Raw genomic sequence first — 230,686 nt, 5'->3', positions numbered from 1 at the left:
CCCCGCCGCCCCCGCCGCCATTCCGGCGGGCGACTACCAGCAGGTACAACTCGCGCTCGGCTCGGCCGAGTTGGGCGAGGCGATGTCACTCGCCGTACTGCCCGACCGCGCCGTCGTGCACACGGCGCGGGACGGCACGGTCCGCTACACGGACGCCGCCGGCAACACCAAGTCGGCGGGCAAGCTCGACGTCTACACGCATGACGAGGAAGGTCTCCAGGGGATAGCCGCCGACCCCAACTTCCAGAGCAACCGGTATCTGTATCTGTACTACTCGCCCAAGCTCAGCACGCCGGGCGGTGACGCGCCCGTCATGGGCAACGCCGCGACCTTCGAGCCCTGGAAGGGCCATCTCAACCTCTCGCGCTTCACGCTCAAGGCCGACAACACACTCGACCTGGCCAGCGAGAAGGTCGTGCTCGAGGTCCCCAACGACCGTGGCCAGTGCTGCCATGTCGGCGGTGACATCGACTTCGACGCGGCGGGGAATCTCTATCTGACGACGGGCGACGACACGAACCCGTTCGAGTCCTCGGGCTACTCGCCGATCGACGAACGCGCCGACCGCAACCCGCAGTTCGACGCCCAGCGTTCCTCGGGCAACACCAACGACCTGCGCGGCAAGGTCCTGCGTATCAAGCCCACCGCGGCCGGTGGCTACACCGTCCCGTCCGGCAACCTCTTCGCACCGGGCACGGCGCAGACGCGCCCCGAGATCTACGCGATGGGCTTCCGCAACCCGTTCCGCATGTCCGTCGACAAGGCCACCGGCATCGTCTACCTCGGCGACTACGGCCCCGACGCGGGAGTGACCAACGCCAGTCGAGGCCCCAGCGGCCAGGTCGAGTTCAACCGCATCACCGCTCCCGGCAACTACGGCTGGCCGTACTGCACCGGCACGAACACGGCCAACGAGACCTACAGCGAGTTCACCTTCCCCGGCGGCCCCTCCGCGGCGAAGTACAACTGCGGTGCGCCCGCGAACAATTCGTTCCGCAACACCGGTCTGTCGACCCTGCCCGCCGCCAAGTCGAGCTGGATCAAGTACGGCGGTGACGCGGGCACCCCGCCCGAGTTCGGCGGCGGCTCCGAATCGCCCATGGGCGGCCCCGTCTACCGCTACGACGCCAACCTGAACTCGAACGTGAAGTTCCCGCAGTCCCTCGACGGGCGCTTCTTCGCCGGTGAGTACGGCCGTAAGTGGATCAAAGCCATCGAGGTCAAGGCCGACGGCACACCGGGCGTCATCGAGGCGTTCCCGTGGACCGGTACGCAGGTCATGGACCAGGCGTTCGGCCCCGACGGCGCGCTGTACGTCCTCGACTACGGCACCGGCGGCAACAACCAGGCCCTGTACCGCGTCGAGTACGTCGGCGCCGCGAACCGTAACCCGGTCGCCAAGGCAGCCGCCGACAAGGTGTCCGGACCCACCCCGCTGACCGTCGCGTTCTCCTCGGCCGGCAGCTCCGACCCCGAGGGCAAGGCCCTGACGTACTCGTGGAACTTCGGCGACGGCACCACCTCCACGGCCGCCAACCCGAGCCACACCTACACCACCAACGGCACCTTCCGGCCGACGCTCACCGTCCGGGACCCGGAAGGACTGACCGGCACCGCGAGTCTGGTCGTCACGGCGGGCAACACCGCGCCGACCGTGACACTCCAGACCCCCAAGGACGGTCAACTGTTCTCCTTCGGTGACACCGTGCCCTTCCAGGTCACCGTCAGCGACCCGGAGGACGGGACCATCGACTGCTCCAAGGTCAAGGTCACCTATCTGCTCGGCCACGACGAGCACCGCCACCAGATCACCCAGGCCACCGGCTGCTCGGGCAATCTCAGCGTGCCCGCCGACGGCGAGCACGACAGCGCGGCCAACATCTACGGAGTCTTCGACGCCGAGTACACCGACGGCGCCGGGCTGACCACGCACAGCGCCAACATCCTCCAGCCCCGGCACCGCCAGGGTGAGCACTTCGGCGCCCAGTCCGGCATCCAGGTCGCCGCGCACACCAACGCCGAGGGCGGCAGCACGGTCGGCTTCACCGACAACAACGACTGGGTCTCCTTCAAGCCGTACAACCTGGCCAACGCCAACAGGATCACCGCCCGGGTCGCGTCCGGCGGCGTCGGCGGCACCCTGGAGGTACGGGCCGGATCCGCGACGGGCACGCTGCTCGGCTCGGTGGCCGTGGCCCCGACCGGCGGCTGGGAGAACTTCGTCGACGTCTCGGCGAACATCACCAACGCCCCTGCCGCGACAACGGAGTTGTTCCTCGTCTTCAAGGGCGTGACCGGCCAGGGTAATCTCTTCGACGTCGACGCCTTCACCTTCGACACCGGCAGCGGTGGCTCCAGCCAGACTGTCGAGGGCGAGTCGTTCAGCTCGGGACAGGGCGTCCAGGCGGCCGCTCACGCCCCGGCGAGCGGTGGCAACACACTCGGCTACATCGAGAACGGCGACTGGGCGGGTTACGCCTCCGTCCCGACTGCCGGGACCAAGACCTTCTCAGCGAAGGTCTCCTCGGCCGGTGCCGGCGGCACCATCACGATCCGCTCGGGCTCCGCCACCGGCGCCGCCCTCGGCACCGTGGCTGTCCCCAACACCGGTGGGTGGGAGACCTTCAGCAACGTCTCCACCACGCTGACCGGCACCGGATCGTCGGGGGCGCTGTTCCTCACCTTCACCGGTGGGGCCGGCTCCCTGTTCGACATCGACACCCTCACGCTCACCAAGTGACGCGAGTCAAGGAGACGATGATGATCCGTCAGCTCCGTACCCTGCCGAAGACCGCCGCGGCGGCCTTCGCCCTCACCCTCGGCCTCGCCGCGTCCCTCCTGGCACCGGCCACCGCGGCCCAGGCCGCCGACCCCGCGTACAAGGTCCTCGTCTTCTCCAAGACGGCGGGCTTCCGGCACGACTCCATCCCGGTCGGCACGCAGACCATCCGTGACCTCGGCGCGGCCAACAACTTCACCGTCACCGCCACCGAGGACAGCAACGCCTTCACCCCGGCGAACCTGGCCGGCTTCCAGGCCGTCGTCTTCCTCTCCACCACCGGCGACGTGCTGAACGCCACTCAGCAGTCCGCGCTCCAGGGGTACGTGGACGGTGGCGGCGGCTACTTCGGCATCCACGCGGCGGCCGACACCGAGTACGACTGGCCGCAGTACGAGCAGCTCGTCGGCGCCTGGTTCAAGAGCCACCCGGCGATCCAGCAGGCCACGGTCAAGAACGAGGACCGGTCGCACGCGGCCACCGCGCACCTCGGCCAGACCTGGTCACGTTCCGACGAGTGGTACAACTACCGCACCAATCCCCGCCCGCAGGTCCGGGTGCTCCAGAGCCTGGACGAATCCAGCTACAGCGGCGGCGAGATGAGCGGCGACCACCCGATCACCTGGTGCCACCCGCAGGGCAACGGCCGGTCCTTCTACACCGGACTCGGCCACACCCAGGCGTCCTACGCCGACCCCGCGTTCCGCTCGCTGCTGCTCGGCGGCATCCGGTACGCGGCGGGCTTCGCCAAGGCCGACTGCCGCGCGGAGACCGGCTACACAGCGCTCTACAACGGCTCCACCACCGGCTGGTCCCAGGCCGGACCGGGCAGCTTCACCAACACCGACGCCACACTGAACGCGCAGGGCGGCATGGGCCTGTACTGGTACCGGGCGAAGGAGTACGCCTCGTACTCCCTCAAGCTGGACTGGCGCATGGCCGGGGACGACAACTCCGGTGTCTTCGTGGGCTTCCCGGCCTCCGACGACGTCAACACGTCGGTGAACCAGGGCTACGAGATCCAGATCGACGCCACCGACGCGGCCGACCGGACCACCGGGTCCATCTACGGCTTCAAGGCGGCGGACCTCACGGCGCGGGACAACGCCCTGAATCCGCCGGGGAGTTGGAACACCTACGAGATCCGCGTCGAGGGGGAGCGGCTTCAGGTCTTCCTCAACGGTGTACGGATCAACGACTTCACCAACACCGACCCGGTACGGTCCCTGGCGCAGGGGCATATCGGGATCCAGAACCACGGTACCGGTGACGACGTGTCCTTCCGCAACATCCGGATCAAGGAACTGGGCGGCACCACACCGCCCCCGTCGACCACCTACGAAGGGGAGTCCTACACCTCCGGACAGGGTGTCCAGGCGGCCGACCACGCTCCGGCGAGCGGCGGCAAGACCCTCGGCTACATCGAGAACGGCGACTGGGCGGGTTACTCCCAGGCGTCGCTCACCGGTGCGAAGACCTTCACCGCGAAGGTCTCGTCGGCCGGCGCGGGAGGCACCGTACAGGTCCGCTCGGGCTCGGCGACCGGGCCGGTCGTCGGCTCGGTCGCGGTGCCGAACACCGGTGGCTGGGAGACCTTCCGCACGGTGTCCACCACGCTGACGGGCACACCGACCGGACCGCTGTTCCTCACCTTCAGCGGCGGGGCCGGCTCACTGTTCGACATCGACACCTTCACCGTCGGCAGGTAGCCCGGCGCACGTAGCACCTGGCTCGTAGCTCGTAGCTCGTAGCACGTAGCTCGTAGTACGGACGAGTCGGCCCCGGGGATCCCTCTCCGGGGCCGACCCCATGTCCGTGAGAGCGTGTTCCGTGGGGTGTTCCGTACGTGGCTTCGGCCGATCGCGTTGACGCGTCGTACTTCATACGTCATATCTGACACATGGCCTTTACGCCCACCCCGATACCGTCCCGCACCCAGTACGTGCTCGAGGCGATCAAGAACGCCATCCTCACGGCGCGGCTCCCACCGGGACAGGCCCTGGTCGAGGCCGAACTCGCCGACCGGTTCGGCGTCTCCAAGACACCCGTGCGCGAAGCGCTCAAAACCCTCGCCGGTACCGGACTCGTCGTCATGAGCCAGTACAAGGGCGCCGTCGTACGGCACGTCGACGCCACCATGGCGCGCGAGGTGTACGACGTACGCCTGCTGCTCGAACCGGAGGCGCTGCGCCGCTCGGTGAGCCGGCGGGGCCGGCTCGACGCGGCCCAAGTCGCCCTGGACCGAGCCGAGTCGGCGGCCGACCGGGCGGACAGGTCGCTCGCCGACCGAGACTTCCACCGGGCGCTGTATCTCCCCTGCGGCAACCCGCTCCTCGCCCGGACGCTGGACGAGATCAGCGACCAGGCGGCCCTCGTGGCCACCGTGGCGTGGGCCACCGTCCCCACCCGGGAGCGCGAGGCGGCCGAGCACCGCGAGATCCTGCGGCTCGCGCTCGCGGGCGAAGCGACGGCCGCCGCGGACGCCCTGCGCCACCACATCGCGTCGTTCGTACGCCGCGCCTTCCCCGAGAACGGGGACGAGAACGGGGACGAGGACGGGGACGACGCGGGTGGCTCCGTCTCTCAGGCCGACTGAGCCGGATACGGCAACAGGTCCCCATCCGTGCGCTCCCACGCCGCGCGCAGCTCGGCCAGCAACTCCGGCCGGGTACCCGCCTTGTCGGCCTGCTCACGCTGATCGGACGCGAGATGGAATAGCTGGTCCTTACCGGACTTGCCCCGGTAGTACTTCCACTCGTCGCGCCGCAGGGCCCGCTCCCCGCGCACCCGCCAGAACAGATCACGGCCGCTCGGCGGCCCGTCGCCGCGCAGGAGGTAGCCGGCCAGACTGCGGCCGTCCAGCGGATAGGCCGGATGCGGTCGGGCACCGCCCAGCTCCAGCAGCGTCGCCGTCCAGTCCGGTGTGAACACCGGAGCCGAGCTGACCTGCCCGCCGTCGACGGCGGCGGGCCAGCGCAGCACGGCGGGCACCCGGATACCGCCCTCCAGCAGCGAGGCTTTGTTCCCGCTCAGCGGCCAGTTGAACGAGAAGCGCTCCCCGCCGTTGTCACTGGCGAAGAAGACGAGCGTGTCGCGCTCCTGGCCCGAGCGGCGCAGCGCGTCGAGCACCTGGCCGATCGAGCGGTCCAGATCCTCGACCATCTCCCGGTACTTCTCGATCGAGCCGCCGTCGCTGTGCCACAGGGCCGCCGGATCGCCCGCCTTGATCCGGCGCACGATCTCGGCGCTCTCCCGTGTGTCGCCGTCCGCGATCCAAGGCCAGTGCGGGGTGGTGAAGTTGAGATTGAGCAGCCACGGCTCGCGGTGGTCCCGCCGTATGTACTCGCTCGCGCGCTCGGTCAGGATCCGGGTGTAGTAGCGCAGATCCTTGTACTGGGCGTCGCCCTCGTAGAGGTCGTACTCGCCGCCCTGACCGAGCTTGGAGTAATACTCCAGCGCCCCGCCGAAGTTCCCGAAGAACTCGTCCCAGCCGGACCGGGTGGGGGAGTAGTCGGGCAGGAAGCCGCAGTGCCACTTGCCGATCAGCGCCGTCGCGTACCCGGCGCCCCGGAGCAGGGACGCGAGCGTCGGATGCGTCGGCTCGAGGCCGACGGACCTGTCGGCGATGGGCTCGGCCAGCCCGCCCTTCGTACGGCCCGGATAGCGGCCGGTGTAGAGCGAGAACCGGGTCGGCGAGCAGGTCGCCGATCCGGAGTAGGCGTCGGTGAACCGCACACCCTGGCCGGCCAGCCGGTCGAGGTGGGGGGTGCGGATGTGGGTGGATCCGTAACTGGACAGATCGGCCCAGCCGAGGTCGTCGCCCAGGATGAAGAGGATGTTCGGCCGGCCCGGCCGGCGTCCGGTGGCCGCGCGGAACTCCCGTTCCGGTGACGGCGGTTCGGGCTCCGCGGCGACCGCACGGCCGCCTCCCGCAACTCCTGCGGCGGCGGCTGCCGCACCGGCTCCGACGACCCCGCCGAAGGTGCGGCGGGACAGGTTTGACTTCGACGCGTGCGAAACCACGACTTCTCCAGACGGTGATGGCCCGTGGGGCGTGCCGGGGCTGGGCACGGCGCGGCCACGCGGCCGGTGAAGAGGGAAGACGAAGAAGCGCTCAGCCCATGGGGGCCGGGCGGTTCACACGCAACAGATGGCGCTCGCTACACGGACCAGGTCGACGTGGCGGCGCTCCACGAGAGTGACCCGGAGGCCACTGGGACACACCGTAGGGAGCTGCATGACCATGGAGAGTGGTCCATGGCCGGCTCGGCTGTCAACGTTCGTCCACGGGCCGGACGGGCGGACGGGTGGTCGGCCGGACGGGCGGCCGGGTAGCCGGGTGGACTCGTTGCGGCCGGCTCAGGCCGTCGTCGGCCGGCGCCGGCGGTGCACCCTCGCCTCCCACGGGCCGAGCGAGACCGTGGTGGTCACGGGCCCGGGGTCCGGGACGTTGCCGATCAGCAGCTCGGTGCCCTGCCAACTGTCGTCCGGCAGGGCGACCTCCGCCAAGTCTCCGGTGAAGTTGCCGAGGACCAGCAGCTCGGTTGCCGTATTGTCCGCAGCCACCAGCCGTCGTACGAAGGCGTACACGCGCGGGTCACGCGGCAGCAGCATGGTGAAGTCGCCGTGCACCACGGCCGGTTCGCGGTGCCGCAGGGCGATCAGCCGGCGGTAGTGGTGGAAGACGGACGACGGATCGGCGTACGCCGCCCGCGCGTTGACCTCCGTGTGGTTCGGGTGGACCGGGATCCACGGAGTACCGGTGGTGAACCCGGCGTGCGGGGAGGCGTCCCACTGCATGGGAGTACGGGCGTTGTCGCGCCCCATCGCCCGCAGCCCCGCGAGAACCCGCGCCGGGTCGGCGCCGCCGTCGACCGCCTCCGCGTAGTGGTTGAGCGATTCGATGTCGCGGAAGTCCTCGATCGAGGTGAACGGGGCGTTGGTCATGCCCAGTTCCTCACCCTGGTAGACGTACGGCGTGCCGCGGTGCAGATGCAGCACGGTGGCGAGCATCGTCGCGGATCTGACGCGGTGGCCGGGCCCGTCGTCGCCGAAGCGGGAGACGATACGCGGCTGGTCGTGGTTGTTCCAGTAGAGGCTGTTCCAGCCGGTCTCGGCGAGGCCGTCCTGCCAGCGGCCGAGGGACGCCTTCAGATCGAGCAGGTTCAGCGGCCGTACGTCGAATTTGCCGTCGCCGTGGTCGAGTCCGACATGCTCGAACTGGAAGACCATGTCCACCTCCGCGCGCGCCGGATCGGTGAACAGTCCGGCCTCCTCGACCGTGACACCCGGCATCTCACCGACGGTGAGCAGTTGTTCGGGGCGCCCGGCGAAGACCTCGCGGTGTGTCTCCTGGAGGAATTCGTGGATGCGCGGCCCCGCGCCGTGGTGGTCGCGGTCGGGCAGCGCGGGGTCCTTCGATATGAGGTTGATGACATCCATCCGGAAGCCGTCCACACCCCGGTCGAGCCACCAGTTCATCATCCGGTGGACGGCCGCGCGGACCTCGGGATTCTCCCAGTTGAGGTCGGGCTGTTTCCGGGAGAAGAGGTGCAGATAGTACGCGCCGGCCCGCTCGTCGTACTCCCAGGCGGGGCCGGAGAAGAAGGAGCGCCAGTTGTTGGGCTCGGCGCCCGGGGTGCCGGGCTCCGCGCCGTTACGGGCGGGGCGCCACCAGTACCAGTCGCGCTTGGGGCTGTCCGGACCCTGCCGGGACTCGGTGAACCACGGGTGTTCGTCGGAGGTGTGGTTGACGACGAGGTCCATGACCAGCTTCATGGAGCGCGCGTGGACGGCGGCGAGCAGATCGTCGAAGTCCGCGAGCGTGCCGAAGGCCGGATCGATGTCCTGGTAGTCGCTGATGTCGTAGCCGTTGTCGTCCTGCGGGGACGGGTACACCGGCGACAGCCACAGGACGTCGACGCCGAGAGCGGCGAGATGGTCCAGCCGGCCGATGATGCCGCGCAGGTCCCCGACGCCGTCGCCGTTCGAGTCGGCGAAGCTGCGCGGATAGATCTGGTAGACGACCGCCGACTTCCACCAGGCGTCGGGGGAGGGGGAGTTGCCGCTCATGTGTGCCTGCACCTCACGTGATCGCGTACGGGTGGCCCGGTGGTCCTGGAGGTCGTACCGGTGGTTGGTCAGAGCCTGCGGGCCTCCACGAGCACGAGACGTTCCGGGAAGAGCGTGGGCGCCCGTACCCCGGCGGCTGCCAGCATCCGGCCGGTCAGTTCCACACCCGCCGGGCGCTCCCACCAGAGCGGGTCGGACCGGTGAGGGCCTTCGGTCCGGTCGCCTGGCCCGCGGGGCCGTACCCGGTAGCGGGCGTCCGGGTCGAGTCCCGGCAGCCGTACGAGGCCCGCCGGGGACGTCACGCTCGTCGCCGTCTGGACGAGGGCGTACAGCGCGTGAGAGCGGTCGGCCGCCACCACGCCGTGCACCCACAGCGCCGGATCGGGGTGGTCGCCGTGGACGACCGTGCCGGTGTGCAGCAGCGGCCGTAGTTCCTTGTACGCGGCGACCCACTCGGCGAGCCGGGCGCGTTCACCGGGGTCGGCGGCGGTGAGATCCCACTCGATGCCGAAGTGGCCGAACAGGGCGCTCCCGGCCTGGAAGTCGAGGGTGTGGGAGCGTCCGGTGGTGTGCGCGACGGGGGAGCCGACATGCGCCCCGAGGAGTTCGGGCGGCAGCAACAGCCCTGTCCAGCGCTGTATTCGCTGCCGTTCGAGGGCATCGATGCAGTCGCTCGTCCAGACGCGGTCGGTCCGCTCCAGGATGCCGAGGTCGACCCTGCCCCCGCCGGACGAGCAGGACTCGATCTCCAGACCGGGGTGCCGGGCGCGCAGCTCGTCCAGCAGCCGGTACGTCGCGGCCGTCTGCGCGTGGACACCGGCGGCGCCGGTGGGACTGTGCCCGGCCTCCACGAGATCGCGGTTGTGATCCCACTTGAGGTAGTCGATGCCGTACTCGCCGACCAGCGCGTCGAGCCGTTCGAGCAGATAGTCGTAGGCTCCGGCGTGGCCGAGGTCGAGCACCTGCTGCTGCCGGGACTCCGGCGGGAGCCGGCCGCCCGTCGCGAGGATCCACTCGGGGTGTGCGCGGGCGAGATCGGAGTCCGGGTTGACCATCTCGGGCTCCACCCACAGCCCGAACTCCAGTTCCAGGGAACGGACATGGTCGACCAGCGGGCTCAGTCCCGAGGGCCAGACGCTCTCGTCCACGTACCAGTCGCCGAGCCCCGCGCGGTCGTGCCGACGGCCCTTGAACCATCCGTCGTCCAGCACGAAACGCTCGGCGCCGACCTCGGCGGCGGCATCCGCGAGCGCCTTGAGTGTGTCGATGTCCTGCTGGAAGTAGACCGCCTCCCAGGTGTTGAGCGTGACCGGCCGGGGCCGCCGTGGATGGCGGGTTCTGTCGCGCAGATGCCGGTGGAAGCGCCCGGCCAGCTCGTCGAGTCCGTGGCCGTACGATCCGACGATCCACGGGCTCGTGTACGACTGGCCGCCCGCCAGCAGGACTTCGCCCGCGAGCAGGGTCTCGCCGCCGCCGAGCAGCGACACACCGGCAGGTGTGCGTTCGGCGAGGGTGCGGTGGTTGCCGCTCCAGGCCACGTGCACGCCCCAGACCTCGCCCGTACGGAAACCGAAACCGCGCTCGCCCGCCAGGTGCAGCAGCGTCGCGTCGGTGCCCGTGCGGCCCCGGCGGTTCTCCCGCAGATGCGTACCGAGCGTGAACTCGTGGCGCTGCGGGCTGCGTTCGCGCAGATGCCGGCCGGTGAGGTCGAGGAGTTCGGTGGCGTGGGCGGGTACGGGGAGGGTGAGCAGCAGACCGTCGAGGACGTACGGCCGCATGTGGGTTTCGCGCGTGTCGTCAGCGTTGTCGGTGTCGGTGTCGGTGTCGGTGTCGGTGTCGAGGTTGGTGACGGTGGCGCGCTGCCGTACGAGACCGGAGGCGGTCAGCTCGATCTCCAACACGAGTCCGAGACGGGCGTGTTCGTCCACGGCGTCGACGGTGAGCTGGTGCGCCTCGAAGTGGTCGGGCGTGCGGACGGTACGGATCGAGCGGACGGTGAAGGCAGTTGAGAAGTCGGCGCCGTCGCGGTGGCCGGTGAGGCCCGGCGTACCGAGCCAGCCCGCCGAGTGCTCGGGCAGCAGGGAGAGCGGGACGGGCAGGTCGAGGGTGTTGGACATCTGCCGGGCGGCGCTCGCGGTGGCCAGATCGGCGAGACCGCTCGCGCCGAGGTCTCCGGGATCGCCGAGGTCGGCACCCCAGTGGACCACCCGGGGCAGTCGGTCACCGGTGAGGTCGAGGACCAGGCTGGTACCGGCGGCGCGCAGGTGGAGGTAGTCACGGGAGTGACCGGTGGGCATGGGGGCTCCTCGGGTGGTCCATCGGCCGTGTCGTTCGCCGTTCGGCTCGCGGTTTCTTTAGTTTCGGCGCGGAAGTTTCCGGTCGTCAATAGGTGGGTGTCATGCCGCCGGTATGGCGAAATCGCGTCTATGGAGCGATGTTTGATTTCGTCATGGAAGTAAACTGGATGAGCTGGCAGGATGGGCGGGCCAGTTGTCGGGCGCACTCCCCGCGGAGGGCTTTCCCTTGTCGATGACCCCAGCGCCGTGGACCCCACTCTCGGGAGCCGCGCACGCCGTCGCCCTGGAGGTGCTGCTGCGCGGTCCACTGCCCCGCAGTGAACTCGCCCGCCGGCTCGACCTGTCCGCGGGCAGCCTCACCCGGCTGGCGAAGCCGCTCCTGGACAGCGGGCTCCTCGTCGAGTCGGGTATCGGCCACGAATCGCGCGCGGGTCATGAAACGCGTGCCGGCCGGCCCACCCGTCCGCTCGACATCGTCGCCGACGCGCACCATTTCATCGGCGCCAAGATCACCCACGAGGAGGTCTACGCCGTCCTGACCACGCTCCGCGCCGAGGTCGTCGCGTCCGCGCGGGCGGACCTGCCGGGCCGCGACCCGGCCTCGGTCGTCGCCGTCCTGCGCTCGCTCGCGGCCGAACTCGTCGCCGGACTCGGCGCCCAACTCGCCCCGGAAGCACCGCACATCACCGCCGCCGGCGTCAGCCTGGGCGGTCGCGTGGCCGACCGCGCCACGGTGATCGAAGCGCCGTTCCTGGAGTGGGACGACGCCGTTCCTCTCGGCGCCATGCTCTCCGACGCGCTCGGGATGCCGGCGGCCGTCGACAACGACCTGCTCGCGCTCACCCGCGCCGAGCACTGGTTCGGTGCCGCGCGCGGTCACGACCGGTTCGCGGTCCTCACCGTCGGGGCGGGCATCGGCTACGGCCTCGTCGTGCACGACCGCGTCGTGGACAGCCCGGACGCGGGGGTCGGCCTCCTCGGACACTTCCCGCTCGATCCACTGGGCCCACTGTGCCCCCGGGGCCATCGCGGCTGCGCCACCGCCATGCTGTCGATGGCCTCCCTGCGCGCCGCCGCGTCGGTGGGACTGCGCCGCGATGTCTCGTACGACGACTGCCTCGACCTGGCGGCGGCCGGCGATCCGGTGGCCCGGCCGCTGGTCATGGCCTCGGGACGGGCACTGGGCCGGCTGATCGCCGCCGTCGCCAACCTCACTCTCACCACAGAGGTCGTACTCACCGGCGAGGGGATACGGCTCGCGGAGGTGGCCCACGAGGCGCTGCGCGAGGGCCTGGCGTACGACCGGGATCCGCGCGCGTCGGCGGTCTCGCTCGACGTACGACCGGTGGACTTCGCCCTCTGGGCACGCGGCGCGGCGGTGACGGCCATCCAGGCGTACGTACTGGGGACTTGAGCCTTTGCCACCCGCCCGGCTCACCGGACTGCCGGTCAAGACCGTCAGGTTCTCATCCGACCGGGCATTCGTGCCGCCGGCCGGCCGGACCCTGGCCGCCTACCGACTCTACGGCGCCGACGCCGCAGGGGGTGTCCGCCAAGTGGCCCGTCCGCCCGTGGGGGCGGGGCCGGCGCCCGCCGCGAAGCGGGTGATGTCTCGTCGGTGCGCTGCATCGCAAGGCGGAGGATCGGCGTTGTGGATGGCCCAGCCGTACGTGGCCGAGTCCGACAACGGGGGTGCGGGGGAGGTGCCGTGCCAGGCGTCGCGGGCCAGGCGGGACTTCGCGGACACGCCCTAGCTGTATTGATCACGAGCGTTGTTGACACTTGGCAGGTCTTGAACATGGCGAAGACCTCCGGTGTGGTGGGAGCTGTCTAGGAACTCACCGCACGGAGGTCTTCGTGTCCCACCGTAATGCCCGGCTGACCGTTCACGGTAGGCGACTGCTGGTCGAGCGGGTCTGCTCGGGCCGCCCGGTCGCGCATGTGGCCGCTGAGATGGGTGTTTCACGGCCCACCGCGCACAAGTGGGTGCGACGGTGGCGAGACGGGGGCGAGGCCGGGCTGCGTGACCGGTCCAGCCGGCCGCGCACGACGCCGCACCGGACCCCGGCCGATATCGAGGCCCGGGTGTGTGACCTGCGCCGGGAGCGCAAACTCGGCCCCGCCCGCATCGGCCCCGTCCTCGGCCTTCCGGCCTCGACCGTGCACCGCATCCTGACCCGCCACGGCCTGAACCGCCTTGCCTGGATGGACCGTCCGACCGGCACCGTGATCCGCCGCTACGAACGCGAACGCCCCGGCGAGCTGATCCACGTGGACGTGAAGAAACTCGGCCGCATCCCCGACGGAGGCGGCCACAAGGTGCGGGGCCGCGACGCCGGCCGCCCGATCCGCGGCATGGGCTACGACTACGTCCACTCCGCCGTCGACGACCACACCCGCCTCGCCTACAGCGAGATCCACCCGGACGAAAAGGTCACCACCTGCGCCGCCTTCCTCACCCGCGCCGCCGCGTTCTTCCACACCCACGGCATCACCCGCATCGAACGCGTCCTGACCGACAACGCCTGGGCCTACCGCAAGGGCCTGGCCTGGAAGGCCGCCCTGGCCGACCTCGGCGCCACCGGCAAACTCACCCGCCCCTACCGGCCCCAGACCAACGGCAAGGTCGAACGCTTCAACCGCACCCTCGCCGACGAATGGGCCTACCAGCGCCCCTACACCTCCAACACCGAACGCACCACGGCCCTGGCAGACTTCCTCCACACCTACAACCACCACCGCGGCCACACCGCACTCGGCGGCCACCCACCCATCACCCGCGTCAACAACCCTCCGGGTCAATACACCTAGCCCGCCCGCTCCTTGTGCGGACGCTGCGCGAACCGGGACCGGACCTCCCCACGATCCGTCAAGTCGTGCGCCAGAAAATCCCGTTGCCTGATGTCGCCGCCGCGCACGCCGTGCCGCCGGCCGGCCGGACGAGGACGGCACCGCCCGCCGTCACCGGCTGCTCGCGCGGCTGATGACGGCGGGCGATGCGCGTCGGGAGCGCTGCCTTCAACTCCTCGCCGTCATCAACGGGTGGCGGGCTCCGGAGAGTCCGGCGCCGGCGTTCGGCTGGTTCGGCCGGGCCCCGCGCGTCCGGACACCGGACATCACCACTGGTACGGGAGGTACTTTCCGTCGAGCGTGATCACCACGCGGTCACCCGCCGGGTCGGGCACGCGCTGGACGTCGAGGCGGAAGTTGATGGCGCTCATGATGCCGTCGCCGCACTGCTCGTGAATCAGTTCCTTGATGGTCGGACCGTAGACCTGGACGACCTCGTACAGCCGGTAGATCGTCGGATCCACCGGTACGGCCGCGTCCAACGCCCCGCGCGAGGGCTGGAGTTGGAAGGCGAGCGCGGCATCGTCGCCGAGTTCGAGGAGCGCGGCCGCCGTGGCTGCCTCGTCCTTGCCCATCGGGTGCTGGCCGAGGAGCGCGGCCGTGGTCCAGGCGAGCGGTTTGCCTACGGCCTCGGCCAGTTGGGCCCACGTGATCCCGGTCTTCACCTTCGCCTGGCGGACGGCTTCGGCGGCTTCGTGCTTGCTGAGCATGTGCCTCTCCATTCCCGGACTGCGGCCCTGGTAGCACGCGGCCAAAGCATAGGAGACGGCAGGAGGGGCGGGAGAGGGCAGCGGGACAGCCGTCTCCGCGACGGAGGCGCGCGAGGCGCGCCTCGCGCGTCGCGGAGACTCACGGCGGGTGGGCTCACGCCAGTGACGTGCGTGCCTTGCGGAGCCCGATGAGCTGGACATCGGCGAATCCCAGCACCGCCACCGCCTGGGCCACGATCAGCGCCGTGCCCAGCCCGGTCGGGTCGAGCCACCCCGCGGCGGCCGTCACGGCGCTGAGCGCGAACCACGCCAGATTGCTGCCGATCACCAGCCGCACCGCCGTACGGTGCGGCGCCGACGCGGTGCTCACCCGCCCGACGAACAGCGCGTAGAGCACCAGGAACGCGCCGATCCCGGCGAGGAACGCGACAGGCAGGCCGAGTGCCGAGTCCAGCGCGGCGCAGCCGATCAGCGCGGCGGCCCCCACCCCTCCGGTGGCCACGGCGTCGAGCCGCAGCGCCAGCCGCAGCAGTCGGACGTCGCCGAGTACGGCGGTGGAATCGGCGGACGCGGAGGTAGGGGACGGGGCGGGGACACCGAACGAATCCGATGAACTCATGGGTTCCTCCTCGGGAAGCGGCTCAGGGACGGCCCGGACGGGGCCTAACTCCCCTGATGGTTCTCGAAGTCGCCGACCTGGTCGATTACCCGAGAGGTAATGGGCGGCAGGGAGCCGAGGAACGCGCCGAGCGCGGCGTCGAACTCCGCCCGCCGTTCCAGATTGGGCAGATGCCCGGCGCCCTCGATGACCGCGAGCGTCGCGTCCGGTATCCCGTCACTCATCACACGCGCGTCGGCGACCGGCGTGTACTCGTCCTCGCTGCCGACCACCACGAGCGTCGGCACCGCCACGCGCGGCAACATGCCCACGTAGTCCGGCCGTTCGGCCCGGCCGCGCAGCGCCGCCGCCGCGCCCTCGGGCGGTGCGCCGCGCATCATGTCCCGTACGTGCCCGGCCACCGCCGGCAGCGCCTCGACGTTGTGCGGCGCGACCATCTTGGTCAGCACCTCGTCCGCGTACGGCCCCATGCCCTCCCGCAGCAGCCGGTCGGCCATCGCGTTGCGTGCCACCTTGCCCGGCTGCGTCTCGGCGGCGGCGAAGGTGTCGGCGAGCACCAGGGCCCGGACCCGCTCCGGGAACAGCCGGTAGAACTCGAGGACGATCTGGCCGCCCATGGACAGTCCGCCCAGCACGACCCGGTCGACGCCGAGCCGGTCGAGCAGGGCGGCGATGTCCCACGCGAAGGTGGTGAGTGTCGTCTTGCCGGGCAGCACGGTGGCTTCGCCGTAGCCGCGCAGATCCGGGGCGATCACCCGGCGCCCGGGGCCGGCGAATGTCTCGATCTGGGGCCGCCACATCGAGCGGTCGAACGGATGGCCGTGTACGAGGACCAAGACCTCACCACCGTCACCGTCATCGCCGCCGCCCCTGCCCCCGCCCCCGCCCCCGCCGTCCCCGCCCTCGTCGTCGTACGTCACGGTGATGTCGTACAGCGTCATGCTGCTCATGTGCGCGTCCTTCGCCCTCGTCCGGTGCACGGCGCCCCTACCGCTCGGCTCCGTGCGTTCCCCCTTGCCTTCTCGATGCTAAATGGTGCAATATCTCAATGCAATGTCGAAATTGATCTCGGTGCAATATTGTGCGACCGTGATCGGCACGCACACGAGGGAGCGCCATGGAGGACTACCGACTGATCGCCGACCAGCTCGCGGCCGACATCCGGGCCGGCCGGCTGCGCCCCGGCGAACGCCTGCCACCGCAGCGCACGTTCGCCCGGAGCCGTCGCATCGCCAACTCCACGGCGGCCAGGGTCTACGGAGAGCTGATCCGGCGCGGACTCGCCGTCGGCGAGGCGGGCCGGGGGACCTTCGTACGCGCCGCGCCGCCCGGACCGCAGCCGACGCTCACCGAGCCCAGCGAGGCCAGGGTCGACCTGGAGGTCAACTTCCCCGTACTGCCCGAGCAGGCCGACATGCTCGCCGCCGGCATGGCGCGCCTCCAGCGCCCCGACGTGCTCGCCGCGAGCCTGCGGCCCCTCGGCGGATCCGGGTCCGCCGCCGCCCGCGAGGCGTCCTCGCTCCTGCTCGCGCGCGCCGACTGGACTCCGCACCCGGAGCGGATCCTGTTCGCCGGCAACGGCCGCCAGGCGATCGCGGCGGCCCTCGCGGCCTGCGTCCCGGCCGGGGAACGGCTCGGGGTGGAGGAGTTCACCTACCCCGTCGTCAAGGGCATCGCCGCCCACCTCGGGATCACCCTCGTCCCGCTCGCCATGGACGAGGACGGACTCCTGCCCGAAGCCCTGGCCGACGCCCCGCCGCTGCGGGCCGTCTATCTGCAACCCACGCTCCACAACCCGCTGGGCATGACGATCCCGCCGCACCGCAGGGCCCAACTCGTGGAGACGATGCGGGCGTTGGACCTGTACGTCATCGAGGACGCCATCTACGGATTCCTCCACGAGGACATGCCGCCGCTCGCCGCGCTCGCCCCCGAACGCACCATCGTCCTGGACAGCATGTCCAAGCGGCTCGCGCCCGGACTGACCCTCGGCTTCGCCGTGGCACCCGCCGCGTTCGAGCAGCGCCTGGCCTCCGCCCTGCGCTCGGGAGCGTGGTCGGCGGCCCGGTTCGCCCTGGACGCCGCCACGCAGTGGATGGCAGACGGCACCGCCGCCGCGATCGGCCGGGCCAAGCGCGCCGACGCGGTGGAGCGCCAGCGCATCAGGGCCGAGAGCCTGGCCGGCTTCACCGTGCGTGCCGATCCCCGGAGTTACCACTGCTGGTGGGAGCTGCCCGACCACTGGCGCGCCGAGACCTTCGTCGCCGCCGCGGCCCGCCTCGGCATCGCCATCGCGCCCGGCGCCGCGTTCACCGTGGGCACCGGGCGCGCTCCGAACGCCGTCCGGCTGGCCCTGGGCACGCCCGCCCATCGCACGCTGGCCGACACCCTCGACCTCCTCGCCACCCTGGCACGCGGCACCCCCGAGGACGCCGCGCCGGAGTGATGCGAGGCGGACCGACCCGGGACTGTCAGCCCGTCAGACGTGGCGGCAGCCAGCCCAGTTGGACCACTTCCTGGTAGGCGTCGCCGCCCTCATGGCCGTTGAACTCGTACACCTCGATCGTCCGGTCCTCGTGCGGGTAGGCGTTGAAGGCCGCGAACACCGTCGACGGCGGGCACGTCTTGTCCTCCAGCGCCGCCGAGAACAGCGCGGGCGCCCGGCCGCGCGCCGCGAAATGGACTCCGTCGAAGTAGCTGAGCGTCCGCCGGACCTGATCGCCCCGGCGGCGGTAGGTGTTGAGGTACTTGCCCACCTCCTTGTACGGATGCCGGTCGGTGAGCGTCGTCGCCCGGGGGAAGTCGCACAGGAACGGCACGTCCGGCGCGATCGCCACCAGGTCCGGTATCAGTCCGCCCACCGCCAGCGTGATCCCGCCACCCTGGCTCTGGCCGATCGCGGCCGTGCGGGAGGCGTCGGTGAGCGGATGGGAGCGGGCGGCCTCCACCGCGCGGACGGCGTCGGTGAAGACGCGGCGGTAGTAGAAGTCGTACGGATCCTCGATGCCCCGCGTCAGGAAACCGGGGAACGCGGACGCGCTGCCCACCGGGTCGGGAGTGTCGCCGCCGCCCCACCCCGCGCCCTGCCCCCGTGTGTCCATCACGAAGTACGCGAAACCGGCGGACGCCCAGAGCAGATGCGAGTGGGGCAGCCCGCGCCCGCCGCCGTAACCGGCGAACTCGACCACCACCGGCAGCGGTTCACGAGTCCCGGCCGGCAGGACGAACCAGCCCTTGACGGGGTGGCCGCCGAAGCCGGCGAAGGTCACGTCGTACACCTCCACGGTCGACAGTCCCGTCGCGACGGGCTCGAAGCGGGCGTCGAGATCGTGGGTGCGCGCCTCGGCGAGAGTCTTCGTCCAGAAGGCGTCGAAGTCGGCAGGTTCCACGGACCGGCTGCGGTAGCTCCGTAGCTCGTCAAGGGGCAGGTCGAACAGGGCCATGTGCCGGATCACCTCGGGTTTCGCGGGGGGACAGGCCCACCGTACGGGCCGGAGGGGTGGCAAAAGAAGTCCGGTACGAACTCTTGACCGACGCCGTCCGCAGGGGCCAAAGTACTCGTTAATGCGCATTACTAATACGCATTAACGATCCGGAGGAACACGGTGGAGGAACCCAGGAAGCGGGCCCGGCCGGGCCGGACCCCCGCACCCACGGGCCGCACGTCCCGGCCCCGCCAGGCCGAGGTCGCCCGGCTCGCCGGGGTCTCGCAGGCCACGGTCTCGCTGGTGCTCGGGGCGCGGAAGCAGGGCGCCACGATCTCCGAGGAGACCCGGCGCAAGGTGCTCGACGCGGTACGCATCCTCGGGTACGTCCCCGATCCGGCCGCCAGCCGGCTGGCCGCCGCCCGCAACAATCTGCTCGGCGTCTTCAGCTTCACGTCCACCTTCCCGACCGACGTGCAGCACTCGTACTACCCGTTCCTCGTCGGCGTGGAGCGGGAAGCGGCGGCACGCGGTTACGACCTGGTGCTGTTCACCGGCTCCAGCACGGGCGGCGCGGGGGCCGCCGGACCGCACGCCCTCAATCGGGTACGGCTCGCCGACGGCTGCCTGTTCCTCGGCCGCCACGCGCCCGCCGACGAACTTCTGCGCCTGGTCGCCGACGGCTTCCCCGTGGTCCATCTCGGCCGCAGGGACGAACTGGAGGGCCTGGCGTGGGTCGGCGCCGACTACGTCAGCGCCAGCCGGGAGGTCGTCGCCCACCTCGCCGCGCTCGGCCACCGGCGCATCGTGCTCGTACGCGAGGACGACGAGGCGCCCGCGTCCACCGACCGTGAACACGGCTTCCTCAAGGGACTTGAGGAGACGGGGCTGCCCGGCGGCCCGGACGCCGTCTTCCGCTCCGCCGACCCGGAGCACGACCTGACCGCCGAGCGGCTGCGCGGCTGGCTCGACGACGGCGTCACCGCGTTCGTCGCCGAGGAGACCGACACCGGTGACGCCTGGCGCGCGCTGCACGGCGCCGCGCACTTCGTCGGCATCGACTGCCCGCGCGACGCCTCGCTCGCACTGCTCGGCAGCCCGCCGCCGGATCTGTCGGACGGGCCGACACCCACCGGATTCGACATCCCCCGCCCGCAGTTGGGCGCCGCCGCCGTGCGGATGCTCGCCGCGCTGGTGGCGGGGGAGCAGGCCACGGAACCGCTCGTGGCCTGCGCCTTCCGACCCGGCACCACGGCCGGCCCACCACCGGCCCTCCACCCCTGACCCCTACCGCCCATCGCCCATCGCCCATCGCCCATCGCACCAAGCACCGACGCACACACAGCACTTCAAGGAGACCCGTGACATCCGCACCCGACATCCTCATCGTGGGCTCCGGGCTCGGCGGCGTGGCCGCCGCCCTCGCCGCCTGCCGGGCCGGACGCACCGTCGTCCTCACCGAGGAGACGGACTGGATCGGCGGCCAGCTCACCTCCCAGGCCGTCCCGCCGGACGAACACCCGTGGGTCGAGCAGTTCGGCACCACCGCCTCGTACCGCACCTTGCGCGAGTCCATCAGGGACCACTACCGCCAGTGGTACCCGCTGCGCTCCGAGGCGCTGGCCCTCACCGATCTCAACCCGGGCGCGGGCCGCGTCAGCAAGCTCTGCCACGAGCCGCGCGTCGCCCTCGCCGTCCTGGAGGCGATGCTCGCGCCGCACCGCTCGTCGGGCCGGCTCACGCTCCTGACCGAACACCGCCCGGTCGCCGCCGAGACGGGCGACGACGACACCGTACGCTCCGTCACCCTCACCGACCTGCGCAACGGCGACCCCGACAACCGCCGTACGATCAGCGCCCGTTACGTCATCGACGCCACCGAGACCGGTGAACTGCTCGAACTCGCCGGGGTCGAGCACGCGATCGGCGCGGAGGCGCGGAGCGAGTACGACGAACCGCACGCCCCCGACGAGGCGCAGCCCCTCAACCAGCAGGGCATCACCGTGTGTTTCGCGCTCTCCCACCACGAGGGCGAGGACCACACCATCGACCGGCCGGCCGACTACGACTTCTGGCGCGCCTACCAGCCCGACTTCTGGCCGGGCCCGCTGCTCGGTTTCCTCGCGCCGGACCCCCGCACCCTTGAGGCCGTACCGCGCACCTTCGTCCCCAACCCGGAACTCGACCCGCTGGACGTCACCGCCGACCAGTCCGCCGACGCGGGCGACAAGGAGCTGTTCGGCTTCCGCCGTATCCTGGCGCGCAAGCTGCACCGGCCCGGCGCTTTCGACTCCGACATCACCCTCGTCAACTGGCCCCTGAACGACTACTGGTTGAAGCCCCTGATCGGCGCCGGCGAGGAGACGTCGGCCGCCGCGCTCGCCGAGGCCCGCCAGTTGTCGCTCTCCGTCCTGTACTGGCTCCAGACCGAGGCGCCGCGCGCCGACGGTGGCCAGGGATTCCCCGGACTGCGCCCGCGCCCCGATGTCACCGGCACACCGGACGGGCTCGCCAAGGCGCCGTACGTACGCGAGTCGCGCCGCATCAAGGCGGTCACCACCGTCACCGAGCACGACGTCGCGATCGACATCGTCGGCCCCTACGGCGGCACCCGCTACCGGGACTCCGTGGGCGTCGGCAACTACCGCATCGACCTGCACCCCTCCACCGGCGGCGACAACTACATCGACATCGGCTCGGTGCCCTTCGAGATCCCGCTCGGCGCGCTGATCCCGCGCCGCGTCCGCAATCTGCTGCCCGCCGGGAAGAACATCGGCACCACCCACATCACCAACGGCTGCTACCGGCTCCACCCGGTGGAATGGAACATCGGCGAGGTCGCGGGCGCACTGGCCGCGCACTGTGTCGCCGAGGGCGTCGAACCGCACCAGGTCCAGGCCGAGGACAAGCGGTTCGACCGATTCGCCCGGCTGCTCGACCGCGAAGGAGTGCAGCGCCACTGGCCCGACGTACGCGGCTACTGACGACACCCGGCAACACCGGGGCGAAGCGGCCGGGCGGAAAGCAGCTCCACCTGCCCCGCCCGGCTCAGGGCCTGTCGTGCGGATCTTGCCGGGCTCGCGGTCCCTGGCACGCACGCTCTCCCCCGTAGCCCCCGAGGGGGCACGGGAGGTACCCCCTCCGTTGTCGTCGGTCGCCAACGCTCCGCGTTGTCTCCCTCCTCCGCCTTGCGATCGCACGCACCAGACCCCGCTCCCTGATCCGGCCTGATCCACACGACAGGCCCTACCGCCCACGCCGTACCAACTGTGCACAAGGAGGTGCCCAAGCCATGAACACCCACCGCATCCGCGTCGGCATCGACGTGGGCGGAACCTTCACCGACGCCGTGGCCGTAGACGCCACGACCCTGCGACTGCTGGGACAGGTCAAGGTCCCCACCAGCCACCACCACGAGGACGGCGTCGCCCACGGCATCGTCGAAGCTCTCGACCGCCTGCTGGAGCAGACCGGACACGCCCCGAAGGACGTGGCCTTCCTGGCCCACGGCACCACTCAGGCTACCAACGCCCTGCTGGAGGGCGACGTCGCCACCGTCGGACTGATCGGCGTCGGCGCCGGTCCGAGCGCCGGATTCACCCGCAGACTCGCCGCCTTCCGCAGGCTCGAACTCACCCCCGGCAAGCGGCTTCCGCTCGCCTACGCCCATGTCGCCGACCCGAACGACGCGCCCGCCGTACGCGCCGCCGTCGCCGCCGTCGTCCAGGAGGGCGCCCAAGTCGTCGTCGCCAGCCAGCCGTTCAGCGTCGACCGCCCCGAGGGCGAGGACACGGTCGTCGCCGTGGCCAAGGAGCGCGGACTGCCGACGACCGCCGCGCACGACATCACCTCGCTGTACGGGCTCCACAAACGCACCCGCACCGCCGTCGTGAACGCCGCGATCCTGCCCCGCATGCTCGCCACCGCCGACCTCGTCGACGCCTCCATCACCAAGGCGGGCGTGAGCGCGCCGCTGATGGTGATGCGCTGCGACGGGGGAGTGATGTCGCTGGACGAGATGCGGCGCAGGCCGCTGCTCACCGTGCTGTCCGGACCGGCGGCCGGGGTCGCCGGCGCGCTCATGCAGGAGCGCGTCAGCGAGGGCCTGTTCCTGGAGACCGGCGGTACGTCCACCGACATCAGCGTCGTACGGCGCGGCAAGGTCGCCGTCCGGCACGCCACCATCCTCGGCAAGACGTCGTATCTGTCGGCGCTCGACGTCAGGACCGTCGGTGTCGGCGGCGGCTCCATGGTCCGTATCGGCGGCGGCAAGGTCACCGGCGCCGGACCGCGCAGCGCGCACATCGCCGGGCTGCCGTACGCCTGTTACGCGACCCTGGACGATCTGCGGGACGCGAAGGTCACCACGATCCGGCCGATGGACGACGACCCCGCCGACTACGCGGTGCTCGACGCCGCCGGCGGACGCTTCGCGATCACCATGACGTGCGCGGCCAACGCGCTGGGCCGGGTCCCCGAAGGGGACTTCGCGCACTGCGACCCGGCGGTGGCGAAGGCCGCGATCGCGCCCCTGGCCGCCACGCTCGGCACGGACGTCGCCACGGCGGCGGCCCGCGTCCTGGACGCCGGCACCGACCAGGTGAAGACCGTGGTCGACGGGATGATCCGCGACTACCGCCTCGACAAGGACACCGCCGTGCTCGTCGGCGGCGGCGGAGGCGCGGCCTCCGTCACCCCGCACCTGGCGGCCGTCACCGGCCAGGAGGGCAGGATCGCCCGCCACAACGAGGTCATCAGCCCCATCGGCGTCGCGCTCGCCCTCATCCGCGAGCAGGTCGAACGCATCATCCCCGGCGCCGGACAGGAACAGATCCTCGCCGTACGCGCCGAGGCAGAGGCCGCCGTCGTCGCCCAGGGCGCCGCCGCCGACGGCGTCGAGGTGGAGATAACCGTCGACCCGCAGACCAGCACCGTGCGGGCCGTCGCGACCGGCGCCACCGAGCTGCGCACGCAGGACCGCGCCCACCGGGCCGACGACGCCGACCGGCTGCGCGCCGCCGCCGACAGCCTCAAGACCGACCCGGCGTCGGTGCGCGTGCTCGCCGGCACGCCCGCGCACACCGTGTACGGCACCGACGTGCACCGCCGGTTCCGCGCGGACCGCCACCCGGTGCGGGTCGTGGACGCCGACGGGGTCGTACGGCTCCACGCGCCGGACGCCCGCGTCGAGACCACCACTGTCGGCCGCGCGCCCGAAGTCCTCGCCGCTCTGGTGAAGGAGGCCACGTCGTACGGCGACGGCGGCGTCCGCGCCCCGGCCCTGCGGCTCCTGCTCGGCTCCCGGATCGCCGACCTCTCCGGCGTACTCGACCCGCAGCCGCTGCTGGCACTGGCCCGCAGCGAACTGCGCGCCCGCGCCGCCGACGAACCGGTCGTCGCCGTGCTGGAGGTGCGCTCATGAGCGCCGCCGCCCTCCTCGACCGCACCGCGCTCGCGGCGATGCGAACGCTCGAAGCGACCGACGACATCGAGTTCGGCGTCCGGCTGCTCGCGAACACCCCCACGCACGAGGGCCGCGACCCGGCCCTGCTGCGCCGATGGGCGCGTACCGCCGACGAGTTCGGCGCCACGCTCGCCCCCGTGACGTGCACGGCCCGCGTCGTGGAGAGCGGTGACGGCCTGGAGAAGGGCCTCCTCGCCCGCTACACCTCCCGGCCCGTACCGACCGTCGAACTGTTCACCGACACCCTCGCCCTCGCCGAGGAACTGACGGCCCGGCTCGACTGGCGCCACTGGTATCCCGCCGGGTCGCTGCGGGCGGCGGCGATCGCCCACGAGGCCGTACACGAACAGCTTCATCACGGACCGGCGAAGACCGCTCTCAAGCGGTCCCTGAACCACGTCGTACTGCGCGCGGGACGCCACCGGCTGTACGGGCATGTCGCGGGCGCCGACGAGATCGCCGCCCACGCCTACGCCCGCACCGTCTGCGGACTCGGCCGCAGCCCGCTCCTGCTGACGGCCGCCCTGGCCACCGCCGCCGAGGCGCGGCACGGCTCCTCGCACACGTCGTCGCACGGAAGAAAGAAGTAACGCCATGGGCGTCGTCATCCTTCTCGTCATGGCGGCCGGTGTCGCCGCGATGCTCACCCGCAGACTCCCCACCGCCTTCGCCCTGGTCATCCTGGCCGTCGTCATCGCCTTCCTCGCGGATGCCCCGCTGACCGGCGAGAACAGCGTCCTGGACACGGTCATCCAGGAGGGCGCGCCGGCCCTCGCCGCCACGATGATCGCGATCCTGCTGGGCTCCTGGCTCGGCAAGCTCCTGGACGAGACCGGTATCGCCGGCACCCTCGTCCGCAAGATCGTGGAGTTCGGCGGCGACCGCCCCGTCGTGGTCGCCCTCGGCGTCCTCGGCGTCTCCACCGTCGTCGGTACGGTCACGGGCTCGGCGCCCGCCGCGATGCTCGCCGGCATCGTCGGCATCCCCGCCATGATCGCCGTCGGTATCCCCAAGGTCACCGCCGCCGGCACGATCCTGATGGGCATCGCGGCCGGTATGCCGTTCGAGCTGCCCATCTGGCAGTTCTTCTCCACCGCGCTCGAACTGCCCGTCGACACCGTGCGCGGCTTCATGATCAAGCTGTTCCCGTTCGCGCTGGCCGCCGCGATCCTGTTCGTCCTCATCGAGACCCGGCGGCGCGGCGTCGAACACGCGTGGTCGCTCAAGTCCGCCTCCGCGAAGCCCACTTCACGCCGCAAGCAGCTCGGCGACGCCCCGTGGTACGCGCTGCTCACCCCGCTCGTACCGCTGATCCTCGCCCTCGGCTTCGAGATCCCGATCCTGCCGTCGATGCTGGCCGGTGTCCTGTACGCGCTGGCCACCACCACCCGGCCGGGCGAGATGAACAAGCGGCTGCTGCGCACCCTGTACGGCGCCTTCGAGATCGCGGCGGCGCCGATCGTGCTGTTCATCGCCATCGGCATCCTGCTCGCCGCGGTGAAACTGCCCGGCGCGGTGGAGGCGCTGGAGCCGTTGATCAAGGCGGTCAGCCCACAGAACCCGGTGCTGTTCGTCGCCGTCTTCACCCTGCTCGTACCGCTGTGCCTCTATCGCGGGCCGCTGAACGTCTTCGGCCTCGGCGCGGGCATCGCCGGTGTCCTGATCGCCGCCGGCATCTACCCGGCCGTCGCGGTGCTGGGTCTGGCCACCTCGTACAACCAGGTCTTCGGTGTGTCGGACCCGACCAGCACCCAGACCGTATGGAGCGCGCAGTACGCGGGGGTCACACCGCAGCAGGTGATGCTGCGGACCCTGCCGTACGTGTGGGCCGTCGCGCTCGGCGGATTCTGCGTCACCGCCGCCACCTATCTGTGATCTCTCAACTCCTCGGACGGAGAACGACATGACACAGCACCACGACACCCATGAGCAGCCGCGCAACCCCGGCCGGCGCATCTTCCTGCGCGGCGCCGCCGCGACCGCCGCGGTGGCGTCCGGCGTCCTGGCCACCGGCGCGACGGCGGGCAGCGCCACCGCCGCGTCGGCCGCCGCTCCGGAGGCGGCAGCGGCGCCCGGCGGATTCCCGAACTACAAGTACCTGAAGACCCTCCTGACGCCCTCTCAGCTCAAGTACAACCCCACCGGCGAGATCATCTTCCCGTGCGTCCGGGGCGTCTACGACAAGCTGGCCAACCCGCTGGGCCGTTACTACCTCTACTACGGGCCGCACGACGCGCCCGGCGGTATCTGCCTGGCCTACGGCGACTCGCTGGAAGGGCCGTTCACCGAGTACACCGCGAACCCGATCGTCTCCAACAACTGGCAGCCGCACTACAGCGTCAGCCACGTCGCCTCGCCCCACGTCCTGTGGCGGGCGGACCTCAAGGAGCTGTGGCTCTACTTCCACGGCGAGAACGGCACGACGCGCCTCGCCCGGTCCAAGGACGGCATCACCTTCACGTACGACAAGGTGGTGCTCACCACCGCGATGCTGCCCGCAGGCAGCACCGAGACGTCGTACGCACGGGTCTTCGCGCACGAACTGCCCTCGCGCGGCGCGCACTACGTGATGCTTTTCATGCTCAACAACCAGTCCAACCACCGTGACATCGCCTGGGGTTGGTCGAGCGACGGCCGCAACTGGACCTTCGACCAGACGCCGCTCGTGCGCCATTCCGATGTCGGCGCGAACAACATCGGCGGCCCGCACCTGCTGAGCCGGAACGGCAGCACGTACGTCGTCTACAACACCAGCAAGGAGAACGGCGGCAATCTGCTGATCACCGAGGTCGGCAACGACTTCAGCCGCCGCGATCACCTCGGTCTGTTCTACGACTCGGCCAACAGCGCGCCCGACAACGGGCGCAGCGCCTCGCCGAGCTTCGGGACCGACAACGGGGTGCCGTACATGGTCTACGAGGCGGGCGAACGCCTCCAGGGCTCGATCGCGGTGGCTCGCGGCTGATCCGATCCGTCGCCGGACGGGGGCGCGTAAGACGCGGCCCCGTCCGGCGACCGGGAACAGGCCATCGCGGGGGTGGCCGCGTACGACAGGGTGTCGGGGGCTGTCGTACCGTCCGGGTAGACCGTGCCCACCGCTCGCAACAGGAGCCCCTTTGACCAGCTACCGTCAGCCCGGAGTCACCCTCACCGACCACCACTTCTCGGTCCCGCTCGACCACGCCGACCCCTCGGGGGAGCGCATCGAGCTGTACGGGCGCGAGGCCGTGGCCACCGCCAAGGCGGACGCCGACCTGCCGTGGCTCGTCTATCTGGAGGGCGGCCCCGGCTTCGGGGCACGCCGATTCATCGGCCGGCAGGCATGGCTCGGGCGCGCCCTGGAGGACTACCGGGTCCTGCATCTCGACCAGCGCGGCACCGGCCTGTCCACGCCCGCCAACCGCCAGACGCTCCCGGCGCGCGGTGACGCCCGCCAACAGGCCGACCATCTCGCCCACTTCAGGTCCGACAACATCGTGCGCGACTGCGAGGCCATCAGGCACCGGCTCACCGGCGGCGACCCGTGGACCGTCCTCGGGCAGAGCTTCGGCGGCTTCTGCGCCGTCCGCTATCTCTCCGCCGCGCCCGAGGGCCTGCGCGCCGTACTGATCACCGGCGGTCTGCCCACGCTCGACGGCGGGCCCGACGACGTCTACCGCGCCGCCTACCCGCGTATCGAACGCAAGGTCGCCGCGCACTACGCCCGCTATCCGCAGGACGTCGAACAGGCCCGCCGGATCGTCGGCCACATCGCCGAGCACCACCCGGTCCTGCCGAACGGCTACCTCCTGACGCCGGAGGCGTTCCAGTCCCTGGGCATCCTGCTCGGCGTCGGCGACGGCACCCACCATCTGCACCACCTGCTGGAGAACGCCTTCGTGCGCACCCCTGGCGGCCACGAACTGTCCGACACCTTCCAGGAGAGCGTCGCCGCCCAGCTCTCGTTCGCCGGGCACCCGCTGTACGCGCTCGTCCACGAGGCGATCTACGCCCAGGACGACCGGCCCACCGCCTGGTCGGCCGAGCGGGTACGCGCGGAGTTCCCCCAGTTCGACGCGGCGCGGACCCTGGCCGGCGACACCCCGCTCCTGTTCACCGGCGAGACCATCCACCCCTGGCACTTCACCGCCGACCCGGCGCTGCGCCCGCTGCGCGAGACCGCGGAACTGCTCGCCGCCCGCAAGGACTGGCCCGCGCTGTACGACCGCGACCGCCTGGCGGCCAACGAGGTCCCGGTCGCCGCCGCCGTCTACCACGACGACATGTACGTCGACACCGCCCACGCGCTCGAGACGGCACGCGCCGTCCGGGGACTGCGCACCTGGGTCACCGACGAGTACGAGCACGACGGCGTCCGGGCGTCGGGCCCACGCGTGGTCGACCGGCTGCTGGCACTGGTACGCGGCGAGATCTGACAACAAGCCGTGCGAAGGCGGGCGTCAGGTGTCTAACCTGCGGACATGACTGACTCGACGCAGCAGCTCGAACCCATGCCCGCCGACTGGCGGCGCGCCCTCGCCGTGGTCGCGCACCCCGACGACCTGGAGTACGGCTGCTCGGCCGCCGTCGCGGCCTGGACCGACGAGGGCCGTGAGGTCACCTATCTGCTCGCGACCCGGGGCGAGGCGGGGATCGACACGATCGACCCCGCCACCGCCGCCCCGCTGCGCGAGCGGGAGCAGCGGGCGAGCGCGGCCGTCGTCGGCGTGTCCGAGGTGGTCTTCCTGGATCACCAGGACGGTGTGATCGAGGAGGGGATCGCGCTGCGCCGTGACATCGCGGCGGCGATCCGCCGCTACCGCCCCGAGCTTGTCATCACCCTCAACCACCGCGACACCTGGGGCGGCAGGGCCTGGAACACTCCGGACCACCGAGCCGTCGGGCGCGCCACGCTCGACGCCGCCGGTGACGCGGGAAACCGGTGGATCTTCCCGGAGCTGGCGGAGCAGGGGCTCCAGCCGTGGGACGGGGTGCGCTGGGTGGCCGTCGCGGGGACCACCACTCCGACACACGCCGTCGACGCGACGGCCGGGCTGGAGCGCTCCGTACAGTCCCTGCTCGAACACCGCAGCTATATCGAGGTGCTGACGGACGAGGACCCCGAGGCGTACTGCCGCTCGTTCCTCACGGACCACGCGCAGCAGACGGCGGCACGCTTCGGCGGCCGGCCCGCTGTGCCCTTCGAGGTCTTCGGCCGCTGACCCGGTTTCCCGCGCGCTATCTTTTTTGTCTTGTTTTGACGGTTTCGTAGCATGGTGACCGCATTGCTCGCGTGGTGTGGTTACCGGATGGAGAGACGGGCTCGGCGGAGAAGGACCGGTGGCATGGACGAGGGGCATTCGCGCCTTCAGCAGTACCCCTGGCTGCCCCCGGTGCTGCTCGTCGGTTCCATCGGCCTCGAACTGGTGACTCCCAAGATCGTCAGCGGCGCCGCGCTCATCGCCGTCGCCGCCATGGCGGCGGCCATCAGCGGCACGTTCCGCTACACCCTGCTGATCGTGGCCGTCGGCCTCGGGCTCACCGGCATCTCCGCGGCCGAGGCTCACCACGGCTTCGCGTCGGCGGGTGTGCAGGTTCTGGAAATCGTGATCGCCTCGGCTCTCGCGCTGGCCGTCCGGCGCATGCTCGACAGCCAGAGTGCGAAGTTCTCCGTGGTCAGATCCACCGCCGAGGAGTTGCAGCGGGCCGTGCTGCCACCGCTGCCCAAGATCATCGGCCCGATGACCGTCGCCTGCCGCTACCAAGCGGCGGAGGCCGCCGCCCGGATCGGCGGTGACCTCTACGCCGTGGAGGAGACGCCCTTCGGCCTGCGGCTGCTCATCGCCGACGTGCGCGGCAAGGGTCTCGGCGCGGTCTCCGCCGTCTCCGTCATCGTGGGCGCGTTTCGCGAGCGCGCCGAGTCCGAGGCCGACCTGGTGGGGCTCGCGGAACGGCTCGACCGTGCCGTGGCGCGCTCCGCCGAGCAGTACGCCGACCCGTTCGGCATCGACGCCGCCGAGGCCTTCGCCACCGCACTCCTGGTCGAGATCGACCGGCGCGGTACCCCCGTACGGCTGCTGAGCTGCGGTCATCCCGCTCCGTATCTCGTACGGGACGGCGAAGTGCGGCTGCTGGACACCGGCGAGGCGACTCCGCCGCTGGGGATGCGGAACCTCGCGCCCGGCACCGGCGGGTCCCACTCGTACGACTTCCCCGCCGGCGCCACCCTGCTCTGCGTCACGGACGGGGTCACGGAGGCACGGAACGCGGCAGGGGCCTTCTACGACCCCACCAGCGAGCTGAAGCCGGTCCCGGACGGGGATCCGGAGCGGCTGATCGGGGCCCTGTTCTCGTCGGTCCGCCGGTGGACGAAGGGCCGGCGCAACGACGACATGGCGGTGGTCGCCGTGGCACGCGACGGCGCGGACGGGGCTGTTCCCAGAGGGCAAGCGACCGCTTAGTATGCGAACACGTGTGTACCCACCCTCATCTGTGGAGGCCCCCGAATGCAGGCATGGCGAGTGCACCGGAACGGCGAGCCGAGCGAGGTGATGCGACTGGACGAGGTGGACCGGCCGGTACCGGGTGACGGTCAACTCCTGCTGAAGGTCCTCGCGGCGGACATCAACTTCCCCGACGCCCTGCTCTGCCGGGGCCAGTACCAGGTCCGCCCACCGCTGCCCTTCACACCCGGCGTCGAGGTCTGCGGCGAGACGGGCGACGGGCGGCGCGTCATCGCCACCCCGGCGCTGCCGAACGGCGGACTCGCCGAGTACGTCGTCGCCGACGAGTCCGCGGTGCTCCCCGCGCCCGACGCGCTCGACGACGCCGAGGCGGCGGCCCTGCACATCGGCTACCAGACCGGCTGGTTCGCACTGCACCGCAGGGCGCGCCTCCAGTCGGGCGAGACGCTGCTCGTCCACGCCGCCGCCGGAGGCGTCGGCAGCGCGGCCGTCCAGCTCGGCAAGGCCGCCGGCGCCACCGTCATCGGCGTGGCCGGCGGGCCCGAGAAGGCGCGTGTGGCACGGGAGTTGGGCTGCGACCACGTCATCGACCGGCGCACCGAAGACATCGTGACCGCCGTGAAGGACCTCACCGGCGGGCACGGCGCGGATGTCGTCTACGACCCGGTCGGCGGCGACGCGTACACCAAGTCCACCAAGTGCGTGGCCTTCGAGGGCCGCATCCTCGTCATCGGCTTCGCGAGCGGCACCATCCCGGCGCCCGCACTCAACCACGCGCTGGTGAAGAACTACTCGATCGTCGGTCTGCACTGGGGTCTGTACAACCAGAAGGACCCCGCGGCGATCCTGCGCTGCCACCAGGAGCTGACGGAACTCGCCGCCAAGGGCGTCGTCAAGCCGCTCATCAGCGAACGACTGCCGATGGCGGACGCCGCGTCGGCCGTCCAGCGGGTCGCCGACGGAAGCACCACCGGCCGACTGGTCGTGATCCCCGCCCTGTCCCCGGCAGCGGGGGCGAGCGCCTGATGACCGGGACGGACGCGGCCGAACTGCGCCGCCTTACCGAGGACTTGCTCGCCGCGCACCCGCCGGCCGGCACGGAACCGACCGACTTCCTGAAGGCGCGCTTCGACGCCGGACTCGCCTGGGTGCACTTCCCGGCCGGTCTCGGCGGACTCGACGCCCCGCGCTCCCTCCAGTCGGTCGTCGACGCCGAACTCGCGGCGGCGGGCGCCCCCGACAACGACCCGCGCCGTATCGGCATCGGCCTGGGCATGGCCGCGCCCACGATCCTGGCGTACGGCACCGAGGAGCAGAAGCGCCGCTTCCTGCGGCCCCTGTGGGTCGGCGACGAAGTCTGGTGCCAGCTTTTCAGCGAGCCGGGCGCCGGGTCCGACCTCGCCGCGCTCGCGACCCGCGCCGTACTGGATGGGGACGTCGGCGGCGACTGGATCGTCAACGGGCAGAAGGTATGGACCTCCAGCGCGCATCTCGCGCGCTGGGCCATCCTCATAGCGCGCACCGACCCCACGCTCCCCAAGCACCAGGGCATCAGCTACTTCATCTGCGACATGACCGACCCCGGAGTCGATGTCCGGCCGCTGCGCCAGATAACCGGCGAGGCCGAGTTCAACGAGGTCTTCCTCACCGACGTCCGCATCCCCGACTCCCACCGGCTCGGCCCGGTCGGCGACGGCTGGAAGGTCGCGCGGACCACCCTCATGAACGAGCGCGTCTCGATCGGCGGCGCCCGTCTCCCGCGCGAGGGCGGCATGATCGGCCCGGTCTCCCGGACCTGGCGCGAACGCCCCGAACTGCGCACGCACGATCTGTACCAGCGTCTCCTCACGCTCTGGGTGGAGGCGGAAGTCGCGCGGTTGACCGGTGAACGCCTGCGCCAGCAGCTCGCCTTGGGCCGGCCGGGACCCGAAGGCTCGGGCCTGAAGCTGTCCTTCGCCCGGCTCAACCAGGAGATCAGCGGACTCGAGGTCGAACTACTCGGCGACGAGGGCCTGTTGTACGACGACTGGACGATGCGACGCCCCGAACTCGTCGACTTCACCGGCCGCGAGGCCGGATACCGCTATCTGCGCTCGAAGGGCAACTCCATCGAGGGCGGTACGAGCGAGGTACTGCTCAACATCGTCGCCGAACGCGTCCTCGGTCTGCCCGCCGAGCCGCGCGACGACAAGGACGTCGCATGGAAGGACCTCGCCCGATGAGCACCGGGGACGTGGACACCGGGGACGCTGCCACCAGAGACGTGGACACCGGGACCGACCTGCTGTACTCCGAGGTGGAGGTCGACCTGCGCGCCGCCGTACGGTCCCTGCTCACCGACCGCGGTGACCTCCCCGCCGCACTCGCCCGCGCCGAATCCGGCGCGCCCTACGACACCGCGCTCTGGACCTCGCTCGCCGCCGGGATCGGCGCGGCCGGGCTCCTCGTACCGGAAGCGCTCGGCGGCCAGGGCGCGAGTCACCGCGAAGCGGCCGTGGTGCTGGAGGAGTTGGGGCGGGCGGTCACGCCGGCGCCGTATCTGACCAGTTCCGTGATCGCGACGCAGACGCTGCTCGCCTTGAGCGCGGGCGGCGCGGGCGGCGAGACCGTCCCCGCCGTCGCGGAAGTGCTCCGCGCGCTGGCCGGAGGCCGTACGGTCGCCGTGCTCGCCCTCCCGCTCTCCACCGGCCCGGACGGCCCGCTCCCCACGGTCACCGCAGGCGCGGGCGGCGCGATCAGGGCCGTGGCCGACGCCACGATCGCCGACGTCCTGCTCGTCCTGGCCGACGACGGGCTGTACGCGGTCGAGACGGCGGCGCCCGGCGTCACCGTCCGGGCGCAGACCCCGCTCGACCTCACGCGTCCGCTCGCCACCGTCACCGTGGACGCCGCCGCCCTCGCCGCCGGAACGCGGCTCGCCGACGCGAGCCCCGGCCCCGGCCCCGGCGGAGCCGAGGCCGCCGTACGCCATGGACTGCTGGCCGGCGCGGGACTGCTCGCCTCCGAACAACTCGGGCTCGCCGAAAGGTGCTTGGAGGAGACCGTGCGGCACACCCGCGAACGGCACCAGTTCAACCGGTCCATCGGCTCGTTCCAGGCGCTCAAGCACCGGATGGCACACCTGTGGCTGGAAGTCGTGTCGGCCCGCGCCGCCGCCCGCAACGCCGCCGACGCGCTGGCCACCGGCAGCCGGGACGCACCACTCGCCGTGGCGGTCGCCCAGGCCTACTGCGGCAAGGTCGCCGTCCACGCCGCCGAGGAGTGTGTCCAGCTCCACGGCGGCGTCGGTATGACCTGGGAGCACCCCGCGCATCTGTATCTCAAGCGGGCCAAGTCCGATGAGATCGCGCTGGGTTCGACCGGATCGCATCGCGAAAGGGTCGCGTCCCTGACCGCCCTGCCCGCGCCCGGCCGTCGATCGCCGGCATAACACCTGGACAAGCCCCCCTTTACATACTGTTTAATTGCGAGTCGTTCGCAATAACGTTTGATCTTCAGTAGGGGTGTGGAATCCATGACCGCCCGTTCGATACGCGGCACGGCCGCGGCGGCGCTGGCCGGTTCGCTCGCCTTCACCGCCGTGGCCTGCTCGAACCCGGACAGCGGCTCCGGACCCGACGGCGGGGACCAGGAGTCCGCCGTCGTCGGGATCGCCTACGAGCCGGACAGCCTCAGCCCGCTGCTCGGCTACGGCAAGGACGGCAACTCCAAGCTGTTCGACGGACTGCTCGCGGTCGACGGCGACATGAACCTCAAGCCCGCCCTGGCCTCCGCCCTGCCCGAGGTCGGCGCGGACGGCACGACCTACACCTACCGACTGCGCGACGACGTGAAGTTCAGCGACGGCAAGTCCTTCACCGCGGCGGACGTCGTCTTCACCTACCGCACCATCCTCGACGCGAAGACCAACAACCCGTCCAAGACCGAGCTGGCGGCCATCAAGGACGTCACGGCCAAGGGCGAGGACACCGTCGTCTTCACCCTGAAATACCCCTACGCGCCCTTCGCCCAGCGCACCGTGCTCCCCATCGCGCCGGAGCATCTGGCGGGCAAGCAGGACGTCAACTCCGGCCCGTTCACCACCAAGCCGGTCGGCACGGGGCCGTATCTCCTCACCAACTGGTCCAAGGGCGAGAAGATCAGCTTCAAGGCCAATCCGGAGTACTGGGGCGGCGAGCCCAAGGTGAAGCAGTTCACCATGGCGATCATCAAGGACGACGACGTCCGCGCCACCCGGCTGCGCGCCGGAGAACTCGACGGCGCGATACTGCCGCCCAACCTCGCCGAGGGCTTCAAAAACGACAAGGGCAAGCGGACCTACGCCGCCACGTCGTACGACTACCGCACCGTCACCCTCCCGACCCACAACAAGGTCGCGGGCGACAACGCCGTACGCCGCGCGCTCGACGTCGCCGTCGACCGCGACACCATGGTCGACAAGATCCTCGACGGCGCGGGCAAGCCCGCCTACGGACCGGTCCCCACCGACAGCGAATGGTTCACCAAGGGCACCGAGCGCCCGCACGATCTCGCCGAGGCGAAGCGGATCCTGGACGAGGCGGGCTGGCAGGCCGGCGACGACGGCGTCCGTACGAAGGACGGCGTACGCGCGAGCTTCCCGCTCTGGTATCTGACCGGCGACAAGCTCCGCCAGGACCACGCACTCGCCTACGCCTCCGACGCCAAGAAGGCCGGCATCGACATCAAGACCCAGGCCGGCACCTGGGAGGTCATCGAGCCGCGCATGAAGACGGACGCGGTCCTGGCCGGCGGCGGCGCCCCCGGCGACCCGGACTTCGACCAGTTCAGCCTCCTGAACTCCGGCCTCGCGGGCGACGGCTTCAACAACATGGCCTGGTACGACAATCCGGCCGTGGACAAGGCCCTCGACACCGGTCGCGAGAGCGGTGACAAGCCTGCCCGCAAGGCCGCGTACGACACCGTCCAGCGCGAGCTGGCGAAGGACCCCGGCTACACCTTCCTCACCCACATCGACCACATCTACGTCGTGAACGACACCTGGGGCACGCTCACCACCCAGGTCGAACCGCACGACCACGGCCTCGCGTCCGGCCCGTGGTGGAACGTCGAGAAGTGGGCCCGTACGCCGTGAACCGACGCCTCCCGTGGGGGGCGATGGCCCGGATGACGGGGCGGCGGCTGCTGTTCGCCGCCCCCGTCCTGCTGGCCGTCACCTTCGGTGTCTTCGCCGTCGCCGCCGCCTCACCGTTCGACCCCGTCAAGGCGTACGCCGGCACCGCCGGTCTCACCGCCTCGCAGGAAACCCTCGACCAACTGCGCGCCAACCTCGGCGTCGACCAGCCCCTCGCCGCACGCTGGTGGCAGTGGCTGACCTCCGCCGTCACCGGAGATCTCGGCGACTCCAGCGTCATGCGCAGACCGGTCGCCGACGTGATCACCGAACGCCTCGGCTGGTCCGTGCTCCTGGCCACCACCGCCTTCCTCGTCGCGATCCTGCTCGGCACCGCGCTCGGTGTGGCCGCCGCCCGGCGCCCCGGCGGTTGGCTGGACCGCTGCGTCAGCTCGGCCGCGTACACCCTGGAGGCGGCGCCCGCGTTCTGGCTCGGGCTGCTCGCCATCTGGTTCTTCGCCCTGCGGCTCGGCGTCCTGCCGGCCGGCGGGCTCACCGACGCGGGGAGCGACACCGTCACCTTCGGCCAGGTCGCCTCGCATCTGGTGCTGCCCGCGGCCGTGCTCGGTGTCTCACAGATGCCGTGGTTCTACCTCTACGTACGGCAAGGGGTCGCCGACGCACTGGAGGAGGACCCCGTACGCGGGGCGCGCGCGCGCGGACTGAGCGAGCGCACCGTGCTGCTCGGCCACGCCTGGCGCTCCGGCATGCTGCCGATGCTCACGCTCATCGGCTCCCGCGTCCCCGAACTCATCACGGGCGCGCTCCTCATCGAGACCGTCTTCAGTTGGCCGGGTATCGCGGCGGCCACCGTCGAGGCCGCGACCTCCGTGGACTTCCCGCTGCTCGCGGCGCTCACCGTGCTGGCCACGGCCGCCGTGCTCATCGGCAATCTGCTCTCCGACCTGCTGTACGGACTCGCCGACCCGAGGGTGGGCTTCGATGGCTGACACCACGAAATCCCTGCCCGCACCGCTGTGGCGCTCACGCGGACGCAGCCGCCGCTCGACCCGTACCGTACGGGCGGTCACCTCGGCCGTCATCGTCGCCGCGGTGGCCCTCGCCGTCCTGGTCGTGCCGCCCGTCGTCCAGCTCGACGAACAGGCCGTCGACCTCGCGCTCAAACTCCAACCGCCGTCCCTAGCCCACCCGTTCGGCACCGACGACGTCGGCCGCGATCTGCTCCTGCGCTGTGTGTACGGGCTCCGCGTCTCCCTCCTCGTCGGACTGGTCGCCGCCCTCGTGGCCACCGTCATCGGCACGGCCGTGGGCGCCGCCGCCGCGGCCTTCGGCGGCTGGACCGACCGCGTCGTGATGCGCCTCGTCGACACCTTCTCGTCGGTGCCGCACCTGCTGCTCGGCATCTTCATCGTCGCGATGTTCCGCCCCGGCGTGTGGCCGGTGATCGTGTCCGTGGCCCTGACGCACTGGCTCTCCACCGCCCGGATCGTCCGCTCCGAGGTCCTGTCGCTGCGCTCGCGACCGTACGTGGACGCCGCCGTCTCCGGCGGCTCCTCGCGGTGGCGCGTCACGGTGCGCCATCTGCTGCCGGGGGTCCTGCCGCAGGCGGGGCTCGCCGCCGTACTGATGGTGCCCCACGCCATGTGGCACGAGTCGGCGCTCTCCTTCCTCGGCCTCGGTCTGCCCAGCCACCAGGCGAGCCTCGGCAATCTGGTGCAGACGGCGCGCGGTTCGCTGCTCGCGGGCGACTGGTGGCCGACGCTGTTCCCCGGGCTGTTCCTGATCGTCCCGACCCTCGCCATCGCCGGGCTCGCCGGGGTGTGGCGGGAACGGATCAATCCACGCCGCCGATCGGAGCTGATGTTGTGACCACACCTGAGCCCCGTACCCCGGCCGAGTCCCCCCTGCTGTCGGTACGCGGCCTCGGCGTCCGGTTCCGGATGCGCGGCGGCCGGCACATCGCGGCCGTCACCGACGCCACCTTCGACCTCGCCGCCGGGGAGTGTCTGGCGCTCGTCGGCGAGAGCGGCTGCGGCAAGTCCGTCCTCGCCTCCGCGCTGCTCGGACTGCTGCCGGGCAACGCGCAGACCACCGGATCCGCCCTGCTGGGCGGCAGCGCCGACCCCGTGGACCTGCTCGCCGCCGACGAACGGACCATGGCCCGTACGGTACGCGGCCGGCGCATCGGCCTCGTACCGCAGAGCCCGGCCGCACACCTCACCCCCGTACGCACGGTACGCTCCCAACTCAGGGAGGTCCTGCGTGAGTTGACGGGCCTGCGTGGGTCGGCGCTCACCAAGGCCGCCGGGGCCGCGGCCGAGCGGGCGGCCTTCCCCGCCGACCATCTCGACCGCTATCCGCACGAACTCTCCGGCGGCCTCGCACAGCGCGCCGCGACCGCCCTCGCGCTCGTCGGGGACGCCCCGCTGCTGCTGGCCGACGAGCCGACCACCGGACTGGACCGCGAGCTGGTGGACCGTACGGCCGACGAACTGCGACGCCACACCGACGACGGCCGCGCCCTGCTGATGATCACCCACGATCTGGCGGCGGCCGAGCGGATCGCCGACCGCGTCGCCGTCATGTACGCCGGCCGGATCGTCGAACTCAGCCCCGCGGCACGCTTTTTCGGCGGTGACGGCCCCCGCCACCCCTACGCGCGCGGTCTGCTCGACGCGCTGCCCGAGCGGGCGTTCACCGCCATCCCCGGCATGCCGCCCGAACTGGGCGACCTCCCCGACGGCTGCGCCTTCGCCGCCCGCTGCACCCGGGCCACCGACATCTGCGCGACCCTGCCCGCCCTGGCACCCGGTCACGGTTCGTCCGTCGCCTGCCACCACGCCGAGGAGCGCGTCGATGCTTGAACTCCTCGGTATCACCGCCGGATACGAGCGCGGCACCCCCGTGTTCACGGGCGCGTCCGTCACCGTCGCCCCCGGAGAGTCGGTCGGGCTCCTGGGACCCAGCGGCTGCGGCAAGTCCACCCTCGCCCGGGTCGCCGCCCTGCTCCACCGGCCCGACGCGGGCACGGTCACCCTCGACGGCGAACGCGTCACCAACTGGCGCCACCGCGCGCCGAAGGCACAGCGCACCGCGATCGGGGTGGTCTTCCAGCAGCCCCGGCTGTCGGCCGACCCCCGGCTCCGGCTGCGCGATCTGATCGCCGAACCCCTGCGCGCCAACGGCCGCCGGGACGAAGTGGCCGACCGGGTGGCGGAGTTGGCGACAACGGTCGGGCTCAGCGACGATCTGCTCGGCCGCAGACCGCACGAGGTCAGCGACGGCCAGCTCCAACGCGCCTGTCTGGCACGCGCGCTGGTGCTGCGCCCGCGCTGGCTGGTCTGCGACGAGATGACCGCGATGCTCGACGCGTCGACCACGGCCGCGCTGGTCACGGTGGTCGAGGAGTACCGGCGCGCCCAGGGCGCCGGGCTGCTGGCGGTCGGCCACGACCGGGTGCTGCTGGAGCGCTGGTGCGACCGTACGGTCCGCTGGCCGGAGATCGCCGACGCCGCCTGAATCTGTCTGAATCGCAGTTGTCGGGTGGTCGAACTCTCGGTAGGACCCTGCCCCTTGGGGCCGGTGGCGGCGGATACTCGGCGAGTCGTCCGTCCCACCCACCTCGGAGGCATCATGGCCCTCACCACCCGACGCAGAGCGGTGACCACCATCGCCGCCGCGTTCGCCGGAGCAGTCGCCGTCCCGGCGTACGCGCAGGCGACGGAGCGCGGCGGCGGCCCCGAGCCGCTGCGCCGTGCCCACGCGCACAACGACTATCTGCACGAGCGGCCCCTCCACGACGCGCTTTCGCACCGCTTCACCAGCGTGGAGGCCGATATCTTCCTGGTCGACGGCGAGTTGCTGGTCGCCCACGAGCCCGCGACGCTCGACCCCACGCGTACGCTCCGCTCGCTCTATCTCGACCCGCTGCGCGCCCGCGTCAGGGCCAACGGCGGCGCGGTGTACCGGGGCCACCACCGGCCGGTGCAACTGCTCATCGACATCAAGACGGACGGCGCCGCCGCCTATCTGGAGCTGCACCGCCAACTGCGCTCCTACCGCTCGATGTTGAGTACCTACACCAACGGCGACGTACTGTACGGGGCCGTCACCCCGGTCATCTCCGGCGACCGCGCCGCCCGCGTCCCGATGGAGGCGCAGCGGGTGCGCCACGCCTTCTACGACGGCCGGCTCGAAGACCTGGGCAGCGCGGCGCGCGCCTCGTTCGTCCCGCTCATCAGCAGCAACTGGACAACGAGCTTCACCTGGCTGGGAGTCGGCGCGTTTCCCGCCGCCGAGCGCACCGAGCTGAAGCGCATCGTCAGCACCGCCCACCGGCGGGGCCAGCGGGTCCGGTTCTGGGCGACCCCCGATCTGGCCGGTCCCGCGCGCGACGCCGTCTGGACCGAGCTGCTGGACGCGGGTGTCGACCACATCAACACCGACGACCTCGCCGGGCTGGAGCGCTTCCTCGTCGAGAACGGCCGGTAGTCAACCCGTACGGCCTACACGCCAGTTGCCCGAACAGCTCCTCCGCTCCGCCAGACTGACGGCTGAATGCCGCAATTCCGGCGCGGCGGAGGAGGTTGGCGATGGCCATTTCGATCTCACTGGTCCTGCTACTGGTGCTTCTGACCGTGATCTTCGTGCGCAACGGCGGACTCAAGCTGGGGCACGCGATCGTCTGCATGCTGCTCGGGTTCTTCCTCGCGGGCACGAGCATGGCGCCGACGATCCAGGACGGGATCAACTCCACGGCGAATGTGGTGAGCAGCCTCCAGCCGTAGGCCGTAGGCCGTACGTCATCCGCCATCCGCCATCCGTCGGCCGCCCTCCGCCCGAGGGCGAGGCCGGCCGGTGACTCAGGTGATCAGCCGGGAGCGGATCAGGAACCGCACCCCCTCCGGCGCCTCCAGCGAGAAGCCGCTGCCGCGCCCCTCCACGACATCCACGATCAGCCGGGTGTGCCGCCACGCCTCGTACTGGCTCACCGACATCCAGAACGGCACCGGCTCCACGACGCCCTCGACCTCCAGGGACTGGAGCAAAACGTCCGAGTTCCCCGTACGGAACTCGCCGTCCGGGTAGCACATCGGCGCGCTGCCGTCGCAGCAGCCGCCCGACTGGTGGAACATCAGCGGCCCGTGGTCCGCCCGCAGCCGCCGGATCAGATCGGCCGCGGCGGGCGTCACCTCCACGCGCGCGGTCTCCGCTTCGCTCATCGTCCGCCCCGTTCTCGGGTACCCCGTTCTCGTTCTCGCCAGTCAACCGCACCCGACGTTGCATGCAGGTTGCGCGCGGCGTGACCTCACGTTCCACGGCTCCCGCGCGTCTACGTACTGAAGGCTAAGGCGGTACGAGGAGGAGGCCGGGACCATGGACATCTACACGGACAGGGATACGAGTGCGGGTGCGGGTGCGGGCACTCGTCACGCCGTGGTCGAGACATCGCTCGGCGGGCTGACCGTGGTGGCGTCGGGCGACGCGATCACCGGTCTGTACTTCCCGCACCACTGGTACATGCCGCCCGGGGCGAGCCTGGGCAGACGCGTCGACGTCCACGAGGACACCCTGATCACCCGGGCCGCGACCCAGCTCGGCGAATACCTCGCCGGCGACCGGACCGCGTTCGACCTGCCGACACGGACGAACGGGGACGCGTTCCAGGAGCGGGTCTGGGCGATGCTCCGGGAGATCCCGTTCGGCGAGACCACCACGTACGGCGAACTCGCCGAACGGCTCGGGAACAAGGCACTCGCGCAGTCGGTGGGCCAGGCGGTCGGCCACAACCCGATCTCCGTCATCGTGGCCTGCCACCGGGTGGTCGGCAGCAACGGGAAGCTCACCGGCTTCGCCGGCGGACTGGGGCGCAAGCAGCGGCTGCTGGAGATCGAGGAGCCGCAGGCCGTGAAGGAAACCAGGCTGTTCTGAACGCGGCTACAGAATGATGGACATGAAGAAGCCTTTCGAGCGGGTGGTCGAGGAACACGCGGACACCGTGCTCCGCGTGTGCCGGGCGGTGGTCGGCGTCCACGACGCCGACGACGCCTGGTCGGAGACGTTCCTCGCGGCGATGCGCGCCTACCCGGATCTGCCGGACGACGCCAATGTGGAGGCGTGGCTGGTGACCATCGCGCACCGCAAGGCCATCGACGTCACGCGCGCCGGCCAGCGGCGCGCGGTCCCCGTCGCGGAGCTGCCCGAGCGGCCTTCGGCCGTCGGACTGCCCGGCGAAACCGACCACGACCTGTGGCGGGCGGTCGGGGCGCTGCCCGAGAAGCAGCGGCAGGCGGTGGCGTACCACCACTTCGCCGGACTGCCCAACCGGGAGGTCGCGGAGATCGTCGGCGGCACCCCGGAGGCGGCGCGGCGCGCCGCGTCGGACGGTATCAAGTCACTCAGAACCACCCTCTCGGAGCTGAAAGGAGCGACACCGTGAAGGACATCACCGCCGGCCCGGACCTCGACACCCTCCTCGCCCGTGCGTCCACGGACCCCGAAACCCTCGCCCAACTGCACACCGGACTGGAGGACGCGGCGAGCCGCGAGGGCCTGCTGGATATCGCGTACACAGTCGTGGACAGCCCCGTCGGCCGGCTCTTGCTCGCCTCCACCGAGAAGGGCCTCGTCCGCGTGGCCTTCGCCAACCAGGACCACGACAAGGTTCTCGACTCCCTCGCCGCCGCACTGAGCCCCCGGGTGTTGCGCGCCCCCAAGCGTCTGGACGGTGTGGCCCGCGAACTCGACCAGTACTTCGCCGGCGCGCGCAGGACGTTCGACCTGCCCCTCGACATGTCGCTCTCGCACGGATTTAGGCAGTTGGTGCAGCGTCACCTCCCGGAGATCGGCTACGGGAGCACGCTGAGCTACGCCGAGGTCGCCCGCCTCGTCGGCAACCCGAAGGCGGTCCGCGCGGTCGGCACGGCCTGCGCGACCAACCCGCTCCCCGTCGTCGTCCCCTGCCACCGTGTGCTGCGCAGCGACGGAACGCTCGGTGGATACGCGGGCGGCGCCGCCGCCAAGTCCGTACTGCTGGATTTGGAGGCCGCGGCCTGAGCCGTGAATGGCGTCTTTCGGACTGACGCGTCACTCCGCCGCGGCACAGAATGGCAGGCACATGACATGCCATGACATGACTGGGAAAACGGGGAGGGACCATGAGTCCGTACCGCACTGGGAGACCGTTCCGAAGGGCACTCCGTACGGCGGCGTCGGCCGTCGCCGCACTGACCCTGCTGCTCGGTTGGTTCACCGCCACCGGATCGACGGCCTACGCGCAGCAGGCCGCCGCCACCGCCACCACCGCCTCAACGGCCTTGACCGGCAAGGCCGTTGAGATACGCGGCGGCGACATCCTCTACAGCAGCAGCGGCACCCGCTGCACCGTCGCCTTCAACGCGCGCGGCGGCACCACCACTTACGGACTGATGACGGGCCGCTGCGCGCGGGGCGCCACCAGTTGGTACGCGGACCCGGCCCTGACCGTGTTCGTCGGCACCACCGAGGGCGGGGGCTTCCCGGGCGGCGACCACGCGCTCGTCCGCTACACCACCGGCACGGCCGTGACCTTCCCCGGCGAGGTCACGCTCGGCCCCGGTGGCGGGACGGTGGACATCACCGGCGCCGCCAACCCGGCGGTCGGCCAGTCCGTGTGCCATGTGAGCGGGGGGACGGGGCTCCGATGCGGCACGGTCACCGCCCTGAACATCGTGATCCGCTACCCCGACGGCACGATAAGTCAGGTCTTCAGCGCCAACATCTGCTCCGACTCCGGCGCCGTGGGCGGCCCCGCGTTCTCCGGAGGCACCGCACTGGGCGTCCTCGCCGCCGGTAACGGAAACTGCTCGTCGGGCGGCACCACGTACTACTTGCCGGTCGTGGAGTGGCTGGCGAAGTACGGCCTGTCCCTCTACTAGGGCTAGGGCTACGGGCGGTCGAGGGCCCGTACGAGCGCCGGGCGCTTGTTGTCGAACTGCCAGTCCCGCACCAGATACCGCATCGCCGCCGCGTCGTCGCGGGCCGACAGCCCGAGGCTCAGATACAGCTCGTGCGCCGCCTCCACCCGCTCCATGTCGAGGTCGACACCCAGCCCCGGCCGGTCCGGCACCGCCAGCATGCCGTTCTCGATCTCGAACGGCCGGACGGTGAGCCGCTGGCCGTCCTGCCAGATCCAGTGCGTGTCGATCGCGGTGATGTCGCCCGGAGCGGCGGCGGCGACGTGCGTGAACATCGCGAGCGAGACGTCGAAGTGGTTGTTGGAGTGCGACCCCCAGGTCAGCCCCCACGCCTCGCAGAGCTGCGCCACCCGCACCGACCCGTTCATCGTCCAGAAGTGCGGGTCGGCCAGCGGGATGTCGACGGCGTCCGCGCGTACGGCGTGCCCGAGCTGTCGCCAGTCGGTGGCGATCATGTTCGTCGCGGTACGCAGCCCGGTCGCCCGGCGGAATTCGGCCATGGTCTCGCGCCCCGAATAGCCGCCTTCGGCGCCGCACGGGTCCTCCGCGTACGCGAGGACGTCGCGCAACTCGCGCCCCAGCGCGACGGCTTCGGCCAGCGGCCAGGCGCCGTTCGGGTCCAGGGTGATCCGCGCCTCGGGGAAACGCTCGGCCAGCGCCCGTACGGCGTCCGCCTCCTCGTGCCCCGGCAGCACACCACCCTTGAGCTTGAAGTCCTGGAAGCCGTAACGCCGTTGGGCCGCCTCGGCCAGCGCGACCACCGCCTCCGGGGTCAGAGCCTCCTCGTTGCGCAGCCGCAGCCAGTCGTCCCGCGCGTCACTCTCGTCGCGGTACGCCAGGTCGGTACGCCCTCGGTCACCCACGTAGAAGAGATAGCCGAGAACGGGCACATGGTCGCGCTGCCGCCCCTCGCCCAGCAGCGCGCTCAGCGGCAGCCCGAGGTGCTGGCCCAGCAGGTCGAGCAGCGCGGATTCGAGCGCGGTGACCGCGTGCACCGTCACCCGCAGATCGAAGGTCTGGGTGCCGCGCCCGGCCGTGTCGCGGTCGCCGAAGCGCTCACGTACCGCGCGCAGTACGGTGTGGTGGTCGCCGACGGACCGCCCCACCACCAGGTCCCGCGACTCCTCCAGCGTGGCCCGGATGCCCTCACCGCCCGGCACCTCACCGACCCCGGTCCGTCCCTCGGAGTCCGTCAGGACGAGAAGATTCCGGGTGAAGTGGGCGGCGTGCGCGCCGCTGAGATTCAGCAGCATGCTGTCCTGGCCGGCGACGGGTATGACGCGGACGGAGACGACCGCCGGCGGGTGTGCACCGGGTGCGGGACTGCTCATGCGGCTTCCTTCCGGGATCGGCGCGGGACACGGCTCTCGCCGACTCTCGCTACCGAGGAAGCTAGGACGCCATTCGCATACGGGTCAAACACTTGTTTCGCATGCTGTGATACCGAAATTGAATCGGATGCTGGAGCGGACGTCCGAATCGGCCGCTCACAGGTGCCGCAGCAGGGCGCGCAGGGCCGGGTTGTCGTTGCTGGTGCGCCAGGTGAGCGACAGCTCCACCGGTGCCGGGGCCGCCAGGCGTACCTCCCGGAAGACCACGCCCGCGTACCGCAGTTGGGTGGCGGCCTCGGGGACCAGCGCGATGCCCCAGCCACCGTTCACCAGGGCGAGGATGCTGTGCACCTGGCTCAGATACTGGCTGAAGGTGGGGGCGATGCCCGCGGCGCGGAAGACACTGATCAGCAGCTCGTGGAAGTAGCGGGACTCGCTGGTGGAGTACATCAGCACGTCCTGCCGGTCGAACGCGGCGATGTCGAGCGCCTCTTCGCCCTCGCCCTCGCCCTCGGCGAGTGGATGGCCCACGGGCAGCGCGGCCACGAGCCGTTCCTGGACGGCCGGCCGGGAACTCAGCTCCGGGCTGCTCACCGGAGGCCGTACCAGCCCCAGGTCCAGGCTGGACTCGGTCAGCGCGTCGAGCTGGTCGCCGGTGACCATCTCGCGCAGCACGATCTCCACCCCGGGCATGACCGCGCGGGCGGTGTCGAGGACCTTGCCGAGCATGGAGTACGCGCTGGCCGCGGTGAAACCGATGGCGATGGAGCCCGCCTCGCCGGTGGACACCTGGCGTACGGCGAGCGTGGCCTGTTCCGTCTGGCGCAGGATGCGGCGGGCCTCGTGCAGGAACGCGCGGCCGGCGGGCGTGAGCCGTACGGAACGGTTGGTGCGGTCGAAAAGCTGGACCCGCAGCGTCGCCTCGAGGAGCTGGATCTGGCGGCTGAGCGGCGGCTGGGTCATCTGAAGACGCTCGGCGGCCCGCCCGAAGTGCAGTTCCTCGGCGACGGCGACGAAGTTGGTCAGTTGGACGAGGGTGAACAATGATGCTCTCCCGGTATCGATGGATCCGATTGTGGTGTTGGCCGAGAATGGTTTCGCGATCCTAGCCGTGGCCCTGGACCCGGCCCACGCCCACAGTCACTCGAAGTTCGGACCGACCGTTCCAAGGAGACGCCCCATGACCGTCCGCCCGCCCGTACCGCCGTTCGACCGCGCCGCCGCCCTGACGAAGGTGCAGGCCGCCGAAGACGCCTGGAACACCCGCGACCCCGAGCGCGTCGCCGGTGCGTACACGGTCGATTCCGTGTGGCGCAACCGCGACACGTTCGTCACCGGCCGGGCGGCGATCGTGGAGTTCCTGCGGGCCAAGTGGTCCCGCGAGCTGGACTACGCGCTCCGTAAGAACCTGTGGGCGTTCGACGGCGACCGGATCGCGGTGCGCTTCCAGTACGAGTGCCGCGACAGCGCGGGGCAGTGGTGGCGCAGCTTCGGCAACGAGCTGTGGGAGTTCGACGAGAACGGGCTGATGCGACGCCGCGAGGCCAGCATCAACGACCTGCGGATCGAGGAATCCGAACGGCGGGTCTTCGGTACGCGTCCGGAGAGCGAGCGCGGGCTGGAGTTCCCGCTCGGCTGATCCCTCGATGCCTCGATCTCTCGTTGCGTCGATTCGTCGCGTACGGCGGGCGTTACGCCGCGCGGGTGGCGATGCCGGGGTACGAGAGCACCAGACCGGCCTCGTCGTAGACCAGTCGGCAGCGGAAGCCGAAGGCCGGGGCCGAGTAGTCGTAAGCCTGCCGCGAGCCTTCGTCGGCGGTGCGCCGGTAGTCCTGGTCCAGCCGCTCGACGGAGAGGTCGAGCGCGCGTACGTACGCGGCCGGCGCCGCCGTCAGCACACCGACGGGCAGCCGGAAGCGGTGCACGGGAAGGGCGTTGGTCATCGCCGACGACTCCAGATCGACGTCCAGACATCCGTCGAGATACGGCGCCGGCGCCCCGTCCACCCGCCAGCGGCCCGTGCCGTCGGCCTGGAGCACCGTCGAGCGCGTCCCGGCCTCGGACCGGCCGGTGACGAGGGCCCGGCGCGTCACCCAGTCGGCGTTCAGGCTGATGTCGTAGTCCACCGTCCACGTCCGGCCGTCCTCGACGGCCGTGGTGCACCCGACGACGCGCGGCCCGTCGCCCGAGCGCCGGAAGTAGACGACCTCGAAGCCCTGTCGCGCGTGCTCGTGCGCCCATGCCGCGGTCGCCGGAGGCGGTACGAAGGTGCTCATCCCCGTACGGTTTCACGCCCTGATCGCCCCTGGGAGGCGGACCCGCGAGTCAGCCGCCGCCGCGACCGTCGTCGGTGCTGTCAGAATGCTCGGATGAACGTACGACCTAACGTGCGACTCGCGCGGGAGCGGGATCTGCCCGGCTTTCTCGGCCTGGCGGCCCAGGTGGAGCGGTGGTTCGGGCCGATGGTCGATGATCCCGGCTTCAGCGCCGCCGTGGTCGAACACATCCGTGGCGCCAACGCCCTCGTCGTCACGGACACGGACACGGACGAGGCGGCCCCGCCGCAGCAACCGCCGCTGCTCGGGGGCCTGTTGTTCGGATCCGACGCACCGACCTTCCACATCCACTGGCTTGTCGTCTCGCAGCGGGCGCGCGGACAGGGAATCGGCGCCGCGCTGATGGCCGATGCGATGAAGCGGTACGTCACCGGTCCCGGCACCGTCGAGGTGGTCACGTTCGGAGCCGATCATCCCGGCGCCGTCGTCAGCGGCGCCCGGGTCTTCTACGAGCGGCTGGGCTTCACCCCCGCCGAGGCCACCGACCCCGGCCCGGAGGGCGGCTCACGACAGATCTACCGACTGGCTGTCACCTGACGGACCTCGCTCGAACAGGCTTGTACCGCACGGCAGTTGACGCGATCCTGGGGCTGGCCGGGTGATCGGGCAAGCGCTTGCGATGACATAATCCGGCGCATGACATCTGGCGCCCCCAAGCCGCGGATCGACACCAGCAAGCCACACCCCGCCCGGCTCTACGACTACTTCCTGGGCGGCAAGGACAACTACCCGGTCGACCGGGAGCTGGCGGAGAAGCTGGCCAAGGGGGCGCAGCGGGGCGCGCGGATCAACCGGGAGTTCATGCACCGTGCCGTCGCCTGGGCGGCCAGGAACGGGTTCGACCAGTTCCTCGACATCGGCACCGGCATACCCACCGAGCCCAATCTGCATCAGATCGTGCAGGAGATCGTCCCGTCCGCACGGATCGTCTACGCGGACAACGACCCCGTCGTGCTCCGGCACGCCGAGGCCCTGCTGGTCAGCACGGCCGAGGGGGCGACCGACTACGTCGAGACCGACCTACGCCGGCCGCGCGGGGTCCTCGAACACGCCCGCCGTTTCCTGGACTTCGACCGGCCCGTCGTGCTGTCCCTCGTCGCGGTGCTGCATTTCCTCGGGGACGACGACGATCCGTACGGTGTCGTCCGGACCCTTGTCGACGCCCTGCCGTCCGGCGGCCTCGTGGTGATCTCGCACGGCACCGCGGACTTCCTGGAACCCGAACAGGCGAAGAAGGTCACCGGCACCTATCAGTCCGGGGGTATCACCCTGCGGCCCCGCACCCGGGCCGAGGTCGAGCGGTTCTTCGACGGGCTGGACATGGTGGAGCCCGGTCTTGTCCGCGCTCCCGAGTGGTACAAGGACACGCCGGCGCCGGCGAACGAGGAGAGCGGCTTCTACGTCGGAGCCGCACGCGTCCGCTGAGCACCGGCGGCACGCAACTCTGCCGACGGGCCGCGAAACCTCCCCCCTCAACCGCCGGACGGCGTGGGCGTGTTGCCCCGGATCCGCAGCTCGTACAGGCCGACCGCCGCCGCCAGCACCGCCACGCACCCGGTGAAGATCAGCCCCACGGTCCGCAGTTCCAGCAGCAGCGTCAGCGCGCCGATGCCGATCACCGGGAGCGAGATGCCGATGTACGCGGCGACGAAGAACGCCGAGATCGTGCCGCCGCGCGCCTCCGGCGGGGCCGCCGCGCCGATGGCCGTGATGGCCGCCCGGAACGCCAGCCCCTGGCCGAGGCCGCCGCAGATCACGCCGATCACCAGCAGCGTCAGCGACTCCACGAACAGGGAAGCGCCCACCAGGACGAGTCCCGCCACCAGCACCAGCATGCCCGTCGGCAGCGCCGCTCCCGCCCCCACCCGTCCCATCAGGGACTGTCCGACGGTGGAGGCCAGGAAGACCGAGAACACGACCGCGCCCGACACCGCCAGATTGCTCTCGTCCAGGGTCTTGGCGATGAACGTCGGCGCCACCGCCGTACACAGGCCCAGCAGCGCGAAGCCCGCGAAGGCGGCCAGCGCCGCCGGTGCGAAGACCCCGCGTACTTGTGGTGGCACCTTCAGCCCCTGCGGGTGCAGCTTCGGCCGGCCCGTCCGGTGCTGCACCGTCTCCGGCAGGAACCAGGTCAGGGCGACGCCCACGGCCACCAGTGCCAGCGCCGCCGCGAACGGCAGCCGCAGCGGCGACGGCGCGTACTGCGCGAGCAGTCCGGCCAGCAGCGGGCCGCACCCGAGGCCGCCCATGTTCGCCGCGGTGGCGGCCAGCCCCGCGCGCGCCTCACGGCCCGGCGGCGCCAGCTCCATCACGGTGGCGGTGGCGGCGCCGCTGAACAGCCCGGCGGCGAAACCCGACAGGAGGCGGCCGGCGAAGAGGTGGGGCAGTCCACCCTCGGTGAGGAAGAGGACCGCGCTGGCGGCGGAGAAGCCGAGCGCGATGAACAGCACCGGCCGGCGGCCCGCCTGGTCGGAGAAGTTGCCGGCCAGCAGCAGGACGGCGATGACCCCGAACGCGTAGACGGCGAAGACCACCGTCACCATGAACTCGGAGAAGCCGAGTTCCTCGCGGTAGAGCCCGTACAGCGGGGTGGGCAGCGTCGTCCCCAGCATGCCGATCGCGAAGACGACCGCGGCTCCGAGATAGCCGACCGACGGCCGTCCTGTGGTGCGCTGCGGCATGGGCACACGTCCTCACCGTTAGAAAAGGGGCATTTCACCCATATCCTCGGTGTGGCGGCACGGCGTGTCCAGCCAAGGGTCACGCCCTGGCTCCCGCCCTCGTTCCCGCCGTAGCTCCCGCCCCGGCCGCGGTGAACGCCAGCGACACGTTGTGCCCCCCGAAGCCGAAGGAATTGGCGACCGCCGCCGTCCAGGCCCCCCGGCGCGGACCGCCCGAGACGACGTCCAGATCGATCGCCGGGTCGAGCGTGTCCAGGTTCCTGGTGGCCGGCACCGTCCCGTCCCGCAGCGCGAGTACCGTCGCCATCGCCCCCAGGGCCCCGGACGCGCCCAGTAGATGGCCCGTCATCGACTTGGTCGCGGTGACGGCCGGATGCCTGCCGACGGCCTCGGCGACGGCGTGCGCCTCCGCCACATCACCCTGCGGGGTCGACGTCGCGTGCGCGTGCACCAGTCCGACGTCACCCGGGGCGAGGCCGCCCGACCTCAGAGCCGTACGGATGGCCCGCACCTGCCCCGTGCTGTCCGAGGCGGTGATGTGCCGCCCGCTGGACGTGACCCCGGCTCCGACGAGCACCCCGTGGGCGCGGGCGCCACGCGCACGGGCGAACTCCGCGCGTTCCAGCACCAGTACGGCGGCTCCCTCGCCCAGGACGAAGCCGCCGCGAGCCGCGTCGAAGGGCCGCGAGGCCCCGGCCGGATCGTCGTTGGCCGTGGACAGCGCCATCATCTGCGCGAACCCCGCCAGCGGCAGCCCGTGCAGACACGCCTCCGCCCCGCCCGCCACGACCACGTCCGCGCGGCCGAGCCGGATCAGGTCCAGCCCCATGGCGATGGCCTCCGCCCCGGACGCGCACGCGCTCACCGGCGTGTGCGCCCCGCCGAGCGCCCCCAGATCGATACTCACCCACGCCGCCGGCCCGTTGGCCATCAGCATCGGCACCGTGTGCGGCGAGACCTTGCGCGGCCCGGAGCGCTCCAGGATGTCGTCCTGGCCGAGCAGGGACAGTACGCCGCCGACTCCCGTACCGATCACGACCGCGACCCGCTCAGGATCGGCCTCCGGACGCGCCGCGTCCGCCCACGCCTCGCGGGCGCCGACCAGCGCGGCCTGCTCGCACCGGTCCAGCCGGCGTGCCTCGGTCCGCGCCAGCGCCGTCGCAGGGTCCACCCGCAGCCGGGCCGCGAGACGCACGGGCAGGTCGGCGGCCCAGGGGTCGTCCAGTACGCCGATCCCGTTCTCCCCGGCCCGCATCGCGGCCCATGTGCTCGCCACGTCGCCACCCAGCGGTGTGGTCGCCCCGAGACCGGTCACCCATACACCCGCGTCTGATTCCTGTGTCGTCCTCATGATCCGCACCGTAACCAACCAACCGTCTGGTCGGCAATGTAGGGTTCTGCCATGCCTCGTACCGATCAACTGGTAGGAACCCGCGCCCGGCTGCTGGCCGCGGCCCGCGACGAATTCGCCGCCCACGGCATGGGCGGCGCGCGCGTCGGCCGGATCGCCGAGCAGGCGGGCGTCAGCAAGGAACGGATCTACGGCTACTTCGGCAGCAAGGAGAAGCTGTTCGCCGCGGTCATCTCCGAGGCCCTGACCGAGCACGCCGAGCTGCTGGGGCCGCTGTCCGGCGATCCGGCCGAATACGCGGGCCGGATCTACGACCTGCACCGCCGCAACCCGCAACTGCTGCGCCTGATGATGTGGGAGGCCCTGTACTACGACGGGGGCGGCCTGCCCAACGAGCGGGCGCGCACCGCCCGTTACCGGGACATGGTCACCACTCTCTCCGAGGCGCTGGGCGCCGAGTCCGACAGCGAGGCGGCGAGCACGCTCCTGGCGCTCATCGGCCTCGCGATCCTGCCGACCGCGTTCCCGCAGATCACCCGGCTGATCCTCGGCCCGGCCACCCGCGCCAACCACGGCGAAGGCACCGGCGAAAACAACGGCGAAGGCACCGACGAGGACGCCGATCTACGCGCCCACATCGTCCAGTTGGCGCACCGGATGGTCTCGTCCTGAACGCCGGGCGCCGGCGCCCGGATTCACTTCCATCGAGTGAATCGTATGCTTTAGATGCGATTTCTTAATATTCGCCCCGTGGCGTGTCCCACCGGCCAGGCAGCCTGCGGGCAGGCAGCGTTGGGCCATGACACAGACCAAGGCCGTCGCGACCGGCCTGCGAGAGACGAGCCGCCCGGCCCGCCGGGACTGGACGGCCGACGGCGGTCTCCTGTGGGTGGCGGTCGTCGCCGGCGTGTACACCGTCGTTCAACTCGTCTTCGTCGTACCGGGATCCGGGCTCGGCTGGGACGAGACCGTGTACACCAGCCAAGTCAGCCGCGCCGCCTCCGACACCGCGTTCTTCAGCGCCCCCCGCGCGCGGGGCATCACCTTCCTCATCGCACCCGTCACCTCACTCACCTCCTCCGTCGACGTGCTCCGCGTCTATCTGGCACTGCTCTCGGGCGCCGGACTCTTCCTCGCCCTCCACGTATGGCGGCGCCTGCTCCCGGCATCCGTACTCGCCCTGGCCGGCGCCCTGTTCGCCGGATTGTGGATCACCGTCTACTACGGGCCGCAGGTCATGCCGAACCTCTGGGTCGCCCTCGGCTGCCTCGCCGCGGTCGGCCTCTTCCTCAGGGCCGCGCGCGACCGGACCGACCGTGCCGCCCTCATCGGGCTCGGCGTCGCGGTGGCCTTCGTCGCGCTGATGCGCCCCACCGACGCCTTCTGGCTCACCGCGCCGCTCGCACTCATCGCGCTCTCCGTCCGACGGTGGCGGCGATGGGCGCTCCTGGCCGCGCTCGCCGTGGGCGGGGCGGTCGGCTGCGCGGAGTGGATCATCGAGGCGTACGTCAGTTACGGCGGACTCTTCCCCCGGCTCGCACGGGCCAGCGAGATCCAGGGCCACCTCGGCTGGAACCTCGTCTTCGGCGACCATATGCGTTCGCTCGACGGGCGGTTGCTCTGCCGCCCCTGCGACGTCCGATGGCGGCGCCCGGCCACCGCGATCTGGTGGTTCGCCCTGCCGCTGCTCACCCTCGGCGGAGTGCTGGTCGCCGCGCGCCTGCGCCGACTGCCGCTCGTGCTGGTGCCGACGCTGGTCGGTCTGTCGATGGCCGCGCAGTACCTGCTGCTGATCGGATACGCCGCGCCGCGCTTCCTGCTTCCGGTGTACGCGCTGCTCGCGCTGCCCACCGCGCTGTTCCTGACCTGGATCGTCCGAACCGCCAAGCCCCGCCCGCTGGTTGTGGCTCTGCTCGTGGCGGCGGCGGTCGCGCATCTGTGGGTGCAGGGTTCCGTCGTCGCCGACCGCGCCGAGCGCAGCCGCAGCGACCGGGTCACATTCGACCGCATCGCGGCCGAGTTCGCGCGTCAGGGCGTCACACCGCCGTGCGTGGTCAGCGGCACCGAGGCGATCCGCGTCGCCTTCCGGGTCGGCTGCGCGTCACGGCAGACCGGGGGCCACGACGGGAGCATCACCCCCGCCGAACTGGTGGCCACCGGGCGCGAGCGGCCGGTGGCGTTCGTGGTGGCGGGGCAGGCCGGGCCACCGGCGTACGCGCGCGGCTGGCGGGTCGAGCGGATTCCGGATCTGCCGGGCCTGCGTAACTGCCGCGTGTATCTGTCCCCGTCCGTCCACGCCGAACACGGCGCCTGACGGGCGCGGCCGGCCGTGGCACGTGCCACGGCCGGCCGGGCGCCTGGTCCGTCAGACGCGCGCGACGAACTTGACCTCGACCAGCAGCTCGGGGAACGCCAGCCGAGGAGTGCCGACCATGGTGCTCGCCACCTGCGGATCCGGTCGGCCGTACGCCTCCTTGCGCACCGGTCCCGCCGCCGCGTCACCCGCGTCGGCATCGATCACATAGAGGACTTCCTCCACGACGTCGTCCAACGACGCGTCGAACCGCCGCAGCAACTCAGCCGCGTTGACATAGCACTGGCGCAACTGTTCGGCCATGTTCCCGAAGTCGGTGACCTGTCCGGCATCATTGACCGGAGCGGGCGCGACGAGCCGTGTCCCGTCGTGTGCCACCTGGCCGGAGAGATAGATGGTGTCACCGCGCTTCACCGCCTGGGCATAGCCGAAACTCTCTTCCCAAGGGACTCCGAAGTTCTCGACTTGATTCGACCCGCTGCTCATCATGCTCCGCCCATCAGAAGTGAGGTCATTGGAAGTGAATGCGTGGAGGTGAGTTCCACCAGTTCCACCAGTTCCAGAAAGACGCTATCGGGGCGGATCCGGGTGGGCCAGAGCCGGTTGTGCCACTCAGCGCAAGGATCGTGCCGGAGCGGGGAGACAGGTCCGACGGTCTTGCTCGTAAGCTAGGTTGGACAGGAAGCGTGGAGACATGGGGGCGTCATTGCGATCCGGAGACGACAAGAGAGTTGTCGCGATCCTCGCGGTGCCTCGGGTGTACGCACTGGACGTCAGCATCGCGGCGCATGTGTTTGGTCAGCATCCGGGATATCGGGTCTTTGTGTGCGGTGACCACGGTCTTGACGCGGTGGACGATCCGGGCAATGGATCGCGCGACGGATCGGGGCGCGCGGGTGTGGATGTGGCGGCCGACATCAGGCCGACGCGCTCGCTCGCCGACCTGGGGTGCGCCGATGTCGTCGTGGTGCCGGGATACGAGAATCCGCAATCTCCGATTCCCGAGGAATATCTGAAAGCACTGCGGAATTGTGTCGAGCGGGGCGCCCGTGTCGTCGCCGTCTGTACGGGCGTTTTCGCGCTCGCGGCCGGCGGAATACTGAACGGGAAGACGGCGACGACGCACTGGCGGCATACCGATCAACTCCGCTCGATGTATCCGGAAGTCGACGTCGTGGAGAATCGACTGTTCGTCGAGGACGGCGCAATTCTCACGTCGGCGGGCGCGGGTGCGGGATTGGACGCGTGCCTGCATGTCATTCAGGATGATTTCGGGACGACGGTCGCGGACGACGTGGCGAAGGACGTGGTCTTCTCTTCCGTCCGCGGTGCCGATGAACCTCAGTACGTCGACGTACTCACCCCGACCCGCGCCAGCCTCCACGCGACCCGGGAATGGGTGATCGAGAACATCGGATCGCCGATCACCGTGCAACAGATGGCGGACCACAGCCTGCTCTCGCGCAGAACCTTCATCCGGCGTTTCGTGAGCGAGACGGGAATGCCTCCCATGCACTGGGTCGCCCGGCAGCGGATTCTCGGCGCGCGCCGGCTCCTCGAGCGCTCCGACTGGTCCATCGAGAGGATCGCCGGAGCGACGGGGTTCGGTACGGCCGCGAACTTCCGGGCGATCTTCCGCCGGGAGGTGGGAGTGCCGCCGTCCGCCTACCGTAAGGCGCACGGCGCCGTGGACGCCGCTTGAGCGGGCACCGATGAGTTTCTCCGCGGCCGGCGGTCTGTGGTGACGGTTGGTGAACCGGGGTCGCGAGATCGGCCGAAGCCCGCCGACCGAACCCGCCGAGAGCCGGCGCACGAAACACCTAGGAGACCTGGCATGCGCACCCTGATCAGCACCGCCTTCATCTCGCTCGACGGCGTCGTGGAGGCCCCGGGCGGCGAGCCCGGCTACCGGAACTCCGGCTGGACCTTCAAGGACGTGGAGTTTCTGCCGGAGGCGTACGAGATCAAGGGCCGGGAGCAGGAAGAGGCCGCGGCCCTTCTGCTGGGCCGGACCAGCTACGAGGCGTTCAGCCCGGTCTGGCCGGGCATGGAGGACTTCGCCCGGTACAAGGTGATGCCGAAGTACGTCGTCTCCACCACCCTCACCGAGGACGACGTGGTGTCGGACTGGGGCCCGATCTCGATCCTGAGGTCGCTCGACGAGGTCGCGAGGCTGAAGGAGAGCGAGGGCGGCCCGATCATCGTCCACGGCAGCGCCACGCTCAACCGCAACCTCTCGGACGCCGGCCTCATCGACCGCTACCACCTGCTGGTCTTCCCGCTGCTGCTCGGCGCGGGCAAGCGGCTGTTCAGCGAATCGGACAACGACACCCAGAAGCTGCGGCTCGTGGAGCACGAGGTGTACGCCAACGGCCTCCAGAAGAACGTCTTCGACGTCGTCCGCTGACGGTGCTCCCTGCCGGGCCGACCGCTGCGACCGCCGGGAGCACGCCGGGTGCCCGGTGGGGGAGCGGGACCGGCCGGTCACCCGAAGAGGCGCACCGCTGACGGGTTGTCCGGCGTGTGGCCGAGGACCATGGTGGACTGAGGCGTCACCAACCACCGCCGGGGACAGCGCACCCGAACTCCCCGTCCGATCCGAGATGAACGGTGAACGCAGCCGTCCGACGCGAGGAAGAGGAGACGCGATGCGCGGCAGCGGGGCCGGGACGCGATCCTCCGAAGGACATACGGGCGCCGGGAGCGGTCGGTGAAGGCGCTCGACGGACCGACCGGCCATGTCGTCGTGGTCGGCGCCGGACTCGCCGGGCTCGCCGCCGCCCTGCATCTCCTCGGTGCCGGACGCGCGGTCACCGTTGTCGAGCGCGGTATGCGTCCCGGCGGCCGGGCCGGTCGCCTCGAACGCGGCGGCTATCACATCGACACCGGCCCCACCGTCCTCACCATGCCCGACCTCGTGGCGGAAGCCTTCGCCGCCGTCGGCGACACGCTCGCCGACCGGCTCGACCTCGTCCCCCTGCACCCCGCCTACCGGGCGCGGTTCGCGGACGGCAGCGCACTCGACGTCCACACCGGCGCCGACGCGATGGCGGCCGAGGTCGAACGCTTCGCGGGGCCTCGGGAGGCGCATGGCTACCGGCGGCTGCGGCACTGGCTGGAGAAGCTGTACGCGGTCCAGAGCCGCCGTTTCATCGACGCCAACTTCGACTCGCCGCTCGCACTGCTCCACCCCGACCTGGTCCGACTCGCCGCACTCGGCGGCTTCGGCCGGCTCGACGCCCGTATCGGGTCGTTCATCTCGGACGAACGTCTGCGCCGGGTCTTCTCCTTCCAGGCCCTGTACGCCGGAGTCCCGCCCGCCAAGGCCCTGGCCGCGTACGGCGTCATCGCCTACATGGACACCGTCGCCGGGGTCTACTTCCCGCGCGGCGGCATGTACGCCCTGCCCCGCGCGATGGCCGACGCGGCGGCGGGCGCGGGCGCCGACTTCCGTTACGGCCACGACGTCACGCGCCTGGAGCGGTCGGGCGGCGGTGTCGGCCGGGGGCCCGGCGGTGGGTCGGGTGGCGGGCCCGGCGGTGGGTCCGGTGAGCGGATCACCGCCGTCATCACCGGCCGGGGCGACGACCAGGTACGTATCCCCTGCGACGCGGTCGTCCTCACGCCCGACCTGCCCGTCACCTACCAACTGCTCGGCCGGCCGCCGCGCCGCCCCGTAGCGCTGCGGTTCTCGCCGTCCGCAGTGATCCTGCACGCGGGCACCGACCGCACCTGGCCGGGGCTCGGGCACCACACGCTGTCGTTCGGGCACTCCTGGAAGGGCACGTTCCGGGAGCTGACGCACACCGGGAGCCTCATGAGCGACCCCTCCCTGCTCATCACCCGTCCCACGGCCACCGACCCAAGCCTCGCCCCGCCCGGCCGCCATCTGCACTACATCCTGGCGCCCTGCCCCAACACCCGTATCGGGCCCGGCGTTCAGGAGTGGGCGGACCTCGGCCCGCGCTACCGCGACAGGCTCCTCACCGAACTCGAACGGCGGGGTCTGGACGGACTCGGCGCCGCCATCGAGGAGGAGTGCCTGGTCACGCCCGGCGACTGGGCCACCGAAGGGCACGCGGCCGGCACCCCGTTCTCCGTCGCCCACACCTTCGCGCAGACCGGGCCCTTCCGCCCGCGCAATCTGGTGCGCGGCACCACCAACGCCGTCCTCGCCGGATGCGGCACCACCCCCGGGGTCGGCGTCCCCACCGTCCTGATCTCCGGCAAGCTCGCCGCCGCCCGGGTCACCGGTTCCGACAGCCGGGCGAGCGTCCGCGTGGCGCGACAGGGACGGCGCGCATGACCGACCGTGAACTCGACGCCGCCGGTATCGGCGACCCCTGCCTGCGCGCCGCCTACGCCCGCTGCCGCCGGCTCAACGCCCGGCACGGCAGGACCTATTTCCTCGCCACCCGCCTCCTGCCCGTCGAACGACGCCCGGCCGTCCACGCCCTCTACGGCTTCGCCCGCCGGGCCGACGACATCGTCGACGACCTCGAGCACCCCGCCACCACCGCCGAGCGCGCGGACCGACTGAGCCTCCTTCAGGAGCGGTTGACGGCCGGGCTGCGCTCGGGCCGCAGCCGCGAACCGGTGATCAGGGCGCTCGCCCACACCGCGAGGACATACGGCATCGACCACCGGTTGTTCAGCGACTTCCTGGCCGCCATGCGCAGCGATCTGACGGTCACGGACTACGCCACCTACGACGACCTGTGCCGCTACACGCACGGCTCGGCCGCCGTGATCGGCCTCCAGATGCTGCCGGTGCTCGGCACCGTCGTCCCGCGTGAGGTGGCCGCCCCGCACGCCGCCGCGCTCGGCGTCGCCTTCCAACTGACCAACTTCGTCAGGGACGTCGGCGAAGATCTCGACCGGGGCCGGGTCTATCTGCCCGCCGATCTGCTCGCCGCTCACGGAGTCGATCGCGAGCTGCTGGAGTGGAGCCGTACCACCGGCGCCCGGGACCGGCGGATCACCGCCGCGCTGAAGGCCGCCGTCGCCCTGACCCATGGGGTCTACCGGGAGGCGGCGCCCGGCCTTGCCATGCTCGACCCGGTGTCCCGCCCCTGTATCCGCGCCGCGTTCGTCCTGTACGGCGGGATCCTCGACGCCGTCGCCGACGACGGGTACGCCGTGCTGCACCGCCGCGCCGTCGTACGGCGCCGGCGGCGGGCCGCTGTCGCCGTCGACGGGCTGGTACGGGTGGCGGCGGCCCGCACCAGAGCCGCCGTGCGCGTATCCGGCACGCGGGCCGTGACCACTGGCGTCCATCCGAAACGGGCACGGGCACGGGCACGGACGCGGGCGGACGCCGTGCGCGAGGAGGTGGCGTGAGCGCGCGGGACGGCGGTTCGCGGGGGAGGTACCCGCTGCGGCTGCGCCGAGCGGCCGTCAACTGGGAGCAGCAGAAGCCCAGTTGGCGCGAGGCCCGGCCCGGCCTCATCGCGGCGGCGTTGCGGCGGGCGCTCGCCAGACCGTCGGGCAACTGGTACGTGATCGGCGCCGCCCGCGACGTACGGCCCGGCCGCCCGCTGGGCCGCACCGTGGCCAGCGTCGAACTGGTCGTGTGGCGCGACGAGTCGGGGCGCCTGGTGGCCGGCCCCGGCGCCTGTCCGCACCTCGGCGCGCCTCTCAAGGACGGCAAGGTGCACTGCGGCACGCTCATCTGCCACTGGCACGGACTCGCCCTGGACGGCGGGCCGTTCGCGGGCTGGGAGCCGTTCCCGGCCTACGACGACGGGGTGTTGGCGTGGGTACGGCTCGACCGGGTAGGCGGGGAGCGCCCGTTGGACCGGCCGGTCGTCCCGCCCCGGCCCGAGGCTGCCGACTCCGTCGACGCCGTCTACACCGGCTTCGGGGTGTGCGAGCCCGAGGACGTGGTGGCCAACCGGCTCGACCCCTGGCACGGCGCCTGGCTGCACCCGTACTCCTTCGTGGATCTGACGGTCCTGTCGGCCCCGGAGGAGGACGGCGAGGGCTCCGACGAGGATGACGGCTTCGCCGTGGACGTCTCCTTCAAGGTGGCCGGGCGGGTGGTCGTCCCCGTACGGGCGGTCTTCACGGCGCCCGAGCCGCGCACGGTCGTCATGCGCGTCACGCGGGGCGAGGGGCGGGGCTCCGTCGTGGAGACCCATGCCACCCCGGTCGGCCACGACGAGCGTGGCCGGCCGCGTACCGCCGTCGTCGAGGCGGTCGTCGCCACGTCCGACCGGCCGGGATTCACCGCCGCACGTACTGCGGCTCCCGCCCTGCGCCCGCTGATGCGCGCCGTCGCCGGACGCCTGTGGCGCGACGACCTCGCGTACGCGGAACGCCGCCGGCACCTGCGGAGCCTGGGGCGGTTTCCCGGCTAGGCCGTGTTTCAGAAGTAGCGCCGTCCGCCCGGAGGGCGGGCCCAGCGGCGTCCGGTGCGTGCGGTCGCAAGGCGGAGGATCGCCCTCGTACTGGGCGTACTTGGGCGACTCCGACAACGCGGCGAGCGGGCGTGCCGGGCGTCGCCGGGCAGGCGGGACTTCTAAAACACGGCCTAGGTGTATTGACCCGGAGGGCCTGTCCTCAGCCGTCCTCGGGCAGATGGAAATAGACGGTCCCCGACCGCCAGGGGCCGTCCTCGGTCATCTCCGACCCGATCACCACGTCCAGGATCTCGACGGGCCCCAACGCCTCAATGCTGTCGGCCAGTCGTCGCAGGAGCGCCGGAACGCTGTCGCAGCCCGGACCGGCGGGGTTGGCCTGCGAGAAGTGGCGTACGGTCCAGTGCTGCCGGGGTTCGGTCATGGGCAGATGGTAGGACCCCCTGAGCCGTGTCCGCGAAGTCCCGCCTGGCCCGCGACGCCTGGACGGCACCTCTCCCCCGTAGCCGCCGAGGGGGCACGGGAGGTGCCCCCTGCGTTGTCTTCAGTCGGCCAAGTACGTCCAGTACGAGCCCGATCCTCCGCTTTGCGATGCACCGCACCAACGAGACATCAGCCGCTCCGCGGCGGGCGCGGGCCCCGCCCCCCCCACGGGCGGACGGCGCTACTTCGAAGACACGGCCTAGGTATCCGTACTCATGTCCCCGCACCGCCCCGCCCGGCAGGGTGTTCGATATGAGCAACCTGCCCGTCGCGCCCCCGGCCTTCGACGCCTCGGTGAATTCCCGCGTGGGGCGCGGTCCCGACGTGGGGATCACCTGCGGGCTGGTCTTCCTCGAGCTGATCGCCGTGGCCGTGATCGTCGTCGTGTGGCCCTTCCTCGACCATTTCGACCTGGACCCGGCCACGAGCGTCGAGTCGGTGTCCCTCTGGCGCTATCTGCCCGCCCTCGGCGGCGTCAGTGTGCTCGCGTTCGCGGGCGCCGTGATCGCCTCCCGCGCGCGGGCCACGGTGACCGCCGTGAGCCAGGGCTCGATGGCCGTGCTCGTCGCCCTCGTCTTCTTCGCCGGAGCGGCGCTGCAATCCCACGAGGACGAGAAGAACCGCCCCGTCCCCGCCCCCACCGGGCCCGTGGGCTGTCGCAGCGGCGGCGACAACAGCGAGTGCGAGCGGTACGGCGGGTGAACCGGTCAGGGGCGGCGCCGTGCCAGATGTACCAGCGCGCGCAGCCCCGCCGACCGCCCCTTGTCCGGTACGGTCCACAGCGTCTGACCGCGTACGCCCCATCGCTCCAGCAGCGCGTTGGCGGCAAGGAAGCCCGTGGTCGCGGCACGTTCCATGAGCGCCACCGGGAGATCCGTACGCACGACGTCGCCCGCCACCATCACGTTCGGGTCCGGCGTGCGCACCGTGGGGCGGTCGCCGTAACCGCCCACCGGGAACAGCGGGCAGTCCGCACGCCACTCGTGCCGCGCGTCGACGGCTCTCGCGTCCCGGGTCTCCGGATAGACGCGGTGCAACTGCTCGACCAGCAGGCGCTGTCGGTCGGCCCGGTCGGCGCCGGGGGCGACGGCGTACGCGTGCAGTTCGATCACCGAGCCGCCGGTACGGGCCGCCCACCGCGCCGCCTCGCCCTCCCAGCGGTCGAGCACGCTCACGTTGTCGAGCCCGCCGAACCCACTGGTCCCCAGGAAGCCGGGCCGCTCCGCCGCCACCGGACGGTCCAGCCACAGCCGTGACACCAGGAACGGCGGCGCGTCGCGCAGCCGCGCGATCCGCTCCCGCCACGGCGTGTCGCACAACCGGTGCGATTCGGCGACTACGTGGCGCAGCCCGCCGCTGTCCAGCGCGAGCACCAGGGCGTCGTACGGGTGCGGCCTGCCGGCCGCCGTCACCGTCAGACCGCCGCCGACCGCCGGCGCCACCTCTTCCACCGCCGTACCGGTACGCAACTCGACCCCGTGCCCGGTGAGATACGTGCCCAGCGGCTCCCACAGAGCGGCCGGGAAGGGTTCGTCCGGGACATCGAACAGCAGGCCCTCGCTCGACCCCAGGAAGTAGATGTGGAACATCAACACCAGTTCGGCGGCGGACAGTTCACCCGGATCGCAGAAGAAGCTGCGGGAGAACACCTCGAACGCCAGATGCCGCGCCGCCTCGGGAAAGCGGATCCGGGACAGGAAGTTATCGGCGCTGACCGCGTCCAACTCCTCGTACACCTGGGGCACTCGGACGTCGAGGAGGGGCAGCGCGGCCCTCGGATCCATCCGGGCCAGATCGCGCAGGCCGAAGGTGGGGCTGAGAGCGACGAATCCCAGGGCGCTCCACGGCGGTGTGCGCGGGACGCGCGTGAAACTGTCGTACAGGCCCGTGCCGCCGCCGTGGCGCAGCGGATAGTCCGGCAGTCCGGTGAGCATGCCGAGGCCGGGATCGGCACGCCGGAGCAGACCCCGGAGGTTGTAGTACTGCCGGAAGAAGGCGTGGAAACCCCGGCTCATGGTGGCCGTCGAACCGTCGGCCAGGGTGACGGGCCACCCCGTCAGGCGCCCGCCGAGGCCCTGTTCACGCTCGTACAGCGTGACGCCCACCCCGCGCTCCGCGAGCGCGGTCGCGGCGGCGAGCCCCGCGATGCCGCCCCCGACGACCGCGACGCGCGGCGCCTCACCGCCGCCGAACCGGTCGCGCCCCGGCGCCGGCCGGATCACCCGCGCGCGACGGTCCCGGCCACGGCGGGGAGCGGCCCGGCCCCCACCGACCGACCGGTCCCGGCCGGTCACCGCGCGCCCGCGCTCTGCGCCACGCGGTGGCCCACGAAGGTGTGCGCGATACCCGCCTGCCAGCCCGGCAGCGGCAGCACCCGCACGCCGGCGAACCCGGCGCGCCGCAGCCGGTCGCCGAAGGCCGGCGCGGTGTCGAACTCGAGCACGCCGCGCCACAGATGGCGGTAGAGGTCCGCGTCACCGGCGAGCCGCCCGGCGGGCAGCACGACGCATTTGCAGACGGCCGTCCAGACCGCGCGGTCCACCGCGCGCCCGCCGAGCGCGTACTCATGCACCCCGATCCGCCCGCCCGGCGCGAGCAGGGACCGTACGAGAGCGAGCACCTGGTCCGGGTCGGTGACGTTCCGGAAGAGGTACGCGGCGAAGGCCCCGTCGAACGGGCCGTTGACGCCCGCCTCCGCCAGCCGCTCCACGGGCGCGTGAACGAACGAGACGCCCCCCGGCCACGACTTGGCGGCCGCCCGTTCCAGCATCCCGGCCGACGCGTCCACCGCGACGATCTCGGCGTGCGGGGCGGCGGCCAGCAGCGCGGCCGTCGAGGCACCCGTACCGCAGCCGAGGTCCAGCAGCCGCAGCCCGGCCCCGCCACGCGGCAGCCCCAACCGCCGGGCGGAGCGCCTGAGATGCGCGTGATAGCCGGGGTTGACGGCGACCAACCGGTCGTAGGCGAGTGCGGCATGGTCGAACGCGGTCGAGAGTTCCGCGTCGTGCAGGAGCGTCATCCGACGGCCCTCCCTCTCGGTGCCCGGCGCGGGCGCCACGGCAGTTCGGCGACGGTACGCAGCATCGGCCCCACGGGTGTGCGCAGGCCGATCGCGAAGTCCTCGTACGGCCGGGTGTCGCCGTCGAGGAAACGCAGCAGCCGCTCCATCGGTACGCGCCGGAACAGCCCCTCGAAGAACGCGGCGCCGTCGACCCGGCCGCTGTCCAGCCCCCGTAGCAGCACCGCGTCCATCGCCCTGGCCCGCGCCGGATAGGCGGGCGGCGGTTCGGGAACCCGTCCGTCGTGGTACGCGGCGGCGACGGCACGGGCCTGCCGCTGGACGGCGGCGAAGGTGTAGCCGGTCGACGGGCGGGTGGCGCCGCCGGCGGTGCCGATACGGAACACCGAACGGCCCGCGCGGCGCGCGAACCGGCCGTCGGTCATCGGGATGACCCCTTGCTCGGACGCGGTCACCTCGAAGGGGCCCAGCCCGAGCACCTGTTCGGTGTAGTGCCGCAGCGCCCGGTCGTAGCCCGCGTCGTCCAGCACCGTGCGCGAGAACTCGGTGTACTCGACCAGCGCCTCGTGCGCGGTCGTCGGCAGGACGTATCCGAACGACAGGCCGTGCGCGGGCCGCGAAGTCCGGAAGTCCATCAGATCCGCGATCCGGGGATCGAACACCGGCCGTTCGGTGTGGACGAACCAGCCGCGGAAGTGCTGGAGCAGCGTCGTCCGCGCGGGCGGCAGGACGCGCGGCGGACGCGAGTCGAACACCCAGCGGGCTCGCAGCGTCAACGGAAGCCCGTCGCCGTCGACGCCCGTCACCTCGGCGCCGGGCCCGGCGCCGGACGCGACATCCTCGACCCCGTCGATCCGGGCCGTCACGCGGCGCGGCGCCCCCGGCCCCTCTAGCCGGTCCGCCAACAGCGCCTCGAAGGAGCCGGACCGCAGCATCTTGTACCGGTACGGGGCGGGCCGCCCCACGCTCGCGGCGCCGTCCCGCCCCCGTACGCGCAGCGACTCCCACGACGCGCTCAGCGCGCTGTCGAAGTCGCCGGGAGCGTCCTCCCAGAAACACCAGGTCCGCTCCGGCGGCCTCAGCGGACCGGCCGGCGCCTCGATCAGCGTCACTTCGGGGATCGGGCGGCCGGGGGGAGGGGTGCACAGCCGGTACGCGAGGGACAGCCCGGCCGCGCCCGCGCCGACGACGATCACATCCGACTCGTGCGCCACGTCCGTCTCCCGCACCACCGCTCCTCCCGTCCGCCCGTCAGCATCGCGCATCGGCGGCCGACTTGGCGGCAGGCGACGCGGGGCGGCAGAAGCTGTTACGACAGGGACGACGGCAACGTCAGGTCCGTACAGCCGTGTTGCCTCACCCTGCCTTCGGCGAACGCGACAAAAGCCTTCCCGGCGATCTCGTCCGCCTTGGTGTCGATGTGGACGTCCGACGAGGGGTAGATCTGGAAGACGGCCCGGGGACCGTCGCCGGGGCACCGGGCCGTCGCCCAGTAGGAGCCCTCGGAGCCGCCCGCACCGTTCTTGAAGGTGTCGCTGTCCGGGGCGTCGGAGCGCAGGCGCTGCGCGTACGGCCCGAACGCCGCCTCCAGTCGCAGCAGGGGCTGGCCGCCCTCGTTGATCTCGCCCAGTACGCAGCGCTCGAGAGGGGCTGTCCCGCTCGCCGGAGCGTCCATGACGTACTCCACCCAGTCCTGGTCACGTAGCGGGAGCCCCGCGCATGTGCCCGCCGCGTCGACGGGGGACCCCCATCCCGCGGGTACCGGGAGACGGGGGATCCGGCCTCCGGCCTTCGCCTCGCATCCCCAGTTCTCGGCGGCCCTGACCGCGGTGGCGGCCACGAGTTCGGCGACACCGTGAGCCCGCTCCATGTCGTCCGCGTCATAGGGGTCGTCGACGCTGTTGTCGTCGACGCTGTCGTCGCCGGCGGTCACGACGACCGCCCCGTCCTTGTTGTCGCAGGTCAGAACGGTAGCCGTGGTGACGACATCGGTGTAGCCGCGCCATCCGCCGCCGAGCGGGATCGGTGGGAGGTCCGCCGACATCTCGTCCAGTCGGTCGAAGACCTCCGGGGAGCCGGTGTCGCGCGCGGAGTCGGGAATCCGGCCGATGGTGATGTCGAGGCTCGCGACCGTACACGAGTCGTAGTCGCCCTCCGACCCGCTCGCGCGGTAGTCCCGCGACAGAGCCGACCCGTTCTTACCGGTGAGCCCGGCGGACTCCTCGTACGGGATCAGCCCCTCGCAGAACGACTTCAGGCTGTCCTCGTATCTCCAGCCCTTGCCGGTGTCGCTCATGCGGTACCACCCGTAGCCCGCGGCGACCGCGAGTATCAACGACAGTGCGACGTAGGGGGCCCAGCGGCGTATGACCCTCACTGGCTGACCTTCATCTCGGTGTTGTCTTCCGTGTTCAGTGATCGAAGTGATCGAAGTGTTCGGCGCGGATCGATGCGGATGATACGTGTGCGGCTGTGACCTCCCCCAAGTCGCCCCGGAGAGTGCCCGATTCGTCGCCGCCGTCTGTGCCACCCTCAGGACGGGCAGGCGTCCGCGTCCGCGCCCCGGTACGTGTGGTAGACGGGCGACGGCGCGCGGCCACCCGTTCGCCGTGGGTGCTCCACCACGGGCACGGGCTTGCAGGCGGCCCACTGGTCGTTCACGTCCGGGCCTTCGAAGCCGTACGTCCCGGCCGCCCCCACCAGACAGGAGTTGCACGTGCTGCCGGAGATGCTGGGGAAGACCAGGGTGTGGTAGACGTCGTCCTTCGACGGCAGATACAGGGCCCCCGGTGTCCGGGTGTCCTCCTCGTTGATCTCCGTGAACGTACGGTCCACGGCGTCGGCGAGCAGCGTGAAGCCGTCGTGATACATCACCGCGTAGCCGTCGTCCAGCGGCTTGTCGCCCAGCTCGTGATCGGCTTTCAGTTCGTTGAAGCCGTCGAGGAACCGGCCCAGCGCCTTCTTCGGCTCGGTCCCCTCGGCCCACCACTGCGGATCGACGGCTGAGGCGTCGACGATCGTGGCCCCGGCCTCCTCCAGCCACCGCGTGGGCGCCTTCGCGGTGAGGGTGGGCTCCAGCCCTATGCCGATCTTGAGGATGCGCAGCTCCGAGGTGCGCCCGCAGGTGCCTTCCTGCGCGAGGCGCGCGACGAACGCGGGCAGGTCCTGGTCACGGCCGGCGAAGAAGACCGTGTCGGACTTCTCGTTGCAGATCTTCTGCACGGCGTCGGTGAAGCGCTGCGGAATGCCCTCGGCGGTTCCCGACGAGCCCATGAAGGGGGAGCTGTGGCTCGACAGGTCGTACGTGTCGTTGAAGTGCTGCTCGAACACGGCGCGCAGATTCTTCGAGTAGACGTCCTCGTCGCGGTTGTCCCAGACCAGGAATCCCTTGCGGTCCGCCGGATTCCGCTCCAGATAGAGCTTCAGCGCGCGGGCGAACTGGTCGTTGTTCGGCGAGGTCTTGAAGAAGTACGCGGAGTTCATGTCGGCCGAGGTGATGACCGGGCCGATGGTGGGGATCTTGAGCTTGCTCAGTGCCGCGATGGTGTCCCGTGTCTCCGGTGTGCTGCTCGGGATGCCCGTCACGCCCACCAGCGGGGTGCTGGTGTCCTTGGCCAGTTCGGCGAGCCGGTCGACCACGGGCTCCCACGCGTCGAGGTTCCGGCCGTCGGGGGCGAGCAGCAACTGGTAACGCGGTCCGCCGAAGCTGTTGGCCTGCTTCTGCGCCGTCAGCGCGCCGGCGAGCCCCCGGCGGATCATGTCCGTCGTCATCGCGCTGTGCTCGTCCGCCGTGAAGGGCATCATCAACGCGATGCGTACGTACGGGATCTTGGGCCCGCTCGACGGGGACTCCCAGCCCTCGCGCACCCGGGCGTTCTCGTCCGCGACCGCCTGGATGAGGCTCGCGATCTCCGGGTCCGCCTCGAAGGCGCCCTCGGTGACACCGACGCAGTCACCGCCGATCTCCGCCAGGTCGTCACCGCACCGGCCGGGGCCGCGCACGAGGCTGACCAGGACGGCGATCGCGGCGGCGGTCAGCGCCGCGAGAGCGAGGACGGCAAGCCACTCGACCGGACCCCACTCGCGGGGATGCCGACGGAACAGCCGGACCAGCATGCTTCCTCCTCACTCGCCGGGGATGGGTAACGGGCGCTTCCTGCGTGCCGCGACGGGCCAGTTGCGGGCGGCCTGGCCCAGCACGGCGTGCCAGGACCGATGGCGCGGCGAGAGGTACGCCAGCTCCTCACCGACCGCCTTGCACATGTCGGGATCGGGCTCGGCGTGCGGCTCCGACACATGCCACAGGGCGTGGAGCAGCCGGTTGACACAGCGTTCGATCTCGTCCAGCTCCGCGTACCGGCCGTCGTGCGCGCCGAGCGCGATCTGCGTCCGTACGTCGGTCCAGTCCCCGGCCGGCGGCGTCGGCGGTGTCGGTGCCGTCGCGGCGTAGCGCAGGCACAACACCCAGTGCGCGGCGGCCTGTTCGTCCTGCTCCGACTGGAACTCCTCGGCCAGCGCCGCCACGACGGTCTCGGCGTTCCCGGCCGCGAGCGTGTGCCGCAGCGCGTCCGCCTCCCCGCTCTCGCCGCGCTGGGCGTGGTGTATCCGCAGGAAGCGGTGGATCTCCTGCCAGCCCCGGCCGTCCTCGACGCCGCGCGACGTGCGCCGCGCCTCGTTTACGAGCAGGGTCCGCAACAGCGTGTCGGCGACCAACGGTTCGTCGGGGTCGGTGAGCCGCTGCCACTGCTGGTCCTCGAGGTAGTCGGTGGCCGAGTTGGCGGGAAGCTGGTCGGGCCCCTGTAAACGCAGATGGGCCGCCAGCGCCTCCGCCGCCGTGCTGTCGCGGGCCAGGGAGAGCAGTGTCAGCCGCTCGCGCTGGCGCCGGTCCGGAAGCAGCCGCTCAAGAAGCACCTCGGTGACCGCGCGGCCGTCCTTCGTGGTCAGTTCGAGCAGCCCGCGAGGCCCCACGGCGGCGCCCTTGTCGGTGGCGTCCAGGACCGCCGCGCACAGCACGGTGGTCGCCGCCGGATGCCCGCCGGTCAGCGAGTGCACGGCGGAGGCCAGATACGGATGGAGGGGCCGGGCCGGCCGGTCGGGCACCAGCAGGGGCAGGATGTCGTCCCGGCTGAGCGGGGCCAGCGGCACCGCGAGCAGACCGGCGGACGGGGCGCGGCCCCGGCGCTCCCAGCCGGACGACTTCACCAGGTCGGCCAGCTCACGCCGGATCGCGGCATCGGTGTCGTCCGGGTCCGAGTCCGCGTCCCGGTCCGCCGGCAGCTCACCGAGCCGGGTGGCCACCACGACAAGCTCCTCGTGGTCGGGGCGTTCGGGCCGCGCGCGGTTCTTCAGCAGCAGATCCAGGAAGGTCCGGCCCGCCGCGCCGTGGGCGTCGTCGAGGAGCACGAGCGGCCAGGGCTCCCGGTTCCACCGCTGGAGCCTGCCGTACGAGGCGGCGACATCGTGCAGGAAGGCGGCCATCAGGCTCTGCTCGGCGAAGTCACGGTAGTCACCGCCCTGTTGGAACCACTCGCCGAGCAGTGGCAGCGGATCCTGGCCGTCGGTGCCCGGGGGGAAACGGCGCGCGTACCACTCGCGGGCGGCACTCGCGTCGTAACGTTCGGTGTACTCCGCCACCACGGCGCCGGTGACCGCCTCCCGGTCCCGCTCGGCGTCGCTGACCCGCTCCGTGCCGCTGACCCGCTCCGTGTCGCTGACCCCCGCCGCGGCGTCGCGCGCCGGGCTCCCCAGCCGGTCCTCGACGGCGCCGGCCCAACAGTGCCGCAGCGTGTCCACGTCCCCGCCCGCCAGACGGCAGGCCAGCAGCAACCGGGCATGCAGCAGACATGTCGCGTCCCGCTGCTCGGAGTTGTCCCGCTCCCAACCGGAGACGGCGAACAGACCAGGCGTCAGAACCGGGAAACGATGCCGCAGTTCGGGCGCGAGCGCGCACACCAGCTCCGCCAGAATCCCGACCAGAGTCGACGCGGTCGCGGCCCTGCCGTCGTCCGGGGCATACGGCAGAGCGCCCGACTCGGCCGGTACGACCGTGACATGGGCCAGCGGGAGCCGGCCTCGGTAGTGCGCGGCCAGATCCGCCAGGACGGCGCTGCGCCCCATGCCGTGATGGCCCGTCACCAGCACCACGGGCAGATCGCCGCGGTACTCCCTGGCCGTACGGGACCTCTCGCCGTAGGTGAGACCGGTGAGCCGGGGGACGAGTGAGCGCAACAGCGGATCCCGGCCGTGCAGGGGTGACGTGTCCGGTGAGCGCATGTGGTCGCCTCACGCACCCTTCTTCCGTCGCCGGCCCACGGCCACGGACCCGGAGCGGGCGGCACCGCCTGCCCGAGACACAACCGCGGATATCCCTACCGATGAAGCCTGGAATCAGAGAACTTACCCGTCCGGGGAGCGCTCTCGCCAGGTCGACACCACACTCTGTCACCCGGTTGTGACAGGTGGGACCCGGCTCCGCCGGACAGGGCCCATGTGCCTCAGGGGTGCGGATGGATGTCGAGTTCGACGTTGTCGGGAAGCGCCTCCGCCCCGCGGATCTCACCCGCGTAACTGAGCCGGACCAGCCTCAGCGCGCGCAGCCCGGCCAGTGAGCCGAGATCCAGCTCCGAGACCTGTGACAGATGAATCTCCTCAAGTCCCGGAAGGCGCCGGGCGATTCGCCGAAGCGGCACCGCCGCACCCGCCCTGGCCCGGACCGTCAGATGGGTGACCTGCGGGATCTGCGTACGCGGCGCGAACAGCAGCATGCTGAGCTGCTGCGGCGAGAGGGACAGCCTGCGCAGATTCGGCAACTCGCCCAGGAGGGACCCCCATTCGTCGGGTGTCAGACGATCGCTCGCGTCCGTCAGCCGCAGCTCCTCAAGGCCCCGGCAGTGCACGATCCCGGCGAGTTGCGCGGCGGCCGGCGGCAGGGACAGCAGACGCAGCTCGGCGGCGCGAGGTAGGTCGGTCAGACCGCGCCACGGCACTTCGGGCCCCACCAGAAGCCCTTCGAGCTTCGCGCAGTCCGACAGCTTCAACAGGGGCTCGAACTGGGGGAGATCCCGCAGCTCCAGCCGCCGCAGGCGCGGCAGTCGCGTCAGCGGCGTCGGATCCTTCACATTCCGGCACCCCTGGAGCCCGAGCGTTTCGAGCTCCGGATAGACCGACAGCACGTCCAGGTCGTCCAGTTGGAGCATGTTGTGCAGCCGCAGCTCGCGCAGCCTGCGCGGATTGAGCGCGGTGCGGATCTCCTCGGGGGTGAAGTCACCGTGCAGGCTCACGCGTTGATAACCGGACATGGTGCGCAGGGCGTCCAGCTCGGCGTGCGAGCGGACGGTGACGGCTTCCTCCGGCGCGCTCTCCAGCAGCGGCCGTACGATCTCCTCCGCGTACACCAGCGTGTCGAACCGGTCCCAGTGGTCGAGGAGTTGGGCCCGTACGGCGGACTGGCTCGTCTCGAGGAACTCACGCAGCCGGGGGATCGCCGCGTCCCCGCCGATCTGACATATGGCGTGGACGGTGGCCAGCTCCTCGTCGCCCTGAAGATCCTTCGCCCGCGGGAGCAGCCCCAGGAGCAGCGGGCCGGTCTGCGCCAGAGACCTGGCCTCGCGCAGACTGCGCGGCGGAAGCATCCGCGCCGCCCGGTCCTCGATCGCCTCACGCACCGTCGGCTCCAGCCGGGTGGCCTGTTCGAGGGAGGCGAGGGCCAGGAGGCGCAGCCGCGCCTGCACCGCCGCGTCCTTCTCCCGGTCGCCCCGCTCCCGCAGCCGGGTCAGCAGGTCGGCGCGTTCCTGGTGTCGTGCCTGCGCGACGGCCATCTGAACCACGTCCTCCCACTGGTCCAAGTGTGCGTTGTTCACCAGCATGCCCACGTCACGCTCCTCCAGCACAGCACGGGCACCCAGGAAGTCCTGAAAGGTCCGGTGGATGAAGCTCACCGCACCGGTGGCGGGCTCCCGCAGCAACCCCGAGCGTTCCAGCAGCAGTTGCAGTGCCTCTTCCGGCGTACCGACCTCCGCCAGACGTGGTACTGAGGGCTGGAGCCGGCGCACCACGTCCACCGCGTCCGCGAGTTCCAACTGGGTGCGCTCGTTGCGCAGCAGCCAGTAGGCCAGGCGCTGGAGGGGTTCCGTCGCCGACTTCTGGTCCAACTCCGGGCGGTGGCCGCGCCCGTACACCTCGCGCTCCAGGTCGCGCCGCTCCAGCAGCATGGACAGCGCCGCCTCGTACAGCGAGGCGCGGCCCTGCGGCAGGAAGCCGCGGCGCTCGCGGTGCAGGGCGCACATCAGCGCGCACATCAGCGGGTTGGTCGCCAGCCGGCTCAACTCGGGGCTGCTGCGCAGCGACAGCGTCAGCGACTCGCCCAGCTCCTGAGTGGCCCCGGCCGCCGTGTGCCAGCGCCGGATGAACTGCCGCATGTCGGCGGGGCGCATCGCGGTCAGCGTGAACTCCTGGAAGCCCTCGCGCGCCAGCCACTCCCGGTCGAGGGCCGAGGGGCGGGAGGTGAGCAGCCACAGATTGCCCGGGAAGACGGCGATCAGCTTCTTGAGCCAGGACCTGGCGCGGGCGCGCTCGCCCTTGGGGATCTCGTCCGCACCGTCGATCAGGAGCACACCGCGCCCGTGCCGCAGCACCCGCGCCGCCCAGCCGTCGGGCTCGGTGCCCACCAGCGGACAGCCGATCCAGCGCAGGAAGTCCTCGGGCATGGGCAGCTCGGCGTCCTTGCGTACCAGCGCGCGCAGCGGCAGGACGAACGGCACCCGCCCGTACAACTGCGGCAGGCCGCCCGGCACCCGGTCCTGCTGCGCCGTGGTGAGGGCCAGCCACTGGACGAGGGTCGTCTTGCCGGTGCCCGCGACCCCGCGAAGCAGCACCCGCTCATGACTGGCGAGCAGCGCCTCGGCCGGGCCGCCGCCGCGCTCGGCCTCCGTGTCCCGGTCGGCGCCCGGCTCACCGCCCAGCAGCGGGACCGGGTCGGTGCCGCCTCGGTACGGCGTGGCGTCCAGGCTCAGATACGCGGACTCCAACGGCCAGTCCTGGCCGTCCGGTTCACGCAGGTCGACGCCGTAGATCGTGAGCCGGCCGTGGCACTTCACGACATAGCTCGCGTACTGCTCCTCGAACTCGGCGTCCTGGCGGCTGATGTCGGGTAACCGCTCCAGCAGCCGGTCCAACTTCGCGCTCTGCTCGCGCAGTTCGCGGCTCTGCTCGATCTGGGCGCGGGCCGCGAAGCCGGGCTGCCGGCTGAAGAGGCGCACGAGATGCACACAGGCCGTCTCCAGCAGACGGTCGTGGAAGCGGGCGGCGTCGTCGCTCAGGAGGCGCCGGGTGTCAGGGCCCGCTCGCCGGGACAGCTCGGCGGCCAGCAGCTCGGGGCCGAGCGCGAAGGCGTGCACGTCGTCCATGTCGAGATCGCCGAGCGCGTGCAGGGTCCGGGTCAGGGCCTGGCCGACCGCGTCGTGCTCGTCGGCGCCGACCGGCGGATCGTGCGGTCCGGCCGCTTGCACGGCACGGCGCACCAACTCGCGGGCGAGCTTGTGCAGATCGTCCTCGGTGAGCGTGCGGTGCTCCTTGGTGAAGGCCATCAGCCGGCGGATCGGGATCGGACGGTCGCCGAACTCCGCCCCGGGCACCTGGCCGGCCGGCAGCAGCAGCCGTTTCAGCACCGGCACGACCACCGCGGACGCGATCCGCAGCCCCACCACGCCGCCGTCCACAGCAGCCCCCTCCAAATCCGCGTCGCGCCGCCCCCGTGCGGGACCGGTGCGACCGTGCGGAGTCCGCGGACCCCCGTACCGTGCCTCAGCGTAGCGGCGAAGGACCCGCCCGGGTCAGGGCTCACGGAGGTCGCGCGGCGACCGTGCGCCGTCGCACTCCCCGCGCGAACGGCCCACGCCCGCCCGGGAATCGGCCGCTGAACCCCGTTCCGCCCGCCGCGGGCGGCGGCGCCGGGCATGGACGGTGCCCCGGGGCCCGCATGCCGGCCCCGGGGCACCGGGGGAGTCGTGGGCGCCGGCGGGTGTCCGTGGGGGGACCGGCGTCCGCGACAGGTTTCTGTTCTTGCGGCTCTTTCGCCGCTCGGACCGGACAGTACGGAGCGGTCCGGGCCCAGTCACAGGGCCTCAGGGCCCACTCGCGGGCCCAGCGGACGGCAGCGGACGGCATCGGACGGCAGGGCCCCCGACCGGGCGGTGTATCGCGCGGATACGGGCGCCGGAGGTGTGGGAACGGGCGCCCGGCGCGGGGCGGCGGACGATCCGCGTACCGCGGCGGAGCGCAGTACCGTGGAGTACACGAGGGTCCCCGGACGCCCCCACACGGGAGGTCCAGGCCCGGAACGTCGCAGGTGAAGAGGTGCTCCGTATGGACTCGGATCGCGCTGAGCGCATGACGGCGGAGCTGCGCTCCCGCGGCGTCATGGCGCATCTGGTGCACGCGGGTGTCTACGAGTTCGGCATCCGGATCGTCCTCGACGACCGGATCGAGGCGCTGTGGGACATGGACGGCGCGGCGGGGCTCGACGCGGAGATCGTCAACGAGGGAGCGCTGATCGGGTTCGTACCGCATGTGCCCGGGTCGGAGGACTTCACCGAAGAGCAGATGGTGAACTGCATCGCCACCACGAACTACGCCCTGGACACTCTCCAGCGGCCCGCCGACCGCACGGAACGCCCGCAAACGCCCGCCGGCTCCCCGGACCGGCCGCCGCAGGCGACACCGCCGGCCCTGCGGCGTCAGCGGCGTGGCCACTGGATCAGGCGCGGCAAGCGCTGACAAGCGCCGACAGGGGCTGTGGCAGTGGCGTACATGCGGTGACGCAGGCGCAGGCGCAGGTGCCGACGCAGGCACCGACACCGACGCGGACGCCGACACCGACTCCGCCGGAACCTCCCGGCGTCACTCCCACCCCGGAAGGGGACGTTCCGCCAGACTTGCGGCATGTCGGGCACTCACGGTAAGAACTCGAACACCAAGAGCAGGCGGAGTGCGGCGGTACCGGGCAGCACCCCCCTGCGCGAACTCGACGCCCAGCAACTGCGCGTGCTGCGCAGTGTGGGACGCGAATGGCGGCGGGTGTCGGCGGGCCCCGACGTATGGCGGCACGCCCTGCCGGTGGATCCGGATCTGGGGAGCTTCCCCGCACCGGGACAGATCAGGCCCGCCCGTTTCGGACGGGTCGTCCCGGTGTCCCCGCTCGGCCCGACGCCAACGGAGGCCGCACCGATCGCGCCGGCCCCCGAGGGCGCGCCGGACGAGGGCCTGCCGGCTCCCGTCGACCGGCCCGGTCCCGGCTACCGGCTGCGGCGCCTGCTGCTCGGCCCCGCGCTGGCCAGTACCGCCCTCGCGCGCGAGCGGATGCGCAAGCTGGTCGCCCTGCCCGTCCTGTCCGCCGACGCGCTCTCCTCCGTCGCGTACGGGCCGGAGGCGATGCTCGCCGTCCTCGTCCTCGCGGGCGCCGCCGGGCTCGGGTACTCGATCCCCATCGCGGCCACCATCGTGTTCCTGATGCTGTCCATCGGTGTCTCGTACCGGCAGACGATCCGGGCCTATCCGCGCGGCGGCGGCTCCTACATCGTCGCCAGCGACAACCTGGGGCGCGTGCCGGGGCTCATGGCCGCCGCCGGGCTGATGACGGACTACATCCTCACCGTGGCGGTCTCCATCGCCGCCGGCGTCGCCGCCATCACCTCGGCCCTGCCGTCACTCCGACCCTCCGCCGTACTGATCGGCGTCGTCGCGATCGTCGTCCTGCTCGCCGGCAATCTGCGCGGGATCCGACAGGCCGGCGCGATCTTCGCCGCGCCGACGTACGCCTTCGTCATCGCGATGCTGGCACTGGTCGCCGTGGGTCTGTCCGACGCCGCCGGCCGTGACTTCCACCCTGTGCCCCACCCGCCCATGAACGCCACCGAAGGGCTCGGCATCCTTCTCGTGATGCGGGCCTTCGCCTCCGGGGCGACGGCCATGACCGGCATCGAGGCGATCTCGAACGCGGTACCGGCGTTCAAACCCGTCGAGTGGCGCAACGCCCGCACCACACTGACCTGGATGGTCGGCCTCCTCATCGTCCTGTTCGCGGGCATCATCGCCCTCGTCCACTTCAGCGGGGTCCTGCCGCGCTCCGGTGAGACGGTGCTGTCCCAGCTCGCGCACCTCAGTTACGGCTCGGGCCCGATGTACGTCTACACACAGGCGGCCACCGCCGCCGTACTGCTCCTCGCGGCCAACACCGCCTTCAACGACTTCCCGCGCGTGCTGTCGCTGCTGGCCCGCGACGACCACGCGCCACGTCTCTTCGCGCGGATGGGCGACCGCCTCGCCTTCAGCAACGGCATCATCCTGCTGTCGGCCGCGGCGGGGCTGGTGTACGTGGCGTTCGACGGCCGCACCGCCTCACTCATCCCGCTGTACGCGGTCGGCGTCTTCCTGGCCTTCACGCTGTCGCAGGCCGGAATGGTGGTCCACTGGTGGCGGCTGAGGGACCGTCACTGGCGCAAGAGCCTGCTGTTCAACGCCACCGGCAGCCTGCTCTCCGCGATCGTCCTCATCACCGCGGGCATCACCAAGTTCACCGAAGGCGCCTGGGTCGCGCTCCTGGCGGTCGGGGTGTTCCTCTTCGTCACGACGCGTATCCGGCGCCACTACGACACCGTCGCCGCGGCGCTACGGCTCCAACGGCACGCCATCGAACTCCCGCGCCACACCATCACGCCCCGCGTCCCGGCCCCGCCCCTGGGCGTCGAGGGCTTGCCCGACTCGCCCGGCTCACCGGACTCGCCGGGATCGCCGGGATCGAACGGCCCGCGGGTGCTCGGGGAGACAGGGGAGGCGGGGACGCCCGATGAGATGGAGGAGGCGGAGGAAGTGCCCGAGGAGATCCGGCACCTGTCCCTCGTACCGATCGCGACGCTGGACCGCGCCGGTATGCGCGCGCTCGCGTACGCCGCCTCGCTCCAGCAGCCCGTCCTGGTCATCCATGTCAGTACCGGCGTCGCCGAGGCCGAACGCTTCCGCGACCAATGGCGGCTGTGGGGCGACCACTTGCCCCTCCAGGAGCTTGTCTCGCCGTACCGTGCCGTGATCGCACCCCTGGTCAACTACATCGAGGCGCTGCACCACCAGCGGCCGGACCTCACCCTCACCGTGATCCTCCCGGAGATCGTGATGTGCCAACGGCGCTACAGCGCACTGCACAGCAGGACCGCCCCTCGGCTGCGCCGGGCGCTCCGCCCGCTGCACAAGGTCGTCGTCACCTCGGTGCCGTTCCATGTCTGACAGCGGTCTCACACCGGACTGACATCCATCCGCTTCTCTTGATATGTTCCCGGTATGAACAAAAGGGGAGCGGACGGCAGCGCGGGCGACGCGGACTACGGCGCCATCGGTGGCGGTTACGCCGACCACAGGCGGCCCGACGCGCGGATCGCCGCACGGATCACCGAGGCGCTCGGGCTGTCGAGGACGGTTGTCAACGTCGGTGCGGGGGCCGGTTCGTACGAGACGACGGACCTTGACGTGACCGCGGTCGAGCCCTCGGCGTCCATGCGCGCGCAGCGGCCGGCGGGCCTTGTGGCCGCCGTCGACGCGGTGGCGGAGGACCTGCCGTTCGGGGACGACACCTTCGACGCGGCGATGGCCACCTTCAGCATCCATCAGTGGAGCGACCTCGAAGCCGGTCTCCGCGAGATGCGCCGCGTGGCACGCGGGCCGGTGGTGGTGCTGACTTGTGACCCCGATCTGGTACGGGAGTTCTGGCTGTACGAGTACGCGCCGGGGGTCCTGGACACCGAGGCCCGGCGCTACCCGTCGATCGAGACCGTCGCCCGGACGCTGGGCGGCAAGGTGTCCGTACGGCCGGTGCCGGTCCCCGCGGACTGCACGGACGGTTTCAACGAGGCGTACTACGCGCGCCCCGAGCGGCTGCTCGACCCCCGGGCCCGGCAGGCGTGCTCGGCCTGGAGCTTCGTGGCCGCCGACGAGCGCGAGCGGTACGCGGAAGCGCTCCGGCGCGATCTCGAGTCGGGCGCCTGGGACCGGCGTCACGGACATCTGCGCCAACAGCCTTCCCTGCTCGGATCGTTGGTCCTCATCCGAGCGATCCCGGCGTAGACGTCGGCCGTGGCTCTGGAAGCTGAGTCGGCAGCGAATCCGAATCCGAATCCGAACGCGAATACGAACACGAACAGAGGAGTGGCCGTGAACGAGGAGGGCCGGAGCATCCGGGAACTGCTGCGGGAACTGGAGGTGTTCGCCGGTACGCTGCCCGGTTTCGATCCGGCGGCGACACCGCCCGAGCCGGTGGGTCTGTTCACCGCGTGGTTCTCGGACGCGCTCGCCGCCGGCGTGCGGGAACCGCACGCCATGACGCTGTCGACGGTGGACGAGGCCGGCGACCCGCAGGCCCGGGTGCTGATCCTGAAGAACGTCGACGCGGCGGGCTGGCAGTTCGCCGCCCACGGGGCCAGCCCCAAGGGCCGCCAGGTGGCGGCGCACCCGAGCGCGGCACTCACCTTCTACTGGCCCCTCCAGGGACGCCAGATCCGGGTACGCGGAGCGGTGACACCGGAGTCCGCCGAACGCTCCGCCGCCGACTTCCTGGCCCGTTCCCCCAGCGCCCGCGCCGAAGCCCTGCTGGGCCGGCAGAGCCGGCGCCTGGGTGAACCAAAGGAGCGCGACCTCGCGATCGCCGCGTCCCTCGAACGCGTCGACAAGGAACCGGACTTGGTCGCGGACGAGTGGCGGCTGTACACGCTGGTACCCACCGACGTGGAGTTCTGGCAGGGCGACAAGGGGCGCAGCCACACCCGGCTGCGTTACGAACGTACGGCGTCGGAGTCGGCGTCGGGGGCGAGCTGGCGCAAACATCTCCTGTGGCCGTAAGACCCGGCGCGAACCCTCACGCGGCAGCGGGACCGCCCGCCGAATATTCGGTTGCCCCGCGACCGGCGGCCGGTTTACATGGCTCAGGACAGAGTGAAATACGACAAAGGCGGTGTGTTCCGGATGGGTACGGCCCGGTTGGAGCCCGATCTCGTGATCGAGGCGGGTTCAACTCGGCGCTGATTTCGATCAGTTGCCGAGCGATGCGAACTCCCTCGGCGCGAGACGGACGTGCGACCCAGTCGTCCTTTTCCGCGTCACCCGAGGAGTCGTACACAAGATGTCCCGTGACAACATGTCCCGCGACCGGAGATCCGGATCTCGCAACACCTCACGGCGTGCGCGCACCGAAGCGCGTGCCGAGTCCTTCCGGTGTCTCCAGTGCGGGCTCGATGTCTCCATGAGCGCGCCCGGTACCGATCACCGCAACCACTGCCCGAACTGTCTGTGGAGCCGTCATCTCGACGACACCCCCGGCGACCGGCAGGCGGACTGCGGTGCCCGGATGGAACCGCTCGCCATTTCCGTGCGTGGCGACGGCGAGTGGATTCTCGTCCACCGCTGCACACGCTGCTCAGTGATCCACGCCAACCGCACGGCGGGCGACGACAACGCCCTGCCGCTGACCCGGCTGGCCGTACGCCCGCTCGCCCAACCGCCGTTCCCCTTCGAGCGGTTGAGCAGTCTGTAGCGGTGCGGTAATTGGTGCTGCCGAGCGCCGGACGGGCTGATCGCGGCCCGTCCGGCGCTTGCGGCCGTCGCGCGCCCGGTGGCTTACTCCGTACGCAGCGCGGTCACCGTACGCGTCCTGGCAGCCCAGCCGGCGGGCAGCAGTGCGCCCAGGACCGCGATGAGCACACCGCCCAGTCCGAGCATGAGCACATCGGGCACGTCGTAGACGCCGACCACCGACTCGGGCAGTTCGAGCCCGGCGCTGTGGCCCATGGCCGGCAGGACGGCGGCGTGCAGGGCCATCCCGGCGGGCGCGCCGAGCGCGCCGCCGACCAGCCCGGACAGCACGACCGATGTGATGACCATCCCCACGATCTGTCGCGGGGTCATACCGAGTGCCTTGTGGATGCCGAGATCACGGACGCGTTCGTGGGTGTCGAGTACGACGCCGTTGAGCACACCGAGCCCCGCGACGGTCACCAGCATCAGCGTCAGGATCGCGGTCAGCGCGTCGATGACGACGACCATCTCGCTCTCGTTCGACTCCCTGCCCCGCGCGGTGATGCCCAACGGCTCCAGCCGCTCGTTCAACGCCTCGATATAGCCGCCCACGTCCGTGCCGGAGGTCACCGCGATGTGGTGGCTCTCCGCCTTCAGGTCCGGGACGGCCTTCTTGAGCGTCGCGGTGTCCGTGAACACCTGCATGCCGTCGTAGCGGGTCTCCAGGACCTCTCCGACGATCCGGACGGTGACCGCCGCGGCCTTGATGTTCAGCGTGACCTTGTCCCCGACCTTCGTTCCGGTGGCGCTCAGGAACTGCGTCGGCACCACAGCCTCGTCCGCTCCGTCGATCCAGCGCCCCGACACCATCCGGTACCCGCCCCAGGAGGCGTCGCCGCTGAACGCGGTGATGGTGGTGAATCCCGTGGACCCGGCGACGGTCCCCTTGGCCGTGGCGGCGCCGTAGTACTTCCCGGTGCCCGGCTGAGCGTCGATCGCGGCGGTGACGGAGGCGGGATCCGGCGCCTGCGGCGGCCCGCCCGCCGGATCCGGTGCCTGTGGCGGGGGCCCTTCCGCCGGCCGGCCGGGGCCCTGGATCGGACCGGCCATGCCGACCGTGACATCGGCCACGTTGTGGTTCCTGGCGCTCATCACCTCGTTCAGCGACGCCGCCAGCCCGACCGCGAAGGTGACCGCGGTGGCGCCGAACGCGATCGCCGCGACCACCGCCACCGCCCGCGCCGGACGGGCGAACGGCCGGGCCAGCCCGAGGCTGACCGCCCGTGGCAACGGGAGCCGCGCGGCCTGCCGGGCCGCCCATCGGCCCCGCCCCGCCGACGGCACGCGTCCGACGGCGAGCGCGTCCACGGTACGCAGCCGCCCGGCCCGCCACGCGCTCGCCCACCCGGTCACGGCGACCACGGCCAGCGCCCCGGCGACCACGACGACATCGATCCACGGGGTGACGGACAGCCCGGTCGTGCCGTACGCGGACTCCGTCTCGGCCAGCACCGGAACGGCGAGCAGATGGCCCGCCACGAGCCCCAGCCCGATGCCGACGACCGCAGGGACCAGCGCCTGGGCCAGATACGCCCGTACGACCTGGGACGGCGTGAAGCCGATCGCCTTGAGGATGCCGATCCGCCGCAGCCCCGTACCCACCGTGCCGGCGACCACATTGCCCACGATGAGCACCGACATGACCAGACCCAGGACGCCGAACGCGATGAGGAACGGAACGAACAGCGCGGTGTCGCGGGCCGCGACCTTCTTGGTGGCGAGCCAGGACTGCGAACCGGAGAGCGCGCCGTCCCGCACCGACGCGGTCACCGCGGCGCGCCCCGCACGGACCTGAGCCGTTGTCGCGGCCGCGTCGAACCGGTAGAGCATCTGGTACGCGTCGACAGTGCCGGACCGCGTCAGCGCGGCGACCTGGGACGGCGCCACCCACGCGTCGGCCGTACGGCTGACCGACCGGGCCGTACCGACGACCTTCAGTGACGGACTGCCGGGCAGATCAGGGAAGTCGAACTCCGTACCGGGGGGAGCGTCGTCGGCGGCCAGCACGATCTCGCCCGGCCCGGTGGGCCAACTGCCCGTGAGCAGCGTGACGTTGTCGACCGGACCGCCGGGAGCGTCCCGGCCGACGACCGTCATCGGCGGCAGATCCATGCCGTCCGTCCGCGGCGTGATCGAGGCTGTGGGGAAGGGACCTGACGCCGCGTCGACGCCCGCCGCGCTCCCGGACGCGGACAACTGCGCGGCCGTGGCCTTGTCCGCCGTGAACTGCGCGGTGAGATGCGCTCCGCGCTGCCTGGCGAAAGCGTCTTCGAAGGGGGGCGCTCGACGCCACGAGGAGGGAACCGCCGAGGACGGACGCCGTCACCGCCATCAGCGTCGCCAGCCCGATCACGAGCGTCTGTACCCGCCGGCGTCCCACGCCCGAGCGTACGACCCGGCCCAGGGCGCTCATCGGGCCGTCCCCGCATCCGTCCCCGTCCCCGTCGCCGTCCCCGCCACCGCCGTCGCCGACGAGGTGTCGGAGGTGATCCGGCCGTCCGCCAACTGGATCGTACGGGTCGTGCAGGACCGTGCGAGAGCGAGATCGTGGGTGACCACGACGACGGTCTGACCGTCGGCGTTCAGCTCCCTGAGCAGCCGGCTGACGTCGTCACCGGACGCCGAGTCCAGCGCTCCGGTCGGTTCGTCGGCCAGCAGCAGCGGCGGGCGGTTCATCAACGCCCGTGCCACCGCGACACGTTGCCGCTCGCCGCCGGAGAGCCGGCCCGGGAAGGCGCCGGCGTGCCGGTCGATGCCCAGCGACTGAAGCAGATCGGCCGCGCGGCGCCGTGCCGTGCCGCGCCCCATGCCCGCCAGCCGCGCGGGCAGGACGACATTGTCGGTGACGGTCAGATCGTCCAGCAGGTTGAAGAACTGGAAGACCATGCCGATCTTCGCCCGCCGGTAACGCGCCGAACCCGCTTCGCCCAGCTCGTCGACCCGCACACCGTCCACGGTGACCGTTCCGGTGTCAGGCCGGTCCAGGCCCGCGATCAGATTGAGCAGGGTGGACTTGCCGCTGCCGGACGGACCGAGGACCGCGACGGCGTCTCCGGGCCGTACGGTCATCGACGCGCCGGCCAGTGCCGGTGGCCCCTCGTCGTACCTGCGGCTCACATCGCGTAGCTCGATCACCGGCGTGGTCATGGCTCGTCTCCCTCGGTCGTCCGGTCGTCACATCTGGCGCGACCGACGCTAGGAGCGCCCCCGGCCGGGGCACGACGGCCACAGGAGGTAACTCCCGTACCGCGCGGGAACGATGGCGACCCGGTGTCATCCCTGAGAGGTAGTCCACGGATGTGAGGGAGCCCTCCGAGGCGGTCATTCGGGGTGATGCCGCCGCTACCGGTCACGCGGGAGAATGAGCCGGTGATGAACGCAGCCGTGATCGACCGCTTCAGGGACGGAGCCGGGTGGCTGGTCAGGTCGCCGGCGCGGCCGACCGGCCCGGTGGCGTGCCCGAGTTGGCCGAGCCGGCTTTTCGACGCGGGGCTGGCGCTGGTCGTCGGCATCGCCATGACCCGCTACGTCCTGGACAATCTGACCGGAAGGGCCTCCCAGTTCGCCTACGGCTCCCCGCTCGGGCAGCCGTTCGGATCGGGCGACTGGGTTTTCCTCATGAGCCTGGCGTTCATCGTCGCGGTGCCCCTGGCGCTGCGTCGCCAGTATCCGCTCACGGTGCTGTGGATCGTGATGGGCGCGACGGCGCTGACCCCGCCCTACGCGGCACGGCTCACCTTCTACGCCTGCGTCATCGCCGCCTACACCGCCGCCGCGTACAGCCGTCACCGGCTGCCGACGCTGGCGAGCCTGCCGGTGGCGGTGTTCCTGGTCAGCAGGGTGCCGGACGGGGTGGCGCCCACCGTCCCCGACCAGTACGTGCCGCTGCTGATCTCGGCCCCGATCGTCGTGGCGGCCATCGGGCTGCGTACGTGGAAGGTCCGGGCCGACGAGGGCCGCTCGCGGCTCTCCGTGCTGGAGCGCGAACAGGCGGACGCGCTGCGCAGGGCGGTCGAGCACGAACGGGGCAGGATCGCCCGGGAGTTGCACGACGTGGTGACGCACAACGTCAGCGTGATGGTCATTCAGGCCGGTGCGGCCCGCAAGGTCATGGCGACGTCTCCCGACGACGCGCGCGAGGCGCTGCTCGCGGTCGAGTCGGGTGGCCGGGCGGCGATGAGTGAACTGCGGCATGTCATGGGGCTGCTCACGATGGATGGTGAGGGCGAGGGTGCACCCGGCTCGATGGATCTGGCGCCGCAGCCGGGCCTGGACCAGTTGGAGACCCTGGTCGGACGGGTGCGGGACACCGGGGTGCCGGTCGCGGTCACCGTCGCCGGCCGGGCGCGCCCCATGTCCGCCGGTGTCGAACTGACCGCGTACCGGGTGGTGCAGGAGGCGCTGACCAACATGGTGAAGCACGCGGCCGGTGCGACGGCGGCGGTGACGGTCGAGTACGGAACGGACCACCTACGGGTGGAGGTCACCGACACCGGCGGGACACCCGGCCACTCCGGCCACTCCGGTCACCCCGCGACCACCGGCAACGGCCGCGGCCTGATCGGCCTTCATGAACGACTCGCCGTCTACGGCGGCACCCTCCGCGCGGGACCACGTCCCCTCGGCGGATACCGCGTACAGGCCCTGATACCCGTGGAGACACCGTGAACGAGCCGACGCCTGTGGCGACGCGTGCGCCGACGCGTGTCGTGGTCGCCGACGACCAGGCGCTGGTCCGCACCGGCTTCCGGATGATCCTCAAGGCGGACGGCATCGACGTGGTCGCCGAGGCGGTCGACGGTTTCGAGGCCGTCGACGCGGTACGGCGTACCCGGCCCGACGTGGTCCTCATGGACATCCGGATGCCGGAGATGGACGGACTGGAGGCCACCCGGCGCATCCTCGATGCGGGCGCGGAGGGCGCGTCGCCGTGCCCGCGCGTGGTCATGCTGACCACGTTCGACCTCGACCACTACGTCTACGCGGCACTCTCCGCCGGTGCCAGCGGCTTCCTCCTCAAGGACGTCACCCCCGAACACCTGGTCGCGGCCGTCCACACGGTCCGCACCGGCGACGCGCTGCTGGCACCGGCGATCACGCGCCGTCTTGTCGAGCGCTTCACCCGCCGCGACGCCGACACGGTCACGCTCCACCGCGACCTGGCGGCGCTGACCCCACGCGAACTCGAAGTCCTGCGCCTGCTGGCCGGCGGCCTGAGCAACGCCGAACTCGCCGCCCGCCTCCATCTGTCCGAGGCGACCGTCAAGACCCATGTCTCGCGCATCCTCGCCAAGCTGGCCCTCCGCGACCGCGCCCAGGCCGTGGTCGTCGCCTACGAAACGGGACTGATCAGCCCCAGCGCCAATCGCCCCGGGACGGGGCCCGCCGACAGGTGACCGGGGCGAGGAAATACGGATGAGACGGCCGGCAGATGTCGGCTATTGTCAGTCAAGTCCAGGCGACAGAACGCGGATTGTGTTCCGTGTTCGACGGGGCGCCCGGTGCGCAGGTGACGGATACTTCTTTCTGCAAAAAGGGGGACCCGGGTTCGAATCCCGGTGGTCGGCGAAAGCCGGCTGTGGTGCAGCGGCCAAGCATCCATGTCTCCGTCGCCGACTCTGATCTCGGGCGCCCCCATCCTGCACCTCAGCCACTGCCGTTCACCGAACCCGAGTGCGCCGGCGGCACCAGCGCCTGAAGCGCGGACAGCGCGCCGTTCGCGACCGGCGACGGTGGGGCCGACTCGGGCGGGGCCGCCCGGAAGGCGCTCGGGGCCATCCCGTACACCGCGCGGAACCGCCGCGAGAAGTGATACGCGTCGGCGAAGCCGCACTGGACCGCGATCGCCCGCAGCGAGAGGTTGCTCAGCCACAGCAGTGGTTCGGCCCTCGCCAGCCGGAGCCGTTCGAGCCCTTCGACCGGGCTGACGCCGAGCCGTCGTCGGCAGATCCGGCACAGCGTGCTCTCCGAGACTCCCGCGGCCCGTGCCAGCTCCTCCAGCGCGAGCGGCCGGGCGACGCCGTCGGACCACCGGGCGCGGACCGTGTCCATCATCGCGACCAGCGGTTCGGGAAGCGTGTCCGCGCGGGCCTCGGGACCGGGGCCGTGCACGAAGGTCAGGAGCAGCAGCCGCAGGGTCTCCTCGGCGTGCCGCTCCCAGCCGGGCGGGCGGGCCGCGCCGAGCGTCAAAAGGTAGCGGCAGAGCGCGGCCATCGGGTCGCCCCGCCCCGTCAGGTCCCGGACGACCGGCCAGTCGGTGTCGTCGGGCGCCGGTGCGCCGGGTGCGGCGGGGCGCAGCCGGAAGTGCGTATAGGCGTGCCGGGTGGGCCGTTGGGTGTCCCAGTGGAACGTGTCGCGCATCCCGGGTCGTACGAGCAGCAGCGCGCTGGGCGTCAGAGGAACGGCCAGCTCGCCGCAGAACCAGCGGGCACTGCCGTGCAGCAGCCAGACGAACTCGTACGTTCCCGCGTCCCTGGGACCGAAGACCGACCCGGGCGGGTAGTCGGCGACCGCGGGCCCCAGCCGGGCCACGAGGGTAGGAGTGAGTGCCGGGACGAGCGCGGGGGAGCCGGGGGAGGCGTGGGTGTCCGTCATGGCCTCACCTGTCGCAGCCCCCGGACCGGTCGGGCCGTACCCGGGGCGTACGGATGTCGGTGAGGCCCTTGTAGGCGTACGGATCGCGCCCGGCGACCAGCACGACGTCACGGAAGTCGGCCTGGGCCATGGGCCGTTCGGCCTCCGGAGGTGCCCACGGCAGCAGCGACGCCGCGCTCATGTAGTGGTTGACCAGGGCCCGCCGGAAGCCCCGCCCAGTGTTGGGCAGTGACTTGTGCAGCAGATAGCCGTTGAAAAGCAGCACCGATCCGGCGCCGATCTCGACGGGAACGGCGTCCGCCTCGTCGTACGGGAAGTCGTAGGACTCGACCGTGCAGTCGTAACGGGCGTCGTCGTGCTCGCGGTTGGGGTAGACGACGCCCGGCCGGTGCGAACCCGGCAGGACCCACAGACAGCCGTTGTCGACGGTGGCGTCGTCGAGGGCGAGCCAGGCGGCGGTCAGCGACCGGTCACGGGTGGGGATGAACATCTCGTCCTGATGCCACGCCTGGCCCGGCTTGCCCTCGGACTTGATGAACAGCATCGACTGCATCGACTTGATGTCGGGCCCGATGACCTCGGTCAGCGGTCCCACGATCGCGGGATGGCGCATGGTGTCGAGCATGAGCGCCGACAGCTTGTGCGGATAGTGCACGCACAGGAATCTGCGGACGGTGTCGTCGTCGCTCTCGCCCGCGACCGCCGGCAGCGCTCCCTCGACGGCGCCCCGCTCGCCCCGGCAGATCCGCAGGGTCTCGGCCCGCAGCTCCGCCACCTCGTCCGGCGTCAGCGCGCCCGGCAGCACCGCGTAACCGTCCCGGTCGAAGCGGGTCGCGAGGCTGTCGGGTGCCGAGTGGCCTCGCGGATGTTCCGAAACGGTGCGGACGGTCATCGAATTCCCTTTCCACCGCGACGCCGGAATGCGGTCGCCTTTTCGATGTTCCTGAAATTCGCGCTCGCGTGCCATGGCTCGCCCGTGCGTACGGATGGCGAATCCTGTCACGCCACACGATCGGATCATGTGCCGGAAACGGAAGAAACAAAGGCCGTTCACGACTCTTGACGCGTTTCGCGGCATCCGAGTAGCGTCTTGCGGCACTTGCTAATACGTATTAGTTGGGAGTGTTCATGGCCCCTCCCGCACGGCGTCGACGGTCCACCCAACGGGATATCGCCCGGCGCGCCGGCGTCTCCCAGGCGACGGTGTCGCTGGTGATCAGCGGAGGCGTGGCGAGTACCCAGATCGCGGAATCGACACGCCGGGCCGTCCTGGCGGCGGCCGAGGAACTGGGCTACACCGCCAACGTCGCCGCGCGCAGTCTGAAAGGCGGCCGGAACCGGCTGCTCGGGCTCTACACCTTCGAATCGGTTTTCCCCACCGATCAGCGCGACTTCTACTATCCGTTCCTGCTCGGCGTGGCGGACGAAACCGCGCGCCAGGGATATGACCTGCTGCTGTTCAGCTCGACCGACACGGCCGCCGACCGCGCGATCTACGTGGGCGGGTCCAACCGGCTGAAAATAGCGGACGGTTGTGTCCTGCTCGGCAGGAACGTGCGCCGCGAGGAGTTGTCCGCGCTCGTCCGTGAGGACTTTCCCTTCGTCTTCGTCGGACGCCGTGAGGTCGACGACGGTGAACTGTCCTACGTGGCGGCCGACTACGTCTCGGCGACCAGCGCACTCGTCGCCGAACTGGCGCGACTGGGCCACCGGCGGATCCTGTATCTGCGGGCCCTGGAGGACAGCGAGCCCACCAGGGACCGTGCGGAGGGATACCGGCGCGGACTGGCCGAGGCCGGCCTCGTCCCGGACGAGGCGCTGATCCGGAGCCTGGCCGATCCGGCGGAGCTGTCGATCGAGCACGTGGAGGAGTGGATCGGGGGGCTCGGCATCACCGCGCTGCTGGTCGAACCGGCCGAGGACAACCGGCTCACCGAGGCGCTGGCGGCGGTGGCCGGTACGGAGCGGGTCCGGTTTCCGCAGGACTGCTCGCTCGCCCTGCTGGGCGACCCGCCGTCCTGGACGCCCGAGTCGCGGAACTGGACCCGGTTCTCGCTGCCCCGCGCGGAGATGGCCGGTGAGGCCGTACGCGTACTGATCGAACTGCTCGACCAGGAGGCCCCCGAGCCTCAACAGCTCACGGTGCCCTGCGTGTTCGTGCCGGGCGACTCGATCGGGCCGGCGCCACGGAGCCCGGCGCCACGGAGCCCGGTGCCCGGGAGCCCGGCGCCCCGGAGCGTGGCCCCCCACAGCCCGGTTCCGCCGCAGCCCGCCGACGGGAGGCCCGGGACATGATCCGTATGATCGCGCACCGGCTGCTCGTCGGGGTCTTCGTGATGTGGGGCGCCGCCTCGCTGATCTTCCTGATCGTCCGGGCAGCGCCCGGCGACCCGGCGACCGTGCTGCTCGGCCCGGACGCCGACCAGAGCCAGATCGACCGGCTGCGCGCCTCCCTCGGACTCGACCGGTCCCTCGGCGCCCAGTATCTGAGCTACCTCGGCGATGTCTCCCGCCTCGACTTCGGTGAGTCGCATCGGCTCGGCAGGCCCGCCATGGACGCGGTCCTCGACCGGCTGCCCGCCACGATCGACCTGACCCTGACGGCCACCGCGATCGCGGTCGTCGTCGGACTGACCCTCGGCATGGTGGCCGGCGGCCGGCCGGGTGGCCCGCTCGACCGGGTGGTGTCGGCCTGCACGATCGCCCTCCAGTCGTTCCCCACCTTCTGGATCGGCATCATGCTGGTGCTCGTCTTCTCGCTCGGCCTGCGCCTGCTGCCCAGTTCGGGCGTCGGTACGCCGCAGCATCTGGTGCTGCCGGCCATCACCCTGTCGTTCCCGTTCATCGCGATCATCGCCCGGCTGACCCGGACCAGTGTCGCGGAGACGATGCGTGAGGAGTACGTACAGACCGCGCTCTCCAAGGGATTGACGGAGCGTCAGGTGCTGCTCGGCCACGCACTGCGCAACTCGCTGATCCCGGTGGTGACCGTGGTGGGCGTCCAGGTCGGTGCCCTGGTCGGCGGCGCCGTGATCGTCGAGAACGTCTTCGCCTGGCCCGGCCTCGGCTCGCTCGTGGTGGACGCGGTGGCCAACCGCGACTACGCCGTCGTGCAGGGCGTCACGCTCCTGATCGCGGGCATCGTCGTCGTACTGAACCTGGCGGCCGACCTGCTCATCGCCCAACTGGACCCGCGCATCCGGACGGGAGCCGTCTGATGGCCGACATCGCCACCGCCGCCGAACAGCTCACGACCGCCCCGCCCCGCGCGCGGCGCCGACTGCTCTCCCGTATCCCCTACCTGGTCGTGGGCTGCTATCTGCTGGTCGCCGTCCTGGGACCGCTGCTGATGGATTACGACCCGGTGAACACGTCCCTGGAGGACCGGCTGCTCGCGCCCGGCTCCCGGACGTCCACCGGCGCCACGGCCTGGTTCGGCACGGACGGCCTCGGCCGCGATGTGCTGGCCCAGATCGTCTACGGGGCCAGGACCTCCGTGATCATCGGCGTCTCCACGGTCGCGATCTCCTGTCTGGTCGGAGTCGTCCTCGGCGCCGTCGCCGGCTACTTCCGCGGCGCGGTCGACGCCGTACTGGCCCGGGTCTTCGACATCCTGCTGGCGTTTCCCGCGATCCTGCTGGCGATCGTGATCGCGGGCGCCTTCGACCGCAGCGTTCTGCTGGTGGTCGTCGCGCTCTCGGCGACCGGCTGGATCTCCTTCGCCCGTGTCACACGCGGTGTCGCGCTCTCCATCAGGGAACGGCCCTGGGTCGACGCCGCGCGGGTACTGGGCGTGCCGGGCCGGACCATCCTCGTGCGGCACGTGCTCCCGTTCACGGCAGGGCCGATCGTCGCACTCGCCACACTCGAATTCGCGCTGGTGGTACTGGCCGAGGCGGGACTCAGCTTCCTCGGCATCGGGCTGCCGCCCTCGACGGTGTCATGGGGGCAGACCATCGCGAACGGCAAGGAATACCTCGAACCCCAGTGGTGGATCTCCACCCTCCCCGGCATCGCGCTGTCCCTTCTGATCATCAACGTCGGCATTCTCGGCGACCAGCTCACCGCCCGCTACCGGCGTGGCCGCACCGACTGACCGATTCCGGCCGGCTCACCGCCGTACCCCTGACGAATCCGCCGTCGTCCCACCGACTTCGCCGTACCGCGATCCACCACCCTCGTTCCCAGACAGGAGCACCACCATGACCAACACGCGTGAGTTCGGGCGGAGCCGGCTGATCCGGCTCGCCGCCACCGCCACGGCGGGCGCGGCGCTCCTCGCCGCCTGTTCGACGACATCCGGCGGCGGCGACGACGGCGAGGGCGGTTCCGGCGCCTCGGGCGAGGTGACGGCCTCCGGCACCTACCCGATCGAGAGCCTGGACCCGCACGGCGCCCAAGGCGCCTCCACCGGTACGCAGTTGGCCGGTCAGCAGATCTTCGGCAGACTCGTGAAACCCGATCCGGACGGCACCCTCACCGGCGACCTCGCCACCTCCTGGAAGCCCGACAAGGACGTCACCACCTGGACGTTCACGCTGCGCGAGGGCATCACGTTCTCCGACGGCTCCGCGCTCGACGCCGACGACGTGGTCGCCTCGTTCAAGCGGATGATGAGCCTCGACGGCCCCAACGCGGGCAATTTCCCCGGCGCCACGATGACCAGGACCTCCGCCACCGAAGTCGTGCTCAACAGCCCGGCTCCCGACGCGTCCGTTCCCGGCAAGCTCAGCACCTTCTACGTCATCCCCTCGGGCGTCGGCGAGAGCGACACCGCGTTCTTCAACCACCCTGTCGGCTCGGGCCCGTTCACGGTCGACGGCTTCACACCCGGCGAGTCGCTGGTCCTGGTGCCCAACAAGAAGTACGGGGGCGACAAGCCCGCGCCCGGCCGGGTGACCGTACGCAACATCCCGGAGCTGTCCGCGCGGATGACGGCGCTGCGCACCGGCGAGGTGGACATCCTGTGGGGCATCCCCGACGACCAACTGGCCTCCCTGAAGGGTGAGAAGGACCTCACGGTGCGTACGGTGCCGAGCACCGCCGAGTTCACCATGTGGTTCAACTCCTCGACGCCCGCGCTCAAGGACGCGAAGGTCCGCCGGGCGATCTGGCAGGCGGTCGACTTCAGGACCATCATCGCCGAGCTCTACCCCGAGACCGGCAAGCCCGCCGACGCGCCCGTGACGAGCGTCGTACTGGGACACGTACCGCAGTCGCCCGTGACCTACGACGCGGCAGCCGCCAGGACGGCGCTCACCGCCGCGGGCTTCGACTTCTCGAAGACGCTGCGACTTCAGTTCGCCAACGCCGAGTTCCGGCCCTTCATCCAGGCCGTCGTCTCGGACCTCAAGAAGGCCGGCGTACGGGCCGAGCCGCTGGAGAAGGAGCAGGCCACCTTCACGGAGGACCTGATCGCGCTCAAGTGGGACATCAACTTCCAGCAGTTGACCACCCCCACCTACGACGCGGCCAGCAACCTCGGCCGCCTCTACACCTGCGAGGCCAAGCGGAACGGTTACTGCAACGACGAGTTGGACACGCTGCTCGCGGCTGCGGGAGCCACCGCCGACAAGCAGAAGCGCACCGACCTCTACGGCCGGGCGAGCGAGATCATCTGGCGTGACGCCGTCGGGATGTACCCGATGACGGTGAGCATCGCGTACGCCTGGAACAGCGGCCTGACGGGCTTCACCCCCGACGCCAGCGGCCTGCCGGACTTCGCCACCGTACGGACCGGTGGGTCATGACCCCGGCCGGAACGGCGCGCGAGAGCGGAACCGCGCGCGAGAGCGGAGCCCTGAAACAGGCGCCCGCGACGGACGGGCCCCCGCTGCGGGTCGACGATCTCGTCGTGGAACTGCCGGGCCCGCGCGCCGGCCGGGTGCGCGTGGTGGACGGTGTGTCCTTCGACGTACCGCACGCCACCACCGTAGGACTGATCGGCGAGTCGGGCAGCGGGAAGACGATGACCGCCCGCGCGATCCTGGGACTGCCGCCCGAGGGCGCCACCCTGGCGGGGCGGCTTCTGTGGCACGGCGAGGACCTGATCGCCGCCGGCCCGGCCAGGCGCCGCGCGGTACGCGGCCGGGAGATCGCGATGATCTTCCAGGACCCGCTCGCCGCGCTCAACCCGACCCAGCGGATCGGCCGCCAGGTCGGCGAGATCCCGCGCCGCGACGGGCTGCCGCGTGCCGAGGTACGCCGCCGGGTCGTGGCACTCCTCGACCGGGCCGGTGTACCGGAACCGGAGCGGCGGGCGCGCGCCTACCCCCACGAGCTGTCCGGCGGTCTGCGCCAACGCGCCATGATCGCACTGGCGTTGGCCGGAGAGCCGTCGCTGCTGCTCGCCGACGAACCGACCACCGCGCTCGACGTCACCGTGCAGGCCCGGATCCTGCGGCTGCTCGCCCAGATCCGGTCGGCGGACGGGCTGGCCATGCTGCTCGTCAGCCACGACCTGCGGGTCGTGTCGCACGTCGCCCAGCAGGTGGTGGTGATGTACGCGGGACGGGTCTGCGAGCGCGGGCCCGCCCGTGACGTACTGCGCCGCCCGGCCCACCCGTACACCGCCGCCCTGGTACGCAGCGTGCCCGCCGTCCGCACCCGTACGGTGCCGGCCGATCCGCTGCCGGGCGCCCCGGCGACACCGGCGGGCAGGCCAACCGGCTGCGCGTTCCATCCGCGCTGTCCGCTGGCCCGCGCGCGGTGCCGCGACGAGGTGCCGGAGGTCCGGGAGGTGGCGCACGGGCGCTGGAGCGCCTGTCATTTCGCCGAGGAGGTGCTGGGATCGTGAACGCCACCGACGGGCCCGGCGAACTGCTCGATGTACGCGATCTGCGGGTCAGCTACGGCGGACGGGGGAGAGGCCGCCGGGGCGGCACGGTCGCCGTGGACGGGGTGAGCCTGTCCGTGGCACCCGAGGAAACCCTCGGGCTGGTCGGCGAGTCGGGTTCCGGCAAGACGACCGTCGCCCGCTGCGTGGCGGGGCTGCTGCGGCCGGGGGCCGGGACACTCACCCTCGACGGCCGGCCGCTCGGCCGGGCGGGACGCCGGCCGCCGGAGCTGCGGCGTGCCGTGCAGATGGTGTTCCAGGATCCGCGTTCGTCGCTGAACCCCCGGATGACGGTCGCCTCGATCATCGCCGAGGTCTGGCAGACCCACCCGGTCACCGCCCCCGAGGGCGACCGCACCGAGGCGCTGCACCGGCTCCTGGCCGACATGGGACTCGATCCCGAGGTGGCGTCGCGGCGGGCGGGAGACCTGTCGGGCGGTCAGTGCCAGCGGGTCAGCATCGCCAGAGCGCTGGCGGTACGGCCACGGCTGCTGGTGTGCGACGAGGCGGTGTCCGCGCTCGACGTGTCGGTCCAGGCCCAGATCCTGCGGCTGCTGATCGATCTGCGCGGCAGACACCGGCTCGCGATGCTGTTCATCTCCCACGACCTGGGCGTGGTGCACCAGATCGCCGACCGGGTGGCGGTGATGCGCCGGGGTGTGATCGTGGAGCAGGGCGGCACCGGCGAGGTGCTGACCGCGCCGCGCCACCCGTACACCCGGGAACTGCTGGACGCGGCCCTGGACCTGGCCGACGCGGCGCCGGACGACGGCACCGCCGACGACAAGGCGGTTGTATGAGTGAGAGTCGCATGAGCGAGAAGCGCGCCGCCGGCACCCCGGCGGCGACCGGCTGGAACACCTGGGACGTGCGCACCCACACCGGCATGAGCGCGCTGCCGTCCGGACCAAGCGTGCGGTTCGGCGTGATCGGCCCCGACGGTCCGGTGCTCGACGGGTTCACCTGGCGCGACGGCCTCGAGCGGCTGGGGCCGCACACCGTGGACGGCACATACGCCGAGGTGACGGTACGGGCGGCGGGCCACCCACTGCGGCTGGCCTTCGCGGGCGGCCCCGGCGATGTCCTGCATGCCCGCGCCGAGAGCACCGGCGGTGTCGTGCTGTCCGTGGAGGGGCTGGACGGCGTCGAGGAGCCCACGGGCGATGGCGGGGTCAACGTCCTTGTGGGGGACGTGCGTTGGACGGTCACCACCTCGTCACCGGCCCGCCGCATCGAGAGCCCCGCGCACACGCTGACCCTGGCGTTCGACGCCGGGACCAGCACCGTAGAAGTGCGTATCGCGCCGGAGAACACGCCGGAGAACACGCCGGTGAACACGCCGGAGAACGCGCCGGGGACGGTGGCAGAGACCGGCACCGTGATCGAAGCGCGCCGCGCCGCGTCCGACCGGACCCGACTGCGCTCCGGCGGCTGGCTGGGCGACGCCGCCGACGCCCTGACCAGGGCCGTCACCTGGAACACCATCCACGCCCCCGACATCGACCGCGTCCTCACCCCGACGTCGCGCGATTTCGTCTGCGCCGAGCGCAAGGGCTTCTACGGCACCTGGGCCCTGCACGCGTGGGACACGTTCTTCACCGGCCTGGCCGCCTCCGCCGTCGACCGGGACTACGCGCGCGCTGTGTTCGGGCAGATCCTCCCGTACGCCGACGAGGCCGGCATGATCCCCAACCGGGTCTCGGACGACGCGGGCCGCACCGACGACCGATCGCAGCCGCCGGTCGGCGCCCTGACGGTGTATCAGGCGTATCTGGCGGGCGGCCTGTCGCCGGGTACCCGCGACGCCGCGCTGCTGACCGACACCTACCCGGCCCTCCTGGCCTGGCACGACTGGTGGCCCCGGGCCCGCCGGGGACCGCACGGGCTGCTCGCCTGGGGCTCCGACCCGATCGCGGGCGACCCCGCGTCGGCGACCCTGGACCGGGCCAAACGCGAGTCGGGCCTTGACGATTCGCCGATGTACGACGAGTCGCTGTACGACCCCGAGACCCACACCATGGACCTGGCCGACGTCGGACTGAACGCGCTGCACATCGCCGACGCCGAGGCACTGGCGGCGATCGCCGACATCCTGGGCGAGCACGCGACGGCCGGCCGGCTGCGGGCCGGGGCCGCCTCGGCCAAGACGGTCGCCGACCGTCTGCTGTGGGACGGCGAGCGCGGCGGCTACCGCAATCTCACGGCGGCCGGTGTCCATGATCCGCATGTCTCGCCGACGATGCTGTACGCGCTGCTGGGCGGTCTGCCGGACGCCGGGCGGGCGGCGGCCGTGGCGGCCGATCTGCTGCGGCCCGAAGTGCTGGGCGGGGTAAGGCCGCTGCCCAGCGTCGCCAGGAACGACCCCGGCTTCGCGGCGACGTACTGGCGCGGCCGGATCTGGGCCCCGATGGCGTATCTCGCCGTAGGGGGGCTGCGGCGGTACGGGCTGACCGAGCTGAGCCGCCCGGTGGTGGGGGCGCTGTTGGGGCTGTTTCTCGACGAATGGCGGGAGCACGGCCACGTCAGGGAGAACTATCCGGCCATCGACGGGGAGAATCTGACGGGTTTTCAGAAGCGCTCGGACGGACTGATGGCATGGGGCGGACTCCTCGCGTATCTCGCGTTCGGCGAACTGGCCGACGCGCGGCCGGACGGCTGGCGGTTCGCCCACCCCGGCGAACCTGCCGAACTGATCAATCTGCCGCTCGGCGAGGGCCTGCTCGCCGTACGGGCTGCCGACCGGCTCACCGTCAGCCTGGACGGGCGCGTCCTGCTGGACATGGCGCCGGGGGTGGTCGTACGGGGCTATCGGCTGACCGCCGATGGCGTCAGCGGCACCGCCGAGGGCACCGGCGACCTGCTCGTCACACCGCCGGGCGGGGGATCGCCGGTGGCGGTGGACGTACGGGGCGTACCCCGGAGCTTCGCGCTCGGCCCCAACGGTTTGGACGGTTCGGACAGTTCGGGCAGCTCAGGCAGTACAGGGAGCACGGGCAGTACCGGCAGCACGGGTGTCGTAGGGGAGGGGACCGGCGTATGAGCGGAGAGACAGCGGCAGCCACGGACATCCTCGTGGTCGGCGGGGGCCTCGGCGGCGTGGCCGCCGCGCTCGCCGCCCTCGACCGGGGGCGGACGGTCCTGCTCACCGAGGAGACCGACTGGATCGGTGGCCAGCTCACCAGCCAGGGCGTACCGCCCGACGAGCACGCCTGGATCGAGCAGTTCGGCGCCACCCGCACCTACCGCGCGCTGCGTGAGGCGATCCGCGACCACTACCGGACGTGGTATCCGCTGACCGACGAGGCGCGCAGGCGCCGTTATCTCAATCCGGGCGAGGGGCGGGTGAGCGCGCTGTGCCACGAGCCCAGGGTCGCCGCCGCCGTCCTCGACGCGATGGTCGCGCCGTACGTATCGGCGGGCCGGCTGCGGATCCTGTACGGGCACCGGCCCGTGGCCGCCTCCGTGGACGGCGACCGCGTGCGGTCCGTGGTGGTCGAAGGGCCGGACGGTACGCGGGTCGAGGTCTCGGCGCCGTACGTCCTGGACGCGACGGAACTCGGCGACCTGCTGCCGCTCACCGGCGCCGAGCATGTGACGGGCTTCGAGTCGCGGCACGACACGGGGGAGCCGAGCGCGCCCGACGAGGCACGGCCGGCCAACATGCAGGCGTTCTCCTGGGTGTTCGCCGTCGACCATCTGGCGGGTGAGGACCACACCGTCGACCGCCCGGCCGGCTACGACAGTTGGGCCGTGTACCACCCTCCCCAGTGGCCGAACAGGCTGCTGAGTCTGAGCGCGCCCGACCCGAGGACCCTTCGGACCGTGGAGCGCGGCTTCACGCCCAACGCCGACTCGGGCCCGGTCGTCGCCGACCAGAGCAAGGACGCGGGCGACAAGGAACTGTGGGAGTTCCGCCGGGTTCTCTCGCGCAAGCTCTACCGGCCCGGCTTCGTCACGAGCGACGTGACCATCGTCAACTGGCCCATGATCGACTATCTGCCGGGGCCGCTGATCGGGGTGGACGACAAGGAGCGGGACCGGCATCTGGCCGGGGCCCGAGAGCTGAGCATGAGCATGTTCTACTGGCTCCAGACCGAGGCGCCCCGCCCCGACGGCGGCACCGGCTGGCCCGGACTGCGGCTGCGCGGCGATGTGTTCGGTACGGCCGACGGGCTGGCCAAGGCACCGTACATCCGTGAGTCCCGCAGGATCGTAGCCCGGCGCCGGATCGTGGAACAGGACCTGTCCCTCACCGTCCGGGGCGAACACGGCGCGGTGCGCTACCCGGACTCCGTCGGCATCGGGATGTACCGGATCGATCTGCACCCGTCCACCGGCGGCGACACCTACATCGATGTCGCCAGCAGCCCCTTCCAGATCCCGCTCGGCGCCCTGCTGCCCGTGCGGCTGCGGAACCTGCTGCCCGTGTGCAAGAACATCGGCACCACCCACATCACCAACGGCTGCTACCGGCTGCACCCCGTCGAGTGGAACATCGGCGAGGCGGCCGGCTCGCTGGCGGCGTACTGCCTCGACAACCACCTCGACATCGAGCAGGTCTACGAGGACGGCGAGCGGCTGAGTGACTTCCAGGACGAACTCACGCGTGCCGGTGTCGAACTGGCCTGGCCCGAGGTCAAGGGGTACTGATGAACCCGACGACACGTCAGAAAGGTATCTCCGAGGGGGAGAAGCAGGCAGACGGCCGCGCGCTGCTTGCCGGAGTCATGGTCCCGCTGGTCACCCCGATGGACCGGCCGGGACGGCCGTCCGCCCCCGCCGCCGACGCCCTGCTCGGCGCCCTGGCGGGGGCCGGCGCACACGGCCTCATGCTGTTCGGCAGCAACGGCGAAGGCCCGCTGCTGCCCACGGCGCTGCTGGCCGACTTCGCCACCGGCGTGGCCCGGCGCTGGCGCGAACTGACCGGCGGCGGGCCGGTGTTGGTCAATGTCACGGCACCCGGCACCGCCGAGGCGCTGGCACGGGCGGAGGCGGTCCTGTCCGCCGCGCCGGACGCGCTGGTGCTCAGCCCGCCGGTCTACTACCACCACAGGCCCGACGAGATCGTCGCCCACTACGCGGCGACGGCCGGTCTCGGCGTCCCCGTCGTGGCCTACAACGCTCCCCGCTACAGCAATCCGCTGACACCCGCCCTGATCGACCAACTGGCGGACCTGGCACACCTCGTGGGCATCAAGGACAGCTCCGGCGATCTCGAGTTCTTCGCCCACGCCGTCGCGGCGGCCCGCCGCCGCGACGACTTCGGGGTCAGCCAGGGCGCCGAAGGACAGGCGCTCGACGCACTGCGGCTCGGCGCCGACGGCGTCGTCCCCGGAGTGGCCAACCTGGCGCCGGTGGCGGCCGTCGAGCTGTTCCGGGCGCATCGCGAAGGACGGGACGCCGACGCGCGGCGCGCGCAACGACTGCTGGACGAGGTGCTGGCGCTGCATACGGTGCGCCCCGGCGTCCCGGCGGTGAAGGCCGTTCTGGCGGCACGCGGACTGTGCCCGCCGCATGTGGCGGCGCCGTTCACACCCTGCTCCGAGGCGGAGCGCCACGCCCTGCTCACCCTGCTGGCACCGCTCGACGCGGCTCTCATACGCGCCTGATCCGGTACGCGTGCCTGATCCGGTACGCGCTCCGCCCGAGACCGTTCGCCCCCACCACCTGCGGTCCGACGCCTGCCCCGACGACGACAGCGCGACATCGACACCCGCCTCCGGGACCGCACGCACCTTCGCGCGCCGGTTCCGCCCTCCGTACCGCCCGAAACGCCCGAAAGGGGTGGCTCACCATGTCCGACTCCAGACCCAAGCGCACCGCCATGAACCGCAGATCCTTCGCCCTGGGGGTCGCCGGTGTCTCGGCGACCGCCGCGCTGGGCCCCGGCGCCCTCGGCGCCGCGGCACACGCCGCCGACCGCTCGTCCGCGCCCAACGGGCCATCCGCGCCCGGCAGTTCCGCCGCGCCCGACCCCCACGGCACCTACTTCCACGAACAGACCCTGTGGGACTCCGTCGAGGGCCCGCTCGTCAACTACCACGTCCACGCGCTCGCCGTGCTGCCCGACGACACCGTCCTCGCCGTGACCGAGGGCCGCCACGAGGTGTGTGACGCCGGGCCCCGCGAACTGCTGCTGCGCCGCAGCGCCGACGGCGGCGCGACCTGGGAGGCGAGCCGCCCACTGGTCACCACCACCGGCGGGGAGTCCTGGGGCAACCCGGCCCTGGTCGTGGACCGGCAGACGCGGGAGGTCTTCCTCTTCTACATGCTCTCGCTCCGACTGCCGCAGAACACCTCCTGCTCGGGCGACTCCGGCGACCTCTATGTGATCTCCAGTCGGGACAGCGGCCGGACCTGGGGCGCCGTACGCAATCTGGCGGGCCTGTTCGACGGGTTTCCCTACAACTGGGCGCTGCACGGGCCCGGTCCGGGCCACGGACTCCAGTTGGACTCCGGCCGGCTGCTGCTCAACTGCTCACACCGCAGGGTGATCGTCGGCAACACCGTGGCCGAGCGGTACTACGGCGTCGCGCCGATCTACAGCGACGACCACGGCGCCACCTGGAAGGCGACCGGCGAAGTGCCCGTCCAGGTCGCGTACCCCATGAACGAGGCGCGGATGGTGCAGCGCTCCGACGGCACCGTACTCGTCAACGGCCGCGCGGCGGCGGGCGGCGAGGGCCAGCGCATCGTGTCCGTCAGCTCGGACGGCGGCCTGACCTGGTCACAGCCCGCGTTCGACGGCGGCACCGGAGCGTTCAACGCGGTGGACGCCGGCCTGCTGCACTACACGGGCGGCCCGGACAGCCGCGACACCGACCGGGTGCTGTTCAGCCGCCCCGACTCGCCCGTCAGGACCAATATGACGGTGTCGGTCAGTTACGACGAGGGCATCTCGTACCGCTACTCGCGCGTCATCAACGAACGCCGCTCCTTCTACTCCGACCTCGCCCGGTTGTCCGACGGCACGATCGTGCTGCTCTACGGCTGCGACGGCGACCTGGCCGGCGCGCCACGCCGGGTCAACGTCTGCCGCTTCTCGCTCGACTGGCTCACCCGGGGCCGGGACAGCCTGCGCCGTGGCCCCCACCACCGGGAGACCGTGGTCGCCCTCGCCGACACGGACCGCAGGGTCACGGGCGGCACGGTGGACACCGTCGCCGATCCCCTCGCGCGTCGCGGCGAGCGACTGGTCCTCACCCCCGAACAGGTGGGCGGCACGGCCGAGTTCACCTTCCGGGTGCCGCGCGCCGGCGAGTACGAACTGCTGCTGCGCTACCACCGGTCGGCGGCCGGCGCGTTGACCACCGTCACCGTGCAGGGCACCAGGCTGCCCGCCTACGTGATCGACACGACGGCACAGTCGGCGGACGGCTACGACCTGGCCCGGATGGGCACCACCCGGCTGAGCGCCGGACGGCACACCGTGACGTGCGCGGTGACGGGCACCGGCCGGGGCGGCGGCATCCTGCTGGGCCTCGACTCGCTCAGCCTGGTCGAGGCGCCGGGCTCCGCCGACGTACGCCGGGAAGTGGTCGTGGACAACGACAAGCTGGGCTTCGCGGTCGTCACGGGAAGCTGGCCCACGGCGACCGCCGACCCCGGCTACTGGTCCGGCAACTACCGTGCGGCGCCCGCCGGTTCGGGCGAGCGAGTGGTGCGCTGGCGCCCGGCGGTGCCGCGGGACGGCACGTACGAGATCCAGGTCTCCTACGCCCCGCGCGCCAACCGCGCGGGCAACGCCCCGTACACCGTCGTCCACGCGAACGGCACCGACACCGTCCGGATCGACCAGCGGCTGCCGGGAGCCACCGAGCCGCGCGGCGGTTCGTGGGCCTCGCTCGGCACCTACCGGCTGTCGGCCGGCCTCACCACGTCGGTCGAGCTGAGCAACGACGCAGACGGCACGGTGGTGGCCGACGCGGTCCGACTGCTGGGGCCGCGAACGTAACGCCCGACTGTTCTACGCGTCGCCCAGAGGCTCGGCGTAGTGCCGGAACTCGCCGCGGTCCCGGTGCATGCCCCAGAGCGTGTCGGCGAGCGCGGCCGGGTCCTTGCGGGGATCGCCGGGTGTGATCGCGCCGGGGATGATGAGCTGCGCCGCGTGGATGTGATCGTCGGCGAGCGCGGTGTGCAGCATCTGGGCGTACGCGCTCTCGGCGGCGAACGCGATCGAGGTGCCGGCGCGGTCGGGATGCGGCTGGACGGCGGTGCCGCCGTTGATGAACAGCAGCGTGCCGCGGCCGAGGGAACGCATACCGGGCAGAACCTGTCGGACGGCCGTCATCGGTCCGACGACGGAGAACGCCAGCGGCCCCTCGACATCGGCCGGCGCGGTCTGAAGGACCGGCTTCATGAATTGCTTGTGCGGAAGGGGGCTGTACTGAAGGACCTCGATCGGGCCCAGGGCGGAGGCGGCGGCGTCCAGGGCGGCGGACAGAGCGGCCGGGTCGGCCACGTCGGCGGCGAATCCGCGCGCGTTCACGCCCTCACCGCCGAGGTCGGCGGCGAGGGCGTCGACGTGGTCCTTGGTACGGGAGAGGAGGGCGACGTCGAAGCCTTCGCGGCCGAAGCGACGCGCCACGGCGCCGCCCAGACCGGTGCCTGCTCCGACGATGGCGATGGTGGTCATGAGGGAGTCCTTGTCGTGAGGGCGGGGGAGCGGTCGCGCGAAGGCAGCGAGGCAGTGAGGCAGTGAGGCAGCGAGGCAGTGAGGCAGCGAGGCAGCGAGGTCAGCGGGGGACGAGCTTGAGCGTCGCGGCGCGGGCGGTCTCGGCGACCATGGGCAGGACGTAAGTGTCGCTGTAGCCGCCGTACTTGCTGTGGTACGCGGCGTCGATCCGGTCGTTGAGAGCCGGGTCGGTCTCCTCGACGAAGGTGACGTCCTTGTCCACGCCACCGGAGCGGATATGCCCCGCGTGCCGGTCCATGGCGGCGCGGAACCAGACGCCGTCGCGACCGTTGCCGGCGCGCACATGCAGGTCGTCGCCCTCGCGGACCACCCAGATGGTCGTCGGTCGGCGCGGTGTGTCGGTGCTGTCCAGCGGCGCGATCTCAAGCTCGTCGGCGTGCTCGATCCGGCTCAGTTCGTTCTGCGTCCAGGTGGTCATGGGACGGTCTCCTTCGCGGCGGGCGGTCTCGGTGTGACGGCCTCTGCTCGACGCCACACTGGCCACCATGACGCGCCGGGCGCGCTTCAACGAGCCGGGGGAGTTACGCCGAGACCTGCCGGACCGGGTGGTGAACCGGTGCCCGCCGCTCCGTACCGAGTGCTCCATCCGGGTGACGTCGCGTCCGAAGAGAGTCACCCGGCGCGGAGCCACAGCCACAGCCACAGGCCGGCGCCGGACAGCCCTATTGCCTTGGCCACGGCCTTCCGCCGAGCCGTTCGATGTCGGTGTTGAAGCGCTTCAGATACGCGGCGAACGCGGCGATGTCCTCTTCCGGCCAGTCGGACATGACCCGGTCCAGGGACTGGACGATTCGCTCCCGATCCTCGTCGAGTACCCGCGCGCCCTCTTCCGTGATGCGGAATTTGCGGGCCATGCCTCCGTCGGGGTCCGGGATGCGCTCCACGAAGCCCGCGCGCATCGCCGCGGCGGTCTGCCGGTTCAGGGTGGAGGCGTCGAGCCCGAAGGCGTCGCTGAGTTCGCCGATCGACATCGGCCCCTGGAGGCGAATGCGGCTGAGGAGGATGTAGGCGCTGCGCTCCAGTACGGAGTCCTTGCCGCGACCGCCTCTCTGACTCAAGAACGTATGGCGGCTGAGCAGCATCTGCTCGTACTCGACCTCGTGCGTGGCCCCGACCATGCCTGTGTCGCCTCCTGCCTCTCTTGCCGGGCCATTGTCGCACCACGTACGAGCGGCCCGGACTCCATCGTCCCGCATGTATGCATCATGCATTTAAAGTGCGTGATACATGCGATATGTATGATGCACACGCTCGCTTCACGCTGGACAGCCCTAGGAGTCCCATTCATGGACGCCCCACAGCTCGAATCCCGTTCGGGCGGCGTCGTCGCCACGCTGGCACTCGCCGGCACCACGGCCGCGATCATGCAGACACTCGTCACGCCGCTCATCGCCGAGCTGCCGCGGATCCTCAACACAACAGCGTCGAACGCCACTTGGGTGATCACAACTACCCTCCTGGTGGCGGCCGTCTGCGTTCCCGTCGTCGGCCGCCTCGGCGACCTGATCGGCAAGCGCCGCATGCTCCTCGTGTGCTCCCTACCGCTGATCGCCGGCTCGGTGGTGTGCGCCCTCTCGTCCTCCGTCGTCCCGATGATCATCGGGCGCGGCCTTCAGGGGATGGGGATGGGCATGGTGCCCCTGGGCATCGCCCTGCTGCGCGATGTCGTACCCGCCCGGAAACTCAGCTCGTCCATCGCGCTGGTGAGCGCTTCCATGGGCATCGGCGGCGGCCTCGGCCTGCCCATCGCCGCGGCGGTCGCCCAGTACGCGAACTGGCGGGCGCTGTTCTGGGGCTCCGCCGTACTGGCCGCGATCATCGCCGTACTGATCTGGTTCCTGATCCCGGACGTGCCGGCCGGCGCCAAGGGGCAGCGCTTCGACTTGCCCGGAGCGCTCGGCCTCGGCGCCGGTCTGGTCTGTCTGCTGCTCGCCATCTCCAAGGGCGCCGACTGGGGCTGGGGTTCGGCGACCACGTTCGGCCTGTTCGTCGCCGCCGTCGTGTTTCTGGTCGGCTGGGGCCTTTGGGAACTGCGAACGACCGACCCACTGGTCGACCTGCGCACCACGGCCCGCCCCCGGGTGCTGCTGACCAACCTCGCGTCGATCTTCGTCGGCTTCGCGATGTACGCGAGCATGCTCGTGATGCCGCAACTGCTCCAGTTCCCGGAGGCCACCGGCTACGGCCTCGGGCAGTCGATCCTCGCGTCCGGACTGTGGTTGGCACCCGGCGGCCTGATGATGATGGTCGTCTCCCCGCTCGGCGGCAAACTCACCAACGCCCACGGCCCCAAACTCACGCTTCTCAGCGGAGTCCTGGTCATCGCGGCGGGCTACGGGCTCTCACTCGCGCTGATGGGATCCGCGTGGGGAATCATGCTGGCCATGATGGTGATCAGCGGCGGCGTCGGCCTCGCCTACGGATCGATGCCGGCGCTCATCATGAGCTCCGTCCCGCAGTCGGAGACCGCCGCGGCCAACAGCTTCAACACGCTCATGCGCTCGCTCGGCACCTCGATGGGCGCGGCCGTGATCGGCCTGGTTCTCTCCCAGATGACGATCAACGCGGGCGGCCACGCCCTCACATCGGAGGGTGGCTTCCGTACCGGACTGATCATCGGCTGCGGCGTCGCGCTGCTCTCCGCCGCGATCGCGGCGGTCATCCCGGCGGTACGCAACATCACGGGCACCACGGACAAGCTCCGCTCGGCCGCCGAGCCGGAGAAGTCCACGGTCGAGGCATGACCGGGCGGCGGGCGCCGATCTACTGAATGCTCTGTCGGTGCGGGTGGGCGGGGTCGGTGGGGCAGGCGAAGATGTTGAGCACGCCCCAGCGGCCCACCGTGACCTGGGTGGGCGTGGCGAACCGGTGCGCGGGCAGGTCGCTCTCCTCCAGGGGCTTCCAACTGCCGCTGCCCCCGTCCCACTCCGAACTGGCGACGGTCAGCAGCAGCTCCATCGGCGTCGCGCAGGTCGAGCACTTCAGGACGCAGGCGTCGGTCAGATGCCAGGACGCGAAACCGCCGGCCCGCCAGCCGGGTGGGATGGAGAGGTCGTACTGGTACATCGGCGGCCCCGCCCCCTTCCCGTCCGACGACTCATCGGCCTCGGTATCGGTGTCGGTGTCGGTATCGGTATAGATCTCGGCATAGGTCTTGGCTTCGTCCTCCGCCTCCGCCTCCTCCTCGAGTGCGTCCTCCCAGGCGTCGATACGGTCGCGCAGCTCCTCGGGCAGGAGACCGGCGAACGGGTACGTGACCACCTGTTCCGGGTACAGCACGCAGGGCTCCGCCACGTAACCCTGGTAGCCGACCACCTGCGGGCTCGGTGGCGTGGTCAGCACCTCGCCGACCTCCCACGACCGGCGCCAGCGCAGATCCAGCGACATGCCGTACCCGCTCCTGCCGTGCGCGTCGAAGGGGCACCAGAACACCTGGAGCAGATCGCGGTCGCCCGGCCCGGCCGGCAGGTCGGGTATGTCGCGCCGGTAGAGCTGAGCGACGCCGATCATCGGGAGCGGATCCGTCTCGTGGATGCCCAACACCCTGTGCTCGCCCCGCAGTTCGTCCAGGGACCGCCGGTCCCCGTCCGTGGGCCCCGCGGCCGGCCCGCCGGACCACGCGGCGGCCAGCACCCGGCGCTCCTGGTGAATGTCCGCGGGGCGTCGGCCCCGCCCGCGTTCGTGGGCCTCGGTGCACACCGGCCATGCCTCGTCCACCGGCCACAGGAGTGGCCCGCCCACGGAACTGTCCGACACGGACGGGCTGCCCGGCCGCGGGTGCAGCCGGGTGGTGGTGCCTCGGTGGGCGGCCAGCTCGGGGAAGAGGGCTTCGACATCGAGCGGTCGCGGCGGCGTGGTCCTGGTCATGGGCGCGACCCTAACGGGCGCCTGGCCGCGACGAGTTCGGGGGGCCGAGCCCGGTAACACGAGGGCGGGCTTCCCGGTCAACCGCGTCGACGCGCGGGCGAGGGCCGCCGCCAGGACCACCCCCGGCGCGGGTCAACGGCCACGCACGCCAACGCCGCCACCGCCCACAGCACCGGAACGGCCATCGCCCACGGCGCCGAGGCCGTGTACACGAGCGCCGTCACGGCCGCGCCCGTGGCGAGTGCCACCAGCCGGGCCAGGGAACCCAGGTCCGCGAGGCCGAGGCCCTGGGGTCCGGTGGCGTGCGTGACCAGTCGCGTGAGGGTGCCGGTGAAGTAGGTCCCCGGCCCGCCGGCCGTGCCCGCATGGGCCAGCGCGGCGGACTGCGTCCCCATGGCCACCGCGAGCGCGACGAGCACGCCATCGCGCCACGGCCGCGCGGGCGCCCCGCCGGCCACGGCCCACACGACGGAGACAGCGGCCAGGAGCACGACCTCGGCGGTGAGCCAGCGCACGACCGCGCGGGGCCAACGGTTCTCCGGTTCCCCGGCCCGCCGCCGGGCGAACGGCGCGACGACCGCGACCCCCGCCATGTAACCGGCCAGCGCCAGCAGCCGCCCGGCCGGGCCGCCCTCGTCGCCGGTGCCCGTCAGCGACAGGCCCAGCAGCACGAGGTTGCCCGTCATCACCCCGGCGAAGACCTGCCCCAGCGCGATGAACGCCAGCACGTCCACCGCGCCCGAAGCACCGGCGAACAGAATCAGCGCGGCCCACTGGGCGCGCCCCGGACGCACCGGTTCGGTCGGCGACAACGCCGTCACCCCCTCCGCGTCCGCTGTGGCCGCTGTCTGAGGAGGTCACCAATACGGCGCCGAGAGCCGCCCCGCACCCCGCCGAGCCGATCCGGCCGATCCACTCACCCGTCCGGCGGACGGACAGAGCCTAGCTGTCCTTGGGCTCCTCGGCGTTGCGCCAGATCGTGAGGTCGATCGTGACGTAGTTACTCGCGTTGTCCGCGCCCGACTTACCTCGGTAGGTCACCACCGCGATATGGCCCGCGTCGCTGAGCAGGCACATCTGCGACCCGTCGCTGATCTGGTCGAGGGTGATCTTCTCGGTGTACCGGGTCTCGGCGCGGCAGGTCTCCAGGGAGCCCTTCTGCGCGTTGTTCAGCAGGACGAGCTTCCCGTTGCCGGTGCCGACGCTGCTCGGGACCGAGTCGTAGCTGATGTAGTAGAAATCAGCGTCGCCGTAGACCACGTCCTCGCCCTCGGCCGGGCTCGGCGGACTGTCGGCGAGCATGATCTCGTAACGGTCCGTCAGATCGATGCCCTTGTACGAGACCGGCTTCGGGTCCGCCCTCTTCCCACCCCCGCCCGTGGTACCACTGTCGCCCGAACCGCTGCCGCTGCCGGCGGAGTTGGACCCGCCGGCCTTGTCGTCGCTCGACCCGTCCGGCAGCAGGGAGCCGATGACCCCCAGGACGACGAGCGTGCCCACGATCGCCCCGGTGACGATCAGCCCGGTCCGCTTCGGCTTGGGCCGGGCGGGGGGCACGTACGGAGCGTGGATGACGGGCGGCGGCGTGTGATAGCCCGGCGCGGGCGTGGGGTACGTCGGATAGCCGGGCGGCGGGGTGGCGTGGTGGGCCTGCGTCGGGTGGGCCGGATAGCCGGGCGCCGGCGGCACCGGGCCGGGGGCGCCCGGCGTGCCCTGCGTCGGCGGGGCGGGCGTGGCGAACCCGGTCGGCGCGTACGGGTTCACCGCGCCCGGCGCCGGAGGCTGACCGGGCACCGGATTCTGCGGCGAGAACTGGGTGGGCGTCGGCGCGACAGCGGGCTGCGGCGGCGGGGTCTTCGCCGGTTCCGGCAGTCGCAGCCGCTCGGTGATCGATCCTGCGACCGCCTGCGGCAGCCAGTCCTCACCCTGGCGCAGCGCGACGGGCGAGATCTCGTGGCACAGCTCGATGATCTCGGTCAGGCTCGGCCGCCCGGCCGGGTCGCGTGTCAGACAACGCGTCACCAGCGGCAGCAACTCCGCCGGTACCCGGCTGAGATCGGGATCCTCGTGCACGATCCGGTACAGCACCGCGTGCGAGGACCCCTCGCCGAAGGCGGGTGAGCCGATCGCCGCGAAGGCCGCGATCTGGCCGAGGGCGAAGATGTCGGTGGCGGGGGAGACCGTACCGGCCGCCGCCTGCTCGGGCGCCATGAACGTCGGCGTACCCACACTGACGCCGGTGCCGGTCAGCGCCGTGGAGTCGGCCGCGCGGGCGATGCCGAAGTCGATCACGCGGGGGCCGTCCGAGGCCAGAAGCACGTTGGCGGGCTTCAGATCACGGTGGACGATGCCCGCGCCATGGATCACATGAAGGGCCTCGGCGACCCCGACGGTCAGCAACAGCACGCTGCGCAGCGGCAGTCCGCCGTGCTGGCCGACCGCGTGCGCCAGAGAGGGGCCCGGTACATACGCGGTGGCGAGCCAGGGCTGCGCGCCGTCCGTGTCGGAGTCGATGACCGGCGCGGTGTACAGCCCCTGCACCCGCTGCGCGGCCTGCACCTCCTGCTTGAACCGCCGCCGGAACTCGGGATCCTCGCTGAACTCGGGCCGGATCACCTTGAGCGCGATCGGCCGGCCGCCCGGCGTATAGGTGAGATACACCTTCCCCATACCACCCGTGCCGAGCACGGCCGCCAGGCGATAACCGCCCACAACAGCCGGGTCGCCCTCTTGGAGCGGCTTGAAGTGGTTGGCGGAAGGTGTACTGGTCATGGTGAGTCATCCCCTGTTTACGGCAGTTCAGCCCCTGCCGGTGCCCCGAAGTCAAGGGGGAGCGTACCGACTCCCGTTACGCCTCTTCACCGCCAGAGGCAACAACCCTGCAACAACCCCCCGACCGGGGGAGGGTGAGGTCGCCGGGACTCGCGCGCATTGCCAGGAGCCATCCCGTCGCCTACCGTTGCAGCGTGCATCTGGATATAAGGCTGGTTACGCGCATTCACGTCGACCTTCTGCGGTCGGCCAGCGCCCTGTGTCGGTGAGCGACACCCCCGCCTGAAGCGTCGTCGCGCATTTCTCGCGCGCTCGCGGATGCCCGCACCACGCTGAATCACCGGCCGAGCCGTCGAGCCGTCGAGCAGTCTCGCCATCCTGGCTGTCGGCGACCGCATGACGGCGTCGCGGCTTCCTGTTCCCCCTTCTTTCCTCCCCTTTCCTTGTCTCTTTCCTTCTTCGGGTCCTTGGGCTTCGCCGTGGGTCGACGACAGCTCATCGGTCAAGGCCGCCCTGTTCGGCAGCGAATCGGAGTCCTCGCATGAGTCAAGAATTCCTCTGGTACATCCCCAACACGGTCGAGCCCGGCCACCGCGGCGACGACACGACCGACGGATGGGGCACCCTCGGCTTCTCCACCGAACTCGCCCTGGCCGCCGAGGCGCACGGATGGGGCGGAGCCCTCATCGGTACGGGGTGGGGCCGGCCGGACACGTTCACCGTGGCCACGGCCCTGGCCGCCCGCACCACCACGTTCCAGCCGCTGGTGGCGATACGGCCCGGCTACTGGCAGCCCGCGCACTTCGCCAGTGCCGCGGCCACCCTCGACCAACTCAGCGGCGGACGACTGCTGGTCAACATCGTCAGCGGCCTCGACAGCGCGGAGGCGTACGGCGACGGGGAGAGCGACCCGGCCCGCCGCTATGACCGCACACGCGAATTCCTCCAGCTCGTGCGCCGGCTGTGGACCGAGGAGAACGTCACCTTCCGAGGTGAGTTCTTCGGCGTCGGGGGCTCGACGGTGACCCCGCGACCGTACGATGCGGAGAACGGCCGCACGCCCAGGCTCTATTTCGGCGGCGCCTCCGCGGCGGCCGAGGCGGTCTCGGCGACCGAGGCCGACGTTCAGCTTTTCTGGGGAGAACCGCTCGACGGCGTGGCCGAGCGGATCGACCGTCTGACGAAGCTGACCGAATCCCTCGGCCGTACGCACGCCCCGCTGGAGTTCGGCCTGCGCATCACGACCCTCGTCCGGGACACGACCGAGGAGGCCTGGCACGACGCCGAGGCGAAGGTGGCCAAGCTGGCGGGTGCCCGCCCCGACTCGACGATGAACGGCCAACGCCGTCGGGCCGTCGGCCAGCAGCGGCTCTACGACCTCGCGGAGCGCGGCGAGGTGCTGGACTCCTGCCTCTACACCGCCCCAGGCCGGGTCGGCGGCGGGGGCGCGGGGACGACCTGGCTGGTCGGCTCCCCGGACGACGTGGCCGCGGCGCTGCGGCAGTACGGCGAACTCGGCATCACCCACTTCATCCTCTCCGACACCCCCTACAAACCGGAGGTCGCCCGTATCGGGGACCAACTCCTGGGCCGGCTACGGGAACCGAACACCGCGGTACCGGTCGGGGCCGGCGGCACCGGGCGTACGGCGGGGTAAGGCCGGCGCCGGGGCCGGCTGGGGTCGGCCTGCCGGGACCTTCATGAAGGAATCCTCATCCTGGCTTCATCCCGGCGGTCGCCACGGTCGCCAGGATGAGCTCATGGCATTCTCACCTCGTCTGGCGGCCCTGGCGGCCGTCGTCGTCGTCCCGCTCGGTATCGCGGCGACCAGTTACGCTATGACCGACAGTCCCGAGGCGCCCAAGGTGCCCCCCGGCGTCCAGCTCGACAACACGCCGAGCGGTGCGCCGAGTGGCACACCGGGCGACCGAGGGAGCACCGGACCCGGCACTTCGCCCACCGGCACACCCACCGGTACGCCTACCCGTTCGCCCACCGGCTCGCCGGGCGAGACACCCGGCGACACCGTCGTACCGGGGCCGTCGGCCGCCAACGGTGACGACGACGATGACGACGACTTCGGTGATGACGGTTGACATTCCCAGGGTCTCCGCCCGGGTGCGGATCCTGCTGTGGCTCTTGATGGTGATGACCGTCGCTCTCGGGGCCGTGGCCGTCACCGTGCGCTCGATCCTCCACCGGGACGTGGAACACCGCATAAGCCAGTTGCTCTCACAGGAGACCGGCGAGTTCGCCAACTTCGTGGACCAGGGCGTGGACCCGGAAACCGGCCAGAGCTTCGGCGACCCGCGCAGACTGCTCAAGACCTTCCTGCAACGGCAGTACGCCGACCCGGACGAGGAACTGCTGGGCCTGCCCCGCTCCTCCACGAACCGCTCCGACGTCATCCGCCAGCGCCGTGACTTCCCCGACCACATCGCCCTGTGGCGTGACGAGGCGGCGCTGGCCCGGATCCTCGCCTCCAAGGACTCCTCCGGCACGCTCCAGCGTCCACAGGGGGAGCTGCGCTGGGCCAAGGTCACCATCCGGCCGCTCGGTGACGATCCTCCCGGCGCCTTCGTCGTCGCCTTCCACGCCGACCGTGAACGGGCCGTCGCCGACAAGACCTTCTGGACGCTGCTCGTCCTGTCGGGCATGGCGCTCGTGCTGGTCAGCGGTATCGGCTGGGCCGTAGCCGGCCACATCCTGGCGCCCGTTCGCGTCGTACGCAAGACCGCCGCCGAGCTGACCGAGCGCGATCTCACCCGCCGTATCCCCGTGGAGGGGCGGGACGACATCGCGGCGCTCGCCGAGACGTTCAACGGCATGCTCGACCGGCTTGAGCAGGCGTTCGCCGCCCAGCGGGTGTTCGTGGACGACGCGGGGCACGAACTGCGTACACCCATCACCATCGTGCGCGGGCACCTGGAACTGATGGGCGACGACCCGGCCGACCGGGAAGAGACGATCCGGCTGGTCACGGACGAACTCGACCGCATGAGCCGCATCGTCGAGGACCTGCTTCTGCTCGCGAAGGCCGAGCGGCCCGACTTCGTACGGCCGGAACCGGTCCAGCTCGCGGAGCTGACCGCCGACGTCTTCGTCAAAGTGCGGACGCTGGGGGAGCGGGAGTGGCTGCTCGACGGTGTCGCCGACCGCGAAGCACCGGCGGACCCGCAGCGGATCACCCAGGCGATGGTCCAACTCGCCCAGAACGCCGTCCAGCACACCGTGCCCGGCCAGCGCATACGGATCGGCTCACAGGATCACGGTGAGCGGATCGAGCTGTACGTCGCCGACAACGGCCCCGGCATCCCGCCGCAGGACGCCGAGGTGATCTTCGAGAGATTCCGGCGCGGTACCGCCCGCCGGGGCGCCCGCACCAGCGGCGCCGGACTCGGACTGGCCATCGTCAAGGCGATCGCGGAAGGCCATCACGGCCGGGTCGAGCTGCGCCGTACCGACGGCGGCGGCGCCACCTTCGTACTCATCCTGGAGACGGGCTCATGAACCGAATTCTGATCGCCGAGGACGAGGCGCGGATCGCCTCCTTCGTGGAGAAGGGACTGCGCGCCAACGGCTTCACCACCGTCGTCGCCGACGACGGCGACTCGGCACTGCACCACGCCGTGTCCGGCGGATTCGACCTGGTGCTTCTCGACATCGGACTGCCGGGCCGGGACGGATTCACCGTCCTGCGGGAGATGCGCGAGGCACGGGTCACCCTGCCCGTCATCGTGCTGACGGCCAGGGACTCCGTACGCGACACCGTCGCCGGACTCGAAGGCGGCGCCGACGACTGGATGACCAAGCCCTTCCGCTTCGAGGAGCTGCTGGCCCGGGTGCGGCTGCGGCTGCGCACCGCCGCGCGGGCGCCGGAGGTCACCATGCTGCGCAGCGGCAGCCTCAGCCTCGACCTGAGGACGCGACGGGCACGGGCCGACGAGCGGACGGTGGATCTGACGGCCCGTGAGTTCGTGCTGCTGGAGATGTTCCTGCGCCACCCCGGCCAGGTGCTGTCGCGCGAGCAGATCCTGTCCCATGTCTGGGGTTACGACTTCGACCCCGGCTCCAACATCGTGGACGTCTATGTCCGGGCCCTGCGGCGGAAGTTGGGCGCAGAGCGGCTGGAGACGATCCGGGGCATGGGCTACCGCATGCCCTGAACGGGCCTGTGTGGAGTGGGGTCTTGTGCGGTGGGTCGGCGGCCCGCACGCGGGCGTCGCAGGTCGCGGCGGGTACCGCCACGCCACATGAAGCGTCTTTCACCCAAGGTTCATTCGGAACTCACGGCCCGCACCCAGCCTGTTCATCGTGCCCCTCACTCTCCGACAGACCGTCAGCCTCGGCGCCGTTCTCGGTCTCTGTGTCCTGCTCGTCCTGCCCGGTGGCCTCCCCGGCCTCGGGGGTGACGCGCGGCTCACGCTCGTCGTCTTCATCCTCGCCACCTACACCTGGATCGCCACCTCGGTGGACGACACCTATGTCGCACTCGGCGCCGGGCTCGCGCTGACCGCGACCGGGGTGATCAGCAGCGAGACGCTGTTCGCCACCCTCGGCGACGAGACGGTGTGGCTGCTGATCTGCGCGTTCGTCCTGGCCGCCGCCGTCACCAAGACCGGACTCGCCGGCCGGGCCGCCGCCTGGCTGGTCGGCGGGGCGGGCACCGTACGGCAGTTGGTGCATCTGACCACGGCCGGGCTCGTCGTCACCGCCTTCGCCGTCCCCGCGACCTCCGGCCGCGCCGCCCTCGCCCTCCCGGTCTTCCTCGCGCTCGCCAAGGCCCTCGCGGACCGGACCCGGCTGGTGGTGATGCTGGCCCTGCTGTTCCCGACGGTGATCCTGCTCTCCGCCGTGGCGACCCTGATCGGCGCCGGCGCCCATCTGATCACCGTCAGCGTGCTGTGGGAGCAGACGGGAGAGGAGCTGAACTTCGTCACCTGGCTGATCCTCGGGCTGCCGCTCGCCGTGGTCTCCTCCCATCTGGCCGCCGAACTGGTGCTCCTGACGACGACCCGCCGCGCCGACCGGACAGGGCCCGTACGGATCACCACCAAGCAGATCCAGGAGCACTCGGACTCGCCGGTGGAAGGACCGCTCACCCCGCCGGAGGCGCGCTGCCTCCTCCTGCTCGGAACAGTGGTGCTGCTGTGGTGCAGCGAACCGTTGCACGGCGTGTCGCCCGCGCTGGTCGCACTCATCGGCGCCGTCGTCGCCGCCTCGCCGGCGCTGGGCACCGTGGGGCTCAAGGACGGTCTGCGGACGGTGCCCTGGCCGCTGCTCCTGTTCATGGCCGCCACGATGGCGATGGGCATCGCGCTCTCCGAATCGGGGGCGGCGAACTGGCTGGTGGGCTGGGTGCCGGGCGGTTCGGCGATGCCGCCGTGGATGTTCCTCGCCGGTGTGGTCGTGATCAGCACGGCGGCCCACCTGGCGCTCCAGTCCCGCTCCGCCAGATCCTCCGTACTGGTCCCGCTGGTGGTCGCCGCCGGGATAGCCGCCGGTGTCAATCCGGTCGCCGCCGCGTTCGCCTCGACCGCCGCCGCCGGTTTCTGTCACACGCTTCCCGCCTCCGCCAAGCCCGTCGCACTCTTCGCCGACCTGCCGGACGGCATACCCACGTACACCCCGCGCGATCTGCTCCGGCTCTCGGCCGTGCTCGCGCCCCTCACCGCGGCCCTCGTGCTGCTTTTCGCCCTCGCCGTCTGGCCACTGCTCGGCGTGCCCGTCCAACTGGAGACCCAGCCATGAGCTACCGCATCGTCATCGCCCCCAGCGGGTTCAAGGAGTCCCTTTCCGCGGCTCAGGTGGCCGAGTCCATCGCCGAAGGCGTCCTGCGGGTGATCCCCGACGCCGACATCGATCTGATCCCGTTGGTCGACGGGGGAGAGGGTACGGCGCAAGCGCTGGCCCTCGCCGGCGGCGGCCGACTGGTGCCGTGCACCGCGACCGGCCCGGTCGGGCTGCCCGTCACCACGCACTTCGCCCTGCTCGGCGAGGACGGACCCGGCCCGGTGACCGCCGTGGTGGAGATGGCCGCGGTCGCCGGTCTGTCCCTCGTACCGCCCGGCCTGCGTGATCCCGGCAGCACCACCACCCACGGCGTGGGCGAGCTGATCCGGGCCGCCCTGGACCGGGGAGCCCGGCGCGTGCTCGTCGGCTGCGGGGACTCCGGCACGTCGGACGGCGGTGCCGGAGCGCTCCAGGCGCTCGGCGCCCGCCTGACCGACCGGCACGGCCGCGAACTCCCGCCGGGCGGCGCGGCACTCGGGAAACTGGCCCGCGTCGACACGTCGGGCCTCGACCGGCGCCTCGCCGACACGGAACTTCTCGTCGCCTGCAACCCCTTCAACGTGCTGTGCGGTACGCAGGGCGTGGCGCGCGTCTTCGGACCGCAGAAGGGCGCGAGCCCGGCCGGGGTGGAGGTGCTGTCGGCGGCCCTGGAGCGCTGGGCGGCCGTCCTCACCCGCGATCTGTCACCGCGGATCGACCTGCGTACGGCTCCCGGCACCGGGGCCTCCGGAGGTCTGGGCGCCGGACTGGCCGCGGTGGGGGCGCGGCTCCTGCCCCGCTTCGAAGTCCTGCTCGACCGGCTCGATCTGGACGCCAGGCTGGCCCGCGCCGATCTGGTGATCACGGCCGAGGGTGCGCTGGACCACCAGACCGTACGCGGCAAGATCCCCGCCGAAGTCGCGAGCAGGGCGCACGCCGCCGGAGTGCCGGTGTTCGTGCTCGCGGGCACGATCGGGCCGGGCGCGCACATGGTGCGGGCGATCGGCGTCGACGCGTACAGCGCGATCCTGCCGGCTCCGATGTCGCTGCCCGAGGCGATCGAGGGGAGCAGCGAGATTCTCGCCGACGCCACGGAACGCTCCCTGCGCATCGTGGCGCTGGGCACCCGGCTGGCCGTCCGGGCGGCGTGAGCCCGCGGCCGGGGCGGCGGGGGCGGGAGTCGCCGTCACCGGTCCTGGAGCAGTCCGAGGACATTGCCGTCGGGGTCGGTGAAGGTCGCGACCAGACGGCCGCCGCCGACGTCGTGCGCGGGCTCCTCGACCGTGGCACCCGCGAGGGTCACCTCGGCCAGCTTGGCCTCGATGTCCGGGACCTGCCAGTAGGCCACCGGCGAGGCCATCTCCTGCGGTCCACCGCGCGGAACGAGTCCGATGTGCTGGCCCGCCGCCTCGAATCCCACGTAGTAGGACTCGTCGGCCACCGGCTGTACGCCGAGCAGCGCGGCGTACACGGCCTTGGCCTTCGCCACGTCCGAGACGGGGTGCAGGACGGTCTTGATTCCCTGAGTGGGCGAGGTGGACGAGGCGGAGGAGGGGGTTGAGTCGGTCATGGTCGCTCCTGAAGTCGTGGGTCACTGCGTTCCGTGATCCCCATGCCGACGACGCTAATGCGGCTCGCCGACCGGCGCTTCTCCATTCCTGATCGGTTCGGCCGGGCCACGTACCGCGCCGTGGAGGGGCGTCATCCGCCGGCCGCAGGACCCGGCGCGGGAGCCTGCCGGACCAGGCCGCCGGACACCGGCGCGGTGCCCGGGTCGCCGTCCCCGTCCTGGTGGCGGAGGACCCACTCGTCCAGGTCCCGGGCGGCTTCGAGCGGCGCCGTCGACAGGTACGCCCGCCACCAACTCGCCTCTCCCTGGGGCGCGTTGGAGTCGTGGAAGCGGGCCTCGGCCGCCGCGAAGCGCTCGCGCGCGGTGCGCGCCGACAGGTTCAAGGTGTCGCCGATGAGCTGCCAGTCGGCGCCGCCCACGCGCTCGAACACGGCGGCGGCTTCGAGGAACCGCCGCGCGGCCCCGAGGACATGGGCCGCGTCGGCCAGCGTCGTGCACCTGGAACGGGCGCTGCCCTCGGGACTCAGCTCGTCCTCGCCGATCGGGACGGCGGCGCGTGCGAGATCGGCCAGTTCGTACGCCGCGAAGGCCACCTCCAGCCTGGCGCGCGTCGCGTCCGTGTACGGCGCGGCCTCGAGTGGCGCGTGCGTGTGCGGCGCGTGCGTGTCACCTTCGGCCATGTCCGACATCGCGGTCAGCCTCGCAGGAAGTAGAGGACGGTCATGGTGACGGCGATCGTCAGGATGATGCCGCGCAGCGGCCGGGCGGGCAGACGGCGCGCGAGGTGGGCTCCGGCGAAGCCGCCGGCCACCGCGCCGACCAGCATGGCGACCAGGACGAGCGGAGTGCGCAGCGCGTCCGACGCGACGAGGAACAGCACGCTCGCGCTGAGGTTGAGGGCCGCGAGCTGGGCGATCCGCATCGGGTTGCCGGCCGCGGTGTCCAGGCCGAGGCCGATGCTCCAGAACGCCAGCATCACGATGCCTACGGCTCCGCCGAAGTATCCGCCGTACACGGCGATGGGGAAGTGGGCGATCAGGACGGTGCGCGGCCCCAGGGTGACCGAGCGCCCCGTCCCGCCGCTCCCGGCTCGCACGGTGCTCAGGGCGCGCGAGACGGGGCGCCCGAAGGCGAGGAGCAGTGTGGCGAAGGCGAGCAGCCACGGCACCGCCGCGCCGAACGACTCCGACGGCAGTACCAGCAGCAGACCGGCACCGAGCGCGCCACCGATCACGCTGATCGCTGTCATCGCCGACGTGGACGTCCCCCCGACCGGAGCCAGGCCCTGTCCGGCGGACCTTCGGGGGTCCGGGACGCCTGGCACGGCACCTTGCCGCGTTGTCGGAGTCATCCAAGTACGTCCAGTACGAGGACGATCCTCCGCCTTGCGACGCACCGCACCGGACGCCCCGGCCTGATCCCCGAACGTCCGCCGGACAGGACCTAGTTCACGCCGGTAGACCCACGCGCCCACCACGGCCCCCGGCACGAGCGCGATGGTCGACGACGCGTTCGCCGTCACCGGGGACAGCCCCGCCGCGACCAGCGCGGGCAGCGCCACGAACGTACCCCCGCCGCCCATGGCGTTCAGCGTTCCGGCGACGGCGCCGACCAGCAGGACAAGCCATATCTCGGGCACCCGTCGAGCATCGCCCCGCGCCCGGTGGGTTCACAATGCGCCATTGCTGTACCCAGCCTCAGGCGGAGCCTTAGGCTCAGGCGCGTGCGCTACGACTTGGACGACCTACGGCTCTTTCTCGGCATCATGGCGGAGGGCTCGATCACGGGCGGCGCCCGCCGGATGCATCTGAGCCTGCCCTCGGCCAGCGCCAGGGTGCGCGCGCTGGAGCACAACGCCGGTGTGGCACTGCTGATCCGTGGCCGGCGCGGCGTACGGCCCACTCCGGCGGGTACGACACTGGCCCGCCACGCGCGTGACGTACTCGCCCAGACGGCGCGCCTCGAAGGCGCGGTCGCGAGCTACACCCGGTCCCCGGCCGCCCCGCTGACCCTGTTCGCCGGCGGCGCCGCCATACAGGGATTCGTGCCGCAGGCCCTGGTCTCGTTCCTGCGCGCGCACCCGGACGTCGATGTCAGGGTCTTCGAAAGCCGCACCCCACAGACCGTACGCGTGCTGGTCGACGGCGAGGCGGACCTGGGGATCGTCATCGACGACGAAGAGGCCCGGGACAGCGGCCTCGACATGGAACCGCTCGGCGACGACTCCCTCGTCGTGATCGGCCAGGCCGGCGGCATCCTCGCCGGGCGGACCGGGTTGACGTACAGCGAGGTCGCCGAACACCCGCTCGTCGGGCTCGACGCCGACTCCTCGCTGCGCCGCTGGATCGAGAAGAACCTCGGCCCGCACGCCCCGGTGGTGCGCTACCGCACCACGGTCGCCGGCCTCAACATCCTCATCGGCCTCGCCGCCGCCGGGGTCGGACTCGCCGTCGTACCTCGTCGCGCCGTCGACCCCGGCCTGCCGCTCGACGTGTGCGAGCTGCTGGAGCCGTGGTCACGCCGGCTCCATCTGCTGGCCCGGGGCGCGAAGGCGGACACGTCCCCGACCGCCACGGCCGCGGCCACCACCGCGCTGGCCGAACACCTGCGCCACGCGGCCCGCGGCGGTCCCTGGTGACCGGGGCCGTCCGCCGCGCGACCGGATGTCCGGGAGGGGCGATATTCGCCGGTCCATGCCGACACCTGACCCTTCCGCCCGCCGCGGCCCGCTGACCGAGCACATCGCCCGTCAGTTGGAGCACGACATCCGGTCCGGGGACATCGCCGTCGGTACGAAGCTGCCCTCCGAGCGGGAGTCGGCGGCCCAGTTCGGGTCCAGCAGGAACGTCGTGCGCGAGGTGCTGCGGCGGCTGGAGGCCCAGCATCTGATCGAGGTGGCTCCCGGACGCGGGTCCTTCGTGCTGGAGCAGAGTTCCGCCGGCCGCGCCCGGGACGGCGACGGCGTCGCTGCTGGACTTCGTCTCTAGCTGGAACAACTTCATGTTCGCGCTGGTCTTCGCCGACGACGGCACGCAGACGGTGCCGGTGACGCTGTTCAACTTCATCTCCTACGCCGGCACCGACTGGGGCGGTCTGATGGCCGCCGCGACCCTCATCACGGTGCCTGTCGTACTGGCCGCCGTCCCGGGGCAGAAATACCTGGTGGCCGGACTGACCTCCGGCGCCACGAAGGGCTGACGCCTTCTCGGATCCGCCCGCGCCACCCCACTGTGTCCAGCCCGTACTCGTACAGCCGTCTCCTGGCGGCTCGGAAAGAGCGAACACCATGAAGATCGTCGACGCGAAGGTCGTCGTCACCAGCCCCGGCCGCAACTTCGTCACCCTGAAGATCACGACGGACGACGGGCTCACCGGACTCGGCGACGCGACGCTCAACGGCCGGGAACTCTCGGTCGTGAGCTACCTCCGCGACCACGTCGTCCCCCTGCTCATCGGCCTCGACCCGCACAGGATCGAGGACACCTGGCAGTCGCTGTACCGGGGCGCGTACTGGCGGCGCGGTCCGGTCACGATGGCCGCGATCGCCGCGGTGGACGTCGCCCTGTGGGACATCAAGGCCAAGGCGGCCGAACTGCCCCTGTACCAGCTTCTCGGCGGTGCGAGCCGGGAGCGGGTGGGCACCTACGGGCACGCGAGCGGACGTGATCTGCCGGAGCTGTTCGACTCGATACGCGAGAAGCAGGCGCAGGGCTACCCGGCCATCCGTATCCAGACCGGCGTACCGGGCCTCAAGACCGTGTACGGCGTGGGCGGTTCGGCCTCGACCGCGCCCGGCGCGGACGCCGCGCCCGCGCACCCCCGCCCGGTGGTGGAGGACTGGGACACCGCCGCGTATCTGCGCCACCTTCCCACCGTCTTCGAGGCCGTCCGGTCGCAGTTCGGCGCCGAACTGCCCCTGCTGCACGACGCGCACCACCGGCTCACCCCGATCCAGGCGGCCCGGCTCGGCAAGGACCTCGAGCCGTACCGGCCTTTCTGGCTGGAGGACTGCACACCCGCCGAGAACCAGGAAGGGCTGCGGCTGGTGCGCCGGCACACCACGACACCGCTCGCCGTCGGCGAGGTCTTCAACACGGTGTACGACTACCAGAGCCTGGTCACCGAGCAGTTGATCGACTACGTACGCTCGGCGGTGACCCACTTCGGTGGAGTCTCGCCGCTCCGGAAGCTTTTCGACTTCGCCGCCCAGTACCAGATCAAGAGCGCCATGCACGGCCCCGAGGACATCTCCCCGGTCGGTATGGCCGCCGCCGTGCATCTGGACCTCGCGGTCCACAACTTCGGCATCCAGGAGTACTCGGGCCACACCCCGCTCACCGAGCGGGTGTTCCGCCACGCGTACACCTTCACCGACGGCCATCTGCACCCGGGCGAGGCCCCCGGCATCGGCGTCGAACTGGACGAGGAACTTGCCGCCGCCCACCCGTACGACCCGGCCTATCTGCCGGTCAACCGTCTCCAGGACGGGACGGTCCACGACTGGTGACACGAGCGGGCCGAGCCTGACCGGCGGGGCGCCCCTCCACTCGTACGACGGGAGGGACGCGCCCCGGGGCGGGATCCCGGGCCGGCTCCACGCGTCTGAGCTTGGTCCAGCCCGTCCAGCCCCGCTCCCTCAGCAGCTCGATCAGCCGGCGGGCCGGTGGCAGGGTGTCGAAGGCCAGGGTGTCCATCAGCTTGACGAACGGTGGCTCGATCTCGGCATCGTCCACATAGTCCTCGCCCTGTTCGTCGGCCATCTGCGTGATGTACGCGGCGAGCTTGTCGGCCAGCTCGACCAACTGTGTGTCGTCATCGGCCTGTTCGTTCCCTTCCATCCGGTCGAGCGCCTGGCCCAGCGTGCGGTAGAAGTCGACGAGCCGCCGATCGGCGATCTGTTCGCGCTTGCGCGCCATCCACTCCGCGACTCGCTCCGGAGAGTGCGCCACCAGCGGGATCCAGCCGTCGCGTTCGACCTGGACGATCCGCTCGTCGACCCCGAGCGCCCGCAGTCGGTCGAGATAGCCGACCACCTCCGGGGGCAGCGCCAGGCTGTCCCCGGAAGCGAGGCGGGCGATCCGCTCGCGGTGCCGCTGCCGCTCCCGGATCTCCGCCCGCAGCCGCTTGTCGATGTCGGCGACCGCCGCCGCGAACTCCGCCTCGTCGGCCCGCAGCAACTCCCGTACGCGAGCGAGCGGGACCCCGGCCTCGGCGAGCGTCCGGATCTTGATCAGCTCGACCACGGCGCCGCCGCCGTACCTCCGATAGCCGGAATGGTCCCGCTCCGGCTCCGGCAACAGCCCTTTGGCGTGGTAGTGCCGCACCGCGCGTACGGTCACTCCCGCGTACGACGCCAGCTCGCCGATCGTCAGCATCGGACCAGTCTCCCCGGACCGGCCCGATCCCCGGGACACGCCCTAACCGGCGGCACGGGTCCGGTAGAGGCGCCGCGACCACAGATGGCCGGCCGACCCGATCACCACACACCAGCCGACAGCCCACAGCGCGTCCGAACCGTCCGGCGATCCGGCGAGCAGACCGCGGAAGGTGTCCATGATCGGTGTGAACGGCTGGTGCTCGGCGAACCACCGCAGCCCGGCCGGCAGCGACTCCACCGGTACGAACCCGCTGCCCACGAACGGCAGCAACACGAAGATCATCGGCAGATTGCTCGCGGTCTCCGGGTCCGGGCTCGCCAGCCCCAGCGCCACCGTGAACCAGGTCATCGCGAAGGACAGCAGCGCGAGCAGACCGACCAGGCCCAGCCACTGCGCCGCCGAGGCGGCGGTCTGGAGACCGAGCAGGAACGCCACCCCGAAGATCACCACGAGCGCGTGCGCGGTCTGGATCATCGCGGCGAGCACATGGCCGGTGAGCACCGAGGACTTGGCGATGGCCATGGTGCGGAACCGGTCGATGATCCCGTTGGTCATATCGGTGGCGACCAGGACCGCCGTGCCGATGGACACGCTCGCCACCGTCATCATCAGGATCCCGGGAGTGATGAACGTCAGGTAGTCGCCGCGGTCCCCCGCCGGGGCTCCCGGCAGACCGGCGCCCATGGTGCCGCCGAAGACGTAGACGAACAGCAGCAGGAACAGCAGCGGCTGCCCGATCAGCATCAGCGTCATCGACGGATAGCGGACCATGTGCCGCACATTGCGACGCAGCATGGTCGCCGAGTCGCGGACGGCGTACGTCACGGTGGTCATACCGGCACCTTCTTCGAATTCTCCGCGGACTCGTCGGTGGTGGGGCGGCCGGTCAGAGCCAGGAACGCGTCATCCAGGTCCGGGGTGCGCACGGCGAGACCGGCGACGTCGTCGTCGTCATCGATCCTGTCCAGCACGCGCCGCAGCGCGCCGAGGCTCCCGTCGTGCGGCAGGGTCACGGTCAGTGCCTCGACGTTCGCGACCGCTTCGGGCAACCGGCGCGCCAGCTCGGCCGTCCGTTCGCTGTCGGCGGCCCGCAGCTCGATGTGACCACCGGGGACCAACCGCTTCAGCTCGGCAGCGGTGCCCTCGGCGACCAGTCGGCCCCCGTCGAGCACACCGATCCGGTCGGCGAGCTGGTCGGCCTCCTCCAGATACTGCGTGGTGAGGAACACGGTGGCTCCGTCGGCCACCAACTCCCTGACGATTCGCCACAGTTCACGGCGGCTGCGCGGGTCGAGACCGGTGGTCGGCTCGTCGAGGAAGATCAGCCGGGGCCCGGATACCAGGGTCATCGCCAGGTCCAGCCGCCGCTTCATACCGCCGGAGTAGGTCACCGCGCGCCGGTCGGCGGCGTCGGCCAGTTCGAACCGCTCCAGCAGTCGCCCGACCACGGTCCGCGCGCGGTGGCGGTCGAGATGGCCGAGGTCGGCCATCATCCGCAGATTCTCGCGCCCGGTCAGCAACTCGTCCACGGCGGAGAACTGCCCGGTCACACCGATCGACGCGCGCACCCGCCGCGCGTCGCGCCGTACGTCGTACCCGGCGACCCGAGCCGCGCCGGAGTCCGCGGGGAGCAACGTGGACAGAATCCGGACGGTGGTGGTCTTGCCGGCCCCGTTGGGCCCGAGCAGGGCGTAGACGGTGCCGGCGGGGACGGTCAGGTCGACTCCGGCGACCACTTCATGAGTGCCGTAGGACTTCCGCAGCCCGGCGACCTCGATCGCGTTTGTTCTTGTCGTCATGGCGGCCATGCTGCGAGGTTGCCCCTGCGTCAGGGTCAACCCGCCGGCACTCCCCGTCGCCCGACGCGGCCGGCCGCCCTCGCCGAAGGCGCGTCAGTGGTGGTGCCCGTTCCGGCCGAGGGTGTCCGCGGGCGTCGCGCCGGGGCGGGTCCACTGCGGTACGGGGCGCCCGGTCGGGCCCCAGGTGGCGTTCCCGTCCGCGTCCGAGCGCCAGTACCAGCACGCGTGCCGCCCCTCGGGCCGGCCCTGCGGGTTGTCCTCCCATGCCTCGCCGCGGCCGTACGGCGTCGAGTCGAGCAGGGCGAACGACCCGCTGATCCGCTCGGTGCCACGGCCGGTCGTGGAGTAGGTGAGGAACGCGCGGTCGCCGTCGCGCAGGAAGGAGGTGAGATACCCCATGTCACCGCCGACCGGCTCCGCCACGTCGCGCACCGAGTACCAGGGCTGGGTGTAGCCCATGAACTCGACGAAGGGGGCCACCTCGTCCCACGGGCCCGTGGTCAGGATGGCCATGGAGACACCGCGGGCGTTGAGGTAGACGGCGTCCCTCAGGTGCCAGGCGCTGACGGTGCAGCCCTCGCACTGTCCCTGGTGCGGTGCGCCGTCCCACCACATGTGTTTGTAGACCAGCAGCTCGTCGCGGCCCTGGAACAGATCGAGGAACGGGACCGGCCCGTCGGGTCCGACCACCTCGACCGTCCCGTCGAACTCCACCATCGGCAGTCGCCGCCGGGCCGCGGCGATCGCGTCGCCCTCATGGGTGTGCGCCTTCTCGCGGACCAGAAGCTCGTCACGGGCGGTCTGCCAGGTCGCCAGGTCGACAACGGGCGGGCGGCCGGGCAGGGGGCCGGTCGGGTCGTTCGGCGTGGTCGTCATGGTGTCCTCCGTGGTCTCCCGTGCCGGGCGGCGCCGTACGACGTCGTACGACGCTCACCGGTGCAGACTCGCGACCCGGCCGAAACTCATCGCGGCGAAGGGCGCCCTCGGCCGAGCCTGCACGGCCCACGGCGGTCCGACAACTTCACAGACGCGCTCTCACCCGTCTGCCGTGTCCGCCGTGACTCCGTCGTCAGGGGCCGGGCGGCCCGGAGGTGACGAAGCCGATCGCCTCCATCGGGCACGGCGCCGCCGCGAGCGCCGCCGCGTCCGAGGCGGACCGGTCCGCCTCCGGAGCGTCGGCCCGTGCGCGCGAGCGGTTGCCGTCGCCGGACTCGAAGTGTCGCGGCGCGGTGGCGAGGCAGACCGTCACGGGCAGGCTGCGCGGGGCCCTGTCTCTCGCCCCCGATGTACAGGACAAGTACGCGACCCTGGGCACGCTGCCCATCGTGGTCGCGCCCGACGCCGGCTCGGCTGCGCGGACGTAGTCAGGGATGGCGGCTGGCAGGCGGCCCGTTGTTCGTCGCCGCCGCGAGTGCTTCGGCGTGCGCCCGGAGGATGCGGTGATGCACCGGACAGTCGTCCAGGTGGCTGTGCCGGCAGTCCAGGGTGTGCCGCAGCGCTCGCCGCGCCAACTCGATCCGCTGGACACGGTCGTCGAGTTCACGCAGCTTGTCCGCCGCCACTGACCGCCAGTTCGGATCGGTCCTGCCGCTCGGGCCGACGAGCGCCGCGATCTCCGACAGCGTGAAGCCGGCCTGTTTGAGCAGGTCGATGAGTGCGATCTGTTCGACGGCACTCTCGTCGTAGACGCGTTTGCCGCCCGCGCGCCCGGTGGCGCGCAGCAGGCCCTTGCGTTCGTAGAAGCGCACGGCGGACGACGCCAGCCCGGTGCGCGTGCGCAGTTCGGTTATCGACAGTGTTCCCATTGACTTGAACCGTAGTTCAACCTGGAAGCTTGTCGACGTGAAGATCGCGCACCAGGAGGTCCGCGAGATCGGGCGAGGGAGACTTCCGTGACAACGTCAGGCAAGCGCACAGCCGTGGTGACCGGAGCGGGCCGGGGGATCGGGCTGGCGATCGTGCGGGCTTTGGTCGAGGACGGGTTCACCGTCGTCGCCGGCAGCCGCACGATGACGGACGACCTGCGGGCCGCCACACCGGACGCCCTGACTGTCGACCTGTCCACAGCCGCCGGTCCCGGCGATGTCGTACGGAGCGCGGTCGAGCGCCACGGGGGGATCGACCTGCTCGTCAACAATGTCGCCGGCACATCGACACCCCCCGGCGGGTTCCTCCAACTGGACGACGACGCATGGCTTCACACGTTCGAGCTGACGTTCATGGCGGCCGTGCGCGCGACGCGCGCGGCGCTGCCGAGCCTCCTCGACCGTCGTGGCGCGGTGGTCAACATCAGTTCGGTCAACGCCCGGCAGCCGCAGCCGCGACTGGTCGCCCAGTCGGCGGCCAAGGCGGCGCTGTCGAACCTCGGCAAGGCGCTGGCCGAGGAGTTCGGCGGCCGTGGGCTGCGGGTGAACACCATCTCCCCCGGCCCGGTCTGGACGGACCTGTGGACCGCCCCCGGCGGGCCCGGAGACGTACTCGCCCGGCGCGCGGGCATCGCGCCGAAGGACATCACCGACCGGCTTCCGGCGACCGTCGGTCTGTCCACCGGCAGATTCGCCGACCCACAGGAGGTCGCGGCGCTCGTGGTGTTCCTGGCGTCCGGCCGGGTCCCCAACATGAGCGGCTCGGATCTCGTGATCGACGGCGGAATGCTCAAGACCGTCTGAACGCGGTGGCGTTGAGCCGGCACCCGGATGCTTCCCGCCGGACAGGACCCGGGCCCTGTCCAACGGATCTTCGGGGGCCCGGAACGCCTGGTACGGCACCTCGCCGCGTTGTCGAATCGCCCAAGTACGTCCAGTACGAGCGCGATCCTCCGCCTTGCGATGCACCGCACCAGACGCTCCGGGCTGGTCCCCGAAGATCCGCCGGACAGGACCCGGGCCCTGTCCAACGGATCTTCGGGGGCCCGGAACGCCTGGTACGGCACCTCGCCGCGTTGTCGAATCGCCCAAGTACGTCCAGTACGAGCGCGATCCTCCGCCTTGCGACGCACCGCACCGGACGCTCCGGGCTGATCCCCGAAGATCCGCCGGACAGGACCTAGCCCGGGATCCGGAGGGTGAAGACCGTCGACCCCGGACGGCTGGCCAGTTCGATCGTGCCGTTGTGGGCCCGTATCAGCGACCGCGCCACCGCGAGCCCCAGGCCACTGCCCCCGCGGTCGCGGGTGCGGGCCTTGTCCAGGCGGTAGAAGCGGTCGAAGACCCGCTCGTGGTCGTCGGCCGGAATCCCGGGGCCGGAGTCGGCGACGCGGACCACCCCCGCGCCGGGGGAGAGGTCCAGCTCCAGCGACACCGTCGTACCGACGGGGGTGTGTACGGCCGCGTTGGTCAGCAGGTTGTCCAGGACCTGCCGGATACGTAGGGGATCGAGCCGCATCCGCACCGGGCCGCCGTCGATCCGCACCGACAGCGGATACTGCGGCCGGCCCGCGCGGAACGCGTCCGCCGCCTGGTTCAGCAGCTCCGCCGGATCCGTCTCCTCCAGCCGCAGCGGAGTCTCCACATCGGCCGCGTCCAGGCGGGCGAGCAGCAGCAGGTCGTCCAGGAGGAGGCCCATCCTGGCCGCCTCGGCGCGCAGCCGTGCCAGATGCCTGTCCCGTTCGGCGGGCTCGTTGGCCGCCGCGTACTGGAACAGATCGGCGTAGCCGCGTACCGACATCAGCGGCGTACGCAGCTCGTGCGACGCGTCCGCCACGAACCGGCGCAGGCGCTGTTCCGCCTCGGTGCGTACGGCGAGCGAGTCGTCGATGTGCTCCAGCATCGTGTTGAACGCGGTGCGCAGCTCCTCGACCTCCGCGCCGCCGTCGTCGAAGTCGACGCGGACCGGCAGCCGTGCCGAGTCGGTGAAGTCGTGCGAGGTGATGCCGCGCGCGGTGTGCGCCATGTCGCTGAGCGGTTTGAGTCCGCGCCGCAGCAGCGAACGGCCCAGCACCACAAGCCCCACCAGAGCGAGCGAGAAGCCGACGACCTGGACCGTGACGAGCTGGTTCATGGTCGCTTCGATGTTCTCCATGGGCGCCGCCGTGACCAGGACGACTCCGGGGCTGACCTCACAGGCGCGCAGCCGGTACTCGCCCTGCCCCTCGATGTACGCGGTGCGGAAGACCTCCTTCGCCCCGGAGTCGCGCTGTACTTCGGCGACGGCGGAGAGCTTCCCGGCGTCCGCCGGTACGTCACTGGGCTCGCGCAGCGCCGCATGGTCGTCCGTGACGTCGTACACCGCCGTGTACCAGCGGTAGTACGGCTGACGCTCCACCGTTCCGTGCGCCTTGGCGTCCTGGGCCTGGGTGCCCTGGACCAGCTCCATCTGGTCGTTGAGCTGATGCTCCAGATAGTCCCGCATATACGTCGACAGCGCGGTACCGACAATGGCGAACACGGTCAGCGTGAGCACGCCGAGACCCAGCGCGAGGCGGGTGCCCAGCCGCAGTCCGCGGTACGACCGCGTGAGACGGCCGATCATCGGGCGACGTGGCGTACGACGTACCCGACGCCCCGCACGGTGTGGATCAGCGGCGCGCCGCTGTCGTCCCTGTCGTCCGGCTCGTCGAGTTTGCGGCGCAGCCGGCTGATGACCAGCTCCACGACGTTGGAACGGCCCCCGAAGCCGTACTCCCACACATGGTCGAGGATCTGCGCCTTCGTCAGCACGGTCGGCGACTTGCGCATCAGATAGCGCAGCACCTCGTACTCGGTGGGGGTGAGCGTCAGGAGCCGGTCGCCGAGCCGCACCTCGCGGGTGTCCTCGTCCATCGTCAGATCCGCCACCCGCAGCACGGAGCGCTGGAAGCCCGGCCCGGCGCTGCGGCGCAGCACGGTCCGCAGCCGGGCCATCAACTCCTCCACGGCGAACGGCTTGACCAGATAGTCGTCACCGCCCCGGGTCAGACCCGCGACCCGGTCCGAGACGGTGTCCCGCGCGGTGAGGAACACGACCGGCACCATCGTCCCGGACGACCGCAGCCGGTCCAGCACGGCGAAGCCGTCCAGGCCGGGGAGCATCAGGTCGAGCACCACGATGTCCGGCTTGAACTCCGCCGCCCGGTGCAGCGCGTCCTCGCCGGAGTGCGCGGTGATCGCCTCCCAGCCCTCGTAGCGGGCGACCGTCGCCACGAGGTCGGCGATGGGCGGGTCGTCGTCAACGACGAGAAGGCGCACTTTTTCCACTCGTCCATAGTGCTGCACGCGGCTGCCCGCGCCCTACGGGCCGGCGGCCCCGCGGCCACATCGATAAGCAGTTGAAAGTTCGGCGACAGGAAAACGACAGCTCCCGGCAGGCAGGCTCGAAGTCCCCAGGCACCGATCAAGGAGTTGCCGCCCGTGACGACCCTCCACCGTGTTCAGCCGCCCCCAACGGCGTTCCGCCCCAAGACAGTTGCCCGCGCCGGGCTGTACGCCCTGCTCGCCGCGAACGTCGCCGTGGTGAGCGTCTTCTTCCTCCAGGCGGGGTTCGCCTCGAACGCCCTCATCGTGATGGGGCGCCTGGCCGGGCTCTACGCCGCCCTGCTGATGGCCTTCCAACTGCTGCTTGTCGCCCGGCTGCCGTTCTTCGACCGCCGCATCGGCATGGACCGGCTGACCTCCTGGCACCGCTGGGTCGGCTTCACCCTCCTGTGGCTGCTGCTCACACACGGCACGTTCATCGTCTTCGGTTACGCGCAGGCATCGTCGATGGGCCCGGTCGACCAGCTCGTCGATCTCGCGGAGACCGTCGAGGGCGTGCTGCGCGCCGTCGTCGCACTGGCCCTGATCATCACGGTCGGCCTTGTCTCGGCCCGGTTCGCCCGTCGCCGGCTCGCCTACGAGACATGGCACTTCATCCATCTCTACACCTACCTCGCGGTGGTGCTGGCCTTCACCCACCAGGTCTCGGCGGGTTCGACGTTCACCGCGTCGCCCACCGCCACGGCGTACTGGTACACGCTGTGGGGCTTCGCCCTCACCGCGGTCTTCACCGGCCGCGTGGTGCTCCCGCTCCGGCGCAACCTGCGCCACCGACTGCGGGTGACGGCCGTCGTACCCGAGTCCGACCGTGTCGTGTCGATCTATGTCTCGGGCCGTGATCTGGACCGACTGCCCGCCCGTGCCGGCCAGTTCTTCCTCTGGCGGTTCCTGACCAGGGACCGCTGGTGGCAGGCGAACCCCTTCTCGCTGTCGGCTGCCCCCGACGGCAACGGGCTCAGGCTCACCGCCAAGACGGCGGGCGGCGGCACGGCGGCCCTGCGCCAACTCAAGGTGGGCACAAGGGTGTTCGCCGAGGGCCCGTACGGCGCCTTCACCACGATGCACCGCACCCGCCCGGACACCCTGCTGATCGCCGGCGGCGTCGGCATCACCCCCATGCGCGCACTCCTCGAAGAACTCCACGGCCATGTCGTCCTCATCTACCGGGTGGCCACCGACCAGGACGCCGTCCTCTACGACGAGTTGACCGAACTGGCCCACGCCAAGGGCGCCCAACTGCACCTGATCACCGGACCGTCCACACCGGACCGTCTGGCCCCGCACGAGCTGGCGGCGCGCGTACCGGACATCACCGAGCGGGACGTCTATGTCTGCGGACCGCCCGGCATGACCACCGCGGTGCTGCGCACCCTGCGCCAACTGGGCGTGCCCAAGCCACAGATCCACGCCGAGCGTTTCAGCCTGGCCGGATAGAGGGGGAACGAACACGATGAAGCGAGTCCTGCCCGTCCTGGCCCTGACCGTCGCCGCGGTGATCCCACTGTGGCGGTACGAACCGTCCCTCGGTACGACGACATCCGTCGAGGCGGCCCCCGCGCCGCCGCCCCCGCCCGCCGGCTCGCCCGATTCGGACCCGGCGCCCGGCGACACCCCGGCGCGGACCGTCCAGGGCTCCACCGTCAACACGGAGAAGGGCCCCGTCCAGGTCGAGGTGGTCTTCGAGGGCGACGAGATCAGCACCGTACGCATGCTGCGACAGCCCGACCATCCGCAGACCACGGCCGCCGTACCGAAACTGATCGAGGACACGCTCTCCGCGCAGAGCGCCGACATCGACACGGTCTCCGGTGCCACGATCACCAGCGACGGCTACCGGCAGTCGCTCCAGGCCGCGATCGACGCGAAGGGCGCCTGAGGTGCCGCGAGTTGAGCACATCATGGGCTTCCCGGTCTCGGTGCGCATCGACGACGGGGCCGCCGATCCGCAGGCCGCCGCGGACGAGGTGTTCGCGTGGCTGCGCCAAGTCGACCTGCGATTCAGCCCGTTCAGGTCCGACAGCGAGGTGTCCCGGTTGGACCGGGGCGAGATACCGGCCGAGGGTCTGAGCCCGGAGCTGTCGGAGATCCTTGCCCTGGGCGAGTACTACCGGGTCGCGACCCGTGGTGCCTTCGACGTCCGACTTCCCGGGCGCGGCCTCGACCCCTGCGCGGTGGTGAAGGGCTGGTCGGTGCAGCGGGCGGCGGAACTGCTGTCGGCCGCCGGGGCCACCCGGTTCTGTGTGAACGCCGGTGGTGATGTCGTCGCGGCCGGCGGGCCCTGGCGGGTCGGCGTACGGCACCCCGAACGCGCCGACCGACTGTGCGCGGTACTGGAGATCACCGACGGCGCGGTCGCCACCTCCGCCCGTTACGAGCGCGGCGACCACATCCTCGACGGCCGCACCGGCCGCCCGGTCACCGGCCTGATCAGCCTGACCGTCGTGGCCCCGTCGCTGACCGAGGCGGACGCCACCGCGACGGCCGCGTTCGCGATGGGCGCGGAAGGTGTCGACTGGGCCGCGTCGAGGGACGGCTGCGAGGTGTTCGCCGTGGACGAGGGGCGGCGGGTCTTGCGTACGCCCGGTTTTCCCGTCGCCGCGTGAGCGATGAGGACACCGCCGGGCTCGGCCTGTCCGTTCGGGCCGATACCCGCGCCTCCTACCGATAGGTGCGCTACTCGGGCCTGACGATGCCCATGGCCCGCTCCACCGTCTCGTCGCTCAGACTCGGAGTCGTGAGCGGTGGGTTGTCGGGTCGCTGCCGCAGGCCGTTGAGGAGAACGTCGAGGTAGCGGCGCCAGATCTCCGGCTGTTGGCCACGGGTGAACTGCGCGGCGCCGTACAGCATGTGCTGGATGACCGGGATGTCGGAGGGGGTCACCTCCGGGCGGAGATCTCCGCTCTCCTGGGCCCGGCGGATCAACGCCTCCAGGAAGGGCAGCATGCCGCCGCGTGCCGTCTCGATGGGCGCGGACGTGTGCTCGCCCAGCATGAGCACTTCGTGCAGTCCACGGTTCTCGGCGAGGTCGGCCGTCATCGCGGTGAGGAAGTCGACGAGACCCGTCCAGGGATCGGGGTGGGTGAGCGCCCTTTCGGCCAACTCCTGCCGCATCCGAAGGTCTTGTTCGAACAGGGCGCGGATGAGGTCCTCCTTGGTGGGGAATCGGCGGTACACGGTGCCGACCCCGACTCCCGCGTGGTGGGCCACGCCGTCCAGCGTGACCCCCAGTCCCCGTTGGCTGAAGACCTCGCGGGCCGCGTCGAGAATGCGTTCACGGTTGAGGGCGGCGTCCCGCCGCAGCGGGCGCTCGCCCTCAACCGGATGCTGCCGGGAACTGTCCGTCATACGGCCCAGGCTAGCTCTGCTGATCAGGCCGCTTCTCGGTCTCCCCGCCCGCGGGTGATCAGCCATACGCAACCCAGGCTGAGCAGCGTGACTCCGGTGAGATACAGGGTGATGGGTGTCGTGGAAGCCCAGTTGTTGTAGAGGGCGGTGGCGACGGTCGGGGCGATTCCGCCGCCCAGGATGGACCCGAGCTGGTAGCCGAGCGAGGCCCCGCTGTAGCGGATCTCGGCGCGGTAGAGCCCGGAGAACAGCGCGGCGATGGGTCCGTAGACGATGCCCATGAACACCGCCGTCGCCAGGAGGGCGAGCAGGATCAGCGCCGAATCGGCGGTGTTGATCAGCGGGAACAGCGCGGCCGCGCACCCCACGAGACCGATCGAACCGACGGTCAGTACCTCGCGCCGGCCATGTCGGTCGGAGAGGGCCGACGCCCAGGGTATGACCGCGAGCCACACCCCGGACGCGATGAGGGTGAAGGTGAGGATCAGATTCCGGCTCAGGCCGAGTACGGCGGTCGAATACGACAGCAGATAGGACATGAAGATATAGCCCACCGCGTTGATTCCGATGAACGCCCCGGCGGAGAGCAGGACTTCCCTCCAGTGCTCCCGGAGCACGGCTATGAAGGGCATTCGGTGCTCGGAACTCGATCGCCGTACGGCCTTGAATTCATGGCTCTCGGAGATGGTGAGCCGAATGACCAGACCGGCCACCACCATGACGGCGCTCGCCAGGAAGGGAACTCGCCAGCCCCAGTCCAGGAAAGCTTCGTCGCTGAGGTTCGTCGTCAGGCCCAGGAAGACCAGATTGGCGATGATGAGGCCGCCCGGCACGCCCATTTGCGGGAAGCTGCCGTAGAAGGTCTTCTTGCGTTCGGGGGCGTGCTCGACGGCCATGAGGACGGCGCCGCCCCACTCTCCGCCGACGCCGATGCCCTGGATGAAGCGCAGGGTCACCAACAGGATCGGTGCCCAGACGCCGATCGTGTCGTACGTGGGCAGCAGCCCGATGCCCACGGTGGCGAAGCCCATGGTCAGCAGGGAGATGACCAGCATGGACTTACGGCCGACCCGGTCCCCGAAGTGCCCCATGACGATGCCGCCGAGGGGGCGGGCGAGGAACCCGACCGAGTAGGTGGCGAAGGAGGCCAGGGTGCCGGCCGCCGGGGACACGGAAGGGAAGAAGAGTGGTCCGAAGGCTATCGCGGCGGCCATGCCGTAGATGAAGTAGTCGTACCACTCGATGGCGGTTCCGATGAAGCTCGCTGTCGCTACCCGAAGCGGCCGCATGGTTTTCTCCGGGGTCGTACTGGTGGGGCTTCGGTCGATGGTCACGGCTGTCTCCCGGCAGGGTGAGTTTTGCCACCGTCGCGATGACTGGGCTGCGGCAAAAAGGGGTTCATCCGCGAAATCTGAGGGTGTCTCAGAGCTGTTTTCGCGCACGGCGGCGAGAGGCTCCGGGCATGGTGGTGCCACGCTCCGGGGATTCCGGCCTGTTACCAGGGTGGAGCTGCCGACCGAACGATTGGTCGTCTGGTGTCGGGTAAGTAAAGGGAGACCCGTAAGCCGTGTCAAGACACCTGGACGAAGGGATACTTGGGCGGCCGGAGCGGTCCCGTGGGAGACGGTCGGCCGAACCCTGGCGCTCCGGACGTGGCGATGCTACGTTCCGAACTGGAGATGAGTTCTCCACTTGCCGAGGGGGCTAAGGGGGCTCACATGGCTGCGCGCGGCGGGTTCGGCCGGTGTGTCCACGGCCATCGCGCTCAAGTCCACTGCGACAGAGGCGAAGTGACGACGCGTCAGTTCACCGGGTGCCCGTCGCCCACGGCCGACGCCGACGGCTTCACCGTCGACATCGGCGGCGACGACCGAGCGTCATCGCTGGACCGTGGTTCCCTCACGTACCGGCTCCAGCCGGATCACGACGCCCTTCGACGTCGGCGTGTTGCTGACGTCGGCCACACTGTCCAGCGGCACCAGCACATTGGTCTCCGGGTAGTACGCGGCGGCGCAGCCGGCCGGGGTCGGGTAGGCGACCAGCCGGAAGCCCTCGGCGCGGCGCTCGACGTCGTCGTGCCAGACGCTGACCAGGTCGACCTGGTCGCCGTCGCGCAGGCCGAGCGAGTCCAGGTCGCCCTGGTTGACCATCACGATCCGCCGCGAGCCGTGGATGCCGCGGTAGCGGTCGTTCGTGGTGTACGGGACGGTGTTCCACTGGTCGTGTGAGCGCAGCGTCTGAAGAATGAGATGCCCTTCGGGGGCGGTCAGCATCTCGAACGCGTTGCGGGTGAACAGCGCCTTCCCGACCTCGGTGGGGAAGATCCCTTCGTTGACCGGGTTCGGCAGCAGGAAGCCACCGGGCCGGACCGCTCGCGCGTTGTAGTTGTCGAACCCCGGTACCACCCGGGCGATACGGTCCCGGATCGTTCCGTAGTCCGCCTCGAACTCCTCCCAGGGCACGTCCACCCGGTCGCCGAGTGTTCTGCGGGCCAGCCGGCACAGGATGGCCACCTCGCTGAGCAGATGCTTCGAGGCGGGCTCAAGGCGTCCGTGGGAGCTGTGGACCTCGCTCATCGAGTCCTCGACGGTGATGAACTGCTCCCCGCCCGCCTGGATGTCCTTCTCGCTGCGGCCGAGCGTGGGAAGGATCAGCGCCGTATCGCCGCAGACCATGTGCGAACGGTTCAGCTTGGTCGAGATCTGCGCGGTGAGACGGCAGCCGCGCAACGCGCCCTCGGTGACCTGGCTGTCGGGAGTGGCCCGTACGAAGTTGCCCGCGAGGCCGAGGAAGAACTTCACCCGCCCGTCGAGCATCGCCCTGATGGAATTCACCGTGTCCAGACCGTGCGCGGCCGGGGGCTCGAACGAGAACTCGCGGCCCAGGGCCTCCATGAACGCTTCGGGCATCTGCTCCCAGATACCCATGGTCCGGTCGCCCTGTACGTTGCTGTGGCCACGCACCGGACACGGCCCGGCCCCCGGCTTGCCGATGTTCCCGCGCAGCAGCAGGAAGTTCACCACCTCCCGGATGGTGGCCACACCGTGCTTCTGCTGGGTCAGTCCCATCGCCCAGCAGACGACGACGCGTTCGCTCTCGAGGACGGCGTCACGCAGCCGCTCGATGTCGGCACGGGTCAGTCCGGTGGCGGTGAGGACGTCGGGCCAGGAGACCGTTGAACGGATGTGCTCGGCGAACTCCCCGAAGTCCTTGGTGTGCGAGTCGATGAAGGCGCGGTTGAGCACGGTGCCGGGCGCGGCGTCCTCCGCCTGAAGCAGCAGCAGATTCAGCGCCTGGAGGAGGGCGAGGTCACCGCCGAGCCGGATCTGCAGGAACTCGTCGGCGATCACGGTTCCGGGGCCCACCACACCGCGCGGGGTCTGCGGATTCTTGAACCGCGTCAGGCCCGCCTCCGGCAGCGGGTTGACCGCGACGATATGGCCGCCCCTGAGCTTGCACTCCTCCAGCGCCGAGAGCATCCGGGGATGATTGCTGCCGGGGTTCTGGCCCAGGATGAGAATCAGCTCGGCGTGGTGGAGGTCCGACAGGCTCACACTGCCCTTGCCGGTGCCCAGCGTCTGGTGCAGAGCGGCGCCACTCGACTCGTGGCACATGTTGGAACAGTCGGGGAGGTTGTTGGTGCCGAACGCGCGGGCGAAAAGCTGGAGGGTGAAAGCCGCCTCGTTGCCGGCCCGTCCCGAGGTGTAGAAGACCGCTTCGTCGGGTGAGTCCAGGCCGTGCAGCTCGTCGGCGATCAGCCCCAGCGCCTCGTGCCAACTGATCGGCTCGTAGTGGTCGGAGCCCGGCCGCTTCACCATGGGTTCGGTGAGCCGCCCCTGCTGATTGAGCCACCGGTCCGATTTGCCGGCCAGCTCGCACACCGAATGACGACGGAAGAAGTCGGCTGTGACCCGCCGTGTGGTCGCCTCGTCATTGACGTGCTTGGCGCCGTTCTCGCAGTATTCGTTACGGTGCCGGCTCCCCGGCTTGGGGTCCGCCCAGGCACAGCCGGGACAGTCGAAACCCTCGACCTGGTTGATGTGCAGCAGCGTCACGGCGGTATTGCGGGCCGAGGTCTGCGAGAGGGAATAGTTCATCGCGTGCGCGACAGCGGGAACGCCCGCCCCCCACTTCTTGGGCGGAGTGATCTCAAGTTCGTTTTCGCCAGGTTCCTCGGTCGGTCGCGGTCGCCTCTTCACCAAATAGCCTTTCGCCTCAGCCTGTCGGCCAGTTGGGAACCTGCGGATGTTTCTGTCCCGAGTTCGGCCGGACACGGCTGTCGCTGATCGTGCCGCGCCACTCGCCGGTCTCTCGCCCCTGGCCCTCGATGTATTCCTTGAAGGATTTGAGGTCGTCGCGCACCCGGCGACGAACGACGCCCAGCGCGTCACCGGCGCGCTCCACGAATCCGTGCGGTTCGTAGGTGATCCGCAGCGTCACCCGTACACATTCCTCGTCGAGTTCCACGAATGTCACGGTGCCCGAATGAACGGGCCGGCCCAGGCTCCGCCAGGTGACCCGATCGTCGGGGCGCTGCTCCACGATCTCCGCGTCGAACTCATGGGTCATCGGCCCGAGTCGGGTCACCCAGTGGGTCATCGACGACTGCGGCCGGTCGATACGTCGCACCCCGTCCATGAAACGGGGGAAGCTCTCGAATTGCGTCCACTGGTTGTACGCCACGCGGATCGGAACATCCACGTCGGAGGAAGCCTCGATGATGCTCATGAGTGTCCCGATTCCCCTCCGCGCCGGACTGTGGCACAAGACCGAAAGAGGCCGGACGGGAAAGCCCGACATAAGCAGCCTAGGGAAAGTCGGCCGGATTCGCCCTTCGAGGACCGCCGATGCGCCGTCCGGCACGGATGGCGCATCCGGGTGGCATCGCCCCATGTTCTGGGATTGATTCGTTCTCGCATTTCGAACCCCAGTGCCGGCCGGTGGTCCGGCCGGTTCCGGCTTCTCTCTGGTGGAGATGCGCGTCATGGCCCCCGGCCCACCCGCCCCCGTACCGCCCGGCCTCGCAGGGGTTCACCCCAGCAGCAGCGACCTGGGCTGGGCGGAGAGCGCCTGGTCGAGGACCAGGGACGCCGCTCCCACCGCCGCCACGTTCTCGCCCAGTGTGGTCGACAGGACCGTCGTCGGATGGGTCGCCCTGACGAACGGTGAGCGCGCGACCATCGGCTCGATGGTCGCCAGCAGACGGTGCGCGAGTACGAGCCATGTCGGCCCGCCGAAGACAATGGTGTCGACGTCCAGCAGCGTCCCCGCGGCACAGACTCCCCGGCCGATGCGGATGGCCAGGCGCTCGATGATGCCGTCCGCCTGTGCGTCCCCCTCGGCGGCGAGCCGCGCCAGCCGCTCCAGACCGCGCTGGGCGTCGGCCGGATCCAGCACCGTGTACTCGGCACCGAGCACACCCAGGGCGATGGCCTCGTCCACGAGCGTCCGCGTCGAGCAGGCCGCGCCGAGTCCGCCGACCTCGCCCGCGTTCCCGGAGACACCGCGCAGCACGGTGTCGTCCACCACCAGCCCCATCCCGGAGCCGGTGCCGAGGTAGAAGAAGAGCAGATTGCGGCTCTCGGTGGCCGCCCCCGCCCAGCGCTCCGCCACGACCGCGGCCGTGACGTCCTTGTCGAGGAGCGCCGGGAGCCCGGTCGCCTCGCTGAGTCGGTCGCGCAGCGGGTAGCTGCCCCAGCCGGGCAGCTCCGGCGGATCGACCACCCAGCCCGCGGCCGCGTCTATGGGCCCCGGCGCGGCGATGCCCAGGCCCAGAACCCGCGTCTCGTCGATCCCCGACTCCGCCACGAGCGAGCGCACCGAGGCGGCCATGTCCGCGACCGTTCCGTCGGTGTCACGGCCACTGGGGGTCCGCTGGCTGCGATGGCCCACCACCGTGCCGAGAAGATCCACCAGGACGCAGGTGATCACAGCGGGGTCCAGATGGACCCCCACGGCGTAGCGGGACGTCGCGACGATCTCGAGGAGGGTACGGGGCTTTCCACTGCCCGTGTTCTGCTTCCCCGATTCACGGGCCACGCCCTGGTCGAGCAGCCGGCGCGTGATGTTCGAAACGGTCTGCGCGGACAGGCCGGTGGCCTGGGCGAGTTCGACCCGGCTCAGACCCGCCGGGTGCCGGCGGATCGCGTCGAGAATCACCGACTCGTTGAAGTCCCCCATGCGCGGCAGATTGGTGCCGCGCCGGATCGTGCGCTTCTCGGATCTCACAGGGTTCTTCTCAGGTCTCACTGTGTTGGTGGTCAACGTGCCTCTCCCCGCCTCGGGTGAGCGGCGGCCGTACTGCGCCGCCGCTCCGAAGGCAACAGATCGTTGGAATGGTACGACGTGGGCGCGTGCGCGGGCCGCGCCGTGCTCAGCCGTCCGAGGGTTCGGACGACCTCCCCTGTTCCAGCGCGGGACGCAGCCGCAGGGTGCGGATCTGGAAGGGCCGGAACCGCAGGTCCACGGATCCGTCGTCACAGGTGAGGGCCGGCTCGCGCTCCGGCTGCTCCAACAGGTCGCAGTCGAAGGCGGCGGCGAGGGGAAAGCCCGCGGACAGACGAGCCGAGACCGCTCCGCCGCACGCTTCGTACAGACGTACCACGATGTCACCGCCGCGGTCGTCCGCCAGCTTCACCGACTCCACGACCACATCGGTGGTGTCGATCCGGACCAGGGGCCGGGCGTCGGCCGGGGCGGGGCGCAAGGGCAGATTCAGCGCGTAACCTCCGGCGATCGCCTCCTCGATCCCCGCCCCCGCCAGCAGTGCGTAGCTGAAGCTGTGCCGGCCCCGGTCGGCCCCCGGGTCGGGGCTGTGCGGGGACCGCAGGAGGGAGAGCCGCACCGTCGTGGTGGTCCCGCCGCCGTCGCGTGTGTCGCGGCCGACGTCGTGCCCGTAGGTGGAGTCGTTGAGCAGGGCGGCGCCCCAGTGCCGCTCGCCGACATGCACCCAGCGGTGCGCCCACAGCTCGAAGCGTGCCGCGTCCCAGCTCGTGTTCTCGTGGGTGGGCCGCTGCACATGGCCGAACTGGATCTCGGCGCTCTCCCGTTCCGCGTGCACGTCGAGCGGCCAGGCCGCCTTCAGTACGGTGTCGCGCTCCTGCCAGTCGATGTCGTTGCGGACGGTCACCTGCCGGCTCTCGGCGGCGATCTCGATGTGCTGGACGAACCGCGAGGATCCATGGGCGCGTTCGACCCGGACCGACGCCAGCAGCGGTCCTTCGTCCACCAGAGTCACCGACTCGGCCTCGTCCAGATCGCGCACGGTGTCGCGGTAGTACGAGTCGATGTTCCACGCCGACCACAGATTGGGGTCGTCGGGGTGGAGCTGGAGGAGGTTGCCCGCGGCGCCGGGCGCGATCGCCTCGCGCCGTGCCGAGTGGTCGTAGACCGAGGTGAGCAGGCCGCGCCGGTCCACGACGACCGTCAGTACCCCGTTGTCGATGACGAACCCCGCGTCCCGGGCGCGGGCGGTGACAGCTCCCCGGGGTGTGTCCGCGCTCCCGCCGGAGGCCAGCGGCGCGACCTCGGCGAGGACCGCCGTACGCCCGTCGGACAGGCGCTGCCCGCCGGTGAACCCGGCGTCGGCGACGACCGCGACCTCGCGGCGCGCGTACGGTCCGGCGTTGAGGAGCGCGGGTTCTCCGGGCAGACGGCCGACCGCGTCGGCGATCAGCGCTTCGAGTTCGGCGTGGATCTGCGCGTACTCGCGCTCGGCCTGCCGGTGCACCCAGGCGATGGACGAGCCGGGCAGGATGTCGTGGAACTGGTTGAGCAGGACCCGCCGCCACAGCGACTCCAGTTGCTCGTACGGGTAGGGCGCCCCGGCCTGGACGGCGGCGGTGGCGGCCCACAGTTCGGCCTCACGCAGCAGCGCCTCGCCGCGCCGGTTGCCGCGCTTGGTGCGGGCCTGGCTGGTGTAGGTGCCGCGATGGTTCTCCAGATACAACTCGCCGCGCCATACGGGGAGTTGGTCGCGCTCGGCACGGGCCGTCGCGAAGAACGTGTCGGGAGCCTCGACCACGACCTTGGGCGAGCCCTCGAGGTCGCGCAGCCGGCGGGCCTTCTCCAGCATCGAACGGGTGGGCCCGCCACCGCCGTCGCCGTAGCCGAACGGGACCAGTGAGCGGGTCGCCACCCCCTTGTCCGCGAAGTTGCTCTCCGCGTGGGCGAGTTCGGCCGCAGTGAGTGAGGCGTTGTAGCTGTCGACGGGCGGGAAGTGGGTGAAGATACGCGTCCCGTCGATGCCCTCCCAGTCGAAGGTGTGGTGCGGGAGCTTGTTCGTCTCGTTCCAGGAGAGCTTCTGGGTGAGGAACCACCGGGCCCCGGCCAGCTTGGCGAGCTGGGGGTAGGCGGCGGTGTATCCGAACGAGTCGGGCAGCCAGACACCGTGCTGCTCGATGCCGAACTCCTGCGCGAAGAAGCGCCGCCCGTAGACGAGTTGGCGGGCCAGCGCCTCGCCGCCGGGGAGATTGCCGTCGGCCTCCACCCACATGCCGCCCACCGGGGCCCAGTTGCCGTCGGCCGCCGCCTTCTTCATACGGGCGAAGATCTCCGGGCGCTGTTCCTTCATCCAGGCGTACTGCTGCGCGGAGGAGCAGGCGAAGACCAGCTCCGGGTACTCCTCGGCCAGCGTGGTCATGTTGGTGAACGTACGCGCGCACTTGCGGACGGTCTCGCGGACCGGCCACAGCCACGCCGAGTCGATATGGGCGTGGCCGACCGCGGCGAGCGTGTGCGCCGAGGCGTGCGCGGGCCGCGACAGTACGTCGGCGAGCCGGCGCCGGGCCTCGGCCGCGGTGCCCGCCACATCGCCCGCGACGATCGCGTCGGCCGCGCGGCGCAGCGCGTACAGGATCTCGTGGCGCCGGGAGGAGCCGACCGGCAGCTCGTGCATCAGCTCGTCCAGCACCTCGATGTCGTGGATGAGGTGCCATACGTCGTCCTCGCGCACCGCGATCTCGGCCTGTTCCAGCCGGTAGATGTGCTCGGTGCCCGCCGTCTGAAGCGAACCGTGGTGGATGTGCAGACCGGCGCTGGCGACGATGGGCGGGTTGGCGGCCAGCTCGATCAGCAGGTCGACCCGGTCGCCGCCGGTGGCGGAGTCGGCGAGCAGCACGCTGCGGCTGTACGGGTGCAGGCCCTGGAGCGGAGCGCCCTGGGCGTCGTGGACCAGGCCCTCCGCCTGGCCGCCGGGCCCCTTGGTCAGATCGAACCCGAGGTCGAAGACGGCCTCGACCCGGCGCCCCGACCACTCCTCGGGTATGTCGGCGCTCGCCCGCATCCAGGTCGTCGCCCACGGACCGCCCCAGGTCGAGCCGAGGGTGAACGGCTCGTAGTCGGCACGCAGGGCGTCGGACACGGGGACCGGTTCGCCGTCGACGTGCCAGGTGCTCAGTGTGAGGGGGCGGACGGCGCTGTAGAGGGCGGGGCGGACCACCCGGTCGAGCAGCTTGCGGATCCGTGTCTCGATGATCCGGCGGTCGTCATGCACGGTGCTGGTCCTTCCAAGGGCCGTACGCGGTGGGGGAGTCGGGGCCGGGAGCGGGGAGCCGGACGGTGTCCCGTACGCCCTGCGGCCAGGCCACGTCCACGAGCAGGGTGGTGCCCTCGGCACCGGTGGTGACCTCGGGCAGGGCGGTGGGATCGGCGCCGCCGAGGTGGACGAGGGCGATGTGTACGGTGCCGTGGGCGACGGGACCCGCGCTCTCCACGACGGGTGTGGCGGAGGCGGCGCCGAGGGCGTTGCTGTCGGTGCCGGTCACCACGGAGGCGTTCGGCAGGCCCCGCGCGCCGACGACGAGGGAGACCAGGCCGCCGACGCCCTCGACCCGGGCGGTCCCGCCGTCGACGGGGCCGGGCGCGGGCGCGGAGCCCGTATCGACGGCGAGCGCCCAGCCGCCGATACGCAGCACATGTCCGGCCCCGGGGTCACCGTCGACGCGCACGGCCCGTACCTCGACCGAACCGCGCAGCGCGGAACCGACCGTGATCCACGGGCCGAGCCGGTAGTCGGTGTCGGGGCCGCCGAACACATCCCAGGTGGCGTCGTCGAGCCAGTGCGCGCGCGAGCGCGAGACGGCCGTGGCACCGTCGATGGAGATTCTGGTGGCGGGGCGCCGGTGGGAGGCGCGGCCGGCCGCGTCCAGCAGCACGACCGCGTTGTCGAGCGGGTCCGCCCGCGCGCCGCCGCCCGGGACGGTGGGGTCGCCGGGGGTCTCGGCGGCGGTGTGGGTGGAGTAGGCGAAGCGCGCGTACGAGGGGTCGTCGGCGTGCGGCCGTGCCGGGTCGGTGTGGTCGCCGCCGTGGTTGACGACCCGTACGACGCCGTCCGACGCGGTGCCGGAGACGAGCCAGCCGGGTGCGGCCAACGCCCGCCCGAAATCGCCCTGTTCGACGGCGAGCCCGGTCGCCTCCTCGGTCCACACGGGATGGTCCGGCGGCAGGGCGAGACCGATGAAGCCCTTGCTCGCCCAGTACGGGGACGCGGGCCCCGAGTAGACCTGGAGGATGCCCCGGTAGGGCCGGTGCCAGCCGAGGGTGAGCAGCCCTTCGTCGTTGACGGCCCCGTGCTCGGTGAAGTGGTCGAGCATACGGGTCGCGATCTCCCGGGTCTCGCCCGGCGCCAGCGGGGTGGCGTCGAACAGGGCGCCGGTCCACACCGGCGCCAGTGCCGCGTGCCGGTAGGTGAGCGAGCGGCCCTGGATCAGCGGTGAGCCGTTGGCGCCGACGAGCAGCCGCTGGTCCTCGAGGAACCGCCGCAGCCGGTCCCGGTAGCGCTCCAGCAGCCCGTCGGGCGCCGCGTCGCCGAGGATGCGGCAGAACCACAGCGGGTACAGGTGCATCGCCCAGCCGTTGTAGTGGTCGAAGTTGCGGTGCCCGGCGCCGGTGAGGCCGTCGGAGTACCAGCCGTCGCCCGCGTACCAGCCGTCGGTGAGCGCGATGGTCCGGTCCAGGTCCTGCTGGCGCCACCGGCCTCCGGCCGTACGGGCGAACGCCTCGGTGATGCCCTGGAACCAGATCCAGTTGTTGCCGGGCATCAGGTCGCCGACCATCGGGGCCAGCCAGTTGAGGATCCGTTCCCTGACCACTTCGTCGAGGCGGTCCCAGATCCACGGCCGGGTCTCGTGCAGCGCCAGCGCGACGGACGCCGCCTCCACCTTGGCCTGGTTGCACTCGGCGAAGGTGGGCCAGCGGTCCGGGTTCGAAGGGTCGGTGCCGGCGGCGAGGCCGGCCGCGTACCACCCGGCGAGGTCGTGCGGGTCCGCGCCCGCCGCCCCCGCCAGCCGGAAACCGGCCAGCAGGAACGTGCGGGCGAACCCCTCGAGGCCGTCGCTGTGGGCGCCGCTGTGGCTCGGCGTACCTGGCAGGTGGATCAGTTCGTGCCCGGCGGCGGCGTACGGCCGTACGGCGAGCAGCATGCGGTCCGCGGTCTGCTCCCAGTGCGCGCGGGCCTGCGAGGGGGTGCGGTTCATGAGTTACGGGCCTCCCATGCCTGCTCGTACTCGGCGCGCATCTGGTCGCCCGCCTTCTGCCGCCAGTTCTTCACCGCGCCGTCCCACTCACCGAGGTCGTCGCGGCCCTGCATGATGCCCATCCGCAGGCTGTCGAGCGTCGCGAAGAACAGCTTGGACATCTTGGCGTCCGTCGCCGAGTACAGCGCCTCGGCGGGGTTGGGGATCAACCGCTTGACGGCTTCCTGCTGGAAGGCGTACTGGTCGGGCACGATCTCCGGCTTCTGCGGGTAGTAGAGCGTGAACGGCGAGTCGGTGGCGAAGATCGTCGGCAGATACGTCTCGGCCGTGCCCTGCGGCGTGGGGATCGGATCCGATCCCTTCAGGGTGTGGTCGGGGCCCCGCACGCCGTACTTGCGCAGCAGATATCCGTCGGTGCCGAAAGGCGCGGCGAGGGCGTTCATGGCACGCAGGATCTGCTTTATGCGCGCCTTGGGGGCCTTCTTGACGATGAGCGTGGCGTAGTTGGCCCGGCCCTGCCACTGGCCCCCGGTGGTGCCGGCGTCCCAGTCGGGCGTCAGCATGTAGCCGATGTCCAGGCCCTTGGAGACGGCCCCGTACGTGGTGTACAGCTCGTTCCACGCCACGGGAGCGTCGGGGTGCATGACGATCTGGCCGTTGCCGAACCACTCCTTGAACTTGCCCTTGATGGCGAAGGCGTCCGGGTGCATGACGCCCGCCTTCTTGAGCTGGTTCACCGCGTCCATGGCCTGCTTGCACTCATCGGTCTCCCACTGGTGCGTGAATCTGCCCCGCTCCTCGCGCCACCAGTTGGGCGCGCCGAGCATCTGCATCACGAGGTTCCATGTGGTGACGGGGTCGCCGAGGGCGTACTGATGGGCCTTGGGGTCGGTGATGTCCTTGCAGAGCTGGACGAACTCGCGCCAGGTCTTCGGGTTCGGGTCGAGGTCCTTCTTCTTGAACAGGTCGAGCCGGGTGTAGAGGGGGCCGCCGGAGACCGGGCGGGGCATGGGGAGGGCGTAGATCCCGCCGTTGCGTACGCAGGGGCGCCAGGAGTCGGTGGGGATGTTGGCGAGGTAGGGGTAGTCCCGGATGTTGTCGCCGGACAGGTGCGGGGTGAGGTCTTCGAACAGGGTGTACAGCATGTCCGGGGTGGCGGCGCTGTTCTGGTCCGAGGGCAGCATCAGCATCGTGTCCGGCAGGTCGCCACCCGCGAGCGTCACCGCGAACTTCTGCGGATAGTCACCGACCGGGGTGATCTCGAAGTTGATGTCGCAGCCGATGTACTTGTTGAGGGCCTGCCACATCACGTTGTTCTCCACCGGCGGCGGCACCGGGTTGAAGATCAGGTTCATGATGCTGATGCCGGGGCCCTTGGCGGGCGGGCCGTCCGGGAACGCCTTGGGCGGATCGGCCGGGAAGCGCTGGTAGCCGGCGGAGACGCCGTCCTGCGTGGCGGGCATCGACGTCGCCACGCCCTTGTACTGGATGTACGTGGGCAACGTCGCGTTCGCGTTGGCCAGTTGGGCGGGCCTGGGCTTGAAGTCGCCGCAGCCGGTGAGGGCCAGTCCGGCGCCGACGCCGAGGGTCGAGGCGAGGAAGCCGCGGCGGTTGAGTGGTGGCTTCATGGTCATCCCTTCACCGCTCCGATCATGACGCCCTTGTTCATATGGCGCTGAACGAAGGGGTAGATGAGCACGATCGGCACGATCGACAGTACGAGGATCGCCGCCTGGAGCGACTGGGCGGGCGGCACCGGCGCCCCCGCGGCGACGTCGATCTGGCCGCCGCTGAGCGAGGCGTTGTTGACCACGTAGGTGCGCAGCACGAGCTGCATGGGCCACTTGGCCGCGTCGTTCATGAACAGCAGGGCGTTGAAGAAGGCGTTCCAGTACGTCACGGCGTAGAAGAGGCCGATGACGCCGATGGACGCCTTGGACAGCGGGATCACGATTCTGGTGAGGATCGACCACTCGGACGCGCCGTCGATACGGGCGGCGTCGATCAGCTCACGGGGCAGGCTCATGAAGAAGGAGCGCAGCACGATCACGTTGAACGCGTTGATCATGGTGGGCAGGATCAGTGACCAGTAGCTGTTGATCAGGCCGAGCTGTTTGACCATCAGATAGGTCGGGATGACACCCGGCACGAACAGCAGGGACATCAGCAGCAGCATCAGCACCGGCTTGTGCCCGAAGGAGCCGGGCCGGCTCAGCCCGTACGCCAGCATGATGGAGGTGACGAGGCTCAGCGCGGTACCGACCACGGTGACCCCGACGCTCACCGTCATCGCCTTGGACACCAGGCCGCCGGAGAGCAGCGCCGAGTACGACTCGAAGGACGGGTTGTCGGGCCAGAGCACGAAGCCACCGGCCTTGGTGATCTGGGCGGGGTCGGCGATCGAGGTCGAGATGATCGCGAGGAAGGGCACCAGGACCAGGAGCACGCAGACCAGCAGGAGCAGCGACTTCAGGGCGCGCCACGGCGGGGAGCCGGGGCTCTCGCCGGGGATGGCGCTGTAGGAACCGCGCTGCTTCCCGCCGCGTACGGGGCGGGTCTCAGACATCGTTGTCATGATCGGTAGACACCTTCTTCGCCGAACAGATGGGCGACCTTGTTGGCGCCCAGCACGAGCAGGATGCCGACCACGCCCTTGACCAGGCCGACAGCGGCGGCCACACCCCACTGCCCGCCGACGACACCGTTGTTGAAGACGTAGGTGTCCAGTACCTCGCTGCTGTCCAGGCCGACGGCGGTCTGCTGGAGCAGGATCTGCTCGAAGCCCACGGACAGGGCGTCGCCGAGGCGCAGGATGAGCAGCAGGATCACCAGGCCGCGCAGGGCGGGCAGGGTGACGTGCCAGGTCTGCCGGAAGCGGCTGGCGCCGTCCATGGCGGATGCCTCGTAGAGATTGCTGTCGACGCGCGAGAGGGCCGCGAGGAAGAGGATGGTGCCCCAGCCGGCGTCCTTCCAGATCACCTGGGAAGTGATCAGTGTCTGGAAGAAGTCGGGGTTGCCGATGATGTTCCAGGTGCCCAGGTCCTGGGCCTGGAGGAACAGGTTGAGCATGCCGGTGCCGCCCAGCATCTGCTGGAACAGCGCGACGATGACCACCCAGGACAGGAAGTGCGGCAGGTACAGGATGTTCTGCACCCACCTCTTGACCCGTTCGCTGACCAGGCTGTTCAGCGCGAGTGCCAGCACGATCGGCACCGGGAAGACGAACACGACCTGGATCAGGGTGAGTTGCAGGGTGTTGACCAGCGCCTTCAGGAACTGGTCGTCGCCGTTGAAGATGACATCGAAGTTGTCCAGGCCGCTCCAGGGGCTGTGCATGATGCCGATGAACGGCTGGTAGTCCTGGAACGCGATGATGTTGCCCAGCAGCGGGATGTAGTGGAAGAGGAGCAGTACCACGATGCCCGGTATGAGGAACCAGAACAGGGCCTTGTCCTGGTGGCTCTGCGGACGCAGCCGCCGCAGTCGGCCCTTGTCCGTCTGCCCGGCCTTTTCGGCCGTGCGGACGGCGGGTTGGTCAAGCGTTGTCATGATGTGAAGCCCTTTCACCGGGAGGCGGGCGTCTTCGGCCACTCCCGGGTTGGCAAGTCGTGCGGAGTTGAGGCGGTCCTGCCTCCTTGTCTGTGTCGGTGTACGTACTCGCGCCGCCCGTCAGGCCAGGCGCGCGAGTGCTTCGCGGGTGACCTCGCCGAGCAGCGGCTCGCCCGCCACCCATCGGGCGACCTCGCTGACCGCGTACTGCCCGAGCCTTCGTACCTCGCTGCCCTGTGCGCCCGCTATGTGTGGCGTGACCAGCACATTCGGCAGAGACAGCAGCGGATGGCCCGGCGGCAGTGGTTCGGGGTCCGTCACATCGAGGTACGCCTCCAGCCGGCCGGACGCGCATTCGGCTGTCAGCGCGTCCGTGTCGACGATGGCCCCTCGGGCGGTGTTGATCAGCGCGCCCCCGTCGGGGATGAGCGCGAGCGTCGTGGCGTCGAGCAGGCCCGTGGTCTCGGGCAGGAGCGGGGCGTGGACGCTGACCACCGCCGAGCGCGCGCACAGATCGGCGAGCGAGACCCGCTCGGCGCCGAGCCCGCGCGCGTCGTCGTCCGTGACGTACGGATCGCTCAGCAGCACCCGGAATCCCGCGTCGGACCTGGCCAGTTCGGCGATGACCCGGCGCCCGATACGCGAGGCGCCGATGACGCCGACCGTGAGCCCGTCGGCGCCCCGGCGGTCGGCGAAGTCCGGCCATCCGCCCGCGTAACCGGCCGCCGTCGTCAGCGTCCGGCGCGCGGCCAGGGTGATGAGGGCGACGGTGCAGGAGGCGACGGGACCCGCGTTGGCGTCCGCCGCCGACGACACGACGATCCCGCGCTCCCAGAGCGCGTCGCCGACGATCGGCTTGACGGTGCCGGCGGCGTGCATCACGGCCCGCAGCCGGGGCGCCCCCGCCAGGACATCGGCCGTCAGGCGGGGGCACCCCCAGCCGCTGACAAGGATCTCCGCGTCGGCGAGCGCGGCCCTCAGACCGGCCCCGGCGGCGTCCGGCGCGAGCCGGACCAGCGCGGACAGCCGGGCGCGCTGGTCCGGCGGCAGTACGAGCCCGGCGGTACCGGGGTCCATGACGCATACCGCCCTGGGGCGTTCGGGGTGTTCGGCTCCGGCTGTCATGAGCGGGCGCTTCTTTCCTCATGTACTGACTGACATGTGCTGTTCTGTGGAGATACGCACGCTGATCGGCCGCCGTCCCGGGCGGCACCTCGTCAGACGCGTGGCAGGCGCAGGGTCACCATCTGGAACGGGCGCAGGGCGAGTACGACACCCCCGTCGGCGGTCGTCGGCGGCTCGGCGTCCGGGAGCGGGCGTTCGAGGAGATCCGTCAGTACGGCCCGGCCGGCGTCGAAGCCGTCGACACGCACGGTGGCGCGGGCCCGGCCCCCGTGTGCCTCGTAGAGGCGTACCACCAGGTCGCCGCCGCGGTCGTCGGCCAGCTTCACGGCGCTGACCACGACGTCGTCGTCGTCCACGCTCACCAGCGGCGCGACCGACGTGGCGGCGGCCCCGGTGACCCGGCGCTCGGGCAGGTTGACCCGGTGGCCCTCGCGGACGGCGTCGCCGATCGTCGCGCCCGGCACCAGCGCGTGCCGGAACCGGTGCGTGCCCTGGTCGGTCTCGGGATCCGGGTAGCGGGGGGCCCGCAGCAGCGACGCGCGCACGGTGGTCGTCGTACCCGCGTCGGGGCCGGTGCGTACGGCGCGGGTGACGTCATGGCCGTACGTGGCGTCGTTGACAACCGCGACACCCCAGCCCGGCTCGTCGACGTGCACGAATCGGTGGTTGCACGCCTCGAACTTGGCCCACTCCCAGCTCGTGTTCTGGTGGGTGGGCCGGTACACATGGCCGAACTGTGTCTCGGAGGCGTACCGATCGGCCTTCACGTCGAGCGGGAAGGCGAGCTTCAGGAAGCGCTCGGACTCGTGCCAGTCCACCTCGGTGTCGATGTCGAGCCGCTTGGTGTGCGTCGGGACCGACAGAAGCTGCGTGACCCGGGACGCCCCGAAGACCCGCTCGACACGTACCGAGCTGCCCTCGACGCTCAGCTCGGACACCTCGGTGAGGTCGCTGCCGACGTTGCGGTAGAAGGCGTCGACGTCCCACGCGTCCCACTGGTTGGGGAAGTCGGGGTGGAGCTGGAGAAGGTTGGCCGCCTGCCCGGGGGCGATCGCCTCCCGGTCGGCGGTGCGGTCGTACGCGGAGACCACGAGGCCGCGCGCGTCGATCTCGACCCGCAGCAGGCCGTTGTCGAGGACATACCCGCCGCCTTCGCGCGGGCCGGGCGGCACCGCGTCGCCGTGTGCGGCCGGGGTCGCCGCGCCTCCCGCCGGGACCGAACAGCGGTTGTGCGGAGCGGAGTTGAAGACAAGTTCGCCGCCGTCGGGCGCGGCACCGGCGAGCGCGCGCTGCGCGCCCGCGATGATCTCCTCCAGCTCCCCGGCGAGCCGCGCGTATGTCTCGCGGGCCTCGCGGTGCACCCAGGCGATCGACGAGCCGGGCAGGATGTCATGGAACTGGTGCAGGAGCACCGTCTTCCAGATCCGGTCCAACTCCTCGTAGGGATACGGCATATCGGTGCGCGCCGCCGCTGTGGCGGCCCACAGCTCCGCCTCGGTGAGAAGCGACTCGCTGCGCCGGTTGCCCCGCTTGGTCCCCGCCTGGCTGGTGAGCGTGGCGCGGTGCAGTTCGAGATACAACTCGCCCACCCACACGGGCGGTTCGGGGTATTCGGCCTCGGCCTTGGCGAAGAAGTCGGCCGGGGCCTCCCACTCGACCCGCGCCGCGCCCTCCAGACTGCGCATCCGCGCCGCCCTGGCGACCATCTCACGCGTGGTCCCACCCCCGCCGTCCCCGTAACCGGTCGGCGCGAGGGAGCGGGTGGCGACACCCTTCTCCTTGAAGTTACGTGCCGCGTGGGCGATCTGACGGCCCGTCATTTCGCAGTTGTACGAGTCGACCGGCGGGAAGTGGGTGAAGACGCGACTGCCGTCGATGCCCTCCCAGGAGAACGTGTGGTGCGGGAAGGAGTTGGTCCGGCTCCACGAGATCTTCTGGGTGAGCAGCCGGGTGGCACCGGCGGCCCTGATGATCTGCGGCAGACCCGCGGCGAAGCCGAAGGTGTCCGGCAGCCACGCCTCGTCGCTCTCGACGCCGAACTCTTCGAGGAAGAAACGTTTGCCGTGGACGAACTGGCGGGCCATCGCCTCGGACCCCGGCATGTTGGTGTCGGACTCCACCCACATCCCGCCGGCGGGCACGAACCTGCCGTCCGCGACGGCCTTCTTGACCCGGGCATACACCTCGGGCCGGTGCTCCTTGATCCAGGCGTACTGCTGGGCCTGCGACATGGTGAAGACGAAGTCCGGCTCCTCGTCGAGGAGCGCCGTCATGTTCGACGCCGTACGGGCCACCTTGCGCACCGTCTCGCGCAGCGGCCACAGCCAGGCGGAGTCGATATGGGCATGTCCGACGGCACTGATGCGGTGCGCGGCGGGCGACGCGGGGGCGGCCAGCACATCGGCGAGCGCGTCACGCGCCGCCTCGGCCGTGCCGTTCACGTCCTGGAGATCGACGGCGTCCAGGGCGCGGCCGATCGCGCGCAGGATCTCCCAGCGGCGCGCCCCGTCGACGGGCAGCTCCGCCATCAGCTCGCCGAGCACTTCCAGGTCCATGACCAGGTTCCACACCGTCTCGTCGAAGACGGCCAGCCGCATCTCGCCGAGCACGTACTGCGGCGCGTCGCCCGCCGTCGCCTTGTCGCCCATCGGCGTCGGCCGGAACGGCACCCCGCTGCCGTCGAGGTCGGGGTTGGACGCGGCCTCGATACGCCAGTGGACCCGCTCCCCACCGGCCACCGGTGAGCCGACCCGGACGTACGCGTTGCGCGGGTGGAGTCCCTTGACGGGGGTGCCGTCGGGCAGATGGACCAGGCCCTCGCACTGGAAACCCGGGGTCCGGGGGGTGAACCCGAGGTCGAGTACGGCCTCGACGGTACGGCCCGCCCACTCGGCGGGGACGGTGCCGGTCACCTTGAACCAACTGGTTCCCCACGGCCGGCCCCACGGTGTGCCGGGGGCGATGGGTGTGGTCGGTGCCGCCAGCCCCTCGGCCACGGGGACGGGTTCGTCCGCGGTGGACCATATCTCCACGGCCAGGGGGGTCGTGACGGGGTGGACAGCCGGCCTGATGCGTTCTCTGAGGACGCGCTCCAGACGTGCTTCGACCAGCTTCCGGTCGTCGTGCATGAAGGATGTCTCCTGATTGCTGGGAGCGTGTGCGGACGGTCGCGGGTGGCGCGGCCGGACGCGGTGTCGATCAGTGGGCGGACGCGTTCACCGGGGCGGGGCGCTCGCAGGTGCTGGTCACCGGGAGCGCGCGGCCCTGGTCCGCCGCGTCCATGAGCGTAAGCATGATGTCCAGGACGTGCGCGGCGAGTTCCGCCGACGCGCGGTGCGGACGCCCGTCCGACAGGGCCTCGGCCAGATCGGCGAGGCCGGTGCCGCGCCCGGCGCCCGGGTAGCCGGCGGAGGGGGGCAGGGCTTCCCAGCCGTCACCCCGGTGGATCTCCACCGCACCCTCGAAGTTGTTCGGGTCGGGCACGGACAGAGAGGCGTCGGTGCCGTGCACCTCGACGCGCGGCAGCCGCGCGGCGCGTACGTCGAAGCTCATGACGAGCGTGGACAGGGCGCCTGAGGCGTGTTCCAGCACGCCCGTGATGTGCGTGTCCACCTCCACCGGGAAGGTGTGCCCGGCTCGCGGACCGCTGCCGATGGTGCGCCGCGCACGCGGCCGGGAGGACGCTCCGGTCGCCCGGACCACCGGGCCCAGGAGGTGGACCAGGGCCGACAGGTAGTACGGCCCCATGTCGAGCAACGGCCCGCCACCCGGCCGGTAGTAGAACTCCGGGTCCGGGTGCCATCGCTCGTGGCCCGCGCCGGTCATGAAGGCGGTCGCCGCGACGGGCCTGCCGATCAGCCCGTCGTCCACCGCCTTGCGCGCGGTCTGGGTTCCGGTGCCGAGGACGGTGTCGGGCGCGCAGCCGACCCGCAGTCCCGTCTCGCGCGCCGCCGCCAGCACTGCGTCGGCCTCTTCGCGGTTGGCCGCGAGGGGCTTCTCGCCGTACACATGCTTGCCCGCACGCAGTGCCGCGAGGGCGACCTCCGCGTGCGCGGCCGGGATGGTGAGGTTGAGAACGGCGTCCACGTCGTCCCTGGCCACCAGGGCGGCCACGGACGGCAGTACGGCCACGTCCGCCCCGTCCTGTTCCCGCGCCTGTTCCGCGACGGCCCGCGCCCGGTCCTCGTCGAGGTCGGTGACGGCGGTCAGCCGTACGGAGTCAAGACTCCGTAGCGTGGAGAGGTAGGCGCCGCTGATCTTTCCCGCGCCCACGATGCCGATGTTCAAAGGCTTCAGCGGCTCGCCCACAGCAGTCCCCTCTCGGTCAGCGTGCGTACTTCCGGCACGTCGAAGTCGTCGGGCTTGTGCCCGATGGCCGAGACGAAGACCCGTCCCGCGCCGGAGGTCCTGGTCCACACGGCGGGCATCACCGCAGGCCGGTCGTGCAGTTCGTCCGGCGGGAAGGTGGTGGTGGCGAGGACGTCGTTGTGCGGGTCGGTCAGCACCCAGTACTGCTCGGTGTGCACGGTGAAGTCGCCGAGCCCCGCGATGACGGGGTGGTCGGCGCGCTCGGGCACCACACGCACGGTGTGGTCGTGGAAACCGGGCGGGTGCATCACGAACGTGCCGCCGGTCAGCAGGTGGTATCCGTGATCGTGGAAGGAGTCGATGATGCCGCCGTGCCAGCCCGCGAGACCGGTGCCCGCGCGCACCGCGGCGGCGAGATTGGCGCTCTGCTCCCGGGTGATGGTCCCCTGGGTCCAGCACTGGACGATCAGATCGGTGGCGGCCAGGCGCTCCGCGTCCTCGTACACCGCGAGATCTTCGGAGGTCTCGACAGTGAATCCCCGTTCCTCCAGGAACGGGACGAATCCGTCACTGATGGTCACGGGCTGATGCCCGTCCCATCCGCCGCGGACGACGAGTGCTCGCCGGTTGTCGCTGGTCAAGGTGATACGCGCTCCCATCGGCGCCGCACGGCAGGGTGCGGCGGTCGGGGTCGGGTGGGGTCGCCCGCGGGCCGGGCGAAGCAACTGTCCTGGCTCGGGAGAAGCGGCGGTCTCCGCTGGGGCCGAGTTGAACCGGCTGCCATGTGAACGTATGAACCGGCACCGAAGTTTGTCAATATGTTGGACGAACTCGGAATGAGACAGTGCACCGGCCCGCGCCTCGTAGCGAGTCGGAACGGGCGGCGTTCGCCGCGAAGCCCCGCCCCGCCGACGATGACCAGACGTTCGCCCAGATCTCCGGGAGCGGGCGCGATCGCCGATCGCGCCTGGTCCAGTGGCTGTACTGCCGAATCTCGTGGCGAATCACCGCTCCACGGGGTGTACCTCCGGCGCTTCACCTCGAAGCCTCGACACCCCCCAAGGCCCGCCCGCTGTGCCTATGTCGAGCTGTCAGATGTATTGACTAACGCAACTCGATGGATTTACATGACGGCGCGGCCGGGCCGTCAGTCGCACCTGCCCCCACCTCCCCGTCAAGTGCCCGGCGCGGCGGGCGACTTCGGCCCGGCCCGCTCGCAGCCCTTTGATCCCCCCGACATCAATTTCGAACCAGAGGTGACACATGCACCGAAGAGTCCGACGAGTCTCCATGTGGCTTTCCGGCATCGCGATGCTGGCCGCCGGCGCTCTGGTCTTCGTACCAGGCACCGAAGGTCACGCGGGAGCGGCGACGAGAGAAGGCGGAACGGGCGCTGACGCGAAGGCGGTTGCCGCGGCCGGCGCGACGACGCCCTTCGTGACGGTCGAAGCCGAGTCGGGAAAGCTCGGCGGTGGCGCGGCAGTTCGCTCCATCGGGCCGGGAGGGGCGGCACCGACCGCGGCCTCGTTGGAGAGCGAAGCCTCGGGCTACGCCTTCGTCGAGCTGAGCGGCGCCGGAAGTTCGGTGACGATACCGAACAACACGGGCAAGAACGCCAATACCCTCGTGGTCCGCGCCGCGATCCCCGACGCACCGGACGGCGGCGGCATCACCGCGTCGCTGAACCTCTATGTGAACGGAACGCTCCGCCAGGCGATCACGCTCAGCTCCCAGCAGGCGTGGAACTACCGCAACGCGACGACGAATCCGGACGACCCCCACGCGGGCGGGGAGGCCTACCACTTCTACAACGAATTCCCCGTCTGGGTCACAGGTGCTCCCATCGCTCCGGGCAGCACCATCACGCTCAAGAAGGACGCGGCCAACACCGCCGCCTTCTACGACATCGACTCCGTCGATCTGGAGAACGTCGGAGCCGCACTCGCCCAGCCGGCGAACTCGATCTCGGTCGTCAGCAACGGCGCGGATCCGAACTTCCAGAAGGATTCGACGGCCGCCATCCAGGACACGGTGAACGCCGCCCGGCAGCAGGGAAAGTCGGTGTGGATCCCGCGGGGCACGTATCTGACGAACAGCCTGGTCGCCAAGCCGCTGGACTTCACCGGCGTCAGCGTGAAGGGAGCCGGCATGTGGTACACCACGCTGTATCGCAAGGTCCCCCTTCCGGCGAACTCATGGCGCTCACAGATCCTGGTGGGCTCCGGCACCACACTCACCGACCTCCAGATCGATACGAACGCCGTCTGGCGCGGAGTCGGTGGCACCGGCGGCTCGGACTACGGAATCAACGCCAGCGGTGCCGGTGGCTGGCAGGTCGAACGGCTCTGGACGCGGCACATCGACGCCAACTGGCTGTCGGGCACGGGCGGCACCATTCGCGACAGCCGGACCGCCGACACCTACGGTGACGGGTACAACATCAACAACAGCAACACCAAGAACCCCGACAAACTCGGCCTCGACATCACGGTCCAGAACAACTTCGCACGGGGTACCGGCGACGACTCCTTCGCGGTGTACTCCGACTCCGGCGCCGCCGGGACCAACGGCCAGTTGAGCGGCGCGAAGATTCTCAACAACACGGCGATCGCGCCCTGGTGGGCCAACGGCCTGCGGATAGCCGGCGGGCGGGACATCGAGATGAAGAACAACCTGGTGAACAGTGTGTCGTCGAACAGCGCCCTGGACATCGGTGTGTTCGGCGACACGGGGCACCCCCTGGAGTCCGCGACGGTCAGCGGGAACGTCCTGCTCGGCGGTGGCGGCTGGAACGGCGTCCGGCACGGTGTACGGATCAGCTCTCCGTCGAGCACATCGCTGTATCCCGACGCCTACACGAACGTGACCATGACCGACAACGTCATGCGCGGAGCCCTCCGCGCGGGCCTGTACATCGACCGTACGCGCGTCACCGCGACCCTGAGGACCAACACGATCGACGGTCCGGCGACCCAGGGAATCTGGATCACCTCGGGAGTCACCGGCACCGGGAACTTCACGGGGAACACCGTGCGGAACCTCCGCCCGGGTCAGGTCGCGACCCGCAACGACTCGGCGTCCACGTTCAAGATCACCGGCTGAGCACCGGCTGCACCACTGCCCCACTGATCCGCTGCCCCGGCCTGCCGACCGGGGCAGCGGCCTGTTCACCGGAGCGCGTCTGACCGGCATCCGCTCCGGCCGGGTGCCGGTGTTGAGGGTCATGGACCTGGACTCGTTGTCGGTGGCTGACGCTGTAATGGGCCACACACAGGACGATGTGACCCGACCGGCGAAAGGGAGCCGCGTGACCAGCCCGCAGAATCCGGAAATCACCGCACTGTTGCGGCGCATGGCGCACAGCATGGCCAAGGGGGCACCCAAGGGGTGGCAGCGGGCGTCGATCAGCGCCCATGCCGACCGGCACGGCGCGGGCGGTCACGGAGCGGTCAACACTCTCGCCAACGGCAGGTCGCGCCCCGGACCCATGCGCACGCCCGAATACCTGACGCGAATTCTCGAGCTGGACGACACCGGTGCCGACGAGCTGACCATCGAACTCGTGGTATATCCCGACGGCCGGTTCGAGGCGATGACCAGCCGGGCGATCGTGCGGCAGCCGGGCGGGGCACCGGGAGAGGCGGGCCATGTCTACGTCCTGCGCCCCGACGTCCGGCCGCCCGACGCCGGTGATCTCCAGGCCGGCCCCACGGACCCGACGCAGGCGGGGGATCCGCAGGAGTCGGTGCGGCTGCTGTCGGCGTACCTGCGCGAGCGGGAGGAGATCTTCGAGCGAGGGCCGGGACTCCAGACGCTGCCTGTTCCCCGGTCGGCCGATGAGATCGGTTACGCCGAGCGGGAGTTGGGCGTACCGCTCCCGGACGACCTGCGCGCACTGTACGCCGTGGCCGACGGTGACGGCGGGGACGACGGTCTACGGCTCATCGACCGCCATATCTGGCTGGACCTGCCCCAAGTGGTCTCCCTGCACCACGCGGACCACTGGTGGGCGTCGGGCAACACCTGGAAGGACCACAGGCTCGGTTCGGTGCTCTCCGACGGCATGCCGCGCCCCACCGTGCGGTTGTCGGCCGACCGCCGCGGCTGGATCGTCTTCGCGCAGAGCACCGGTGGTGACTTCCTGGCGGTGGACATGGACCCGGCCGAGGGCGGGCGTCCGGGTCAAGTGATCCGGGTGGGGACGCACCACGACGACGGCCCCGTGTACGTGGCCGATTCGGTGACCGAGCTGCTGCGGCTGCACCTGGCGGCGCTGGAGCGAGGTGACTACCGATGTGACGTGGCCGCCGAGGACGGGGAGCTGCGGATCGAGACGGGGCTGCCCCGGCGCCACGTCGACACGGCCTGCCGGGACACCGCCGACGCTGGATCCGACGGCGCGGACGCGGCGGCGCGGGCTCCCGTACACCATGCGTACGTGACCTGCGGCGCGGAGCTGGCGCCGCTGGCCGGTCATCGCACACTGGCGGCCGTGACAGTGCGGCAGGCCGAGACGGCCGAGGCCATCTCCCTGGCCCCGCTGCGCGACTGCCCCCGGCTGTACGGGCTGGACCTGTCCCGGGCGAAGGTGAGGGACATCGAACTGCTCGCCGCGATACCGGGCCTCCGGTACCTGTCGATGCGCGAGGAGCAGTGGCACGAACTCGCCGAGTACGCCGGCCAACCCTCCGGCCTGGCCGCCGCTGTACTGGCCGACGCCTCCTCACCCGGGACACTTGCCGCGTGGGCGGCGAGCCTCGACGGCGACGGCGACGACATCCGCTCTTACACCGGCCGACTGCCGGACCACGCGTAGACCGGGTGGCCCGGGAGACCGGAGGGAGCCGTTCCCCGGGACGGGCTCAGTTCCCCACTACCACCGTTCCCAATGCAGGACCTGCTCCCGAGGAATCCGGCGGGCAGGCTGGAAGTCGGTGCCTAGGGTGAACGCCAGCGGGATGAAGGCGGCGAGCATCACCTCGTCGTAGGGCACTGCGAGCGCGTCGGCGAGTTCCCTTTCCAGCGGGCCCTGTGCCGTGGTCCACACGGTGCCCAGCCCGCGGGCACGGGCGGCGAGCATGAAGCTCCACACCGCCGGGAGGATGGACCCCCAGGTCATGGACTGGTCGAGTACGGAGGCGTCTTCCGTCCGGCCTTCGACGGCCGGGACGACGAAGGCGGGCACACGGTGGATGTTGTCGTGCAAGTGCCGCAGGCCGTCCGAGATCCGTTCCATCGAGCCGGGGTGGGCGAACATGCGCGGCAGGTCCCGCTCGGTCGGAGGCCGCCCGCCTCCGGTCGCCAGCGCGCGGCGGAAGATATCCCCGACGAGGCGGCGCCGGTCGGGGTCGGTGACGACGATGAAGTGCCAGCGCTGCCGGTTGCGCCCCGTCGGTGCCTGGGTGGCCAGATCGACGCACTCTTCGATCAGGGACCGTGGGACCGGGCGGTCCAGGTCGAGGCGTTTGCGCACCGCGCGGGTGGTGGACAGCAGTTGGTCGGGGGTCAGGTCCAGGGGCACAGGAGTCTCCTCGGATTCGGGTGCTGTCGGGTGATGCGGGGTGATGTTGTCGCGGCAGGACTCAGGCACGGACCTGGGTCTCATGGCTGTCGCGGGCGCGCAGGCCGAAGGCCGCGAAGGCGGCGCCGAGCAGCGAGAAGCAGCCGGCCACCAGGAAGGCGAACCGGTAGCCGTCGAGTTCTGGCCCGCCCATGGATATGAGCGAGGCCAGCAGGGCCACGCCGATTCCGGCTCCTATCTGTACGGACGACGTGATCAGACCGGAGGCCAGACCCTGCTGCTCGTCGGGCAGCCCGTGGACGGCGGCGATGTTGAGGCTGGGGAAGGACAGACCGTTGCCCACGCCGTGCACCAACAGCGCCGGCAGCAGTACCGCGACGTAATCGGCGGTGTCGCCGGCCCGCAGGAACAGCAGGATTCCGGCCCCCTGCATCAGCATTCCGACGGCGGCCGTCCGCCCCAGCCCCCACCGGCCGATCAATCGTCCGGCCAGGTTGGCGGCCACCACGATGGCCAGCCCCATGGGGGCGATGCCCAGGCCGGTCGCCAGAGCCCCGTAGTCCTGGACCTGCTGGAGATACAGGACGGCGGAGAACTGCCAGCCGATGGTCGCGCAGGCCCAGGCGAGCGCTGCGAGGTTGGCGGTGACCAGACCGCGTGACCGGAAGACATTCAGCGGGAGCAGCGGTAGCCGGTGCCGGCGCTCGATCAGCACGAAGGCGACCAGCAGCAGGGCCGCCGCCGCTCCGGCCGGCCAGGTGGTCTCGGTGAGCGCGTACACGAGCAGCAGCACTCCCGCCGTGATCGTGACCGCGCCGGCTCCGTCGAAGCCCCGGGCCGTGCCGCGCGAGCGGTCCACTCTCGGCAGCGCCATCGGCGCGAGGACCAGGACCAGCAGGGCGATCGGCACCGGGAAGAAGAACACCAGTCGCCAACTGACCTCGGTCAGCAGCCCGGAGGCGATGAGTCCGCCGCTGTATCCGGCGGCGCCGGCCAGGGCGTAGACGCCGAGTGCCCGGTTGCGCGGGGCGCCTTCGGTGAACGTCGTGGTGATGAGGGACAGGGCCGCCGGGGCGGTGAGCGCCGCGGCCAGCCCCTTGACCACTCGCGTGACGACCAGCGCCCATCCGTCCGAAAGCAGCCCGCCGACCAGGCTGGCCGCCGTGAAGACCGCCAAGGAGAGCAGGAACACGCGGCGACGGCCGAACAGATCCGCCAGACGGCCTCCCAGCAGCAGGAATCCGCCGTAGGCGACCGCGTATCCCGACACCAGCCACTGCAACATTCCCTCCGACAGCGACAGATCCCGCCCGATCGCGGGCAGGGCGACGCCCATCAGCGACAGGTCCATCGAGTCCAGGAACACCGCGGCGCAGAGCAGTACAAGCGCCATTCGCTTGCGTCCATCGGGTTTGTCCACGTCAGACCTCCATCAGTGCGCCAATGATTGGTACGCAGATAGTTGGCGAGCATACGATTCTGATGGTTGGCGGTCAAACAATCTGAGTGCAGATGATTACTGCTAGGCTGGCGACAGTCAGGAGGGAGACCGCATGCCATCCGCAACCACGGACAGCGCAAGCACCGACTACTTCCCCCGGCTCGCCGCGGAGCGCCTGGACGTCGCCCTGTGCCGGGCCTCAACTGCCGTCGCGCGGGCCGCGGATGCACGGGCCGGCGCGCTCGGGCTCGGTGTCGGCCAGCATCTGGTGCTGAAGATGCTCGCGGAGGTCGGCCCCTGCTCGCAGCGCGTCCTGAGCGACGAACTGCGCATCGACCGCACCGTGATGGTCGGCATCTGTGACGGCCTGGAACAGGCAGGCCATGTACGGCGTGAACGAAACGTGGCAGACCGCCGCGCGTACGCCGTCACCCTCACCGATTCCGGCCGGCGGCTTCTCGCCCAGGCTGAAGATGCCGTGCCCGAGTTCCTGGACGGGACCTTCCAAGCCCTCAGCGCTACGGAGCGTAAACAGCTCTCCGGCATCCTCGGCAAACTGCTGCGACCTCGTTCGTGACCGGATCCGTCGGCGCGTCGGCGGACTCGTTCAAAAACGCGGTCAGCCCCGGTACAGGACGTGTTCGTCTGTACCGGGGCGGGGTGGGGGGTGGGTGCGATGCCTTGGCCGACATGCCGTTGATCGTTGAGATGCCGTTCTACTGGGGGGCGTATGCCTCGACTTCGAGGAGGCGCGAGTAGTCGGCGCTGTTCGACGCGTACACCATGATCCGGATGGATTCGGTGGTGACCGGGTCGAAGGTGGTCACGATGCGGTCGAGGGTGTTGCCACGGTAGGAGCCCACCGTCACCCACTCGTCGCCGGACTTGGCCTGCACGTCGAAGTCCTTGATGCCTTGCCTGGCGGCCGGGTTCGTCGGGGTGGCGTAGGTGACGGTCTCGACGCGTCCGAGTTCGACCGGCTCCGGCCAGGTGACGGCCAGCCAGTCGGGGAAGGCGCCCTTGTCGGCGTCGTTCCATCCGGTCTTGGTCGACCAGTCGCGGTAGTCGGCGTTTCCGTCCACGGCGCCACAGGTCTTGAAGTTGCCGTGGGTGGAGGACGCGGTGGCCTGCTGACCGTAGGCCAGGTTGGTTCCCGGCGCGGGCTCGGGGACGGGCTCGACCGTCACGGGCACGACCACACGCTGCTTGCCGCTGGCCAGCTTCACGTCGTACGTCCCGGGGGCCGTTCCCCGCGGCACCCGGACGCCCACCGACCGGGTCACCGGCTGATCGGGGTCGGTGGCCGGCAGATACGTCGAGAAGATCGTGTCCGTGAGCTTGATCGGCGCGTCGGCGGCCATGGTCGCGTCGGCGAAGACCGCGTTCTTTCCGGTGTTGGTCAGGGTGACGCCGACCGCCGTGGGCAGACAGGGGAGTTCACTGGCGGTCAGGCTCGCGGGCGAGGCCGACAGGACGACGTCGGAGCCCGAGGGCTTCGACTGCGGGCGATCGCGAGCCACCGCCCGGCCGTCGGTACCGCCGACGGCGACGACGGTGGCGACGAAACCGATGGCGAGAGTCGTGACAAAGGTCTTCTTCACAGGGTGCTCCTCAAGCCTGCTGGACGGCGGCGACGCCGTTCTCGACGGCGAGTACGGTCCGGGTCGTCACGTTGCCGTCCGGGACGGTGACCTTGTCGCAGACGCGGAACTCGGACTGCCACAGCTCCGGGGTGATCTTGCAACTGACGTAGCCGCGCTGGAAGTTGCCGAACTTCAGGTGCGGGTTCTCCTCGAGGAGCACCTTGCCGCCGGCGTCGAGGTCCTGCCCGTCCAGGCCGGAGGTGATGGACGTCCCGACGAACTCGGTGGCCACCACCGGTGAGTCGGGGTCGTGGAAGTCGAGGGCGAGGTCGCCGGCGAGGCTGCGGTGGAGGTCACCGGCGAGGCTGACGACGTTCTTGACGCCGCGCGCCGCGATTCCGCCGAGAATACGGTCGCGGGAGGCGCTGTAGCCGTCCCAGGTGTCCATCGGAACCGCGATGTTCGGCCCGGAGACCGTGTCGAGCAGGGTGATGGCGGTCTGGTGGCCCAGGACGTTCCAGCGGGACTGCGAGTGGCCGAGCCCGTCCAGCAGCCAACGCTCCTGGGAGCTGCCCAGGATGGAGCGCGCCGGGTCCGCCGTCGCCTCGTTGGGGGCCTTGGTTCCGTCGCCGTTGGCCTGGTCGTCACGGTACTGGCGGGTGTCGAGCATGGAGAACTCCGCCAGGCGTCCGTAGCGCAGCCGCCGGTGCAACCGCATGTCCGGGCCCTGCGGCGCCTGCGGCGCGCGCAGCGGCATGTTCTCCCAGTAGGCGCGGAACGCGTTGGCCCTGCGGACCAGGAACTGGTCGGTCGGTGTGCTGCCGGCGTACGGGCCCGCCCAGTTGTCGACGACCTCGTGGTCGTCGAAGACGACGATCCACGGCGCGGAGTGGTGCGCGGCCTGAAGATCCGGGTCGAGCTTGTGGTACGCGTAACGCTGCCGGTAGTCGTCCAGGGTCACCGCCTGACGGGTGTTGTGCTCGTCGCCGTCGCCGGGACGGATACCCCGGTCGATGCCGAACTCGTAGATGTAGTCACCCAGGAACAGCACCACGTCGTGGTCACGGGCGGCCAGATCGCGGTGGGCGGTGTACCAGCCCTCCCAGATCGCCTGACAGGAGGCGAAGGCCATGGACAGGTGCGGTACGAGCTGGTCGGGGGCCGGAGCGGTCTTCGTCCGCCCCACCGGGCTGATGAACTTTCCGCTGCGGAAGCGGTAGAAGTACTCCCGCCACGGCTGTAGTCCGCGCACGTCCACATGGGCGCTGTGGCTGAACTCGGGGGAGACCCGCGTGGTGCCGCGCCGAGCGATGTGGCGGAAGCGCTCGTCGGTGGCCACCTCCCACCGCAAGGGATAGACCCGGCGGTCCATCCCGCCGAAGGGGGCGAGGGGATCGGGTGCGAGGCGGGTCCACAGCACGACGCTGTCGGGCAGCGGGTCGCCCGACGCGACGCCGAGGGTGAACGGGTCGTCCTTGGTCCGGGCCGCCGGAGCGGCCGACGCCGGCTGGATCCCGGGAAGCGCGCCGGAAAGGGCGAGGCCGGCGGCGGCGCCCGTGACGGTCAGGAATCTTCGGCGTGTCGCGCTGCTCAGGGCTTCGGGAAGAGATTGTTTGGATATCACCGCCGCACTCCAGCCCGAGTCGCTGTACATCAGTTGACCATCGGACTGACGGAACATGATCAATCGACCACGAGGACGTCGGACTCCGCCGACTCGGCCGGGACGGTGAACGCGGGGCCGCGTACGGCCCAACGGACGGCCTCGGTCGAGCATCTGACGGGGTGTCCGGGCCTCGGCCGAGGGCGGCGGCACCGGGATGAACAGGAGCGCCCTCAGTTGCCCCTGCCCGGCGCTGTCCTGGCGCCTTCGCTGTTGTGCTCTGTCCCCTGCTGGAGTGCGGCCACGCGGTGGAGCGTGGCCTTGAAGGCGTCGTACTCCTGCTTGCCCAGCGCCTTCGCGTGGCGCTCCTCGATCGTCCGCATGATGGAGGTGGCGGCATCCATCTGGAGCAGGCCGCGTCCGGTGGGGTGGATGAGTTTGGCCCGGCGATCCGCGGGGTCGGGTTTGCGTTCGACGTAACCCAGGCGTTCAAGGTCGTCGACAAGGGTGCTGATGACCTGCTTGTGCTGTCCGGAGATGCGTGCGAGTTCGCTCGCACGGATGCCGTCGGGTCGCAGGTGCGCGAGGCGAGGACGGCGCCGGCGCGGGGCTGGATGTCGTCGAAGCCCTGCTCAAGGTTCCACCCTCGAAGGAGCGGAAGACGATGAGCGAGCGCGGCAAGTTCCAGGAGTCGGTTACGCGGGAGAACGGCCGCCGTGGTGCTGGTCGACCATCAGGTGGGCCTCCTCTCCGACGTCCGGGACATCCCGGTCGGCGACCTGAAGCACAACGTGGTGGCGCTGGCTCGGGCGGCGACCGTGTTGGGCATCCCACTGGTCGTCACCACCACTGCGGCCGAGGGTCTGTGGGGGCCGACCACTCCCGAACTGGTCGAGGCGCTGGCGGACAACGCCGCCCCCGACTCCGGTGCCGTCTACGCCGCCCTCGACATGCCGTTCGCCGGGGCTGCCTTGTCATTGAGCCGGCGGGGCGCGGTGTGCTTCGGGCCGCGCAGGGCGACGTGGACGAGCAGGGCGGCCATGACGGCGGCGCCGATCCATATGGATTGCTGCCAGCCGTCGACGAAGGACTGCTGGGCGGCGTGGATCAGGTCCTGGGCGTGGCTGCCGGTCTCGGGCGCGACCTCGATGGCGTTGGCGATGCCTTCGCGTGCGCTGTCCGCGGCCCCGTCGGGGATGCCGTCGAGCTTGTCGTCGATGGCGCTGCGGTAGCCGCCGGCCAGGAGCGCGCCGAGCATCGCGACGCCGAGGGCGGTGCCGAGTTCGCGGGTGACGTCGTTGAGGGCGGAGGCAACCCCCTGCTTGGCGCGGGGCAGGGAGCTGGTGATGGCCTCGGTGGAGGGTGTCATCGACAGACCCATGCCGGTACCCATGGCGAGCATGCCGGCCAGGATGGACAGGTAGCCGCCGTCGACGGACACGAACAGCGCCATCAGGGCCAGTCCGAGCGTGGCCAGGGCGACGCCCACGGTCATGGTGGAGCGGGCGCCGATCTTGGCGGCCATCTTCGGGGCCAGGCCCGAGGCCATCATCATCATGACGGCCATCGGCATCATCGCCACCGTGGACAGCAGCCCCGACCAGCCGAGCACAGCCTGGAAGAACGGGAAGAGGACCACGGCGATACCTGCCTGGACGCCGAAGACGACCAACAGGGTGATCGAGCCGGAGGCCAGGCCGCGTTCCTGGAACAGGCGTACGTCCAGCAGCGAGGCGTCGCGGCGGTGCAGCTCCCAGGCAACGAAGGCGATGGCGGCGACGACGCCGACGGCCAGGCTGATCAGGGTGATGGGGGCTGTCCAGCCGCGCTCGGGGCCTTCCTGCAGGACGAAAATGAGACCGATCACGGCGATGGTGGAGACCAGAGCACCGATGGTGTCGAAGGAATGGGCGGCGCGTTCGCGGGAGTTGGGCACAGACTTCAGCGTCATCGCCAGCGCGACGACGACCAGGACCACGGGCAGCACGAACAGCCAGCGCCAGTCGGCGACGTCGACCAGCACGGCGGAGAGGAACATGCCCAGGATGCCGCCGCCTCCGGCGACACCGGTCCACACACCGATCGCCTTGCCCCGCTGCTCCTCGGGGAAGGTGGAGGTGATGACGGCCAGCGTGATCGGCATGATCATCGCGGCGCTGATACCGGCCGCCACACGCGCGACGATCATCACCCCGGCGGACGGAGCGAGTCCTGCCACGACCCCGGCGGCACCGAAGATGATAAGTCCGGTGATCAGCATGGGCTTTCGGCCCAGCCGGTCACCGATGGCGCCGAGCGGCAGCAGCAGCGCGGCCAGGGCGAGGGTGTAGATATTGATGATCCACAGGACGGTGGTCTGCGAGGCGTCGTACTCGATGGCCATGTGGGTCTGGGCGACGTTCAGCCCGGACACGGAGGCGATGACAGCCATCAGCGCGATCGAGACGGCGATCAGGATCGCGCGCATCTGACGCGCGTCGGGCGCATCCCCGCCGCTGACCGGCGCCGCCGCCTGAGCAGACTGATTGATACTCATGATTTCCTTCCGAAAAGGGCATGCGGAATCAGCGCCGGGACAGGTCCGGTCGCCAAGTCGGTGAGAGAGGGACTTGCTCACCGCGCGGACCGCCGGACGGCGGTCGCGCGGTTGTTCATCAGCGGGACTTACGCGTCAGCCGGTGGTCTTCTGTACGGCGGCGGCGGCGAGCGCGGCGTCGGTGTCCGCGACGGCCGGCACCGCGTTGATGTGGGACCCGGCCAGGGCTCCGGCCGCAGCGGAGGCACCGACCTGGGCGTCCAGGACGATGAAGCCGTGCGTGGCCGCCGCTGGGGCGTTGCGTGGAGTGCCGCTGTCGATGACGACGGCCGAGCGGCGCGAGCGGGCCGGCATCAGTGCGCGGTTCAGGCCCGCGGCGCCGCCGCCGATCACCACAACGTCCACGGTCACAGCGGGCAGCCTGTCGCTGTCGTAGCGGGAAGTCTGCGCAGACATGTCGCATCCTTTCGTCGTACATGGCCCCCGCTGGACCATCTGTCGTTCGACGTTAAACCCGCCTTGCATCAAGGGCATACCATGTTGCTCATGACGCAAGAAGATGGGCAGCTTGACAGCCTTGTACGCAAACGGATCCGCGCGCTGCGCGTCGCACAGGGTTGGTCCCTGGAGGAACTGGCCACCCGGGCCAACCTCAGCCAGTCCTCACTCAGCCGCATCGAGAACGGCCAACGCCGCCTCGCGCTGGACCAGCTCGTCACCCTCGCCCGCGCCCTGGACACCACCTTGGACCAGCTCGTGGAGAACGCCGCCGACGACGTCGTCATCAGCCCGATGATCGACGGCACCCACGGTCTGATGCGCTGGCCCATCAAGGGCGACCCAGGCATGAGCGTGATGCGTCAGAGGATGACCGACCCGCCGCCCGACAACCCGGCCCGCATGCGCGCCCACCCCGGCCGCGAATGGCTCGTCGTACTGTCCGGCACCGCCATCCTCATGCTCGGCCACCGGCGCTTTCGTATCGAGACCAATCAGGCCGCCGAGTTCCCCACCATGATGCCGCACGCCATCGGCGCCGCAGGCGGACCGTGCGAGATCATGGGCATCTTCGACCGCGACGCCCGCCGCAGCCACCAGAAGGACGCCGGCGCCGACGGCGCCGAAGCCGACCGCGGAGGCGCGCAGGGCCCTTGCGATTAGAGCGCGGCGACCGCGCCCGAGGTCCCCGCTCCGTGGGGCGCTCTTGCCTGGCGAGCAGCGCGCCGAGCCACCTTCTTGTGCATTCCGCAAGCAGCCGCGCTATCCACGCATGACCGTCTTACGGTGTCTCTATGACCGAAGCGCACCAGCACACCTCCCACCATGACGACTCACACGGCCACCACCAGTCGCACGACGACAGCGGCCAGGCGGAAATCCTTGACCTGGACGCCGAAGTACTCGCCGAGCACATCGCGTCCATCACCGCCTGGCTGCCGCTCAAGAGCGAGCCGCGACAGGTCGTGGACCTGGGCTGTGGCACCGGAGCGGGCACCTTCGCGCTCCTCGATCGGTTCCCCGAGGCACACGTCACCGCTGTCGACACGTCGGCCGGGCACCTCCAGCTCCTGCGCGAAAAGGCGTACGCCCGCGGCGTGCAGGAGCGCGTGCGCACCCTGCAAGCAGACCTCAACACCAACCACTGGCCCGACGTCGGCACACCGGACCTGGTGTGGGCCTCGGCCTCGATGCACCACATGGCCGACCCCGACCGCGCCCTCAGAAGCGTCCACGACCTGCTCGCTCCCGGCGGCCTCTTCGCCGTCGTCGAGCTCGCGGGCTTCCCCCGCTTCCTGCCCGCGGACGCCCCCGAGGACCGGCCCGGCCTCGAAGAACGCGCCCATGCCGCGACCGACAGCTTCCACGCCGAGCACGTCCCGCACCGCGGCGCCGACTGGGGCCCGATGCTCACCGCAGCCGGGTTCACCGTCCAGGACGAGCGCACCATCACCGTGAACATCGAAGCTGAGCGCGGCGAAGCGATCGGACGCTACGCCTACGGCAGCCTGCGACGCATCCGCGACGTCGCCGCACCCGCACTCAGCGCCGAGGACCTTGCCGCACTCGACAGGCTTCTCGACACGGACGGCCCGCACAGCATCCTGCGCCGCGACGATCTCGTCGTACGCACCGAGCGCTCCGTCTGGGCTGCCTACCGCGCCTGACGCCTCGGCGCCCCAGGGGTTGCCTGCCGCGCGGCCCGTCGTCCGAATTGCTCGCCTCGTACGCGATCACCCGGCACCAGTCCATGTCGATGAGGGGCGCCGCCATCCACAGCCAAGGCCACACGGGCGGTGCCCATCCCTCCGGTGCTCGTCCGAATGCCGCGCGCGGGCCACGGCGCCTGACCGGCATTCGCCCTGGTCAGGTGCCCTTCCCTTCCCTGGCGTCTAGAAGAAGCCCAGCTTCTTCGGCGAGTACGACACGAGGAGATTCTTCGTCTGCTGGTAGTGGTCCAGCATCATGCGGTGGTTCTCGCGGCCGATGCCCGACTGCTTGTAGCCGCCGAACGCCGCGTGTGCCGGATAGGCGTGGTAGCAGTTCGTCCAGACCCGGCCCGCCTGGATCGAGCGGCCCGCGCGGTACGCGGTGTTCATGTCGCGGGTCCAGACTCCCGCGCCGAGGCCGTACAGCGTGTCGTTCGCCGTCTTGATCGCGTCGTCGAAGTCGCTGAACGACGTCACCGCGAGCACCGGGCCGAAGATCTCCTCCTGGAAGACCCGCATCCGGTTGTCGCCCTCGAAGATCGTGGGCTGGACGTAGTAACCCCCGGCCAACTCGCCCTCGTACTCGATTCGCTGACCCCCCGTCAGGATCTTGGCGCCCTCCTGCTGACCGATGTCCAGATACGAAAGGATCTTCTGGAGCTGGTCGTTGGACGCCTGGGCGCCGATCATCGTGTCCGTGTCCAGGGGGTGGCCCGGCACGATCGCCTCGGTACGGGCGATGCCCGCCTCCAGGAACTCGCTGTAGTGCCCCCGCTGGATGAGCGCGCGCGAGGGACACGTACACACCTCGCCCTGGTTGAGGGCGAACATGGTGAAGCCCTCAAGTGCCTTGTCCCGGAAGTCGTCGTCCGAGGACGAGACGTCGTCGAAGAAGAGGTTCGGGCTCTTGCCGCCCAGTTCCAGCGTGACGGGCTTGATGTTCTCGGAGGCGTACTGCATGATCAGCCGCCCCGTCGTGGTCTCGCCCGTGAACGCGACCTTCGCCACCCGCGCGCTGGACGCGAGAGGTTTGCCCGCCTCGACGCCGAAGCCGTTGACGATGTTGACGACACCCGGCGGCAGCAGATCGGCGACCAGGCTCATCCAGTAGTGGATCGACGCCGGGGTCTGTTCGGCCGGTTTGATCACGACGGCGTTGCCCGCCGCCAGCGCGGGCGCCAGCTTCCATGTCGCCATCAGGATGGGGAAGTTCCACGGGATGATCTGCGCGACCACGCCCAGCGGTTCGTGGAAGTGGTACGCGACGGTGTCGTCGTCCAGCTCGCTCAGCGTGCCCTCCTGCGCCCGCAGCGCGCCCGCGAAGTAGCGGAAGTGGTCGATGGCGAGCGGGATGTCGGCGGCAAGCGTCTCGCGTACCGGCTTGCCGTTCTCCCAGGTCTCGGCGACGGCCAGCTCCTCCAGACGCGCCTCCATGCGGTCGGCGATCTTGTTGAGGATGTCCGCGCGTGTCGCGGCCGACGTCTTGCCCCACGCCGGCGCGGCGCCGTGGGCCGCGTCCAGCGCGCGTTCGACGTCGGCGGCGGTGCCTCGGGCGATCTCGGTGAAGGGGCGGCCGTTGACCGGGCTCGGGTTCTCGAAGTACTTGCCCTGGGCCGGCGGGACATACTCGCCGCCGATCCAGTGGTCGTAACGGGACTCGTACGAAACGATCGCGCCGTCGGTGCCCGGCGCTGCGTATCGGGTCATCTCTGTGGCCTCCCGGTGAGGGTGCCGCCCGCCTTTGGACGGCGCTCACCGCGAGGCTAGGAGCGCGGACGTTGCGACCAGGTTGCGTCCCGGCCGCCCGCGCTCGGCTCAGGTCGCCCTGATCATGTCCGCGCATTTCTCGCCGATCATCATCGTCGTGATGCACGGATTGACCGTCGGCAGGAACGGCATCACCGACGCGTCCGCCACCCTCAGCCCGGTCACGCCCTTCACCCGCAGCCACGGGTCGAGCGGCGAGTCGGCGTCGTCCACCGGACCCATCCGTACCGTGCCGGCCGGGTGGTAGACGGTGTTGTGCGTCTTACGGATGTAGTCCAGCAGCTCCCCGTCCGACCGGGTCTCGCGCCCCGGCGCCAGCTCCCGGCCCCGCCACCGGGCCATCGGTGCCTGCGCGGCGATCTCGCGGGCGAGCCGCAGTCCGTACGTCATCACCCGGATGTCGTGCTCGTGGGTGAAGTAGCGCGGATCGACCTTCGGCTTGTCCCTGAAGTCGCGCGATCGCAGCCGGATCGTGCCGCGGGACCGGGCGCGGGTGACGTTCGGCGTCAGGCAGAACGCGTTGTCGGTGGTCGGGTAGCCGCGCCGGTAGGTGTTCAGGTCGAAGGGCACCGAGCCGTAGTGGAACATCAGGTCGGGCCGGTCCAGTCCCGGCTCGGTGTCGACGAAGATCCCGATCTCCCACCACTGCGTGGAGCTGGTGACCATGGGCTGCTTCGCCTCCCACATCATTACGCCCTCCGGGTGGTCCTGGAGATGGGAGCCGACGCCGGGGGAGTCGACCCGTACGTCGACACCGCTCTCCCTCAGATGGCCGGCCGGGCCGATGCCCGACAGCATGAGCAGCTTCGGCGAGTCGATCGACCCGCAACTGACCACGACCTCACGGCGCGCGGAGACGGTGCCGCTGTGCACGGTGTCCGGCTCCAGGTACTCAACTCCCGTGCAGCGGGAGCGATCGGCGGTGTCGTCGAACAGCAGCCGCTTCGCCTGACGCCCCGTGCGCACCTCCAGATTGGGCCGCTTGCCGAGAATCGGGTGCAGATACGACACCGAGGCGGACGAACGCGTGCCGTCCGGCAGGGAGTTGATCTGGAACCAGTGCGCTCCCCGGCGCACCGTACGGCCCGTGTTGAACGGTGTGGTGGGGATTCCGGCGGCGGCACACGCCTCCAACAGGGCACTGCCGCACGGGTCGTCGGGCGGGATCGTCATGATGTTCACCGGGCCCGAGCGGCCGTGGTGGTCGCCGGGCGCGTCGTTGGTCTCCAGCCGCCGGTAGAGCGGGAAGCAGGCCGCCGCGCTCCAGCCGGTGCAGCCGAGGGCACCCCACTCGTCCAGATCCTCGGCGGGCGCCCAGAAGGCGATGCACGAGTTGTGCGAGGAGCAGCCGCCGAGGACCTTGGCGCGGGCGTGGCGCATGAAGTCGTTGCCGTTCTCCTGCGGTTCGACCGGGTAGTCCCAGTCGTAGCCGGACTCCAGCAGCGCCATCCACCGGTCGAGTCTCAGGATGCTGTCGTCGCCCACGTCCGAGGGGCCGGCTTCCAGTACGCACACGGTGACGCCGGGGTCCTCGGTCAGACGCGCCGCAACGACGGCGCCGGCCGTACCACCACCGACGACGACGTAGTCGAACTCGGGCGTGCGGTCTGCTGCGGACATCGCTTCTCCAGGTGCATGAAGTGCGGGAAGTGCGGGAAGTGGGGGGGCGGCTACTCGGCGGGGGTGGGGGGAGGGGGTTGGGCGGGCGACGCAGGGGTGGCCGGCTGGACCTGGTGCTCGGCGAGCACCCCCGTCTTGTGCCGCTGGACGAACCAGTAGTAGGCGAAGCCGCCGACCGCGACGATGCCGATGAACACGAAGGCGCCCCAGCGCAGATACCAGTGCTGCGGGCCTGTCGCGTTGTACACCTCGGCGCGCGGCCAGGCGAGGTTGAGCGACATCGCGGCGCCCCAGAACACGGCGAGGATGTTGACGGGCAGTCCGAACCGGCCCAGCGTGAAGCTGCCCTTCGCCGGATGCCACTCGCCACGCAGCCGCTTGACCAGCATGGGTGCGGTGACCAGCAGATAGGCCAGATAGATCATGATGATCGCGATGCTCGTGATCACCGAGAAGATCTGCGGCTGATTGATGTTGATGACCAGGATGACGACGCCCACGACACCGATCAGCATGGCGGGCACGACCGGCGTGTGGAAACGCGGACTGACCCGCGCGAGCACCGAGCCCGCAGGCAGGTTGTTGTCGCGTGCCATGGCGAACATCAGCCGGATGCCGGCCGCCTGAACCGCCAGCACACAGACGGTGATCGCGATGACCACACACCACAGGAAGACCTCGCCGATGGTCGACCCGAGCGTGTCGAGCAGAACGAACTGCAAGCCGTCCGTACGCAGCCGTTTGTCCGCCAGATTGGGCACCGCCAGCAGGGCGAACAGCAGGATCAGTCCGCCGATCAGGAACGACGCGACGAGCGCGCGCAGGATCGCACGCGGTGCGTTACGGCTCGGATTGTGCGACTCCTCGCCGAGCGACGACGCCGTGTCGAAGCCGTACATGACGTACGCGGAGGCCAGCGACGCGGTGAGGAACGCGCCGAAATACCCGAGCGTCTGGCCCGCGCCGTGCCCCTGTGTGTCGGTCAGCGCGGTGCTGGGGCCGCGGGTGATGTGGGCGGCCAGGAAGATGATCAGGGCGACGGCGGCGATCAGTTCGATGAAGACACCGGCGGAGTTGATCCGCGCCATGAGTTTGACACCGAAGGCGTTGACGGTGGTGGAGAAGAGGATGAGGACCGAGCCGAGGAGTACGGCGTTGCTCGCGGCGTCGTACTTGCCGGCGCCGTCTCCGATGAACTGGAACCGGCTGTCGATCTGCGGCAGCGTGATCTGGTACGCGAGTGCCACCGCCGACAGCGTCACCATGGTCGCCGTCATCATCATCCAGCCGCCGAGCCAGCCGATGTGCGGACCACCCATGTTCTTGGCCCAGTTGTAGATGGAGCCGGCGACCGGATAGCGGGCGGCCAGCTCGCAGAAGCACAGGGCCACCATCAGTTGGCCGACGAAGACCATCGGCCAGGACCACCAGTAGGCGGGGCCGCCGAAGCTGACACCGAAGTAGAAGAGTTGGAAGGTGCCGGTCAGGATCGAGATGTAGCTGATTCCGGCGGCGAAGGTGTGGAAGTTGCCGAGGGTCCGCTTGAGTTCGGGACGGTAGCCGAGTGCGCCGAGCGCGTCGTCGTCGTCCTGGAGCTGGGTCCTGGCGGGGGTTTGCGCGGCAGGGTCTGTCGGTGCTGCGGGGCTGCTGGGGTTTGATCCGTCGGCGCCCGGTCCGTTCGCGCCCGGCCCCTGGTTCGGTGGCGTACCTGGTGTACTCACTCGAACCATCCCTGAGGGCTCGGTGAGAGATTGCGCCAGACGTGCTTGGCCTCCTGGTACTCACCCAGCCCGGCCGGCCCCAGCTCCCGCCCGAAGCCGGACTGCTTCATCCCGCCCCATTCGGCCTGGGGCACGTACGGATGGAAGTCGTTGATCCATACGGTGCCCGCCCGCATCCGCGACGCCACGCGCTGCCCGCGCCCGGTGTCCTGCGACCAGACCGCCCCCGTCAGGCCGTACACGGTGTCGTTGGCGAGCGCGACCGCCTCGTCCTCGTCCCTGAAACGCTCGACGGTGAGCACGGGGCCGAACGATTCGTCACGCACCACCGACATCCCCGGAGCGCAGTCGTCGAGCACGGTCGGCGGGTAGAAGAACCCGTTGCGCAGCTCGGGGTCGGTGGGGCGCTTGCCGCCGCAGCGCAGTACGGCGCCCTCGGCGAGCCCCGCCGCCACGTACGCCTCGATCTTGTCGCGGTGCGCCGCCGAGATCAGCGGCCCGGTGCGGGCGTGCTCGTCGAACGGGCCGCCCATCGGGATCGCCTTGGCCCGGCGGACCAGCTCGTCCACGAACGCGTCGTGCAGCTCGTCCTGGACCAGCAGCCGCGCGCCGGCCGAGCAGACCTGCCCGGAGTGCAGGAACACGGCCGTCAGCGCGTAGTCGACCGCGCTCTCGAAGTCGGCGTCGGCGAAGACGATGTTGGGATTCTTCCCGCCCAGCTCCAGCGCCACCTTCTTCACCGTCGGCGCGGCTGCCGCCATGACGCGGCGCCCCGTGACGAGACCGCCGGTGAAGGACACCAGATCGACGCGCGGGTCCTCGCTGAGCGGCGCGCCCACCGCGGGACCGGCGCCGAGGACGAGATTCGCCACGCCGTCGGGCAGACCGACCTCGGTCAGCAGCCGCATCAGCATGATCGCGGTGTGCGGGGTCAGTTCGCTCGGCTTCAGTACGAAGGTGTTGCCGGCGCCGAGCGCGGGGGCCACCTTCCAGGACGTCTGGAGGAGCGGATAGTTCCACGGGGTGATCAGCCCGCAGACGCCTACGGGTTCGTGCACGACGCGGCTGTCCACGCCGGGGTCCCCGGTGTCGACAACGCGGTCGGTGCCGCCGGCGGCCGTCAGATTGCCGAAGTAGCGGAAGCAGTTCGCGATGTCGTCCATGTCGTACTCGCTCTCGACGAGCCGCTTCCCCGTGTCCAGGGACTCGGCCCGCGCGAACGCGGCCTTGTCGCGCTCCAGCAGCTCGGCGACGCGCAGGAGCAGCCCACCGCGCTCGGCGGCGGGCGTGCCGGGCCAGGGGCCGCGGTCGAACGCGTCACGGGCCGCCTCGATCGCGGCGGCGACGTCCTTGGGGCCCGCCTCGTCCACGGTGGCGACGAGCGTGCCGTCCGCCGGGCAGCGGATCTCGCGGACGTGACCGCCTGCGGCGGTGGTCCACTTACCAGCGATGAACAACTCCGGCATGGCGGACTCCTCGGGTTCGGAAGCGTGGGCACCGCGAGAGTCGGCCGTGGTGCTCCATCAACAGAGAGTAAGGAGCCGGGGCCGGGTCCGCCTTCCGGGAGGGCCCGGAGGGCTCAGCCGGGCCCGTGCGGCGGCCGGAGGGGCCGGGCAGCGGACCTTCCTCAGGCGCCGGACGGGCTCGGTCCCTGCCACGCGTCGAGCTCGTGCACGCGCGCGAGGGCGGCGGGGCGCTGCCGCGCGGGGAGCGCGCGGGCGAGGGTGCGCCACACCGCGAGGTCGTCCTCTCCCCAAGGGGAGTAGGCCCAGTCGGCCAGCAGGCTCGGATCCCCCCGCGCGATCAGGGCCGCCCTGAGCTGGTCGGCGAGTCTGCGCCGCAGCCGTACGACGGCGGGGGACAGGGAGGCGGGCAGCAGCGGTCCGGCGTAGGCGCTCATGGCACCGGTGACCGCTCCGGACGCCAGCCTCCGTGTGACGGTGTCGAAATCCGTGTCGACGCGGGCCGTCAGCCGGTACGGGCGCGACCGCAGCAGGTCGGGGCCGAGCAGCCCACGCAGCCGGAACAGTTCCGCGCGCAGGGTGCCGGGCGTGACCGACTCGTCCTCGTACAGCTCCATCAGCAGTTCGTCGCCGCAGACGCCCTCCGGGCGGCTCGAGAGCACCGTCAGGATCTCGCTGTGGCGACGGCTGAGCCGCGTCTTGCGACCGTCCACGTCGAGCAGCGCCTCGTCCCGGCCGAGAACCGACAGCCGTACGGTCCCGGGGGCGGGCGGTGGGGACAGCAGGGCGAGCTGTGACTCGGCGGCTCTGGCGACGGCGCCCACGAACGCGAGGCTGTGCGGATGGGCCAGTCGGTCGCCACCGGTGATGTCCACGGCGCCGAGCTGCCGTCCGGTGCGCGGATCGTGGATGGGCGCGGCGGCGCAGGTCCAGGGGTGTACGGGCCGCAGGAAGTGCTCGGCGGCGAACACCTGGACGGGCCGGTCGACGGCGATGGCGGTGCCCGGAGCGTTCGTTCCGGCGGCGGTCTCGGACCAGCGGGCGCCCGGCACGAAGTTCATCGCGCCGGCCTGTGCGCGGGTCGCGGCGTGCCCCTCGACCCACAGGAGCCGTCCGTGCGCGTCGCACACCGCGATCAGATGTTCGCCGTCCGACGCGTAGGCGCCCATCAGTTCGCGGAAGAGGGGCATCACGCGCGCGAGCGGGTGCGCGTCCCGGTAGGCGCCGAGATCGTCGTCGGACAGCTCGACACTGGCCGTCCCTTCGGGACGCACACGCGCGCGGGCGGAACGCTGCCAGGAATCGGCCACCACGGGGCGTACGGGACGGTCGACCCGGCCGGCGGTCGCGAACGACTCGTACGCGCGACGCAGCGCTCCACGCCGCTCCGCCGGATCCGCTCCTTCTGCCAGGGCCACCCATGTGTCGGTCAACTCGGCCTCCCGAGGCCACTACAGCACCGGCCTCCACCATGTTCGCCCCGCATCCGCCACCGGGCAAGGCTCCCGTGAGCTCAGCCCCGCCGCCCACCTTGATTCCGCCGCCACCTCCAGCCCCGCCGGCGTTTGAGGCGCGGGGTCCGGGGCGGAGCCCCGAAACCCAGCCCGCCCGGCGTTTGAGGGCACGGCCGAAGGCCGTACGGGGTCCGGGGCGCAGCCCCGGTTGAGGGAAGGGGCGGGTAGGGGAACAAGCCCCGCCCCGCTCCGGGACCGTCAGACCTCCGCCGCCACGCCCGCCAGCGCCGCCGCCGGATCGGCCGCCGGCGGCCCGGAAGCGGCCCAGCGCGCCCCGGCCTTGCGGTACGGCCACCAGCGCCCGTCCCGCCCGTAGCGGAGCTGGACGTCCGCCCCCACGACCGTCCAGCGGCCGCCCGCGCCCGCGCGCAGTCGCGGACGTTCGTTGTCCTCCCAGGCCCCCGCCAGGTCCGCCCTCGCGCGCGCCAGCGCCTCGGGCTCCGGCTGCCACTCCTCCTCCAGTACGGCGAGAGCCGCCGCGCCGCCGTGACGCCAGGCGCCGACCGCCAGGTCCAGTTCGGCGCGCTGACGGCCACTGCCCCCGGCCAGCCGCACCGCGATCAGCGGATCGCCGGTCGAGGCCGCCAGCCGCACGGCGTCCTGGCCGGGCGTCAACTCCACGTCGAGCGGCTGCCGTTCGTGCCCGCAGGACAGCGCGTCGACCAGCATCCGCAGCGCGCGTCCCGCCGCGTCGGCGGCCAGGAACTCCAGGGCGTCCGCGTCGATCCCGGGCGGTGGCTCCGCCTCCGTGTCGAGGGACGGCGGCAGGCCCGGCTCCTGCGGGACCGGCGGGGGCGGGGGCAGCGGCGGGAGGATGTCCCGCGCCGCGAACGCCTCGTCCGCGCGTATGCCCGCCGGCTCCTCGACTGTCCCCTCACGCGTGGCCGCGCTCGCGGCCTCGACCGGGTCCTGGTGCGTCCGCGCGGCCCGCGCCGAGCGCACCTGCAACTCGTCGAGCAGTTGCCGTTCGCTCCGGCCGCGCATCAGTAGAAGGACGAACGGATCCTCGTCCAGCAGCCGCGCCACCTGGTAGCACAGTGCCGCCGTGTGCGGACACAGGTCCCAGGCGTCGCAGGCGCACTCGGGCTCCAGGTCGCCGATGCCGGGCAGCAGTTCGACCCCGGCACCCGCCGCGTCCTCCACAAGATGCGGCGGCATGTCCCGGTCCAGCAGAGCGGCGATATGGCCCGCGCGCTCGACCGCCATGTCCAGGAACCGGTCCCACTCCTCCGTACTGAGCTGCTGCAACAGCACGTCGCTGCGCTGCGCCGTACCGTCCCTGTCCCGTACGACGGCCGTGATCCTCCCCGGCCGTACGGACACCGCGCCGACCGCGCCGTCACGGGCCTGCTTGCGGCCCTTCTTGAGCTGTTGCAGGTCGAGCGCCGTGTCCTCGAGGGCCTTCAGCCAGGCCCGCCCCCACCACGTCCGTGCGAAGCCGCGGCCCGGCGCGGGCGGCAGGGCCGCGAACGTGCGCTCGATCCCGTCCGTACCGCGACCGCCGCCGCTACCGCTGTCGGTTCCGGTCATCGCGCACTCCCTCGCAGCTCGACCAGATCGGCCAGCTCGTCGTCGGTCAGTTCCGTCAGGGCCGCCTCGCCGCCGGCGCCGAGGACGGAGTCCGCCAGTTGCTGCTTGCGCGCCAGCATGTCGGCGATCCGGTCCTCGATCGTGCCCTCGGCGATCATCCGGTGCACCTGCACCGGCCGGTTCTGGCCGATGCGGTACGCGCGGTCCGTCGCCTGTGCTTCGACGGCCGGGTTCCACCAGCGGTCGAAGTGCACGACATGCTCGGCGCGGGTCAGATTGAGGCCGGTGCCTGCTGCCTTCAACGACAGTAGGAAGACGGGCACTTCGCCCTCCTGGAACCGCCGCACCATGTCCTCGCGCTGCCGCACCGGTGTACCGCCGTGCAGGAACTGCGTCGGGACGCCGCGTGCGGCCAGATGCTCCTCGAGGAGCCGCGCCATCTGTACGTACTGTGTGAAGACGAGGACGCTCGCCTCCTCGGCGAGGATCGTGTCGAGCAGTTCGTCCAGCAGCTCCACCTTCCCCGAACGCCCGGCGACACGTGGCGCGTCGTCCTCCTTGAGGAACTGGGCGGGGTGGTTGCAGATCTGCTTGAGCGATGTCAGCAGCTTCATGACGAGGCCGCGGCGCTCCATGCCGCCGGCCTCCGAGATCGCCGCGAGGGTTTCCCGTACGACGGCCTCGTAGAGGCCCGTCTGTTCCGCGGTGAGCGACACCGCGCGGTCGGTCTCCGTCTTCGGGGGCAGCTCGGGCGCGATGCCGGGATCCGACTTGCGCCGCCGCAGCAGGAACGGCCGTACGAGCGCGGACAGCCGCTCCGCCGCCCCCGGGTCACCGCCCTCGACCGCCTCCGCGTAGCGCGTACGGAAGGTGGCGAGCCGGCCGAGCAGGCCGGGCGTCGTCCAGTCGAGGATCGCCCACAGCTCGGAGAGGTTGTTCTCCACCGGGGTGCCGGAGAGCGCGACACGCGCCTTGGCGCCGATGGTGCGCAGTTGACCGGCGGTCGACGAGTACGGATTCTTCACGTGCTGCGCCTCGTCGGCGACGACCAGTCCCCACTCGGCGGCGGCCAGTCTCGGCGCGTCCAGTCGCATCGTGCCGTACGTCGTGAGGACGAACTCGCCGTCCGCGAGGGCGTCCAGGCCGCGCGACGCGCCGTGGAAACGGCGCACCGGTGTGCCGGGCGCGAACCGCTCGATCTCGCGCTGCCAGTTGCCCATCAGCGACGTCGGGCAGACCACCAGGGTGGGGCCCGCCGCCGACACGTCGGTCTGACGGTGCAGATGGAGCGCGATGACGGTGATGGTCTTGCCGAGCCCCATGTCGTCGGCGAGACAGCCGCCGAGACCGAGCGAGGTCATCCGGTGAAGCCAGTTGAGGCCGCGTAGCTGGTAGTCGCGCAGCGTGGCTGTGAGAGCCGCCGGCTGGCCGATCTCCTGGTCCGTGCCCTCCGGGTCGGCGAGGCGGTCGCGCAGCGCCGCCAGCCAGCCCGACGCCTGCACCTCGAACCGGCGCCCGTCCACCTCGGTGGACCCGGTGAGTACGGCTCCGAGCGCGTCGACGGGGGTGAGCTTGCGGTCCTGGCTCTCCCGGGCGCGCCTGGCCTCCTCGGGATCGATGAGGACCCACTGGTCGCGCAGCCGTACGACAGGGCGGGTCGCCTCGGCGAGCCGGTCCAGCTCCGCGCGGGTCAACTCCCGGTCGCCCAGCGCGAACCGCCAGTTGAAGGCGAGCAGCGCGTCGGCGGACAGGAAGGACGGCAGGTCCGAACCGCCCTTGTCCCAGCGCCCGTTCCCGCGCGTGTCGTCCTCGTCGTGGTGGCCTGCGCCCGGCGAGTCGTGCGGCGTGTCGTGCCGGCTTCCGTACGGAGGGGAGTCCGGCCGGTCGTCGGGCGGGCCGATGACGGCGCGCGCCGTCAGCTTGCTCGCCAGCGCCTTCGGCCAGTGCACCTGGACACCGGTGGCCGCCAGCGCGCGGGACGCCTCCCCGAGCAGTTCGGTGACCTCCTCGTCGGCGAGGTCGATGGCGTCGGGCACGGTGGCCGACAGCAGGGGCGCCAGGGGCGGCCAGGCGCGCGCGGCGCGCCTCAGGGCCAGCAGGGCGTCCATCCGGGCCCGGGGGCCGAACGCCTCGCCCGTGGCGTTCACGGCCCTCGTACCGGCCCACACCTCGGCGGCGTCGGCGACGACGGTCGGATCGCTGACGCTGTGCATCTGTAGGACGGCGCGGAACGCGGCTGCGGATACGAACGCGTCACCGTCGGGGGAGTCGCCGTCCTTGGAGGCGGTGTCCTGGGCGGTGGTCAGGCCGGGCAGTTCGACCCGGAGCGACAGCCGTACTCCCGCGTCGTGCCCGGCCGCCACGTCGGCGGCCCAGCCGCGCAGTTCGGGCAGTCGGCGCGGCTCCGGCGCCGCGAAGGCGGGCGATCCGGCGGCGATCCGCGCGGCGGGTGCGCGTACGAGACCGTCGGCGACCGCGTCGAGGAACTGCCGCAGCAGCCGCTCCGGTTCGGCGAGCAGGAGCGGACCGCTCGCCTCGGCGTCGAGCGGTACGGCGTGGGCGGCGGGCGGCATCGAGGCGGCCAGCGCACGGATACGCTCCAGGTCGTCGACGGCGACAGGACCGGCCCGCCAGGCGTCGTGGCCGGCCGGCGAGAGTCCTGGCAACAGCTTGCCGCGCGCGGCGAGTTGGAGGGCCAGCAGCGACGCGGCGCCCCAGAAGGCAGCCGCGGGCGAGGCGTGTGCGGATGCCCTCGCGCGGGTCAGCACGGGCAGGGCGTCCCGTACGGGCAGCAGCAACGCCGGCACCGTACGGAGCCGCACATCGTCGCCGACGACGGTCAGGTCCTCGACGGAGGCCGCTGAAACCGCTGAATCCGCCAGGTCGTTCGAGTCCCGCGAGTCCCGCGAGTCCGGCGAGTCCGGCGAGTCCGAGCTGTCCGGCGCGGGCCACTGAGGAGGAGCGGCGCCGTCCGGGTGCCAGAAGGCGATCCGGCCGGCACGAGCCGGGTCGGCAGGCAGGAAAAGCGCGTGGCAGCGGGCGAGTTCGGCGATCTGGGAGGGCGTAGCCGCAGGGGGCCTGTGTACGGCGATCACACATTCCTCAAGTTTGACTAGTGAAGGTGGAGCGGCCGAGGGTACCTCGCTCACGATGCCGGTGGGCCGCACCGGACGGTGACAAGAATCATGGGCCACGGCGGGGGTGTAGGCAGCACCACCCCCGCAGTCGGGAATAACCCCCGACACCTCGGGGTGGTGGCCGCATGGCCCTGAAGGGTCAACTCCGCGTACGTTTCATCCGGTCGGCGCGATCAAGCTCCAACAGCGCCACTCGAACAGCCCCACAGACCTGCCATTTTCTACCTAAACGATCTACACGATCGTCGGCCTACAGACCGGAGACCGACATGCCCCAGGCCCCCGCAGCAGTCGCGGAGACCACCACCCCCGGCCCCGCCGCCGCCCGCACAGGCGGCAGCGACTTCGCGCCCCTTCTGCGGACGGTCCGGGAGCAGGGCCTCCTCGAACGGCGGACCGCCTGGTACGCCCGCGGTATCGCCGTCAACCTGCTCGGGCTGGCCGCGGTCGTGACCGGCCTGGTGCTGATCGGAGCTTCCTGGTGGGCGCTGCTCCTGGCTCCGCCGCTGGCGCTCCTGTCGGCCCGGATGTCGTTCGTCGCGCACGACGCGGGGCACGCCCAGATAAGCGCCACCCGCGGCCGTAACCGTCTCATCCAGCTTTTCCACGCCAATCTTCTGCTCGGAATGAGCCAGGACTGGTGGAACGACAAGCACAACCGGCACCACGCCAACCCCAACCACCTGGAGAAGGACCCGGACGTCGGCGCCGACATCCTCGTCTTCGCCCAGCACCAGACCGAGGGCCGCACGGGCCTGCGCCGCTGGCTCACCCGCCACCAGGCCGCGATGTTCTTCCCGCTGACGACCCTGGAGGGCATCGCCCTCAAGGTCTACGGATTCCAGTGCGTCTTCTCCCGCACCGGCAGCCGCCAGACCCCGCGTGAGCGCTTCCTCGAAGGCTCGCTGCTCGTCGTGCACGTCGTCGCCTACCTCGCGCTCCTCTTCACGACGCTCAGTGTCGGCCAGGCCGTCGTCTTCCTCCTGATCCACCAGATGATGTACGGGCTCCACCTGGGCATGGCGTTCGCGCCGAACCACAAGGGCATGAAGATTCCCACCGAGGAGGAGTTCGCGAGTTGGGGACATCTGCGCCGGCAGGTCCTCACCTCCCGCAACATACGGGGCGGCTTCTTCACCGACTGGTTCCTCGGCGGCCTGAACTACCAGATCGAGCACCACCTCTTCCCGAGCATGCCGCGCCCCCATCTGAAGCTCGCCCAGCCGCTGGTTCGCGCGCACTGCCGCGAGACGGGCGTCTCCTACGTGGAGACGGGCCTGGTCGACTCCTACCGGCAGGCGCTGGGCCATCTGCACGAGGTCGGAGCGCCGCTGCGCGCCGCGGCCTGATCCACGGGACGGAGCGCCGCCCACCATGCCGCGCCGGGCACGCCGGCGCGGCATAGTGGAACTGGGGAGCGCGCACGAGCGTTCAGTCAGCAGGGAGCGGCTTCGGCCGCGAAGGAGGCGTCGAAATGTCGACTAGGGCAAAGATCGCTGTCGGGGGAGTGGCCGTCGGTCTTCTCCTGATTCCATTCATCGGATTCTGGATGTCGCTGCTGGTGGTGCTCGGCGTGCCCGCGGTGGCCTATCTGATGCTCGACCCGTCGCAGCGCCGTCGGCTCAAGCGCATCACGCGCAAGGAGATCGGCCGCTGACCCCGCGCTGACCTGCGAAAAGCCCCTGTATGCCACGCCGGACCGATGGCACGGTCCCGCACGCGTACGGGGGCTTCGGCAATCGCCGGGCCGGTCGGATCGCCGGGCTCGTCAGGACGGGCGGACGGCGATCTTGTCGAGCGCTTCGAGGAGCTTGGGCAGTGCGGGCCCGCGGTCCACCGGCAGCACTTCGTTCGGTTCCTCGTCCAGGAGGATGTAGGCGATGTCGTCCGTTCTGGCCACGAGGGACCAGCCGGGGCCGTCCGCCCGCAGCATCCGCGCGCCGGCCGGGGCGAAGCCGGAACGGACCCGGCCCGGCGGCGGCGATGACTCCAGGTAGCCGTTCAGCTCCTTCAACGCCCGCCGTACCCCGTCGTGGATGATCCGCGAACCGTCGAGGTCGTCGTTCTCGGCGGCATCGGCACCGGCACCGTTCTCGGCGTCCGTATTCGCCACGGCGCCCGCCCCCATATGCGCTGTCTCCGGGTCCGGCCGCGTGCCCGCCTCCGCGTGCCGCCGCTCGTCCTCGGCGTCGAACTGTTCTCGCCACGCCTCCCACTGCAGCGCGATCTCGTCCGCGCCGAGGCGGCGCTGTGCCGGCCCCCAGGTCGTCGTGTCGGGCGGCGCGAGCGGCGGTCTCGCCCCGTCGTCGTCCGTGCCCGGCTCGGGTTGGGGATCGTGCGGCGCCGGGATCCCCGGTGCGGCGACCGACAGGGCCAGCGGCCAGCCGGGAATCGCCGCGACCACGGTGCGTTCGCCGGGAGACAGGTCGTACTCCATGCCGCAGTCCCACGCGGCGATGGCGACCGCGACCAGCGACACGTCGTCGACAGCCACCGTCCAGCGCGCGCCGGTGCCGTCCTGGCCCAGCACCAGCCCGTAGCCACGGTCGTACGGCTGAAGTTCGAGAGCCGCGCACGCCTCGGGGAAGTCGTCCCCGAGCACGCTGGGGAACTGCGCCGGGGTCAGCAGTACGGCCGACAGCACAAACAGGGCGTCCTCATCGGCGGATTCGTCCGTACCGGACACGGCACCTCCCCATCCGATCGGTCGTGTCCGATCGGTTGTCGGCGCACCTTAGCCAGTCGGCCGCCCGGCGTCGAGAGGTCGACGGCCAACCGCGCGCCCGCGTGCCCCGCCGTCAGGCGGCGGGCAGCCCGAGCAAGCTGCGTGCCACCGTCCGGGGCGACTCGTCACGCTCGCGCGCCAGCGCGATCACGGCCCGGCACGCCAGCTCGCTGACCCCGAAGGAGAGCGCCTCGGGGGAGACCCAGCCGGACGCCTCGTCCATCCGGTCCTGGTCGTCGTCGGCGGTCGCCGCGACATAGGTGGCCGCGGCCTCGAACAGATTGTGCTGCCGTGTCCGGCTCCGGGACGACGCGGCCGGCTCGGCGACCGGCGGAACGGTCCGGTTCGATACGAAGAGCCCGCGCAGCTTGTCGAACATCGTCGCTCCACCTTCCGCACATCCCTCTGACCCCCGCCTCCTACAGAGGTTCGATACCCGTTGACGCGACGGTGCACTCGGTACGGGCCGTCCCGGTGACTCAGTCCTCGCGTACGGCGAGCGCGAGGAAGCGGTCGTCCTCGTCCACGTACGAGAGCAGCCGCCAGCCCGCCCCCGCCAGGAGCGGACGCAGCATGCCTTCGGCACGCAGATCGTCCGGTGTGATCTGTCGCCCCTGCCGGGCGGCCAGCGCGGCCCGCCCCACGGGATGGAAGAGAGCCAGACGCCCACCGGGCCGTACGACCCTGGCCAGCTCCCGCAGATTCGTCGCGGGCTCCGGCAGGTGCGCGATCAGTCCGGCGGCGAAGACCGCGTCCAGGGAGCGCGGGCGCAGCGGCAGACGCGCCACATCGGCGAGCAGCAGGGTGCCGACCGCGTCGCGACCGCCGCGTACGGCCGCCGCGAGCATTTCCGGGGTGAGATCGGCACCCAGCACCGTCCCCCGTGACCCCACGGCCTTTCGCAGGGCGGTCAGCGCGCGTCCGGTGCCACAGCCCGCGTCCAGGACGCTGTCGCCCGGACGCAGCCCCATCCCGGCCACCGCGGCGGCGAACGCCGGGCCGTCGTCGGGGAAGCGCGCGTCCCAGTCCGCTGCCCGGACGCCGAAGAATTCCTTTACGTGCGTGTGGTCGTGGGCCATGGGGACATGATCCCCCGCCGCGCGTCGCCCCGTCCCGCCCGCGTCGGACCGAGACGCACGCGGGTCCCTGGACGGCCGCCGCGCCCCGCGTTGCGGGCCCGCCCGTACCGCGCGAGTGTCGAAGAACCGAATCGGAGGAGGACGGTCCCATGCCCATCGCCACGGTCGATCCCGCCACCGGCGAGACCCTGAAGACGTTCGACGCCCTGGGGTCCGACGAGATCGAGCGGCGGCTGGCCGTGGCCGCCGCCGCCTTCGAGCAGTACCGCGTCACGGACTTCGACCAGCGGGCCGCGCTGTTGAACCGCGCCGCCGACCTCCTTGAAGAGGACCGGGACGACATCGCCCGCACGATGACCACCGAGATGGGCAAGCCGATCGGCGCCGCACGCGCGGAGGCGGCCAAGTGCGCCAAGTCGATGCGCTGGTACGCGCGTCACGCGCGGGAACTGCTCGCCGACGAGCACCCGTCCGCCGCCGACGTCCAGGACTCGGGTGCCGCGCGCGCGTACGTCCGCTACCGCCCGCTGGGTGTCGTACTGGCGGTCATGCCGTGGAACTTCCCGCTCTGGCAGGTCGTACGGTTCGCCGCCCCCGCCCTGATGGCGGGCAACGTCGGCCTGCTCAAGCACGCGTCGAACGTCCCGCAGACCGCCCTGTATCTGGGCGACCTCTTCAAGAGGGCCGGTTTCCCCGAGGGCTGCTTCCAGACGCTGCTCGTGGGGTCCGGCGCGGTCGAGGGCATCCTGCGCGACCGCCGGGTGGCCGCGGCGACCCTGACGGGCAGCGAGCCGGCCGGGCGCTCCGTCGCCGCGATCGCCGGTGACGAGGTGAAGCGGACCGTACTCGAACTCGGCGGCAGCGACCCGTACATCGTGATGCCGTCGGCGGACATCGACCGCGCCGCGCGGATCGCGGTGACCGCCCGGACGCAGAACAACGGCCAGTCGTGCATCGCGGCCAAGCGCTTCATCGTGCACGCCGACGTCTACGACGCGTTCGGTGAGCGTTTCATCGCCGGGATGCGGAAGCTGACCGTCGGCGATCCGATGGACGAGTCCACCGATGTGGGCCCGCTCGCGAGCGAACAGGGCCGCGCCGACCTGGAGGCGCTGGTCGACGACGCGGTCAACCGTGGCGCCACGGCCCGCTGCGGCGGGCGCCGCCCCGACGGGCTGAACCGCGGCTGGTACTACGAACCCACCGTCCTCACGGATGTCTCCGCCGACATGCGCATCCACCACGAAGAGGCGTTCGGCCCGGTGGCCACGCTGTACCGGGTGGCCGATCTCGAGCAGGCGGTGAGCCTCGCCAACGACACCCCGTTCGGCCTGAGTTCCAACGTATGGACGCGCGACGACGAGGACGTGCGGCGCTTCGTGCGCGACCTTCAGGCCGGCGGTGTCTTCTTCAACGGTATGACCGCTTCCCACCCCGCGCTTCCCTTCGGCGGCATCAAGCGCTCAGGCTACGGGCGGGAGTTGTCGGACCACGGGATCCGCGAGTTCTGCAACGTCACGACCGTCTGGCACGGTGCCGAACCCGACGACAACACCTGACAGACGGCCCGCGCGTTTCGAAGCCGAACCGCCCCGCGCCCCACGCTCGTTCTCAAGTGCCGGACAGGCTTGCAGCCGTCCGGCACCTGAGAGGAACCCGCCGGTCAGGCCGGTGTCACGCGACCCCTTCCGTGGATGTGTCGACGGGCAGGTCGTCATGCCCGGCCGCATGCGTCTGACGCGGTACGCCGGTCCCGGCGCCCGCCCCGGCAGACGGGTGCCCGTACTGGTCCGCCTGCATGCGGAACATCGAGGCGTATCTGCCGCCGGACGCCAACAGGCTCTCGTGGTCGCCCTGCTCGACCAGCCGGCCCTCGTGCAGTACGTAGATGAGGTCCGCGTGCCGCACACCGGACATGCGGTGCGTGACCAGTACGACGGCCCTGTGCTCGCCGGCCAGACCCCGGATCCGGTCGAAGGCCGCGATCTCCGACCCCGGATCGAGAGCGGATGTGGGCTCGTCCACCACGATCACCTGGGCGTCCCGGTAGTGGGCGCGGGCCAGGCCGAACTTCTGCCACTGCCCGCCGGACAGCTCGGACGCCCCGCGGAACACGCGGGCCAGCAGGGTGTCGAAGCCCTTCGGCAGACTCTCGGCGATCCGGTCCGCGCCCGAGTACCGGGCCGCCGCCGCCCGGTCGCCCCCGGCGGCGTCGGGCCGGCCGATCTCGATGTTGGCCCCGGCGGTCACCGGCCAGCGCTCGAAGTCCTGGGTGAGCAGCGACACCCGGTCGAAGATCTGCTCGCGGTCCGCCTCGGCGATGTCGACACCGTCCCAGGCCAGCCGCCCGCTGTCGGGCAGATGGAGCCCGGCGAGCAGCTTCACGAGCGTGCTCTTGCCGGAGCCGTTCTCGCCGACCAGGGCCACCACCGAGCCCATCGGAATCGTCAGGGACAGCTCGCTGAGCGCCGGGGTCTCCCGGTCCGGATAGCTGAAGGAGACATCCTCCAGGGTGATCGCCTTCGTGGGGTCGGGGATCGGGAGGCCCCCGGACGGAATGGACCTGTCGCCGGCCTCCGCGAGGAACCTCTCCATGTCACGTACGTACAGAGACTCCTCGTGCAGCGAGTTCGTGGTCACCACGAGAGCGCCCAGACTCGCCGAGCCCGACCGGACGGCGACCACGGCCGTGCCCGCCACGGCCAGGTCCATCCGCCCGGACATGATGAGCGCGGCCATCGCTCCGTATGTGATCAGCGCGGCCACCCCCGACAGGGCCGCGGCGAGAAGTTCGGTGGCCGCCTTGTCCTTGGCCAGCCGAGTCGCCTCGGTCTCCGCGCTCTCGGCCATGTTGCGGTAGTGCCGCAGCAGGAAGCGGCCCACGCCGTGCACACGCACCTCGTGCGCGGCGGAGCGGGAGGTGAGCAGTGAGGCGATGAGGCGGCTGGCGCGCAGATGCTCCACCCAGGCCATCACCGACAGATACCGCCGCTGGGACACGCGCATCGCGCCCCAGCCGCGCGGCGCCGCGATCAGCAGGAGCATCGGCAGCAACAGCGGGTGCAGCACGGTCAGTACACCGCCGACGGCGAGCAGCGAGATGATCCCGTTCATGGTGGCGACGCAGGCACCGATCATCGCGCGCGCCGACGGTGGACCGTACTGCGCGGTGTCGATCAGCCGACGGAACTCGCCGTCCTCGATCGCCTCCAGCTCGACCCGGACCGCCGCGCGCAAGTACTGCTCGTTCGCGGCCCGTTCCACTTTCGGCTCCAGCCGTCCGGCCGCCGATGTGGACCAGGAGGCGAGGAGCGCGCCCACCACCGCGACCACCGCGCCCACGATGAGCGCGGGCAGCGCGTCGGAGACACGGTCGGCCGCGCTTCCGCCACCCAGGAGCGAGCCGAGCACGGAGTTGACGACCAGCAGGCTCAACGCGGCCGTCAGTCCTTGGCCGGCCTCGGCGACACCGACGGTCACGAGCGCCGGCCGGTCCGTCCGCCAAGCGAGCCGCAGGGTGCCCGCGACCATGCGCGGCATCGTACGTACGGCGGAGAGCAGGCTGAGTTCGAGCGGGGCCCACTCGTGGTCGGACCAGCCCGTGTCGTAGCGCAGCGGTCCGCCGAACAGCTCGCGTTCGCTGTCCGACACCACGTTCTCGGCGGGCTTGGGGCGCTTCAGTAACCTCACGCGACGCCACCTCCGGCGTCAACCCGACGCATCGGGGCGCTGATCGGGGAGTTGGCGCGGATCGACGGTCTGTCGAACACGCGGTGAACGTCCACGGGCGGGGCGATGGGCTTCATGATTCCTCCGGGAGCGACCTCGATGTGCACGGCGTTGGATGAACGCCGCTGATCAAGCGCCCGTTACGGGGAGCGTGACGCGAATTCTCAATGGCGAGTGCGAGTTGACGGGGCGGATGCGCGGACGGCTGGGAAAGTGGCCGTAATCCTGTGTTCGCCTCACTTCGGCGTGGCAGGTGGCCCGATCGGGGGATCGCGTTGCGGTGGTGAATTGACGGAAAGCGGTGGTCCGACGCCGAAGTCGGCGGAAGGGGAGTGGTCTGCCGCCGACGGCGGGTCGAGGCGTTGCGAAGGCATACGACCGGGCCCGGTGGCGATCGTTCCGCTGACGGGAACGGCCCGTTCCACGCGCCCTCGCAAAGGGTCTGGACCGCTTGCCCGTGAGCAGCCGGTGCGCGAGGCTGGCGAGGGACGGGGGAGATACGGGGCACAGGGCGCGGTACCTGTCCGAACGGGGAGAGTGGTCACCAATGGCGTTGGAAGACGGACTTGACTGGCTTCTGGAGGATCTGACCGGTCGGGTCGAGCCGATACGTCACGCGCTGGTGCTGTCCAACGACGGGCTGGTGACCGGTACGAGCTCCGGTCTGGCGCGGGAGGACGCCGAGCATCTGGCGGCGGTCTCGTCCGGTCTGCACAGTCTCGCGCGGGGATCGGGCCGGCACTTCAACGCGGGCAAGGCGCGGCAGACGATGATCGAGTTCGATGACGCGCTGTTGTTCGTCACGGCGGCGGGGGACGGCAGTTGTCTGTGCGTGCTGAGCGACGCGGACGCCGACGTCGGTCAGATCGCCTACGAGATGACGCTGATGGTCAATCGGGTCGGTGAGCATCTCGGCATCGCGGTGCGGCAGTCGGGCCACACGGCGGTCACGGACGCCTGAGGGATCGGAGAGTTATCCACAGGGTCGGCGAGGAATCCGACGCTGGGCTACGGTCGTCACCGAGAGTAGTAATCGACTCACGGGGGAGACCGTAGATGTCTGTCATGGAAGTATCGGAAACACTCGCGGCCGGCCGAGCGGCCCAGGAACTGCGGCTGAGGCGGGGCGAGTTCGAGTTGGCCGCGCAGATGGGCCATGTCCGTACGGTCGGTGGGTCCGTCAGTGGCCGCCGCAGGGTCGCGCGTGGTGAGGTCGAGCGGCTGCGGAGGGCGGCGGGTTTTCCCGACGCGCTGCGCGAGCGGGTGCGGACGGTGGGTACGGCTGAGGGGGCGGAGCTGATGGACATCAGCCCCGGCCGCTTCACCCGGCTCGCGCGTGCGGGGTATCTGGTGCCGGTGCGCTTCTATCTCAATCGCTATCGGGTGGTCGTCTGGCTCTATCTCGCCGAGGAGCTACGGGCGTTCGCGAGCGGTGAACCGGGCCTGCTGACGGGCAGGTTGCCGCGGCCGAGGGTGAGCGCGGGGCCACGGACGGCGGCCGGTGGCTCCGACAGTGATACCGACACCGACACCGAGGCCGCGGAGGCCAGGGCGGGCGCGGAGGAGGACTGCCGTCCGCGTAACTGGCGCGGTCGACGTATCGGTCTGCTGCTGCACGAGAGCGACGACCGGTGGGAGCGTGCGGCGATCGTCGGTTCCGTGCTCGATCCCGTCCAACTGGCCGAGCTCGTACCGGATCCGTACGAGCGCGCGTGTCTGAACCGGCTGCGGCCGGATCTCGCGCCGGGCCGTCCTGGATCGGAGGCGGGGCGCGAGACCGTGCGGAGGCTGCTGACCGCGGATGATCCGGACGAGATCAACTGGCACCGGTCCAGCCTGACCGCGCTGCTGGCCGACGCCCGGCGGGACCGACCGGCGCCGCGCCCGAGCGGCACGGCGCCCGTGCCCACACCGGCGCCGGAATCGGAATCGGCGCGGGTGGCTGTGCCGGCGCCGGCGCGGGCGACCGAATCGGTACGGCGGGCCGGATCGGTACGGGCCGCTGAGCCGGTTCCGCACGGTGGCGGACGCGGACGTCCGTTGCTGACCCGGCTGAGGATCGGCAGGAGCCGGGGCCGGGAGGCCGCTGTGCCTTACGGCGGTGGTGCCGACCGATGAGGTCACGCCCGCCCCGACCGGCCCGATCGCCAGCCCGCTCCGACCGGCCCGGTCAGGACTTGGCTTCGCCGGTGACCACGGTGAGTTCGGGGGAGAAGCTGCCCCACTCCCCGTCCGGCAGCTTCGCGCGGATCTTCACCTTGTAGCTGACGCCGGGCTTCTTGCCCGCGAAGACGCTCTCGGTGGTCTTGCCCACAGGCGCCTTGTTGCCCCAGACCAGTGTGGTGGTCAGCTTCCCGTTGAGATGGATCTCGTACGAGGGCACCTCGCCGTCGACCTTCGGGGGCAGCCACGACAGATCAAGGTAGTAGGCACCGTCCTTGTCGCTCTTGTGCCGTTCGGCCTTGAAGCTGACCGGTGCCGTGTCGGGGTCGTCGCCGGGTCCGTCGGGGGTGCTGATCTTCACCGGGTCGCTGGCCGGTGAGGTGTTGTCGGCGGCGTCGCGGGCCTGGACGGTGAACGAGTAGGCGGTGCCGGGGCGTAGCCCCGTGACCTTGGCCGTGGTCTCACCGCCGCTCACGCTGTGGATCTTCGAGCCGCCCTGGAGGATGTCGTACGAGGTGACGCCCTGGTCCTTGTCCGGTGCGCTCCAGGTCAGTTCGGCGCCCTTTGAACCATCGTGCTTGCCGCGCAGTTTCGTGGGTTTCGCCGGAGCCTTCTTGTCCTCGGCGACCACCGCGGGCGTGGTGACCGGCTTCTTCTGGCTGTGCGGGGAGAGGTTGCCGGCTGCGTCCTTGGCCCGCACCGAGAAAGAGTAGGCGGTGGACGGCTTCAGGCCGGTGATGTCGATCATCAACTTCTCGGGGGCAACGTCCTTGACCTTGTCGTTCCCTTGGTAGACCACATAGCCGCTGACCGCGACATTGTCCTTGGCCGCTTCCCACATGACGTGTGCGGACAGCGCGCTGCCGGCCTGAACGCTGAGGCCGGTCGGGGCCGATGGCGCCTGTGAGTCCTTGTCGTCACCACCACCGCCGCATGCGACGAGAGTGAGAGCGGTAGCGGTAACGAGCGCGACCTGGGTGGGGGTCCGTCGCACGATCGTCTCCTCCGTCGAAAGCAAGGGGGAATGGTCTAGACATATATGACACAGTGTCGGGTTCACTTCAAGAGGTGGTGCCGGTCGGAATGCGAAATCAACTGCGGTCGTCGGTCTGCCTGGCGGCGGTGCGCGTCGTCGGCGGACAGCTCGACTCGCTCGGTCCGTGATTTCTCGGTGATGACAGGATGGGTCGCTGTGCAGACCAACACGCTTGTCGTCCGTCGCGCGGCGCCTGCCGACGCATCAGACATCTCCGGACTGTGGTTGAGATCGTTCGCAGCCGCCCTCCCGAGTGTCACCCGCCCCCACAGCGAGCAGCAGGTACACGCCTGGATCCGTGACATCGTCCTGCCCACCCAGGAGACCTGGGTGGCGACCGCCGAGGAGACCGTCGTCGGCATGATGGTGATCGAGGGCGGTGACATCGACCAGCTCTATCTCGACCCGGACCATCGGGGCTGCGGTATCGGCGATCGGCTGCTCGAACTGGCGAAGCGGCGCAGGCCGGCCGGACTGTCGCTGTGGACGTTCCAGATCAACGGGCCCGCACGGCGCTTCTACGAGCGTCACGGCTTCGTCCCGGTGGAGAAGACCGACGGCCGGGGCAACGAGGAGAACGAGCCCGACGTGCGCTACCGCTGGTACCCCGAGCCGGACATCGGCAACATCCCCGGTCCCGCAAGGGAGATCGACCCGGCGCCCCGGGTAGGTCCGCAGGCCAACCGGCCGAAAATTGCCACTTGGTCTAGACCTTGACAGGTGGTGAGGATTCCGGTTTGGTTCCCTCACCCCCCATGGCGGCCGTCGCTCGACGACGGCCGCGCGAAGGAGTGAGTCGCTTGCGACAACGAATCCTTGCACTGTTCACCGCACTGGTCTCGGCCATGGCCCTCGCGGTATTCCTGCCCGCATCGACCTCGGCGGCAGCCACGTCGGCCGCCGCGTGTACCACCGGATGGAACGCGTCCACCGTGTACTGGGGCGGCGACACCGCCTCGTACAACGGCCGCAACTGGACGGCGAAGTGGTGGACCCAGAACGAGAGACCCGGCACAGTCGACGTCTGGGCCGACAACGGCGCCTGCGGTGGTGGCCCGACCGACCCGCCGCCCACGGGTGGGTTTGTCGTCAGTGAGGCTCAGTTCAACCAGATGTTCCCGAGTCGTAATTCCTTCTACACCTATGGCGGTCTGACCGCAGCGCTGAGTGCCTACCCGGCGTTCGCCAAGACCGGCAGTGAGACGGTGAAGCGTCAGGAGGCGGCGGCGTTCCTGGCGAATGTGAGTCATGAGACGGGTGGTCTGGTCCATATCGTGGAGCAGAACACGGCCAACTATCCGCACTACTGCGATACTTCGCAGTCGTACGGGTGTCCGGCGGGTCAGGCGGCGTATTACGGGCGTGGTCCGATCCAGTTGAGCTGGAACTTCAACTACAAGGCGGCGGGCGACGCGCTGGGCATTGATCTGCTGAACAACCCCTGGCTCGTGCAGAACGACGCGGCCGTGGCCTGGAAGACCGGCCTGTGGTACTGGAACACCCAGAACGGCCCCGGCACCATGACCCCGCACAACGCCATGGTCAACGGCGCCGGCTTCGGCGAAACCATCCGCAGCATCAACGGCTCACTCGAATGCAACGGAGGCAATCCGGGGCAGGTCCAGAGCCGCATCGCCAAGTATCAGAGCTTCACCCAGATTCTGGGTGTGGTGCCCGGCAGCAACCTGAGCTGCTGAGTCCGGAACGTCACTACGACAATCGGACGTAGTTCAGAGAACTGTTCTGCGACCTCCTCGTTGACCGGTTCGGGGCCGAGAATCATCCGCCCCGAACCGGATCAGTGTCCGTGGCCCCGCCGCTCGCGTTTCCGTGCGGCGGGTCATGGCCGACGAGTGGAGGTTCGCCATGGCAGGCGGTACCCAGTTGGAGGCGCGGCCCGTGGAGCCGCGTCCTGCGGAGCCTGTGGCCCTCACGCCACCCCAGCCGCACCAGCCCCATGAGCCGCCCGCATCGCGGGCGCCCATCTCACCGCCCCCGCCCAGCCGTTCACGGCGTCTGTTTCTGCGCGCCGCGTTCACCCTCGGGGTGATCGGCGGTACGGCGGCGGCCCTGCTGCCCGTCTTCCGCGCGGACCCCCGCGAGGCCGGCTCCGCGCCCGCCGAAGCCGGGGGCCCGCAGGCCGCAGAACGGTTCGACGAGATGTACGGCGGCCGGCACATCCAGGGGACGGACGCCGGCGTCCGTATCGACGGCCGGCCGCTGCATGTCATGCGGCGCGCCGACGGCAGCTACCTCAGCGTGGTCAACCACTACGAGTCGTTCCCGACCGCTCTCGCCACCGCCCGCGCAGCGGTCGACGACCTCGGTGGCGCCCAGCTCTCGCTCGCCGGACCGGCATCTCACTGACCGCAGACCGCAGGGAGGACCCTCCACGGTGCACATCAGAAAGAACCAGCGCAATCTCACCAGCGCGGAGAAGAAGCGCTTCGTCGCCACGGTCCTGGAGCTCAAACGCCAGGGCGGCTACGACGAGTTCGTCCGCCAGCATGTCCAGTACTACCGGTCCGACGGCGACGACGGGCTGCGGGCCGCGCACATGGCACCGTCGTTCCTGCCGTGGCACCGCAAATACCTGCTGGAGTTCGAGCGGGCGCTCCAGCGCATCGATCCCAAGGTGACGGTGCCGTACTGGGACTGGACGACCGACAACACACCAGCCGCGTCCCTGTGGTCCGAGGACTTCCTCGGCGGCGACGGCCGTTCCTCGGACGGGCAGGTCACGACCGGGGCGTTCGCCTACGCCACGGGCAACTGGACCATCAACGACGGGGTGTTGGAGCGGAAGTTCCTCGTCCGGGCCTTCGGCCGCCCCACCTCTCCGATCGCACTGCCCACCAAGGCCGAACTGGCCTGGGCGATGGACGATTCCGTCTACGACTCCGCGCCCTGGGACTCGACGGCCCCGCGCGGTTTCCGCAATCGCCTCGAAGGCTGGACTGCGGGCAGCGACAAGACGCGATGGCGTAACCACAACCGGGTCCACCGGTGGGTGGGCGGCCAGATGCTGGGCGCGACCGCGCCCCACGACCCGGTCTTCTGGCTCCATCACGCCTTCGTCGACCTTCTCTGGGACCGCTGGCAGCGCAAGCATCCGAAGGCGACCTATCAGCCGCGGCGGAAGCTGGGCGGCGACGATCCGCAGCGCGGCCGGGCCATCAGTCTGGACGAGCCGATGCCGCCGTGGCGGACGAAGCCCTCGGAGATGCTCAGCCACCGGAGTCTGTACCGGTACGACGCCTGAGCCGCACAACGGCCTCCCGCATCGCATGCGGGAGGCCGTTGGCTCATGCCTCAATCACAGTCGCACGTCAGGAACGTGCGCCGGGGGCTCAGCGGCCGTAGCCACCCTGGTGGTGCTTGGCGTCGACGTTGGCGCACGTGTTGCCGAACGCCGGGTTGAGCAGGCCGATCACGTCGATGGTGTTGCCGCAGAGGTTCACCGGGACGTGCACGGGCACCTGGATCACATTGCCGGAAATGACACCGGGCGAACCGACGGCCGCGGCCTCGGCGCCGGCGTTGGCGGCGGCCATGCCGGCACCGCCGGCCAGCACGGCGCCCGTGCCGGCGAGAACAACAGCGGCCTTCGCAATACGCGACATCAAGTTTCTCCTTGAACGTTTCGAGCACAGCCGCACGATGCGCGGCCTTCACGCACGTTCAACGCGCAAACTCACCCTCGGTAACGAAATTGATCCAATCGGTGAGGAAGTGCCATGTGACAAAGGGGTGCACGAGTGTTTACCCTCGGGGTGAACGCTTGTGCACCCCCTCTGCCGCCACCGCGGAACAGCCACGGAACGGCCGCCGAACAGCCGCAGACCAACGGAGCCCGGATGTCCGCAGCAGCCATACCGGAGCCTGAGCCGGGATCGGTACCAGGACTCGAGCCCGTCGAAGGCGGGCGCCGCCGCTTCCTCGTCGCGGTGCTCGCCTTCTGCGGCGTCGTGGTCGCCGTGATGCAGACGCTGGTCGTGCCCCTGCTGCCGCACGTCCCCGCCCTGACGGGCAGCACACCCGCGGCGGCGAGCTGGCTCGTCACGATCACGCTTCTGACGGGCGCGGTCTTCACCCCCGTACTCGGCCGCGTCGGCGACATGTACGGCAAACGCCGAGTGCTCATCGCCTCGCTGGGTGTCCTCGTCGCCGGTTCGGTCATGTGCGCCGTCAGCTCCCACATCGGCGTGCTGATCGCCGGCCGGGCACTCCAGGGCGCCGCGCTCGCCGTCGTACCGCTGGGCATCAGCATCATGCGCGACGAGCTGCCGCCCGCCCGGCTGCTGTCTTCCGTCGCCCTCATGAGCTCGACCCTCGGGATCGGCGCGGCCGTGGGACTGCCGGTCGCCGCCCTCGTCGTGCAGAACTTCGACTGGCACACCATGTTCTGGGCCTCCGCCGCGCTGGGGCTGGTCGACATCGTGCTCGTGCTGTGCTGCGTCCCGGAGTCGCCCCTGCGCTCGCGCGGCCGGTTCGACGTCATCGGCACCCTCGGTCTGTCCGCCACCCTCGTCAGCCTGCTCCTCGCCGTCACCCAGGGCGCGGACTGGGGCTGGACCTCCGTGCCTACCGTCGGACTGCTCGTGACCGCGCTCGTCGTCGGTCTGCTGTGGGGCGCGTACGAGCTGCGCACCACGTCCCCCATGGTCGACCTGCGGGTGTCCGCGCGCCCCGCCGTGCTGCTCACGAACATCGCCGCCCTCCTCATCGGCTTCGCCTTCTACGCGAACTCCCTGGTCACCGCGCAGATGGTGCAGGAGCCCACGAGCACGGGGTACGGGATCGGGGCCTCCATCGTCGTCGGCGGACTGTGTCTGCTGCCCGGTGGTCTCGCGATGGTGGCGCTGTCGCCGGTGTCGGCCAGGATCTCCGCGAAGTACGGCCCCAAGACGGCTCTGGCCCTCGCCGCCGCCGTGATGGCGGTCGGCTATGTGGTGCGCTTCTTCACCAGCCACAGCCTGTGGCCGATCGTCGGCGGCGCGACCGTCGTCGCGGCCGGTACCGCCATCGCCTACTCCGCCCTGCCCGCGCTCGTCATGCGTGCGGTGCCGGCGGGCGAGACGGGTGCGGCCAACGGCCTCAACACCCTGATGCGGTCCGTGGGACAGGCGTTGTGCAGCGCGGTGGTCGCCGCCGTACTGGCCAACATCACCTTCCAGGCGGCCGGCCGTACCGCGCCCACCCTCCACGCCTATCTGCTGGTCTTCCTCATCGCCGCCGGCGCCGCGCTGCTCGCCCTGGCGGTCACCCTGTGCCTGCCGGGCCGCGCGGTGGCGGCCGAGCCGGGTACCGTCGGCAAGGAGCAGACAGCAAGCCGTACGTTCGCCGAGGAGGGCGCGTGACGACCGGACATGCGGCCCAGGGGGCGACCGACCCCGACAAGGACGAGCGCGCGAGCACGGACGCGAGCAGGGAGCCCGGCACCGGCACCGGCACCGACCCCGGTACCGGCCGCCTCGCGATTCTGCGCGCCGCGCGCCGCGCGTTCACCCAGCGCCCCTACGCCGAGGTGACCATGCGCGGCATCGCCGCCGACGCCGGCGTCAGCGCCTCGCTCATCGTCAAACGCTTCGGCACCAAGGAAAGCCTCTTCAACACCGTCGCCGACTTCGGCCCGGCCGCCGACCGACTGTTCGCCGCGCCGCCCGCCGTCCTCGGCAGGCATCTGGTGCTGACCATGGTCCGGCTACGGCGCGAGAACCACTCCGACCCCCTGCTGCGCGTCGTCTTCTCCCTCGGCAACATGGACGAGCGGACCCTGCTGCGCGAGCGCTTCCGCGAGCAGGTCACCGCCCGACTGGCCGGGCTCATCGGCGGGGAGCGGCGTCAACTGCGGGCCGAGCTGATCACCGGCCAGCTCCTCGGGCTGGGCGCCACCCTCAGCCTCCACCGCCCCGGCGCCGGCGAGGACGCCACCCCCGAGCTGCTGGCGGACCTCTACGCGCCCGGACTCCAGCGGCTGATCACCGGGGATCCCGGTCATTGAGCGCCCGCGCGGCACCGGCGTCTGCCGTCCGCTTGCGGTCCGTGCCGGTGCGGCGCACACAATTGACACCAGAAGACACACGCCACAAGGCACAGCACAGAAGGCACAGAACGAACCGACCCGACGTGCCCGCGACCGGGAAGAGGGGCCCGTGAGTGTCGAACCGCCGCCCGGCCTTCCCTTCCCCGAACAGTCCGAGCCTCACTGGCCCGCCGGCCCCGACCTCACGCTCGCGTACAACCGCATGGGCAGCTTCGACATCGATCTCGCCGGCGAGCACATGCATCTGGATGCCGCCGCGCTGCACGTGTTCGATCTGCGCCCCGAGGAATACGACGGCCACATGGCGGTCGCCAACCGGGTGCCGCCCGAGGAGCTGGAGCGCCTGCACACACTGATCGAGCGGGCGCTGGAGAACGGCAGCGACGTCTACGGCGCGTACTTCCGGATCCGCTGCCGCGACGGATCGCGCCGCTGGCTCCACACCCAGGGCCGTCTCGTGCGCGACACGGAAGGCACCGCGTACCGGGTCATCGGCATCGTGCGCGACGCCGCCCAGGAGCTGGACGACGCGGCGATGCGCACCGAGCTTGCCGAGACCCGCCGCCGGCTCACCGGCATGGTCCGCAGGATCACCGCCCTGCTGGCCCGCGCGACCACCGTGCAGGACGTCACCGACGCGCTCAGGGACGCCGAGGCGCTCAGCAACCTCGGCGCGGTGAGCGTGATGCTCGGCATTGTCGAGAACGGACGCGTCCACACCGTCACCGAGGGGCGGCTGGGGCTGTACGTACCGGAACTCCAGTACACGCGGGTCGACGCGCGCTTCCCGATGAGCGAGGTCGTCCGCACGCTACGGCCCCGCTACATCACCTCGCGTGAGGAGTTCCGGCGCTCCTTCCCGCCGCTCTGGCACCACATCCAGCATCTGCCGGTGGCCTCGGGCGCCTATCTCCCGCTGATCGTGCAGGGCCGAACGATCGGCGCGCTCGGAATGCTGTACTCGAGGCACGGCGGTTTCACCGGCGAGGAACGCGACCTGCTTCTCACGCTCAGCAGCAGCATCGCCCAGAGCCTCCAGCGCGCGATGCTCTTCGAGCAGGAGCACGATCTCGCCGAGAGCCTGCAACGCGCCATGCTGCCGCACCGTATCCCCGAGGTCCCCGGCGCCCGGATCGCCGTGCGCTACCGCGCGGCCAAGGCCGGACGTGACATCGGCGGCGACTGGTACGACGTGATCCCGCTGCCCGGCGGCCGGGTCGGTGTGATGATCGGCGACGTCCAGGGCCACGACACGGACGCCGCCGCCGTGATGGGGCAACTGCGGATCGTGCTGTGGGCGTACGTCTCCGAGGGGCACTCGCCCGCGACGGCGATGGCCCGTGCCTCCGCCCTCCTCCACGAGCTGGACACCGACCGATTCGCCACCTGCACCTATGTGGAAGTCGACCTGTCGACAGGGGAGCTCCAGATCGTCCGGGCCGGACATCTCGAACCGATGGTGCGCCTCGGCGACGGCAGATGCGTCGTCCTCGACACCGAGGGCGGGCTGCCGCTCGGGATCGTGAACGCCTCCCACCGGCGCGGCGGCGCGGACTACCCGGTCACCCGGACGACCCTCGCCCCCGACGAGACGCTTCTCATCTACACCGACGGACTGGTCGAGCGGCCGGGCGCCACGCTTGACGAGGGGCTTCAGCGGCTGGCGCAGGCGGTGCGGGACGGTCCCGTCGACATCGAGGAACTGGCGGACAGCCTCGGCGAGATGGTGGGGGAGTACGGCGGTGGCGACGACATGGCCCTGCTGCTGATGCGCAGGGAGCCCGCCCCGCACGACACGTGACGGCCCGTTGCCCGATCTGAGCGTCACCCGCAGGCTTCTGACGCATCATCAGATGACTCGGCGGGGTGTGCGGCCACCTCGGTGGGCCACCCCGTGTCACCTCCACGGTGCCCCCTGTTCTCCCGGACGTGTCCGTGAACCTCTGGCGAACCGGGGCACACACGGCGATGCTGGGCGGCTGACAGCGCTTTCTACCCGCGCCAACCACCCGTACTACAGGAGAACTTGTGGGCCCAGGCATTGCCCGCCGGTCCGTCGTGCTGCTCGCGGCGGTCACCGCGCTGACGACGGGAGCCATCACCCCGTCCGTCGCCGATTCCACCCCCGACCCCCGACCGGGCAGCGCCGCCGAGGTGCTGCGCCCCGTCGCGCCACCACCGGCCAGCACGTCGGCCGGGACCCCCAGATCCGTCGTGGACGGCGACGGCATCGAGACCGCGCGCAGCTCCCGCCCCGTCGCGCCGGGCGTCAGCCTCACCTCGTACGACCGCCTCGAATCCGACAAATGGCTGCGCGTCGACGCGCTGTCCGTCGACCTCGACGGCGGCGCACGGGCCGACTACCTCTCGTCGGGCAAGGTCGCCGACCGCCGCAGCGTCTCCGAACTCGCCGCCGGCCACGACCCCGGCGAGGGCCGCCGCACCGTCGCCGCCATCAACGCCGACTTCTTCGACATCAACGAGACCGGCGCCCCGCAGGGAGCCGGCCTCAAGGACGGCGCACTCACCCAGTCGCCCGCCGCCGGAGCCAACCGGGCCGTCGGCATCGGCCCGGAGAACGCCGGGCGCGTCCTGGAGCTGTACTTCGACGGCACCCTGACCCTGCCCGCCGGACCGCACCCCCTCGCCGCGTACAACGCCGCGAACGTGCCGGCCGGCGGCATCGGCGCGTACACCCCCGCCTGGGGCCAGGCCAACCGCGCGCTCACCGTGGACAAGGCGACGCCCGTCGCCGAGGTGGCCGTACGGGACGGCAAGGTCGTCACCGTCACCGACAAGCCCGGCACGGGTCCGATCGAATCCGGCACCACCGTCCTGGTCGGGCGGGAGGCCGGCGCCGTACAGCTCAAGGCGCTGCGTCCCGGCGACCCGGTGGCCATGGAGTACAGCCCGCGCACCAACGGCGGACCCCTGCCGCGCACCGCGGTGGGCGGACGTGAACTCCTCGTGGTCGACGGCGTGGCGCAGAACCACGAGGGCCAGGGCAACAACACCGCCGCGCCCCGCACCGCCGTCGGATTCACCAAGGACGGCAGCGAGATGCGGGTGATCACCGTCGACGGCCGGCAGGCCGACAGCGGCGGTGTCACCCTCACCGAGCTGGGCGTGATGATGAAGCAGGCCGGTGCGTACAGCGCGCTGAACCTCGACGGCGGAGGCTCGTCCACCCTCGTCGCCCGCGAACCCGGCAGCGACGCCCTCCAGGTCGAGAACGCCCCGTCCGACGGCAGCGAGCGCACCGTGCCCAACGGCCTCGCCCTCACCGCGCCCGACGGCAGCGGACGCCTCGACGGCTTCTGGGTCGAGACGCGTACGCCCGCATCGGCCGCGCCCGGCGACGACCCCGTCAAGGGCGGGCACCCCGAACGCGTCTTCCCCGGACTGACGCGCGCCCTCACCGCGGCCGGTTACGACGAGACGTACGGCCCCGCGCAGGGCGACCCGCGCTGGCGCACCGAACGCTCGTCGGTCGGCCGGGTGAACGACGACGGGCTGTTCACCGCCCGCCGCAGCGGCACCACCGAGGTCCACGCGGAACGCGGACGGGCGAACGGATCCATCGAGTTGACGGTCCTCGACGACCTCGCGCGGATCCAGCCGACCACCACCCGCGTCGGACTCGCCGACGGCGAGGCGAAGGGCACCTTCGGCATCGTCGGCCTCGACGCGCACGGCACCTCCGCGCCCGTGGAGCCGCGCGATGTGGAACTGGACTACGACCGCGCCCTCTTCGCGATCGCCGACGACGGCAAGGGCGCCTTCACCGTCACCTCCAGGACCGGCAGTGGCGCGGGACGGATCAACGCCACCGTCGACGGTGTCACCACCGCCCTCGCGGTGAGCGTCGGACTCCAGGAGCAGCCGGTCTCGGCCTTCGACGACGCCGCGAGCTGGAAGTTCAGCCACGCCCGCGCCGCCGGCTCTCTCGCGGCGACACCCGAGGGGCAGACCGGCACCGGTCTGAAACTCAACTACGACTTCGGACTCTCGACGGCGACCCGCGCCGCGTACGCGAGCCCGCCCCAGCAGATCACCGTGCCCGGCCAGCCGCAGTCCTTCACGATGTGGATCAAGGGGGACGGCAAGGGCGCCTGGCCGACGCTGCATCTCAAGGACGCCGCCGGATCGGACCAGTTGCTCCGGGGGCCGTACGTCACCTGGACCAACTGGCGGCAGGTGACGTTCGCGGTGCCGCAGGGGGCCGCGATGCCGCTGTCCGTGTTCCGCTTCTATCTCGCGGAGACCGCGGCGGACAAGCAGTACACCGGCGAGATCGTGATCGACGGGCTGACTGCGCAGGTGCCGCCCACCGTCGACCTGCCCGAACAACGGCCCGCCGCCGATCCGTTGATCGACCCGGCCGCCGAGACCGAAGGCCGGGACTGGCAGTTCGCCGTGATGTCCGACGCGCAGTTCGTCGCCCGCGAGCCGGACAGCGCGATCGTGCGGCAGGCGCGGCGCACGCTGCGCGAGATCAAGGCCGCGAAGCCCGACTTCCTCGTCGTCAACGGAGACCTGGTGGACGAAGGCTCACCCGCGGACCTCGCGTTCGCGCGAACGGTCCTGACCGAGGAGCTGGGGGATGAGGTGCCCTGGTACTACGTGCCGGGCAACCACGAGGTGATGGGCGGGAAGATCGACAACTTCGTCGGTGAATTCGGCCCCGCGCAGCGGGTGTTCGACCACGGCGGGACGCGCTTCGTCACGCTCGACACCTCCAGCCTCTCCCTGCGCGGCGGCGGCTACGACCAGATCAAGACCCTGCGCGCCCAGTTGGACGCGGCGGCCGACGACGCCGGTGTCAGCTCGGTGATGGTCATCGAGCATGTCCCGCCGCGCGACCCGACCGTGCAGAAGGGCAGCCAGCTCGGGGACCGCAAGGAAGCGGCGCTGCTGGAGGACTGGCTCGCCGACTTCCGTCGTACGAGCGGCAAGGGCGCCGGCTTCATCGGCAGCCATGTCGGGGTCTTCGACGCCTCGCGCGTCGACGGCGTGCCGTATCTGATCAACGGCAACTCAGGGAAGAATCCGGCGGCCCCGGCCGACGAGGGCGGGTTCACCGGCTGGTCGCTCGTCGGCGTCGACAAGGTGTCCAAGGGCGAGCAGTCCGAGGCCCGGCGCGAGCCGTGGGAAGGCGGGCCCGACTGGGTCTCCGTACAGACGCGGGCGCACACCGACGCGCTGAAGCTCGACGCGCCCGGGACGCTGGCGCCCGGACACGAGGCGGCGGTCGCCGCGACTGTCACCCAGGGGACCAGACAGGTCCCGGTCGGCTTCCCGATGAGCGCGGACTGGACGGGATCGCCGAACGTGCACATCGGTGACCCGGACGGTGCGAACCGTCGCGACGTGGCGGCGTTCGACCCGGCCACCGGGACGCTCACCGCGCTGCGGCGCGGGACGGCCACGCTGGCGGTGACGGTGAACGGCGTCATCGAACGCGCGGAGATCCGTATCGCGACCGCCTAAGCCCTGTCCGGCGGTACGAGACAGAGAAGGGCCCGCACCCGGTGACGGGTGCGGGCCCCTTCGCGCTCTCGGGCCGGTCAGCTCCGCAACGCGCGGCTGCGCCCGCGGAACCCGGCCGGCACGTCGTCCCCGCGCATGACCGTGACGTCGTAGCCGCCGCCGCGCCCGAGCCTGGTCCGTTCCCGCGCGGTCGCGGTCAGGACGTCGCCCTCGTGATCCGGACGTACGAAGGCGCTGTCGGCGAGGGGGAAGAGATGGCCGCCTGGGCGGTGCCGTGCCCGTTCACCATGTCGACCCGCACGGTCTCCTCAGGGTGGCCCAGCCAGGACCCGTGTCCACGAGAGCGATGCCGAGACTCCGGGAGGCCGGGTCGGTGGCGAAGGTACTCCCGACCCGGTTCGCGGCCGACCCTCGTTGCCGTGCCGGATCCGGTCCTGGACCGGTCAGGCGCTTCGTAGCGTCGCCCGTACCGGCCGGCCCGGCTGCCCCGGCTGGAGCGTCAGTCCCGTCGTCGGTGTGATCTCACCCGGGCCCAGGTCCAGTTGGAACCGCTGCGCGAGCGTGGCCAGGACCAGCACCGCCTCCACCGTCGCGAAGCGCGCGCCCAGACACGCCCTGGCGCCGCCCCCGAACGGGAACCACGCGTGGTCGGGCACCGGTCGCGCCTCCTCGTCCCACCGCTCGGGGCGGAACTCGTCGGGTTCGGGGAACCACCGCTCGTCGCGATGCGCGCTCCACTGGCTCGCCCACAGCACCGTCCCCTCGGGGACCGGCCGTCCGCCCAGCGTCGAGCCGTCCTTCGCGATCACCGACATCAGCCACACGGGCGGGTAGAGGCGCAGCGTCTCCGTGATGATCTGCTCGGTCCAGCGAAGCTGCTTGAAGTCGTCGAAGCCCGGTGTACGCCCGTCCAGCACCTCGGCCAGCTCCTCGGCGAGCCGTTCCCGCGCCCGCGGATTGCGCGAGAGCAGATACCAGGCCCAGGTGAGCGTGGTCCCGGTCGTCTCGTGGCCACCGATGTAGAGCGTGACGGCCTCGTCCCGGATCTCTTTGTCCGTCAGCCGGCCGCCCTGCTCGTCGCGGGCGGCGAGCAGCCTGCTGAGGAGGTCGTCGCGGTCCGCGCCGTCGCGGTGCCGCTCCTCGGTCACCCGGTTCACCTCGCTGTCGATGACCGCGACGGCCTTCTTGAGCCGTTGCCGTCCCGGCGTGGGGATCCATGACGGCAGGAACAGCGTGAGGCCCCGGAACTCGTCCCCGATGGCCTGCTGCGCGACATCCATGGCCGGGCCGATGGTGCCTTCGCGGCCCGCCGTGTCCGTACCGAAGAGGGTCCGTACGGCGATGCGCTGGGTGAGGCCCAGCATCTCCCGCCGGACGTCGATGTCCCGGCCGGGCTGCCAGGTGTCGGCGAGCGCGGACGCGCAGTCGGTCATGGTGACGGCGTAGCCGCGGACCTGGCGCGGGCGCACCACCGGCTGCACGAGGGCCCGTTTACGTCGCCACGCGGCGCCCTCCGAGGTGACGACGCCCTCGCCGAGCACCAGCTTGAAAGCCCAGCCGAGTTGGGGGTGCCGGTAGTCGGTCTCGACCTTGGTGAGCAGTTCCCCGATGTGCTCCGGCTGGGACAGGAACAGCGCGCGCTGCGGGCCGAGCCGCCAGGAGACGACGTCGCCGTGACCGCGCAGCTTGGCGAAGAAACCGAGCGGGTCGCGGGAGAAGGCCGGCAGGTTGCCGATCAGGGGCAGTTGCCGGGGGCCGGGTACCGGCGTGGCGGGGAGGCCCGGTGCGGGCGTGTCATGGCCGGTGGGGGAGGACGTACCCGTGGTCATCTGAAGTCCTAGGCGCTGGGGGCGGCGGCGTACCGATGTTCCGTACGGTCATCAGCAAAGCCGCCGCGCGCGGCGGGCGCCAGACGACATTCGGCCCGTGATCGCACGAGCGCGGGCCGAATAGCGCGGAGGGCGGTCGCCTCCCGCACCACCGTCCGGTGACGCGGGAAACGACCGCCCTCTCGCCGCGCTCCTGCCGCCTTCCTGCCGCCCTCGTACCGTTCTGTTCTGCTCAGTTCACCGGCGTCGGCGAGGACTTCCTGTCGTACGGCTCGTCGCCGTCCGCCACCGTCTGCTTGGCCTCCTCGGCGAGCCGTTCCATGCCGCTGGTCGTCTTCAGCGGCTTCTCCTTGATGAACAGCACGACCACCAGCGCGAGCGCGGCGAACGGCGTGGCCACCAGGAACAGTTCAGCCGTCGCCAGACCGTACGCGTGCTCCACGATCTCCCGCATCGGCGCGGGGAGTTTCGTCATGTCCGGCACGGATTCGCTCGATCCGCCGGAGGCCGCTTCCGTGCCCAGGCTCTTGGCCATCTCCGAGGCCACCCGGTTGGCCAGGATCGCGCCCAGGACGCTGGTGCCGATCGTGCCGCCCATGCTGCGGAAGAACGACAGTACGGAGGTGGCGGCGCCCAACTCGGAGGCGGGGACGTCGTTCTGGGCCGCGAGGACCAGATTCTGCATCAGCAGACCGACGCCGATCCCGAGAATCGCCATGTAGAGGCTGAGCAGTCCGAAGCCGGTGTTGGCGTCGATGGTCGCCAGCATGGCCAGACCGGCGGTCATGGTGATGCCACCCGCGACCAGGTAGATCTTCCACTTGCCGGTGGCGCTGATGATCTGGCCCGCGACGGTGGACGACACGAGCAGCCCCAGGATCATCGGCAGGCCCATCAGCCCCGCCATGGTGGGCGACTTGCCGAGCGCGATCTGGAAGTACTGCGAGAGGAAGACGGTGCCGCCGAACATCGCGACACCGACGAGCAGGCTCGCGATCGTGGTGAGCGTGACGGTGCGGTTGCGGAAGATGGTGAGCGGGATGACCGGTTCCGGTACCCGCGCCTCCACATAGACCGCGGCGACGAGCAGCAGGACACCGCCGCCGGTCAGCGCGGCCGTCTGCCAGGACGCCCAGTCGAACTGGTTGCCCGCCAGGGAGGTCCAGATGAGGATCGCGGAGACTCCGGCGACGATCAGGAACGCGCCCAGGTAGTCGATCTTCACGTCCCTGCGGATGGTGGGCAGGTGCAGCGTGCGCTGGAGCAGCGCGATCGCGATCAGCGCGAAGGGCACACCGATGAAGAAGCACCAGCGCCAGCCGAGCCACGAGGTGTCGACCATGACGCCACCGACCAGCGGTCCCGCGACGGTGCCGACGGCGAACACCGCGCCGAACATGCCGGCGTACTTGCCCAGCCGTCGCGGCGGGATCACGGCCGCCATCACGACCTGCGCGAGCGCGGTCAGACCGCCGGCGCCGATGCCCTGCATCACCCGGCTGAAGATGAGGAGTTCGATGCCCTGCGAGAACCCGGCCAGCAGGGACCCGACGACGAACATGCCGAGCGAGAGCTGGAGCAGCAGCTTCTTGTTGTAGAGGTCGGAGAGCTTGCCCCACAGGGGCACCGTCGCGGTCATCGCGAGCAGTTCGGAGGTGACGACCCAGGTGTACGCGGACTGGCTGCCGCCCAGGTCGGCGATGATGCGCGGCAGCGCGTTCGCCACCACGGTGCCCGCCAGGATGGCGACGAACATCCCCGCCATAAGTCCGGACATCGCCTGGAGTATCTGCCGGTTGGTCATGGAGGTGGGCGCCTGGTCGGGCGCCTCGATTGCGGTCAAGGTGGCCTTCTTATGATTCCGTGGAACGGCGGTCGGACGGACCGTCGTCGGTCTGTGCGGGCGGCTGACGCAGCCCGGCGGACAGGTGTGTGAAGACGTCCCGGAAGATGTCGGGGAACGCGATCGGCGGGGACTGGGCGTACCAGTGCTCGACGGAGACGCGTACGGCCGTGCCGGCGACGGCGGCCAGCAGCCGTGGATACAGCGCGATGTCGGCACCGGGACAGGCGTCGGCCGCGGCGGCACCTTCGGTGCCGGCGTCGCTCTGCTGCCCACCACCGCCCGGGTCGAGACGGCGTGCGATGGTCCGCGCCAGTTCCTGTTCCTCGGCCATGTGCAGGCCGAGACCGCGGGCGAGCAGATGCGGGGACTTCTGGAGCACCTTGGCGCGCAGGCTCCATACCTCGTGCCGTTCCTCGACATCGGCCAGTTCGACGGCCATGGCCTCGCGGACCGCGTCGAGGGGGGACAGCTCGGCGGGGGCGTCCCGGACGGCGCGCCGGATCCGTTCGCCGATCTCCGTGTCCATCATGACGAACGCGTCGTCGTGGCTGTCGAAGTAGTTGAAGAACGTCCGCGGTGAGACTCCGGCGGCGTTGCTGATGGCCTCGACCGTGACGTTCTCCGCGCCGTGCTCGGCGGCGAGCCGTACGGCCGCCTCGGCCAGCGCCGCGCGCGTGGCCTGTTTCTTGCGCTCCCGGAGACCTGCTCCGGCACCCTTGGTCGTCACGCTTTGCATGGTATGCAAATGTGCAGTCTCTGCAAAATTAATAACGCCCGGCCATGCCTGACGATTGTGGAAAATCGTATTCGCGCTGTTCAGAAACCGTTTGCGGACGATTGTCGGAGCAGTGTAAGCATCACAATTCGCGCGCAGGCTACACTGACATCAGGAGGCCCCAACCCCTGACTTCCCGCTGCCCCATGAGTGTGGGCAGCAGCACTGGTCCTCGGTGAGGATGTCAGCGGCATTCGCAGCGGCCATACCCAGTTGTCGCGTCGCCGGAGTGGACCACGTCCAACCGCATGCAGTGACCGAGCTGTGTGATGCAGTCGCCCACCCGTCCACGACCGGCAGCGCCGTCCCCCTCGGCTCGTGTTCCCACCAGCCACCCCTGCCTGCCGCGCCGTCATACACCGGCACACGGTCGTGACCCATTCGAAAGGCGTGGCCGTATGTCAGTCAACACCGCCAGTACCGTGGAGAATTCCGCGGTACTGGAGCCGGGTGCCGACCTCGCGGGTGAAGCCGCGGAACAGGCGTGCAAGGAGACAGGCAGCGATTTCGCCCGCCTCTCCAAGAAGATCACCGCGGCCGGTCTGATGCGGCGTCGGCCCTGGTACTACGCCCTGCGTATGAGCATCGTCACCGGCCTCTTCGCCGCCGGCTGGGTCGCGTTCGTGCTCGTCGGCGACAGTTGGTGGACCCTCGCCGTCGCCGCCTTCCTCGCCGTCGTCTTCGGCCAAGTCGCCCTCGTGGCGCACGATGTGGGCCACCGTCAGGTGTTCCGGCTGCGCAAGGCCAGTGTGCGCGCCGGAAAGATCGCCGGGAATCTCGGCATCGGCATGGGTTACGGCTGGTGGCAGGACAAGCACTCCAGGCACCACGCCAATCCGAACCACGAGGAGCTGGACCCGGACGTCGTCCCGGACATCCTCGTCTGGACGCAGGGGCAGGCCAGGGCCGCCAAGGGACTTCCCCGCTTCATCGGCCGCTCGCAGGCGTTCCTGTTCTTCCCGCTGCTCACGCTCGAGGGCTTCAATCTGCATGTCGCCGGTGTGCGCGCGCTGGCCAACCGCTCGCTGAAGCAGCGGACTTCGGAGGGCATCCTGCTCTTCACGCACTTCGCGATCTACCTCGGCGCGCTGTTCGTGGTGCTGCCGCCCGGCAAGGCCATCGCTTTCCTGGCCGTTCACCAGTGCCTCTTCGGTCTCTACCTGGGCTCGATCTTCGCGCCCAACCACAAGGGAATGCCGACCCTGAGCGGTGACGACCGGCCGGACTTCCTGCGGCGTCAGGTGCTCACCTCCCGCAACGTGCGCGGCGGTTGGTTCACCGACATCGCGCTGGGCGGGCTCAACTACCAGATCGAGCACCACCTGTTCCCGAACATGCCGTCGCCGCAACTGCGCGAGGCGCAGCCGATCGTCCGGCAGCACTGCGAGGAGCTGGGCGTCAGCTATCTGGAGACCGGCCTGATCGCCTCGTACAGCCAGGCCCTGCGGAGCCTGCACGACGCGGGCGCCCCGATCAGGGCGTCGGTGGCCGCCAAGGCGGACGTCACCGTCTAGGCCCTGTCCGGCGGATCTTCGGGGGTCCGGGACGCCTGGCACGGCACCTCCCTGCGTTGTCGGAGTCATCCAAGTACGTCCAGTACGAGAATGATCCTCCGCCTTGCGATGCACCGCACCAGCCGCCCCGGCCTGATCCCCGAAGATCCGCCGGACAGGACCTAGGCCCTCGGGTCCGAACCTGTCCTGAGATGAACGACGTTGGACTGCTCGCCGTAGACGAAGGCGCGTACGCGGTACGATGCCCGCTTCTCCTCGGGCAGGGTGATCAGTCCGAACGAGTTGATGTCCGGATTCAGCAGCGCGACAGGCCGGTAGCCCTTGCTGCCGGCCTGTCGCACTTCCAGCAGATAGCCGTCCTCGCCGGCGGCGTGGTCCGTCCAGGTGAACTGGATGCCGCTCGCGTGCTTGACGGTCGGCCTCAAGCCCGTCGGGGCGGCTGCCGTGTTCGCGCCGGTGCCTCCCGTACCCCTGACCGTCAGCGGCGCCGTCCGCACCTTCGGCCCCTTGACGGTACGAGGAGTCATCCACTCCTGGTTGTCGGTCAGTTCCTTCTCCGAGGGCTCACCCGGCGGCAGCGACACCTCGACCGCCGTGGACGCCGGGCCGAAGTAGGGGCGCAGCCGGTAGTAGAAGGGTGTCTCGGGCATCAGATCCGGATGCCGGTACGTCGTACGGCCCGGCGGCATGAATTCCAGCACGGTGTACGGGCCCGCCTTCTCCGTCGCGAACTCCACCGCCCGCCCCGCCACTCCTGGCTCGTCGTCCTTCCAGCGCAGCGTGATGTCGATGGGCGAGTCGAGCGTCGCCGCGAGCCGCGCCGACGAGGTCCCCGGCTTCTTGCTCCCTTCCGGTCTCGCGTCCGGTCTCCCTTCCGGTGCGGAGGAACAGCCCGCCAGGGTGAGGACGGTGAGGATCGCGGCGACGGTGGCGCGGAGTCGAAGAGGCACCGTGTCCGCCCTACTTGCGCCAGAACTTGACGCCGCTCCACACCACGGTGGCCGGCCCGCTGCCGCTGTCCGTGCGATAGGCGCCGAACTTGTCGTAGAAGCTGCCGCCGGGGCTCGCGTAACTGTGCTTCAGCGAGCCGTTGATGTACGTACGGTGCTCGCTGCCGACCTGGTGGACGGTGTTCACCCGCACGGTGGCGCCGACCGTGCCCGCGTTGGACAGCGTCGTGCCGCCGTGGACCGCGTACAGGCGTCCACCGCGCTCGCCGGCCAGCATGAAGAACGGTCCGGAGGCCGATTCGTTGAACGTCTGCTTGAGGCTGATGCGGGTGCCGCCCATGGCGGCGATCCGGAAGTAGCCCTCGAACTGCCGGGTGCCTCCCGTGTACGTGGCGTAGCGCCGCTCGGCGCGCTGGTCGCCACTGGCGGTGGAACAGGTGAGCGTGAAGGTCAGGTTGTCGACCTGGCCGCAGCCCCTCTCCTGGACGGTGAAGGTGGGCGACGTCGAGGTCCACCCGCCGGGTTCGACTTCCGCGTACGCGTTCGGCGCCGTCAGCAGCATCGCTGTGGCGGCCGAGAGAACAGTGACGGTGCGCTTGATTGTGGGCACGTCTCACTTCTCCGATTCGGTGGGGGCGTCGCGCTGGAGTCGCATCAGAGTAGAAGTGTCCACGTCAAGCAACAAGAGATTCAGCGGAACTTGGCGAGGTTCATATTCATGAAGGGGCACTCGCCGTAAAGGGTGTATATCGCAACGCCCCGCCGGTCATATGCGACCGGCGGGGCTACGTATATGAACAACCGTGGTGGGTGCGGCCCGCCGTCAGGCGCTGTGCGGCAGGTCCTGGACGGTACGCAGCAAGCTGTCGGGGAGCGCCAGATTCCACGCGGTGATGACCGGGTTGCCGTGCTCGGTGCCGAGTCTGGACACCGTCCCGGTCTCCAGTTGGAACAGCGCGCCCTCGGCCGCCGTGAGCCCCAGATAGCGGGCGGTGAGTACCCGCAGGAAGTGGGAGTGGGCGACGAGGGCGATGTCCTCGTCCCCTGTGCGCTCGCCCGCGGCGCGGGCCTCGGCGAGCACCCGGTCGGCCCGGTCGCTGACGTCCGACGGGCTCTCGCCCGGGTGGTCGCCGGGGCCCGGTGTGGTGCCGTCCGTCCACAGGTTCCAGTCCGGGGCCGTGCGGCGGATCTCCTCGGTCGTCACGCCCTCGTATCCGCCGTAGTTCCATTCGTGCAGGTCGGGATTGATGCGGGTGGACCGCAGCCCGGCGAGTTCGGCGGTGCGCCGGGCCCGTGCCAGGGGGCTGACCAGAGTCAGGCTGATGCGGCGGTCGGCGAGCAGGGGGACCAGCGCGCGGGCCTGGTTCTCGCCGTGGGGGGTCAGCGGCAGATCCGTGGTGCTGGTGTGCTGCCCGGACAGCGACCACTCGGTCTCGCCGTGTCTGATGAGGATCAACTCGCCCATGGGTGCTGTCCGTTCGTTCGTGCTGGGGCTGACTGGGGCTTGAGGGGGGTTACTTGGGGACTGTGCTGCTCGGGCCGTGTGCGGCGAAGCCGCTCTCCGGCCGGTCCGGCTCCACGATCCCATCACGGGGGGCTCCGTGCGCCCGAGGGCGCGCCCGGCGCGGGACGCCGCCCGCCCGTGGTGCGGCTCACAGGCCCCCACCAGGTGGGGGGGAACACCCTGTCATGGTTGAGCGTTCATCTATATGTGGTCGCGGAGGGGAAAGTGACGACTCCGCGACCACGTCGAACGGCCCCGGCTGGTCCATCCCCCGAACCAGCCGGGGCTCTTTTCCGTTCCCGGGTCCGCCGGCCGTACGGCTCAGACGTCGTCCCCCGGACTCCAGTCCAGCAGCCGCACCTTCGCCACCGTCCGTACATGCCGGCGCATCGCCGTCGCCGCCGCCTTGCCGCGCTGTGCCTCGATCGCCTCGAGGATCGCCCGGTGCTGGGTGAGCGAGCGCTGAGGGCGGCCCAACTGACGCAGTGACTCGTTGCGGCTTTCGGTGATCTGCTCGGCGATGGACCGCATGAATTCGGCCAGCAGACCGCTGTGTGCGGCGGCCGTCACGGCGGCGTGGAACAGCCGGTCGCCCTCCGCGCCATGACCGCCCGCCTCGATCTCGCCCGCCATATGACCGAGCGCGTCGCGCATCGCGGTCAGATCGGCCGTCGTGCGGCGCTCGGCGGCCAGTTCGGCGAGTTTGGTCTCCAGCGCCTCGCGCGCCTCCAGTACGTCGGGCAGCCGGCGTTTGCGTTCCACGAGCCGTTCGACCGGTTCGGCGTCGAGGCTGTCGCGGACGAGATACGTGCCGCCGCCGTGCCGGACCTCGACCAGTCCCTGCACCTCGAGAACGACGATCGCCTGTTTCACGGACGCCCGGCTGACGCCGAGTCGTTGGGCGAGTTCACGCTCGGGCGGCAGTCGGTCGCCGGCCCGCAGATCGCCTTCCGCCACATGGTCGCGGAGCCTGTCGAGGACCTGTTCGTACAGTCGTGGCCGGGCCATCGGTCGCAGTGCGTCGGACATACGAACCCCCTGACTGGTCGTTGGCAGCCTAACATCGGGCGGCCGAGTGGCTGAGCCAATTCCTGTCGAATCCCTTGACGCCCCGGTGGGCCGGTGTTCAAAGTGGTCCAGCCACTTGGCCAATACCGCTTGGCCAGTAATCAACGGCCCCAGGGACGGGAGCCCCCCGATGTCCGCCGAACTGATCTCGATCCTTGTACTTGTGGTCGTCTTCGTGATCGCCACGACCCGCTCGATCAACATGGGCGCGCTCGCCTTCGCCGCCGCCTTCGGGGTCGGCGAACTCGTCGCCGACCTGGACGCGGACGGTATCTTCGCCGGATTTCCCGGTGACCTGTTCGTGGTGCTCGTCGGCGTCACGTATCTCTTCGCCATCGCACGCGCCAACGGCACCACGGACTGGCTGGTGCACGCCGCTATCCGGCTCGTACGCGGCCGGATAGCGCTGATCCCCTGGGTGATGTTCGCGATCACCGGAGCACTGACCGCGATAGGCGCCGTCAGCCCGGCGGCCGTCGCGATCGTCGCGCCGATCGCACTGAGTTTCGCCGCGCGGTACGGGATCAGCCCGCTGCTGATGGGCGCGCTGGTCGTGCACGGCGCCCAGGCCGGCGGCTTCTCACCGATCAGCATCTACGGCTCGATCGTCAACGGGGTGGTGGAGCGCGAGAATCTGCCGGGCAACGAACTCGTACTGTTCCTCGCCTCGCTCGTCGTCAACCTGATCATCGCGGCTGTCGTGTTCGTCCTGTTCGGCGGATTGAAACTGAAGGGCCGTGACCTGGGCACCGAGGGCGACAGCAAGGGCAAGGGCAGCGCCGGCGGTGAACTGGCCGCCGACGCCGCACGCCTGACCCCCGCCCGTATCGCCACCCTGACCGCCCTCGCGGCGCTCGTCGTCGCCGTCCTCGCGTTCGACCTCGACGCCGGACTCTGCGCCATCACCCTCGCCGTCATCCTGAGCGCCTTCTGGCCGGACGCCAGCCGCAAGGCCGTCGGCGAGGTCGCCTGGCCGACCGTGCTGCTCATCTGCGGCGTCCTCACCTACGTCGGTGTCCTGGAGGAGATGGGCACCATCGACTACGCGGGCAACGCCGTCGGAGACATCGGCATCCCGCTGCTCGCCGCGGTCCTGCTCTGCTACATCGCCGCCATCATCTCCGCCTTCGCGTCCTCGGTCGGCATCATGGGCGCGCTCATCCCGCTCGCCGTGCCGTTCCTCGCCCAGGGCGAGATCGGGGCGGTCGGCATGATCGCCGCGCTCGCCGTCTCGGCGACCGTCGTGGACGTCAGCCCCTTCTCCACCAACGGCGCCCTGGTGCTGGCCGCCGCACCCGACGTCGACCGGGAGCGTTTCTTCCGGCAGTTGATGGTGTACGGAGGCATCGTGGTGGCCGTGGTACCCGCAGCCGTATGGCTCGTGCTGGTGGTGCCAGGCTTCGGATGATCCGGTCATTCGCCGACCCGGACGACCGGTCGGACTCGTCGACAGCAAGGAGAATGACGCGTGTCCCCTCTCTTCCCGGCCCTCGCGGCGGGTTCCACCCGGCCCGCTCTCCACTTCGGTGACCAGGCACTGAGCCACGCCGAACTGGCCACGGTGGCGGGCGCCCTGGCCGCCCGGATCGCCGGCGCGCCACGGGTCGCCGTCTGGGCCACTCCCACCCTCGGTACGGCGGTGGGCGTGGTGGCCGCGCTGCTGGCGGGGGTGCCCGTGGTGCCGGTGAACCCCAAGACCGGTGAACGGGAGCTGACGCACATCGTGACGGACAGTGCGCCGGCCCTCGTCCTCGCCGAGAGGTCGGTCGAACTGCCGCCGATTCTCGCCGAGTTGGTACGCGTGGACACTGATGTCACCGACGTCACCGATGTCACCGGTGGCTCGGACGCGGCGGATCCCGTCGTGTCGCCGCCCGCCGAGCCGTCGCCGGAGGACCCCGCGCTGATCGTCTACACCTCGGGCACCACCGGCCCCCCCAAGGGCGTCGTCCTGCCCCGCCGCGCCGTCGCCGCCAATCTGGATGCCCTGGAGGACGCCTGGCAGTGGACCGAGGCCGATGTCCTCGTCCACGCGCTGCCGCTGTTCCACGTCCACGGACTGATCCTCGGCATCCTCGGCCCGCTGCGGCGCGGCGGCTCGGTGCGCCATCTCGGCAGATTCAGTACGGACGGTGTGGCGCGCGAGCTGTCCTCGGGAGCCACGATGCTCTTCGGCGTACCGACGATGTACCACCGCATCGCCGAAGCGCTCGCCGACGATCCCGCGCTCGCGAAGGCACTCACCGGCGCGCGCCTGCTGGTGTCGGGATCGGCCGCGCTGCCCGTCCACGACCACGAGCGCATCGCGGCGGCCACCGGACGTCGCGTCATCGAGCGCTACGGCATGACCGAGACCCTGATGAACACCAGCGTGCGCGCGGACGGCGAACCGCGCGCCGGCACCGTGGGCGTACCGCTGGACGGGGTGGAGCTGCGGCTGGTGGACGAGACGGGCGCCGCGATCACCGCGTACGACGGCGACACCGTAGGCGAGATCCAGGTACGCGGCTCGAACCTCTTCACCGAGTATCTGAACCGCCCCGACGCGACCGAGGCCGCCTTCGACAACGGCTGGTTCCGCACGGGCGACATGGCGATCCGTGACCCCGACGGTTACGTCCGTATCGTCGGCCGCAAGGCCACCGATCTGATCAAGAGCGGCGGCTACAAGATCGGCGCCGGTGAGATCGAGAACGTGCTGCTGGAGCATCCGGGAGTACGCGAGGCGGCCGTCACCGGGGAGCCCGACGAGGACCTGGGGGAGCGGATCGTCGCCTGGATCGTGCCCGCACAGGCCGATGCCCCGCCGTCCGCCGAGGAGTTGGCGGCGCACGTCGGGGCGCAGCTCGCCTCGCACAAGAGGCCGCGCACCGTGCGCTATCTGGCCGAGCTGCCCCGTAACGACATGGGCAAGATCATGAAGCGGGCCCTCCGTGGCTGAGCGGATGAGCGCGCGAGAGGCGGTCGCCACCCTCACCGGAGCGACCCCGCAGGGCGCTCCCGCCGCCTTCACCGAACTGCCCGCGCCGAAGGACTCCTCCGCCCCGGACGGCCCCCTGGCCTGGCAGGGATACGACGCGGCCCGCGCCCGCGCGGCGACACGCACCGGCGAGGACGAGTCCGTCATCTGCGGCACCGCCCGCGTCGCAGCCACCGAAGTGGTCCTGATCTCCTTCGAGTTCGGCTTCCTCGGCGGATCGCTGGGGGAGCGCACCGGAGACCGGCTGGAGGCGGCGTACACCCACGCACGTGAACGGCGGCTGCCCGTCGTCTCGTTGATCGCCACCGGCGGCAGCCGGATGCAGGAAGGCATGCTCGCGCTGCTCCAACTCCAGCGCGTGACACGGCAGTCGGCTCTCACCAGAGCGGCGGGGCTGCCCCAGATCGCGGTGGTGCGCGACCCGACGACGGGCGGCGGCTGGGCCACCCTCGGCGCGGGCGCCGATGTGATCCTGGCCCTGCCGGGCGCCCAGATCGGGTTCGCGGGTTCACGGGTACGACCGCCGGACGCCGACCCGTACGCGTACACCGCGGAGGCCCAACTGACGGCCGGTCATATCGACGCGGTGGTACGGCCCGAGGAGCTGCGCGACACCGTCGGCCGCTGGCTGACGCTGCTGACGGACGGTACCCGTGGACCCGGCGGCACCCATGTGACCGTGGCAGCCGCCGAGCCGCCCGCCGGACTCGGCCACTGCGCACCGCCGGCCACCGGCTGGGACGCGGTGAGCCTGGCGCGCGACCCCCGACGCCCGCGTGCCGAGGCGTACTTGGACGCGTACTTCACCGGCCGCGAGCCCATCAACGGCGACCGCGGCGGCGGCACCGACCCCGGCATGCTGTGCGGGTTCGGCGTACACGAAGGCCGTACGGTCGCGTACGCCGCCCAGTGCGGCACCGCGACCCTCCCGGCCGGCTACCGCACCGCCGCCCGGCTGATCCGGCTCGCGGACCGCCTCGGGCTGCCGGTACTCACACTCGTCGACACCCCCGGCGCCGCCAACGACGCCGAGGCGGAGCGCTCCGGGGCGGGCGGCGCGATCGCGGACCTGTTCGCCGCCGTGGCCACCGCCCGTGTGCCCGTCACCAGTCTGCTGATCGGCGAGGGCGGTTCCGGCGGAGCGCTGGCGCTCGCGGCGCCGGGCAACACCTGGGCCACGCCGGACAGTTACTTCTCCGTCATCGCGCCCGAACTGGCGACGGCGATTCTCAAACGGCCCCCCGAGGAGACCCGAGCGACGGCCGACCAACTGAGGCTGCGCCCCCAGGATCTGCTTGCACTGGGGGTGATCCGGGGGATCGTGGGACGGGACTGACGCGCCGGCCGGGCACCTTGGCCGGATGGCACGGCACCGGCCGGGAATTGAAGTCCGTCGATTTCTCATGGCCCTCTCACCAGCTTTGTCGGACCATATGCCTATGGTGAGAACGTGACGCAGACGACTCCGCCCGGCTGGTATCCGGACCCAGGACATGAAGGTGAAGGCCCGCCTCAGGAACGGTGGTGGGACGGGTCGGCTTGGACCGATATGGTCCGTTCCGATTCCACGGCGACCTGGAGCGCCCCCTCCGTGGCGGGCACGCCCGGCCTGCCGCCCTACCCGGCGGCCCCGCCACCGGTCGCCGGGCGGCGCGGCCGGCGAATCGCCCTCGCCGCCACTGCCGCCGTGGTGGTGCTGGCCGTCGTCGGAGGTTTCTTCCTCCTCCAGGACGACGGCGACAGCTCGGCGGACAAGGCGAGTTCGACCCCATCGACCAGCCCCAGCAAGCCGGGTCAGGAGCGACCGGCACCCGGTGAGTCGCAGCCGCCCGGCGGCCCCGACGCGCCCGGCGGTGGCGGCGAGGACGGCGCGCCCCAGCAGGAGATACCGACCGAGGACGGCTACGCCACCGACATGGCCAGCGGGATCAGCATCCCCGTGCCGGACGGCTGGGACGGCCAGTCCGGCCCCGTCGGCGCCGGAGTGACCACCGGGGAGCACCCCTGCCCCGGCAACCCGGACCAGTCCTGCGTACGCGGCGGGGTGCAATCCGTCCCCGCGATCGCACTCGAGATCAAGGCCACCACCGCCAAGGCGGCGGCCGAGGCCGACATCACGAAGAACGCCGAGGAGTCCTACGGCGGCGAGAGCTACGGAGAGATCTCCTCGCACGAGGAGTTGAAGTCCGAGGCGGTGACCGTCGCCGGCAAGAAGGGCTATCTCGTGCGGTGGAAGGTCGTCACCGGCAAGGGCGACGACGGGTACGTGCAGTCGCTCGCCTTCCCGTCGCCGGCTCCCGGCGCGGAAGAGATGCTGATCATCGTGCGCTCCGGATTCGACATCAACGACAAGGCACCCAAGCTGCCCGTGATGGACGAGATCACCGGAGGCATCAAGCTCGCGGCGGGCGGCGGCACCGGCGCGGGCGCCGGCGAGAAGGTCTGAGGACAGAGTCTGAGATCGGGCCGCCGCGCGACGGCGGCCGGGCATGACAGACGGAAACGGCCCACGGCCGGTGGCCGGTCAACACGACCGGCCACCGGCCGTCGGCGTTCTCCCGGCGCGACTCCGGTGCGGTGGTACGCGAGCGCGGACCGGCTCACGCCCGCGCCTGTCCCGCGTCGTCGGACGTGGCTGGATGTGCGGGACGACGGAACCGGGACAGCCCCATGGGACGTACACTCCACTCATGGGTAATACACATGCTGCGACGGAGGGCCTTCGACTGGCCTCGTGCGCGCTGTGCTACGCCCTGCACGGTCACGGCTAGGTGCCGTGCCAGGCGTTTCGGGCCCGGCAAAGACCGCCCGGACAAGACCTAGCGATTTCGCCGCCGATTCTCGGCCTACGGCGCCCGGTGGGAATCCTCCCCGAGGCGTCCTCTTGTCATCCGCACCTTCGTGCAGAGCAGCCCGCTCCTCCGAGCCCCACCGCTCTCCCCAGCGACACCCGCACTGCGCACCTCGCACCCGCACCCGCGCCCCGCCCCAACCCCCGCGACGCTTCGGCGTGCCGTCGGCACCTCCACGGGTGACCGCCTGACGGCGGCCGAGCCGTACCTCCGAGAGGATCCCCTGTGAAGCTGAGCGAATTGCTCGTCGGGCACGACCACGAGATTCTGCAGGGCGATCCCGATACGGCCGTCACCGCCGGAATCTGCTTCGACGCCCACCGGGTGTCACCCGGCTCGCTGTTCATCGCGGTCCCCGGCCATCGCGAGGGCGGCCCCGAATCCGTCGGGCCCGCGCTCGCGCGCGGCGCCGTCGCCGTGCTCGTGGACGAGGCGACGGCCGATCTGCCGATCGCCGCCTGGGCGTCCGACCCGGCCGTGTGTGTCGTACGGGTGCCCGACACCCGTACCGCAGCCGCCGTCGTCGCCTCCCGCTACCACGGCGATCCCGGCCTCGCGATGGACATGGTCGCCATCACCGGGACCAACGGCAAGACATCCGTCTCGTACATGGTCGAGTCCGTGCTGCGGATCGCCGAGCAGGCAGTGGTCGGGGTCATCGGCACGGCGGGCAGCCGCATCGGGGACGAGCTGATCCCCATGCCCCGCTCGGTGCTCACCACCCCGGAGTCGCCCGACTTCCAGTACCTGCTCGGCGTCATGCGCGACCGCGACGTCAGCACCGTGGTCCTGGAGGCCACGTCCATGGGGCTGTTGACGCACCGGGTCGACCACTCGTACATCGACATCGGCATCTTCACCAACCTCACGCAGGACCATCTGGACGACCACGGCACCATGGCGAACTACCGGGACGCCAAACTCCGGCTGTTCCAGGGGCTCTGCCGGCGGGCCGTGGTGAACGTCGACGATCCGGTGGGCGCCGGGATCGGGGCGCTCATGCCCGGCGCGGTGACCACGTACGCGCTGGACGCCGACGCCGACTACCGGGCGACCGACCTCACGATGGACGCCTTCGGTACGCGCTTCACGCTGCACCACGCGGGCCGCAAATACCCGGCGGCGATTCCCGTACCCGGCCGGTTCTCCGTCGCCAACGCTCTCGCCACCGTCGCCGCCTGCCATCTCCTCGGGCACGACCTGGGCGGGCTGGTCACTGCGCTCGACCGGATGCCGCCGATCCCGGGGCGCTTCGAGCGCTTCGAGACCCCGCGCGGCACATCGGTCATCGTGGACTACGCGCACTCCCCGGACTCGCTCGACAAGGTGCTGAGCACCATCCGCGACTTCGCCACCGGGCAGGTCATCACCGTGTTCGGCTGCGGCGGCGACCGTGACATCACCAAGCGCGCGCAGATGGGCGAGATCGCGGGCACCCACTCCGATCTGTGCGTGCTCACCTCCGACAACCCCCGTCACGAGGACCCCGAGGGGATCCTCGACCAGATCACGCCCGGTCTCGCGGCCACCGGCACCCGCTTCGAGCGGTACGCCGACCGCCGTGCGGCCATCGAGTTCGCGCTGTCGGCGGCGGGCAGGAACGACATCGTGCTGATCGCGGGGAAGGGCAGCGAGCCGTACCAGACCGTCGGCGACACACTGATCCCGTTCAGCGACATGGCGACCGTGCGCGAACTGGCCGCCGTACACGACTGATCGCCGGTGCCCGAACGGCGCTCGAACGGGGACCGGGGGTTCAGGGCAGCGGCTCGGACATGGCACTGAGATGGATGCCGACGAGCCGCCACCCGCCACCGCCACCGCTGTCGTTTCCGTCCCCGTCCTTGGCAATGTCCCCGGCCCTGGCCAGGAACTGGGTCGCGCGGAAGCGCCCGTCGGCGTCCCGGCCGTCCACGATGCTCTGCTGGCACTGCACACCGATGGCCACCGCCGCGTCGCCGTGCCGGCGCACCTCCACCTCCGTCCAGTCGAAGGAGTCATGGATGAGGTCGCCCGACGCGTAGCGCTCCAGCCACCGCGCCTTGTCGAGGATGAATCCGCGCGGACCGACCCCGCGGAAGTCGTCAGCGAGCAACTGGTCCAACGCGTCGACGTCACCGCTGAGTTCGGCCTTCGCCCACCGTCGGCCGAACTCGGCCAGGTCCCTGTCCATCCGCTCTCTCCCCGTCCGCCACGTGTACTTCGCCGTCGCTCCACACTCCACCCGGTACGGCTCATGGCGCATCGGCTGGCCGGATGGCCCGCGACTACTGCGCGAGGAGTACCGCTGGTACGGGGGTATGGGGCGAAGGCGCGCGCACCGGCCGAGACGCACGCTTATGGGAGTGAGCTTTACGGCCATGTCCGGCGGGCCCGCCCCGTACTTGACTGAAGGCATGACACAGAACACGGACAACACCCAGAGCATCCAGAACACCGAGAACACCGAGAACACGCGGGCAGCGGCGGCGCGGACCACGCTCGTCACCGGCGGTACGGGCAAGACCGGGCGGCGCGTGGCCGCCCGGCTCACCGAGCGCGGACTCCCGGTGCGTATCGCCTCACGCGGCAGCGAGATCCCCTTCGTGTGGGAGCGGCCCGAGACCTGGGACGACGCGCTGGACGGCGTCGGAGCCGTCTACATCAGCTACTACCCCGACCTCGCCTTCCCCGGCGCGGCCGAGACCGTCGGAGCGTTCGCGGAGCGTGCCGTCGCCAAGGGCGTACGCAGGCTGGTGCTGCTCTCCGGGCGGGGCGAGGAAGGCGCTCTGATCTCCGAGGGCAAGGTGCGCGACAGCGGCGCCGATGTGACCGTCGTGCGGGCGAGCTGGTTCAACCAGAACTTCAACGAGGGCTTCTTCCTGGAGCCCGTGCTCGCCGGGGAGCTGGCGCTGCCGACCGGGGACGCGGTCGAGCCCTTCGTCGACGTCGACGACATCGCGGACGTCGCCGTCGCCGCGCTCACCGACGACCGGCACATCGGCCGGACGTACGAACTGTCCGGGCCCCGGCTGATCGGCTTCGCGGAGATCGCCACCGAGCTGTCCAAGGCCACCGGCCGCGAGATCACCTACGTGCCGGTCGCGCTCGAGGACTACCGTGACGTCCTCGTCTCGGTGGGCGCTCCCGCCGAGTTCGCCGACCTGTTCGAGCTGATCAACGACGGGCGCAACGCGCACCTGGTGCACGGCGTCGAGGAGGCCCTGGGCCGTAAGCCCAAGGACTTCACGGACTTCGCCGCGGACGTCGCGCGCACCGGCGTCTGGCAGCCCTGACCCCGGCATATCGATGATTCCCCGCGCCGGGCACCGCGGCGTGCGGCACGCTAAGGGCATGGACGCGAGCTCAGATGAGGCATTCGACGACGCGGCGGCCCGGCGGCTGCTGGAGGTCGGGAAGCGGGAAGAGGAACTTCGCGAGGAGTTCCGGGTGGACGGCCCCGAGTGGGAGCGGATGTCCGTCTCCCACTACACGGCCTACGCCGCCATGATCCACGAGGAGGGCGGCTGGCGGCAGTTGTTCCCGGCCGTGCCCTTCGAGGAGGAGGCGCGGCTCGATCTCGGCGCCGTACTGCGCGCACGGGGCGCGCACGCGGGGGAGTTCGCCGGCCGATTCGGGCGGGCGGCCGACGCGGTGGAGCGTGGCGAGGACCAGGTGATCATCGCGGAGGACGTGTTCCGGATGGTACGGGTCGAGCAGACGGTCATCATGACGGGTCACGGGCCGCAGACACCCCGGGCCGGCGACCGGGAGTTTCCCGACGAGCTGGACGAGCGGCCCGGGGCCGGCGACTGACGTCCGGTCCCGGTGACCGGCGTGCGCGGGGGACGGCGTGCGCGGTGACCGGCGTGCGCGGTGACCGGCGTGCGCGGGGGACGGCGTGCGCGAGGGGCGGCGTGTGCCGTCCCGCCCCTGGACGGGGGTGGGGCGGGCCGGCACACAACGTGCCTGACATACCGTCAAGGACCTTGCGGGGGAGCAGGTTCGGGCACCGTCGACGTGAGATAGGCGCTCCAGATCCGGGCGGCGGGGTTGTCCTCGATGCCCTTGAGCACCACCGGCTTGCCCGTCTTGGCGCTCTCGCCGAACAGCGCGATCGAGGTCAGCAGATCCGGAGCGGAACCGATGAACCACTCCGCCTTGCTGTCGTCGGTCCGCCCCGAGGCATCCGTGCCGCCATTCGTCTCGGCCGTTTCCAGCAGCGGCGGAACGGCCTTCTCGGGCCACATCGTCGCGCCCGCCAGGGCCTTCCCCGAGAGTGACGCGTGGGCGTACTTCGCGGAAGCGCTGCCGATCACTCGGTCGCCGGTCGCCTCCGGCAGATCCACGGTCCGCTCGCCGCGCCGCGCGGATTTCACGATCGACGGGGTGACCTTCCGGCCGTCGTTGGCCAGCGTGGCGTGGACCCCCGCCATTTCCAGCGGACTCGCGCCCATCAGCCCGAGGGACATCGCCTGCGGAGCGGCGAAGCCGGCCGGGTCCGCGGTCATCCCCAGGTCCGTAGCGGTCTTCCTGATGGTGTCAGGGTCCAGCTTCCCCTCGCGGCTCCGCTCGGCCTCGACCTGCGCCGCGAGGACCACGGGCGCGAAGGTCGGGCCCGCCTGGTAGTCGGCTCGAGTCGCGTTGTTCAGGTAGTGCTCGAAGTAGTCGTCGCCGCCGTACAGCGCCACGATGCGCCCGGACTTCGGTTCCACGGACACCGCGCCCGCCTGCCGGTCCACAATCCGCTGGGGAGCCTTCGGCTTCGGGCCGGTACCCGGCACGTTGAGCCCGGCGGCCACCGCCTCGCGCAGCGCCTCCTGCGCCTTCGGTTCGATGTTCAGCGTGATCCGCCAGCCGCCGCCCGCCAGTTCCTGCTCGCCGACGCCCGCGGCGATCAGCTCACGCCGCGCGACGTCCACCAGATAGCCGGCCTGCCCGGCCAGCTCCGCCGATGCCTTGGGCACCACGGGCACCGGGAATCGCATCGCCCGCCGGTCGTCCTTGTCGAGCCACCCCTCGCCGACCATGTTGTCGAGCACATAACCCCAACGGGCCTTCGCGTTCCGCTTGTCGGCGGGGGAGGCGACGGCCCAGTCGTACTGGCTGGGAGCCTGGAGCAGCGCCGCGAGATACGCGCCCTCCTCGACGTCAAGGTCTTCGACCTCCTTGGCGTAGTACGAACGTGCCGCCGCCTGGACGCCGTACGCGAGCCGGCCGTAGTAGCTGCTGTTGAGATATCCCGCGAGGATGTCGTCCTTCGAGTTGTGCCGGTCGACCTTGAGGGAGATGAACAGCTCCTTCACCTTGCGGGTGAGCGTCTGCTCCTGGCTGAGGTAGTAGTTCTTCACGTACTGCTGTGTGATGGTCGAGCCGCCTTGCTTGCCGCCGCCGGTCAGCGTGCTGAAGATGCCGCGCGCCGTGCCGGAGACGGAGACACCGGAGTCGCTGTAGAAGTCCTTGTTCTCGGCGGCGACGAACGCCCGCCGCACGTCCTCGGGCACTCTGTCGAGCGGTACGGACTCGCGGTTGACCTCCCCGGTACGGGCGAGCCGGCTGCCGTCGCTGAACAGATACACGTTGCTCTGCGCCTTCACCTGCTCGTTGGGTTTCGGGATGTCGATGACCAGGTACAGCACGGTGAACGCCGCGACGACCAGGAAGCACAGGGTGACGCAGGCGGCCAGAGCCTTGCGCCAGGTGAAGAGGCGACGGATACGCATACGCATGGCGTCATCGTCGGCGCCGAAGATCTTCGTCAAGGCGAAGGAACGTGTCGGCTGACGCGCGGAGATGTATCGGCCGTGTATCAGCGGTTCCGCGGGCCGCCGCGATGGGCGGTTCGTCCCCAACTGCCGTACAGACGCGCTGTGTTGTCCGCGACAGACGTGCTTTACGGCAACCGGAGCGTGGCGAGGGCGCCACCGTCGGGCGCGTTGGCGAACGTCAGTGTGGCGCCGATGACGTGGGCCTGGCCCAGCGCGATCGTGAGGCCGAGCCCGTGCCCCGTACCGCGCTCGCGCGCACCGGTCCGAAAGCGCTGCGGCCCGTCGTCCAGCAGCGTGGCCGGATAGCCGGGGCCATGATCGCGTACGGTCACGGTCCTGCCGTCGTCGGACACCGAGATCTCGACGGGGGCGCGGCCGTGCCGGTGCGCGTTGACCACCAGATTGGTCAGGACGCGCTCGAGCCGCCGTGAGTCCGTCCGCACCGTTGCCTCGTTCTCGTCCTCGCCCGCCGCCAGGACCTTCGCGTCCAGCCCGGCGCGCGCCACGACGTCCCGCGCCAGCGCCCCCACCGGACACGGCGACAGATCCGCGTGCTCGGCCCCCGCGTCCAGCCGGGATATCTCCAGCAGCTCCTCGACCAGCGTGCTCAACACCCGTACCCGGTCGCGCACATACCCGGCCGCCTCACCCTCCGGCAGCAGTTCGGCCGCCGTCACCAGCCCCATCAGCGGCGTACGCAGCTCGTGCGCCACATCGGCGGTGAAGCGCTGCTCACCGAGGAGCCGTTTCTGGAGCGCGCCGGCCATCGAGTCCACGGCCGTCGAGATGTCGGCGATCTCGTCGCGCGGACGCGGTCCCGCCGCGATCCGCGCGTCCAGATCCCCGGCGGCGATACGGCGCGCGGTGCCGGCGGCCGTACGCAGCCTGCGGCTCATCCGCCCGGCGGTCAGCACCCCCAGCGGCAGCACCACGGCGGTGGTGATCAGACCGGCCACGACGATGCTCGCGTCGAGCGCCCCGATGTCGCGCATCGTGGTGGTCAGATCGACACGTACGGACAGCACCCCGTCGCCGGCGGGTCTGGCGGCCCACATCGAGGGCCCCGCGGAGCCGCTGGTGAACTCCGTCCCCCGGCGCCCGTCCGCGACCAACTCCCGTAGCCCACCGGGCAGTCCCGGCGCGTCCAGGGCCGCCCCCGAGCCCTGGACCTCGCCGGTACGGGCGTAGGTCACGGCGGCCCGGTCGAGGGTGACACGCGCGGCCTCGCGCGCCTGCGACAGCTCACGGTCCCGTGAGAACTGGTGCACCAGCACGCCGACCGCCGCGGCGACCGCGCAGGCGGCAGCCGCCACCAGTGCCGCGATCCGCCATCTCAGGGCCACGTCAGCGCCGCAGCTTGTAGCCGAAGCCGCGGACCGTCTCGATCCGGTCGGCGCCTATCTTCGCCCGCAGGCGCTGCACATGGAGGTCGACCACCCGGGTGTCGCCGTGCCAGGCGTGGTCCCACACCCGGCTGAGCAGGGTGCGGCGCTCGAGGACGACTCCGGGTGAACCCGCGAACTCGAGGAGCATCCGCAGCTCGGTGGGCGTCAGCGCGACGACCTGTCCGGCGCGCCGTACCTCCATGCCGCGGGTGTCGACCGTCAGATCGCCGAAGGCCAGTACGGCGGCGTCCGCCTGACCGCCGTTGCCCGCGCCCCCACCCGCGCCCGTGCTCCCGCCCGCGCCCGACGCGGCCGGGGTGAACGACACCCGCCGCAGCAGTGACCGGATACGGGCGACGAGCACCGCGCTCTCACAGGGTTTGACCACATAGTCGTCGGCCCCCGCCTCCAGACCCGCCACGACGTCCAGCGCGTCCCCGCGCGCCGACATCATCAGAATCGGTGCCAGGCTCAACTCCCGTACCCGGCGGCACAGTCCGATGCCGTCGAGGTCGGGCAGCATGACATCGAGCAGCAGCAGGTCGGGGCCGGTCTCGCGGAACATCTCCAGCCCGGTGAGCCCGTCGCCCGCCGTGGCCACGGTGAATCCGTACCGCTCCAGCAGCATCCGTACGGTGTTACGGATCACCTCGTCGTCCTCGACCAGGAGAAGCCGGGCCTCGGCCGCCGTGGCGGGCGGGGAGGGACGTGCCGACGACCTCATCACGGTGTCCGCTCCCCGGTGTCGGTACCGGTCTGGGGCACCGGTGCGGGCGTGGCCCGGCGAGGCACCTGCTCCGCTTTCTCGGGAGCCAGCGGGTCGGGCGGCCGCGGCCCGTCGTCCGACGTCTTCCACGGGTTCTCGACAGTCATCACCTCGCCGTTCCACCGGTAGCGGGTGGTGACACGGCCGTTCTGGCCCGTCGAGGTGATGATCAGGTCCGTGCCGAAGGTCTCGCCCGTAAGGCCCTCGGGACCCCAGTTGATCAGTACCGGCCGCACGGTGTCGCCGGAGGCTCGGTAGACCTGGATCAGCGTCAGCCCGGAGGACGGCTCGTCCAGGGCCACCACCATTTCGTCCTGACCGTCGGCGGTCAGATCGCGGTACACAGGTTCGCGCAGACCGCACTCGGCCCCCGGGCAGCTCTGGAGCGCGAGTTGTACGAACTCGGGGATGTTGGGGTCGTTCGTCATGGGTTGGCGTACCGACAGCTTCCTGAGCCCGCCCGTCGGCACACTGACGCCGCGCACCGGCAGATACCGCTTGAAGGCCGGCTCGCTGTCGGCGTTCCCGTCCGTCGGCGGCACCGGCGGCGCGTAGTCCGGCCACAGCGGCGCGGAGCTGACCGGCGGCGACAGTCGGGGCGCCGGGCCACCGTCCCGTGCCCCGGTCTCGGCCGCGCAGCCCGCGGCGCCCGCGAGGGCCACCACGGCGGCCAGCGGGGCAAGGAAGACGGACCGCCCGGCGCGCGAGCGGTCTGTGTGGGGGAAGCGGCGCATAGACGGGTCAGCGTACCGGGCGGATACGGCGCGCTCCGCGCGCGGATGAGCGGGGCGCGGATCACGCGGCCGGTTCCGTCGAACCAGTTGCCTGCCGACGTCGTGGGTTCGGGGGAGGCAACCGGTAGCCTCCACGACACGTCCTGACCTGTGCGTGCAGGTGTACGTGTACATGTGCGGAAGTTGACCGGTGACCGCGAGCGGCGCCGTGAGGGAGTGTGTACCTGTGCCCGACTGGCTGTTTCCCCTCGCGTTCGCGGGCGTCGGCGCCGCCGTCTTCGTCATCGGGTTCGTCGGTCTCCGGCGTTCCTTCGCCCTGCGGCGCGACGGCGTCCGGGCCGCGGGCCAGGTCGTCCGGCTGAAGACGACGTCCAACGGGCAGGGCGGCTCGATCCACCGCCCGGTCGTCGGCTGGACCACCGCCGACGGCCGGAGCATGGAGGTGGAGTCGGAGTACGGGCGCTCGTGGGTGGGCCGGTTCCGGCCCGGCACCCCGGTCCGGATCCGCTACGACCCGCGGCGCCCCGAACGGATGCGGATCGAGGGTTACGGGCACGGGGTGCAGATGGTGTTCATGCTGGTCGGTACCGCGTTCATGGCGGGCGGGATCTCCGTGGCGGTCCAACTGGCGGGGTGAGGAGGCCCGGAGGGGATCTCCCGCTCCGGGCCAGCACGCCTGACGGAGCGTCAGTTCGTCGAGCGCCGCGTCCTCCAAGCGCCGTCCGCCGCCGCCGACTTCACGAACGCGTGGAAGTCACGCGGCTCCCGCCCGAGCGCGCGCCGCACGCCGTCCGAGACATGGCTGTCCAGCCCGCGCCGCAGCGGCGACAGCGACTCCGCGTAGTCCGCCGCCTCGGCGGCGGAGAGCCCCTGCTCCCTGAGTTCGGCGACGAACTCCTCGGGAGACAGCGGCACATAGCGGATCTCGCGCCCGGCGGCCCCGGAGATCTCGGCGAGTGCTTCGGCGATCGTCAGCGCACGAGGCCCCGACAGCTCGTACGTCCGCCCGCCGTGGCCGTCCTCGGTGAGCGCCGCCACGGCCACGGCCGCGATGTCGTCTGCGTCGACGAAGGACGCCGCGCCGTCGCCGGCCGGCAGCCGCAGCTCACCGGTGAGGACAGCGTCCAGGAAAAAGCCCTCGCTGAAGTTCTGCGCGAACCACGCGGGCCGCACTATCGTCCACCGCGTCCCGGCCCCGCCCCCGCCCCCGGCTCCACTCCCCGTACCGGTACCGGTACCGGTACCGAGGCCACGTACGGCGTCCTCGCCGTCGACATGCGTCGGCCCCGCCACGCTCGCTTCCCCCGCGTACCCCGGCACATCCACCCCGCGCCCCGACAGCAGCACGATCCTCCCGACATCGCGCGCCACGGCGCGCTCCACGAAGGGCCGCGTCAACGACTCCCCGTCGAACGGCACGACGTACACCCCCGTCACACCGTCCAACGCCCCGTCCCAGGTGCCCCGGTCGATCCAGTCGAAGCGTGGCTCTCCGGTGCGCGAAGCCACCCGCACGGCGACTCCGCGCTCACGCAGCAGGGCCACCACCCGGCTGCCGGTCGTGCCCGTACCGCCCACCACCAGAATCTGTTCGTCTCTCATGGCCCCAGTCAAGCCGCCCGCCCCGAGACGATCCATGGCTGTCAGGCTCACTTCGATGTCTGAGCGTCTACGCTGGCCGACATGGATGTACTGACGGACCTGCTGGACGGGGTACGGGCGCGCGGCGCCGTGTTCAGCCGTACGGCCATGACCTCACCGTGGTCGCTGCGCTTCGCCTCCGGTGCCCCGCTGACGCTCGCCACGGTGCTGCGCGGCCAGGCGTGGCTCGTCCCCGCCGAGGGCGACGCGGTGCGCGTAGGGACCGGGGACATCGCGCTCGTCCGGGGCTCGGCGCCGTACACCGTCGCCGACGATCCGCACACCCCGCCGCGCGCCGTGATCGACCGGGCCGCCTACTGCGGTGCGAACGATCCGGCCGCCGTCCCCGACACCGCGACCGTGCTGCTCAGCGGCGCGTACGACAACGCGTACGGCATCGCGGGCGGGGTCAGCGAGCGGCTGCTCCGCGCGCTTCCGCCCGTGCTGGTCATCCCGGACGCCGACTGCCACTCGCCGATGCTCGATCTCGTCGCCGCCGAGTTGGCGCGGGACAGCCCCGGCCAACAGGCTGTCCTGGACCGGCTGTTGGATCTGCTGCTCATCTCCGCGCTCCGGGGCTGGTTCGACCGGCCGGGGACCTCGGCGCCGCCCTGGTACCGGGCGGCGGACGACCCGCTGGTCGGGCACGCGCTGCGGCTGCTCCACGACCGGCCGGCCGACCCGTGGACGGTGGCGAGGCTGGCGGCCGAGTCGGGGGTCTCACGCGCCGCGCTGGCCCGCCGCTTCACCGCGCGGGTCGGTGAGCCGCCGATGACGTATCTCGCCAACTGGCGCGTCTCGCTGGCCGCGGACCTGTTGCGCGGTACGGATGACACGGTCGGCGCCATCGCCCGCAAGGTGGGCTACGCCAACACTTTCGCCCTGAGCGTCGCTTTCAAGCGCCTGCGGCAGGTCACGCCGAGCGAGCACCGGGCCGCCACCGCCACCGCCGCGTCAGTCGCGTTCGGCGCCCGGAAGGCTCCGACGGGGCGCAAGTAGCATGGAGGATTGATCAACGGATCACCATCCACTGATCAACACTGTCGTCGTACCGAGGAAAGGAAGGTGGCGGACCGTGCGGGTGCTCTGGTTGTACGCCCATCCCGATCCGCGCTCGCTGAACGGCGCGCTGCGCGACGAGGGAATCGCCGTGCTGCGTGAACACGGGCACGAGGTGATCGAGTCCGACCTGTACGCCATGGAGTGGAACCCGGTGGTGGGTCACGGGGACTTCCACCACGACCCGCACGCGCGGCTCGACGTCCTCACCGAGTCCCAGTACGCCCTGGAGAACGGCACGCTCAGCGAGGACATCCGCGCGGAGCAGGAGAAGCTGTTGTGGGCCGACACGCTCGTGGTGCAGTTCCCGCTCTGGTGGTTCGGCCCGCCGGCGATCCTCAAGGGCTGGTTCGACCGGCTGTTCATCCAGGGTTTCGCCCAGGGCGTGCTCGACCCGGAGACCGGCCGGGCGCAGCGTTACGGCAGCGGCGGACTGGTCGGCAGACGTGCCCTGGTGCTGACGACGGTCGGCGCCAACGCGGCGACGACCGGACCGCGCGGCATCCACGGCGACATCAACGAGGTGCTGTTCCCGCTGCTGCACGGCACGTTGTGGTATCCGGGCATGACGGTGGTGCCGCCGCTCGTTGTCAACGGAGCGGTCAAACTGTCCGACGCGGAGTACAAGACCGCCGTGGGCCAGTTGCGGCAGCGGCTGTTGACGCTTCCGCGCACCGAGCCGATCCCGTACCGCAGCCAGAACGGCGGTGACTACGACGAGCATCTGATACTGCGCCCAGACCGGGCACCGGGCGAGGAAGGCATTCACATCCACTACGCCACCGGCGCCGGCGGCATGGACGAGCGGTGCGAGCGCACCGGCGGCGAGGACGAGGCGGACCGGTAACGGCGAGGGGGTGGCACCGCCGTCACCGGCGGGGCCACCCCCAGCTCTTGCCTCAGGAGCCGGGTCAGCAGCTCAGATTGCCGCCCGGGTCCACGCCGAGGATTCCGGCGAATTGCCGGTAGCTGTCAATGCGGCTCTGCACCTGGGCGGGGTTTCCGCCGTTGCACTCGATGCTGCCGTTGATGCTGCGGATCGTCTCACCGAATCCGGCGCTGTTCACCATGGCGTTGTGCGGGGTCATGGTGCCGGGACCGCTCTGGGTGTTCCAGTACCAGAGGCCGGTCTTCCACGCGACGGCGGAATCGTTCTGCACGAGGTCGGGGTTGTTGAGCAGATCGATGCCCAACGCGTCCCCCGCCGCCTTGTAGTTGAAGTTCCAGCTCAACTGGATCGGCCCGCGGCCGTAATACTTGTCGTTGCCCGCGGGACAGCCGTAAGGCTGCGAAGTGTCGCAGTAGTGCGGGTAGTTGGCCGTGTTCTGCTCGACGATGTGGACGAGGCCGCCGGTCTCGTGACCGACATTGGCCAGGAACGCGGCGGCTTCCTGCTTACGTACGGTGTCACTGCCCGTGCCGGTGAAACCCGGGTACGCGCTCAGCGCGGCATTGAGCCCGCCGTAGGTGTAAAAGGAATTCCTGTTCGGGAACATCTGGTTGAACTGCGACTCGGTGACGACGAAGTCGGCCATGCCCGACTCGTTGGCGGACGAGAGAGGGGCGAGCGATGTCAGGGAGAGAGCGGCGGCCGATGCTGTCGCGGCGAGCAGGCCGACAAGGCGCTTGCGCAAGGGGATTCACTTCCTTGGACGGGCCTCGGAACACGCCGACGGCCCAGGTGTGGGGGGTGGGTGCAGCGACGTCGGTGAGCCCCTTTTCGCAGATCAGGGGCTCACCGACGCGAGGATCGTACACGGACCGGAGCGGGAGGAGCGCCGGTGAAAGCGTTCGGGCGGTCTGCGTTTCTTCGGCGGAGGGATCGTGGCTACCGGCTCCGCGGGAGAATTCGTCAGCCGCCTATGTTCACGTCGATGCACGTGTAGAACGCGTTCGTGGTGTCCGCGATGTTCCAGACCGCGAGAACCTTCTGCTTGCCCGACAGGCCGCCGAAGTTGACGTTATGAGTGACCGTCGCGCCGGGCTGCGCGCCGCCGTCGTTGAATTCCGCGACTTTCTGGCCGCTGACGAAGTACTGCCACGTGCTGGTGGCGTGCCGAGCGGTGATCTTCCAGTTGAAGTTCTGGCTGGACCCGATCGGCGTCACCGCCCAGCCCTTGTTGTCGTCGTCCAGCTCCGAGAAGCGGGAATTCCCGCCGCTGCAACTGGTCAGCCCCTTGGGGCCTTCCACGCTCTGGGGCTCGTACTTGATGTCGCCGCAACTTACGGTTCCGGCGGCACACTGGGCCTGCCTGCTCGGCGGGTCGGAGATATAGCCGTGGGCGCTCGCGGAACCCGCGGGAAGGCTTATCGCGACGATCGGCGCGATCACCGCACCGAGGGCGACGGCCAGCTTCCGTTTCGACTGCATGTGTTACTCCTTCACATCAGGTCTTCCCGGGCTGTACCGGTCCGTGGGGGGACATGGGTACGGCTCGGGCCGGCCTCTCAGGGGTGGGGCCAAGAGGCGCGAAGGGCCGTGGCGTGGAGCCTTGTCCGAAGGCACTGAACAGTGCGTGCTTTCGGCAAAGGTCTTTACCACTTGGCCTAGACCATACAGGCCGCCGCGTTCACGTCAAGGGGCTCAAGTGGCCCGTG

The 230,686-nt window shown here is 70.9% G+C and carries 190 protein-coding genes and 7 pseudogenes (1 of these 197 cut by a window edge); 103 read left to right on the top strand and 94 right to left on the bottom strand.

The window, feature by feature from the left end:
* The 3 genes from OG329_RS02000 to OG329_RS01990 form a co-directional block, all read left to right on the top strand.
* A protein-coding gene (locus OG329_RS02000) for a carbohydrate-binding protein (protein ID WP_405792172.1) crosses the window boundary here: on the top strand, window positions 1-2,740 show its 3' portion. 140 nt of this gene lie to the left of the window's left edge; only the last 2,740 of its 2,880 coding nucleotides appear in the window; the start codon falls outside the window, past its left edge; it ends in the stop codon at window positions 2,738-2,740.
* 20 nt (window positions 2,741-2,760) lie between these two features.
* Window positions 2,761-4,488 (top strand): ThuA domain-containing protein, encoded by a 1,728-nt coding sequence (locus tag OG329_RS01995; RefSeq protein WP_405801614.1) that lies wholly within the window; start codon window positions 2,761-2,763, stop codon window positions 4,486-4,488.
* Between the two features lie 191 nt (window positions 4,489-4,679).
* Window positions 4,680-5,375: a GntR family transcriptional regulator gene (locus OG329_RS01990; RefSeq protein WP_405792170.1), complete on the top strand. Its 696-nt coding sequence runs from the start codon at window positions 4,680-4,682 to the stop codon at window positions 5,373-5,375.
* Here OG329_RS01990 and OG329_RS01985 read toward each other — a convergent pair.
* The 4 genes from OG329_RS01985 to OG329_RS01970 form a co-directional block, all read right to left on the bottom strand.
* Window positions 5,363-6,802: a sulfatase gene (locus tag OG329_RS01985; RefSeq protein ID WP_405792168.1), complete on the bottom strand. Its 1,440-nt coding sequence runs from the start codon at window positions 6,800-6,802 to the stop codon at window positions 5,363-5,365. The genes OG329_RS01990 and OG329_RS01985 overlap by 13 nt on opposite strands.
* Before the next feature lie 114 nt (window positions 6,803-6,916).
* Window positions 6,917-7,018, bottom strand: a complete 102-nt coding sequence (locus tag OG329_RS01980; RefSeq protein WP_405792167.1) for a putative leader peptide — start codon at window positions 7,016-7,018, stop codon at window positions 6,917-6,919.
* A gap of 120 nt (window positions 7,019-7,138) precedes the next feature.
* Window positions 7,139-8,851 carry an alpha-glucosidase gene (locus OG329_RS01975; protein WP_405792165.1) on the bottom strand — a complete coding sequence of 571 codons (1,713 nt, stop codon included), beginning with the start codon at window positions 8,849-8,851 and terminating at the stop codon, window positions 7,139-7,141.
* A 68-nt stretch (window positions 8,852-8,919) separates the two neighbouring features.
* Window positions 8,920-11,148 (bottom strand): alpha-galactosidase, encoded by a 2,229-nt coding sequence (locus tag OG329_RS01970; protein WP_405792164.1) that lies wholly within the window; start codon window positions 11,146-11,148, stop codon window positions 8,920-8,922.
* Window positions 11,149-11,380: 232 nt separating this feature from the next.
* On the opposite strand from OG329_RS01970, the gene OG329_RS01965 reads away from it, so the two are divergent.
* Entirely contained in the window at window positions 11,381-12,562 is a 1,182-nt protein-coding gene (locus OG329_RS01965) for an ROK family protein (RefSeq protein WP_405801612.1), read from the top strand.
* 443 nt (window positions 12,563-13,005) lie between these two features.
* Window positions 13,006-13,959 carry an IS481 family transposase gene (locus OG329_RS01960; RefSeq protein ID WP_405792162.1) on the top strand — a complete coding sequence of 318 codons (954 nt, stop codon included), beginning with the start codon at window positions 13,006-13,008 and terminating at the stop codon, window positions 13,957-13,959.
* Between the two features lie 305 nt (window positions 13,960-14,264).
* On the opposite strand, the gene cynS is transcribed toward OG329_RS01960, so the two are convergent.
* The 3 genes from cynS to OG329_RS01945 form a co-directional block, all read right to left on the bottom strand.
* Entirely contained in the window at window positions 14,265-14,708 is a 444-nt protein-coding gene (gene cynS / locus OG329_RS01955) for a cyanase (RefSeq protein WP_405792160.1), read from the bottom strand.
* Window positions 14,709-14,862: 154 nt separating this feature from the next.
* A complete protein-coding gene (locus tag OG329_RS01950; RefSeq protein WP_405792158.1) occupies window positions 14,863-15,327 on the bottom strand; it encodes a hypothetical protein in 465 nt (154 codons plus the stop codon).
* A 44-nt stretch (window positions 15,328-15,371) separates the two neighbouring features.
* Window positions 15,372-16,277, bottom strand: a complete 906-nt coding sequence (locus OG329_RS01945; RefSeq protein ID WP_405792156.1) for an alpha/beta fold hydrolase — start codon at window positions 16,275-16,277, stop codon at window positions 15,372-15,374.
* Between the two features lie 167 nt (window positions 16,278-16,444).
* Between OG329_RS01945 and OG329_RS01940 the strand changes: the two genes are divergently transcribed.
* Window positions 16,445-17,773, top strand: a complete 1,329-nt coding sequence (locus tag OG329_RS01940; RefSeq protein ID WP_405792154.1) for a PLP-dependent aminotransferase family protein — start codon at window positions 16,445-16,447, stop codon at window positions 17,771-17,773.
* Between the two features lie 25 nt (window positions 17,774-17,798).
* Here OG329_RS01940 and OG329_RS01935 read toward each other — a convergent pair whose 3' ends face one another.
* Complete coding sequence (locus OG329_RS01935; RefSeq protein ID WP_405792152.1) at window positions 17,799-18,770, bottom strand: acetylxylan esterase; 972 nt, start codon at window positions 18,768-18,770, stop codon at window positions 17,799-17,801.
* A gap of 162 nt (window positions 18,771-18,932) precedes the next feature.
* Here OG329_RS01935 and OG329_RS01930 point away from each other — a divergent pair, with 162 nt between their 5' ends.
* From OG329_RS01930 to OG329_RS01840, 19 genes are all read left to right on the top strand, one after another.
* Window positions 18,933-20,036, top strand: a complete 1,104-nt coding sequence (locus OG329_RS01930; protein ID WP_405792151.1) for a LacI family DNA-binding transcriptional regulator — start codon at window positions 18,933-18,935, stop codon at window positions 20,034-20,036.
* Window positions 20,037-20,113: 77 nt separating this feature from the next.
* On the top strand, window positions 20,114-21,736 hold the full coding sequence (locus OG329_RS01925; protein ID WP_405792149.1) for an FAD-dependent oxidoreductase: 1,623 nt from the start codon (window positions 20,114-20,116) through the stop codon (window positions 21,734-21,736).
* A 308-nt stretch (window positions 21,737-22,044) separates the two neighbouring features.
* A complete protein-coding gene (locus OG329_RS01920; protein WP_405792147.1) occupies window positions 22,045-24,174 on the top strand; it encodes a hydantoinase/oxoprolinase family protein in 2,130 nt (709 codons plus the stop codon).
* On the top strand, window positions 24,171-24,806 hold the full coding sequence (locus OG329_RS01915) for a hypothetical protein (RefSeq protein WP_405792145.1): 636 nt from the start codon (window positions 24,171-24,173) through the stop codon (window positions 24,804-24,806). Before OG329_RS01920 ends, OG329_RS01915 begins: the two co-directional genes overlap by 4 nt.
* A gap of 4 nt (window positions 24,807-24,810) precedes the next feature.
* The gene (locus OG329_RS01910) at window positions 24,811-26,091 is read left to right on the top strand and encodes a transporter (protein WP_405792144.1); all 1,281 of its coding nucleotides are present in this window, start codon (window positions 24,811-24,813) and stop codon (window positions 26,089-26,091) included.
* A 28-nt stretch (window positions 26,092-26,119) separates the two neighbouring features.
* Complete coding sequence (locus OG329_RS01905) at window positions 26,120-27,181, top strand: hypothetical protein (RefSeq protein ID WP_405792142.1); 1,062 nt, start codon at window positions 26,120-26,122, stop codon at window positions 27,179-27,181.
* A 151-nt stretch (window positions 27,182-27,332) separates the two neighbouring features.
* Window positions 27,333-28,631 carry an alpha/beta fold hydrolase gene (locus OG329_RS01900; protein ID WP_405792140.1) on the top strand — a complete coding sequence of 433 codons (1,299 nt, stop codon included), beginning with the start codon at window positions 27,333-27,335 and terminating at the stop codon, window positions 28,629-28,631.
* 45 nt (window positions 28,632-28,676) lie between these two features.
* On the top strand, window positions 28,677-29,417 hold the full coding sequence (locus OG329_RS01895; protein ID WP_405792138.1) for a PIG-L deacetylase family protein: 741 nt from the start codon (window positions 28,677-28,679) through the stop codon (window positions 29,415-29,417).
* Between the two features lie 123 nt (window positions 29,418-29,540).
* Window positions 29,541-30,656 (top strand): PP2C family protein-serine/threonine phosphatase, encoded by a 1,116-nt coding sequence (locus OG329_RS01890; RefSeq protein ID WP_405792136.1) that lies wholly within the window; start codon window positions 29,541-29,543, stop codon window positions 30,654-30,656.
* Between the two features lie 45 nt (window positions 30,657-30,701).
* Window positions 30,702-31,685 (top strand): NADPH:quinone oxidoreductase family protein, encoded by a 984-nt coding sequence (locus OG329_RS01885; protein WP_405792134.1) that lies wholly within the window; start codon window positions 30,702-30,704, stop codon window positions 31,683-31,685.
* The gene (locus tag OG329_RS01880) at window positions 31,685-32,881 is read left to right on the top strand and encodes an acyl-CoA dehydrogenase family protein (protein WP_405792132.1); all 1,197 of its coding nucleotides are present in this window, start codon (window positions 31,685-31,687) and stop codon (window positions 32,879-32,881) included. The genes OG329_RS01885 and OG329_RS01880 overlap by 1 nt, the downstream gene beginning before the upstream one ends.
* Window positions 32,878-34,089 carry an acyl-CoA dehydrogenase family protein gene (locus OG329_RS01875; protein WP_405792130.1) on the top strand — a complete coding sequence of 404 codons (1,212 nt, stop codon included), beginning with the start codon at window positions 32,878-32,880 and terminating at the stop codon, window positions 34,087-34,089. The genes OG329_RS01880 and OG329_RS01875 overlap by 4 nt, the downstream gene beginning before the upstream one ends.
* An 84-nt stretch (window positions 34,090-34,173) precedes the next feature.
* Window positions 34,174-35,772: an ABC transporter substrate-binding protein gene (locus OG329_RS01870; protein ID WP_405801610.1), complete on the top strand. Its 1,599-nt coding sequence runs from the start codon at window positions 34,174-34,176 to the stop codon at window positions 35,770-35,772.
* Between the two features lie 23 nt (window positions 35,773-35,795).
* A complete protein-coding gene (locus tag OG329_RS01865; RefSeq protein ID WP_405801609.1) occupies window positions 35,796-36,761 on the top strand; it encodes an ABC transporter permease in 966 nt (321 codons plus the stop codon).
* The gene (locus OG329_RS01860; RefSeq protein ID WP_405792128.1) at window positions 36,754-37,641 is read left to right on the top strand and encodes an ABC transporter permease; all 888 of its coding nucleotides are present in this window, start codon (window positions 36,754-36,756) and stop codon (window positions 37,639-37,641) included. The genes OG329_RS01865 and OG329_RS01860 overlap by 8 nt, the downstream gene beginning before the upstream one ends.
* Window positions 37,638-38,636 carry an ABC transporter ATP-binding protein gene (locus tag OG329_RS01855; RefSeq protein WP_405792126.1) on the top strand — a complete coding sequence of 333 codons (999 nt, stop codon included), beginning with the start codon at window positions 37,638-37,640 and terminating at the stop codon, window positions 38,634-38,636. The genes OG329_RS01860 and OG329_RS01855 overlap by 4 nt, the downstream gene beginning before the upstream one ends.
* Entirely contained in the window at window positions 38,629-39,291 is a 663-nt protein-coding gene (locus OG329_RS01850) for an ABC transporter ATP-binding protein (protein WP_405792125.1), read from the top strand. The genes OG329_RS01855 and OG329_RS01850 overlap by 8 nt, the downstream gene beginning before the upstream one ends.
* Window positions 39,292-39,405: 114 nt before the next feature.
* Window positions 39,406-40,263 (top strand): phosphatidylinositol-specific phospholipase C/glycerophosphodiester phosphodiesterase family protein, encoded by an 858-nt coding sequence (locus tag OG329_RS01845; protein WP_405792123.1) that lies wholly within the window; start codon window positions 39,406-39,408, stop codon window positions 40,261-40,263.
* 101 nt (window positions 40,264-40,364) lie between these two features.
* Window positions 40,365-40,559, top strand: a complete 195-nt coding sequence (locus OG329_RS01840) for a hypothetical protein (RefSeq protein ID WP_405792121.1) — start codon at window positions 40,365-40,367, stop codon at window positions 40,557-40,559.
* Window positions 40,560-40,634: 75 nt separating this feature from the next.
* On the opposite strand, the gene OG329_RS01835 is transcribed toward OG329_RS01840, so the two are convergent.
* Window positions 40,635-40,994 (bottom strand): DUF779 domain-containing protein, encoded by a 360-nt coding sequence (locus OG329_RS01835; protein ID WP_405792119.1) that lies wholly within the window; start codon window positions 40,992-40,994, stop codon window positions 40,635-40,637.
* A gap of 154 nt (window positions 40,995-41,148) precedes the next feature.
* Here OG329_RS01835 and OG329_RS01830 point away from each other — a divergent pair, with 154 nt between their 5' ends.
* From OG329_RS01830 to OG329_RS01815, 4 genes are all read left to right on the top strand, one after another.
* Complete coding sequence (locus OG329_RS01830) at window positions 41,149-41,703, top strand: methylated-DNA--[protein]-cysteine S-methyltransferase (protein ID WP_405792117.1); 555 nt, start codon at window positions 41,149-41,151, stop codon at window positions 41,701-41,703.
* A 22-nt stretch (window positions 41,704-41,725) separates the two neighbouring features.
* Window positions 41,726-42,211: an RNA polymerase sigma factor gene (locus OG329_RS01825; RefSeq protein WP_405792115.1), complete on the top strand. Its 486-nt coding sequence runs from the start codon at window positions 41,726-41,728 to the stop codon at window positions 42,209-42,211.
* Complete coding sequence (locus OG329_RS01820) at window positions 42,208-42,828, top strand: methylated-DNA--[protein]-cysteine S-methyltransferase (RefSeq protein WP_405792113.1); 621 nt, start codon at window positions 42,208-42,210, stop codon at window positions 42,826-42,828. The genes OG329_RS01825 and OG329_RS01820 overlap by 4 nt, the downstream gene beginning before the upstream one ends.
* Before the next feature lie 101 nt (window positions 42,829-42,929).
* The gene (locus OG329_RS01815) at window positions 42,930-43,688 is read left to right on the top strand and encodes a S1 family peptidase (protein ID WP_405792111.1); all 759 of its coding nucleotides are present in this window, start codon (window positions 42,930-42,932) and stop codon (window positions 43,686-43,688) included.
* Between the two features lie 8 nt (window positions 43,689-43,696).
* Here the strand turns inward: OG329_RS01815 and OG329_RS01810 are convergent, their stop codons facing one another.
* Window positions 43,697-45,058, bottom strand: coding sequence for an enolase C-terminal domain-like protein (locus tag OG329_RS01810; RefSeq protein WP_405792109.1), 1,362 nt, complete (start codon window positions 45,056-45,058; stop codon window positions 43,697-43,699).
* Window positions 45,059-45,214: 156 nt separating this feature from the next.
* On the bottom strand, window positions 45,215-46,102 hold the full coding sequence (locus tag OG329_RS01805; RefSeq protein WP_405792107.1) for a LysR substrate-binding domain-containing protein: 888 nt from the start codon (window positions 46,100-46,102) through the stop codon (window positions 45,215-45,217).
* Between the two features lie 136 nt (window positions 46,103-46,238).
* Here OG329_RS01805 and OG329_RS01800 point away from each other — a divergent pair, with 136 nt between their 5' ends.
* Window positions 46,239-46,697 (top strand): nuclear transport factor 2 family protein, encoded by a 459-nt coding sequence (locus OG329_RS01800; protein WP_405792105.1) that lies wholly within the window; start codon window positions 46,239-46,241, stop codon window positions 46,695-46,697.
* Window positions 46,698-46,749: 52 nt separating this feature from the next.
* On the opposite strand, the gene OG329_RS01795 is transcribed toward OG329_RS01800, so the two are convergent.
* On the bottom strand, window positions 46,750-47,334 hold the full coding sequence (locus OG329_RS01795; protein ID WP_405792104.1) for a putative glycolipid-binding domain-containing protein: 585 nt from the start codon (window positions 47,332-47,334) through the stop codon (window positions 46,750-46,752).
* 93 nt (window positions 47,335-47,427) lie between these two features.
* Here OG329_RS01795 and OG329_RS01790 point away from each other — a divergent pair, with 93 nt between their 5' ends.
* Entirely contained in the window at window positions 47,428-47,931 is a 504-nt protein-coding gene (locus OG329_RS01790; protein ID WP_405792102.1) for a GNAT family N-acetyltransferase, read from the top strand.
* A gap of 99 nt (window positions 47,932-48,030) precedes the next feature.
* Window positions 48,031-48,819 carry an SAM-dependent methyltransferase gene (locus tag OG329_RS01785; protein WP_405792101.1) on the top strand — a complete coding sequence of 263 codons (789 nt, stop codon included), beginning with the start codon at window positions 48,031-48,033 and terminating at the stop codon, window positions 48,817-48,819.
* A 47-nt stretch (window positions 48,820-48,866) separates the two neighbouring features.
* Here OG329_RS01785 and OG329_RS01780 read toward each other — a convergent pair whose 3' ends face one another.
* Both OG329_RS01780 and OG329_RS01775 read right to left on the bottom strand, forming a co-directional pair.
* A complete protein-coding gene (locus tag OG329_RS01780; RefSeq protein ID WP_405792099.1) occupies window positions 48,867-50,075 on the bottom strand; it encodes an MFS transporter in 1,209 nt (402 codons plus the stop codon).
* A gap of 79 nt (window positions 50,076-50,154) precedes the next feature.
* Window positions 50,155-51,426: a beta-ketoacyl-[acyl-carrier-protein] synthase family protein gene (locus tag OG329_RS01775; RefSeq protein WP_405792097.1), complete on the bottom strand. Its 1,272-nt coding sequence runs from the start codon at window positions 51,424-51,426 to the stop codon at window positions 50,155-50,157.
* A gap of 51 nt (window positions 51,427-51,477) precedes the next feature.
* On the opposite strand from OG329_RS01775, the gene OG329_RS01770 reads away from it, so the two are divergent.
* Both OG329_RS01770 and OG329_RS01765 read left to right on the top strand, forming a co-directional pair.
* Window positions 51,478-52,098, top strand: coding sequence for a TetR/AcrR family transcriptional regulator (locus OG329_RS01770; protein ID WP_405792095.1), 621 nt, complete (start codon window positions 51,478-51,480; stop codon window positions 52,096-52,098).
* 127 nt (window positions 52,099-52,225) lie between these two features.
* Complete coding sequence (locus OG329_RS01765) at window positions 52,226-53,740, top strand: ArnT family glycosyltransferase (protein ID WP_405792093.1); 1,515 nt, start codon at window positions 52,226-52,228, stop codon at window positions 53,738-53,740.
* 51 nt (window positions 53,741-53,791) lie between these two features.
* Here the strand turns inward: OG329_RS01765 and OG329_RS01760 are convergent, their stop codons facing one another.
* Window positions 53,792-54,226, bottom strand: a complete 435-nt coding sequence (locus OG329_RS01760; RefSeq protein ID WP_405792091.1) for a Rid family hydrolase — start codon at window positions 54,224-54,226, stop codon at window positions 53,792-53,794.
* 220 nt (window positions 54,227-54,446) lie between these two features.
* Between OG329_RS01760 and OG329_RS01755 the strand changes: the two genes are divergently transcribed.
* From OG329_RS01755 to OG329_RS01735, 5 genes are all read left to right on the top strand, one after another.
* On the top strand, window positions 54,447-55,442 hold the full coding sequence (locus tag OG329_RS01755; protein WP_405792089.1) for a GlxA family transcriptional regulator: 996 nt from the start codon (window positions 54,447-54,449) through the stop codon (window positions 55,440-55,442).
* A 132-nt stretch (window positions 55,443-55,574) separates the two neighbouring features.
* Complete coding sequence (locus OG329_RS01750) at window positions 55,575-56,147, top strand: dihydrofolate reductase family protein (RefSeq protein ID WP_405792088.1); 573 nt, start codon at window positions 55,575-55,577, stop codon at window positions 56,145-56,147.
* 303 nt (window positions 56,148-56,450) lie between these two features.
* Window positions 56,451-58,046, top strand: coding sequence for a phytoene desaturase family protein (gene crtI / locus OG329_RS01745; RefSeq protein WP_405792086.1), 1,596 nt, complete (start codon window positions 56,451-56,453; stop codon window positions 58,044-58,046).
* Complete coding sequence (locus OG329_RS01740; protein ID WP_405792084.1) at window positions 58,043-59,080, top strand: phytoene/squalene synthase family protein; 1,038 nt, start codon at window positions 58,043-58,045, stop codon at window positions 59,078-59,080. The genes crtI and OG329_RS01740 overlap by 4 nt, the downstream gene beginning before the upstream one ends.
* Window positions 59,077-60,099, top strand: a complete 1,023-nt coding sequence (locus OG329_RS01735; protein WP_405792082.1) for a DUF5914 domain-containing protein — start codon at window positions 59,077-59,079, stop codon at window positions 60,097-60,099. Before OG329_RS01740 ends, OG329_RS01735 begins: the two co-directional genes overlap by 4 nt.
* Before the next feature lie 202 nt (window positions 60,100-60,301).
* Here the strand turns inward: OG329_RS01735 and OG329_RS01730 are convergent, their stop codons facing one another.
* Window positions 60,302-60,523 (bottom strand): hypothetical protein, encoded by a 222-nt coding sequence (locus OG329_RS01730; protein WP_405792080.1) that lies wholly within the window; start codon window positions 60,521-60,523, stop codon window positions 60,302-60,304.
* A 311-nt stretch (window positions 60,524-60,834) separates the two neighbouring features.
* Here OG329_RS01730 and OG329_RS01725 point away from each other — a divergent pair, with 311 nt between their 5' ends.
* Complete coding sequence (locus tag OG329_RS01725) at window positions 60,835-61,284, top strand: DUF6234 family protein (protein WP_405792078.1); 450 nt, start codon at window positions 60,835-60,837, stop codon at window positions 61,282-61,284.
* 5 nt (window positions 61,285-61,289) lie between these two features.
* On the opposite strand, the gene OG329_RS01720 is transcribed toward OG329_RS01725, so the two are convergent.
* From OG329_RS01720 to OG329_RS01690, 7 genes are all read right to left on the bottom strand, one after another.
* On the bottom strand, window positions 61,290-62,804 hold the full coding sequence (locus tag OG329_RS01720) for an FAD-dependent oxidoreductase (protein ID WP_405792076.1): 1,515 nt from the start codon (window positions 62,802-62,804) through the stop codon (window positions 61,290-61,292).
* A gap of 68 nt (window positions 62,805-62,872) precedes the next feature.
* Window positions 62,873-63,601 carry a class I SAM-dependent methyltransferase gene (locus OG329_RS01715; protein ID WP_405792074.1) on the bottom strand — a complete coding sequence of 243 codons (729 nt, stop codon included), beginning with the start codon at window positions 63,599-63,601 and terminating at the stop codon, window positions 62,873-62,875.
* Window positions 63,598-64,866 (bottom strand): lycopene cyclase family protein, encoded by a 1,269-nt coding sequence (locus OG329_RS01710; protein WP_405792072.1) that lies wholly within the window; start codon window positions 64,864-64,866, stop codon window positions 63,598-63,600. The genes OG329_RS01715 and OG329_RS01710 overlap by 4 nt, the downstream gene beginning before the upstream one ends.
* A 44-nt stretch (window positions 64,867-64,910) precedes the next feature.
* Window positions 64,911-65,978, bottom strand: coding sequence for a hypothetical protein (locus OG329_RS01705; RefSeq protein WP_405792070.1), 1,068 nt, complete (start codon window positions 65,976-65,978; stop codon window positions 64,911-64,913).
* 155 nt (window positions 65,979-66,133) lie between these two features.
* Complete coding sequence (locus tag OG329_RS01700) at window positions 66,134-67,717, bottom strand: ABC transporter substrate-binding protein (RefSeq protein WP_405792068.1); 1,584 nt, start codon at window positions 67,715-67,717, stop codon at window positions 66,134-66,136.
* A gap of 9 nt (window positions 67,718-67,726) precedes the next feature.
* Window positions 67,727-69,874 (bottom strand): ATP-binding protein, encoded by a 2,148-nt coding sequence (locus tag OG329_RS01695; protein ID WP_405792066.1) that lies wholly within the window; start codon window positions 69,872-69,874, stop codon window positions 67,727-67,729.
* Window positions 69,875-70,095: 221 nt separating this feature from the next.
* The gene (locus OG329_RS01690) at window positions 70,096-73,317 is read right to left on the bottom strand and encodes an NACHT domain-containing protein (protein WP_405792064.1); all 3,222 of its coding nucleotides are present in this window, start codon (window positions 73,315-73,317) and stop codon (window positions 70,096-70,098) included.
* 646 nt (window positions 73,318-73,963) lie between these two features.
* On the opposite strand from OG329_RS01690, the gene OG329_RS01685 reads away from it, so the two are divergent.
* The 5 genes from OG329_RS01685 (at window position 73,964) to OG329_RS01665 (ending at window position 79,172) form a co-directional block, all read left to right on the top strand.
* Window positions 73,964-74,374, top strand: coding sequence for a hypothetical protein (locus tag OG329_RS01685; RefSeq protein ID WP_405792063.1), 411 nt, complete (start codon window positions 73,964-73,966; stop codon window positions 74,372-74,374).
* Window positions 74,375-74,539: 165 nt separating this feature from the next.
* Window positions 74,540-76,876: an APC family permease gene (locus tag OG329_RS01680; protein ID WP_405792061.1), complete on the top strand. Its 2,337-nt coding sequence runs from the start codon at window positions 74,540-74,542 to the stop codon at window positions 76,874-76,876.
* Window positions 76,877-76,930: 54 nt separating this feature from the next.
* Window positions 76,931-77,710, top strand: coding sequence for a class I SAM-dependent methyltransferase (locus OG329_RS01675; RefSeq protein ID WP_405792059.1), 780 nt, complete (start codon window positions 76,931-76,933; stop codon window positions 77,708-77,710).
* 87 nt (window positions 77,711-77,797) lie between these two features.
* Window positions 77,798-78,481, top strand: coding sequence for a pyridoxal 5'-phosphate synthase (locus OG329_RS01670; protein ID WP_405792057.1), 684 nt, complete (start codon window positions 77,798-77,800; stop codon window positions 78,479-78,481).
* 280 nt (window positions 78,482-78,761) lie between these two features.
* Window positions 78,762-79,172, top strand: coding sequence for an RNHCP domain-containing protein (locus OG329_RS01665; protein ID WP_405792055.1), 411 nt, complete (start codon window positions 78,762-78,764; stop codon window positions 79,170-79,172).
* Between the two features lie 83 nt (window positions 79,173-79,255).
* On the opposite strand, the pseudogene OG329_RS01660 reads toward OG329_RS01665, so the two are convergent.
* A pseudogene (locus OG329_RS01660) lies at window positions 79,256-81,626 on the bottom strand (FtsX-like permease family protein).
* On the bottom strand, window positions 81,623-82,360 hold the full coding sequence (locus tag OG329_RS01655) for an ABC transporter ATP-binding protein (RefSeq protein ID WP_405792053.1): 738 nt from the start codon (window positions 82,358-82,360) through the stop codon (window positions 81,623-81,625). Before OG329_RS01655 ends, OG329_RS01660 begins: the two are co-directional and overlap by 4 nt.
* A gap of 225 nt (window positions 82,361-82,585) precedes the next feature.
* On the opposite strand from OG329_RS01655, the gene OG329_RS01650 reads away from it, so the two are divergent.
* Together OG329_RS01650 and OG329_RS01645 are read left to right on the top strand one after the other, a co-directional pair.
* On the top strand, window positions 82,586-83,881 hold the full coding sequence (locus OG329_RS01650) for a sensor histidine kinase (RefSeq protein WP_405792051.1): 1,296 nt from the start codon (window positions 82,586-82,588) through the stop codon (window positions 83,879-83,881).
* Window positions 83,878-84,609 carry a response regulator gene (locus tag OG329_RS01645; protein WP_405792049.1) on the top strand — a complete coding sequence of 244 codons (732 nt, stop codon included), beginning with the start codon at window positions 83,878-83,880 and terminating at the stop codon, window positions 84,607-84,609. Before OG329_RS01650 ends, OG329_RS01645 begins: the two co-directional genes overlap by 4 nt.
* 250 nt (window positions 84,610-84,859) lie before the next feature.
* Here OG329_RS01645 and OG329_RS01640 read toward each other — a convergent pair whose 3' ends face one another.
* The gene (locus tag OG329_RS01640; protein WP_405792047.1) at window positions 84,860-85,807 is read right to left on the bottom strand and encodes a helix-turn-helix transcriptional regulator; all 948 of its coding nucleotides are present in this window, start codon (window positions 85,805-85,807) and stop codon (window positions 84,860-84,862) included.
* 4 nt (window positions 85,808-85,811) lie between these two features.
* Window positions 85,812-86,699, bottom strand: a complete 888-nt coding sequence (locus OG329_RS01635; RefSeq protein ID WP_405792045.1) for a phytanoyl-CoA dioxygenase family protein — start codon at window positions 86,697-86,699, stop codon at window positions 85,812-85,814.
* A gap of 236 nt (window positions 86,700-86,935) precedes the next feature.
* Here OG329_RS01635 and OG329_RS01630 point away from each other — a divergent pair, with 236 nt between their 5' ends.
* The 10 genes from OG329_RS01630 to OG329_RS01585 all read left to right on the top strand — a co-directional run bounded on the left by OG329_RS01630 (window position 86,936) and on the right by OG329_RS01585 (window position 100,596).
* On the top strand, window positions 86,936-88,102 hold the full coding sequence (locus OG329_RS01630; protein ID WP_405792043.1) for a LacI family DNA-binding transcriptional regulator: 1,167 nt from the start codon (window positions 86,936-86,938) through the stop codon (window positions 88,100-88,102).
* Entirely contained in the window at window positions 88,099-89,025 is a 927-nt protein-coding gene (locus tag OG329_RS01625) for an ABC transporter permease (RefSeq protein ID WP_405792041.1), read from the top strand. Before OG329_RS01630 ends, OG329_RS01625 begins: the two co-directional genes overlap by 4 nt.
* Entirely contained in the window at window positions 89,025-89,903 is an 879-nt protein-coding gene (locus OG329_RS01620; protein ID WP_405792039.1) for an ABC transporter permease, read from the top strand. Before OG329_RS01625 ends, OG329_RS01620 begins: the two co-directional genes overlap by 1 nt.
* A gap of 106 nt (window positions 89,904-90,009) precedes the next feature.
* Window positions 90,010-91,557 carry an ABC transporter substrate-binding protein gene (locus tag OG329_RS01615; RefSeq protein WP_405792037.1) on the top strand — a complete coding sequence of 516 codons (1,548 nt, stop codon included), beginning with the start codon at window positions 90,010-90,012 and terminating at the stop codon, window positions 91,555-91,557.
* On the top strand, window positions 91,554-92,603 hold the full coding sequence (locus OG329_RS01610) for an ABC transporter ATP-binding protein (protein WP_405792035.1): 1,050 nt from the start codon (window positions 91,554-91,556) through the stop codon (window positions 92,601-92,603). The genes OG329_RS01615 and OG329_RS01610 overlap by 4 nt, the downstream gene beginning before the upstream one ends.
* Window positions 92,600-93,442 (top strand): ATP-binding cassette domain-containing protein, encoded by an 843-nt coding sequence (locus OG329_RS01605; protein WP_405792033.1) that lies wholly within the window; start codon window positions 92,600-92,602, stop codon window positions 93,440-93,442. Before OG329_RS01610 ends, OG329_RS01605 begins: the two co-directional genes overlap by 4 nt.
* Window positions 93,439-95,682 (top strand): MGH1-like glycoside hydrolase domain-containing protein, encoded by a 2,244-nt coding sequence (locus tag OG329_RS01600; protein ID WP_405792031.1) that lies wholly within the window; start codon window positions 93,439-93,441, stop codon window positions 95,680-95,682. Before OG329_RS01605 ends, OG329_RS01600 begins: the two co-directional genes overlap by 4 nt.
* Complete coding sequence (locus OG329_RS01595) at window positions 95,679-97,292, top strand: FAD-dependent oxidoreductase (protein WP_405792029.1); 1,614 nt, start codon at window positions 95,679-95,681, stop codon at window positions 97,290-97,292. The genes OG329_RS01600 and OG329_RS01595 overlap by 4 nt, the downstream gene beginning before the upstream one ends.
* A complete protein-coding gene (locus tag OG329_RS01590) occupies window positions 97,292-98,251 on the top strand; it encodes a dihydrodipicolinate synthase family protein (RefSeq protein ID WP_405792027.1) in 960 nt (319 codons plus the stop codon). Before OG329_RS01595 ends, OG329_RS01590 begins: the two co-directional genes overlap by 1 nt.
* Before the next feature lie 185 nt (window positions 98,252-98,436).
* On the top strand, window positions 98,437-100,596 hold the full coding sequence (locus OG329_RS01585; RefSeq protein ID WP_405792025.1) for an exo-alpha-sialidase: 2,160 nt from the start codon (window positions 98,437-98,439) through the stop codon (window positions 100,594-100,596).
* Window positions 100,597-100,608: 12 nt separating this feature from the next.
* On the opposite strand, the gene OG329_RS01580 is transcribed toward OG329_RS01585, so the two are convergent.
* The 3 genes from OG329_RS01580 to OG329_RS01570 all read right to left on the bottom strand — a co-directional run bounded on the left by OG329_RS01580 (window position 100,609) and on the right by OG329_RS01570 (window position 102,455).
* Entirely contained in the window at window positions 100,609-101,277 is a 669-nt protein-coding gene (locus OG329_RS01580) for an SDR family NAD(P)-dependent oxidoreductase (protein ID WP_405792023.1), read from the bottom strand.
* A gap of 100 nt (window positions 101,278-101,377) precedes the next feature.
* Window positions 101,378-101,755, bottom strand: coding sequence for a DUF2255 family protein (locus OG329_RS01575; protein WP_405792021.1), 378 nt, complete (start codon window positions 101,753-101,755; stop codon window positions 101,378-101,380).
* A 244-nt stretch (window positions 101,756-101,999) separates the two neighbouring features.
* Window positions 102,000-102,455 (bottom strand): MarR family winged helix-turn-helix transcriptional regulator, encoded by a 456-nt coding sequence (locus tag OG329_RS01570; RefSeq protein WP_405792019.1) that lies wholly within the window; start codon window positions 102,453-102,455, stop codon window positions 102,000-102,002.
* A 168-nt stretch (window positions 102,456-102,623) separates the two neighbouring features.
* On the opposite strand from OG329_RS01570, the gene OG329_RS01565 reads away from it, so the two are divergent.
* The gene (locus OG329_RS01565; RefSeq protein WP_405792017.1) at window positions 102,624-104,081 is read left to right on the top strand and encodes an MFS transporter; all 1,458 of its coding nucleotides are present in this window, start codon (window positions 102,624-102,626) and stop codon (window positions 104,079-104,081) included.
* A 19-nt stretch (window positions 104,082-104,100) separates the two neighbouring features.
* Here OG329_RS01565 and OG329_RS01560 read toward each other — a convergent pair whose 3' ends face one another.
* From OG329_RS01560 to OG329_RS01550, 3 genes are all read right to left on the bottom strand, one after another.
* Entirely contained in the window at window positions 104,101-105,204 is a 1,104-nt protein-coding gene (locus OG329_RS01560) for a hypothetical protein (protein ID WP_405792015.1), read from the bottom strand.
* A 77-nt stretch (window positions 105,205-105,281) separates the two neighbouring features.
* Window positions 105,282-106,016 carry a YoaK family protein gene (locus OG329_RS01555; RefSeq protein WP_405792013.1) on the bottom strand — a complete coding sequence of 245 codons (735 nt, stop codon included), beginning with the start codon at window positions 106,014-106,016 and terminating at the stop codon, window positions 105,282-105,284.
* A gap of 130 nt (window positions 106,017-106,146) precedes the next feature.
* On the bottom strand, window positions 106,147-107,976 hold the full coding sequence (locus OG329_RS01550; RefSeq protein ID WP_405792011.1) for a protein kinase domain-containing protein: 1,830 nt from the start codon (window positions 107,974-107,976) through the stop codon (window positions 106,147-106,149).
* Between the two features lie 134 nt (window positions 107,977-108,110).
* Here OG329_RS01550 and OG329_RS01545 point away from each other — a divergent pair, with 134 nt between their 5' ends.
* The 7 genes from OG329_RS01545 (at window position 108,111) to OG329_RS01515 (ending at window position 114,899) form a co-directional block, all read left to right on the top strand.
* The gene (locus tag OG329_RS01545; RefSeq protein WP_405792009.1) at window positions 108,111-108,245 is read left to right on the top strand and encodes a putative leader peptide; all 135 of its coding nucleotides are present in this window, start codon (window positions 108,111-108,113) and stop codon (window positions 108,243-108,245) included.
* Window positions 108,246-108,517: 272 nt separating this feature from the next.
* Window positions 108,518-109,633, top strand: coding sequence for an LLM class flavin-dependent oxidoreductase (locus tag OG329_RS01540; protein ID WP_405792007.1), 1,116 nt, complete (start codon window positions 108,518-108,520; stop codon window positions 109,631-109,633).
* 103 nt (window positions 109,634-109,736) lie between these two features.
* Window positions 109,737-110,072, top strand: coding sequence for a small hydrophilic protein (locus OG329_RS01535; protein WP_405792005.1), 336 nt, complete (start codon window positions 109,737-109,739; stop codon window positions 110,070-110,072).
* The gene (locus OG329_RS01530) at window positions 110,062-111,486 is read left to right on the top strand and encodes a sensor histidine kinase (protein WP_405792004.1); all 1,425 of its coding nucleotides are present in this window, start codon (window positions 110,062-110,064) and stop codon (window positions 111,484-111,486) included. Before OG329_RS01535 ends, OG329_RS01530 begins: the two co-directional genes overlap by 11 nt.
* Window positions 111,483-112,142, top strand: a complete 660-nt coding sequence (locus OG329_RS01525; RefSeq protein WP_078073629.1) for a response regulator transcription factor — start codon at window positions 111,483-111,485, stop codon at window positions 112,140-112,142. Before OG329_RS01530 ends, OG329_RS01525 begins: the two co-directional genes overlap by 4 nt.
* Window positions 112,143-112,290: 148 nt before the next feature.
* A complete protein-coding gene (locus OG329_RS01520; protein WP_405792002.1) occupies window positions 112,291-113,727 on the top strand; it encodes an SLC13 family permease in 1,437 nt (478 codons plus the stop codon).
* The gene (locus OG329_RS01515) at window positions 113,724-114,899 is read left to right on the top strand and encodes a glycerate kinase (RefSeq protein WP_405792000.1); all 1,176 of its coding nucleotides are present in this window, start codon (window positions 113,724-113,726) and stop codon (window positions 114,897-114,899) included. Before OG329_RS01520 ends, OG329_RS01515 begins: the two co-directional genes overlap by 4 nt.
* A gap of 35 nt (window positions 114,900-114,934) precedes the next feature.
* On the opposite strand, the gene OG329_RS01510 is transcribed toward OG329_RS01515, so the two are convergent.
* From OG329_RS01510 to OG329_RS01500, 3 genes are all read right to left on the bottom strand, one after another.
* The gene (locus OG329_RS01510) at window positions 114,935-115,318 is read right to left on the bottom strand and encodes a VOC family protein (protein ID WP_405791998.1); all 384 of its coding nucleotides are present in this window, start codon (window positions 115,316-115,318) and stop codon (window positions 114,935-114,937) included.
* Between the two features lie 131 nt (window positions 115,319-115,449).
* Complete coding sequence (locus OG329_RS01505) at window positions 115,450-116,007, bottom strand: hypothetical protein (protein ID WP_405791996.1); 558 nt, start codon at window positions 116,005-116,007, stop codon at window positions 115,450-115,452.
* Window positions 116,008-116,012: 5 nt separating this feature from the next.
* Window positions 116,013-116,957: a sulfite exporter TauE/SafE family protein gene (locus OG329_RS01500; RefSeq protein ID WP_405791994.1), complete on the bottom strand. Its 945-nt coding sequence runs from the start codon at window positions 116,955-116,957 to the stop codon at window positions 116,013-116,015.
* Between the two features lie 84 nt (window positions 116,958-117,041).
* Here OG329_RS01500 and OG329_RS01495 point away from each other — a divergent pair, with 84 nt between their 5' ends.
* From OG329_RS01495 to manD, 4 genes and pseudogenes are all read left to right on the top strand, one after another.
* Window positions 117,042-117,956, top strand: coding sequence for a LysR family transcriptional regulator (locus OG329_RS01495; RefSeq protein WP_405791992.1), 915 nt, complete (start codon window positions 117,042-117,044; stop codon window positions 117,954-117,956).
* Window positions 117,957-117,981: 25 nt separating this feature from the next.
* Window positions 117,982-118,284 (top strand): annotated as a pseudogene (locus OG329_RS01490) (FadR/GntR family transcriptional regulator); the annotation flags it as partial.
* A pseudogene (locus OG329_RS01485) lies at window positions 118,250-118,516 on the top strand (carbohydrate ABC transporter permease); the annotation flags it as partial. The pseudogenes OG329_RS01490 and OG329_RS01485, both read left to right, overlap by 35 nt.
* 88 nt (window positions 118,517-118,604) lie before the next feature.
* Window positions 118,605-119,825 carry a D-mannonate dehydratase ManD gene (gene manD, locus OG329_RS01480; protein ID WP_405791990.1) on the top strand — a complete coding sequence of 407 codons (1,221 nt, stop codon included), beginning with the start codon at window positions 118,605-118,607 and terminating at the stop codon, window positions 119,823-119,825.
* Here manD and OG329_RS01475 read toward each other — a convergent pair.
* From OG329_RS01475 to OG329_RS01460, 4 genes are all read right to left on the bottom strand, one after another.
* Complete coding sequence (locus OG329_RS01475) at window positions 119,788-120,693, bottom strand: MerR family transcriptional regulator (RefSeq protein ID WP_405791988.1); 906 nt, start codon at window positions 120,691-120,693, stop codon at window positions 119,788-119,790. The genes manD and OG329_RS01475 overlap by 38 nt on opposite strands.
* 42 nt (window positions 120,694-120,735) lie before the next feature.
* A complete protein-coding gene (locus OG329_RS01470) occupies window positions 120,736-121,530 on the bottom strand; it encodes an ABC transporter permease (protein WP_405791986.1) in 795 nt (264 codons plus the stop codon).
* Entirely contained in the window at window positions 121,527-122,495 is a 969-nt protein-coding gene (locus tag OG329_RS01465) for an ATP-binding cassette domain-containing protein (protein ID WP_405791984.1), read from the bottom strand. Before OG329_RS01465 ends, OG329_RS01470 begins: the two co-directional genes overlap by 4 nt.
* A gap of 93 nt (window positions 122,496-122,588) precedes the next feature.
* On the bottom strand, window positions 122,589-123,371 hold the full coding sequence (locus OG329_RS01460; RefSeq protein ID WP_405791982.1) for a DUF899 family protein: 783 nt from the start codon (window positions 123,369-123,371) through the stop codon (window positions 122,589-122,591).
* A gap of 215 nt (window positions 123,372-123,586) precedes the next feature.
* Here OG329_RS01460 and OG329_RS01455 point away from each other — a divergent pair, with 215 nt between their 5' ends.
* Window positions 123,587-123,859 (top strand): hypothetical protein, encoded by a 273-nt coding sequence (locus OG329_RS01455; protein WP_405791980.1) that lies wholly within the window; start codon window positions 123,587-123,589, stop codon window positions 123,857-123,859.
* Here OG329_RS01455 and OG329_RS01450 read toward each other — a convergent pair whose 3' ends face one another.
* Window positions 123,860-124,300: a MerR family transcriptional regulator gene (locus OG329_RS01450; RefSeq protein WP_405791978.1), complete on the bottom strand. Its 441-nt coding sequence runs from the start codon at window positions 124,298-124,300 to the stop codon at window positions 123,860-123,862.
* Between the two features lie 87 nt (window positions 124,301-124,387).
* On the opposite strand from OG329_RS01450, the gene OG329_RS01445 reads away from it, so the two are divergent.
* Window positions 124,388-125,164, top strand: a complete 777-nt coding sequence (locus OG329_RS01445; RefSeq protein ID WP_405791976.1) for an SDR family NAD(P)-dependent oxidoreductase — start codon at window positions 124,388-124,390, stop codon at window positions 125,162-125,164.
* 376 nt (window positions 125,165-125,540) lie between these two features.
* Here the strand turns inward: OG329_RS01445 and OG329_RS01440 are convergent, their stop codons facing one another.
* Both OG329_RS01440 and OG329_RS01435 read right to left on the bottom strand, forming a co-directional pair.
* Window positions 125,541-126,965: a sensor histidine kinase gene (locus OG329_RS01440; protein ID WP_405791974.1), complete on the bottom strand. Its 1,425-nt coding sequence runs from the start codon at window positions 126,963-126,965 to the stop codon at window positions 125,541-125,543.
* The gene (locus OG329_RS01435) at window positions 126,962-127,669 is read right to left on the bottom strand and encodes a response regulator transcription factor (protein WP_405791972.1); all 708 of its coding nucleotides are present in this window, start codon (window positions 127,667-127,669) and stop codon (window positions 126,962-126,964) included. The genes OG329_RS01440 and OG329_RS01435 overlap by 4 nt, the downstream gene beginning before the upstream one ends.
* Before the next feature lie 153 nt (window positions 127,670-127,822).
* Between OG329_RS01435 and OG329_RS01430 the strand changes: the two genes are divergently transcribed.
* The 3 genes from OG329_RS01430 to OG329_RS01420 are packed head-to-tail and all read left to right on the top strand — an operon-like array spanning window position 127,823 to window position 130,329.
* Window positions 127,823-129,160, top strand: a complete 1,338-nt coding sequence (locus OG329_RS01430; RefSeq protein ID WP_405791970.1) for a ferric reductase-like transmembrane domain-containing protein — start codon at window positions 127,823-127,825, stop codon at window positions 129,158-129,160.
* 16 nt (window positions 129,161-129,176) lie between these two features.
* A complete protein-coding gene (locus OG329_RS01425) occupies window positions 129,177-129,602 on the top strand; it encodes an FMN-binding protein (RefSeq protein WP_405791968.1) in 426 nt (141 codons plus the stop codon).
* Window position 129,603: 1 nt separating this feature from the next.
* Window positions 129,604-130,329, top strand: a complete 726-nt coding sequence (locus OG329_RS01420) for an FAD:protein FMN transferase (protein WP_405791966.1) — start codon at window positions 129,604-129,606, stop codon at window positions 130,327-130,329.
* A 70-nt stretch (window positions 130,330-130,399) separates the two neighbouring features.
* Here the strand turns inward: OG329_RS01420 and OG329_RS01415 are convergent, their stop codons facing one another.
* The 14 genes from OG329_RS01415 to OG329_RS01350 all read right to left on the bottom strand — a co-directional run bounded on the left by OG329_RS01415 (window position 130,400) and on the right by OG329_RS01350 (window position 152,186).
* On the bottom strand, window positions 130,400-131,071 hold the full coding sequence (locus tag OG329_RS01415; RefSeq protein WP_405791964.1) for a TetR/AcrR family transcriptional regulator: 672 nt from the start codon (window positions 131,069-131,071) through the stop codon (window positions 130,400-130,402).
* A gap of 23 nt (window positions 131,072-131,094) precedes the next feature.
* Window positions 131,095-132,405: an MFS transporter gene (locus tag OG329_RS01410; RefSeq protein ID WP_405791962.1), complete on the bottom strand. Its 1,311-nt coding sequence runs from the start codon at window positions 132,403-132,405 to the stop codon at window positions 131,095-131,097.
* A 543-nt stretch (window positions 132,406-132,948) separates the two neighbouring features.
* Window positions 132,949-135,270: an FdhF/YdeP family oxidoreductase gene (locus OG329_RS01405; RefSeq protein ID WP_405791960.1), complete on the bottom strand. Its 2,322-nt coding sequence runs from the start codon at window positions 135,268-135,270 to the stop codon at window positions 132,949-132,951.
* Between the two features lie 16 nt (window positions 135,271-135,286).
* Window positions 135,287-135,799, bottom strand: a complete 513-nt coding sequence (locus OG329_RS01400) for an SRPBCC family protein (RefSeq protein WP_405791958.1) — start codon at window positions 135,797-135,799, stop codon at window positions 135,287-135,289.
* 303 nt (window positions 135,800-136,102) lie between these two features.
* Window positions 136,103-137,251, bottom strand: a complete 1,149-nt coding sequence (locus OG329_RS01395) for an ROK family transcriptional regulator (protein WP_405801608.1) — start codon at window positions 137,249-137,251, stop codon at window positions 136,103-136,105.
* Between the two features lie 193 nt (window positions 137,252-137,444).
* Window positions 137,445-140,564: an alpha-mannosidase gene (locus OG329_RS01390; RefSeq protein WP_405791956.1), complete on the bottom strand. Its 3,120-nt coding sequence runs from the start codon at window positions 140,562-140,564 to the stop codon at window positions 137,445-137,447.
* Complete coding sequence (locus OG329_RS01385; RefSeq protein WP_405791954.1) at window positions 140,557-142,545, bottom strand: DUF2264 domain-containing protein; 1,989 nt, start codon at window positions 142,543-142,545, stop codon at window positions 140,557-140,559. Before OG329_RS01385 ends, OG329_RS01390 begins: the two co-directional genes overlap by 8 nt.
* Window positions 142,542-144,173, bottom strand: a complete 1,632-nt coding sequence (locus OG329_RS01380; RefSeq protein WP_405791952.1) for a substrate-binding domain-containing protein — start codon at window positions 144,171-144,173, stop codon at window positions 142,542-142,544. The genes OG329_RS01385 and OG329_RS01380 overlap by 4 nt, the downstream gene beginning before the upstream one ends.
* A gap of 2 nt (window positions 144,174-144,175) precedes the next feature.
* Window positions 144,176-145,120 carry a carbohydrate ABC transporter permease gene (locus OG329_RS01375; RefSeq protein ID WP_405791950.1) on the bottom strand — a complete coding sequence of 315 codons (945 nt, stop codon included), beginning with the start codon at window positions 145,118-145,120 and terminating at the stop codon, window positions 144,176-144,178.
* On the bottom strand, window positions 145,117-146,094 hold the full coding sequence (locus OG329_RS01370) for an ABC transporter permease (RefSeq protein ID WP_405791948.1): 978 nt from the start codon (window positions 146,092-146,094) through the stop codon (window positions 145,117-145,119). Before OG329_RS01370 ends, OG329_RS01375 begins: the two co-directional genes overlap by 4 nt.
* A gap of 120 nt (window positions 146,095-146,214) precedes the next feature.
* On the bottom strand, window positions 146,215-147,219 hold the full coding sequence (locus OG329_RS01365; RefSeq protein WP_405791946.1) for a hydroxyacid dehydrogenase: 1,005 nt from the start codon (window positions 147,217-147,219) through the stop codon (window positions 146,215-146,217).
* Window positions 147,220-147,311: 92 nt separating this feature from the next.
* Complete coding sequence (locus tag OG329_RS01360; RefSeq protein WP_405791945.1) at window positions 147,312-150,347, bottom strand: alpha-mannosidase; 3,036 nt, start codon at window positions 150,345-150,347, stop codon at window positions 147,312-147,314.
* A gap of 70 nt (window positions 150,348-150,417) precedes the next feature.
* Window positions 150,418-151,527: a Gfo/Idh/MocA family protein gene (locus tag OG329_RS01355; RefSeq protein WP_405791943.1), complete on the bottom strand. Its 1,110-nt coding sequence runs from the start codon at window positions 151,525-151,527 to the stop codon at window positions 150,418-150,420.
* Window positions 151,512-152,186 carry a ThuA domain-containing protein gene (locus tag OG329_RS01350; RefSeq protein ID WP_405791941.1) on the bottom strand — a complete coding sequence of 225 codons (675 nt, stop codon included), beginning with the start codon at window positions 152,184-152,186 and terminating at the stop codon, window positions 151,512-151,514. The genes OG329_RS01355 and OG329_RS01350 overlap by 16 nt, the downstream gene beginning before the upstream one ends.
* Before the next feature lie 631 nt (window positions 152,187-152,817).
* On the opposite strand from OG329_RS01350, the gene OG329_RS01345 reads away from it, so the two are divergent.
* Both OG329_RS01345 and OG329_RS01340 read left to right on the top strand, forming a co-directional pair.
* Complete coding sequence (locus tag OG329_RS01345; protein WP_405791939.1) at window positions 152,818-154,629, top strand: glycosyl hydrolase family 28-related protein; 1,812 nt, start codon at window positions 152,818-152,820, stop codon at window positions 154,627-154,629.
* Window positions 154,630-154,834: 205 nt separating this feature from the next.
* Window positions 154,835-156,343, top strand: coding sequence for an SMI1/KNR4 family protein (locus OG329_RS01340; RefSeq protein WP_405791937.1), 1,509 nt, complete (start codon window positions 154,835-154,837; stop codon window positions 156,341-156,343).
* 57 nt (window positions 156,344-156,400) lie between these two features.
* Here the strand turns inward: OG329_RS01340 and OG329_RS01335 are convergent, their stop codons facing one another.
* The gene (locus OG329_RS01335; protein ID WP_405791935.1) at window positions 156,401-157,048 is read right to left on the bottom strand and encodes a nitroreductase family protein; all 648 of its coding nucleotides are present in this window, start codon (window positions 157,046-157,048) and stop codon (window positions 156,401-156,403) included.
* 61 nt (window positions 157,049-157,109) lie between these two features.
* Window positions 157,110-158,468, bottom strand: a complete 1,359-nt coding sequence (locus OG329_RS01330; protein WP_405791933.1) for an MFS transporter — start codon at window positions 158,466-158,468, stop codon at window positions 157,110-157,112.
* Between the two features lie 133 nt (window positions 158,469-158,601).
* Between OG329_RS01330 and OG329_RS01325 the strand changes: the two genes are divergently transcribed.
* The gene (locus OG329_RS01325) at window positions 158,602-159,066 is read left to right on the top strand and encodes a MarR family winged helix-turn-helix transcriptional regulator (RefSeq protein ID WP_405791931.1); all 465 of its coding nucleotides are present in this window, start codon (window positions 158,602-158,604) and stop codon (window positions 159,064-159,066) included.
* Window positions 159,067-159,205: 139 nt separating this feature from the next.
* Here the strand turns inward: OG329_RS01325 and OG329_RS01320 are convergent, their stop codons facing one another.
* From OG329_RS01320 to OG329_RS01295, 6 genes and pseudogenes are all read right to left on the bottom strand, one after another.
* Complete coding sequence (locus OG329_RS01320) at window positions 159,206-160,090, bottom strand: hypothetical protein (RefSeq protein ID WP_405791929.1); 885 nt, start codon at window positions 160,088-160,090, stop codon at window positions 159,206-159,208.
* Between the two features lie 10 nt (window positions 160,091-160,100).
* Window positions 160,101-161,726 carry an alkaline phosphatase D family protein gene (locus OG329_RS01315; RefSeq protein ID WP_405791927.1) on the bottom strand — a complete coding sequence of 542 codons (1,626 nt, stop codon included), beginning with the start codon at window positions 161,724-161,726 and terminating at the stop codon, window positions 160,101-160,103.
* Window positions 161,727-161,908: 182 nt separating this feature from the next.
* Window positions 161,909-162,079 (bottom strand): hypothetical protein, encoded by a 171-nt coding sequence (locus tag OG329_RS01310; RefSeq protein ID WP_405791925.1) that lies wholly within the window; start codon window positions 162,077-162,079, stop codon window positions 161,909-161,911.
* A gap of 57 nt (window positions 162,080-162,136) precedes the next feature.
* Window positions 162,137-162,190, bottom strand: a pseudogene (locus tag OG329_RS01305) (MarR family transcriptional regulator); the annotation flags it as partial.
* A 419-nt stretch (window positions 162,191-162,609) separates the two neighbouring features.
* The gene (locus OG329_RS01300) at window positions 162,610-164,211 is read right to left on the bottom strand and encodes an MFS transporter (RefSeq protein WP_405791923.1); all 1,602 of its coding nucleotides are present in this window, start codon (window positions 164,209-164,211) and stop codon (window positions 162,610-162,612) included.
* Between the two features lie 258 nt (window positions 164,212-164,469).
* Window positions 164,470-164,667: pseudogene (locus OG329_RS01295) on the bottom strand (FAD-binding protein); the annotation flags it as partial.
* 90 nt (window positions 164,668-164,757) lie between these two features.
* On the opposite strand from OG329_RS01295, the gene OG329_RS01290 reads away from it, so the two are divergent.
* On the top strand, window positions 164,758-165,372 hold the full coding sequence (locus OG329_RS01290) for a helix-turn-helix domain-containing protein (protein WP_405791921.1): 615 nt from the start codon (window positions 164,758-164,760) through the stop codon (window positions 165,370-165,372).
* Between the two features lie 131 nt (window positions 165,373-165,503).
* Window positions 165,504-166,376, top strand: a complete 873-nt coding sequence (locus OG329_RS01285; RefSeq protein WP_405791919.1) for a class I SAM-dependent methyltransferase — start codon at window positions 165,504-165,506, stop codon at window positions 166,374-166,376.
* Window positions 166,377-166,601: 225 nt separating this feature from the next.
* Here OG329_RS01285 and OG329_RS01280 read toward each other — a convergent pair whose 3' ends face one another.
* The 7 genes from OG329_RS01280 to OG329_RS01250 form a co-directional block, all read right to left on the bottom strand.
* Window positions 166,602-168,125: an aldehyde dehydrogenase family protein gene (locus OG329_RS01280; protein ID WP_405791917.1), complete on the bottom strand. Its 1,524-nt coding sequence runs from the start codon at window positions 168,123-168,125 to the stop codon at window positions 166,602-166,604.
* Window positions 168,126-168,233: 108 nt separating this feature from the next.
* Window positions 168,234-169,805, bottom strand: a complete 1,572-nt coding sequence (locus tag OG329_RS01275; protein WP_405791915.1) for a GMC family oxidoreductase — start codon at window positions 169,803-169,805, stop codon at window positions 168,234-168,236.
* Between the two features lie 50 nt (window positions 169,806-169,855).
* Window positions 169,856-171,535 carry an APC family permease gene (locus OG329_RS01270; RefSeq protein ID WP_405791914.1) on the bottom strand — a complete coding sequence of 560 codons (1,680 nt, stop codon included), beginning with the start codon at window positions 171,533-171,535 and terminating at the stop codon, window positions 169,856-169,858.
* Window positions 171,523-172,992, bottom strand: coding sequence for an aldehyde dehydrogenase family protein (locus OG329_RS01265; protein WP_405791912.1), 1,470 nt, complete (start codon window positions 172,990-172,992; stop codon window positions 171,523-171,525). Before OG329_RS01265 ends, OG329_RS01270 begins: the two co-directional genes overlap by 13 nt.
* Window positions 172,993-173,153: 161 nt before the next feature.
* Window positions 173,154-174,422, bottom strand: coding sequence for a GAF domain-containing protein (locus tag OG329_RS01260; RefSeq protein ID WP_405791911.1), 1,269 nt, complete (start codon window positions 174,420-174,422; stop codon window positions 173,154-173,156).
* A gap of 279 nt (window positions 174,423-174,701) precedes the next feature.
* Entirely contained in the window at window positions 174,702-176,033 is a 1,332-nt protein-coding gene (locus tag OG329_RS01255) for an SWF or SNF family helicase (RefSeq protein WP_405791909.1), read from the bottom strand.
* A complete protein-coding gene (locus OG329_RS01250; RefSeq protein WP_405791908.1) occupies window positions 176,030-179,128 on the bottom strand; it encodes a DEAD/DEAH box helicase in 3,099 nt (1,032 codons plus the stop codon). The genes OG329_RS01255 and OG329_RS01250 overlap by 4 nt, the downstream gene beginning before the upstream one ends.
* A gap of 311 nt (window positions 179,129-179,439) precedes the next feature.
* Between OG329_RS01250 and OG329_RS01245 the strand changes: the two genes are divergently transcribed.
* Entirely contained in the window at window positions 179,440-180,519 is a 1,080-nt protein-coding gene (locus tag OG329_RS01245) for a fatty acid desaturase family protein (protein ID WP_405791906.1), read from the top strand.
* Between the two features lie 125 nt (window positions 180,520-180,644).
* Window positions 180,645-180,827 carry a hypothetical protein gene (locus OG329_RS01240; protein ID WP_031228443.1) on the top strand — a complete coding sequence of 61 codons (183 nt, stop codon included), beginning with the start codon at window positions 180,645-180,647 and terminating at the stop codon, window positions 180,825-180,827.
* A 111-nt stretch (window positions 180,828-180,938) separates the two neighbouring features.
* On the opposite strand, the gene OG329_RS01235 is transcribed toward OG329_RS01240, so the two are convergent.
* The 3 genes from OG329_RS01235 to OG329_RS01225 all read right to left on the bottom strand — a co-directional run bounded on the left by OG329_RS01235 (window position 180,939) and on the right by OG329_RS01225 (window position 182,974).
* Complete coding sequence (locus OG329_RS01235) at window positions 180,939-181,856, bottom strand: hypothetical protein (protein ID WP_405791904.1); 918 nt, start codon at window positions 181,854-181,856, stop codon at window positions 180,939-180,941.
* Between the two features lie 112 nt (window positions 181,857-181,968).
* Window positions 181,969-182,274 carry a hypothetical protein gene (locus tag OG329_RS01230; RefSeq protein WP_405791902.1) on the bottom strand — a complete coding sequence of 102 codons (306 nt, stop codon included), beginning with the start codon at window positions 182,272-182,274 and terminating at the stop codon, window positions 181,969-181,971.
* Between the two features lie 100 nt (window positions 182,275-182,374).
* Window positions 182,375-182,974 carry a class I SAM-dependent methyltransferase gene (locus OG329_RS01225; RefSeq protein ID WP_405791901.1) on the bottom strand — a complete coding sequence of 200 codons (600 nt, stop codon included), beginning with the start codon at window positions 182,972-182,974 and terminating at the stop codon, window positions 182,375-182,377.
* Between the two features lie 149 nt (window positions 182,975-183,123).
* Here OG329_RS01225 and OG329_RS01220 point away from each other — a divergent pair, with 149 nt between their 5' ends.
* Window positions 183,124-184,533, top strand: coding sequence for an NADP-dependent succinic semialdehyde dehydrogenase (locus tag OG329_RS01220; RefSeq protein ID WP_405791899.1), 1,410 nt, complete (start codon window positions 183,124-183,126; stop codon window positions 184,531-184,533).
* 115 nt (window positions 184,534-184,648) lie between these two features.
* On the opposite strand, the gene OG329_RS01215 is transcribed toward OG329_RS01220, so the two are convergent.
* Window positions 184,649-186,664, bottom strand: coding sequence for an ATP-binding cassette domain-containing protein (locus OG329_RS01215; RefSeq protein WP_405791897.1), 2,016 nt, complete (start codon window positions 186,662-186,664; stop codon window positions 184,649-184,651).
* Window positions 186,665-187,250: 586 nt separating this feature from the next.
* On the opposite strand from OG329_RS01215, the gene OG329_RS01210 reads away from it, so the two are divergent.
* Together OG329_RS01210 and OG329_RS01205 are read left to right on the top strand one after the other, a co-directional pair.
* A complete protein-coding gene (locus OG329_RS01210) occupies window positions 187,251-187,664 on the top strand; it encodes a roadblock/LC7 domain-containing protein (protein WP_405791895.1) in 414 nt (137 codons plus the stop codon).
* Between the two features lie 104 nt (window positions 187,665-187,768).
* Entirely contained in the window at window positions 187,769-188,821 is a 1,053-nt protein-coding gene (locus OG329_RS01205) for a DUF6397 family protein (protein ID WP_405791893.1), read from the top strand.
* Between the two features lie 52 nt (window positions 188,822-188,873).
* Here OG329_RS01205 and OG329_RS01200 read toward each other — a convergent pair whose 3' ends face one another.
* Window positions 188,874-189,860, bottom strand: coding sequence for a fibronectin type III domain-containing protein (locus OG329_RS01200; RefSeq protein ID WP_405791891.1), 987 nt, complete (start codon window positions 189,858-189,860; stop codon window positions 188,874-188,876).
* A gap of 267 nt (window positions 189,861-190,127) precedes the next feature.
* Between OG329_RS01200 and OG329_RS01195 the strand changes: the two genes are divergently transcribed.
* The 4 genes from OG329_RS01195 (at window position 190,128) to OG329_RS01180 (ending at window position 193,164) form a co-directional block, all read left to right on the top strand.
* The gene (locus tag OG329_RS01195; RefSeq protein WP_405791889.1) at window positions 190,128-190,619 is read left to right on the top strand and encodes a GNAT family N-acetyltransferase; all 492 of its coding nucleotides are present in this window, start codon (window positions 190,128-190,130) and stop codon (window positions 190,617-190,619) included.
* A 128-nt stretch (window positions 190,620-190,747) separates the two neighbouring features.
* On the top strand, window positions 190,748-191,599 hold the full coding sequence (locus tag OG329_RS01190) for a glycoside hydrolase family 19 protein (protein ID WP_405801606.1): 852 nt from the start codon (window positions 190,748-190,750) through the stop codon (window positions 191,597-191,599).
* 169 nt (window positions 191,600-191,768) lie between these two features.
* Entirely contained in the window at window positions 191,769-192,269 is a 501-nt protein-coding gene (locus OG329_RS01185) for a tyrosinase family oxidase copper chaperone (RefSeq protein WP_405791887.1), read from the top strand.
* 28 nt (window positions 192,270-192,297) lie between these two features.
* Window positions 192,298-193,164: a tyrosinase family protein gene (locus tag OG329_RS01180; RefSeq protein WP_405791885.1), complete on the top strand. Its 867-nt coding sequence runs from the start codon at window positions 192,298-192,300 to the stop codon at window positions 193,162-193,164.
* A gap of 88 nt (window positions 193,165-193,252) precedes the next feature.
* On the opposite strand, the gene OG329_RS01175 is transcribed toward OG329_RS01180, so the two are convergent.
* Window positions 193,253-193,525 carry a chaplin gene (locus tag OG329_RS01175; protein ID WP_405791883.1) on the bottom strand — a complete coding sequence of 91 codons (273 nt, stop codon included), beginning with the start codon at window positions 193,523-193,525 and terminating at the stop codon, window positions 193,253-193,255.
* Window positions 193,526-193,759: 234 nt separating this feature from the next.
* On the opposite strand from OG329_RS01175, the gene OG329_RS01170 reads away from it, so the two are divergent.
* The 4 genes and pseudogenes from OG329_RS01170 to OG329_RS01155 all read left to right on the top strand — a co-directional run bounded on the left by OG329_RS01170 (window position 193,760) and on the right by OG329_RS01155 (window position 201,438).
* On the top strand, window positions 193,760-195,262 hold the full coding sequence (locus tag OG329_RS01170) for an MFS transporter (protein WP_405791881.1): 1,503 nt from the start codon (window positions 193,760-193,762) through the stop codon (window positions 195,260-195,262).
* A complete protein-coding gene (locus OG329_RS01165; RefSeq protein WP_405791879.1) occupies window positions 195,259-195,906 on the top strand; it encodes a TetR family transcriptional regulator in 648 nt (215 codons plus the stop codon). Before OG329_RS01170 ends, OG329_RS01165 begins: the two co-directional genes overlap by 4 nt.
* A gap of 151 nt (window positions 195,907-196,057) precedes the next feature.
* A pseudogene (locus OG329_RS01160) lies at window positions 196,058-197,734 on the top strand (SpoIIE family protein phosphatase); the annotation flags it as partial.
* 242 nt (window positions 197,735-197,976) lie between these two features.
* The gene (locus OG329_RS01155; protein ID WP_405791877.1) at window positions 197,977-201,438 is read left to right on the top strand and encodes a phosphodiester glycosidase family protein; all 3,462 of its coding nucleotides are present in this window, start codon (window positions 197,977-197,979) and stop codon (window positions 201,436-201,438) included.
* Window positions 201,439-201,515: 77 nt separating this feature from the next.
* Here the strand turns inward: OG329_RS01155 and OG329_RS01150 are convergent.
* The 4 genes and pseudogenes from OG329_RS01150 to OG329_RS01135 all read right to left on the bottom strand — a co-directional run bounded on the left by OG329_RS01150 (window position 201,516) and on the right by OG329_RS01135 (window position 205,849).
* Window positions 201,516-201,786: pseudogene (locus tag OG329_RS01150) on the bottom strand (hypothetical protein).
* A gap of 95 nt (window positions 201,787-201,881) precedes the next feature.
* The gene (locus tag OG329_RS01145; protein WP_405791875.1) at window positions 201,882-203,267 is read right to left on the bottom strand and encodes a cytochrome P450; all 1,386 of its coding nucleotides are present in this window, start codon (window positions 203,265-203,267) and stop codon (window positions 201,882-201,884) included.
* 232 nt (window positions 203,268-203,499) lie between these two features.
* The gene (locus tag OG329_RS01140; RefSeq protein WP_405801605.1) at window positions 203,500-205,071 is read right to left on the bottom strand and encodes an MDR family MFS transporter; all 1,572 of its coding nucleotides are present in this window, start codon (window positions 205,069-205,071) and stop codon (window positions 203,500-203,502) included.
* A gap of 49 nt (window positions 205,072-205,120) precedes the next feature.
* Window positions 205,121-205,849: a TetR family transcriptional regulator gene (locus tag OG329_RS01135; protein ID WP_405791873.1), complete on the bottom strand. Its 729-nt coding sequence runs from the start codon at window positions 205,847-205,849 to the stop codon at window positions 205,121-205,123.
* A 437-nt stretch (window positions 205,850-206,286) separates the two neighbouring features.
* Between OG329_RS01135 and OG329_RS01130 the strand changes: the two genes are divergently transcribed.
* On the top strand, window positions 206,287-207,402 hold the full coding sequence (locus OG329_RS01130) for a fatty acid desaturase family protein (RefSeq protein ID WP_405791871.1): 1,116 nt from the start codon (window positions 206,287-206,289) through the stop codon (window positions 207,400-207,402).
* A gap of 161 nt (window positions 207,403-207,563) precedes the next feature.
* Here the strand turns inward: OG329_RS01130 and OG329_RS01125 are convergent, their stop codons facing one another.
* The 4 genes from OG329_RS01125 to OG329_RS01110 all read right to left on the bottom strand — a co-directional run bounded on the left by OG329_RS01125 (window position 207,564) and on the right by OG329_RS01110 (window position 210,885).
* Window positions 207,564-208,352 carry a fibronectin type III domain-containing protein gene (locus OG329_RS01125; RefSeq protein ID WP_405791869.1) on the bottom strand — a complete coding sequence of 263 codons (789 nt, stop codon included), beginning with the start codon at window positions 208,350-208,352 and terminating at the stop codon, window positions 207,564-207,566.
* A gap of 10 nt (window positions 208,353-208,362) precedes the next feature.
* On the bottom strand, window positions 208,363-208,962 hold the full coding sequence (locus OG329_RS01120) for a hypothetical protein (protein ID WP_405791867.1): 600 nt from the start codon (window positions 208,960-208,962) through the stop codon (window positions 208,363-208,365).
* A 213-nt stretch (window positions 208,963-209,175) separates the two neighbouring features.
* The gene (locus tag OG329_RS01115; protein ID WP_405791865.1) at window positions 209,176-209,817 is read right to left on the bottom strand and encodes a histidine phosphatase family protein; all 642 of its coding nucleotides are present in this window, start codon (window positions 209,815-209,817) and stop codon (window positions 209,176-209,178) included.
* A gap of 360 nt (window positions 209,818-210,177) precedes the next feature.
* Complete coding sequence (locus OG329_RS01110; protein WP_405791863.1) at window positions 210,178-210,885, bottom strand: FadR/GntR family transcriptional regulator; 708 nt, start codon at window positions 210,883-210,885, stop codon at window positions 210,178-210,180.
* Window positions 210,886-211,054: 169 nt separating this feature from the next.
* On the opposite strand from OG329_RS01110, the gene OG329_RS01105 reads away from it, so the two are divergent.
* The 5 genes from OG329_RS01105 to OG329_RS01085 all read left to right on the top strand — a co-directional run bounded on the left by OG329_RS01105 (window position 211,055) and on the right by OG329_RS01085 (window position 218,472).
* Window positions 211,055-212,332: an SLC13 family permease gene (locus OG329_RS01105; RefSeq protein ID WP_405791861.1), complete on the top strand. Its 1,278-nt coding sequence runs from the start codon at window positions 211,055-211,057 to the stop codon at window positions 212,330-212,332.
* A gap of 60 nt (window positions 212,333-212,392) precedes the next feature.
* On the top strand, window positions 212,393-213,865 hold the full coding sequence (locus tag OG329_RS01100) for an acyl-CoA synthetase (RefSeq protein WP_405791859.1): 1,473 nt from the start codon (window positions 212,393-212,395) through the stop codon (window positions 213,863-213,865).
* Between the two features lie 4 nt (window positions 213,866-213,869).
* Complete coding sequence (locus OG329_RS01095) at window positions 213,870-215,240, top strand: carboxyl transferase domain-containing protein (protein ID WP_405791857.1); 1,371 nt, start codon at window positions 213,870-213,872, stop codon at window positions 215,238-215,240.
* A gap of 114 nt (window positions 215,241-215,354) precedes the next feature.
* On the top strand, window positions 215,355-216,350 hold the full coding sequence (locus OG329_RS01090) for a DUF2510 domain-containing protein (protein WP_405791855.1): 996 nt from the start codon (window positions 215,355-215,357) through the stop codon (window positions 216,348-216,350).
* A 631-nt stretch (window positions 216,351-216,981) separates the two neighbouring features.
* The gene (locus tag OG329_RS01085) at window positions 216,982-218,472 is read left to right on the top strand and encodes a UDP-N-acetylmuramoyl-L-alanyl-D-glutamate--2,6-diaminopimelate ligase (RefSeq protein ID WP_405791853.1); all 1,491 of its coding nucleotides are present in this window, start codon (window positions 216,982-216,984) and stop codon (window positions 218,470-218,472) included.
* Window positions 218,473-218,512: 40 nt separating this feature from the next.
* Here the strand turns inward: OG329_RS01085 and OG329_RS01080 are convergent, their stop codons facing one another.
* Window positions 218,513-218,929, bottom strand: coding sequence for a nuclear transport factor 2 family protein (locus OG329_RS01080; protein ID WP_405791851.1), 417 nt, complete (start codon window positions 218,927-218,929; stop codon window positions 218,513-218,515).
* Window positions 218,930-219,152: 223 nt separating this feature from the next.
* Here OG329_RS01080 and OG329_RS01075 point away from each other — a divergent pair, with 223 nt between their 5' ends.
* On the top strand, window positions 219,153-220,031 hold the full coding sequence (locus OG329_RS01075) for an NmrA family transcriptional regulator (RefSeq protein WP_405791849.1): 879 nt from the start codon (window positions 219,153-219,155) through the stop codon (window positions 220,029-220,031).
* Window positions 220,032-220,089: 58 nt separating this feature from the next.
* Window positions 220,090-220,551 carry a DUF5954 family protein gene (locus tag OG329_RS01070; protein ID WP_405791847.1) on the top strand — a complete coding sequence of 154 codons (462 nt, stop codon included), beginning with the start codon at window positions 220,090-220,092 and terminating at the stop codon, window positions 220,549-220,551.
* A 164-nt stretch (window positions 220,552-220,715) separates the two neighbouring features.
* Here the strand turns inward: OG329_RS01070 and OG329_RS01065 are convergent, their stop codons facing one another.
* The 4 genes from OG329_RS01065 to OG329_RS01050 all read right to left on the bottom strand — a co-directional run bounded on the left by OG329_RS01065 (window position 220,716) and on the right by OG329_RS01050 (window position 225,388).
* Complete coding sequence (locus tag OG329_RS01065) at window positions 220,716-222,464, bottom strand: transglycosylase domain-containing protein (RefSeq protein ID WP_405791845.1); 1,749 nt, start codon at window positions 222,462-222,464, stop codon at window positions 220,716-220,718.
* Between the two features lie 164 nt (window positions 222,465-222,628).
* Window positions 222,629-223,846, bottom strand: a complete 1,218-nt coding sequence (locus tag OG329_RS01060) for a sensor histidine kinase (RefSeq protein WP_405791843.1) — start codon at window positions 223,844-223,846, stop codon at window positions 222,629-222,631.
* 1 nt (window position 223,847) lies between these two features.
* Window positions 223,848-224,612 carry a two-component system response regulator CseB gene (cseB, locus tag OG329_RS01055; RefSeq protein ID WP_405791842.1) on the bottom strand — a complete coding sequence of 255 codons (765 nt, stop codon included), beginning with the start codon at window positions 224,610-224,612 and terminating at the stop codon, window positions 223,848-223,850.
* Window positions 224,612-225,388 carry a hypothetical protein gene (locus tag OG329_RS01050; RefSeq protein ID WP_405791840.1) on the bottom strand — a complete coding sequence of 259 codons (777 nt, stop codon included), beginning with the start codon at window positions 225,386-225,388 and terminating at the stop codon, window positions 224,612-224,614. The genes cseB and OG329_RS01050 overlap by 1 nt, the downstream gene beginning before the upstream one ends.
* Window positions 225,389-225,614: 226 nt before the next feature.
* Here OG329_RS01050 and OG329_RS01045 point away from each other — a divergent pair, with 226 nt between their 5' ends.
* Complete coding sequence (locus OG329_RS01045) at window positions 225,615-226,025, top strand: DUF3592 domain-containing protein (protein WP_405791838.1); 411 nt, start codon at window positions 225,615-225,617, stop codon at window positions 226,023-226,025.
* Window positions 226,026-226,075: 50 nt separating this feature from the next.
* Here OG329_RS01045 and OG329_RS01040 read toward each other — a convergent pair whose 3' ends face one another.
* Window positions 226,076-226,990: an SDR family NAD(P)-dependent oxidoreductase gene (locus OG329_RS01040; RefSeq protein WP_405791836.1), complete on the bottom strand. Its 915-nt coding sequence runs from the start codon at window positions 226,988-226,990 to the stop codon at window positions 226,076-226,078.
* An 81-nt stretch (window positions 226,991-227,071) separates the two neighbouring features.
* Here OG329_RS01040 and OG329_RS01035 point away from each other — a divergent pair, with 81 nt between their 5' ends.
* Window positions 227,072-228,028, top strand: a complete 957-nt coding sequence (locus OG329_RS01035; protein WP_405791835.1) for an AraC family transcriptional regulator — start codon at window positions 227,072-227,074, stop codon at window positions 228,026-228,028.
* Window positions 228,029-228,104: 76 nt separating this feature from the next.
* Window positions 228,105-228,935, top strand: coding sequence for an NAD(P)H-dependent oxidoreductase (locus OG329_RS01030; RefSeq protein WP_405791833.1), 831 nt, complete (start codon window positions 228,105-228,107; stop codon window positions 228,933-228,935).
* 64 nt (window positions 228,936-228,999) lie between these two features.
* Here OG329_RS01030 and OG329_RS01025 read toward each other — a convergent pair whose 3' ends face one another.
* Window positions 229,000-229,722, bottom strand: a complete 723-nt coding sequence (locus OG329_RS01025) for a chitinase (RefSeq protein ID WP_405791831.1) — start codon at window positions 229,720-229,722, stop codon at window positions 229,000-229,002.
* Window positions 229,723-229,940: 218 nt separating this feature from the next.
* Window positions 229,941-230,459 carry a lytic polysaccharide monooxygenase auxiliary activity family 9 protein gene (locus tag OG329_RS01020; RefSeq protein ID WP_405791830.1) on the bottom strand — a complete coding sequence of 173 codons (519 nt, stop codon included), beginning with the start codon at window positions 230,457-230,459 and terminating at the stop codon, window positions 229,941-229,943.
* Between the last annotated feature and the right edge of the window lie 227 nt (window positions 230,460-230,686).

The organism is Streptomyces sp. NBC_01506, assembly GCF_045040295.1.
Lineage (GTDB): Bacteria > Actinomycetota > Actinomycetes > Streptomycetales > Streptomycetaceae > Streptomyces.
The sequence above is the reverse complement of the archived record's forward strand: the minus strand, read 5'-3'. Positions and strand labels throughout refer to the sequence as shown.

What these genes read in the sequence shown, in the direction of transcription:
- OG329_RS01995 (WP_405801614.1), top strand. Translation starts at nt 2,761, where the DNA reads ATGATCCGTCAGCTCCGTACCCTGCCGAAGACCGCCGCGGCGGCCTTC.
- OG329_RS01990 (WP_405792170.1), top strand. Translation starts at nt 4,680, where the DNA reads ATGGCCTTTACGCCCACCCCGATACCGTCCCGCACCCAGTACGTGCTC.
- OG329_RS01980 (WP_405792167.1), bottom strand. Translation starts at nt 7,018, where the DNA reads ATGCAGCTCCCTACGGTGTGTCCCAGTGGCCTCCGGGTCACTCTCGTG.
- OG329_RS01975 (WP_405792165.1), bottom strand. Translation starts at nt 8,851, where the DNA reads ATGAGCGGCAACTCCCCCTCCCCCGACGCCTGGTGGAAGTCGGCGGTC.
- OG329_RS01970 (WP_405792164.1), bottom strand. Translation starts at nt 11,148, where the DNA reads ATGCCCACCGGTCACTCCCGTGACTACCTCCACCTGCGCGCCGCCGGT.
- OG329_RS01965 (WP_405801612.1), top strand. Translation starts at nt 11,381, where the DNA reads ATGACCCCAGCGCCGTGGACCCCACTCTCGGGAGCCGCGCACGCCGTC.
- cynS (WP_405792160.1), bottom strand. Translation starts at nt 14,708, where the DNA reads ATGCTCAGCAAGCACGAAGCCGCCGAAGCCGTCCGCCAGGCGAAGGTG.
- OG329_RS01950 (WP_405792158.1), bottom strand. Translation starts at nt 15,327, where the DNA reads ATGAGTTCATCGGATTCGTTCGGTGTCCCCGCCCCGTCCCCTACCTCC.
- OG329_RS01945 (WP_405792156.1), bottom strand. Translation starts at nt 16,277, where the DNA reads ATGAGCAGCATGACGCTGTACGACATCACCGTGACGTACGACGACGAG.
- OG329_RS01940 (WP_405792154.1), top strand. Translation starts at nt 16,445, where the DNA reads ATGGAGGACTACCGACTGATCGCCGACCAGCTCGCGGCCGACATCCGG.
- OG329_RS01935 (WP_405792152.1), bottom strand. Translation starts at nt 18,770, where the DNA reads ATGGCCCTGTTCGACCTGCCCCTTGACGAGCTACGGAGCTACCGCAGC.
- OG329_RS01920 (WP_405792147.1), top strand. Translation starts at nt 22,045, where the DNA reads ATGAACACCCACCGCATCCGCGTCGGCATCGACGTGGGCGGAACCTTC.
- OG329_RS01915 (WP_405792145.1), top strand. Translation starts at nt 24,171, where the DNA reads ATGAGCGCCGCCGCCCTCCTCGACCGCACCGCGCTCGCGGCGATGCGA.
- OG329_RS01910 (WP_405792144.1), top strand. Translation starts at nt 24,811, where the DNA reads ATGGGCGTCGTCATCCTTCTCGTCATGGCGGCCGGTGTCGCCGCGATG.
- OG329_RS01905 (WP_405792142.1), top strand. Translation starts at nt 26,120, where the DNA reads ATGACACAGCACCACGACACCCATGAGCAGCCGCGCAACCCCGGCCGG.
- OG329_RS01895 (WP_405792138.1), top strand. Translation starts at nt 28,677, where the DNA reads ATGACTGACTCGACGCAGCAGCTCGAACCCATGCCCGCCGACTGGCGG.
- OG329_RS01890 (WP_405792136.1), top strand. Translation starts at nt 29,541, where the DNA reads ATGGACGAGGGGCATTCGCGCCTTCAGCAGTACCCCTGGCTGCCCCCG.
- OG329_RS01885 (WP_405792134.1), top strand. Translation starts at nt 30,702, where the DNA reads ATGCAGGCATGGCGAGTGCACCGGAACGGCGAGCCGAGCGAGGTGATG.
- OG329_RS01880 (WP_405792132.1), top strand. Translation starts at nt 31,685, where the DNA reads ATGACCGGGACGGACGCGGCCGAACTGCGCCGCCTTACCGAGGACTTG.
- OG329_RS01875 (WP_405792130.1), top strand. Translation starts at nt 32,878, where the DNA reads ATGAGCACCGGGGACGTGGACACCGGGGACGCTGCCACCAGAGACGTG.
- OG329_RS01870 (WP_405801610.1), top strand. Translation starts at nt 34,174, where the DNA reads ATGACCGCCCGTTCGATACGCGGCACGGCCGCGGCGGCGCTGGCCGGT.
- OG329_RS01865 (WP_405801609.1), top strand. Translation starts at nt 35,796, where the DNA reads ATGGCCCGGATGACGGGGCGGCGGCTGCTGTTCGCCGCCCCCGTCCTG.
- OG329_RS01860 (WP_405792128.1), top strand. Translation starts at nt 36,754, where the DNA reads ATGGCTGACACCACGAAATCCCTGCCCGCACCGCTGTGGCGCTCACGC.
- OG329_RS01850 (WP_405792125.1), top strand. Translation starts at nt 38,629, where the DNA reads ATGCTTGAACTCCTCGGTATCACCGCCGGATACGAGCGCGGCACCCCC.
- OG329_RS01845 (WP_405792123.1), top strand. Translation starts at nt 39,406, where the DNA reads ATGGCCCTCACCACCCGACGCAGAGCGGTGACCACCATCGCCGCCGCG.
- OG329_RS01840 (WP_405792121.1), top strand. Translation starts at nt 40,365, where the DNA reads ATGGCCATTTCGATCTCACTGGTCCTGCTACTGGTGCTTCTGACCGTG.
- OG329_RS01835 (WP_405792119.1), bottom strand. Translation starts at nt 40,994, where the DNA reads ATGAGCGAAGCGGAGACCGCGCGCGTGGAGGTGACGCCCGCCGCGGCC.
- OG329_RS01830 (WP_405792117.1), top strand. Translation starts at nt 41,149, where the DNA reads ATGGACATCTACACGGACAGGGATACGAGTGCGGGTGCGGGTGCGGGC.
- OG329_RS01825 (WP_405792115.1), top strand. Translation starts at nt 41,726, where the DNA reads ATGAAGAAGCCTTTCGAGCGGGTGGTCGAGGAACACGCGGACACCGTG.
- OG329_RS01815 (WP_405792111.1), top strand. Translation starts at nt 42,930, where the DNA reads ATGAGTCCGTACCGCACTGGGAGACCGTTCCGAAGGGCACTCCGTACG.
- OG329_RS01810 (WP_405792109.1), bottom strand. Translation starts at nt 45,058, where the DNA reads ATGAGCAGTCCCGCACCCGGTGCACACCCGCCGGCGGTCGTCTCCGTC.
- OG329_RS01800 (WP_405792105.1), top strand. Translation starts at nt 46,239, where the DNA reads ATGACCGTCCGCCCGCCCGTACCGCCGTTCGACCGCGCCGCCGCCCTG.
- OG329_RS01795 (WP_405792104.1), bottom strand. Translation starts at nt 47,334, where the DNA reads ATGAGCACCTTCGTACCGCCTCCGGCGACCGCGGCATGGGCGCACGAG.
- OG329_RS01790 (WP_405792102.1), top strand. Translation starts at nt 47,428, where the DNA reads ATGAACGTACGACCTAACGTGCGACTCGCGCGGGAGCGGGATCTGCCC.
- OG329_RS01785 (WP_405792101.1), top strand. Translation starts at nt 48,031, where the DNA reads ATGACATCTGGCGCCCCCAAGCCGCGGATCGACACCAGCAAGCCACAC.
- OG329_RS01780 (WP_405792099.1), bottom strand. Translation starts at nt 50,075, where the DNA reads ATGCCGCAGCGCACCACAGGACGGCCGTCGGTCGGCTATCTCGGAGCC.
- OG329_RS01775 (WP_405792097.1), bottom strand. Translation starts at nt 51,426, where the DNA reads ATGAGGACGACACAGGAATCAGACGCGGGTGTATGGGTGACCGGTCTC.
- OG329_RS01770 (WP_405792095.1), top strand. Translation starts at nt 51,478, where the DNA reads ATGCCTCGTACCGATCAACTGGTAGGAACCCGCGCCCGGCTGCTGGCC.
- OG329_RS01765 (WP_405792093.1), top strand. Translation starts at nt 52,226, where the DNA reads ATGACACAGACCAAGGCCGTCGCGACCGGCCTGCGAGAGACGAGCCGC.
- OG329_RS01760 (WP_405792091.1), bottom strand. Translation starts at nt 54,226, where the DNA reads ATGAGCAGCGGGTCGAATCAAGTCGAGAACTTCGGAGTCCCTTGGGAA.
- OG329_RS01750 (WP_405792088.1), top strand. Translation starts at nt 55,575, where the DNA reads ATGCGCACCCTGATCAGCACCGCCTTCATCTCGCTCGACGGCGTCGTG.
- OG329_RS01740 (WP_405792084.1), top strand. Translation starts at nt 58,043, where the DNA reads ATGACCGACCGTGAACTCGACGCCGCCGGTATCGGCGACCCCTGCCTG.
- OG329_RS01730 (WP_405792080.1), bottom strand. Translation starts at nt 60,523, where the DNA reads ATGACCGAACCCCGGCAGCACTGGACCGTACGCCACTTCTCGCAGGCC.
- OG329_RS01725 (WP_405792078.1), top strand. Translation starts at nt 60,835, where the DNA reads ATGAGCAACCTGCCCGTCGCGCCCCCGGCCTTCGACGCCTCGGTGAAT.
- OG329_RS01715 (WP_405792074.1), bottom strand. Translation starts at nt 63,601, where the DNA reads ATGACGCTCCTGCACGACGCGGAACTCTCGACCGCGTTCGACCATGCC.
- OG329_RS01710 (WP_405792072.1), bottom strand. Translation starts at nt 64,866, where the DNA reads ATGCGCGATGCTGACGGGCGGACGGGAGGAGCGGTGGTGCGGGAGACG.
- OG329_RS01700 (WP_405792068.1), bottom strand. Translation starts at nt 67,717, where the DNA reads ATGCTGGTCCGGCTGTTCCGTCGGCATCCCCGCGAGTGGGGTCCGGTC.
- OG329_RS01695 (WP_405792066.1), bottom strand. Translation starts at nt 69,874, where the DNA reads ATGCGCTCACCGGACACGTCACCCCTGCACGGCCGGGATCCGCTGTTG.
- OG329_RS01685 (WP_405792063.1), top strand. Translation starts at nt 73,964, where the DNA reads ATGGACTCGGATCGCGCTGAGCGCATGACGGCGGAGCTGCGCTCCCGC.
- OG329_RS01680 (WP_405792061.1), top strand. Translation starts at nt 74,540, where the DNA reads ATGTCGGGCACTCACGGTAAGAACTCGAACACCAAGAGCAGGCGGAGT.
- OG329_RS01675 (WP_405792059.1), top strand. Translation starts at nt 76,931, where the DNA reads ATGAACAAAAGGGGAGCGGACGGCAGCGCGGGCGACGCGGACTACGGC.
- OG329_RS01665 (WP_405792055.1), top strand. Translation starts at nt 78,762, where the DNA reads ATGTCCCGTGACAACATGTCCCGCGACCGGAGATCCGGATCTCGCAAC.
- OG329_RS01655 (WP_405792053.1), bottom strand. Translation starts at nt 82,360, where the DNA reads ATGACCACGCCGGTGATCGAGCTACGCGATGTGAGCCGCAGGTACGAC.
- OG329_RS01650 (WP_405792051.1), top strand. Translation starts at nt 82,586, where the DNA reads ATGAACGCAGCCGTGATCGACCGCTTCAGGGACGGAGCCGGGTGGCTG.
- OG329_RS01640 (WP_405792047.1), bottom strand. Translation starts at nt 85,807, where the DNA reads ATGACGGACACCCACGCCTCCCCCGGCTCCCCCGCGCTCGTCCCGGCA.
- OG329_RS01635 (WP_405792045.1), bottom strand. Translation starts at nt 86,699, where the DNA reads ATGACCGTCCGCACCGTTTCGGAACATCCGCGAGGCCACTCGGCACCC.
- OG329_RS01630 (WP_405792043.1), top strand. Translation starts at nt 86,936, where the DNA reads ATGGCCCCTCCCGCACGGCGTCGACGGTCCACCCAACGGGATATCGCC.
- OG329_RS01625 (WP_405792041.1), top strand. Translation starts at nt 88,099, where the DNA reads ATGATCCGTATGATCGCGCACCGGCTGCTCGTCGGGGTCTTCGTGATG.
- OG329_RS01620 (WP_405792039.1), top strand. Translation starts at nt 89,025, where the DNA reads ATGGCCGACATCGCCACCGCCGCCGAACAGCTCACGACCGCCCCGCCC.
- OG329_RS01615 (WP_405792037.1), top strand. Translation starts at nt 90,010, where the DNA reads ATGACCAACACGCGTGAGTTCGGGCGGAGCCGGCTGATCCGGCTCGCC.
- OG329_RS01610 (WP_405792035.1), top strand. Translation starts at nt 91,554, where the DNA reads ATGACCCCGGCCGGAACGGCGCGCGAGAGCGGAACCGCGCGCGAGAGC.
- OG329_RS01600 (WP_405792031.1), top strand. Translation starts at nt 93,439, where the DNA reads ATGAGTGAGAGTCGCATGAGCGAGAAGCGCGCCGCCGGCACCCCGGCG.
- OG329_RS01595 (WP_405792029.1), top strand. Translation starts at nt 95,679, where the DNA reads ATGAGCGGAGAGACAGCGGCAGCCACGGACATCCTCGTGGTCGGCGGG.
- OG329_RS01590 (WP_405792027.1), top strand. Translation starts at nt 97,292, where the DNA reads ATGAACCCGACGACACGTCAGAAAGGTATCTCCGAGGGGGAGAAGCAG.
- OG329_RS01585 (WP_405792025.1), top strand. Translation starts at nt 98,437, where the DNA reads ATGTCCGACTCCAGACCCAAGCGCACCGCCATGAACCGCAGATCCTTC.
- OG329_RS01580 (WP_405792023.1), bottom strand. Translation starts at nt 101,277, where the DNA reads ATGACCACCATCGCCATCGTCGGAGCAGGCACCGGTCTGGGCGGCGCC.
- OG329_RS01575 (WP_405792021.1), bottom strand. Translation starts at nt 101,755, where the DNA reads ATGACCACCTGGACGCAGAACGAACTGAGCCGGATCGAGCACGCCGAC.
- OG329_RS01570 (WP_405792019.1), bottom strand. Translation starts at nt 102,455, where the DNA reads ATGGTCGGGGCCACGCACGAGGTCGAGTACGAGCAGATGCTGCTCAGC.
- OG329_RS01565 (WP_405792017.1), top strand. Translation starts at nt 102,624, where the DNA reads ATGGACGCCCCACAGCTCGAATCCCGTTCGGGCGGCGTCGTCGCCACG.
- OG329_RS01560 (WP_405792015.1), bottom strand. Translation starts at nt 105,204, where the DNA reads ATGACCAGGACCACGCCGCCGCGACCGCTCGATGTCGAAGCCCTCTTC.
- OG329_RS01550 (WP_405792011.1), bottom strand. Translation starts at nt 107,976, where the DNA reads ATGACCAGTACACCTTCCGCCAACCACTTCAAGCCGCTCCAAGAGGGC.
- OG329_RS01540 (WP_405792007.1), top strand. Translation starts at nt 108,518, where the DNA reads ATGAGTCAAGAATTCCTCTGGTACATCCCCAACACGGTCGAGCCCGGC.
- OG329_RS01535 (WP_405792005.1), top strand. Translation starts at nt 109,737, where the DNA reads ATGGCATTCTCACCTCGTCTGGCGGCCCTGGCGGCCGTCGTCGTCGTC.
- OG329_RS01530 (WP_405792004.1), top strand. Translation starts at nt 110,062, where the DNA reads ATGACGGTTGACATTCCCAGGGTCTCCGCCCGGGTGCGGATCCTGCTG.
- OG329_RS01525 (WP_078073629.1), top strand. Translation starts at nt 111,483, where the DNA reads ATGAACCGAATTCTGATCGCCGAGGACGAGGCGCGGATCGCCTCCTTC.
- OG329_RS01515 (WP_405792000.1), top strand. Translation starts at nt 113,724, where the DNA reads ATGAGCTACCGCATCGTCATCGCCCCCAGCGGGTTCAAGGAGTCCCTT.
- OG329_RS01510 (WP_405791998.1), bottom strand. Translation starts at nt 115,318, where the DNA reads ATGACCGACTCAACCCCCTCCTCCGCCTCGTCCACCTCGCCCACTCAG.
- OG329_RS01505 (WP_405791996.1), bottom strand. Translation starts at nt 116,007, where the DNA reads ATGTCGGACATGGCCGAAGGTGACACGCACGCGCCGCACACGCACGCG.
- manD (WP_405791990.1), top strand. Translation starts at nt 118,605, where the DNA reads ATGAAGATCGTCGACGCGAAGGTCGTCGTCACCAGCCCCGGCCGCAAC.
- OG329_RS01475 (WP_405791988.1), bottom strand. Translation starts at nt 120,693, where the DNA reads ATGCTGACGATCGGCGAGCTGGCGTCGTACGCGGGAGTGACCGTACGC.
- OG329_RS01470 (WP_405791986.1), bottom strand. Translation starts at nt 121,530, where the DNA reads ATGACCACCGTGACGTACGCCGTCCGCGACTCGGCGACCATGCTGCGT.
- OG329_RS01465 (WP_405791984.1), bottom strand. Translation starts at nt 122,495, where the DNA reads ATGACGACAAGAACAAACGCGATCGAGGTCGCCGGGCTGCGGAAGTCC.
- OG329_RS01460 (WP_405791982.1), bottom strand. Translation starts at nt 123,371, where the DNA reads ATGACGACCACGCCGAACGACCCGACCGGCCCCCTGCCCGGCCGCCCG.
- OG329_RS01450 (WP_405791978.1), bottom strand. Translation starts at nt 124,300, where the DNA reads ATGGGAACACTGTCGATAACCGAACTGCGCACGCGCACCGGGCTGGCG.
- OG329_RS01440 (WP_405791974.1), bottom strand. Translation starts at nt 126,965, where the DNA reads ATGATCGGCCGTCTCACGCGGTCGTACCGCGGACTGCGGCTGGGCACC.
- OG329_RS01425 (WP_405791968.1), top strand. Translation starts at nt 129,177, where the DNA reads ATGAAGCGAGTCCTGCCCGTCCTGGCCCTGACCGTCGCCGCGGTGATC.
- OG329_RS01415 (WP_405791964.1), bottom strand. Translation starts at nt 131,071, where the DNA reads ATGACGGACAGTTCCCGGCAGCATCCGGTTGAGGGCGAGCGCCCGCTG.
- OG329_RS01400 (WP_405791958.1), bottom strand. Translation starts at nt 135,799, where the DNA reads ATGAGCATCATCGAGGCTTCCTCCGACGTGGATGTTCCGATCCGCGTG.
- OG329_RS01395 (WP_405801608.1), bottom strand. Translation starts at nt 137,251, where the DNA reads ATGGGGGACTTCAACGAGTCGGTGATTCTCGACGCGATCCGCCGGCAC.
- OG329_RS01385 (WP_405791954.1), bottom strand. Translation starts at nt 142,545, where the DNA reads ATGAACCGCACCCCCTCGCAGGCCCGCGCGCACTGGGAGCAGACCGCG.
- OG329_RS01380 (WP_405791952.1), bottom strand. Translation starts at nt 144,173, where the DNA reads ATGAAGCCACCACTCAACCGCCGCGGCTTCCTCGCCTCGACCCTCGGC.
- OG329_RS01375 (WP_405791950.1), bottom strand. Translation starts at nt 145,120, where the DNA reads ATGACAACGATGTCTGAGACCCGCCCCGTACGCGGCGGGAAGCAGCGC.
- OG329_RS01370 (WP_405791948.1), bottom strand. Translation starts at nt 146,094, where the DNA reads ATGACAACGCTTGACCAACCCGCCGTCCGCACGGCCGAAAAGGCCGGG.
- OG329_RS01365 (WP_405791946.1), bottom strand. Translation starts at nt 147,219, where the DNA reads ATGACAGCCGGAGCCGAACACCCCGAACGCCCCAGGGCGGTATGCGTC.
- OG329_RS01360 (WP_405791945.1), bottom strand. Translation starts at nt 150,347, where the DNA reads ATGCACGACGACCGGAAGCTGGTCGAAGCACGTCTGGAGCGCGTCCTC.
- OG329_RS01350 (WP_405791941.1), bottom strand. Translation starts at nt 152,186, where the DNA reads ATGGGAGCGCGTATCACCTTGACCAGCGACAACCGGCGAGCACTCGTC.
- OG329_RS01345 (WP_405791939.1), top strand. Translation starts at nt 152,818, where the DNA reads ATGTGGCTTTCCGGCATCGCGATGCTGGCCGCCGGCGCTCTGGTCTTC.
- OG329_RS01325 (WP_405791931.1), top strand. Translation starts at nt 158,602, where the DNA reads ATGCCATCCGCAACCACGGACAGCGCAAGCACCGACTACTTCCCCCGG.
- OG329_RS01315 (WP_405791927.1), bottom strand. Translation starts at nt 161,726, where the DNA reads ATGTACAGCGACTCGGGCTGGAGTGCGGCGGTGATATCCAAACAATCT.
- OG329_RS01310 (WP_405791925.1), bottom strand. Translation starts at nt 162,079, where the DNA reads ATGGATGCCGCCACCTCCATCATGCGGACGATCGAGGAGCGCCACGCG.
- OG329_RS01300 (WP_405791923.1), bottom strand. Translation starts at nt 164,211, where the DNA reads ATGAGTATCAATCAGTCTGCTCAGGCGGCGGCGCCGGTCAGCGGCGGG.
- OG329_RS01290 (WP_405791921.1), top strand. Translation starts at nt 164,758, where the DNA reads ATGACGCAAGAAGATGGGCAGCTTGACAGCCTTGTACGCAAACGGATC.
- OG329_RS01285 (WP_405791919.1), top strand. Translation starts at nt 165,504, where the DNA reads ATGACCGAAGCGCACCAGCACACCTCCCACCATGACGACTCACACGGC.
- OG329_RS01280 (WP_405791917.1), bottom strand. Translation starts at nt 168,125, where the DNA reads ATGACCCGATACGCAGCGCCGGGCACCGACGGCGCGATCGTTTCGTAC.
- OG329_RS01275 (WP_405791915.1), bottom strand. Translation starts at nt 169,805, where the DNA reads ATGTCCGCAGCAGACCGCACGCCCGAGTTCGACTACGTCGTCGTCGGT.
- OG329_RS01270 (WP_405791914.1), bottom strand. Translation starts at nt 171,535, where the DNA reads ATGGTTCGAGTGAGTACACCAGGTACGCCACCGAACCAGGGGCCGGGC.
- OG329_RS01265 (WP_405791912.1), bottom strand. Translation starts at nt 172,992, where the DNA reads ATGCCGGAGTTGTTCATCGCTGGTAAGTGGACCACCGCCGCAGGCGGT.
- OG329_RS01255 (WP_405791909.1), bottom strand. Translation starts at nt 176,033, where the DNA reads ATGACCGGAACCGACAGCGGTAGCGGCGGCGGTCGCGGTACGGACGGG.
- OG329_RS01245 (WP_405791906.1), top strand. Translation starts at nt 179,440, where the DNA reads ATGCCCCAGGCCCCCGCAGCAGTCGCGGAGACCACCACCCCCGGCCCC.
- OG329_RS01240 (WP_031228443.1), top strand. Translation starts at nt 180,645, where the DNA reads ATGTCGACTAGGGCAAAGATCGCTGTCGGGGGAGTGGCCGTCGGTCTT.
- OG329_RS01230 (WP_405791902.1), bottom strand. Translation starts at nt 182,274, where the DNA reads ATGTTCGACAAGCTGCGCGGGCTCTTCGTATCGAACCGGACCGTTCCG.
- OG329_RS01225 (WP_405791901.1), bottom strand. Translation starts at nt 182,974, where the DNA reads ATGGCCCACGACCACACGCACGTAAAGGAATTCTTCGGCGTCCGGGCA.
- OG329_RS01220 (WP_405791899.1), top strand. Translation starts at nt 183,124, where the DNA reads ATGCCCATCGCCACGGTCGATCCCGCCACCGGCGAGACCCTGAAGACG.
- OG329_RS01210 (WP_405791895.1), top strand. Translation starts at nt 187,251, where the DNA reads ATGGCGTTGGAAGACGGACTTGACTGGCTTCTGGAGGATCTGACCGGT.
- OG329_RS01205 (WP_405791893.1), top strand. Translation starts at nt 187,769, where the DNA reads ATGGAAGTATCGGAAACACTCGCGGCCGGCCGAGCGGCCCAGGAACTG.
- OG329_RS01190 (WP_405801606.1), top strand. Translation starts at nt 190,748, where the DNA reads ATGGCCCTCGCGGTATTCCTGCCCGCATCGACCTCGGCGGCAGCCACG.
- OG329_RS01185 (WP_405791887.1), top strand. Translation starts at nt 191,769, where the DNA reads ATGGCAGGCGGTACCCAGTTGGAGGCGCGGCCCGTGGAGCCGCGTCCT.
- OG329_RS01175 (WP_405791883.1), bottom strand. Translation starts at nt 193,525, where the DNA reads ATGTCGCGTATTGCGAAGGCCGCTGTTGTTCTCGCCGGCACGGGCGCC.
- OG329_RS01170 (WP_405791881.1), top strand. Translation starts at nt 193,760, where the DNA reads ATGTCCGCAGCAGCCATACCGGAGCCTGAGCCGGGATCGGTACCAGGA.
- OG329_RS01145 (WP_405791875.1), bottom strand. Translation starts at nt 203,267, where the DNA reads ATGACCACGGGTACGTCCTCCCCCACCGGCCATGACACGCCCGCACCG.
- OG329_RS01140 (WP_405801605.1), bottom strand. Translation starts at nt 205,071, where the DNA reads ATGACCAACCGGCAGATACTCCAGGCGATGTCCGGACTTATGGCGGGG.
- OG329_RS01135 (WP_405791873.1), bottom strand. Translation starts at nt 205,849, where the DNA reads ATGCAAAGCGTGACGACCAAGGGTGCCGGAGCAGGTCTCCGGGAGCGC.
- OG329_RS01130 (WP_405791871.1), top strand. Translation starts at nt 206,287, where the DNA reads ATGTCAGTCAACACCGCCAGTACCGTGGAGAATTCCGCGGTACTGGAG.
- OG329_RS01115 (WP_405791865.1), bottom strand. Translation starts at nt 209,817, where the DNA reads ATGGGCGAGTTGATCCTCATCAGACACGGCGAGACCGAGTGGTCGCTG.
- OG329_RS01110 (WP_405791863.1), bottom strand. Translation starts at nt 210,885, where the DNA reads ATGTCCGACGCACTGCGACCGATGGCCCGGCCACGACTGTACGAACAG.
- OG329_RS01105 (WP_405791861.1), top strand. Translation starts at nt 211,055, where the DNA reads ATGTCCGCCGAACTGATCTCGATCCTTGTACTTGTGGTCGTCTTCGTG.
- OG329_RS01095 (WP_405791857.1), top strand. Translation starts at nt 213,870, where the DNA reads ATGAGCGCGCGAGAGGCGGTCGCCACCCTCACCGGAGCGACCCCGCAG.
- OG329_RS01080 (WP_405791851.1), bottom strand. Translation starts at nt 218,929, where the DNA reads ATGGACAGGGACCTGGCCGAGTTCGGCCGACGGTGGGCGAAGGCCGAA.
- OG329_RS01075 (WP_405791849.1), top strand. Translation starts at nt 219,153, where the DNA reads ATGACACAGAACACGGACAACACCCAGAGCATCCAGAACACCGAGAAC.
- OG329_RS01070 (WP_405791847.1), top strand. Translation starts at nt 220,090, where the DNA reads ATGGACGCGAGCTCAGATGAGGCATTCGACGACGCGGCGGCCCGGCGG.
- OG329_RS01065 (WP_405791845.1), bottom strand. Translation starts at nt 222,464, where the DNA reads ATGCGTATGCGTATCCGTCGCCTCTTCACCTGGCGCAAGGCTCTGGCC.
- cseB (WP_405791842.1), bottom strand. Translation starts at nt 224,612, where the DNA reads ATGAGGTCGTCGGCACGTCCCTCCCCGCCCGCCACGGCGGCCGAGGCC.
- OG329_RS01050 (WP_405791840.1), bottom strand. Translation starts at nt 225,388, where the DNA reads ATGCGCCGCTTCCCCCACACAGACCGCTCGCGCGCCGGGCGGTCCGTC.
- OG329_RS01040 (WP_405791836.1), bottom strand. Translation starts at nt 226,990, where the DNA reads ATGAGAGACGAACAGATTCTGGTGGTGGGCGGTACGGGCACGACCGGC.
- OG329_RS01035 (WP_405791835.1), top strand. Translation starts at nt 227,072, where the DNA reads ATGGATGTACTGACGGACCTGCTGGACGGGGTACGGGCGCGCGGCGCC.
- OG329_RS01020 (WP_405791830.1), bottom strand. Translation starts at nt 230,459, where the DNA reads ATGCAGTCGAAACGGAAGCTGGCCGTCGCCCTCGGTGCGGTGATCGCG.